The organism is Klebsiella sp. K5-204, from assembly GCF_030128585.1.
Taxonomy (GTDB): domain Bacteria; phylum Pseudomonadota; class Gammaproteobacteria; order Enterobacterales; family Enterobacteriaceae; genus Klebsiella; species Klebsiella quasipneumoniae.
Window position 1 is genome coordinate 284,568 of record NZ_JAKUZS010000005.1, and the last position, 187,130, is coordinate 471,697.

165 protein-coding genes, 1 tRNA gene and 2 pseudogenes (1 of these 168 only partly in view) are annotated in these 187,130 nt (G+C 60.4%); 86 read left to right on the forward strand and 82 right to left on the reverse strand.

The window, feature by feature from the left end:
• Window positions 1–661, reverse strand: partial view of an SPFH domain-containing protein gene (locus MKR05_RS15245; protein WP_004204723.1) — the 5' portion only. It extends 257 nt beyond the left edge of the window; the window shows 661 of its 918 coding nt (coding positions 1–661); the start codon lies at window positions 659–661; its stop codon lies off the left edge, out of view.
• Window positions 662–801: 140 nt separating this feature from the next.
• Between MKR05_RS15245 and fetA the strand changes: the two genes are divergently transcribed.
• Both fetA and fetB read left to right on the forward strand, forming a co-directional pair.
• On the forward strand, window positions 802–1,479 hold the full coding sequence (gene fetA / locus MKR05_RS15250) for an iron efflux ABC transporter ATP-binding subunit FetA (protein WP_023288661.1): 678 nt from the start codon (window positions 802–804) through the stop codon (window positions 1,477–1,479).
• Window positions 1,466–2,248: an iron efflux ABC transporter permease subunit FetB gene (fetB, locus tag MKR05_RS15255; protein ID WP_004204721.1), complete on the forward strand. Its 783-nt coding sequence runs from the start codon at window positions 1,466–1,468 to the stop codon at window positions 2,246–2,248. Before fetA ends, fetB begins: the two co-directional genes overlap by 14 nt.
• 107 nt (window positions 2,249–2,355) lie before the next feature.
• Here the strand turns inward: fetB and MKR05_RS15260 are convergent, their stop codons facing one another.
• From MKR05_RS15260 to tesA, 3 genes are read right to left on the reverse strand one after another with little or no spacing between them, the layout of a single operon-like run.
• Entirely contained in the window at window positions 2,356–3,210 is an 855-nt protein-coding gene (locus MKR05_RS15260; RefSeq protein ID WP_023288662.1) for a co-chaperone YbbN, read from the reverse strand.
• Window positions 3,211–3,268: 58 nt separating this feature from the next.
• On the reverse strand, window positions 3,269–4,078 hold the full coding sequence (locus MKR05_RS15265) for an SDR family oxidoreductase (protein WP_009484702.1): 810 nt from the start codon (window positions 4,076–4,078) through the stop codon (window positions 3,269–3,271).
• Entirely contained in the window at window positions 4,068–4,691 is a 624-nt protein-coding gene (gene tesA, locus MKR05_RS15270) for a multifunctional acyl-CoA thioesterase I/protease I/lysophospholipase L1 (protein WP_050533146.1), read from the reverse strand. Before tesA ends, MKR05_RS15265 begins: the two co-directional genes overlap by 11 nt.
• Here tesA and ybbA point away from each other — a divergent pair.
• A complete protein-coding gene (gene ybbA / locus MKR05_RS15275; protein ID WP_032454210.1) occupies window positions 4,662–5,348 on the forward strand; it encodes a putative ABC transporter ATP-binding protein YbbA in 687 nt (228 codons plus the stop codon). The two genes, tesA and ybbA, sit on opposite strands and share 30 nt — an antisense overlap.
• The gene (gene ybbP / locus MKR05_RS15280) at window positions 5,345–7,759 is read left to right on the forward strand and encodes a putative ABC transporter permease subunit YbbP (RefSeq protein ID WP_087824760.1); all 2,415 of its coding nucleotides are present in this window, start codon (window positions 5,345–5,347) and stop codon (window positions 7,757–7,759) included. The genes ybbA and ybbP overlap by 4 nt, the downstream gene beginning before the upstream one ends.
• Here the strand turns inward: ybbP and MKR05_RS15285 are convergent.
• A complete protein-coding gene (locus MKR05_RS15285; RefSeq protein ID WP_044521321.1) occupies window positions 7,736–7,849 on the reverse strand; it encodes a hypothetical protein in 114 nt (37 codons plus the stop codon). The two genes, ybbP and MKR05_RS15285, sit on opposite strands and share 24 nt — an antisense overlap.
• Before the next feature lie 91 nt (window positions 7,850–7,940).
• On the opposite strand from MKR05_RS15285, the gene MKR05_RS15290 reads away from it, so the two are divergent.
• Entirely contained in the window at window positions 7,941–9,086 is a 1,146-nt protein-coding gene (locus MKR05_RS15290; RefSeq protein ID WP_023288667.1) for a porin, read from the forward strand.
• A gap of 117 nt (window positions 9,087–9,203) precedes the next feature.
• Here the strand turns inward: MKR05_RS15290 and mnmH are convergent, their stop codons facing one another.
• The 6 genes from mnmH to ppiB form a co-directional block, all read right to left on the reverse strand.
• Window positions 9,204–10,280: a tRNA 2-selenouridine(34) synthase MnmH gene (mnmH, locus tag MKR05_RS15295; RefSeq protein WP_238875285.1), complete on the reverse strand. Its 1,077-nt coding sequence runs from the start codon at window positions 10,278–10,280 to the stop codon at window positions 9,204–9,206.
• A gap of 110 nt (window positions 10,281–10,390) precedes the next feature.
• Window positions 10,391–11,458 (reverse strand): 5-(carboxyamino)imidazole ribonucleotide synthase, encoded by a 1,068-nt coding sequence (gene purK / locus MKR05_RS15300; RefSeq protein ID WP_072413892.1) that lies wholly within the window; start codon window positions 11,456–11,458, stop codon window positions 10,391–10,393.
• A complete protein-coding gene (gene purE / locus MKR05_RS15305; protein ID WP_004151322.1) occupies window positions 11,455–11,964 on the reverse strand; it encodes a 5-(carboxyamino)imidazole ribonucleotide mutase in 510 nt (169 codons plus the stop codon). Before purE ends, purK begins: the two co-directional genes overlap by 4 nt.
• A 96-nt stretch (window positions 11,965–12,060) precedes the next feature.
• Entirely contained in the window at window positions 12,061–12,399 is a 339-nt protein-coding gene (locus tag MKR05_RS15310) for a hypothetical protein (protein ID WP_072413891.1), read from the reverse strand.
• Between the two features lie 107 nt (window positions 12,400–12,506).
• Window positions 12,507–13,229 carry a UDP-2,3-diacylglucosamine diphosphatase gene (gene lpxH, locus MKR05_RS15315; RefSeq protein WP_023288671.1) on the reverse strand — a complete coding sequence of 241 codons (723 nt, stop codon included), beginning with the start codon at window positions 13,227–13,229 and terminating at the stop codon, window positions 12,507–12,509.
• Window positions 13,230–13,232: 3 nt separating this feature from the next.
• A complete protein-coding gene (ppiB, locus tag MKR05_RS15320) occupies window positions 13,233–13,727 on the reverse strand; it encodes a peptidylprolyl isomerase B (RefSeq protein WP_004151319.1) in 495 nt (164 codons plus the stop codon).
• A gap of 175 nt (window positions 13,728–13,902) precedes the next feature.
• Here ppiB and cysS point away from each other — a divergent pair, with 175 nt between their 5' ends.
• The gene (gene cysS, locus MKR05_RS15325) at window positions 13,903–15,288 is read left to right on the forward strand and encodes a cysteine--tRNA ligase (RefSeq protein ID WP_004204706.1); all 1,386 of its coding nucleotides are present in this window, start codon (window positions 13,903–13,905) and stop codon (window positions 15,286–15,288) included.
• A 45-nt stretch (window positions 15,289–15,333) separates the two neighbouring features.
• On the opposite strand, the gene ybcJ is transcribed toward cysS, so the two are convergent.
• Both ybcJ and folD read right to left on the reverse strand, forming a co-directional pair.
• The gene (ybcJ, locus tag MKR05_RS15330; protein WP_023326826.1) at window positions 15,334–15,546 is read right to left on the reverse strand and encodes a ribosome-associated protein YbcJ; all 213 of its coding nucleotides are present in this window, start codon (window positions 15,544–15,546) and stop codon (window positions 15,334–15,336) included.
• Between the two features lies 1 nt (window position 15,547).
• A complete protein-coding gene (gene folD / locus MKR05_RS15335) occupies window positions 15,548–16,414 on the reverse strand; it encodes a bifunctional methylenetetrahydrofolate dehydrogenase/methenyltetrahydrofolate cyclohydrolase FolD (protein ID WP_004143017.1) in 867 nt (288 codons plus the stop codon).
• Window positions 16,415–16,754: 340 nt separating this feature from the next.
• Between folD and MKR05_RS15340 the strand changes: the two genes are divergently transcribed.
• The 3 genes from MKR05_RS15340 to uraH all read left to right on the forward strand — a co-directional run bounded on the left by MKR05_RS15340 (window position 16,755) and on the right by uraH (window position 18,290).
• Window positions 16,755–16,831 (forward strand) — tRNA-Arg (locus MKR05_RS15340).
• Window positions 16,832–17,201: 370 nt separating this feature from the next.
• The gene (locus MKR05_RS15345; protein WP_110243948.1) at window positions 17,202–17,495 is read left to right on the forward strand and encodes a hypothetical protein; all 294 of its coding nucleotides are present in this window, start codon (window positions 17,202–17,204) and stop codon (window positions 17,493–17,495) included.
• A 393-nt stretch (window positions 17,496–17,888) separates the two neighbouring features.
• Window positions 17,889–18,290 carry a hydroxyisourate hydrolase gene (uraH, locus tag MKR05_RS15350; RefSeq protein WP_008805473.1) on the forward strand — a complete coding sequence of 134 codons (402 nt, stop codon included), beginning with the start codon at window positions 17,889–17,891 and terminating at the stop codon, window positions 18,288–18,290.
• A 78-nt stretch (window positions 18,291–18,368) separates the two neighbouring features.
• Here uraH and MKR05_RS15355 read toward each other — a convergent pair whose 3' ends face one another.
• Window positions 18,369–18,539, reverse strand: a complete 171-nt coding sequence (locus tag MKR05_RS15355) for an ATP-NAD kinase (protein WP_087827749.1) — start codon at window positions 18,537–18,539, stop codon at window positions 18,369–18,371.
• A 324-nt stretch (window positions 18,540–18,863) separates the two neighbouring features.
• Between MKR05_RS15355 and MKR05_RS15360 the strand changes: the two genes are divergently transcribed.
• Together MKR05_RS15360 and MKR05_RS15365 are read left to right on the forward strand one after the other, a co-directional pair.
• On the forward strand, window positions 18,864–19,004 hold the full coding sequence (locus MKR05_RS15360; RefSeq protein ID WP_044521369.1) for a hypothetical protein: 141 nt from the start codon (window positions 18,864–18,866) through the stop codon (window positions 19,002–19,004).
• 45 nt (window positions 19,005–19,049) lie between these two features.
• Window positions 19,050–20,354 carry a citrate synthase gene (locus MKR05_RS15365; RefSeq protein WP_238875283.1) on the forward strand — a complete coding sequence of 435 codons (1,305 nt, stop codon included), beginning with the start codon at window positions 19,050–19,052 and terminating at the stop codon, window positions 20,352–20,354.
• Between the two features lie 72 nt (window positions 20,355–20,426).
• Here the strand turns inward: MKR05_RS15365 and MKR05_RS15370 are convergent, their stop codons facing one another.
• The gene (locus MKR05_RS15370) at window positions 20,427–21,293 is read right to left on the reverse strand and encodes a GNAT family N-acetyltransferase (RefSeq protein WP_023288676.1); all 867 of its coding nucleotides are present in this window, start codon (window positions 21,291–21,293) and stop codon (window positions 20,427–20,429) included.
• Between the two features lie 508 nt (window positions 21,294–21,801).
• Between MKR05_RS15370 and MKR05_RS15375 the strand changes: the two genes are divergently transcribed.
• The 7 genes from MKR05_RS15375 to lysS all read left to right on the forward strand — a co-directional run bounded on the left by MKR05_RS15375 (window position 21,802) and on the right by lysS (window position 32,280).
• Window positions 21,802–22,722 (forward strand): Kdo(2)-lipid IV(A) acyltransferase, encoded by a 921-nt coding sequence (locus tag MKR05_RS15375; protein WP_072422233.1) that lies wholly within the window; start codon window positions 21,802–21,804, stop codon window positions 22,720–22,722.
• A gap of 100 nt (window positions 22,723–22,822) precedes the next feature.
• The gene (locus MKR05_RS15380) at window positions 22,823–23,095 is read left to right on the forward strand and encodes a DUF1471 domain-containing protein (protein WP_002892402.1); all 273 of its coding nucleotides are present in this window, start codon (window positions 22,823–22,825) and stop codon (window positions 23,093–23,095) included.
• Between the two features lie 290 nt (window positions 23,096–23,385).
• Entirely contained in the window at window positions 23,386–24,954 is a 1,569-nt protein-coding gene (gene cadC, locus MKR05_RS15385; protein ID WP_023288678.1) for a lysine decarboxylation/transport transcriptional activator CadC, read from the forward strand.
• Between the two features lie 365 nt (window positions 24,955–25,319).
• A complete protein-coding gene (gene cadB / locus MKR05_RS15390) occupies window positions 25,320–26,654 on the forward strand; it encodes a cadaverine/lysine antiporter (protein ID WP_023288679.1) in 1,335 nt (444 codons plus the stop codon).
• A gap of 82 nt (window positions 26,655–26,736) precedes the next feature.
• Window positions 26,737–28,884: a lysine decarboxylase CadA gene (gene cadA, locus MKR05_RS15395; RefSeq protein WP_023288680.1), complete on the forward strand. Its 2,148-nt coding sequence runs from the start codon at window positions 26,737–26,739 to the stop codon at window positions 28,882–28,884.
• A 59-nt stretch (window positions 28,885–28,943) separates the two neighbouring features.
• The gene (gene dtpD / locus MKR05_RS15400) at window positions 28,944–30,419 is read left to right on the forward strand and encodes a dipeptide permease DtpD (RefSeq protein WP_044521382.1); all 1,476 of its coding nucleotides are present in this window, start codon (window positions 28,944–28,946) and stop codon (window positions 30,417–30,419) included.
• Between the two features lie 343 nt (window positions 30,420–30,762).
• Complete coding sequence (lysS, locus tag MKR05_RS15405; RefSeq protein ID WP_004202393.1) at window positions 30,763–32,280, forward strand: lysine--tRNA ligase; 1,518 nt, start codon at window positions 30,763–30,765, stop codon at window positions 32,278–32,280.
• Between the two features lie 76 nt (window positions 32,281–32,356).
• Here the strand turns inward: lysS and MKR05_RS15410 are convergent, their stop codons facing one another.
• Both MKR05_RS15410 and MKR05_RS15415 read right to left on the reverse strand, forming a co-directional pair.
• Window positions 32,357–32,782 (reverse strand): hypothetical protein, encoded by a 426-nt coding sequence (locus MKR05_RS15410; protein ID WP_032429107.1) that lies wholly within the window; start codon window positions 32,780–32,782, stop codon window positions 32,357–32,359.
• 446 nt (window positions 32,783–33,228) lie between these two features.
• The gene (locus tag MKR05_RS15415) at window positions 33,229–33,357 is read right to left on the reverse strand and encodes a hypothetical protein (protein WP_254915157.1); all 129 of its coding nucleotides are present in this window, start codon (window positions 33,355–33,357) and stop codon (window positions 33,229–33,231) included.
• Here MKR05_RS15415 and iolE point away from each other — a divergent pair.
• From iolE to MKR05_RS15430, 3 genes are read left to right on the forward strand one after another with little or no spacing between them, the layout of a single operon-like run.
• Complete coding sequence (gene iolE / locus MKR05_RS15420; protein WP_238875281.1) at window positions 33,356–34,276, forward strand: myo-inosose-2 dehydratase; 921 nt, start codon at window positions 33,356–33,358, stop codon at window positions 34,274–34,276. The genes MKR05_RS15415 and iolE overlap by 2 nt on opposite strands.
• The gene (locus tag MKR05_RS15425) at window positions 34,273–35,445 is read left to right on the forward strand and encodes a Gfo/Idh/MocA family protein (RefSeq protein ID WP_023288684.1); all 1,173 of its coding nucleotides are present in this window, start codon (window positions 34,273–34,275) and stop codon (window positions 35,443–35,445) included. The genes iolE and MKR05_RS15425 overlap by 4 nt, the downstream gene beginning before the upstream one ends.
• A gap of 9 nt (window positions 35,446–35,454) precedes the next feature.
• On the forward strand, window positions 35,455–36,486 hold the full coding sequence (locus MKR05_RS15430) for a Gfo/Idh/MocA family protein (RefSeq protein ID WP_032454325.1): 1,032 nt from the start codon (window positions 35,455–35,457) through the stop codon (window positions 36,484–36,486).
• 235 nt (window positions 36,487–36,721) lie between these two features.
• On the opposite strand, the gene MKR05_RS15435 is transcribed toward MKR05_RS15430, so the two are convergent.
• On the reverse strand, window positions 36,722–37,729 hold the full coding sequence (locus tag MKR05_RS15435; protein ID WP_049013600.1) for a Gfo/Idh/MocA family oxidoreductase: 1,008 nt from the start codon (window positions 37,727–37,729) through the stop codon (window positions 36,722–36,724).
• Between the two features lie 102 nt (window positions 37,730–37,831).
• Between MKR05_RS15435 and MKR05_RS15440 the strand changes: the two genes are divergently transcribed.
• The 5 genes and pseudogenes from MKR05_RS15440 (at window position 37,832) to MKR05_RS15460 (ending at window position 43,558) form a co-directional block, all read left to right on the forward strand.
• The gene (locus MKR05_RS15440; protein WP_023288687.1) at window positions 37,832–38,851 is read left to right on the forward strand and encodes a LacI family DNA-binding transcriptional regulator; all 1,020 of its coding nucleotides are present in this window, start codon (window positions 37,832–37,834) and stop codon (window positions 38,849–38,851) included.
• A gap of 429 nt (window positions 38,852–39,280) precedes the next feature.
• Complete coding sequence (locus tag MKR05_RS15445; protein WP_002892597.1) at window positions 39,281–40,204, forward strand: sugar ABC transporter substrate-binding protein; 924 nt, start codon at window positions 39,281–39,283, stop codon at window positions 40,202–40,204.
• A gap of 32 nt (window positions 40,205–40,236) precedes the next feature.
• Complete coding sequence (locus MKR05_RS15450) at window positions 40,237–41,721, forward strand: sugar ABC transporter ATP-binding protein (RefSeq protein ID WP_004202401.1); 1,485 nt, start codon at window positions 40,237–40,239, stop codon at window positions 41,719–41,721.
• Window positions 41,722–41,740: 19 nt separating this feature from the next.
• Entirely contained in the window at window positions 41,741–42,763 is a 1,023-nt protein-coding gene (locus tag MKR05_RS15455) for an ABC transporter permease (protein WP_004152946.1), read from the forward strand.
• A 185-nt stretch (window positions 42,764–42,948) separates the two neighbouring features.
• Window positions 42,949–43,558: pseudogene (locus MKR05_RS15460) on the forward strand (hypothetical protein).
• Between the two features lie 47 nt (window positions 43,559–43,605).
• Here the strand turns inward: MKR05_RS15460 and MKR05_RS15465 are convergent.
• From MKR05_RS15465 to MKR05_RS15485, 5 genes are all read right to left on the reverse strand, one after another.
• Complete coding sequence (locus MKR05_RS15465; RefSeq protein WP_017898803.1) at window positions 43,606–44,616, reverse strand: LacI family DNA-binding transcriptional regulator; 1,011 nt, start codon at window positions 44,614–44,616, stop codon at window positions 43,606–43,608.
• Between the two features lie 23 nt (window positions 44,617–44,639).
• Entirely contained in the window at window positions 44,640–46,040 is a 1,401-nt protein-coding gene (locus tag MKR05_RS15470) for a sucrose-6-phosphate hydrolase (protein WP_044521387.1), read from the reverse strand.
• Entirely contained in the window at window positions 46,040–47,410 is a 1,371-nt protein-coding gene (locus MKR05_RS15475) for a sucrose-specific PTS transporter subunit IIBC (protein ID WP_023288691.1), read from the reverse strand. The genes MKR05_RS15470 and MKR05_RS15475 overlap by 1 nt, the downstream gene beginning before the upstream one ends.
• Window positions 47,411–47,514: 104 nt before the next feature.
• Window positions 47,515–49,032: a carbohydrate porin gene (locus MKR05_RS15480; protein ID WP_023288692.1), complete on the reverse strand. Its 1,518-nt coding sequence runs from the start codon at window positions 49,030–49,032 to the stop codon at window positions 47,515–47,517.
• A 164-nt stretch (window positions 49,033–49,196) separates the two neighbouring features.
• Entirely contained in the window at window positions 49,197–50,120 is a 924-nt protein-coding gene (locus MKR05_RS15485) for an aminoimidazole riboside kinase (protein ID WP_130952879.1), read from the reverse strand.
• Between the two features lie 237 nt (window positions 50,121–50,357).
• Between MKR05_RS15485 and MKR05_RS15490 the strand changes: the two genes are divergently transcribed.
• The 3 genes from MKR05_RS15490 (at window position 50,358) to MKR05_RS15500 (ending at window position 52,622) form a co-directional block, all read left to right on the forward strand.
• Window positions 50,358–50,999: a Crp/Fnr family transcriptional regulator gene (locus MKR05_RS15490; RefSeq protein ID WP_284118282.1), complete on the forward strand. Its 642-nt coding sequence runs from the start codon at window positions 50,358–50,360 to the stop codon at window positions 50,997–50,999.
• 136 nt (window positions 51,000–51,135) lie between these two features.
• Complete coding sequence (locus tag MKR05_RS15495) at window positions 51,136–51,480, forward strand: DUF3302 domain-containing protein (protein WP_023288695.1); 345 nt, start codon at window positions 51,136–51,138, stop codon at window positions 51,478–51,480.
• Complete coding sequence (locus tag MKR05_RS15500) at window positions 51,480–52,622, forward strand: HlyD family secretion protein (protein ID WP_023288696.1); 1,143 nt, start codon at window positions 51,480–51,482, stop codon at window positions 52,620–52,622. The genes MKR05_RS15495 and MKR05_RS15500 overlap by 1 nt, the downstream gene beginning before the upstream one ends.
• 41 nt (window positions 52,623–52,663) lie before the next feature.
• On the opposite strand, the gene MKR05_RS15505 is transcribed toward MKR05_RS15500, so the two are convergent.
• From MKR05_RS15505 to MKR05_RS15515, 3 genes are read right to left on the reverse strand one after another with little or no spacing between them, the layout of a single operon-like run.
• Entirely contained in the window at window positions 52,664–53,461 is a 798-nt protein-coding gene (locus MKR05_RS15505; protein WP_023288697.1) for an ABC transporter ATP-binding protein, read from the reverse strand.
• Window positions 53,458–54,486: an iron ABC transporter permease gene (locus MKR05_RS15510; protein WP_072096506.1), complete on the reverse strand. Its 1,029-nt coding sequence runs from the start codon at window positions 54,484–54,486 to the stop codon at window positions 53,458–53,460. The genes MKR05_RS15505 and MKR05_RS15510 overlap by 4 nt, the downstream gene beginning before the upstream one ends.
• A gap of 60 nt (window positions 54,487–54,546) precedes the next feature.
• On the reverse strand, window positions 54,547–55,665 hold the full coding sequence (locus MKR05_RS15515) for an ABC transporter substrate-binding protein (protein ID WP_238875279.1): 1,119 nt from the start codon (window positions 55,663–55,665) through the stop codon (window positions 54,547–54,549).
• A gap of 269 nt (window positions 55,666–55,934) precedes the next feature.
• On the opposite strand from MKR05_RS15515, the gene MKR05_RS15520 reads away from it, so the two are divergent.
• On the forward strand, window positions 55,935–56,324 hold the full coding sequence (locus MKR05_RS15520; RefSeq protein ID WP_023288700.1) for a hypothetical protein: 390 nt from the start codon (window positions 55,935–55,937) through the stop codon (window positions 56,322–56,324).
• Between the two features lie 178 nt (window positions 56,325–56,502).
• On the forward strand, window positions 56,503–56,958 hold the full coding sequence (locus MKR05_RS15525; RefSeq protein ID WP_023288701.1) for an RcnB family protein: 456 nt from the start codon (window positions 56,503–56,505) through the stop codon (window positions 56,956–56,958).
• Between the two features lie 60 nt (window positions 56,959–57,018).
• Here the strand turns inward: MKR05_RS15525 and MKR05_RS15530 are convergent, their stop codons facing one another.
• Window positions 57,019–57,606, reverse strand: a complete 588-nt coding sequence (locus tag MKR05_RS15530) for a YSC84-related protein (RefSeq protein WP_050533035.1) — start codon at window positions 57,604–57,606, stop codon at window positions 57,019–57,021.
• 233 nt (window positions 57,607–57,839) lie between these two features.
• Here MKR05_RS15530 and MKR05_RS15535 point away from each other — a divergent pair, with 233 nt between their 5' ends.
• From MKR05_RS15535 to MKR05_RS15545, 3 genes are all read left to right on the forward strand, one after another.
• Window positions 57,840–59,018, forward strand: a complete 1,179-nt coding sequence (locus tag MKR05_RS15535; RefSeq protein ID WP_101992083.1) for a M20 aminoacylase family protein — start codon at window positions 57,840–57,842, stop codon at window positions 59,016–59,018.
• Window positions 59,019–59,037: 19 nt separating this feature from the next.
• Entirely contained in the window at window positions 59,038–59,814 is a 777-nt protein-coding gene (locus MKR05_RS15540) for a lysine/arginine/ornithine ABC transporter substrate-binding protein (protein WP_023288704.1), read from the forward strand.
• A gap of 128 nt (window positions 59,815–59,942) precedes the next feature.
• Window positions 59,943–60,896 (forward strand): aldo/keto reductase, encoded by a 954-nt coding sequence (locus MKR05_RS15545; RefSeq protein WP_284118285.1) that lies wholly within the window; start codon window positions 59,943–59,945, stop codon window positions 60,894–60,896.
• A 664-nt stretch (window positions 60,897–61,560) separates the two neighbouring features.
• Here MKR05_RS15545 and MKR05_RS15550 read toward each other — a convergent pair.
• The 4 genes from MKR05_RS15550 to MKR05_RS15565 all read right to left on the reverse strand — a co-directional run bounded on the left by MKR05_RS15550 (window position 61,561) and on the right by MKR05_RS15565 (window position 66,206).
• The gene (locus tag MKR05_RS15550) at window positions 61,561–62,352 is read right to left on the reverse strand and encodes a MoaF C-terminal domain-containing protein (RefSeq protein WP_248569257.1); all 792 of its coding nucleotides are present in this window, start codon (window positions 62,350–62,352) and stop codon (window positions 61,561–61,563) included.
• Window positions 62,353–62,377: 25 nt separating this feature from the next.
• Window positions 62,378–63,154 carry an SDR family NAD(P)-dependent oxidoreductase gene (locus tag MKR05_RS15555; protein WP_072414152.1) on the reverse strand — a complete coding sequence of 259 codons (777 nt, stop codon included), beginning with the start codon at window positions 63,152–63,154 and terminating at the stop codon, window positions 62,378–62,380.
• 87 nt (window positions 63,155–63,241) lie between these two features.
• Window positions 63,242–64,975 carry an arylsulfatase gene (locus MKR05_RS15560; RefSeq protein WP_248569258.1) on the reverse strand — a complete coding sequence of 578 codons (1,734 nt, stop codon included), beginning with the start codon at window positions 64,973–64,975 and terminating at the stop codon, window positions 63,242–63,244.
• A gap of 43 nt (window positions 64,976–65,018) precedes the next feature.
• The gene (locus MKR05_RS15565; protein WP_049013142.1) at window positions 65,019–66,206 is read right to left on the reverse strand and encodes an anaerobic sulfatase maturase; all 1,188 of its coding nucleotides are present in this window, start codon (window positions 66,204–66,206) and stop codon (window positions 65,019–65,021) included.
• A 425-nt stretch (window positions 66,207–66,631) separates the two neighbouring features.
• Here MKR05_RS15565 and MKR05_RS15570 point away from each other — a divergent pair, with 425 nt between their 5' ends.
• The 3 genes from MKR05_RS15570 (at window position 66,632) to MKR05_RS15580 (ending at window position 69,738) form a co-directional block, all read left to right on the forward strand.
• Entirely contained in the window at window positions 66,632–67,315 is a 684-nt protein-coding gene (locus MKR05_RS15570; RefSeq protein ID WP_032454931.1) for a LuxR family transcriptional regulator, read from the forward strand.
• Between the two features lie 117 nt (window positions 67,316–67,432).
• Window positions 67,433–68,626 (forward strand): MFS transporter, encoded by a 1,194-nt coding sequence (locus tag MKR05_RS15575; protein ID WP_064155708.1) that lies wholly within the window; start codon window positions 67,433–67,435, stop codon window positions 68,624–68,626.
• Window positions 68,623–69,738 carry a class II histone deacetylase gene (locus tag MKR05_RS15580; protein WP_064155707.1) on the forward strand — a complete coding sequence of 372 codons (1,116 nt, stop codon included), beginning with the start codon at window positions 68,623–68,625 and terminating at the stop codon, window positions 69,736–69,738. Before MKR05_RS15575 ends, MKR05_RS15580 begins: the two co-directional genes overlap by 4 nt.
• A 6-nt stretch (window positions 69,739–69,744) precedes the next feature.
• On the opposite strand, the gene MKR05_RS15585 is transcribed toward MKR05_RS15580, so the two are convergent.
• Together MKR05_RS15585 and MKR05_RS15590 are read right to left on the reverse strand one after the other, a co-directional pair.
• A complete protein-coding gene (locus tag MKR05_RS15585) occupies window positions 69,745–70,338 on the reverse strand; it encodes a DUF3156 family protein (RefSeq protein ID WP_023288713.1) in 594 nt (197 codons plus the stop codon).
• Complete coding sequence (locus tag MKR05_RS15590; RefSeq protein ID WP_032454960.1) at window positions 70,316–71,815, reverse strand: APC family permease; 1,500 nt, start codon at window positions 71,813–71,815, stop codon at window positions 70,316–70,318. The genes MKR05_RS15585 and MKR05_RS15590 overlap by 23 nt, the downstream gene beginning before the upstream one ends.
• 164 nt (window positions 71,816–71,979) lie before the next feature.
• Between MKR05_RS15590 and MKR05_RS15595 the strand changes: the two genes are divergently transcribed.
• Window positions 71,980–72,111 carry a hypothetical protein gene (locus MKR05_RS15595; RefSeq protein ID WP_256660356.1) on the forward strand — a complete coding sequence of 44 codons (132 nt, stop codon included), beginning with the start codon at window positions 71,980–71,982 and terminating at the stop codon, window positions 72,109–72,111.
• Window positions 72,112–72,119: 8 nt separating this feature from the next.
• On the opposite strand, the gene MKR05_RS15600 is transcribed toward MKR05_RS15595, so the two are convergent.
• Window positions 72,120–72,485, reverse strand: a complete 366-nt coding sequence (locus tag MKR05_RS15600; RefSeq protein ID WP_025714914.1) for a cupin domain-containing protein — start codon at window positions 72,483–72,485, stop codon at window positions 72,120–72,122.
• A 13-nt stretch (window positions 72,486–72,498) separates the two neighbouring features.
• Complete coding sequence (locus tag MKR05_RS15605) at window positions 72,499–73,800, reverse strand: FAD-binding oxidoreductase (RefSeq protein WP_023288715.1); 1,302 nt, start codon at window positions 73,798–73,800, stop codon at window positions 72,499–72,501.
• Window positions 73,801–73,959: 159 nt separating this feature from the next.
• Between MKR05_RS15605 and MKR05_RS15610 the strand changes: the two genes are divergently transcribed.
• The 7 genes from MKR05_RS15610 to MKR05_RS15640 all read left to right on the forward strand — a co-directional run bounded on the left by MKR05_RS15610 (window position 73,960) and on the right by MKR05_RS15640 (window position 84,248).
• A complete protein-coding gene (locus MKR05_RS15610; protein ID WP_032454961.1) occupies window positions 73,960–75,444 on the forward strand; it encodes an aldehyde dehydrogenase family protein in 1,485 nt (494 codons plus the stop codon).
• A 395-nt stretch (window positions 75,445–75,839) separates the two neighbouring features.
• The gene (locus MKR05_RS15615) at window positions 75,840–76,922 is read left to right on the forward strand and encodes a YncE family protein (RefSeq protein ID WP_233672760.1); all 1,083 of its coding nucleotides are present in this window, start codon (window positions 75,840–75,842) and stop codon (window positions 76,920–76,922) included.
• 59 nt (window positions 76,923–76,981) lie between these two features.
• On the forward strand, window positions 76,982–79,180 hold the full coding sequence (locus MKR05_RS15620) for a TonB-dependent siderophore receptor (RefSeq protein WP_238875335.1): 2,199 nt from the start codon (window positions 76,982–76,984) through the stop codon (window positions 79,178–79,180).
• A 106-nt stretch (window positions 79,181–79,286) separates the two neighbouring features.
• Window positions 79,287–80,663, forward strand: a complete 1,377-nt coding sequence (gene pheP / locus MKR05_RS15625) for a phenylalanine transporter (protein ID WP_023288717.1) — start codon at window positions 79,287–79,289, stop codon at window positions 80,661–80,663.
• Window positions 80,664–80,850: 187 nt separating this feature from the next.
• On the forward strand, window positions 80,851–82,056 hold the full coding sequence (locus tag MKR05_RS15630; protein WP_072096478.1) for an MFS transporter: 1,206 nt from the start codon (window positions 80,851–80,853) through the stop codon (window positions 82,054–82,056).
• A gap of 16 nt (window positions 82,057–82,072) precedes the next feature.
• Window positions 82,073–83,095, forward strand: a complete 1,023-nt coding sequence (locus MKR05_RS15635; RefSeq protein WP_023288719.1) for a sugar phosphate isomerase/epimerase — start codon at window positions 82,073–82,075, stop codon at window positions 83,093–83,095.
• A 1-nt stretch (window position 83,096) separates the two neighbouring features.
• A complete protein-coding gene (locus MKR05_RS15640) occupies window positions 83,097–84,248 on the forward strand; it encodes a Gfo/Idh/MocA family protein (RefSeq protein ID WP_218801638.1) in 1,152 nt (383 codons plus the stop codon).
• A gap of 33 nt (window positions 84,249–84,281) precedes the next feature.
• Here the strand turns inward: MKR05_RS15640 and MKR05_RS15645 are convergent, their stop codons facing one another.
• Entirely contained in the window at window positions 84,282–84,698 is a 417-nt protein-coding gene (locus MKR05_RS15645) for an Exc2 family lipoprotein (RefSeq protein ID WP_023288721.1), read from the reverse strand.
• Between the two features lie 248 nt (window positions 84,699–84,946).
• On the opposite strand from MKR05_RS15645, the gene MKR05_RS15650 reads away from it, so the two are divergent.
• Window positions 84,947–85,927, forward strand: coding sequence for a LacI family DNA-binding transcriptional regulator (locus tag MKR05_RS15650; protein ID WP_017900840.1), 981 nt, complete (start codon window positions 84,947–84,949; stop codon window positions 85,925–85,927).
• Between the two features lie 2 nt (window positions 85,928–85,929).
• Here the strand turns inward: MKR05_RS15650 and MKR05_RS15655 are convergent, their stop codons facing one another.
• Window positions 85,930–87,174 (reverse strand): mechanosensitive ion channel family protein, encoded by a 1,245-nt coding sequence (locus MKR05_RS15655; protein ID WP_072422543.1) that lies wholly within the window; start codon window positions 87,172–87,174, stop codon window positions 85,930–85,932.
• Between the two features lie 70 nt (window positions 87,175–87,244).
• Window positions 87,245–88,672: an MFS transporter gene (locus tag MKR05_RS15660; RefSeq protein ID WP_048296961.1), complete on the reverse strand. Its 1,428-nt coding sequence runs from the start codon at window positions 88,670–88,672 to the stop codon at window positions 87,245–87,247.
• Between the two features lie 108 nt (window positions 88,673–88,780).
• Between MKR05_RS15660 and MKR05_RS15665 the strand changes: the two genes are divergently transcribed.
• The 3 genes from MKR05_RS15665 to MKR05_RS15675 all read left to right on the forward strand — a co-directional run bounded on the left by MKR05_RS15665 (window position 88,781) and on the right by MKR05_RS15675 (window position 93,852).
• Complete coding sequence (locus MKR05_RS15665) at window positions 88,781–89,647, forward strand: helix-turn-helix transcriptional regulator (protein ID WP_023288725.1); 867 nt, start codon at window positions 88,781–88,783, stop codon at window positions 89,645–89,647.
• A 344-nt stretch (window positions 89,648–89,991) separates the two neighbouring features.
• A complete protein-coding gene (locus tag MKR05_RS15670) occupies window positions 89,992–91,026 on the forward strand; it encodes a DUF2157 domain-containing protein (protein ID WP_101866769.1) in 1,035 nt (344 codons plus the stop codon).
• A gap of 96 nt (window positions 91,027–91,122) precedes the next feature.
• Window positions 91,123–93,852 (forward strand): sigma 54-interacting transcriptional regulator, encoded by a 2,730-nt coding sequence (locus MKR05_RS15675; RefSeq protein WP_238875337.1) that lies wholly within the window; start codon window positions 91,123–91,125, stop codon window positions 93,850–93,852.
• Window positions 93,853–93,904: 52 nt separating this feature from the next.
• Here MKR05_RS15675 and MKR05_RS15680 read toward each other — a convergent pair whose 3' ends face one another.
• From MKR05_RS15680 to MKR05_RS15720, 9 genes are all read right to left on the reverse strand, one after another.
• Window positions 93,905–94,891 (reverse strand): SIS domain-containing protein, encoded by a 987-nt coding sequence (locus MKR05_RS15680; protein ID WP_044521472.1) that lies wholly within the window; start codon window positions 94,889–94,891, stop codon window positions 93,905–93,907.
• A 64-nt stretch (window positions 94,892–94,955) separates the two neighbouring features.
• Window positions 94,956–96,017 (reverse strand): SIS domain-containing protein, encoded by a 1,062-nt coding sequence (locus MKR05_RS15685; RefSeq protein WP_044521474.1) that lies wholly within the window; start codon window positions 96,015–96,017, stop codon window positions 94,956–94,958.
• 17 nt (window positions 96,018–96,034) lie between these two features.
• Window positions 96,035–96,889: a PTS system mannose/fructose/sorbose family transporter subunit IID gene (locus tag MKR05_RS15690; protein WP_004099982.1), complete on the reverse strand. Its 855-nt coding sequence runs from the start codon at window positions 96,887–96,889 to the stop codon at window positions 96,035–96,037.
• Window positions 96,890–96,891: 2 nt separating this feature from the next.
• Entirely contained in the window at window positions 96,892–97,635 is a 744-nt protein-coding gene (locus tag MKR05_RS15695) for a PTS mannose/fructose/sorbose/N-acetylgalactosamine transporter subunit IIC (RefSeq protein WP_004183295.1), read from the reverse strand.
• Between the two features lie 14 nt (window positions 97,636–97,649).
• Complete coding sequence (locus MKR05_RS15700; protein WP_023288730.1) at window positions 97,650–98,120, reverse strand: PTS sugar transporter subunit IIB; 471 nt, start codon at window positions 98,118–98,120, stop codon at window positions 97,650–97,652.
• Window positions 98,113–98,547 carry a PTS sugar transporter subunit IIA gene (locus MKR05_RS15705; RefSeq protein WP_048296967.1) on the reverse strand — a complete coding sequence of 145 codons (435 nt, stop codon included), beginning with the start codon at window positions 98,545–98,547 and terminating at the stop codon, window positions 98,113–98,115. The genes MKR05_RS15700 and MKR05_RS15705 overlap by 8 nt, the downstream gene beginning before the upstream one ends.
• Before the next feature lie 248 nt (window positions 98,548–98,795).
• Window positions 98,796–99,449: an oxygen-insensitive NAD(P)H nitroreductase gene (gene nfsB / locus MKR05_RS15710; RefSeq protein ID WP_023288731.1), complete on the reverse strand. Its 654-nt coding sequence runs from the start codon at window positions 99,447–99,449 to the stop codon at window positions 98,796–98,798.
• A gap of 119 nt (window positions 99,450–99,568) precedes the next feature.
• The gene (locus tag MKR05_RS15715) at window positions 99,569–99,937 is read right to left on the reverse strand and encodes an MmcQ/YjbR family DNA-binding protein (protein ID WP_004202487.1); all 369 of its coding nucleotides are present in this window, start codon (window positions 99,935–99,937) and stop codon (window positions 99,569–99,571) included.
• Window positions 99,934–100,518, reverse strand: a complete 585-nt coding sequence (locus tag MKR05_RS15720; RefSeq protein ID WP_023288732.1) for a TetR/AcrR family transcriptional regulator — start codon at window positions 100,516–100,518, stop codon at window positions 99,934–99,936. Before MKR05_RS15720 ends, MKR05_RS15715 begins: the two co-directional genes overlap by 4 nt.
• 179 nt (window positions 100,519–100,697) lie before the next feature.
• Between MKR05_RS15720 and MKR05_RS15725 the strand changes: the two genes are divergently transcribed.
• Window positions 100,698–101,813, forward strand: coding sequence for an MBL fold metallo-hydrolase (locus MKR05_RS15725; protein WP_284118302.1), 1,116 nt, complete (start codon window positions 100,698–100,700; stop codon window positions 101,811–101,813).
• Between the two features lie 30 nt (window positions 101,814–101,843).
• A complete protein-coding gene (locus MKR05_RS15730) occupies window positions 101,844–102,185 on the forward strand; it encodes a RamA family antibiotic efflux transcriptional regulator (RefSeq protein ID WP_004202492.1) in 342 nt (113 codons plus the stop codon).
• 17 nt (window positions 102,186–102,202) lie between these two features.
• On the opposite strand, the gene MKR05_RS15735 is transcribed toward MKR05_RS15730, so the two are convergent.
• Entirely contained in the window at window positions 102,203–102,451 is a 249-nt protein-coding gene (locus MKR05_RS15735; RefSeq protein ID WP_002893037.1) for a DUF1158 domain-containing protein, read from the reverse strand.
• 501 nt (window positions 102,452–102,952) lie between these two features.
• Here MKR05_RS15735 and MKR05_RS15740 point away from each other — a divergent pair.
• The 3 genes from MKR05_RS15740 to MKR05_RS15750 are packed head-to-tail and all read left to right on the forward strand — an operon-like array spanning window position 102,953 to window position 109,914.
• Window positions 102,953–105,676: a cation-transporting P-type ATPase gene (locus MKR05_RS15740; protein ID WP_023288734.1), complete on the forward strand. Its 2,724-nt coding sequence runs from the start codon at window positions 102,953–102,955 to the stop codon at window positions 105,674–105,676.
• 52 nt (window positions 105,677–105,728) lie between these two features.
• Window positions 105,729–106,808, forward strand: coding sequence for an efflux RND transporter periplasmic adaptor subunit (locus MKR05_RS15745; protein WP_284118304.1), 1,080 nt, complete (start codon window positions 105,729–105,731; stop codon window positions 106,806–106,808).
• A gap of 13 nt (window positions 106,809–106,821) precedes the next feature.
• Entirely contained in the window at window positions 106,822–109,914 is a 3,093-nt protein-coding gene (locus MKR05_RS15750; protein WP_180264171.1) for an efflux RND transporter permease subunit, read from the forward strand.
• 243 nt (window positions 109,915–110,157) lie between these two features.
• On the opposite strand, the gene MKR05_RS15755 is transcribed toward MKR05_RS15750, so the two are convergent.
• Together MKR05_RS15755 and MKR05_RS15760 are read right to left on the reverse strand one after the other, a co-directional pair.
• Window positions 110,158–110,877 (reverse strand): phosphodiester glycosidase family protein, encoded by a 720-nt coding sequence (locus tag MKR05_RS15755; protein ID WP_023288737.1) that lies wholly within the window; start codon window positions 110,875–110,877, stop codon window positions 110,158–110,160.
• A 47-nt stretch (window positions 110,878–110,924) separates the two neighbouring features.
• Entirely contained in the window at window positions 110,925–112,040 is a 1,116-nt protein-coding gene (locus MKR05_RS15760; RefSeq protein ID WP_284118306.1) for a YbdK family carboxylate-amine ligase, read from the reverse strand.
• A 326-nt stretch (window positions 112,041–112,366) separates the two neighbouring features.
• Here MKR05_RS15760 and MKR05_RS15765 point away from each other — a divergent pair, with 326 nt between their 5' ends.
• The 6 genes from MKR05_RS15765 (at window position 112,367) to MKR05_RS15790 (ending at window position 119,309) form a co-directional block, all read left to right on the forward strand.
• The gene (locus MKR05_RS15765) at window positions 112,367–114,034 is read left to right on the forward strand and encodes an ABC transporter substrate-binding protein (protein WP_284118308.1); all 1,668 of its coding nucleotides are present in this window, start codon (window positions 112,367–112,369) and stop codon (window positions 114,032–114,034) included.
• 18 nt (window positions 114,035–114,052) lie between these two features.
• Window positions 114,053–115,006: an ABC transporter permease gene (locus tag MKR05_RS15770; RefSeq protein ID WP_023288740.1), complete on the forward strand. Its 954-nt coding sequence runs from the start codon at window positions 114,053–114,055 to the stop codon at window positions 115,004–115,006.
• 2 nt (window positions 115,007–115,008) lie between these two features.
• Entirely contained in the window at window positions 115,009–115,902 is an 894-nt protein-coding gene (locus MKR05_RS15775; protein ID WP_023288741.1) for an ABC transporter permease, read from the forward strand.
• A gap of 3 nt (window positions 115,903–115,905) precedes the next feature.
• A complete protein-coding gene (locus MKR05_RS15780; protein ID WP_023288742.1) occupies window positions 115,906–116,943 on the forward strand; it encodes an ABC transporter ATP-binding protein in 1,038 nt (345 codons plus the stop codon).
• Window positions 116,933–117,943 (forward strand): ABC transporter ATP-binding protein, encoded by a 1,011-nt coding sequence (locus MKR05_RS15785; RefSeq protein WP_284118311.1) that lies wholly within the window; start codon window positions 116,933–116,935, stop codon window positions 117,941–117,943. Before MKR05_RS15780 ends, MKR05_RS15785 begins: the two co-directional genes overlap by 11 nt.
• 97 nt (window positions 117,944–118,040) lie before the next feature.
• Entirely contained in the window at window positions 118,041–119,309 is a 1,269-nt protein-coding gene (locus MKR05_RS15790; RefSeq protein WP_050533017.1) for a Zn-dependent hydrolase, read from the forward strand.
• A 34-nt stretch (window positions 119,310–119,343) separates the two neighbouring features.
• On the opposite strand, the gene MKR05_RS15795 is transcribed toward MKR05_RS15790, so the two are convergent.
• Window positions 119,344–120,252 (reverse strand): DMT family transporter, encoded by a 909-nt coding sequence (locus MKR05_RS15795; protein ID WP_032429109.1) that lies wholly within the window; start codon window positions 120,250–120,252, stop codon window positions 119,344–119,346.
• Window positions 120,253–120,376: 124 nt separating this feature from the next.
• Between MKR05_RS15795 and MKR05_RS15800 the strand changes: the two genes are divergently transcribed.
• Window positions 120,377–121,711: a PLP-dependent aminotransferase family protein gene (locus MKR05_RS15800; RefSeq protein WP_284118313.1), complete on the forward strand. Its 1,335-nt coding sequence runs from the start codon at window positions 120,377–120,379 to the stop codon at window positions 121,709–121,711.
• Here MKR05_RS15800 and MKR05_RS15805 read toward each other — a convergent pair.
• The gene (locus MKR05_RS15805) at window positions 121,708–123,171 is read right to left on the reverse strand and encodes a PLP-dependent aminotransferase family protein (protein ID WP_023288747.1); all 1,464 of its coding nucleotides are present in this window, start codon (window positions 123,169–123,171) and stop codon (window positions 121,708–121,710) included. The genes MKR05_RS15800 and MKR05_RS15805 overlap by 4 nt on opposite strands.
• Before the next feature lie 240 nt (window positions 123,172–123,411).
• Between MKR05_RS15805 and MKR05_RS15810 the strand changes: the two genes are divergently transcribed.
• From MKR05_RS15810 to MKR05_RS15825, 4 genes are read left to right on the forward strand one after another with little or no spacing between them, the layout of a single operon-like run.
• Entirely contained in the window at window positions 123,412–124,263 is an 852-nt protein-coding gene (locus MKR05_RS15810; RefSeq protein WP_284118315.1) for a transporter substrate-binding domain-containing protein, read from the forward strand.
• A 47-nt stretch (window positions 124,264–124,310) separates the two neighbouring features.
• Window positions 124,311–124,952, forward strand: coding sequence for an amino acid ABC transporter permease (locus tag MKR05_RS15815; protein ID WP_002893187.1), 642 nt, complete (start codon window positions 124,311–124,313; stop codon window positions 124,950–124,952).
• A 14-nt stretch (window positions 124,953–124,966) separates the two neighbouring features.
• Window positions 124,967–125,632 carry an amino acid ABC transporter permease gene (locus tag MKR05_RS15820; RefSeq protein ID WP_048296980.1) on the forward strand — a complete coding sequence of 222 codons (666 nt, stop codon included), beginning with the start codon at window positions 124,967–124,969 and terminating at the stop codon, window positions 125,630–125,632.
• Window positions 125,625–126,386 carry an amino acid ABC transporter ATP-binding protein gene (locus MKR05_RS15825; protein WP_032455037.1) on the forward strand — a complete coding sequence of 254 codons (762 nt, stop codon included), beginning with the start codon at window positions 125,625–125,627 and terminating at the stop codon, window positions 126,384–126,386. Before MKR05_RS15820 ends, MKR05_RS15825 begins: the two co-directional genes overlap by 8 nt.
• A gap of 53 nt (window positions 126,387–126,439) precedes the next feature.
• On the opposite strand, the gene MKR05_RS15830 is transcribed toward MKR05_RS15825, so the two are convergent.
• Window positions 126,440–127,204 carry an SDR family NAD(P)-dependent oxidoreductase gene (locus MKR05_RS15830; RefSeq protein ID WP_023288749.1) on the reverse strand — a complete coding sequence of 255 codons (765 nt, stop codon included), beginning with the start codon at window positions 127,202–127,204 and terminating at the stop codon, window positions 126,440–126,442.
• Window positions 127,205–127,384: 180 nt separating this feature from the next.
• Here MKR05_RS15830 and MKR05_RS15835 point away from each other — a divergent pair, with 180 nt between their 5' ends.
• Complete coding sequence (locus MKR05_RS15835) at window positions 127,385–128,722, forward strand: aspartate aminotransferase family protein (RefSeq protein ID WP_152843153.1); 1,338 nt, start codon at window positions 127,385–127,387, stop codon at window positions 128,720–128,722.
• A gap of 1,688 nt (window positions 128,723–130,410) precedes the next feature.
• Here the strand turns inward: MKR05_RS15835 and MKR05_RS15840 are convergent.
• From MKR05_RS15840 to MKR05_RS15860, 5 genes are all read right to left on the reverse strand, one after another.
• Complete coding sequence (locus MKR05_RS15840; RefSeq protein ID WP_023288751.1) at window positions 130,411–131,115, reverse strand: ABC transporter ATP-binding protein; 705 nt, start codon at window positions 131,113–131,115, stop codon at window positions 130,411–130,413.
• Window positions 131,102–131,938 (reverse strand): ABC transporter ATP-binding protein, encoded by an 837-nt coding sequence (locus tag MKR05_RS15845; protein WP_023288752.1) that lies wholly within the window; start codon window positions 131,936–131,938, stop codon window positions 131,102–131,104. Before MKR05_RS15845 ends, MKR05_RS15840 begins: the two co-directional genes overlap by 14 nt.
• Window positions 131,931–132,764 carry an ABC transporter permease gene (locus MKR05_RS15850; protein ID WP_238874904.1) on the reverse strand — a complete coding sequence of 278 codons (834 nt, stop codon included), beginning with the start codon at window positions 132,762–132,764 and terminating at the stop codon, window positions 131,931–131,933. The genes MKR05_RS15845 and MKR05_RS15850 overlap by 8 nt, the downstream gene beginning before the upstream one ends.
• Window positions 132,764–133,786: an ABC transporter permease gene (locus MKR05_RS15855; protein WP_284118316.1), complete on the reverse strand. Its 1,023-nt coding sequence runs from the start codon at window positions 133,784–133,786 to the stop codon at window positions 132,764–132,766. The genes MKR05_RS15850 and MKR05_RS15855 overlap by 1 nt, the downstream gene beginning before the upstream one ends.
• 120 nt (window positions 133,787–133,906) lie before the next feature.
• Window positions 133,907–135,475, reverse strand: a complete 1,569-nt coding sequence (locus tag MKR05_RS15860) for an ABC transporter substrate-binding protein (RefSeq protein ID WP_238874907.1) — start codon at window positions 135,473–135,475, stop codon at window positions 133,907–133,909.
• Between the two features lie 205 nt (window positions 135,476–135,680).
• On the opposite strand from MKR05_RS15860, the gene MKR05_RS15865 reads away from it, so the two are divergent.
• Window positions 135,681–136,376 carry a GNAT family N-acetyltransferase gene (locus tag MKR05_RS15865; protein WP_087826804.1) on the forward strand — a complete coding sequence of 232 codons (696 nt, stop codon included), beginning with the start codon at window positions 135,681–135,683 and terminating at the stop codon, window positions 136,374–136,376.
• A gap of 140 nt (window positions 136,377–136,516) precedes the next feature.
• Here MKR05_RS15865 and betA read toward each other — a convergent pair whose 3' ends face one another.
• The 3 genes from betA to betI are packed head-to-tail and all read right to left on the reverse strand — an operon-like array spanning window position 136,517 to window position 140,268.
• Window positions 136,517–138,181 (reverse strand): choline dehydrogenase, encoded by a 1,665-nt coding sequence (gene betA, locus MKR05_RS15870; RefSeq protein WP_023288757.1) that lies wholly within the window; start codon window positions 138,179–138,181, stop codon window positions 136,517–136,519.
• Between the two features lie 13 nt (window positions 138,182–138,194).
• A complete protein-coding gene (gene betB, locus MKR05_RS15875) occupies window positions 138,195–139,667 on the reverse strand; it encodes a betaine-aldehyde dehydrogenase (RefSeq protein WP_032455046.1) in 1,473 nt (490 codons plus the stop codon).
• Between the two features lie 13 nt (window positions 139,668–139,680).
• Entirely contained in the window at window positions 139,681–140,268 is a 588-nt protein-coding gene (gene betI / locus MKR05_RS15880; RefSeq protein WP_023288759.1) for a transcriptional regulator BetI, read from the reverse strand.
• 128 nt (window positions 140,269–140,396) lie between these two features.
• Here betI and betT point away from each other — a divergent pair, with 128 nt between their 5' ends.
• Window positions 140,397–142,430 carry a choline BCCT transporter BetT gene (gene betT / locus MKR05_RS15885; protein WP_284118319.1) on the forward strand — a complete coding sequence of 678 codons (2,034 nt, stop codon included), beginning with the start codon at window positions 140,397–140,399 and terminating at the stop codon, window positions 142,428–142,430.
• A gap of 46 nt (window positions 142,431–142,476) precedes the next feature.
• On the opposite strand, the gene ivy is transcribed toward betT, so the two are convergent.
• Entirely contained in the window at window positions 142,477–142,923 is a 447-nt protein-coding gene (gene ivy / locus MKR05_RS15890; RefSeq protein ID WP_023288761.1) for an Ivy family C-type lysozyme inhibitor, read from the reverse strand.
• Between the two features lie 225 nt (window positions 142,924–143,148).
• On the opposite strand from ivy, the gene MKR05_RS27045 reads away from it, so the two are divergent.
• On the forward strand, window positions 143,149–144,405 hold the full coding sequence (locus tag MKR05_RS27045) for a mechanosensitive ion channel family protein (RefSeq protein ID WP_023288762.1): 1,257 nt from the start codon (window positions 143,149–143,151) through the stop codon (window positions 144,403–144,405).
• On the opposite strand, the gene MKR05_RS15905 is transcribed toward MKR05_RS27045, so the two are convergent.
• Window positions 144,402–145,295, reverse strand: coding sequence for a LysR substrate-binding domain-containing protein (locus tag MKR05_RS15905; RefSeq protein ID WP_284118321.1), 894 nt, complete (start codon window positions 145,293–145,295; stop codon window positions 144,402–144,404). The two genes, MKR05_RS27045 and MKR05_RS15905, sit on opposite strands and share 4 nt — an antisense overlap.
• Before the next feature lie 254 nt (window positions 145,296–145,549).
• Between MKR05_RS15905 and MKR05_RS15910 the strand changes: the two genes are divergently transcribed.
• Window positions 145,550–146,155 (forward strand): glutathione S-transferase family protein, encoded by a 606-nt coding sequence (locus tag MKR05_RS15910; protein WP_044521529.1) that lies wholly within the window; start codon window positions 145,550–145,552, stop codon window positions 146,153–146,155.
• Between the two features lie 62 nt (window positions 146,156–146,217).
• On the opposite strand, the gene MKR05_RS15915 is transcribed toward MKR05_RS15910, so the two are convergent.
• The 4 genes from MKR05_RS15915 to MKR05_RS15930 are packed head-to-tail and all read right to left on the reverse strand — an operon-like array spanning window position 146,218 to window position 150,958.
• Window positions 146,218–147,717, reverse strand: coding sequence for an FGGY family carbohydrate kinase (locus MKR05_RS15915; protein WP_048296991.1), 1,500 nt, complete (start codon window positions 147,715–147,717; stop codon window positions 146,218–146,220).
• 14 nt (window positions 147,718–147,731) lie between these two features.
• Window positions 147,732–149,150 (reverse strand): L-fucose/L-arabinose isomerase family protein, encoded by a 1,419-nt coding sequence (locus tag MKR05_RS15920; RefSeq protein WP_284118322.1) that lies wholly within the window; start codon window positions 149,148–149,150, stop codon window positions 147,732–147,734.
• Window positions 149,151–149,184: 34 nt separating this feature from the next.
• Window positions 149,185–150,135, reverse strand: a complete 951-nt coding sequence (locus tag MKR05_RS15925) for a transketolase family protein (protein ID WP_044521532.1) — start codon at window positions 150,133–150,135, stop codon at window positions 149,185–149,187.
• Window positions 150,128–150,958, reverse strand: coding sequence for a transketolase (locus MKR05_RS15930; RefSeq protein WP_004885699.1), 831 nt, complete (start codon window positions 150,956–150,958; stop codon window positions 150,128–150,130). Before MKR05_RS15930 ends, MKR05_RS15925 begins: the two co-directional genes overlap by 8 nt.
• A 311-nt stretch (window positions 150,959–151,269) precedes the next feature.
• Between MKR05_RS15930 and MKR05_RS15935 the strand changes: the two genes are divergently transcribed.
• Complete coding sequence (locus MKR05_RS15935) at window positions 151,270–152,220, forward strand: sugar-binding transcriptional regulator (RefSeq protein ID WP_004885703.1); 951 nt, start codon at window positions 151,270–151,272, stop codon at window positions 152,218–152,220.
• Here MKR05_RS15935 and MKR05_RS15940 read toward each other — a convergent pair.
• The 7 genes from MKR05_RS15940 to fepA form a co-directional block, all read right to left on the reverse strand.
• Entirely contained in the window at window positions 152,210–153,193 is a 984-nt protein-coding gene (locus tag MKR05_RS15940) for an Rpn family recombination-promoting nuclease/putative transposase (RefSeq protein ID WP_048296995.1), read from the reverse strand. The two genes, MKR05_RS15935 and MKR05_RS15940, sit on opposite strands and share 11 nt — an antisense overlap.
• Before the next feature lie 153 nt (window positions 153,194–153,346).
• On the reverse strand, window positions 153,347–154,435 hold the full coding sequence (locus tag MKR05_RS15945) for an ABC transporter permease (protein WP_004885708.1): 1,089 nt from the start codon (window positions 154,433–154,435) through the stop codon (window positions 153,347–153,349).
• A gap of 1 nt (window position 154,436) precedes the next feature.
• Window positions 154,437–155,963 (reverse strand): sugar ABC transporter ATP-binding protein, encoded by a 1,527-nt coding sequence (locus MKR05_RS15950; protein WP_044521535.1) that lies wholly within the window; start codon window positions 155,961–155,963, stop codon window positions 154,437–154,439.
• The gene (locus tag MKR05_RS15955) at window positions 155,963–156,571 is read right to left on the reverse strand and encodes a DUF2291 family protein (RefSeq protein ID WP_044521536.1); all 609 of its coding nucleotides are present in this window, start codon (window positions 156,569–156,571) and stop codon (window positions 155,963–155,965) included. Before MKR05_RS15955 ends, MKR05_RS15950 begins: the two co-directional genes overlap by 1 nt.
• Before the next feature lie 10 nt (window positions 156,572–156,581).
• Complete coding sequence (locus tag MKR05_RS15960) at window positions 156,582–157,523, reverse strand: D-ribose ABC transporter substrate-binding protein (RefSeq protein ID WP_004178959.1); 942 nt, start codon at window positions 157,521–157,523, stop codon at window positions 156,582–156,584.
• 117 nt (window positions 157,524–157,640) lie between these two features.
• Complete coding sequence (gene entD / locus MKR05_RS15965) at window positions 157,641–158,300, reverse strand: enterobactin synthase subunit EntD (RefSeq protein WP_048296998.1); 660 nt, start codon at window positions 158,298–158,300, stop codon at window positions 157,641–157,643.
• A gap of 66 nt (window positions 158,301–158,366) precedes the next feature.
• Window positions 158,367–160,595 (reverse strand): siderophore enterobactin receptor FepA, encoded by a 2,229-nt coding sequence (fepA, locus tag MKR05_RS15970; RefSeq protein WP_048296999.1) that lies wholly within the window; start codon window positions 160,593–160,595, stop codon window positions 158,367–158,369.
• Window positions 160,596–160,854: 259 nt separating this feature from the next.
• On the opposite strand from fepA, the gene fes reads away from it, so the two are divergent.
• Genes fes through entF form a run of 3 tightly spaced genes read left to right on the forward strand, consistent with a single transcriptional unit; the run spans window position 160,855 to window position 166,186 of the window.
• Window positions 160,855–162,063, forward strand: coding sequence for an enterochelin esterase (fes, locus tag MKR05_RS15975; protein WP_048297001.1), 1,209 nt, complete (start codon window positions 160,855–160,857; stop codon window positions 162,061–162,063).
• 27 nt (window positions 162,064–162,090) lie between these two features.
• Entirely contained in the window at window positions 162,091–162,294 is a 204-nt protein-coding gene (locus MKR05_RS15980; protein ID WP_032455062.1) for an MbtH family NRPS accessory protein, read from the forward strand.
• 10 nt (window positions 162,295–162,304) lie between these two features.
• Entirely contained in the window at window positions 162,305–166,186 is a 3,882-nt protein-coding gene (gene entF / locus MKR05_RS15985) for an enterobactin non-ribosomal peptide synthetase EntF (protein WP_248569266.1), read from the forward strand.
• A 64-nt stretch (window positions 166,187–166,250) separates the two neighbouring features.
• Here entF and fepC read toward each other — a convergent pair whose 3' ends face one another.
• The 3 genes from fepC to fepD are packed head-to-tail and all read right to left on the reverse strand — an operon-like array spanning window position 166,251 to window position 169,038.
• Window positions 166,251–167,045 (reverse strand): iron-enterobactin ABC transporter ATP-binding protein, encoded by a 795-nt coding sequence (gene fepC, locus MKR05_RS15990; RefSeq protein WP_012542491.1) that lies wholly within the window; start codon window positions 167,043–167,045, stop codon window positions 166,251–166,253.
• Entirely contained in the window at window positions 167,042–168,034 is a 993-nt protein-coding gene (gene fepG / locus MKR05_RS15995; protein WP_004147521.1) for an iron-enterobactin ABC transporter permease, read from the reverse strand. Before fepG ends, fepC begins: the two co-directional genes overlap by 4 nt.
• The gene (gene fepD / locus MKR05_RS16000) at window positions 168,031–169,038 is read right to left on the reverse strand and encodes a Fe(3+)-siderophore ABC transporter permease (RefSeq protein WP_023288781.1); all 1,008 of its coding nucleotides are present in this window, start codon (window positions 169,036–169,038) and stop codon (window positions 168,031–168,033) included. Before fepD ends, fepG begins: the two co-directional genes overlap by 4 nt.
• Before the next feature lie 112 nt (window positions 169,039–169,150).
• On the opposite strand from fepD, the gene entS reads away from it, so the two are divergent.
• On the forward strand, window positions 169,151–170,392 hold the full coding sequence (gene entS / locus MKR05_RS16005) for an enterobactin transporter EntS (RefSeq protein WP_248569267.1): 1,242 nt from the start codon (window positions 169,151–169,153) through the stop codon (window positions 170,390–170,392).
• A gap of 165 nt (window positions 170,393–170,557) precedes the next feature.
• On the opposite strand, the gene fepB is transcribed toward entS, so the two are convergent.
• Window positions 170,558–171,517, reverse strand: a complete 960-nt coding sequence (gene fepB, locus MKR05_RS16010) for a Fe2+-enterobactin ABC transporter substrate-binding protein (protein ID WP_032455076.1) — start codon at window positions 171,515–171,517, stop codon at window positions 170,558–170,560.
• A 188-nt stretch (window positions 171,518–171,705) separates the two neighbouring features.
• Between fepB and entC the strand changes: the two genes are divergently transcribed.
• From entC to MKR05_RS16045, 7 genes are all read left to right on the forward strand, one after another.
• Window positions 171,706–172,881, forward strand: coding sequence for an isochorismate synthase EntC (entC, locus tag MKR05_RS16015; protein WP_023288784.1), 1,176 nt, complete (start codon window positions 171,706–171,708; stop codon window positions 172,879–172,881).
• Between the two features lie 9 nt (window positions 172,882–172,890).
• A complete protein-coding gene (gene entE, locus MKR05_RS16020) occupies window positions 172,891–174,498 on the forward strand; it encodes a (2,3-dihydroxybenzoyl)adenylate synthase EntE (protein WP_064155093.1) in 1,608 nt (535 codons plus the stop codon).
• Window positions 174,499–174,511: 13 nt separating this feature from the next.
• A complete protein-coding gene (entB, locus tag MKR05_RS16025) occupies window positions 174,512–175,363 on the forward strand; it encodes an enterobactin biosynthesis bifunctional isochorismatase/aryl carrier protein EntB (protein ID WP_226327201.1) in 852 nt (283 codons plus the stop codon).
• An 8-nt stretch (window positions 175,364–175,371) separates the two neighbouring features.
• A complete protein-coding gene (entA, locus tag MKR05_RS16030) occupies window positions 175,372–176,118 on the forward strand; it encodes a 2,3-dihydro-2,3-dihydroxybenzoate dehydrogenase EntA (protein WP_102004518.1) in 747 nt (248 codons plus the stop codon).
• Window positions 176,119–176,532 (forward strand): proofreading thioesterase EntH, encoded by a 414-nt coding sequence (entH, locus tag MKR05_RS16035; protein WP_023319943.1) that lies wholly within the window; start codon window positions 176,119–176,121, stop codon window positions 176,530–176,532.
• 411 nt (window positions 176,533–176,943) lie between these two features.
• A complete protein-coding gene (gene cstA / locus MKR05_RS16040) occupies window positions 176,944–179,049 on the forward strand; it encodes a pyruvate/proton symporter CstA (RefSeq protein WP_023288789.1) in 2,106 nt (701 codons plus the stop codon).
• 60 nt (window positions 179,050–179,109) lie between these two features.
• The gene (locus MKR05_RS16045) at window positions 179,110–179,307 is read left to right on the forward strand and encodes a YbdD/YjiX family protein (protein WP_048334973.1); all 198 of its coding nucleotides are present in this window, start codon (window positions 179,110–179,112) and stop codon (window positions 179,305–179,307) included.
• Here the strand turns inward: MKR05_RS16045 and MKR05_RS16050 are convergent.
• The 4 genes and pseudogenes from MKR05_RS16050 to MKR05_RS16065 form a co-directional block, all read right to left on the reverse strand.
• Complete coding sequence (locus MKR05_RS16050; protein WP_044521555.1) at window positions 179,304–179,708, reverse strand: helix-turn-helix transcriptional regulator; 405 nt, start codon at window positions 179,706–179,708, stop codon at window positions 179,304–179,306. The two genes, MKR05_RS16045 and MKR05_RS16050, sit on opposite strands and share 4 nt — an antisense overlap.
• Window positions 179,683–179,766: pseudogene (locus MKR05_RS27050) on the reverse strand (type II toxin-antitoxin system RelE/ParE family toxin); the annotation flags it as partial. The pseudogene MKR05_RS27050 and the gene MKR05_RS16050, both read right to left, overlap by 26 nt.
• Window positions 179,767–179,998: 232 nt before the next feature.
• Window positions 179,999–180,742, reverse strand: a complete 744-nt coding sequence (locus tag MKR05_RS16060) for an SDR family NAD(P)-dependent oxidoreductase (RefSeq protein ID WP_023288792.1) — start codon at window positions 180,740–180,742, stop codon at window positions 179,999–180,001.
• Between the two features lie 57 nt (window positions 180,743–180,799).
• On the reverse strand, window positions 180,800–181,888 hold the full coding sequence (locus tag MKR05_RS16065; RefSeq protein WP_044521557.1) for an oxidoreductase: 1,089 nt from the start codon (window positions 181,886–181,888) through the stop codon (window positions 180,800–180,802).
• 163 nt (window positions 181,889–182,051) lie between these two features.
• Between MKR05_RS16065 and MKR05_RS16070 the strand changes: the two genes are divergently transcribed.
• The 4 genes from MKR05_RS16070 to MKR05_RS16085 all read left to right on the forward strand — a co-directional run bounded on the left by MKR05_RS16070 (window position 182,052) and on the right by MKR05_RS16085 (window position 186,993).
• Entirely contained in the window at window positions 182,052–183,554 is a 1,503-nt protein-coding gene (locus tag MKR05_RS16070) for a sugar ABC transporter ATP-binding protein (RefSeq protein WP_064155094.1), read from the forward strand.
• A complete protein-coding gene (locus MKR05_RS16075; protein ID WP_032455088.1) occupies window positions 183,551–184,549 on the forward strand; it encodes an ABC transporter permease in 999 nt (332 codons plus the stop codon). The genes MKR05_RS16070 and MKR05_RS16075 overlap by 4 nt, the downstream gene beginning before the upstream one ends.
• A 20-nt stretch (window positions 184,550–184,569) precedes the next feature.
• Window positions 184,570–185,634, forward strand: coding sequence for a sugar ABC transporter substrate-binding protein (locus tag MKR05_RS16080; protein WP_032455089.1), 1,065 nt, complete (start codon window positions 184,570–184,572; stop codon window positions 185,632–185,634).
• Between the two features lie 117 nt (window positions 185,635–185,751).
• A complete protein-coding gene (locus tag MKR05_RS16085) occupies window positions 185,752–186,993 on the forward strand; it encodes an LVIVD repeat-containing protein (protein ID WP_248569268.1) in 1,242 nt (413 codons plus the stop codon).
• Window positions 186,994–187,130 lie beyond the last annotated feature (137 nt).

The following is a 187,130-nucleotide window of genomic DNA, read 5'->3' on the forward strand; positions in this document are numbered from 1 at the left end:
GCAGGAACGCGGACTGCCGCTCGCCCTCCGCCTTGAGGATCTGCGACTGCTTTTCCCCTTCCGCTTTCAGTATTTCCGCCTGACGCACCCCTTCGGCCTCGAGAATATAAGCGCGCTTGGTTCGTTCGGCTTTCATCTGGGCGTTCATCGAGGCGATAAGTTCCGCTGGTGGGCGAACGTCGCGAATTTCGACGCGGGTGATTTTCACCCCCCACGGGTTGGTGGCGTCGTCAACGATATGCAGCAGGCGGGTGTTAATGCTGTCGCGCTGGGAGAGCATTTCGTCCAGCTCCATCGAGCCGAGCACGGTACGGATGTTGGTCATCGTCAGGTTGACGATCGCCTGCTCAAGATTGCTGACCTCGTAGGCGGCCTTCGGCGCGTCAACCACCTGAATAAAGCAAACGGCGTCGATAGTGACGTTGGCGTTATCCCGGGAGATCACCTCCTGTGACGGGATGTCGAGCACCTGCTCCATCATGTTCACTTTGCGGCCGATGCGGTCCATAAACGGCACGACTAAGCTTAATCCCGGCTGCAGCGTCTGGGTAAAACGCCCGAAGCGCTCCACCGTCCACTGGTAGCCCTGCGGGACGATTTTCACCGCCGCGGCCACAATGACCAGCGCGACGAAAATAAGGATAGGAATAAAAATCAGCATCAAAAACCTCCTGTCTTGTTGCCTGGTGGGGCGCTACAAGGAAAAAGCGCATGTTTAAATTGAGTATATCTTTCTCCTCATCCTGGAGAAAGGAAAGTGGGGTAAACTAGCGGTGTTTCAGAAAATAATCAGGAAGACTCATGAAGGAAAATAACGCGCTTTTGCGTCTCGAGGATGTGGGATTTAAGACCGACGACGCAGTTATTTTACATAATATCAACCTTCAGCTCAGACCCGGGGAATTCAAGTTGATTACCGGGCCTTCCGGCTGCGGGAAAAGCACCTTGCTGAAAATTATCGCCTCGCTGCTCAGCCCGACCTCCGGACGTCTGTTTTTCGACGATGCCGATGTCGCGACGCTGTCGCCGGAAAGGTATCGCCAGCAGGTCTCTTATTGTGCGCAGACGCCGGCGCTGTTCGGGGATTCGGTTTACGATAACCTGATTTTTCCGTGGCAGATCCGTAATAAACAACCGGATCCGCAGGCGCTGGTGGCCGATCTGCAGCGCTTTGGTCTTGGCGAAAATATGCTGGAAAAATCGATTAACGAACTGTCGGGCGGTGAAAAGCAGCGCGTATCGCTGATTCGCAATTTACAATTTCTGCCGCGCGTGCTGCTGCTGGACGAAATTACCAGCGCGCTGGATGACAGTAATAAACAGAATGTGAATGACATTATTCATGGCTACGCGACGGAAAAACAGGTCGCTGTTCTATGGGTCACCCACGATCGCAATGAAATTTCGCATGCCGATGAAGTAATTACGCTGCAACCTGCCGGCGGAAACATGCAGGAGGCACAGCATGAACGGGCATAACATTACGAACGAATCGCTGGCGCTGTCGATGGTGCTGGTGCTGATCGCTATTCTGGTGAGCTATCGGGAAAAGCTGGCGCTGGAAAAAGATATTCTCTGGAGCATCTGCCGGGCGATCGTGCAGCTGATTATCGTCGGCTATGTGCTGAAATATATCTTTAACGTCAACCATGCGGTTCTGACGCTGTTGATGGTGCTGTTTATCTGCTTTAACGCGGCGTGGAATGCCAAAAAGCGCAGTAAATATATCGATAAGGCGTTTGTCTCGTCATTTATCGCCATCACCACCGGCGCCGGGCTGACGCTGGCGGTGCTGGTGTTCTCCGGCTCGATAGCCTTCGTGCCGATGCAGGTGATCCCGATTGCCGGGATGGTGGCCGGGAACGCCATGGTGGCGGTGGGGCTGTGCTACAACAATATGGGCCAGCGCTTCAGCAGCGAGCAGCAGCAGATTCAGGAGAAGCTCAGCCTCGGCGCGACGCCGAAGATGGCCTCGGCGCGGCTGATCCGCGACAGCATCCGCGCGTCATTGATTCCCACCGTCGATTCAGCGAAAACGGTCGGCCTGGTGAGTTTGCCAGGGATGATGTCGGGACTAATTTTTGCCGGTATTGACCCGGTGAAGGCGATTAAGTACCAGATCATGGTAACTTTTATGCTGCTGTCGACCGCCAGCCTGTCGACGATTATCGCCGGCTATCTGACCTACCGGAAGTTCTTCAACGCCCGCCATCAGCTGGTGGTGACGCAGCTGAAAAAACGCCCGTGAACGATCCCGGGTTGCGGCGTTCATGCCTCACCCGGGTTGCTAAGGCTACGTTGCGCCTCGTTCGCATAGCCCGGATAAGCGCAGCGCTATCCGGGGCAGGCAACGAATTAGTACAGCAGCGAATAGAGCTGACGGCGGTATTTGGCGGCCAGCGCATCGCCCGTACCGAGGGCGGCGAGGATCTCCTGCAGCATCTTGCGCGCCTGGCCGTCGCCGGCGCCTAAATCCTTCTGCAGATGGCTGAACAGCAGCGCCAGCGCTTCTTCGTTACGCCCGACCTGATGCAGCTGTAGCGCCAGCTGGGAGGCCAGCAGCGCATCCTCCGGATTCTGTTCCACCTGCTGCTGCAGCTGCTGGATTTCCGGCGTGTCGGCGGCCTGTTTGAGCAGCTCAATCTGCGCCACCAGACCCTGATAGTGGGTATCCTGATCCTGCAGCGGGATGGTTTTTAGCACGCTTTCCGCTTCATCGGAACGGTGCAGGGCAATCAGCGTTTCTGCCAGCAGCAGGCCAATCTGGCTCTCCTGATTCGACAGCTGCCAGGCTTCCTTCAGCAGCGGCAGGGCATCGGCGTATTTTTCTTCCTGCATCAGGGCCAGCGCCTGCTGAGCTTTCAGCTCCTCTTCACGGGGCAGGACTTTATCCAGCAGGGCGCGGATCGCTTCTTCCGGCTGCGGGCCTTCAAAACCGTCCACCGGCTGGCCGTTCTGGAACAGATAAACCGTAGGGATGGCGCGCAGACCAAACTGTGAAGCGAGCATCTGCTCAGCGTCGCAATCGACCTTCGCCAGCGTAAACTGGCCATTGTATTGCGCGGCCAGACGCTCAAGAACCGGGGTCAGCTGTTCGCAGTGCTGGCTGCGGGCAGACCAGAAGTAAAACAGCACCGGGACGTTCATAGACTGCTGTAGCGTCTGCTGCAGGTTCGCTTCGCTAATGTTGACAATATTCTGTTCGGACATGGGCATTTCTCGTTAGTCGATTTCTGTTTTACATGGGGGCGGCATTCCGCGCTTCAACTCAGCCGTGGATAATTTTGTCCATCGCGCGGGCTGGCAGCAGGCGTTTGAGCAGCGCCACCGCGTGGGTGACCAGGGTGACCGGGTAGCGCAGCTTTGGCTTATCGCTGGTAAAAGCGTGACGCACTTTTTCCACCACCGCCTCCGGCCCGAGGGTAAAACGGGCGGCGATGCCCGGGTTTTCAACGGGTTTGTCGCTTTGCGTCTGGTTGACGTTATCGGTAAAGCGGGTGCGGATCGGGCCCGGTTCAATCAGGCTGACCTGAATACCGCTGTGGCGCAGCTCCATGCGCAGCGCATCGGACCATGCCTCAAGGGCATATTTGCTGGCGGCGTAGGCGCCGCGGCCGGGGCTGGCGATAAGCCCCATCACCGAGGAGGTCATCACGATGCGCCCTTCGCCATGCGGGGTCATCGCCGGCAGCAGCAGCATGGTGAGCTGATGTGCGCCAAAAAAGTTGGCGGAAAACTGCTGTTCCATCTGCTGGCGGCTGATGGTGTTCAGCGGGCCATAGACGCCGTATCCGGCGTTATTGAACAGGCCGTAGAGACGATTATCGGTCAGCGCAATCACCTCCGCCGCCGCGCGCTCCACGCTCTGCGGGTCGTCCAGATCGAGCAAAATACCGGTTAGCCCCAGCTCCTGCATTCGCGCCACGTCCTCCGCTTTGCGGCAGGCCGCCAGCACGCGAAAGCCCTGGCGGGTTAAATCCAGCGCGCTTTCCAGACCAATTCCGCTGGAACAGCCTGTCACTAAAACCGTTTTTTGCATAACTTTACCTGTCAGCGACCCCTGGCGTTCAGGAGTCATGATTAACTAAGGGAGCCAGCCGGTTCGCCATCCAGTCGGCGATAAACGGCTGCGCGTCGCGATTCGGGTGAATGCCGTCGTCCTGCATCCACTGGGGTTTCAGATACACCTCCTCCATAAAAAAGGGCAGGAGGGGAATAGCGAACTCTTTGGCCAGGGCCGGGTAAATCGCGCCGAAGGCTTCATTATAGCGGCGGCCATAGTTCGCCGGCAGGTGAATTTGCATCAGCAGCGGCTCGGCGTTGGCCGCTTTGATCGTCTGAATGATGGTGCGCAGCGTCTGCTCGGTCTGCTGCGGCGGAAAGCCGCGCAGCCCGTCGTTGCCGCCGAGCTCAACCAGCACCCAGCGCGGCTGATGCTGCTTAAGCAGCGCTGGCAGACGGGCCAGTCCCTGCTGGGAGGTATCGCCGCTGATGCTGGCGTTCACCACCGGCGTTTTCGCCTGCCACTTCTCATTGAGCAGCGCAGGCCACGCGGCGTTGGCCGCCATCCGATAGCCAGCGCTCAGGCTGTCGCCGAGGATCAGCAGCGTGTCCGCCGCCATCGCGCGGCAGGTAAACAGGAACAAAAACAGGAAAGGCACATGCCAGCGGAAAACATACTTGAAGTTCATCATCTTAAGAAGTCCGTCGGTCAGGGGGAGCATCAGCTCACCATCCTTACCGGAGTTGAGCTGGTTGTCAAACCGCGGCAGACCATCGCCCTGATCGGCGAGTCGGGCTCCGGTAAATCGACCCTGTTGGCGATCCTCGCCGGCCTGGACGATGGCAGCAGCGGGGAAGTATCGATGCTGGGCAAACCGCTGCATCGGATGGATGAGGAGGCGCGGGCGGCGCTGCGGGCGCAGCACGTCGGTTTTGTATTTCAGTCGTTTATGCTGATCCCAACGCTCAACGCCCTGGAGAACGTCGAGCTGCCGGCGCTGCTGCGCGGCGCCAGCGATAGCCAGAGCCGGGGCGATGCCCGGGCGCTGCTTGAGCAGCTGGGGCTTGGCAAACGCCTGCACCACCTGCCGGCGCAGCTCTCCGGCGGCGAACAGCAGCGGGTGGCGCTGGCCCGGGCCTTCAATGGGCGTCCGGCCATTCTGTTCGCCGATGAGCCCACCGGCAACCTCGATCGCCAGACCGGGGACAAAATTGCCGATCTGCTGTTCTCGCTTAATCGCGAACACGGCACCACCCTGATCCTCGTCACTCACGATCCGCTGCTGGCGGCGCGCTGCGACCGCCGTCTGCGCCTGGTGGATGGCCAGCTGCGGGAGGAAGCATGATCGCCCGCTGGTTCTGGCGCGAATGGCGCTCGCCGTCGCTGCTGATCGTCTGGCTGGCGTTAAGCCTCGCCGTGGCCTGCGTGCTGGCCCTGGGGTCGATAAGCGATCGAATGGAGAAAGGCCTCAGCCAGCAAAGCCGTGAGTTTATGGCGGGCGACCGGACGCTGCGCAGTTCGCGCGAGGTGCCCGCTGAGTGGATCGCGCAAGCGCGGAAGTCAGGGCTGAGCGTCGGCGAACAGCTGAGCTTCGCCACCATGACCTTTGCGGGCGATACGCCGCAGCTGGCGGACGTCAAGGCAGTGGATGACCGCTATCCGCTGTATGGCACTCTCGAGACGCAGCCGCCGGGGCTGAAGCCCCGGGCGGGCAGCGTCCTGCTGGCGCCAAGGCTGATGGCGCTGCTGAACCTGAAAACCGGCGATACGATTGACGTTGGCGACGCCACGCTGCGCATTGCCGGGGAAGTGATTCAGGAGCCGGATGCGGGGTTTAACCCTTTCCAGATGGCGCCGCGGCTGATGATGAATATGGCCGACGTGGCAAAGACCGGCGCCGTGCAGCCCGGCAGTCGCGTCGCATGGCGTTATAAGTTCGCCGGCGACGCTGAACAGCTGGCCCGTTATGAGCAGTGGCTGCTGCCGAAACTCGGCCCGGAGCATCGCTGGATTGGTCTTGAACAGGACGACAGCGCGCTGGGCAAATCCCTCGAACGCTCGCAGCAATTCCTGTTGTTATCCGCGCTGTTGACGCTGCTGCTGGCCGTCGCGGCGGTGGCCGTGGCGATGGGCCACTACTGCCGCAGCCGCTACGATCTGGTCGCCATACTCAAGACGCTGGGCGCCGGACGGGCGCAGCTGCGCAAGCTGATTGTCGGTCAGTGGCTGCTGCTGCTGGCGCTGTCGGTGATAACCGGCGGGGTGGCGGGGCTGGCGCTGGAGCGCCTGCTGCTGCTGGTGCTCAAACCGGTTCTTCCCGCCGCGCTCCCGCCGGCCAGCGGCTGGCCGTGGCTGTGGGCGGTGGGCGCGACCGGCGTGATTTCCCTGCTGGTGGGCCTGCGGCCGTATCGGCTGCTGCTGGCGACCCTGCCGCTGCGAGTGCTGCGCCAGGACGTGGTGGCCAGCGTCTGGCCGTTAAAAATCTGGATCCCGACGGTCAGCGCCGTGGTGGTGGGCCTGCTGGCGTGGCTGATGGGCGGCAGTCCGCTGCTGTGGTCAGTGCTGGCCGGGGCGGTGGTGCTGGCGCTGCTGTGCGGCCTGGTGGGCTGGGGATTGCTGTGGCTGCTCAAACGCCTGACGCTCAGAGCCTTGCCGCTGCGTCTGGCGGTGAATCGCCTGCTGCGCCAGCCGTGGTCGACCCTCAGCCAGCTGGCGGCGTTTTCCCTGTCGTTTATGCTGCTGGCGCTCCTGCTGGTGCTGCGCGGCGATCTGCTCGACCGCTGGCAGCAGCAGCTGCCCCCGGAGAGCCCGAACTACTTCCTGATCAATATCGCCCCTGAGCAGATAATGCCGGTGAAGACCTTCCTCGCCGAACATCAGACGCGGGCGGCGGAATTCTATCCGATCGTCCGGGCTCGTCTGACGCAGATCAACGGCCAGTCCACGGACGGGAATAAAGACGAAGCGCTGAATCGCGAGCTTAATCTCACCTGGAGCGAACAGCGTCCGGATCATAATCCGCTGGTGGCCGGCAGCTGGCCACCGAAGCCGGGCGAGGTATCGATTGAGGAGGGGCTGGCGCAGCGATTGGGAGTGACAATCGGCGATACGGTGACCTTTACCGGCGATACGCAGGAGTTCAGCGCGAAGGTGAGCAGCGTGCGCAACGTCGACTGGGAGAGCCTGCGGCCAAACTTCTTCTTTATTTTCCCCACCGGGGCGCTGGACGGGCAGCCGCAGAGCTGGCTCACCAGCTTCCGCTGGGATAACGGTCCTGCGATGTTGACCCAGCTGAACCGCGAGTTTCCCACCGTCAGTCTGCTGGATATTGGCGCTATCCTGCGCCAGGTCGGCCAGGTGCTCTCCCAGGTCAGCCGGGCGCTGGAGGTGATGGTGGGCCTGGTGACGGCCTGCGGCGTGCTGCTGTTGCTGGCGCAGGTGCAGGTCGGTATGCGTCAGCGTCATCAGGAGCTGGTGGTCTGGCGCACGCTGGGGGCCGGGAAATCGCTGCTGCGCGCCACGCTGTGGGCGGAGTTTGCCCTGTTGGGGCTGGTCTCCGGCCTGGTGGCGGCGATAGGCGCCGAAGTGGCGCTGGCGATGCTGCAGACCAAAGTCTTTGATTTTCCCTGGGCGCCGGACTGGCGGCTGTGGGTGATGCTGCCGCTGACGGGAGCAGTGTTGTTATCCCTGTGCGGCGGCGGGCTGGGGCTGCGTTTATTAAAAGGGAAAGCGCTATTCCGTCAGTTTAGCCAGTAAGAATATTGCATGTTGATGATGCGCCGCCGTTTTTGGCGGCGCTTTTATTTTAAGCGCACAAATTGATAAACCATTGATTTTTAAGCGCACGAAACATTAAAAACCCAGCAACACGCTGTGCTGATTCGCGGTTAATATTCAACTGGAAAATATAAGGTTGCTTATTAATCAAGGAAAAACTATGGCACACACAATAAAAACGCTGGCGATCTCGATCGGCGCAGCATTAGCGTTAACGTCATTGGCTGCCCACGCGGAGATCACCCTGCTAAAACAGGATCCGCAGGCGGGGGATCCGTTAAGCCGGCTTAACTTTACCGTCGGCGGAAGTATCCGCCCGCAGTTCAATATGATGACCGGCGACGGGGATAAAGGCTCCTATAAGCGCAACGGTTTCGACGGCGGCACCCGCTTCCGTTTCGCCGCGGACTACTATCTGTTCGATGATATTAGCTGGATCAGCTACTACGAGCTGGGGGTGAATATTCCGGCGCTGTTCGACTGGGATAATCACTACGCGGAAGGGGCGAACAATACCACCCGCCGCATGCTGTATACCGGCCTGAAAAGCGATACCTGGGGGACGTTAACCTACGGTCAGCAAAACAGTGTTTACTATGATGTGGTCGGGGTGAAAACCGATATCTGGGACTACGATATGATTGCCCAGGCGCCGGGCAACGGTATTAACGGCGATTACGATGGCTCTTATCGTTCCCGTAATATGCTGAAATATAAGAAAACCGTTGGCGATGTCGATCTTTACGGCTCCTATCTGTTCGAAGACAGCGAATACCTGCCGGGTAATGGTCTGCGCTATAAACGTAAAGGCGGCGGTTCTGTTGGCGCGGACTACCACATCATGAAGGATCTGACCTGGGGGACCGCGTGGAACTACACCCGCGCCGAAATGCGCGACCCGTCAAGTTCCGACAGCAAAACCTATGACCAGAACATCGTCGGTACCGCGCTGAGCTGGACCCCGGATAACTGGACTTTCTCCTTTGGCGGCGGCTGGTATCAGAACTTCCTCACTACCAAAAAAACCGATGTCCATAATTACTTCGCCGGCGACGCCTGGGGGATTGAATATTTTGCGGGCTATAAATTCCCGATCAATCAATATGCCGTTAAATCTATTCAGCCGTACTTTATGGGCGACCGTCTGGAATATGTGAACGGCCGTAACTACCAGCGTATTGATAACGGTCTGGGGATCAGCTTCCAGCTGGATTATGGTTTCCGCGTTGACTACGAGCACGTGTTTACCTCCAGCACCGACAACCTGGGCGATATGAACCTGGTGCGTCTGCGCTACGACTTCTAAGCGGTAACCATTCCCCGGTGACGCTGCGCTTACCGGGGCTACAGGTTCACCGCCGTCTGCGGACCCGTAGCCCGGCTAAGGCGTTTACGCCGCAAGCCGGGACAAGAGAGGGTGTGATTACTCCGCCAGCCAGGCGGCGACCTCCTGCCAGTTGCCGCGAAAAATAATCTTCCCGGCTTTTTTCCCCAACTGATAGCGATACATCGGGTCGTAGTATTCTTCCAGCAGCGGCACCAGCCAGGCGAAGTGCGCCTCGGTGCTGGTGGTGCGCTGCTGCTGCGCCAGCGCCTCATCGAGGCGTTCAGTGAGCTGAGCAAAACGCTGCAGTCCCAGGCGACGGCGGATGGCGAACAGGCCGTGATGCAGATACTCGCCATATGCCTGCCAGCCTTTCTCTTCGCCATAGGCGGCGATAAAGTCGCGATACATGCGATCGAAATACTCCTCGCGCAGCCGTTCGAGGCGAACGTCAAACGGATCTTCCACCACCGCCAGCGGCGATTGCGCCATGCGGATGCGCAGGCACTCCGGCAGATGGTTGGCGCCGATCATGTGGCCTTCATCTTCCAGCACCCAGCGCGTCTGCTGTTCGGCTTTTTTGAGCAGGCTAACCGCCAGATGGTTTTCAAAGGTGGCCTGCGGATGCTGCGGCTGTAGCGTGCGGCCAAACGAAGAGCCGCGGTGGTGGGCATGGCCTTCCAGATCGATACCGTCCGGGCGCGAGCAGACCAGCTGGGTTTTGCCGTTGCCGGTGCAGCCGCCAATCAGCACGATCGGTCGCTGTACCAGCGCGTCGGTGGCCTGGATCGCCGCCTGGCGCAGCGCTTTATAGCCGCCGACGATCAGGGGGTAATCCACACCAGCTTCTTTCAGCCACTGCTGGACGATATGCGAGCGCTGGCCGCCGCGAGCGCAGCACAGGAAACCGTGCGGGTAATGGGCGCACGCTTCCAGCCAGGCCTGGATCCGGCTGGCGCGCAGGTCGCCCTGGACCAGCTTATGGCCGAGCGCCAGCGCCGCTTCCGGCCCCTGGCGCTTGTAGCAGGTGCCAACCGCGGCGCGTTCTTCATCATTCATCAGCGGCAGGTTGATCGCCGCCGGCATCGCGCTTTGGCTAAACTCCACCGGGGCGCGCACGTCAATCAGTGGCGTATCGCTGGCGAGAATGGCGCGATAATCCGTCCCATTGGTCATGGGGTATCCTCTGAAGTCAAAACAGAAATGGGCTTTACAGCAAGGGGGGATTGTACGCGCCTCAAGGTGTGCCGGGGAAGGGGATAGATCAAATCCCCGGCACGAAGGGCTTAGCTGAGCTGCGCCTGCGCCCAGACGATACCGCTGGCGTATTCCGCTGGCAGCAGCGGCTTCAACGCTTCCAGCGTCGCGCTCAGACGGTCTGTATCGCTGTCGGTCAGGTTCAGGTGGCCGACTTTACGACCCGGGCGCACCTCTTTATCGTACCAGTGCAGGTGGACCAGCGGCAGCTTCAGCCAGTCGTAATTGAGATCGGTGCCGATCAGGTTGATCATTACCGACGGGCTGTTAACCACCGGCGGCGGCAGAGGAAGGTCTGTCATCGCTCGCAGATGCAGCTCAAACTGGCTGATGGAGGCGCCATTTTGCGTCCAGTGGCCGCTGTTGTGTACGCGCGGCGCCAGCTCGTTGATCAGCAGCCCCTCGGCGGTGACGAAGCACTCCATCGCCATCACGCCGACGTAGTTCAGCTCGTTCATGATCGCCGTCAGCATGCTTTCCGCTTGCTCCTGCTGGCGGGCATTGGCCTGCGGGAAGGCGACGCTGGCGCGCAGAATACCGTCCTGATGCAGGTTGCGGGTCAGCGGGTAGAAGACGGTGCTGCCGTCATGGGCGCGGGCGCCTACCAGCGACACTTCGCCGGAGAAGTTAATCCCCTGCTCGACGATGCACTCGCCGTAGTTATCGTCCGGTAGCTGATCGATCTCGTTTTCCCGCAGACGCCACTGGCCGCGGCCGTCGTAGCCGCCGACGCGACGCTTAACGATCGCCAGTTCGCCAAGGCGGGCAAACACCGCCGGCCACTCGCTTTTATCCGCCAGCAGCTGCCACGGGGCAGTGGCGAGGTCCAGCTTATCGAACAGCTGCTTTTGCGTCAGGCGATCGGCGATAATCGGGAAGACGTCGCGGTTGACGAACGCCGGGTGGCGGGCCAGCTCGCGGGTGAGGGCGGTTTCCGGCCAGCGTTCAATTTCTGCGGTGATGACGCTCTGCTGGAACGGCACCGCTTCCGGATCGGCTTCCAGCCCCACCGGCCAGACGGCGATACCCAGCGGCTCGCCGGCCTGGCGCAGCATACGGCCTAACTGGCCGTTACCGAGCACGCATACCTGTTTCATGCCGCACCCCGCGGGTCCGGGTTATCCAGCACTTCATCGGTTTGCGCCTGACGCCAGGCGCTCAGGCGCTGGTGGAGTTCAGCATCATGCTGGGCGAGGATCTGCGCGGCGAGCAGACCGGCGTTTGCAGCCCCGGCTTTGCCGATGGCCAGGGTACCGACCGGAATACCGCGCGGCATCTGCACAATGGAGTAGAGGCTGTCGACACCGCTTAAGGCCGCGCTCTGAACCGGTACGCCGAGCACCGGCACCAGGGTTTTCGCCGCAATCATGCCCGGCAGATGCGCCGCGCCGCCTGCCCCTGCAATAATCACCTGATAACCGTGGCTTTCGGCGCTTTCAGCGAAGCTGAACAGCTTATCGGGCGTGCGATGGGCGGAGACCACTTCGACATGGTACGGAACGTTCAGGGCATCAAGGATTTCTGCGGTAAACTGCATGGTAGCCCAGTCGCTTTTGGACCCCATCACGATGGCGATACGCGCCGAATTATTGCGGGAAGACATGCGTCTTAAAACTCCTGTGGGTGTGTTTCACACTGCTTTAGAGGCCACAGAGAATAGCATGAACTGCCGGCAAGGAAAACGGTTGCGTGCGCATGGTTAGCCGTCTTTTGTCTCGCTTATCGAGGACGGCGATCGCGGCTTATCGACACTTCTCTCATTCATGATACAGGTGATAAGCAGCACGAGCCCCCAGGGGAGCATCAGGGCGCCCATGATCAGTAAAAAGATCTGTACTGACCGGCTCTCGTGAGGGCGGGTGCAGAGCAAATAAATGGCATAGAAATAGATGGCCCACGCCAGCAGGGCGCACCAGACAAACGTCAGCGTGTTGCCGAGAGCGACGCCGATTAAGGCGATATAGCTTATCCCTAACGGATTGAGGAGCGCGAGGATCATTCCCCAGATCAGCGGCGGGCTCCACTTTTTCCTGTTCATGCTCGTTCCTTGAGAGTGATGTCGAGGAAGACTAGCATGCGGAATGCCGGGAGGCGCATACCTCCGCCCGGGCAAAAGGCGGTTTCGGAATTATGCTCGCGCAGGAATTAGAACGGAAAATAGAGCAGTTCGACGTCGTCCTGCGTCACCTTGACCATCGATCCTTCGCTGTGCCAGGCGCCAAGCACCACGCGCCATGCGGGCTGGCCGTTGGCCTGCAGGTCATGGACCGCCGGGCGATGGGTATGGCCGTGGATCAGCCACTGCACGTGATGCCGCTCCATCACGTCAACCACCGCCTGCGGATTCACATCCATAATTTCCATTGATTTGCTGCTGTTGGCGGCTTTGCTGTCGGCGCGCATGCGGGCGGCGATACGGCGGCGGATAAACAGCGGCAGGGCCAGGAACAGGCGCTGGATCCACGGGGTGTGGACTTTCGCGCGAAACGCCAGATAGCCCGGGTCATCGGTGCACAGCGTGTCGCCATGCATAATCAAGACTTCACGGCCATAGAGGTCCAGTCGCTCTTCTTCGGCGAGCAGGATCATCCCGCTCTGGCGGGCGAAGCGCTGGCCGACGAGAAAATCGCGGTTGCCGTGAATGAAGTAGCAGGGCACGCCGGCGTCGACGACGGCTTTGATTGCCGTAGCGATTTGCTGATGCAACGGGTTCGGATCGTCATCGCCGATCCATGCCTCGAACAGATCGCCAAGGATATACAGGGCGTCCGCCTGACGGGCTTCCCCCTGTAAAAAACGCAGAAAACCGGCGGTGATCGCCGGTTCTTCTGTTTGCAGGTGCAAATCTGCAATAAAAAGTGTCGCCACGAATTACTCGCTGACGGTGACGCTTTTGATGATCACATCGTCTTTCGGCACATCCTGGTGCATGCCGCTGCGGCCGGTGGCAACCGCTTTGATTTTATCAACCACGTCCATGCCTTCAACCACTTCCGCGAAGACGCAGTAGCCCCAGCCCTGCAGGCTTTCGCCGGAGAAGTTCAGGAAGTCGTTGTCAACCACGTTGATGAAGAACTGCGCGGTTGCAGAGTGCGGCGCCTGAGTACGGGCCATCGCCAGCGTGCCGCGGGTGTTTTTCAGACCGTTGTTCGCTTCGTTCTGAATCGGAGATTTGGTCGCTTTTTGTTTCATGCCAGGTTCAAAACCGCCGCCCTGAATCATGAAGCCGTTGATAACACGGTGGAAAATGGTGTTGTCGTAGAAACCTTCGCGGCAGTAGTCCAGGAAGTTTTTAACTGTTTCCGGCGCTTTGTCGTCAAACGTTTTGATTACGATATCGCCATGATTGGTGTGGAAAGTAACCATTTTTGCATCCTGTTCCGATGAGTGTGGTGCCAGCACCCGGTGTCGGGTGAGATATAGGGGGGTGTTATAGCATAACCGCGGGGGTCGATGCACCTTGCAATGTGTGCTGCTTCCTGTGTGAATTATGGGTATTATAGAGGCTTCATTACCCACACACGTCTACACGGAATCTTCGATGTTAAAAATTTTTAATACACTGACGCGCCAGAAAGAGGAATTTAAACCTATCCATGCCGGGGAAGTCGGCATGTACGTGTGTGGTATTACCGTTTACGATCTCTGTCACATCGGCCATGGGCGTACCTTCGTCTCCTTTGACGTTGTGGCGCGTTATCTGCGTTTTCTCGGCTATAAGCTGAAGTACGTGCGCAATATCACCGATATCGATGACAAAATCATTAAGCGCGCTAATGAAAACGGCGAAAGCTTTGTCGCGCTGGTCGATCGGATGATCGCCGAAATGCACAAGGATTTTGACGCCCTGAATATTTTGCGTCCCGACAGCGAGCCGCGCGCGACGCATCATATTGCGGAAATCATCGAGATTACCGAGCAGCTGATCGCCAAAGGCCATGCCTATGTGGCGGATAACGGCGACGTGATGTTCGATGTGCCGACGGACCCGAACTACGGTTTGCTGTCGCGTCAGGATCTCGATCAGCTGCAGGCGGGGGCGCGCGTCGACGTGGTTGACGTCAAGCGTAACCCGATGGACTTCGTTCTGTGGAAGATGTCGAAAGAGGGCGAGCCAAGCTGGCCGTCGCCGTGGGGCGCGGGCCGTCCGGGCTGGCATATCGAGTGCTCGGCGATGAACTGCAAACAGTTGGGCAACCATTTTGACATCCACGGCGGCGGTTCCGATCTGATGTTCCCGCATCACGAAAACGAAATCGCTCAGTCCACCTGCGCCCATGACGGCGAGTACGTTAACTACTGGATGCACTCCGGCATGGTGATGGTTGACCGCGAGAAGATGTCGAAATCGCTGGGCAACTTCTTTACCGTCCGCGACGTGCTGAAGTATTACGATGCGGAGACCATTCGCTACTTCCTGATGTCCGGCCACTATCGCAGCCAGCTGAACTACAGCGAAGAGAACCTCAAGCAGGCGCGCTCGGCGCTGGAGCGTCTGTACACCGCGCTGCGCGGGACGGACAAATCCGTCGACGCGGCGGGCGGCGAAGCCTTCGAAGCACGCTTTATCGAGGCGATGGACGATGACTTCAACACCCCGGAAGCCTACTCGGTGCTGTTCGATATGGCGCGCGAAGTAAACCGCCTGAAAACCGAGGACGCGGCCGCGGCGAACGCCATGGCGGCCCACCTGCGTAAGCTTGCGTCGGTGCTGGGGCTGCTGGAGCAGGAGCCGGACGCCTTCCTGCAGAGCGGCGCGCAGGCTGACGACGCGGAAGTGGCGGAAATTGAATCGCTTATCCAGCAGCGTCTGGACGCGCGTAAAGCGAAAGACTGGGCGGCGGCGGATGCGGCGCGCGATCGTCTTAACGAGATGGGGATCGTGCTGGAAGATGGCCCGCAGGGCACCACCTGGCGCCGGAAGTAAGTCATAAAAAAACGCCCGCTTAAGCGGGCGTTTTCCTTTTCGCGGTCAGGCCGTGACGGTTACGCTCTGGCCTTCAAAGCTCACCGTCTGACCGGCGACGATTTTGCAGCGTTTGCGGGTTTCCACCACGCCGTCGACTTTTACCAGCCCGTCGGCGATGGCGATCTTCGCCTGGGCGCCGCTTTCGCTCCAGCCTTCCAGCTTCAGCAGATCGCACAGCTCAACGTGCGGGTGTTTTCCTAAGGAAAATGTCGCCATCTCAGGCCTCCTCAACGTCGTGGTACTCTTCGCACGCCTGCAGCGTGTTCTGAATCAGGGTGGCGACGGTCATCGGGCCAACGCCGCCGGGCACCGGGGTGATGTAGGATGCGCGTTCAGCGGCATCTTCATACACCACGTCGCCGACCACTTTGCCGCTTTCCAGACGGTTAATGCCGACATCGACCACAATCGCCCCTTCTTTGATCCATTCGCCAGGAATAAAGCCCGGTTTACCCACCGCGACGATCAGCAGGTCGGCGTTTTCGACATGATGGCGCAGGTTTTTGGTAAAGCGGTGGGTGACGGTGGTGGTGCAGCCGGCCAGCAGCAGCTCCATGCTCATCGGGCGGCCGACGATATTGGACGCGCCAATGACCACCGCATTCAGGCCGTAGGTGTCGATATTGTAGCGCTCCAGCAGCGTCACGATACCGCGCGGGGTGCACGGCCGCAGGCGCGGCGCCCGCTGGCACAGGCGGCCAACGTTGTAAGGATGGAAGCCGTCGACGTCTTTATCCGGCGCGATGCGCTCGAGAACTTTGACGTTATCGATCCCTGCCGGCAGGGGCAGCTGAACCAGAATACCGTCGATGGTCTTATCGGCATTCAGGGTGTCGATAAGCTCCAGCAGCTCGGCTTCGCTGGTGGTTTCCGGGAGATCGTAAGAGCGGGAGACGAAGCCCACTTCTTCACATGCTTTGCGCTTGCTGCCGACATAAATCTGCGAGGCCGGGTTGCTGCCGACCAGCACGACGGCCAGCCCAGGGGCGCGTTTTCCGGCCGCAACGCGAGCCTTCACTTTTTCCGCAACCTCAGAGCGAACCTGCTGCGCAATCGTTTTACCGTCAATAATTTTTGCTGCCATCAGAGAGAGGATTCCATCTGTATCTTTACGAAAGGGGGATGAGGATATTTTGTCAGAAGCCGGCCTCGCTGTCAGTCCTCGTTTGATGTTTTATCCTGTCTGGGGCAAATTTAGCCGGTTTTTGACCCTTTTCATTGCATGGTTATTGGTGTATTGCGCCTGGCCACTCAGTCGATTTACTGGCGTAAGAGCCCCGGTGGTATGCTTCTTGTACAGTTGGCGGAGGATATTTCGCCAGCGTCGTATAAGCCCCGCAGTTTCCTGGCAAAATGGATTGACTCAACCGACGTGGACCGTATAATTCCAGGCGTTTCACTCCGCGAAGCACTCGCTTCTCAGGGCGCCCTTAGCTCAGCTGGATAGAGCAACGGCCTTCTAAGCCGTAGGTCACAGGTTCGAATCCTGTAGGGCGTGCCATTTTGAATCAAAACGTTATACCAATCTTCATCCAGACTATTTTCCTCTCTGTGTCGTCTTTGTGTCGCTGGCGGCAAAAATGGCGTCATTGTCTTGGAGCTAGCGTCTCACACGTTACTATCCTGGATAGCGATTTTCCGTAATCTGGTCGCCTTATTGATTAATTTCATTTTCTGAAAAATATTTCCGCATGCAATAAATGTTTGCAGGCAAATAATAAACAGGCTAATACTCTTCATAACTTTAATTTATGCTACCGGGGCTAGGTATCGCATTTTAAGCTGGCGCGAATGACAGTTGCTAAAGATCAATATTCAATGCTTTTTGAAAGCATACCCTCGATGTTCATCTTCGACCTGGAAAGATCCAAATGAACATCAAATTCGTCACCATCTCCGTATTCGCTGTTGTGTTTGTCTTTGCATCAGATATTTCTATCGCCAAACCGAATGCCTTAAGCGATGATCAGGTCAGGCAAAGAATTATTGATGACTCTGTCGCATCCTACCCCGGCACCTGTGCCTGTCCCTTCAATACCGCGCGGAACGGCAGCTCGTGCGGTGGCCGCAGTGCCTGGAGCAAAGCGGGTGGGTATTCACCCATTTGCTACAAGAAAGAGGTAACAAAGGAGATGGTGAAGGCGTGGCGACAAGAGAATCAATGATAATAATTAATATCTGCGCCAGGTGATTATTTCTACTGGAATAGTCGTTTAAATAATATTAAATGATTATTTCGAATACGGCAGGCCATTTTCAGTGAGCACTGTTCTGTTAGAGGGGGGAGAGGCCACGGCGTATATTCTTTAACCTTGTGATATTTGACCCGAGCTAATCTATTTCCCCTCTCTGACAGTTTAAGTGCCCCGTATCCTGTTACGCAGAGCACGGGGTTACTTACACATAAGACACTTCCTCTTCTCACGACAAAACCGGTTCGGCGTGTTGTGTATGGGGACAGTCCCCATCACCGCTATCTGATAACAAAAAGTTTAATTTTTTTCCCCGCCGCGCTGACTATAGTTAGGGCACTTTCACTTGCCCAAAAGGTCACGATTATGAAATTAGTTATCGCCTCCGTAATTTCCCTGCTCAGCTTCAGCGCGCTGGCGGCGCCAGAGGGCACGCTCAGCGTACACATTCTTAATCAGCAAACCGGGCTCCCTTCGCCGGGGGTGCAGATTGAGCTGGATAAGCAGCAAGGGGAGAGCTGGCAGCATATCGCCACCGGCAAAACGGATGCCGATGGGCGGATTAAATCGCTCTATCCGCAGGCGGAAAATATGGAGCCGGGGGTGTATAAAGTGACGTTTAAAACTGGTGACTATTTTAAAAGCCAAAACATGAATACGTTCTTCCCGGTGGTTCCGGTTATTTTCAATGTCACAAAGCAAAATCAAAAACTGCATATCCCGCTGCTGCTCAGTCAGTACGGATACTCTACCTACCGCGGCAGCTGATAACTCAAGCCGTTATCCAGCCAACGCCTGCGCGTCTCCCGCAGGCGTCACCCTTTCCCCGCACAACGACGCCCACGCCTAACGCTTGGTCTCTGTCTCTTTAAAATGGTTAACGGCTTCGTCGTACATCGCCAGCAGGCCGGAAATATCGCCTTCATATTGCGGCACGCGCTGGGCGCGAACGAGCTCAATTATCAGCGCATAGGCTGCTTCTTCCGGGGCCGCATGTGGGTTGATCAGTCCAGACATATCACCTCCTTAACAGTGGGCCTTTAGCTTACCCCTCGCCGGGAAACCGCAACAGCCTGATATGCGACCAGTACTTCTTGTATGACTCTGCTGAAACTTCAGAGGCGAAGACCACGGCGGAAATCCATTGAATGAGGCGTTATCCAGGCCACTGGCGTGGCGGTTAGCACTGCGTCTACACCGGTAGCAGGCTCATCATCAGCCAGGCGATAGCGATGCAGATGAGGGTCATCGACAGCACAAAATTCATGGTAGCTCCTCTTCATCCTTTCTTTACTCAGCGTAAATTTTGACAGCGCTGATCGCCTTTATCCTTGGCGATTTGTGCCGCTATCCAGCGGTGGGGTGGGGAAAGACGGCCTGTTTCCCCGGGCAGGCCAGCAAAATATCCTCTTTGTCAGCGTTATAGTGATGACATCAATGAATAAGCTGCATCACATTGGTTATGTTGGTCTTTCCGCCTGAAGAATGACTTCAGGTCGCTGATAAGCTGCTGGGGGAACTGACAGGATGAGCACCACACCGTTAACGCTTTCTATTGCCGGGCAACCGACGCCCATCACCCTGCCGCAGGTGCCGGGAAGCCGGGGCCATGTGGGGGTCGACATACGCGAGCTGAATCAGTCCGGATTCTGCAGCTACGACCCCGGCTTCGCTAACACCGCCGGATGCCAGTCGGCGATCTCGTGGATCGATACGGAAAACAGCGTGCTGCTGCACCGCGGCTATCCGGTGGACCAGCTGGCCCGCCAGTGTGATTTTCTCGAGGTGGCGTACATTATGCTGCGGGGCGACGCGCCGGATGAGGCCAGCTATCAAACGTTTCGCGAAACCATCACCCGCCATACCCTGGTGCATGAGCAGATAGCCCGCATGTGCAGTGGCTTTCGTCGCGATTCGCACCCGATGGCGCTGATGTGCGCCCTGGTGGGGGCGCTGGCGGCGTTCTATCATGATGTCCTGGATGTGGAAAATCCGGAGCACCGGGCGCTGGCCGCCACGCGGCTGCTGTCGAAAATGCCCACTATCGCCGCCATGAGCTACAAGTACACCATCGAACAACCCGCCGCGTATCCGCGCAACGATCTCTCCTATGCCGGCAATTTCCTACAGATGCTGTTTGCTATCCCGGCCGAGAAGTACGTCCTCAATCCGGTCATCGAACAGGCGATGAACCAGATCCTGGTCCTGCATGCCGATCACGGGCAGTGCGCCTCCACCACCACGGTACGCGCGGCGGGCTCCTCCGGGGCGAACTTATTCGCCTGCGTCGCCGCCGGGCTAGCGTCGCTGTGGGGACCGATGCACGGCGGCGCCAATGAGTCGAGCATGCGGATGCTGGAAGAGATTGAAAGCGTCGATCAGGTTCCGGCGTTTCTGCGTCAGGCAAAACGCGACCCGCAGGCATTTCGCCGCCTCGGTTTTGGCAACTCACGCTACCGTCACCGCGACCCGCGCGCCGATATCCTGCGTGAAACCAGCCATCGGGTACTGGCGGAGGTAGGAATGTCCGACCGTCTGCTGCAGGTGGCGATGGCCCTTGAGGACGTGGCGCTGACCGACCCCTACTTTGTGGAAAATGGCCTGTCGCCGAGCGTGGATTTTTATACCGCGGTGATCCTCAAGGCGATGAATCTGCCTTCGTCGATGTTTGCGGTGGTCACCGCCGTCGGACGGACGGTCGGCTGGGTGGCGCACTGGAACGAGATGCACCAGGCGCCGCTGACCATCTACCGGCCACGGCAGATTTATGTTGGCGAGGACTATCGGAATTACGTCTCACGGCGCGGCGAGCCGCCGAGCGACTCGCGTTAACAGCGGGCGAGGCGAACGCCAGCGCGACCTTCGTGGTGACCTATAACTGATCGGCCTGACGGCGCGGCGCCGTCAGGCATGCGCCAGTAAAGGAAACATCAACTTCCTGTCTTTAAACAGGTTTTCCTTGTGGTCATAGACAAAGAGGATATCTTCTCCCTCAATCTTCTCGTACTCGCCGAGCCGGTCTTCATTGGGGGTAAAACCGAGGATGGCCTGGTAAACATGGTCATCGGCCAGCTCGTTGACCAGCGTCGACAGGCTTTTGCCCGTGTCGCAGAACAGGTCAAAGCAGATCAGCACCGGGCCGTTTTGCATGGCGATAACCACCGCCTCATTTTTTGCCGAATAGTAAACGAAATGCTTCATAAAGGCGGAGCAGTAAAACATCAGCAGGCCAAAGTTGTGCTCCACCCGCAGCGGTGAGAACGGGTTGGATTTTTCATAGTAATGGCGGAGCAGGGCGACATCGTCCGCGCGGTCCATATCCAGTTTGCGAAAATCACCGGCGCGCGGAGAGACCGGCATAATATATTGATGCTCTTCGCTGCGGGTGAAACCAAATTTGGGGTAAAAATCCACCGTGGTGGGATTGGCAAATAAAAAGAAGGCGTCCGCCTCCTGCTGCCAGTCCTGCAGGATGTGATGGATAAGCTGACCGGCTAGTCCCTTATTACGGTGGTCCGGTTCGGTCATCACGGTGCCAATCTGAATATAACGCCGGGGTTCGCCCTGCCAGCGCAGATCGATGATGTTGGCCGAGGCGTTAGCGATAATTTTATTACGTTCGACAAAGGCGTAGGGGATATAGGCGTCAGTCCAGTAACCTTGTTGATACCACTCTTCAAAAGACAGGTCGAAAGTCTTAACGGCAAGGTCAATGAAGCTTTTTCTTAATGTGTTATTTTCTCTGACTTGCTTCACTAATTGATAATTCATTGTCATAGTTCCTTCTCACTATGGCTTCTGAAAGCGACGACGTCGGCAAAGGCACTTGCGTCGAATGAGCGCTGTAAACGTAGCATATCTGGGAAAAGGATCCGCATTGGTGATGCTTAACCTTTGCCCGAGTCACAAATAACCGCATGCTGGCCATGTTAGACCGGGCGAAACGGCCTGTTTGCGTTGGCTATCGCCATAATAAAGCGTGAGTAAAAAGGCATTGAGCGAGAGGCTGAGGATAAGGTACTGGCGATTTTATCGGCAATCGGCCGCGTCGTAGAGGTTAGGTTTATTTATTTATGCACAAATCAGGAAATTTTACGCTAAGTGTCTAATACGAGAGTAACCCCAGCGCAAGGGCTGAAATTATCATGGAATCGGCTTATAATAACGCGCTTTGTGACTGAGTATTACCGCACGAATTGGAAAAATATAACCTGCAGGATCCGCTACTTTATTTCGCGGTTTTTGCTCAGCTATTATTGAGTGAATTAACAGGATTACTATGTCAAATTTACCCAAATTTTCCCGCGCGCTATTGCACCCGCGTTACTGGCTATTATGGCTGGGAATTGGCTTGTTATGGCTGCTGGTGCAATTACCGTATCCGGTGATCTACCGACTGGGCACGGCGCTCGGGCGGCTGGCAATGCGGGTGATGAAAAGTCGCGCGCGGATTGCCAGACGTAATCTGGAACTCTGTTTTCCCGCGATGAGCGTCGCCGAGCGTGAGGCGCTGCTGGTGAAAAACTTTGAATCGCTGGGCATGGGGCTGATGGAGACCGGCATGGCCTGGTTCTGGCCGACGCACCGGGTGGCGCGCTGGACCGAGACCAGCGGCGTGAACGAAGTGGTCGACCTCCTCGAACAAAAGCAGGGCATCTTACTGATCGGCATTCATTTTCTCACCCTCGAGATGGGGGCGCGGATGTATGGCATGTTTACCCCGGGCATCGGCGTCTACCGGCCCAATGATAACCAGCTGATTGACTGGCTGCAGACCTGGGGACGCTTGCGCTCGAACAAGACCATGCTGGATCGAAAAAATCTGAAAGGGATGGTCAGGGCGCTGAAAGAGGGGGAGATCCTCTGGTACGCGCCGGATCATGATTACGGCCCGGCCAGCAGCGTTTTTGCGCCGCTGTTTGCCGTCGAGCAGGCGGCGACCACCACCGGCACCTGGATGCTGGCGAAAATGTCCGGGGCGACGATTGTGCCGTTTGTTCCCCGACGCAAGCCCAACGGTAGGGGATATGAATTGATCTCCCTGACGCCGGAGCGCACGCCGCCGCTGGCAAGCGCCGAGGTGACGGCGGCGTGGATGAACCAGATTATCGAACAGTGCATCCTGATGGCGCCCGAGCAATATATGTGGCTGCACCGGCGTTTTAAGACCCGCCCGGAAGGGGTGCCGCCGCGTTACTAAACGCTGCGGCCGAAAAATCAGCGCATCGGTAGCACGCTTAGTAAATCGCCGTCTATACTGAAAGGGCCTGACTGAAGGCCTATTCCAAGGAGATTTTAGGATGAAAAAAGTGATAGTCGCGTTAGCCCTTTCAGCCGTTGCATTTGGCGCCTCCGCCGCGCAGTTGATCACCAAAGAAGAAGTGAAACACTTCAAACTGACCAAGGTCGGACCGATCTCGGTGGGGCCGTCCGGCGGTGAGTTCTCTTCGCCCTCCGATCTGCACGATCAGCTCTCTAAGCTGGCCGATGAGAAAGGCGGAAAGTACTACGTGATTACTGCTGCGCGTGAGCATGGCCCTAACTTTGAAGCCACAGCGGAAGTGTATAAATAATCGATTGTGCCGCTGCCGTAACGGCACGCCACTGACTGAGCCTGGAGCGCGTTACGCCTCCGGGCTTATTTTTTTTCCGCCGCCCGCGTTCCACCGGCTAAGCGACAGCGAAAACGCATTTTTATCGCTATATATAGTTTTGATGATCACGATGTTAATGAAATATTGCTTTTTATTGTCGCTAAAAGGCGAATTCCAGCCTAATGCCTGAGGGAGTGACCCCTGGCAAAAATAGGTAGGACAAATGTGTTATCATCGCGCCTTTCCCTTTTTGTCTGGGGCTTTCTTGTATGCTACAACCTGTTGTTCGCGTCGGTGAATGGCTGGTAACCCCCTCTGTAAACCAAATCAGCAGGAAGGGGCGCCAGCTTACCCTTGAACCGCGTTTAATCGACCTTCTGGTCTTTTTTGCTCGCCATCCGGGGGAAGTGCTTAGCCGGGACGAGCTTATCGAAAACGTCTGGACCCGGAACGTTGTGACCAGCCACGTCGTCACGCAGAGTATTTCCGAACTGCGCAAGTCGCTCAAAGACGGCGACGACGTTAGCCTTGAGTACATCGCGACGGTACCCAAACGGGGGTATAAGCTCACGGTGCCGGTGATCTGGTGCACCGAAGAGGGGGAGGAACTCGCCCCGCAGATGGAGGCGCTGACGCCTTCGCCATCGGTCGCCGCTCCCGCGCCGCCGGCTGCCGGTGCGCCGCCGGACGCGCCCATCTCCACCGCCGCTCCCGCCGCGCCAGCTTCCGCGCCGACAGGTGCCAGCGCGCCGTCAGTGCGTAAACGGCTCACCACCGCCCTGGTGTGGGGGCTGTTTCTGCTGGCGCTGGGCACCTGCGTGGCGCTGGTGGCGCTGTCGAGCATGGAATCGCGGCCGCCGGTCAACAAGGCGCGCCTGCTACTCAACCCGCGCGATATCGATATCCACCTGGTCAATGGTAACTCCTGCGCCAACTGGTCTTCGCAGCACTCCTACGCGGTCGGCCTGGCCAGCCTGATCACCACCTCGCTGAACACCTTCTCGACCTTTATGGTGCATGACAAAACAGACTACAACATCAATGAGCCGAGCAGTTCCGGTAAAACGCTGACCATTGAATTCGTCAATCAGCGCCACTACCGGGCGCAGCAATGCTTTATGTCGGTCCAGCTGGTGGATAACGCCGACAGCTCGACGATGCTCGATAAGCGCTACTTTGTGACCAATGACAACCAGCTCACCATCCAGAACGATCTGATGAACAGCCTGTCGGACGCGCTGGCGCAGCCGTGGCCGGCGCGAATGCAGGCGATGCTCAGGCAATATCAGCCCTCGCAAAGCGTGGCGTTAACCTATTTCTACCAGTCGCATCAGCTGTTAATGAAGGGCGATGTTGACTCATTAAGCAAGGCCAGCAGCCTGCTGGATGATGTGATTAAGCGGGCGCCTGATTTTATTTACGCGTATGCCGAAAAAACGCTGGTGGATGTATTACGCCATTCGCAACAGCCGCTGGATGATAAACAACTGGCAGCCCTTTACAGCGAAGTTGAGCGGGTAGGGGAGATGCCGGGTATAAAAGATATGGCGATTTATTATCAAATAAACGCAGTGGATTTGCTGGGGAAAGGAAAAGTTGACGAAGCGAACACAGCGATTAACCATGCGATCGATTTAGAGATGTCGTGGCTGAATTATGTGCTGTTAGGAAAAGTCTATGAGATGAAAGGTGAGAACCGGCTGGCAGCGGATTCTTACATTACGGCGTTTAATTTACGACCCGGTGGAGACACATTGTACTGGATTGAAAACGGAGTTTTCCAGACGTCGGTCAACCGGGTTGTTCCGTATCTCGATAATTTCCTCTCTTCAGAATAAGTAAACCCTCATCATGTGAAAGGTTTTTGGCATGGTGAGGTTAAATTTATGTTTCTCATGAAGCCTCCTGTTGTTATTTATATTTAGCGTTCAGGAGGCTTTGAATAACAGTTCAGTAACACATCACATTTCATCTAAGTTCATGTAAAACAACAATGTTTATCTTTTTCTGACACCCTGCTGTCATGTTTATATGTTAAGCGAAAAAGGTCAAAATATCATTTGTCTGATGTTTGTTGTTATTTCACTTTATCTTTAGGACTTATCTCGTACAAATCAGTAATCTTGTTGGCAGTTGGTCGGGTCAATTAATGGTTCTGTATCATGATCTGTACCTCCCAAATAAACTTAGGAGAAAAACAACCATGAGTTCTGCCAAGAAGATCGGGCTATTTGCCTGTACCGGTGTCGTCGCCGGTAATATGATGGGGAGCGGTATTGCATTATTACCTGCGAACCTGGCCAGCATCGGTGGTATTGCCATTTGGGGCTGGGTAATTTCAATTATTGGTGCGATGTCTCTGGCTTATGTTTATGCCCGACTGGCCACTAAAAACCCGCAGCAGGGTGGTCCCATTGCTTACGCAGGGGAAATATCTCCGGCATTCGGTTTCCAGACCGGTGTACTTTATTATCACGCAAACTGGATTGGTAACCTGGCTATCGGGATTACCGCAGTTTCTTATCTGTCTACGTTCTTCCCTATTTTAAATAACCCGGTGCCAGCAGGGATTGCCTGTATTGCCATCGTGTGGATCTTTACTTTCGTTAATATGCTCGGCGGGACCTGGGTCAGCCGTCTGACCACCATTGGTCTGGTGCTGGTGCTTATTCCGGTAGTCATGACCGCGGTCGTCGGCTGGCACTGGTTTGATGTCGCTACCTATCAGGCGAACTGGAACACCTCCAGCACCACCGATAGCCACGCGGTCATCAAAAGTATCCTGCTCTGCCTGTGGGCCTTCGTTGGCGTAGAATCCGCCGCCGTGAGTACCGGGATGGTGAAAAACCCGAAACGTACCGTGCCGCTGGCCACCATGCTGGGTACCGCGATGGCCGGTATCGTCTACATCGCCGCGACTCAGGTTATCGCCGGTATGTATCCTGCTTCTCAGATGGCAGCGTCCGGTGCGCCGTTCGCGATTAGCGCCTCCACCATCCTTGGCGGCTGGGCTGCGCCGATGGTATCCGCTTTCACCGCCTTCGCCTGCCTGACGTCTTTGGGCTCGTGGATGATGCTGGTTGGCCAGGCGGGTGTGCGTGCCGCCAACGATGGCAACTTCCCGAAAGTGTATGGCGAAGTCGATAGCAACGGTATCCCGAAAAAAGGCCTGCTGCTGGCCGCGGTGAAAATGACCGCGCTGATGGTGCTGATTACCCTGATGAACTCCGCCGGTGGTAAAGCCTCTGACCTGTTCGGCGAACTGACCGGTATCGCGGTACTGCTGACCATGCTGCCTTACTTCTACTCCTGTGTTGACCTGATTCGTTTCGAAGGCATCAACATCCGTAACTTCGTCAGCCTGATTTGTTCGGTACTGGGTTGCGTGTTCTGCTTCATCGCGCTGATGGGCGCAAGCTCCTTCGAACTGGCCGGCACCTTTATCGTTAGCCTGATTATCCTGATGTTCTACGGTCGCAAAATGCACCAGCGCCAGAGCAACGCATCGGATAGCAACAGCCCCGCTAACGCGCACTAATCAGTAACCCTTTTTCCTGAGGCTCCTTCCATCACCTGTCATAGCGCGACGGGAGGGGCTTTCTACATCTGGAGATTTGACTATGAACGTTATTGCAATCATGAATCACATGGGGGTTTACTTCAAAGAAGAACCCATCCGTGAACTGCATCGTGCTCTCGAACGCCTGGACTTCCGCATTGTCTACCCGAACGACCGTGACGACTTATTAAAACTGATCGAAAACAACTCTCGTCTGTGCGGCGTGATCTTCGACTGGGATAAATACAATCTCGAGCTGTGCGAAGAAATCAGCAAAATGAACGAGTACATGCCGCTGTATGCGTTCGCTAACACCTACTCCACGCTGGACGTTAGCCTGAACGATCTGCGCATGCAGGTTCGCTTCTTCGAATATGCGCTGGGCGCTGCGGAAGATATCGCGAACAAAATCAAACAGAACACTGACGAATACATCGACACCATTCTGCCGCCGCTGACCAAAGCGCTGTTCAAATATGTGCGTGAAGGCAAATACACCTTCTGTACCCCGGGCCACATGGGCGGTACCGCCTTCCAGAAAAGCCCGGTAGGCAGCATCTTCTACGATTTCTTTGGCTCCAACACCATGAAATCCGATATCTCGATTTCAGTTTCTGAACTCGGTTCCCTGCTGGACCACAGCGGCCCGCACAAAGAAGCGGAAGAGTATATCGCTCGCGTATTTAACGCCGAGCGCAGCTACATGGTGACCAACGGCACCTCGACCGCCAACAAAATCGTCGGTATGTACTCCGCGCCGGCCGGCAGCACCGTGCTGATTGACCGTAACTGCCACAAATCGCTGACCCATCTGATGATGATGAGCGACATTACGCCGATCTACTTCCGTCCGACCCGTAACGCCTACGGCATCCTCGGCGGTATCCCGCAGAGCGAATTCCAGCACGCGACTATCGCCAAGCGTGTGAAAGAGACGCCGAACGCGACCTGGCCGGTACACGCCGTTATCACCAACTCGACTTACGATGGTCTGCTGTACAACACTGACTTCATCAAGAAAACCCTGGATGTGAAATCCATCCACTTTGACTCCGCATGGGTGCCTTACACCAACTTCTCGCCGATCTATGAAGGCAAATGCGGGATGAGCGGCGGCCGCGTCGAAGGGAAAGTGATTTACGAAACCCAGTCCACGCACAAACTGCTGGCGGCGTTCTCTCAGGCATCGATGATCCACGTGAAAGGCGATGTTAACGAAGAGACCTTTAACGAAGCCTACATGATGCATACCACCACCTCCCCGCACTACGGGATCGTGGCGTCCACCGAAACCGCGGCGGCGATGATGAAAGGCAACGCCGGTAAGCGCCTGATCGACGGCTCTATCGAACGCTCCATCAAGTTCCGTAAAGAGATCAAACGTCTGAAAGGCGAGTCTGACGGCTGGTTCTTCGACGTATGGCAGCCGGAACATATCGACGGTCCTGAATGCTGGCCGCTGCGCTCCGACAGCGCATGGCACGGTTTCAAAAACATCGACAACGAGCACATGTATCTCGACCCGATCAAAGTCACTCTGCTGACCCCGGGGATGAAGAAAGACGGCACCATGGATGAGTTCGGTATTCCGGCCAGCATCGTGGCGAAGTATCTCGACGAACACGGCATCGTGGTGGAGAAAACCGGTCCGTACAACCTGCTGTTCCTGTTCAGCATCGGTATCGACAAAACCAAAGCGCTGAGCCTGCTGCGTGCGCTGACCGACTTCAAACGCGCGTTCGACCTGAACCTGCGGGTGAAAAACATGTTGCCGTCGCTGTACCGTGAAGATCCTGAATTCTATGAAAACATGCGTATTCAGGACCTGGCGCAGAACATTCACAAACTGGTTGAGCATCACAACCTGCCGGACCTGATGTTCCGCGCGTTTGAAGTGCTGCCATCCATGGTGATGACCCCGTATGCCGCGTTCCAGAAAGAGCTGCACGGTCAGACGGAAGAAGTGTACCTCGAAGAGATGGTCGGCCGCGTCAATGCCAACATGATCCTGCCGTATCCTCCGGGAGTGCCGCTGGTCATGCCGGGTGAAATGATCACCGAAGAGAGCCGTCCGGTGCTGGAGTTCCTGCAGATGCTGTGCGAAATCGGCGCCCACTATCCGGGCTTCGAAACCGATATCCACGGCGCCTATCGTCAGGCGGATGGTCGTTACACCGTTAAAGTACTGAAAGAAGAGAATAACAAGTAATAGACGCACATCAGGGAAGTGGCTTGCCACTTCCCTTTTTCACGCTGCAAGGAGAACACATGAAAACACCCTCACAGCCGCGCGCGATTTACTACATCGTTGCGATCCAGATCTGGGAGTACTTCAGCTTTTACGGCATGCGCGCCTTACTCATCCTCTACCTCACCCACCAGCTTGGCTTCGACGACAGCCACGCCATCAGCCTGTTCAGCGCTTACGCCTCTCTGGTTTACGTTACCCCTATTCTTGGCGGCTGGCTTGCCGACCGCCTGCTCGGCAACCGCACGGCGGTGATTGCCGGGGCGCTGTTGATGACCCTCGGCCACGTGGTGCTGGGCGTTGAGTCGACCTCCGCATGGAGCCTGTACGTCGCGCTGGCGATCATTATCTGCGGCTACGGCCTGTTCAAATCCAATATCAGCTGCCTGCTTGGCGAACTTTACGCCCACGACGATCCGCGTCGCGACGGCGGCTTCTCGCTGCTGTACGCCGCCGGCAACGTCGGCTCCATCGCCGCGCCCATCGCCTGCGGGCTGGCGGCTCAGTGGTACGGCTGGCATATCGGCTTCGCCCTGGCGGGGATCGGGATGTTCATCGGCCTGATGATTTTCTTAAGCGGCAGCCGCCACTTCCGGCATACCCGCGGCGTCGATAAACCGGCGCTGCGGGCGGTGAAATTCGTGCTGCCGACCTGGGGCTGGCTGCTGGTGATGCTCTGCCTGGCGCCGGTGTTCTTCACGCTGCTGCTGCAAAACAACTGGTCCGGCTATCTGCTGGCGGTCGTCTGCCTGTTCGCCGCCCAGATGGTGGCGCGGATCATGATCAAAGCCCCGGAGCATCGTCGCGCGCTGTGGCAGATCGTCCTGCTGATGCTTGCCGGGACGCTGTTCTGGGTGCTGGCGCAGCAGGGGGGAAGCTCGATTAGCCTGTTTATCGATCACTTTGTTAACCGCCGCCTGCTGAACTGGGACGTGCCGACGGCGCTGTTCCAGTCGGTTAACGCGGTGGCGGTGATGGCGGCCGGCGTGGCGCTGGCGTGGCTGATGCGCCCGGAAGGCAGCGCGCGTTCGGTGCTGCGCGTCTGGTTGAAATTCGCTTTTGGCCTGCTGCTGATGGGCGGCGGCTTTATGCTGCTGGCGCTCAACGCCCGCCACGGCGCCGCTGAGGGTCAGGCCTCGATGGGCATGATGGTCGCTGGACTGGCGATGATGGGCTTTGCCGAACTGTTTATCGACCCGGTCGCGATGGCGCAAATCACCCGCCTGAACATGCCCGGCGTCACCGGGGTATTGACCGGTATTTATATGCTGGCCACCGGCGCGGTGGCCAACTGGCTGGCCGGCGTGGTCGCCCAGCAGACCACTGAATCGCAAATCAGCGATACGGCGATTGCCGCCTATCAGCATTTCTTCTCGCAGATGGGGGAATGGACCCTCGGCTGCGTGGCGGTGATGGTGGTTATCGCCTTTGCCGCAGCCTGTAGCGTCGGCAAACGCCGCGCGGCGGCTGGCGAGCTCCCCGGCGGCGGCGCCTAGCCCCGTCTGGCGACAGGTCCGGCTTACCGGGCTACAAAATCGTGCTGTCTGGTAGCCCGGCTAAGGCGTTTACGCCGCGAGCCGGGGATCGGTAACCCCAACAGTGGAGCGCAAAGCCGCTCCTTGCACCGTTTACTGAACAGGAGGAGGATATTCTGGCAGGCGCGGAAGCCAACGATAAAAAATACCGTTAGTGAAGGCATAGCTGAGTGAGATCAGCTTGAAGAGAAGCCAGATTCGTTACTCTTGTTCTTCGGTGTGAAGCCGGAGACAGGCCGCGCGGAAGGGTGACCTGGTTCAATTTATCGAAGCTAGTTTGAAAGCAAGGTTATGAGGAACCCATATGTCTGAACAACAAGCACAAGGTGCCGATGAGGCCATTGACCTTAATAATGAACTGAAAACTCGTCGCGAAAAACTGGCTGCGCTGCGTGAGCAGGGCGTAGCTTTCCCCAACGATTTCCGTCGCGATCATACCTCTGACCAATTGCACGCTGAATTCGATGCGAAGGATAACGATGAACTCGCTTCCCTGAACGTTGAAGTTGCGGTGGCCGGCCGGATGATGACTCGCCGCGTGATGGGTAAAGCCTCCTTCGTCACCCTCCAGGACGTCGGCGGCCGTATCCAGCTGTACGTGGCCCGCGATGACCTGCCGGAAGGCGTCTACAACGAACAGTTTAAGAAATGGGACCTTGGCGACATCATCGCCGCCCGCGGCAAGCTGTTCAAAACGCAAACCGGCGAACTCTCCATCCACTGCACCGAGCTGCGCCTGCTGACCAAAGCCCTGCGCCCGCTGCCGGATAAATTCCACGGCCTGCAGGATCAGGAAGTCCGCTATCGCCAGCGCTATCTGGATCTGATCGCTAACGAAGAGTCGCGCCATACGTTCCGCATCCGCTCGCAGATCCTCGCGACCATGCGTCAGTTCATGGTAGCCCGCGGCTTTATGGAAGTGGAAACCCCGATGATGCAGGTGATCCCCGGCGGCGCTTCCGCCCGTCCGTTTATCACCCATCACAACGCGCTGGATCTCGATATGTACCTGCGCATCGCGCCGGAACTGTATCTGAAACGTCTGGTGGTCGGCGGCTTCGAACGCGTGTTTGAAATCAACCGTAACTTCCGCAACGAAGGGATCTCGGTACGCCATAACCCAGAGTTCACCATGATGGAACTGTACATGGCGTACGCGGACTACAAAGACCTGATCGAACTGACCGAGTCGCTGTTCCGCACCCTGGCGCAGACGGTGCTGGGCAAAACCGAGGTGCCGTATGGCGACCAGGTGTTTGACTTCGGCAAGCCGTTTGAAAAACTGACCATGCGCGAGGCGATCAAAAAACATCGTCCGGAAACCAACATGGCGGATCTGGATAACTTCGACGCGGCGAAAGCGCTGGCGGAATCTCTCGGTATTCAGGTAGAGAAAAGCTGGGGTCTGGGGCGCATCGTCACCGAAATCTTCGACGAAGTGGCGGAAGCGCACCTCATCCAGCCGACCTTCATCACCGAATACCCGGCGGAAGTCTCCCCGCTGGCGCGCCGTAACGACGTCAACCCGGAAATCACCGACCGCTTCGAGTTCTTCATCGGCGGCCGCGAAATCGGTAACGGTTTCAGCGAGCTGAACGACGCCGAAGACCAGGCGCAGCGTTTCCAGGATCAGGTTAACGCCAAAGCGGCGGGCGATGACGAAGCGATGTTCTATGACGAAGACTACGTCACCGCGCTGGAGTACGGTCTGCCGCCGACCGCCGGTCTGGGCATCGGTATCGACCGGATGGTGATGCTGTTTACCAACAGCCACACCATCCGCGACGTGATCCTCTTTCCGGCGATGCGTCCGCAGAAGTAAACCGTTGCACTCCCTCCCGGCCTGCGCCGGGAGGTTCTTCCTGCATTATCCCCATCCTGTCGGCAGGGCAATGTTATTACAGGACTTTTTGCAACGTGCCGCGCTGGCTGCCGTTTGCCCATACGCCGTTAAAGGCGTCGTTCAGCGTAAAGGCTGAGCTTTTCACCCGGAACGTCAATTTACCCTGGCTGGCTTTCGCCTCCTCGACCAGATGACCATGAGTTTTCACCGTTTTAGCGGTGACGGTAATCTCATCAATTTTATTGCCATAGTCAGTATAAACATACCAGGTGCCCACCCAGGGGCCGAAGCCGCTGCTGGCCTGCTGCGCGGCGGCGGCATTCTCGGCTTTGGTTTTATGAATATCGCAGGTGGTTCCGTCGGTCATCTGCGTGCAACCGGAGCGTTCAAGCTGTTCCCGGTATTTCGCGCTAATGGCGTGGGCCGGCGCGGCGGCGACCAGCGCCAGGGTGAGGGTGGTGAAAAGCCAGGTCTTATTCATCTTATTGTTTCTCATCGCGATAGCGGCGCGCATTGTCATAAAGGTTGATATACATTGGTGCATTCTCCAGGGGCGTCCGAATAAATATAACCGCAGCCATTCCTGATAAATAACGAGCAGAAAGGAGAAGGGTTATTTATTTGTAAAAACATCATTACCCTGATCTTATTTATCACCGTACCTTCCCGCTGCATGTCATATTATTGCAGAGAGAATGTTAAGTAATTGATGTTTTAAAAGGGACTATTTGTCACTTACGCAAATAACAGCAGGCCTGGCCTGGGCGCAGGGCTAAAGCCCGCGCCGCTGCGGTGTTGAGATTTTTTCATATTGCTATCATCATATTTCGAATGAAAGGGATAACCTCTGAAGCGGGTTATTAAGCCAGTAATTTTTATCCGCAAAATAAGCCTGCGGCAAGCATTATTTCCATTTATTTTTCAGGGCTACTCGCGCCAGCGGATATTTCGTCCGCGGCAATGATGGATTTCCATCATTTCTCCGTTTTCATCGCTGGTCGTCGCCTGCTTATAGTGACGGCACACCAGACGACTGGCTGAAAAGGAGATAAACATGGCGACAGAGCACCTGCAGTGGGGCATTAGCCCCCTGTGCTGGACCAACGATGTGCTGGAGGATTTAGGCGGCGATATCCCTCTCGACACGTGTCTGCGCGAGGCGCGGGAGGCGGGGTTTCAGGGAATTGAGTTAGGGCGGAAGTTTCCCCGCCAGGCGGAGACATTGGGGCCTCTGCTGGCGGCGGCTGACCTGCGCCTGGCGTCAGGCTGGTACAGCGGCTTGCTGGCCGACCGCAGCGTGGAAGCGGAGCTGGAGGCGGTGCGGGGCCACGCGCAGCTCCTGCAGCAGCTCGGCGCCAGGGTAATGGTCTATGGCGAGTGCGGGCAACTGCCCGGTGAAACGCCGCTTGATGAGCCGATCTCGCTCTCGCCGCCGTTAAGCCGCGTCAGCCTGACGGCGTATTGCCATAAGCTAAATACCTTTGCCGACCTGCTGCTGCGGGACTACGGCCTCCGGCTGGCCTATCACCATCATCTGATGATGCTGGTGGAGCACGACGACGAGCTGGAGCGGTTTCTGTCCCAGACCCATGACAACGTCGGGCTGGCGTTTGATACCGGACACGCCTTCGTCGCCGGGGTCGATATCCCGCGCGTGATGGAGAAATATGGCCACCGTATCCGCCATCTGCATCTGAAAGACGTCCGTCCGCAGGTGCTGGGGCGCCTGTATCGCGAAAACCTGAGCTTTAACGAGGCGGTGCGCGCCGGACTGTTTACCATCCCTGGCGACGGCTGCATCGACTATGCGCCGATCCTCAACTTTGCCCGGGACAGCGACTACCGCGGCTGGCTGATTATCGAAGCCGAGCAGGACCCGGCGATGGCGCCGCCGTTTGCCACCGCTCGCCGCGCCTTCGCCTGGCTGGCGCACCACTTTTCGTCCCCGTCATCATCAGAGGAGCACGCATCATGAGCGCGCGGTTAAATATTGGTCTTATCGGCTCCGGTTTTATGGGCCAGGCGCACGCCGACGCTTACCGTCGCGCGGCCATGTTCTATCCCGATCTGCCGAAGCGCCCCTATCTTTACGCGCTGGCGGATCAGGATCAGGCTTTGGCTGAACGTCATGCGGTGAAGCTGGGGGCGGAGAAAGCTTACGGTGACTGGCGCGAACTGGTGAACGATCCGCTGGTGGACGTGGTGGATATTACCTCGCCGAACCATCTGCACTACACGATGGCGATGGCGGCGATCGCGGCGGGTAAACATGTCTATTGCGAGAAACCGCTGGCGGTTAACGAGCAGCAGGCGCAGGAGATGGCGCAGGCGGCCCGGCGCGCGGGGGTGAAGACCATGGTGGCCTTTAACAACATTAAAACCCCGGCGGCGCTGCTGGCAAAGCAGCTTATCGCCCGGGGCGATATTGGCGAACCGGTGCGCTTCCGCGGCACCTTTGATCAGGGGTTTTATAACGACCCGAACCTGCCCTGGTCCTGGCGCTGCTCGAAAACCCTCGGCGGCAGCGGGGCGCTTGGCGACCTCGGCGCCCATACCCTGTCCGTCGCCCAGTTTTTGATGGGCGGGATCCGTGAAGTGACCGCCAGCGCGCAAACCTGCCTGCGCCAGCGTCCGGTGCCACAGACCGATGCCGGGTATGCCAGCCGGGTCGCGGCCGATGCCGAGTGGCGGGAAGTGGAAAATGACGATCAGGTTCAGTGCCTGGTCAATTTCGACAGCGGCGCCGCGGGGGTGATTGAGGCCTCGCGCATCGCCGCCGGGCGCATCTTCGGCGTGTTCTGGGAGGTCTCCGGCACCGAAGGCACGCTTTATATGGACGGGGAGCGCTTTAACGAACTGCAGGTGTATCGCTTCCGGGATGACAAACACGACCGCGGCTTTAAAACGCTGTATGCCGGGAGCCAGATCCCGGCCTATGCCGGCTTCTTCGGCTTCGATTTTGGCGGCGGCGGGCTGGGCTATTTTGACGTCAAGGTGATGGAAGTGCATGACCTGGTGCAGGGGATTTGTGGGGACGACGACTGCTATCCCAGCTTTGAATTTGGTTTACAGAATCAGCGCGTGCTGTCGGCGATTGAAGCCTCGATGGTCAGCCGTCGCTGGGTTAACGTGGTTAAGGATTAAGGAGCCGCTATGTTTCCCTCACAATTACCGACCCCGCGCCGCCCGGCGGCGCAGAGCATTCCCTCCCTGCGCTGGGGCATCATCGGTCCGGGCTGGATCGCCGAGCGCTTTGTGCACGCATTGAAAACCCAGAGCCGGCAGCAGGTGGTGGCCGTTGCCTCCCGCAGCCAGGCGAAGGCCGACCGGGTAGCCGCGGAATGGGGGATCCCCCAGGCTTACGGCCGGGTGGAGGAGATGCTGGCGCGTCCGGATATTGATGCGGTCTATATTGCGACGCCGCACAACCATCACTTTCCCGACGGTATGCAGGCGCTGAAGGCGGGCAAACACGTGCTGATAGAGAAGCCCTTCGCGCTCAACCTCGGCGAAGGAGGTGAACTGCAGGCCGAAGCCGCCCGCCAGGGGAAGCTGGCGCTGGAGGCGATGTGGTGCGATTACGCGCCGAAGTATGATGTGATCCGCCAGCTGCTGGAGGATGGGGTACTCGGCGACCTGCATACCCTGCTGGCCGATCACGGCGAGTATTTCACTACCGATCACCGCATCTTTAACGCCGACCTTGCCGGCGGGCCGATGATGGATCTCGGCAGCTATTTGACCTCGTTTGCGCTGATGGTGGGCGGCATGCCGCAGGAGATTGTCGCCCGCGGCCGCGCGACGGCGGAGGGACTTAACGGCCAGACGTCAATGCTGTTCAGCTGGCGGAACGGGATGCAGGGGCTGTTAAACACGACGTTGTTCAGCAACACGCCGGGCGGGGCGGTGGTGGCCGGACGCCAGGCGACCCTGACGATCGACGGTCAGTTTTACGCCCCCGGCGGGTTCACGCTCGCCGCCAGCCAGGGCGGGCAGGCGCTGCGCTGGGAAGAGCCGCGCAATCGCTACGACCAGCTGTTCTGGCAGGCGGAGCATTTTGCCTGGTGCATCGGTCAGGGGCTGCGGGACTCGCCGCTGCGGCCGCTCAGTCAGGTGCTGCAGAATCTGCAGGTGATGGATGAGGTGCGGCGCCAGGTGGGCGCGGTGTTTAACGAAGAACGTTAAGGGGCCGGCCGGGCTTTGGTTTGCAGACAGCGCGAGCGTGAACGCCATTGCCCGGCACCGGGACGCGCACGGTGCCGGTTATCTGCTGCCCGGCGGCGCGGCGCTTGCGCGGGCCTGGGATGTCACTGCAACTATTTGATATGGATGGTTATCATGCCCTTAGGCCGGGCAAGGCGTCGCCGCCGCCCGGCATAAAGGCAGGTTCAGAGCCTGATAGCGGTTGCCACGCAACCACTCACCGACAGTCGTCGACGGCGACAAACTGGCCGCGCTGCAGAGACTGAACCGCCGCTTCGGCAATGGCCTGCGCCTGCAGGCCGTCCACCAGGCCGGGCAGGTCGGCCACGGTTTCACCATTCAGAGAGCGGATAAAGGCGTCGAGATGCTGGTAATAAGATCCTTGCACCCGGCTGAACCAGTCCGGCCACAGGCCTGGCTCAATGCGCTGATTGCCGCGCCACAGGGTCGGGCCCGCCGGCGACTGGCTGCCGGACTCCAGCGCGCCCTCTGCCCCCAGCAGGGTGATCCTTTCATCATACCCGTGGCCGGTGCGGCGGGTGTTGTCCAGCTGCGCCAGCGCGCCGCCGCGCATCTGCATCATCAGGATGGAGGTGTCGACATCGCCAAATTCGGCGATTTCCGGCAGGGCCAGCGCCGCGCCCATCGCCGCTACGGTATGCACTTCATCGCCGGTGAGAAAGCGCAGAAGATCGAAGAAATGGATCGCCTGATCGCGCATCTGACCGCCGGAGCTGCGCAGATAGTCGAGCGGCGGCATGCTGGAGGCGCGACAGACCATCTGCACCAGCTCGACCCTGCCGATCGCTCCCTGCTCCAGCTGGCGGCGCAACTGCTGATGGCTGCTGTCAAAGCGCCGGTTAAAGCCGACGGTGACCGGCACCTTAAGGGGAAGCACCCGCTCCACCACCTCGCGGGCGCGCGCCAGGGAAAGGTCGATCGGTTTTTCGCAATAGACCGCCTTGCCCGCCCGGGCGGCGGCTTCCAGCAGTTCGGCATGCGACGGGGTCGAGCTGGCGATCAGCACCGCGTCGATGGCGTCGCTATGGAGAGCCTCGCTCACCGTCACCGCCCGGGCGCCATAGCAGGCGGCCAGCGCCTGGGCGCGCTCCGGCGCGGCATCGGCCACCATCGTCAACTCGCTCCCGTCGTGACGGGCGAGGCTGGCGGCATGAACCTGACCGATAAAACCACTGCCTACCAGGGCAAAACGTTTGCACTTCATTTTTTTCTCCAGAATGGCGAGGGGACGCTGCCACCATAATCGGTTTGCTAAACTCACTGACACTGCCGTTTTGATGCATTTCCATCATTGAAGAGAGGGGCGATGAAAAACATGTCACTGGCGATGCTGGCCAGACAGATTGGCGTCGGCGTGGCCACCGTTGACCGGGTGCTGAACGAACGCGGCGGCGTATCGCCGCAGACCACGCGCAAAGTGCTGCAGGCGGCGCGGGAGGCGGGGCTGAAGCGGATCCTGCCGGAGGAGCACCGCTTTCCCTGGCAGATTGAGCTCTTTCTCAGCAGCAATGACTCTTTCTTTTTTCCGCAGCTGGCGCAGGATTTCGCCGCCGTCGCGGATAGCCTCGGCTATCGTCGTCTGACCCTGCACCGCACCTTTGTCCCGGAGTCGCAGCCGGCGACCCTGGCCCGGCGCATTATGCGCAGCGGCCAGCAGCGTCAGGGGATCATCGTTTTCGGCAATGACCATCCTGTGGTGCATGACGCGCTGCGACGCTGTCGGGAAGCGGGCGTCCCCGTCATCACCCTGGCGACAGATCTGCCCGGCGCCGACCGGCTCTGCCACGTCGGGATCAATCAGTTACAGGCTGGCCGCACGGCGGGGTTAATGATGGGGAGAATGACGCCGCGGCCCGGGGAGGTGCTGATGGTGAGCGGCCGGGAGGATTACAGCGCGCATCGCCTGCGCATTCAGGGGTTCCGCGAGGTGCTGAGCCAGCGCTTTCCCCATCTGCAGCTCAACGAGGTGCTGGCGGGCGAAGAGCGGCGGGAGCAGATCACCCGCCTGCTGGAGCAGGCCCTGTGCCGCAGCCGGCATATTGTCGGGATCTATAACACCGGACTTGGCAATACTCAGATTGCCGAGGCGCTGGCTCGCCACCGCCGCGAAGGCGACGTCTGCTGGATCACCCATGAGCGCTACAATACCACCCGCCAGCAGCTGGCCAGGGGCAGCCTGGCGTTAACGCTCGATCAGAACACCCGCCAGCACGCCCAGCTGGCGATCGACCTGATGCTGCGCCATCTGGAGTCCGGCTATCAGCCGCAAACCTATGCCGACGGGAAAGTCGACTTTATCCTCTACAGCGCCGAGAACGTCGACTAAGGCGTGCGGCGCCTCCCTTCCTGACAACGCGGATCTCCCCGCCGGGTAAATGCCAACCCCGCCGGGGGCGATCGCTGTAAAGCGTTGTCTGCCTCTCATTTTTCGCTCATTTATGCAGCAATGTTAGATGTCTGTCAAAATTCTGTTACTGCATGGTTTTAAAATTTTCATTTCAGTTATTTACTTATAAAAGTTTCAAATGTCTTGTTAATGAAATAAATGGTCTGGAATTCACGGTGTGGCATAAATGGACTGATGTTTCAAAAAATTGATGATAAAACAGCCATTATTTGTGATTCCGATCACGACGAAATGCGGAAAACCCCGTAGCGCCGTCGCCGTCACAACAGACATTTGTCGCAATCTGACTGAAATTAATTTTTCATTTTGTTTCATTCACCGGCGTACCTACAAAATCAAGGATCAACTATGAATATTAAGAAAACGATTGTTGCCTCTTTGTTAGCCTGCATGCTGCCTGCGGTGGTTATGGCAAAAGATGTCTCCATTGGCGTCTCGATGGCGCTGTTTGACGATAACTTCCTGACGATTCTGCGTACCTCGATGCAAAAAGAGATGAAAAAAGATGGGGTGAAATCGCAGATCGAGGACGCGAAAGGGGATGTCTCCCAGCAGCTGCAGCAGGTGCAGAACTTTATCGGCCAGGGCGTGGACGCCATTATCGTCAACCCGGTGGATACCAACGCGGTGAAACCGATCATGGATCAGGCCACCAAAGCCGGGATCCCGCTGGTGTTTGTAAACCGTCGCCCGCAGGCGGAGCTGACCGACAAGATGGCCTATGTGGGGTCGGATTCGATTCTCGCCGGCCGTCTGCAGATGGAAGCGCTGGCGAAAGCGATGAACGGCAAGGGCAATGTGGCGATCCTGCTCGGCGACCTGGCGAATGAATCCACTCGCGACCGCACCAAAGGGGTGGAAGAGGTCGTGGCGAAATACCCGAACATCAAAATCGTGCAGAAGCAGACCGCGAAATTTACCCGCAATGACGCCGTGGATGTGGTCAGCAACTGGATGACCAGCGGCGAAGATATCCAGGCCATCGCCTCCAACAACGATGAAATGGCGATCGGCGCCCTGCAGGCGCTGGGTAAAAACCCGAACCATATTCTCATCGCCGGCGTGGATGGCACCCCGGATGCGCTGCAGATGCTGAAGAGCGGCAAGATGATCGCCACCATCTTCCAGGATGCGAAAGGCCAGGGCGAGGGCGCCGTAGACGCGGCCATTAAGCTGGCGAACGGCGAGAAAGTGGAAAAGATCATCGACGTGCCGTATCAGCTGATCACCAAAGAGAACATGGCTGAATTTACCAATCGTAATCAGAAATAATCCTGGCCAACCTGTGGTACGGAGGTGGATGTATGAACGCTTTTGCCCTTGAAGCCGAAGGTATCAGTAAGTTCTTCCCCGGCGTGAAGGCGCTCGACAATGTCTCATTACGCGTGCGCCCGGGAACGGTGCACGCCCTGATGGGCGAGAACGGCGCCGGTAAATCCACGCTAATGAAGTGCCTGATCGGTATCTATCGCCCGGATAAAGGATCGATTCGCGTGAAAGGGGAGCCGGTGGAGTTTACTGACACCATGGATGCGCTGCGCTCGGGGATCTCGATGATTCACCAGGAGCTGAATCTGGTGCCGCATATGACGGTGGCGGAGAATATCTGGCTGGGGCGCGAGCCGATGAAGTACGGCTTTGTCGACCACGGCCAGCTGACCCGCCAGACCCAGGCGCTGCTGGATAAGCTGAATATTCGCTTAACTGCCGACCGGCTGGTGGGCGACCTGAGCATCGCCGCCCAGCAGATGGTGGAGATTGCCAAAGCGGTCTCATGGAACGCGGATATTGTGATCATGGATGAGCCCACTTCGGCGCTGACCGAAGGCGAGGTGGCTCACCTGTTCACTATTATCCGCGACCTGCGGGCCCAGGGCAAAGCGATCATCTATATCAGCCATAAAATGGATGAGATCTTCGCGATCACCGATGAGATCAGCGTCTTTCGCGACGGCACCTGGGTGGGGAGCAAAAACACCACCGAATTTACCCGCCAGTCGCTGATCACCCAGATGGTGGGCCGCGAATTAACCCAGCTGTTCCCGAAATTTAATAACACCATCGGCGAAGAGGTGCTGACGGTGCGCAACCTGACGCGCCAGGGCGTGTTCCATGACGTCAGCTTTACCGTGCGTCGCGGCGAGATCCTCGGCGTGGCCGGGCTGGTGGGCGCCGGGCGCAGCGAGGTGATGGAAAGCCTGTTCGGTATGGAACGCTTCGACAGCGGCGAAGTGCTGATCGACGGGGCGCCGGTGACCATTGATTCTCCCTCCGTGGCGATTGAAAAGGGGATGGCGTTATTAACCGAAGACCGCAAAAAGTCGGGCCTGTTTCTGGTGCTGTCGGTGCTGGAAAATATGAGTATCGTAAAAATGCCGGAATATATCGGCAAGAGCGGTTTTGTCCAGCACGTGAAAATGGCCGAAGACTGCATGGAGCAAATCCGCCGGCTCAATATTAAAACGCCGACGATGGATCAAATTATTAATAACCTCAGCGGGGGGAATCAGCAAAAAGTCCTGATTGCGCGCTGGCTGTTAGCGCAACCGAAAATCTTAATTCTCGATGAGCCGACCCGCGGCATCGACGTCGGGGCGAAGGCGGAAATTTATCATCTTATCAGTGAACTGGCGAACCGGGGGGTGGCGGTCATTATGGTCTCCTCTGAGCTGCCGGAAATCCTTGGCATGAGTGACCGGGTCATGGTGATGCATGAAGGTCGTATCACCGGCATCCTGGAAAAAGACGAAGCCGACCAGGAAACCATTTTGTCGTTGGCATCCCATTGAGGCACAGAGAATGAGTAATATGAAATTAACGGCGGCTCCGGCCAGCGAGGGTTCCTCCTTCTTCGCTAATTTGCGGCATAAAATGCCGAAAGATACCGGCATCTTTGTGGTGATGCTGGTGATTGCCCTGACATTTGAAATCGCCGGCTGGTATGTTCGCGACCAGTCGTTCCTGCTCAATACCAACCGCCTGGTGCTGATTGTGCTGCAGGTGGCGATCATCGGCATCATCGCCGTCGGCGTCACCCAGGTGATCATCACCACCGGGATTGACCTCTCCTCCGGCTCGGTTATCGCCCTCGCGGCGGTGGTGGCGGCGAGCCTGGCGCAAACCTCCGACAGCCTGTCGCCGATGTTCCCGGCGCTGGTCAACCTGCCGGCGGTGATCCCGATTTGCGCGGGGATCGGCGTCGGCCTGCTGTGCGGGCTGACCAACGGTTTCCTGGTGACGCGAACCGGTATCCCGCCGTTTATCGCCACCCTCGGGATGATGGTCTCGGCGCGCGGTCTGGCGCAGTATTACACTCAGGGCAACCCGATAAGCTTCCTCTCCGACAGCTTTACGGCGATAGGCCAGGGGGCAATGCCGGTGATCATCTTCTTCGTGATCGCCGCGGTGTTTCACATTGCGCTGAAGCATACCCGGTATGGCAAATATGTGTATGCCATCGGCGGCAACATGACCTCGGCCAAAGTGTCCGGCATCAACGTGAATAAGTACCTGGTGATTGTCTACACCATCGCCGGGGCGCTCTCCGGGCTGGCGGGGGTGGTGCTGGCGGCGCGCGTCAGCAGCGGCCAGTCCAGCATGGGGATGTCCTACGAGCTGGACGCGATTGCCGCAGCGGTGATCGGCGGCAGCAGCTTAATGGGCGGGGTGGGGCGCATTACCGGCACCCTGATTGGCGCGATGATCCTTGGCCTGATCAAGAGCGGCTTTACCTTTGTCGGCGTCGATGCCTACGTGCAGGATATTATTAAAGGGATCATTATCGTCGCGGCGGTGACCATCGACATGCGCCGTAACCGGAAAAAACACTAATCTTATCAACTGGCGGCAACGGCGAAGCGCGTCGTTGCCGCCAGCCCTGTCCAGAAATAAACAAAATACTCCCCGCCTGGCGCAGGCTGTCTATTTTTCCCGCGCTGCGCATCCTGTACAGTTTCGCGACTTTTGTTGTCCATTCGCCAGGGGGCCACGCCTTGCCCCCTGGTTTCTGGAGTCGTATGAATACACCATCCATAGGCAAATCCTCGCCGGTCTGGCGACCGGGAAGAAGGGGCGTGATCGTCACGCTGCTCGTTGGCCTGGCGATCCTAATCATCGGCCGGGGCGGGCATTTTCTGGCCAGAGAGGTTTGCCGCGAAATGTATACCCGGCAGCTGGAGAAGGATGCGCAGTGGGTGGCGTCACGCCTCGAACGGCGGATGAACACGCCGGCGCGGCAGCGGGAAGCCACCTGGCCGCTGGCGGTGATGCGCGCGGATCTCTATGCCCTGGCCCGGCAGCGACATTATCAGCTGCTGCTGGTAAATAGCGACGGGCATCTGCTGGCGGCATCGCATGCGCTGCCGGCCAGCGTGCTGGCCCAGGTTCAGGCGCAATTTCCCAGGGAGATGCAGCCGCCGCTGTTCGGCAGCCATTACCAGACCATTCAGCCCTTCGCCCCGCATCAGCGGATGTTAAGCCGGGCGCTGAACGGCAATGCAGGCCTGGCGGGCTGGAATCTCGTGATGCTGGCGCCGGACGGCGGTTTGCCCTCGCTGCTGATGGCTTACCGTTGGCCAGTCACGATGGGCCTCGGCGCGGTGCTCGCCGGCACGCTGCTGGCGGTGAGGCGGGCGACGCGCGCCCGGCGAAAACGCTAATTGCCGACGGCGCCGTCAGGCATGGCGAAACTGCAGGGTGGCGGGCAGATAGCGCTGGAGCGGCTCCGGCGCCTGGCCGTCGATCAGCTGGCTGAGCAGATCGTAGCAGTGCCAGGCCAGCTGGCGATTATCCTGTTGCACGGTATCAATGCGCAGGGAAAGTGAATCGTACAGATAGTGATCGTCGAAGCTGGCGAGATGAATATTGGAGTCCAGCAGATGGTGCTGGCTCATATAGCGCAGGACCCCTTCGAGCAGGCCGCAGGCCGCGGTGAACAGCGCTTTCGGCGGCCGGCCCAGCCGCGCGCAGAGCGCGGCGAACATCTCATAGCCGGAGCTGGGGTGATAGTTGCCGTTGATCACCCACTCGGGACGCAGCGTGACCCCCGCCTGAGCCAGGCCCTGGGTGAATCCCGCCAGCCGGTCGCGCGATGGCGATAGCCGCGGCTGGCCGCCGAGAAACCAGAACTCGTCCGCATGCTGAGGGGCGATGCGGGAGATCAGCTCGGCCGTTGGGGTGACCGAGTCGGTCATCACCAGCGGCAGGGCGCTGTCGCTGGGGGAGCGGTCAAACAGCACCACCGGCAGCTGTTCGCTGAGCTTCAGGTAGTCGGCATCGCTGTGCATGCACGAGGCGACGATCAGGCCGTCGACCTGGCGGGCAATCATGTTATTGACCACGACGCTCTCCTGGCCGGGGTTTTCGTCGGTGCAGGAGATAAGCAGCTGCACGCCGGCTTCCCGGCAGAGCGTCTCAAGCTCATGGGAGAAAACGGCAAACCCGTAGTTGGTGATTTCCGGCACCACCAGGCCAATGGTATGGCTGCGGTTATCGCGCAGCGAGCGCGCGTGAATGCTGGGTTGATAGTGCTGCTCGCGGGCGATCGCCAGCACGCGCTCGCGCGTCTCCTGCGCCACGCGCAGCTCTTTGCCACGACCGTTAAGCACCAGACTGGCGGTCGCTTTGGAGACGCCCGCCAGTTCGGCGATATCTTTGATAGTTACGCGTTTGGTTTTCATCAGCACCCGGGAGCCTGAAAGCAAAACGGTTATTCTACCATGCATGGCCGCAGCAGCCAGCGGCAGAATGCCACCGGCGTCGCACCGCTGAAGATTAACTGCCCCGGATAGCCCGGGAAGAAGCGGCTGCTCATCACCCCTTCGCCATCGTTGATGAAAATCTCCACGCTGGAGCGGTCGATAAAGATCTGCAGGCGCCGCGCCTCGCCGCGCCAGTAGCGGTGATGCATCTCCGCCGTCTGCAGCCCGCGGCGCGACAGACGCAGGCCGTCGCGGTTGACGGTGAGCTGCAGGGCGCCGGCAAAATCCAGCCCCAGCGTGCTGTTGGGGGCGATGTCAAAGGCCAGCTCCATCGGGGCGAGGGGAAGGGTCTGTCCGCGCCAGCCCTCGGCTTCGCCGCGCAGGGCGGCCAGCTCGCGCAGCGGGCGCTGATACAGGGTGCCCGCCTGCCACTCCAGCTCGCGCACGCAGGTCATCTGGTGGATCCACCCCTGCGCGCGGGTGGGTTGATGCATCTCTTCCCCATCCGGGACGCCCATCCAGCCGACCAGCAGGCGGCGGCCATCCTCGGCCAGCATGGTTTGCGGCGCGTAGAACTCAAATCCGCTGTCCAGCTCGTGCAGCGGACCATGGTCGAAGGCGCCGCGTTCGGCGTCGAAACGGCCTGCCATCCACACCGCCGGATAGGTATTGAGAAAGCGCTGCGCTTCGCGGGCCAGCCCCTGCGGGCAGCAGATCAGCAGGTGGGTGTCCGCCAGCGGAAACAGGTCCGGGCACTCCCACATGTAGCCGCCGTTCGCCAGGCCGTTAACGTCATGCCCGGCTATCTCGCCCACCAGGCGCCAATCCCGCAGGTCGCTGGCGGTAAACAGCAGCACTTTGCCGCGCTGTTGCACATCCTGCGCCCCGAGGACCATGTACCAGCGCCCGTCCTGTCGCCACACTTTAGGGTCGCGCACATGGCCGGTATAGCCTTCCGGCAGCGGCAGCACCGGCCCCAGCTTGCGGAAGGTGCCATCGGCATTTTCCGTCGCCAGACATTGCCAGGCGGTGCGCCCGCCGTCGGGGAATTTCACGTTGCCGGTATAGCACAGGGTCAGGGCGCCCTCGAACTCGACCGCGCTGCCGGAGTAGCAGCCGTTGCGGTCATACTCTTCATCCGGCATCAGGGCGATAGGTTCATGCCGCCAGTGCAGCAGATCGGCTGAGCTCCAGTGTCCCCAGCACTTGTAGGTGTGGTCGCAGGCGAGCGGGTTCCACTGATAAAACAGGTGGTAACGCCCGGCGACCTGGCAAAAGCCGTTGGGATCGTTCAGCAGTCCGCTGACCGGCGCCAGATGCCATTGCGGGTAATGGCTGTCGGCCAGCGCCTGCGGCTGGCCCTGCATAACGGCCTGCAGGATCGCAGGCAGGCGTGACGGTAATGACATTATTCAGCGTCCGTTTTGTATTTCAGCGTCAGAGAGAGCGTGAAGGCCACGGCGAAGGCGATCGCCATCCCGATAATGTAGTTCAGCAGCGAGCTGGCCTGCACGATGGCCATTCCCGGGATCGCCGTCAGGCCCACCGCGGTCATGTAGACGTGCATCGATACCACCCAGGCGCCGCCGGCGGCACCGCCCACCAGCGCGGCGATGAACGGTTTCACAAAGCGCAGGTTAATCCCGAAGATTGCCGCCTCGGTGATCCCCAGCATCGCCGAAAACGCCGACGGCAGGGTGATAGCTTTGATTTTTGCATCTTTGGTTTTAAACCACACCGCAAAGCAGGCGCCGCCCTGGGCGACGTTGGCCATGGCCCAGATCGGCAGCAGGAAGTTGACGCCGATCGACGGATTGCCGAGCAGACCCGCCTCGATGGCATGGAAGCTGTGATGGATACCGGTAATGACGATCACCGAATAGAGGCCGCCAAACAGCAGGCCCGCCAGCCAGCCGGCGTGGCTGATAAGCGTGCTGAGGATAAACGAAATGCCGTCGCCGAGTGCGCGGCCGGCCGGGCCGATCAGCAGCAGGGCGATAAAGCCGGAGATAATCACCGTCAGGAACGGCGTGAGGATCAGATCCAGCGCGTCAGGGATAATGCGGCGCAGCCGTTTCTCGACAAGGCTCATAAACCACACCGCCAGCAGCACCGGGAAGACCGTGCCCTGATAGCCGATCATCGCCACTTCGATGCCGAAGAAATTCATGGTGTGGAAGCCGGCGGCGACGCCCCAGGCGTTGGTCAATGCCGGGTGGGTGAGGATCCCGCCGAGGGTCGCGCCCAGATAAGGGTTACCGCCAAATTCGCGGGCGGCGGTAAAGCCGATCAGGATCGGCAGAATGATAAACGCCGCCGAGCTGCACATATCCAGCATGATATAGATAGCGTTGCCCGGGTCGACCCAGCCGTAGGTTTTCACCATCCCCAGCAGGCCCATCAGCAGGCCGGAGGCGACGATGGCCGGAATAATCGGCACGAAGATGTTGGACAGCAGGCGGGCGATGCGCTGGAACGGGTTCAGCTTTTTCGCCGCCAGGTCGGCGGCTTCGGATTTGCTCGATTCGCTGATGCCCGCCGCCTGGATAAAGGCGGCATAGACTTTATTGACCACCCCGGTGCCGAAGATGATCTGCATCTGGCCGGCATTGCGAAAGCAGCCTTTCACGCCGTCGATTTTGCCAATCGCCTGCTGGTCGGCGAGCGCGTCGTCGACCAGCACCAGCCGCAGGCGGGTGGCGCAGTGCGCGGCGCTGGCGATATTTTCCTTGCCGCCCAGCAGGGGAAGCAGTGACCGGGAAATCTGTTCAAAATCCATAGTACCCTCTGAATGCATGATGATATGGCGTGGGCGGCGCCGGCCGTGGCAGGCACCGCGAACCTTATATTTATGTGTGACTTACCCTGTCTTCCGGGTTCACGTCAGAACCAGGTCTCCATTTGCATACCGAACGACCATTCGCCGCCCGATTTGAATCCGTTGCTGCCTAACGCGTCGTCGTTGGCGTAGTTATCCAGCTTTTTGCTCCAGTCCATCCACGAGGTGTAGAAGCGGATCTCCGGGCGTGAGAAGAAGTCGCCGATGCTGCCGACCTTGAAGGTCGGGGCGAAGGTCAGCTTGTAGAAGCTGCCGTTGACCGCATGGCGATCGTTGTAGCCTTCAGGCTGCAGATCCATGTACTGATAGGTGCCCTCCCAGGCGAGGGCGAAGTTCTGCGTGACCTCCTGAATCAGACGCAGGTTGAGAGTGGCCCACTGATAGCTGTCGCCATCGACATAGCGGTCTTTACTGCTCTGCGCCAGCACGGCCGGGGCAATAAACCAGCGATCGCTCAGCGGCGTAGTGCCGTAGCTGGCGAAACGCCAGGTATTGGCCCCCGGACGCAGCGCGCCGTCGGAACCGATGCCTTTAACCTCGGCGCCCAGTCCGTGGCCATACAGCAGGGCCGTTTTGCTGGTCCCGTCGCGCAGGCCATAGAAGCTCTCATTGTGCAGACCCAGCAGGGCATGAACCCCGGTGTTAGCGGCATCGCCTTTCACCAGATTGCCGTTCGCGTCCTGGCGGTCGTCATTATCTTTCGCCCGCATCCCGCTGACCATCATCTGCACCGGGCCGGCAAAGTTATTCATGCTGACGATATAGTTCTGCACGCTGTTGCTGCTGTCGGCGATATCGCCAAAGTTGCGGCCATATAACGAGAAATTGCTGCGCAGGCTGTCGTTCCACTTCACGTCGTAGATCCCGCCGCCGGTCCCGGCGAGGAATACCACATCCGAGTCAACCCAGTGGATGTCGAAGTTGTCGCGGTCAAAGCGTTTCCCGGCCCACAGGGTCGAGCCTTTGAACGGACCCTCGAAGGTCGGCAGGTTTCCCAGTTCGACGAACGCCTGGCGTACGTTCAGGTCGCTGCTGCTCGCCGTCCAGTCGTTATAGGTAGTTTGCCCGTCGGCCACCATCACTTTGAAACGGGTGGTCGCCCCGTTGTCCAGGGTCTGCTTATGTTCGAGGTTCATTTCCACATAGGTGTCGGCCTGGTTGCCAAGACGACCAATGGCGCCGCCGGTCTCCCCGGCGGGGGTCATATAGGCCCCGGATTTCGTGCTGGCGGCGGAGTCGTTCATGATCACCCCGGAGCGGGCGTAGCCGTGGAACTCAAAGCCGCCGGGCCGTTCGGCTTTTTCTTCCAGTTGGGTGGTGCGCTTGGCCACCTGCTGGGTGGTGGCCTGGGTTTGCTGCTGCTGCTGGGTTAGCTGCTGAACTTTCTGCTCCGCTGAGGCGGCGCGGCTTTCGGCGGTACTGGCGCGGGTCTCGGCATCCTGCAGACGTTTTTCCAGGGCGGCGAGACGCGCTTCAATGCTGTTCAGGTCTGTCTGCCCATGGGCGGCGGCGGCGCCGGTTAGCAAAGCAATAAGAATGGCTAACTTCCGTTTTTTATACATGTTGGTGACATCCAAAGGTAAATCAGTGAGTGTGCTAACGTTTGCTAAACCGGTTTAGTTGATATGGTAAACATGTCGGTAACGCAGTGAAAATAAAAATTGCTAAACCGGTTTAAGAATTGTGATGTCACCAGCAAAGTGGGCCGCTAGCCGGCCCAACGGGATCACAGCGAGCGCTGAAGATCGTCCCTGTAGGGCAGGGCGGTCATGGCGCCTTTGGCGGTGGTGGCCAGCGCGCCGCAGGTTTGCGCCAGCGCGAGGTCCGGCGCCAGGGCGGCGAGGTCGTCAGGGATGCCGTGGGCGGCGAGCCCGGCGAGCAGCCCGGCGACAAAGGCATCGCCGGCGCCGGTGGTATCGACGGCCACTACCGGGTGGGCGGGGAAGTGGCTAACCTGCCCGCGCAGCGCGGCCTGGACTCCCGCTTTGCCCTGGGTGACCAGCAGCAGCGTCGGCTGGAAGCGGGCGTTCAGCCGGGCGATGCCGCTGACGATGTCGTCGCTGCCGCTGATAAAAGCCAGCTCCTCTTCCGACAGTTTTATGGCGTCGGCGAGGGCCAGCGCCCGGTCGAGACAGTCGCGCAGCTCCTGCGGATCCTGCCACAGGTCGCTGCGGATATTGGGGTCGAAGCTGACATAGCCCCCGGCGCGCTTTATCGCCTCCATCGCCGCGAATGCCGTGCTGCGGCTCGGTTCCGCGCTGAGGGCGATAGAGCAGACGTGCAGCCACTGGCCGGCGGCGAACGGCGGAAGATCCTCAGGCGCAAGAAACAGGTCGGCGCTCGGGCGAACCATAAAGGTAAAGGTGCGCTCCCCGTGCCGATCGAGATCGACCACCACCGTGGAGGTGCGCTGCGTCGCGTCGAGGCGCATAAAATCCACATCGACCTGCTCCTGCGCCAGGGTGTGGCGCATAAAGCGACCGAACGGATCGTCGCCGACGCGGCCGATAAACCCGCTGTCGCCGCCGAGCCGCGCCACGCCGACCGCGACGTTGGCTGGTGCGCCGCCGGGGCATTGCAGCAGGCGGCCCTCTCCGTCGGGCAGGAGATCGACGACCGCATCGCCGAGTACCCAGATTTTACCATTCATAGGACAGCTCCTCTTAGCTAAACTTTGTTAAACCGGTTTAGCTAATTAAAGCACAGCCTGGCGGCAAGCGGAACGATTGGTGGACGAAAGGGCGGGGCGAGGGTAAAAAATGTGAGCCAGGCGGAATATTTCGCCACTCCAGATCTGGACTTTTCCTTCCTGACCCGCTTAGGTATAGTTCCACAGGCCGCGGTTAACCCCGCCGCGGTGATAAAAGGTGAAGGAGTGCGTAGCGCGATGAACCCCAGTTTTGGCGATATTTACGATCGGTACCAGAAGCTGTCGCTGACCACGCACCTGCCGGCGGTCATCGCCTGCAGTGAAACCCTGAGCCTGAGTAAAGACCAGCCATTTCTGCCGCAGCCGGGCTATCTCTATTTTTTGCTGCAGGGGCAAATGACGTTGGCCTTTGGTGATGAGCAGAACCTGCTCGGGATTGTTATCGCGCATATGCCGTTAGGGCTGCTTGAACATTATTGTCCGTCGGTGGCGCTCTATTATCGGTGTCTGGGCGAATGCCAGCTGGCGAAAATATCCGCCAGCGATTTTGAACGGATATTCTTTCATTCGTCGCCGGGCTATATGCAAGAGCTGACCACGATCCTGGCCTATATGGGCATATTTGCCCTTGATGCCCACTATGAACGCGGCAGCCAGACCAGCTTTCAGACCATTAAATCAATGCTGTCGCGCTATTTATATCGTGGAGGAATCGATGGTGGTCAGCATGAAAGCCTGTCGGCATTTATTATTAAACGAACCAATCTTTCGCGCAGCTATGTTTATCAGGTGCTGGCCGCCCTGCGCGAGGGAGGATATATCACGATGAAAAAAGGCAAACTGATTTCCATCGACCGTCATATTCCTGAGAAATTCTGATTCAGGTTCGTCGGCTCCCCGACATAACGTCGCTAAAACCCGCCCGAGGAAAGCGCTACGCGCGCGTTTTCCCCGGCCCCGTTACGCCTGAACCTGGCCGTTTTATTTATTTAACCTTTCACTCTGGAGTTATTTTATGACCCTGGACTATGTGGCGCTGGCCATTCTCATCGCCGTGGCCTTAATACTTTTTTATGGCGTGATTGTTATTCACGATATTCCTTATGAAATCGCCAAAGAGCGGCGCCATCCTCATCAGGATGCGATTCATTATGCCGGCTGGGTCAGCTTATTTACCCTGCATGCCCTGTGGCCCTTATTGTGGATCTGGGCGACGCTGTGGCGCGAAGACCGCGGATGGGGAATGCGCCGCATCGCCGACGATCAGCAGGCCCTGCATCAGCGTCTGGAGACGGTCGTTCAGCGACTGGAGCAGGTGCAGCGCGAGGTCGAGGAACTTAAAGCGAAGGAGGCAGAATAATGGAAACGTTAATGTTGCTGACCTACGCCGCGCTATGCATCGTGGTGTTTAAAGTTTTCCGCATTCCGCTCAATAAGTGGACCGTGCCGACGGCGGTGCTCGGCGGTATCGCCCTGATTGGCGCGGTGATCTTCGGGATGAACTACAACTTCCCCTATACCGACGTCGGTAATCAGGTGTTTCGCACCGTGCCGATTGTGTCGCAGGTACGCGGTCGGGTGCAGACCGTACCGGTGAAGCCTAACCAGAGGCTGCATAAGGGCGATGTGCTGTTTACTCTCGACCCGACGCCGTTCCAGGCAAAGGTGGACGATCTGCAGGCGCAAATTAAAGCGGCCAGTCAGGATGCGCTCTCCCTCAACGCCGCGTTAAGCCAGGCGGAGGCCGAGCTGAGCAGAGCGGTGGCCCAGCGCGACCAGTCGCGGCGGGAGTATGCCCGCTTTCGGGAGGGGCATGCTCAGGGCGCCTTCTCCGATCAAATGGTCGATACCCGTCTGCAGACGTGGAAAGCCGATGAAGCCAGCGTCAGCGCGGCTCAGGCGAACGTGGTTCAGGCGCGTAACGCGCTGGACTCGGTGGTGAAGGGCAAAAATACCACCGTGGCCTCCCTGCTGGCGCAGTTGCAGAAGGCGCAGTTTCAGCTGGATAACACCGTCGTCCGCGCCCCGGAAGACGGCTATGTCAGCACCGTCGGCTTACGGCCAGGCACCATGTCCACCGCGCTGGGGATGCTGCCGGTGATGACCTTTGTGCCGGTGGAGGGCGACGCCTCGCGGGAGTATGTCGCGGCATTTCGCCAGAACGCCCTGCAGCGTCTGCACAAAGGCGAGCCCGCGGAGCTGATGTTTCCGGCCATTCCGGGCACCGTCTTCCGCGGGGAAGTGGCCGACGTGCTGCCGGCGATTGGCGAGAGTCAGTTTCAGGGCCAGGGCAAACTGCTGACCACGGACGCGCTCAATACCCATGGCCGGGCGCTGGTGGTGCTGAAGGTGACCGATCCGCGTTTTGCCGAATACGCCCTGCCGCAGGGGGCCACCCTCGAGGCGGCGGTCTACTCGGATCATCTGAAAGAGCTGTCGCTGATCCGGAAGATCCTGATCCGCATGAAGAGCTGGGAAAACTATATCTATCTCGATCACTAAGCCGGCGGGCGCGGGGAGGCCGTACCCTCCCCGCGCCGCGGTCAGGCCTCGCTGTCCACCAGCCCGTCAATAATCACCTGCCGCACCCCCTGCGAACAGGGCTCAATACGACCGCGCACGCCGTAGACGGCCGCCAGGGTCTCGGGGGTGATGACCGCGGCCGGGGTGCCGTCGCCGAGCAGCTGGCCCGCTTTGAGCATCAGCACGTGGTCGGCGTGACGCAGGGCAATATTGATATCGTGCACCACCACCAGGGTCACGATGTTGCGCCGCCGGGTCTCCCGGCGCACCAGATCCATCACGTGAAATTGATAGTTGAGATCAAGCGCGCTGAGCGGTTCGTCGAGCAGTAGCAGGCGCGGCTGGCGAATCAGCGACTGGGCGAGACCCACCAGCTGTTTTTGCCCGCCGGAGAGCTGATCGAGGTAGCTCATCGCCAGGTGGGCAATTCCCAGCTGGCGCAGCAGCGCCATCACCTCCTCCTGGTGCTGCGGACTGTGGCGTCCTCCGGCGGCACGCTGGGCCACGATAATCGACTCCAGCACATGCAGATGCACGCCGGCGGGCAGCGTCTGCGGAAGATAAACCACCTGTTCCGCGCGACGTGCGAACGGCTGCGTCAGCAGATTTTCCCCCTCCAGCAGCAGCTCGCCGCGGCAGGGGCCCAGACCCGCCATCGCCCGCATTAACGTCGATTTACCGCTGCCGTTTGGCCCCAGCAGCGCGGTGATTTTCCCCCGCGGCAGATGGGGAACCGTCAGGTTCTCGATCACCTTGCGTCTGGGATAGCCGGCGCTGAAGTGAGACAGCGACAGGCCGGATAACGTCTGGTCGCTCATACCTGCCCCCGGTGACGTAAAATAATGCTTAAAAAGAACGGGACCCCTACCAGGGAAGTGACGATCCCCACCGGAATAATGGCCCCCGGGATCAGGTTCTTCGAGGCGATGGAGGCCAGGGAGAGCACCAGGGCGCCGATCAGCGCGCTGGCGGGCAGGTAAAAGCGATGGTCTTCGCCGAAGAGCATCCGCGCAATATGCGGCGCCACCAGGCCGATAAAGCCGATTGGCCCGACAAAGGCCACCGAAAGCGCCGACAAAATGCTGATCCGCAGCAGTGTGGCCAGGCGCAGACGGCGAACGTTAATGCCAAAGCTGATGGCCCGGTCCTCGCCCAGCCGCAGGGCGGTCAGCTTCCACGCGCTGCGCAGCGACAGGGGCATCACCAGCGCCAGGGCGACCAGCAGGATGGCGACTTTGCTCCAGGAGGCGCGGTCGATGCTGCCCATGGTCCAGAACACCAGCCCCTGCAGCGTGTCTTCATTGGCGATAAACTGCAGCATCGAGACCAGGGCGTTAAAGGTAAAGACCAGCGCGATGCCGAACAGAATGACGCCGGAGGTGGCCACCTGGGTCCAGCGGGTAATGCCGTCCAGCAGCAGGGCCGCCAGCAGGGCGAAGATAAAGGCGTTGGCCGAGATAAACCACTGGCCGGGAATACCGGGCAGGCCAATACCCAGCACAATCGCCAGCGCGGCGCCAAACGCCGCAGCCGAGGAGACGCCGAGGGTAAACGGACTGGCCAGCGGGTTATTGAGGATGGTCTGCATTTCGGCACCGGCCAGTCCCAGCGCCAGACCGACGATAATCGCCATCACCGCATAGGGCAGCCGGATGTCCCAGACGATGGCGCGAGTGCCCGGATCGGCGCTGGCTGGATCGGTTAACGTCTGCCACAGGCTCTGCAGCGGCAGTCCGGAGGGGCCGAGCATAAAATCGAGCAGCAGCGAAGCGACAATTAACAGCGCCAGCAGCAGCATCAGCAGCAGGCGGCGACGCACGATATGGCGATAATGATCCATCACGCCAGGCGTCCCGGCGGGCAGCCCGTCCAGAACGGAGTCGGAAGTTAAACGCATGCCGGATTACTCGCTCTGCTGCCAGGAAAAGACGAACGGCTGGTCCGGCAGGTCGGTGAAATGGCGCACGATATAATGATACGTCTCATCCGGGTTGAGATCGCGGAAGGCCTGCGGATAGATATCTTTCGCCAGATACTCCATGCCGACAATATTCCACGGGTGATTATAGAAGTGGTGATAGACGCCATAGGCCCGCTTTTCCTGGACCGCCGGGATCTGGCTGACCCCTGGCCGCGCCAGCAGCGTCTGCGCCTGGGTCTTCACCGCCTCCGGCTTGACTTCATAGCCCAGGGGCAGCACCTGGCTGTTGCCACGCTTCGAGCCGGTCATGATCCAGGCGTCGGGCTTCATGCTGATGATTTTCTCCAGCGAGACGAACCCGGAGGCGCCCGGCAGCAGCTGCGAACCGATATTGTTCGCCCCGACCGCCTCCACCAGCCCGCCCCAGCCGCTGTGGCCGTGAGTAAAGCAGCAGGCGTCGCTGTTGCCGGCCAGCGCTTCCACGAAGACGTTGGCCTTCGGCGTGATGGCTGCGGTTTTCTGACGAATCGTCTGCAGCTGATGGCGATAGTAATCGGTAAAGGCTTTGGCCTGGCTCTCGCGGTTAAGCACTTTGCCCAGCAGGTCGATGCTGGGGGCGGTATCTTTCGCCGGGTCGATCTCATAGTCGACAAACAGCACCGGAACGTGCAGGGCGCTAAGCTTGTCAATGACCCCGCTATCCATCAGCGCAGGCCTGGCGCGCAGCTGGGCGATCATCAGATCCGGCTGGCGGGCGATGACGCTTTCAAGATCGACGTTCCCCTTGTCGCTGAAGCCCATGTCCATAATCGTAGCCGACTGCGGCCACGCCGTTTTCAGCATCTGCCAGGTGGCAACATCCTGCTTTTTCGCCAGATTATTCCATGCCACCAGCCGCTTAAACGGATTGTCCCGGTCCAGCAGGGCGAGGGTCATAATGTCGCGACCATCCTGCAAAATAATACGCTGCGGCTCTTTGACCAGGGTGACCTGCCGGCCGTCAAGGTCGGTAACCGTCAGCGGATATTGGGTCGCATAGCTGAGGAAGGGCGTCGCGATCAGCGCAGTAAGCAACAGCGATCTTACTGATTTTCTTGCCATAAAAGGAGTTCCGTTTGCCAATTTATAAATATAATGATTCTGAGAATTATTCTCGAGTAAACCTCAACGGCAAGTATATCAAGGGCAAATTTCACGAAATGTAACAAACGTGTTGGAAATTATGTGAACGCCGACAGGGCGCGCGGCGGCAGCATTTTCTTCCATGATTGGAGGTCGAAAACGTTTTTCAGGCTAATTCCTAATGTCATCCCCGGTTCGCTGTGCCATCCTGAATGCGACTCATAACATGACATGTGAGAGAGGATATTATGAAAAAAGCAATGATTGCGTTATCGGCTATTCTGGTTGCGGCTCCGGTTTTTGCTGCGACAACACATGCAACAGATGATACCGTCGCGGCGGCCAATGCCAACGCCAACACCGCCAAAGAGAAGCTGCACCAGGCCCAGCACGAGGGCGAAGAGCAGCAGCTGAAGGCGAAACATGCGGCCGAAGGCAAACAGGATAGCGTCGGCAGCCAGGTGAGCGAAGGCGCGCAGAAGACCTGGAACAAGACCAAAGAAGGGACTGAGAAAGGTTGGGATAAGACCAAAGAGGTCAGCGAAAAAGGCTGGAACGCCACCAAATCCGGCGCAGAAAAGGGCTGGGATAAAACCAAATCCGGCGCTGAAGAGTTAAAAAATAAAGTGACTGAGTAAGTCCTGATAGCAGTCTGAATAAAGGTCGCGAGAGCGGCCTTTTTTATTGCTCGTCCTCCCCCATAATGCCTTCCCCGACAGCAGTAACCCCAGGTGCCAGGAATCGTCCTGGTTAAGCGGATACTCACTCTTTCTTCACATTTTCCCGTTACAAAGAACTTCAATCAGGAGGTGTACGATGAAAAAGATGATTTCTCTGGCGGTAATGTTATCCACTGTGCTGAGCGTCCCGGCCTTTGCCGATGGCCCGAACGACGGCCATCGCCCGGGGCAGCCAACGGTGTGGCAGAACGGTCCGGATCATAATGGGCATGCGCCGCAGGGCGGACCTGACGCGCATCATCAGGGTGACCATGACCAGCGTGGCCCGGATCGTGACGGTCATGACAAACGCGATCAGGCACGTCATGAGCAGGACCATTTCGCCTGGCGCGGTAACGATTTCCGCAAAGGCCACCCGGCTCCGGCGCCGTTCCGTGGCGATGAGTATCGCGTCCGTGACTGGAGCGACCGCGGCCTGCCGCCCCCGCCGGAGGGCCATCACTGGTCCTATATCGACGGTAACTATGTGCTGATCGCTGCGGCGACCGGGATCATCACCTCGATTCTGGTGAGCGGCGCCCTCGGCCACTAAATGCGCGTTTCCCAACGCCGGGCAGGGAACACCTGACCCGGCGATGGAGCACCGCCGGGGCTACGGGTTCAGTTCGTCATCCGGCCAGTATTTATAGCCATTGACCATCGCCTGGGCGGCCAGCCCCTTGTCGGTGATTTCATAGACGTTCACTTTCGACGGCAGCGAGGAGGTGTCCTTCGCTACGCCGTTCGCGGAGGCGGCGATCGGCGCGATGCCTTTGTCATCATATTTCGCCGCGGCGTTCGCATCGGCGCCGACCATATATCCCTGGCGGATAAAGTGATCCAGGGCCGCTTTATCATGGAAGACCAGCACCGTGCGCTGCTGCTTGATCCCTATTCCCAGACCGGCGCCGCCCTGGGCCATTTTCATATAGGTGTCCTTCCCGGAGGCCTTATCCCGCACCACGCCGTAGCCGCTGCCAAATCCGAACAGCAGGATCTTGCTGCTGTTATTGGCGAATACCGCATAACCCTTCGCATGCTGAATATCGCTGCGGGCCTCGGGCTGCAGGGTGTAAAGTTTATTGAGGGTTTCGTTGCGCATCTTCTGAATGCTGGCCCGCTGCTGGCTGGCGGTATCGCCCTGCGCGCTGCAGCCCGCCAGCGCGGTCATGGCGACGAGGAAAAGCGTCTGTAATTTCATCGAAATCTTTTTATTTAAATCTGAATATGGCCGGGGATGGTAGGGTAAATAATGGTTAATTCTCCATAAAATAAACGTTTATTTTTAAACTTCGCTGTTTTTAATGCTTATTACACTGTTGTGAGCGCATTATTAAATAAGATGCCGCCATCGCCGGTATTAGAAATCCTGCTTGCATAAAGTTTTCACCACGATACCGTGTTAAGTCCTTACGATATTTCCCGGAGAGCGGCATGAGTGATTATGTAATTCCAGAAATTAAAGCGACGGAAGCGGAAATGATTTCTCTGCGTCATTATTTACATGCCAATCCGGAATTAAGTCTGGAAGAGTTTAATACCAGCGAACTGGTTGCCGGCAAGCTGACCGAGTGGGGCTACCAGGTGACGCGCGGCCTCGGCAAGACCGGGGTGGTCGGCAGCCTGAGCAAAGGCGACTCGCCGCGCACCATCGGCCTGCGCGCCGATATGGACGCTCTGCCGATTCATGAAACCACTGGTTTACCCTGGGCCAGCACGGTGTCGGGGAAAATGCACGCCTGCGGTCATGACGGCCATACCACCATTCTGCTGGCGGCGGCGAAATATATCGCCTCGCCGGCCTGTCAGTTCAACGGCACGGTGCATCTGATTTTTCAGCCGGCGGAAGAGGCTATCGGCGGCGCCGATTTAATGATTAAAGACGGCCTGTTCGAGCAGTTCCCCTGCGAACGCATTTTCGGTCTGCACAACATGCCGGGGCTGCCGGTGGGCAAGCTGGGCTTCTACGCCGGTAACTTTATGGCCTCGGCGGACACCGTCAAAATCACCCTTACCGGCTACGGCGGCCACGGCGCCCATCCGGAGCGCACCGTCGACCCGATCGTCGCCGGCGCGGCGCTGGTGATGGCTCTGCAGAGCATCGTGGCGCGCAACGTGCCGCCGGGCGAAACGGCGGTGGTCAGCGTCGGCACCTTCCAGGCCGGTATCGCCTCCAACGTTATTCCGGAGAGCGTGGTGATGGAGCTCAGCGTGCGGGCGATGAAGCCGGAAATCCGCAACCTGCTGATCAAACGTATTCACGAGCTCAGCGAATTTACCGCCAAAAGCTATGGCGCCAGCAGCGCAGTAGAGGTTTACGACTCCTACCCGGTATTAACCAACAGCCCCGAAGAGACTGATTTCGCCCGGGCGCTGGCGCTGGAGGTGTTTGGTCGCGAGGGGGTGCTGGAGTCGGTCTCGCCGATGAACGCCAGCGAGGACTTCGCCTTTATGCTGCGCGAACGTCCGGGCTGCTACTTCCTGCTGGGCAACGGCGAGCAGGGGGAGAAGGGAGGCTGCATGGTGCATAACCCCGGCTACGACTTCAACGATGACATTATCACCACCGGCGCGACGCTGTTCGCCCGCCTGGTGGAAAAGCACTGCCGTTAACCTCTGGAGAAGAACTGGAATGAAAAAATCACTGTTGCTATGGCTGGCGTTAATGGCGTCGACGTCGGCGCTGGCCGAAGGGGGAAAGGCGATCCGCTTCGGCGTCGACCCGACCTTCGCGCCGTTTGAATGGAAGGATCCGCAGGGCAAGCTGGCGGGGTTTGATATCGATCTAGGCAACGCCATTTGCCAGCAGCTGCAGGCGAAATGCGTGTGGGTGGAAAGCAATTTCGACGGCATTATCCCGGCGCTGAAGGCGCGGAAATTCGACGCCATCCTTTCCGGGATGTACATGACCGAGAAGCGTAAAGCGCAGATTGCCTTTAGCGACAAGCTGTATAACGGGCCGGTGTTCCTCGTGGCGCGTAAAAATACCCTGCAAGGCAATACGCCGGCGCAGCTGAAGGGCAAAACCATCGGCGTCGAGCAGGGTTCGGCGCAGGAGACTTACGTCAATCAGCACTGGCGTCCGCAGGGGATCAACATTGTGGCCTACCAGGGGGCCGATAGCGTGGTGCGCGATCTGGAGTCCGGGCGCATCGACGGCGCGGTGCTTTCCGGGATGATGGCCGACTACAGCTTCCTGCAGCAGCCGCAGGGTAAGGCATTCACCTTTGTCGGCGGCCATCTGCAGGATGATACGCTGTTTGGCGCCGGGGCGGCGATCGGCTTGCGTAAAGACGATGAGGCGCTGCGTCAGGAAATAAACGGCGCGATTGCGAAGATCCTTGCCGACGGCACCTATAAAAAATTAGCCAGCAAATATTTTAGCTTTGATGTTTATTCCGGGACATAATGTCTGAGTGTACCCGCGGGCAAGGATCGCCCGCCGTAAGATTCCTTTTCTGATTATCCAATCGACCTCCTCTCCTGACCCCTGTGGTTACCTGAGGGAAGCAGAATATAAGCTAAGGAGTACTCGGCATGATGACACGTCCCTTGGGCAAAACCGGATTTTCCATCGCCCCGTTAGTGTTTGGCGGTAACGTCTTTGGCTGGACCATTGATGAAAAAACCAGTTTTGCCCTTCTTGATGCTTTTGTTGACCATGGTTTTGACGCTATCGACACGGCGGATGTTTATTCCCGCTGGGCGGAGGGCAACCAGGGCGGCGAATCCGAAACCATTATCGGCCGCTGGCTGCAGGCGCGTCCCGGCATGCGCGATAAGGTCAAAATCTTCACCAAAGTCGGCTCCGATCTCGGCCTTCCTGGCCATAAGGGACTCAGCAAAGCCTGGATCCAGCAGGCGGTAGACGACTCCCTGCGCCGCCTTAATACCGACTACATCGACCTCTACTTTTCCCACTGGCCGGATCCGCAAACTCCGGTAGCGGAAACGCTGGAGGCTTTCCACAGCCTGCAGCAGGCGGGGAAAATTCGCGCGATGGGGGCCTCTAACCTCGATGCGATGCAGCTGGCGGGGGCGCTGGAGGTGGCGCGCAAGGGCGGCTTGCCTGCCTGGCAGGTGCTGCAGCCGGAATATAACCTCTACCACCGCTCCGCCTTTGAAGGCGCGCTGTGCGATCTCTGCGTCAGCCGTGATATCGGGGTGGTGACCTACTACAGCCTGGCCTCGGGGTTCTTAACCGGTAAGTACCGTCAGCCGTCGGATCTGGCGCAGAGTCAGCGCGGAGGGGGGATTGGTAAGTACCTGAATCCGCGCGGGATGCGGATTATCGATACCCTGGTGTCGGTCGCGGAGGAGCAGGGGGCGAAGCCGGCGGAAGTGGCCCTGGCGTGGCTGATCGGCCGCGAAGGGGTGACCGCGCCGATCGCCAGCGCCACGAGCGTGGCCCAGGTGGAAAGTTTTGCCCGCGCGGCGGCGCTGAGCCTGAGCGCGGAGCAGGTGGCGCGGCTGGACAGCGCCAGCGCCTGAGTCATTCCCTCTCCCCGGCGGGGAGAGGGGGAAGGGCTATAAATGGCGCGGACCGCAGGCCGGGTCAGGCGTAGCCGGCACCCGGCATAAAACGGCTCTGTACCCGCTGTCATCGCCCGGTGGCGCTGCGCTTGCCGGGCCTACGAGGTATGAGCCTGTGAGAGGACCCTGTAGGCCGGGTAAGGCGCAGCCGCCACCCGGCAAAATAACGGCACAACCGGAAATATCTTGTTCGCACTGCGCCTGGCAGGGCTACAACTTCTATGTTAATTCCGGGCAGATTGCGCTCCCGGTTAATTTTCTGCGCTATGTCTCTTATGGCGCAGGGAGCGCACAGGGGGCGGCCAGTCGCCGCCGCCCCCTGTACCCCCGGGCTCCGGCCAGCAAAATCGCCGCTGCGCGGTACCTTCGACTTATCCCTGCAGGCTTCGGGTCGGGCCGAGGCAGCGTCCGTGCAAAACACGGCCCTCAGCCCGCATCCATGCGGGCTGCCCCGGCCTTCCGGGAACGTCTCAGCGATTTTGAGGCCGTCAGCACCGGCAGTTTCAGCAACAATGGTGAATAAATTAACGACAGGTCGTAAGAACGTAGGCCGGGTAAGGCGCAGCCGCCACCCGGCAATATGACGGGCATGGTGGCTGAAAGCGTGCCCGGCGGCGCCCCTTTATTCCTGATGGCGGGTGATGTTGAGGATCTTCGCGCTGGCGCCGACCGGGAAATTGCTGAGGACGCCGAAGTCGCTGCCCTGATAGCCCATGATCTTGCCGTCGGTGCGCATTTGCTGAAGATCGATCAGGATCACCCCCAGCGTCGGAATGATTTTCTCGCGCCAGACAAACAGATAGAGATCCTCCGCCACCAGTACATAGTGGCAGCGGTCGACATCCGCCAGCCCCTTTTCCACGCCGTCCAGACACTGCCAGGCGTAAAAATTATCGTTGAGATAGATGTGCTCATAGCGCTCGGTCGGGCTGTAGGTGTACTGATTGCGCATGCCGACCAGCGCAGGAGTAAAGCCCGGCAGCGGCCCCGGCTGCGTATCCAGGCGGGCGAAGACAAAGCGCGCTTCTACCGCGGTCAGCGGCAGGCCTCGCTCCACCCGGCTGAAGGCGTCCAGCCGCGCGGCGGCTTCGTCCGGCAGCTGGCCATAGACCAGGGTAGCGTTGCGCTGCGTCAGGTTGCATACCGCGCTGATGCTGGCGTTATCCCGCTCCGGGTCAAGGAAGTCGATAAACAGAATATCCGGGCGCAGGGCGGTCGCCCGCCAGGGAGTGCGAGTGCCGTTCCAGCTTAGCGTCTGCTCATCTTCGATGATCAGCTGCTGCGGCTCGCTCCCGGCGACATAAAAGGTAAAGCGCTCGCCTGCGGGCAGGCTGGCGGTGGCGAGTACATTACCGTGTGGCGCAAAACCATCGGCCAGCGCGCCGACCTGGATAAATACGGCTTCTGAAGTCATAGTGGCTCCTGAACAGAGTAGGGCGTTAGGCAAACGCCAGAGTGGGAACATCGACGATACTGGCGCCGCCGTCGGCGACCAGCGTAGCGCCGCTGATGATGGCGGCCTGCGGCGAACAGAGAAACTGACAGACCTCGGCTATCTCCTCGGGGCTGGCGGGGCGGCGCAGCGGAACGTCGCGACAGACCCGCTGATACGCCTCAGTCAGCGACAACCCTTCCGCCTGCATCAGCGGGAGCATCTCTTCATCCGCCATCGGCGTGGTGACCCAGCCGGGGCAGACGGCGTTGGCGCGCACCCCCTGCGGGCCGTAATCGCGGGCGACGGAGCGCATCAGGCCGATTAAGGCGTGTTTGGCGGTGACGTAGCCGCAGGCCTGCGGACCGGCGGCCAGCGAGGCGATGGAGGCGATAAACAGCACGTTGCCGCGGCGGGCAATCAGCGAGGGCAGGCAGGCGCGAACGCTGGCGAAGGCGCTGGTGAGATTGCCGTCCAGCGCCTCGCGCCACTGGCGGTCGCTGGTATCGGCGGCGGGGCTGTTGCCCATCCCGCCGGCGCTGCAGATGAGGACATCAATACCGCCGGCCTGGTCGAGAATGGCCGGCAGCAGCCGTTGGCGCCACGCCTCGCCGTCGGCGGCATCGCCCATCAGCGCCGTGGCGCCGGTCTCATCGGCGACCGCCCGCAATGGCGCCTCGCGCCGTCCGGTAATAAACACCCGGTCGCCCGCGGCGCGCATCAGCCGCGCGCAGGCGGCGCCAATTCCGGTTCCGCCGCCGGTGATCACCACGACTCTCGCCATTCGCTCTCTCCTGTAATGGGGTTTCCGGTTACCTTAAAAAGCGCGCCAGCTCCCGGCTATCGCCCGGAAGAACGATAGCCGGGTCGGTTAATGGAGCTCGCTCACGGGGATCGCCTGCGGCGCCGGAACCGGCTTCATGGTGGCGGGGTCGACCGCCAGATAGCGTCCGGTCTTGCTGTCGATGCCGACGTAATCGATCATTTTGCCCTGCGCCCGGGTGACCATGGTGCGTCTGGCGAACGCCTCGTAGGCTTCACTCATCGCTTTGACCCGATCGGGGTGTTGGGCCGCGACGTCATGAGTTTCCAGCGGATCGTCGTGCAGATTAAACAGCTGCCACGGCGCGTCGCCGGCGGTGAAGCCCCGCGGCACCAGCCGCCGCAGCTTCCATTCGCCATCGACCCACGCCGCCTGATGATGCAGCTCGACGCCGTAGTTTCCGCGCGGCGGCTGCTGCACTTCGCCGGTGAGATAGCGCTTAAAGCTGACGCCGATCATCGGCAGCACCGGCTTCTTCGCCAGCGATTTGTTCGGGTCGATACCGGCGAATTCATACAGGGTCGGCGCCACGTCATACACCGCCATCGTCGAGGCGTCGATTTTACCGCGGCGGGTAATCCCGGGGCCGGCGATCATAAAGTCGGTGTTAATCCCGCCCTGAGCGCTGGTGGTTTTGTGATAGTTGGCGTAAGGGGCGTTGCTGACGTTGGCCCAGTGCGGGCCGTAGGAGACAAACGAGCCTTTGCGGCCAACGTTGTCATAGCTGTTGTCAAACTGCTTCCAGAATTCCGGGGTGGATTCGTAGTAGAAGCCCTGCGCCGGGTTGGCGCCGTTGTCGGTTAAGAACACCAGCAGGGTGTTTTTATCGCGACCGGTTTGCTTCAGCGTTTCCATCAGGGTGCCGATCTGCGCGTCCATATTGGCGATCATCGCCGCGTAGACCTGCATCACTTTCGCGGTATATTTCTGCTGCTCCGGGGTCAGCGCGTCCCACTCTTTATCCAGCTCAAGGTGCGGGAGCGGGGTGTTGTCATGGATAATCCCCAGCGCTTTCAGGCGGGCGATACGCTGGCGATAGACCTCGGCGTAGCCCTGCTCATACTGGCCTTTGAAGCGCTTGATCCATTCGTCAGGCGCCTGCAGCGGGTCGTGCGGGGCGGTAAAGGCCAGCCAGGCGAAGACCGGTTGGTCCTGCGGCGTGTCTTTAATCCAGCTGTTCATCTGCCGGGCGTAGGCCTCGCTGGAGTAGAAATCGTCCGGCAGGGAGACGCGCTCGCCGTCGCGGGTGTAGTAGGTGTGAAACGCTTCAACGGTACCCAGCGGAATAGCGTCGTTAAAATGGCTGGTGCCGCCGCCCATAAAGGCGAAAGCGTGGTTAAAGCCGCGGTCCTTCGGCGTGGCGCCGGGAACAAAACCGAGGTGCCACTTGCCGGCCATCAGAGTGTTATACCCCGCGTCTTTAAAGCGCTCGGCCATGGTGGTGACGCGGTCGGTCAGCCGCAGCTCGTAGCCCTCCTTGCCAATAGTGCTGTCATACCACCACATGCCGCCCATCCCGGCCTGCTGGTTGCTGTTGCCGGTGAGCAGCATGGAGCGCGCCGGGGCCGACATCGGCGAGGTGTAATACTGGCTCATGCGCATCCCCTGCTCGGCCATCGCCTGCAGGTTGGGGGTGGGGATCTCGCCGCCGAAGGGGCTAATGTCCGAGTAGCCCATATCATCGGCGATAATGACGATGACGTTCGGACGCTCCTGCTGCGCGGCGTGCGCGCCGCCGGCGAGGATGACACTGACCGCCGCGGCCATGGCTGTTTTATTCACAACGGATTCTCCTGTTTCAAAGGGATAGCTTCAGAGCAACGGGCTACGCCGGATGCGCGGCCCCGACAAACGCGGCCCGCCAGGCTTGCAGTCCTTGAAGGTCGCGGGAAAAGGGGCGCACGGGCGCAAGAATTTCGCTAAAGAAGCGGTAGTAGCCGCCGCAGAGGCGGTTGTTGCCCGCGGCGTTGAGATGCGCAGGACAGCCGCCCTGGCAGACCATTTTGACCGCGCAGGTCTGGCATTCGCGGCGCAGGCTTTTCTGCTGACCGAAAGGCAGTTGCACCGAGGCGTCGACCGCGGCGGCGAGCGTCTGCTCATCGAGGCGGCCCAGCCGATGCTCGGCGTTGATCAGATGATCGCAGGCGTAGAGCTCTCCGTCTGGCTCCATCACCAGATTGCTGCCGCAGCGGGCGCTGTGCACGCAGCTGCCGCTGGTGTGGGTGAAGTACTGCGCCCACGCCTGCTCGATATTGATGACAAACACCCGCCCCTTGTCGCAGCGCTTCTGCCACTGCCGCCAGATGCCGACCATAAAACGCCCCCAGTTATCGGCGCTCAGCTGATAGCCCTCGCGCAGCGCTGCGCCTTCGCTCATCAGCGGCTGAAACTGCAGATAGCGCGCGCCGAGGCTGACCACCCGGTCATAAATCGCCGCCGCGTGCGTCGCCATCTCGTTATGCACCACCACCAGCAGGTTAAACTCCACCTGATGCTGGTGGAGAAGGTCGATGCCGCGCAGCGCCGCCGGCCAGGTGGCCCGGCCGCGTTTATCCGGACGATGCTGGTCCTGTAGCGCTTCGCTGCCTTCGAGGCTCAAGCCGATAATAAAGCGATGCTCGCGAAACAGCCGGCACCAGGCGTCGTTGATCAGCGTGCCGTTGGTCTGCAGGCTGTTGCTGATGGTGACGCCGTCGGGGGCATAACGCGCCTGCAGGGCGAGCGCTTTTTTGTAGAAGCTCAGGCCGGCCAGCAGCGGCTCGCCGCCCTGCCAGACAAAGTTGATTTCCCGCGCGCCGGCGGGCTGGGCGGCGATATAGCGGCGGATAAACTGCTCCAGCCGCGCCTCGTCCATCTTGTTGACCGGCGTTTCATCCTGTGGGTAATAGCAGTAGCGGCAGGCGAGATTGCAGGCGGGGCCAATCGGCTTCATCAGAATATGAAACGGCACCGGCGAGCGCGGCTCAGCGGCCAGCGGAATTTGCTGCTGGCGCAGGGCGGCGATATTCAGCATCGGCTTATCCTCGGTTAATGACCGGCGCTGTTGATATTATTTTGGCAACAGCGGGTCAGGCGTAATCACATGATTAAGCCGCGGCGAAAATTAATTGCATCCTGTTAGAGGTATAAGTGAAAAAAAACAGAAATCCATCGTTCTTAAGGATGAGAGAGACGCGTCCGGGATAGGGTTTTTTTATCACCAGGGGCCTGTCCGCCGGGTGTTAATCTTTTTTGTTTATGTTTTAACGCCGCTATCGTAAAGCATGGCGGGTGTGTTTTTTAAATGCTTTATATAACAATGGATTGCTGAAAATTTTGTAACGGCTATCACACTGTTAATATGTTAATGATTGTGTTACTTAAATGTGAAATGTATGCTTCAATAATCGGTAGTCATTCATGTGTCATGTACCAGCACCTCGACGGGGAGGCCCTATCATGTCTGCTTTGTTAAAAGCCAGCCGTAATGATGCGATAATAGCCCGTTGTTTACAGACTATTTCCCAGTTAATTCCACTGTCTTCGGCGGTATTTTATCGAGTAAATAATCGGTTAAAACCCGAAAACTATATATTGCATAATATTTCTGATAATACGCACCAACAATATCTGGAAAACTTCCAGCCGCTGGATCCGTTGCTGCCGTCGCGCTTTAGCCACCAGAACACCACCATGGCGGCGATGACGCCGCGGCTCTGCGACCGCAACCGGCATTATTATCATGAATTTATGTTGCCGAATAATGTGCGCGACATGACCGAGATCTTTATTCGCCGCGAGCGGCGGATCGTCGCCGGTATCTCGCTGATGCGCGACGTGCCTTTCTCCAGCGAAGAGCGTCATCGGGCCCAGGCGGTGCTGCCGCTGGTGGAGCTGGCGATCCGCGACTGCCTGCAGGACGAAGATGACCTGCCCGCCATCCTGACGGCCAAAGAGCGGGAAATCGTCGGCATGGTGCGCGAAGGGGCCAGCAATAAGCTGATTGCCCGCCGGCTGGATATCTCGCTCTCGACGGTGAAAACGCACCTGCGCAATATTTTCGCCAAGACCGAAGTGGTCAATCGTACTGAACTCGTTTCCCGAACCTGGATGCCGGCCGCTCAGCGTACGCTGCATCTGTGATCTGACTATCGCATCCCGCGCGCGCCGTGGCAGCACGGCGTTTTCCTGATGCCTGTGGGTATCACTCCCTGGAGACCCCTCCGGGGGGAGGCTTTTTTGACCGGAGCACGCCCTACGATGTCGAGTACCCCTCTCACTGATCATGCGCTTTCCCGGCCCGCCGGGCTGGTTGTGTCCCTGCGTTTGCTGGCGGCGATTGTGATTTTCGCCGCTATTGCGCCGGGTATTCTGATGACCGCGCCGGCGGTGGCGGCGCAGCTGGCCAGCGAATGGCAGCTAAAACCCGGCCAGATCGGCTGGTTGTTCTCGGCGGAACTGGGAGCGATGAGCCTGGCGACGCTGCCGGCGTGGTGGTGGATGAGTCGCCTCGACTGGCGGCGGGTCGCCCTGACGGCCGGGGTCGTGTTTCTGACAGCCAATCTCGCCTCGGCGGCGGTGACCCAGTATGAGACGCTGCTGGCGGTGCGCTTTCTCGCCTCGCTGGCGGGCGGCACGCTGATGATTCTGTGCATCAGCTGCGCGGCGGGAACCTCGAACCCGTCGCGAGTCTACGCCTTCTGGGTGCTTGGGCAACTGCTGCTGGGGATGCTTGGCCTGCTGGTGCTGCCCGGGCTGTTTGCCAGCTTTGGCCTCAAGGTGGTCTATCTGATCCTCGCCGCCATTATGCTCTGCTGCCTGCCGCTGGTGTCGGCTTTCCCGCCGCGCTTTCAACCGTTGTCCGTCTCGCGACAGCAGCCGCCGACGGCGCTGTGGCGTCAGGCGCTGGCGGTCCTCGCGGTGCTGACCTTCTATATCAGCCTTAGCGCGGTGTGGACTTTTATCGGCACCCTCGGCGCGGCGGCGGGCCTGAGCCCGACGCAGGTCGGCCTGGTGCTGGCGGCGGCGACGGTCTGCGGCATTATCGGCGCGGGGGGCGCGGCCCTGCGCGGCACCCGGCGGGCCGATCGTTTGCCGGTGTGGCTGGGCTACGGCCTGCTGATCCTCAGCGTCGGGCTGCTGATCGGCCAGCCGCTGCTGGCGCGCTACGCCATCGCGGCGCTGCTGTTTAAGTTCACCTGGACCTTCGTGCTGCCTTTTATTCTCGCCCGCGTCGCCGGGCTCGATAACAACGGCCGGCTGATGAACAGCATTAATCTGGTGATCGGCGGCGGCATGGCGGCCGGTCCGGCATTAGCCGGGGCTTTACTGCAGCATTTTGCCAGCGCCGATCCGCTGCTGCTGGCGGCAGGGGGCTGCGCACTGCTGTCACTGATTTTGATTGCGGCGGCGTCGGCCGCCGGCAAAGGCTTAGCCAACGGGAGGATAGAGTGAAAAGAAAAACCGGTTTCTTCTTTGATGAACGTTGTTTCTGGCACAGTACTGGTCTGCACGCGGTGACGCTGCCGGTGGGCGGGTGGGTGCAACCGCCCGCCGGCGGCGGTCATGCCGAATCGCCGGAGACCAAACGGCGGATGAAAAACCTGATGGACGTCTCCGGGCTGACGCCGCAGCTGGCGCTGCACAGCGCGGCGCCGGCAAGCCTTGCGGACCTGCGGCGGATCCATCCCGACAGCTATCTTGAGCGCTTCAAGGCGATAAGCGATAACGGCGGCGGCATGCTGGGCAAAGAGGCGCCGTTGGGGCCGGGCAGTTATGAAATCGCCTGTCTCTCCGCCGGACTGGCCTGCGCGGCGGTGGAAGCGGTGCTGAAGGGCGAGCTGGATAATGCCTATTCGCTGTCGCGGCCGCCTGGACACCACTGCCTGCCGGACCAGTCGATGGGCTTCTGTTTCCTCGCCAATATTCCGATTGCCGTCGAGCGGGCGAAAGCGCTGCTGGGGCTCGGCAAGGTGGCGATCATTGACTGGGACGTTCATCACGGCAACGGCACCCAGCATATCTACCTGCAGCGCGACGACGTGCTGACCATCTCCTTGCATCAGGACGGTTGCTTCCCACCCGGTTATGCCGGTGAGGACGATCGCGGCGCTGGCGCGGGCGAAGGTTACAACATCAATATTCCGCTACTGGCCGGGGCGGGGGACGACAGCTGGCGCTATGCGCTGGAAACCATCGTTATTCCGGCGCTGGCGCGCTTTGAGCCGGAGCTGATTATCATCGCCTGCGGCTATGATGCCAACGCCATGGACCCGCTGGCGCGGATGCAGCTGCACAGTGACAGCTTCCGGGCGATGACCGGGCTGGTGCAACAGGCGGCGGATCGTCTGTGCGGCGGGAAACTGGTGATGGTGCACGAGGGCGGCTACGCCGAATCCTACGTGCCGTTCTGCGGCCTGGCGGTGATGGAGGCCCTGAGCGGCATTCGCACCGCGGTCCAGGATCCGCTGCTGGACTTTATTCAGCAGCAGCAGCCGCGGGCGGAGTTTGCGCAGTTCCAGAGGCAGGCCATCGATCGGCTGGCGCAACGGTTTGGCCTGCAGTAAACCGGCTCAGCTTCCCCGCTGTGATGGCGGGGAAGAAAATGCTTTCTCATCTACGATTTCACCGCGCATCCACTGACTGACTGCCTGATCGATCATCGCCAGCACGCTGAGCAGCAGCATCCGCTGCTGCGCTTCCAGCCGCAGATAGCGGCGCAGCGGCGGCATTTTACAGACCACTTCGCTGGCGGCCCAGGGTTCAATACTGCAGCGCCAGCCGTTACCGTCAAAGGTCAACGAAAAGCGGCGGTAGTCCAGCTCGCTTAGGGTCTGCTGGAGATTAGGAAACCCGTTGAGATAGCCGGCGAGTTCCTCGCTGCCTTTGCCGCCGATAAAGCGGATCGGCTGGCGTTTCCACCAGCCGGATTGATGGGCGCGAATGTGACCGCGCACGGGCCGGGTGACCGGCCCTGCGACGACAAATTCGCAGCTGTGAATGCTGGCCATAAACAGCCGCTTCTGACGCACGCTGAAGGTAACGGCGGTGGCGTCGTTCAATCGCAGCAGCGCGCTGCGCTCGCTCAGCTTTTCGCAGGGCCAGCCGGCCAGATCGCGCTGCACCGCGTTCATTAACGGCGTCTCAAACCAGGGGACGGAGGACATCTGGCGTCATCTCCCCGCGGGTCTGTTTTTCGTAGTTGCTGATGGCGCGGTCGACCACCTCTTCCACCACCAGCGGCTTGAACGGATTGACGCGCTGTACGCACACCGTCCAGAACAGGGCGTAGGCGGCGGTCAGGCCGAGCATAATGCCGAACGGCACCAGCACCTGGCGGCTGTCCATCCCCGGCGGGGTGATATTGACGATAGCGATGATAATTCCGACGCTGGAGATAATCTGCGGCAGCGGGAACCACGGCGAGCGGTAGGCGCGCGGCAGGTCCGGGCGGCGAATACGCAGCATCACCACCGACAGAGTAACCAGCAGATAGGCGACGCCCCAGGCGCAGACCGCGGCGAGGATCAGCGGCACGATGCGGTCCAGATCGCCGTTCAGATACCAGGCGTGCAGGCAGGGGATCGCCACCCCGATGGCGATGGCGATCACCGGCGTTTTAAAGCGCGGATGCAGCCAGGTCAGGAAGCGGGGCAGCGCGCCGTCCAGCGCCATACCGTAAATAATGCGCGGTACCGCGGCCATCAGCGTATTGATGGTGGCGCAGCCCGCCAGCAGCAGCCCGACCCCCAGCCAGTACTGGCCGGCGTGGCCCATCACCCGCTCGGCAAAGGCCGGGATCGCCATCGGCGTATCCAGCAGATGGACGTTATTGGCCGCGTCGAGCACGGTGTTCTCCACCTGGCGGTTGATCGCCGCCCCGTAGATAAACATGCAGCTGGCGACCCCCAGCAGGCCCAGCGCCATCGCCCGCGGAATGGTACGGTGAGCCTGTTTGATCTCCGGCGCCATCGGCGTCACCAGTTCGCAACCGACGAACATAAACATCGCCATGCCGATATAGCCGAACAGGCCATGGATATCGCTGACGTTCAGCGGCGTGCCGAACCAGCCGGAAAGATGGGTGACTGGCGCCATAAAAATGCCGCACAGGCCGAAAATGGTCAGCGTGGTCCACATGCCGAAGGTCAGCACCACTTCGACCTTGCCGAAGATTTCCACGCCGATGGCGTTCAACAGGCCGAAAACCACCACCATGCCGACGCCCACCATCCAGGTGTTCTGGTGAGCGGCCATCTGGGCGTTGATCGATTCGAAGTTCACCAGCGCCATAATGCCGGCCAGGATCGTCTCCGCCGTCCCGGCGAAAATATGCACGATCAGATAGGCGCACAGCGCGCCGGTGATGGCGAAGAAGCGTCCCATGCCGCAGGAGATATAGTCGTACACCGAACCGGTGGTGGGAATGAGCGTCGCCGCCTCGGCAAAGGTGGTGACCTGCGCCTGCATCATAATAAAGGCCAGCAGCACCGCCAGCGCGAAGGTATCACCGCCCATGCCGAAGCCGCTGGTCACCGTCAGGATCACCGGGCTGGCCATAATCAGCCCGACGGAGCTGGCGAGAGTGGTCGGGAAGCCGACGACCCCGCGCTCAAGATGGCTGGCAAGTCTGTTACTAAACATAGTCAACCTCTGCACAATAGTGGGGGAGGGCAGGGAATAGCCAGCGCCACTCCCGGATAGTCATAATTTAGGCGGGCATCCTGCTCAACGAATATCGTCCGGAAGGTGGAGGGCGGCGCATGATTCTGTGACGCCGTCGATGAATGTGAAGGTGGATAAACAACATGACCCCGAAAACCGGGGCCATCCGTCTTGCCACATTGCGCCTGTTTCTGCCGGGTGGCGGCTGGCGCCTGACCCGGCCTGGCGACGGCATTCGTCCCCCAGGCCGGGCAAGCGCCAGCCGCCGGGCATGATCAGCGCATTAGCGCGTCTCGACGTTCGCCAGGTAGTGCTTCACAAAGCGCGGCGTCAGGATTTTCCACTCCACTTCGGTACCCTGTTTAACAAACCAGCTGTCGCCCGGCGCAAAGCGCTGCGGCTCACCGCCGGCGACGGTCAGCTCCACTTCGCCTTCCAGCACGGTGGCGTGTTCGGTAAACGGATAGGTCATGGTAAAGCTCCCCTCAGTGGACGAAAACAGTCCGCAGGTAAAGGCATCCTGCGGCTCGCCGTAGATCATCGCCCCGGCTACCTGCGGGTCGCCGGCGGTCGGCGTCGCGCCGAGCAGGCTGACGCTGCCGATTGGCTGCAGCTCGGGCACCGGGTGTTTAAGTTTAAAAGCGTGCATAGCGTTCTCCTGGTTAACTCCGGCCTTTCCAGAAACCGGCGGTTTGATGCATCAGTTTTCCGGCGGTGACTAATAGCAAGCGCAGGCTGTCACGGCCGTGGATGGTCGCGTGGGGGATGCTGCTCAGCAGACGATAGCGGTCGGAACCGCCGTTGATCCCTTCGGCGAGGATTTTGCACACGATGTGCGACGGGGTGACGCCGAAGCCGGAGTACCCCTGGACGTAAAAGACGTTGTTGTGATCGCGTAGGGTGCCGATCTGCGGGAACAGGTTGGCGCTACAGGCCATCGGCCCGCCCCAGGCGAAATCGATCTTCACATCCTTCAAATAGGGGAAGACCTCCGCCAGCAGGGTGCGGTTCCAGGCGGCGAAATCGTTCGGCGTATACTCCACAAAGCGGGTGGCGCTGCCGAACAGCAGGCGGTTTTCCCGGGTGACGCGGTAATAATTAATCACCGGGCGAATATCGCTGAAGGCGCCGCGCAGCGGGCTGATGCGCTCGATCAGTTCATCGGAGAGCGGCTCGGTCGATACCTGGTAGGAGTAGGTGACCAGCGTTTTGTTGTAGATCTCCGGCTCCATATTGTTGAGGAAGCTGTCGCAGGCCCATAGCAGTTTGGCGGCTTTGACGCTGCCCATCGCGGTCCGTACCCGCACCTGTTTGCCGTAATTCACCTCCACCACCGGCGAGGATTCGAAGATCTTCACCCCCAGCGAATGGGCGGCCTGCGCCGAGCCGAGGAGCATATTGAGCGAATGGATCTGCCCGCCGCCCATATGTTTCAGCGCGCCGCAGTAGACCTCGGAGCCGACCACCTGCTGCACCTCTTTCCCGGTATACAGTTCGATATCTTCATCCGGGGTGGCGGCCTTAAACTCTTTCTCCCACTGGCGCAGCGTTTTGAGCTGCCGCTGGTTATAGGCGAGGTAGCCGTAGCCGGGGACGAAATCGGCGTCGATGTTGTATTTGCGGATGCGCTCGCGAATGATGCCTGCGCCGAGGTTGGCGATTTTAAACAGCGTCTCCAGCCCCTCTTTGCCGACGTGCTTTTTTACCGCTTCGATATCGTGACCGATACCGGCCATCACCTGGCCGCCGTTGCGCCCGGTGCCGCCGTAGCCGAGATGGCGCGCTTCCAGCACCACCACGTTAGTGATGCCCTGTTCCGCCAGCTCAAGGGCGGTGTTAATGCCGGAGAAGCCGCCGCCGATAATCACCACGTCGGCTTCAATATCTTCCCGCAGCGCCGGAAAATGGAGGTGGTATTTCTTCGTCGCGCCGTAGTAGTTCAGCGCATCGATTTTGATGTTCATCGCGTTACCCTGTGGTCTTGCCTCGCTCAAGTTCCTCATCACAGCACGCCGCGCGGGCGTTGAATATCGTCCGGAAGAATGACGTTCTTTAGAACGATGGGCGGCGGCGGGAAGCCGTGCTGTGATGGGCCAACGTTGCTGAAAAAACGGGTACTGACGATGAGCGAGATAACCTTACTGGCGGAAGTGACCGCCTTTTTACGCCAGCCGCACGGGCAGTTTATCGCCGGTGAGCGAGAGGCGGGCCGCGGCGCGCCGTTTGCGGTGATCAACCCGGCCACCGGGCGGGCGATCGCCGAGGTCACCGCGGCGGATAGCGACCAGGCGGACCGCGCGGTAGAGAGCGCCCGCCAGGCGTTTAGTCAGTGGCGCGAAATGCCGACGCTGGCGCGCGGAACCTTGCTGCTAAAGCTGGCGGATGCCCTGGCTGAGCATCGCGAAGCGCTGGCGCAGCTGGAAAGTCTCTGCTCCGGTAAGACCATCACCCTGGCGCGGATGTTAGAGCTGGATCAATCGGTCGCGTTCCTGCGCTACTTCGCCGGCTGGGCAGGTAAGGTGACCGGCGAAACGCTGGATGTGTCGCTGCCGTCGATGGCCGGGGAGAAATATACCGCCTTCACCCGCCGCCAGCCGCTGGGGGTGGTGGTGGGCATCGTGCCGTGGAACTTCTCCATCATGATTGCCGTCTGGAAGCTGGCGGCGGCCCTGGTCTGCGGCTGCACCATCGTCCTCAAGCCGAGTGAGTATACGCCGCTGACGCTGCTGCGCGTGGCGGAGCTGGCGAAAGCGGTGGGTATTCCGGACGGGGTGATTAACGTGGTCAACGGCGCCGGCGGCGAGATTGCTCAGCGGCTGATTACTCATCCGGCCTGCGCCAAGGTGAGCTTCACCGGCTCGGTGGCTACCGGCGAGAAAGTCCAGCAGTCGGCTGGCGCTTTCGGTAAACGGGTCACCCTTGAGCTGGGGGGCAAAAACGCCGCGCTGTTTCTTGACGACCTGACGCCGGAGGCGATGGTCAACGGCATTCTTGAAGCCGGCTACCTGAACCAGGGGCAGATTTGCGCCGCCGCGGAGCGCTTTTATCTGCCGCAGGGCAAACTGGATGCGGTGCTGGCGCTTCTGAAAGAAAGACTCAGCGCCTTCGCGCCGGGATCGCCGCTGGATGAGCGCACGCTGATGGGGCCGCTGGCCAACCGCCAGCAGCATGAAAAAGTATTGCGGCTCATTCAGACCGCACGCGACGAGGGCGATACCATCGTCTGCGGCGGCGAAGCCCTGCCGGGGGAGGGCTATTTCCTGCAGCCGACGGCGGTCAAAGTGCGCAGTGAAGAGAGCACCCTGATGCGCGAGGAGACCTTCGGCCCGGTGTGCAGCTTTATCGGCTATCACAGTGAAGACGAGGCGCTGGCGCGGATGAATGCCTCGCCGTATGGCCTGGCGGCCAGCGTCTGGTCGGATAATATTCGCCTGGCGCTGCGCTACTCGGAGGCGATAGACGCCGGCATCGTGTGGGTCAATATGCATACCTTCCTCGACCCGGCGGTGCCGTTCGGCGGCATGAAGGGCTCGGGCATCGGTCGCGAATTCGGCAGCGCGTTTATCGATGACTACACGGAGCTGAAGTCAGTAATGGTGCGCTATTAACCGCCGCTCAGCGAAATAGCGCCGGCATTTGTCGTTTTGCGCCAGATGGGCGACACATCCTGCGCCTTCTGGCCCTGAAACCGGGAGGGGGCACTGCCTCGCTTCCGGGACTCTTTTTCCCTTCGCGGAGCCTTTCTTCCCCCCGTTATCCGCCATTGCCGTAAAAAATTAGCAGATTATCTTTTTTGCCCGCCAGGGCTTGCCTGACACTAGATAATGCGTATAGTTCTCATTCTCTTTTTTATTTGCATATCAGGCAAGGTTCGAGCTGCGCCAGTGAGTCGTTCACAAAGAGTCGCGAAGGCGTAGGGTGACGTAAAGACAGCAGGCTGGAAACACACAATATCGGCCGCTGCGCGTCCATCGGGTCATTGATTTTTTATAGGGTTGATCCAATGAAATACACACTTCCGGCGTTGACGCTGGCCATCAGCGCGGCGTTAAGCGGCTGCGCGACGCATCCTTCCTCTGCCGTTTCCCAACCGGTTATCGACTCTCCAGCCCCTAACGTGGCGCAACCGCTGCAGCGCCAGCTAGCGGAAGGGCTGTACGAGATGGCGCTAAGCCCGCAGGGTGATGCGCTGTACGTCGCCAGCGCCGAAGGCTTTAAACATGTGCAGGGTGGGGCGGTCTACACACTGGATCCGCAAACCCTCAACACCATCGGCCTGACGCATACCGATCTGAAAAACTTCGCTTTACAGCTCTCTGCGGATGGTAAAACGCTTTATGTCAGCAATTCGCTGGACGGCGGCATCAGCGCTATCGACACCGCTACCGGCAAGGTCAAAAACCGCCTGCTGTTCAGCGAGCGCAATGAAAAAGGACGCCCTTATGGGGCGCGTCAGCTGCTGTTGCTGAACAATACTCTCTACGTTGGCGCGGTTGCCGACCCGGCGCAAATCTGGGTGGTTGATGCCACCTCCCTGAAGCTGAAAACACGCATTACAAATACCGGTAAATGGATGACCGGCCTGCACTACTCCGCACAAACCGGGCGCGTGTACGCCGCTAACGGCAGCGGTGAAATTCTGGTGATCAATCCCCATAACCAGCGCATTGAACAGCGCTGGAAGCCGCTGGGCGACAAGCCAGCGCTGCTCCTTAATATGGCTGAAGATAGCGACACCGGCCGCCTGTTTGTGACCGATAACTCGAAAGCGAAAACCACGCTGGTGTTGGATATCCACAGCGGCAAGCTGCTTAAACAGCTCGACGTCGGCGATTCGCTGGCGGTGCAGTTCAATAAGAAACGCCAGGAAATTTATATTTCACAGCGAGAATCCGGCAAGGTCATCAGCCTTGACGCCAGCCGCTACACGCTGAAGAAAAGCTGGGCGTTACCGGCCAATCCTAACAGTATGCTGCTTTCCGCCGATGGTCAGACGCTGTTTGTCACCGTCAAACAGCCCTTCAATAAAGACCACTCCACAAACGGCCCGGACAGCGTCGTACGCATTGACCTGAACGCGCAATAAGAATATCGGGTCCGGCGACGGGCCCTTGGATTCATTTATCCTCATCCACGGGGCAAATTATGCACACCACGCTCTATTCATCCTTCCCGCTGCGTAAAACGCTGCTGGCCTTAGCCATCGGCGCCGCCAGCCAGGCGGCGGTGGCCGCGGAAGAGACCGCCGCCACGCAGACGGGGGAAGAAACCCTTATCGTCGAGGCTAACGAAACCAGCGATTTTAAATCCGGCGGCGACCTGGTGGTTCCGGCATTCCTCGACGGGCAGATCGCCCATGGCGGTCGTCTGGGGATGCTTGGCGAACAAAAGGCGATGGACGTTCCTTTTAACGTTATCGGCTATACCTCGAAACTGATTCAGGATCAGCAGGCGAAAACCATCGCCGATGTCGTCAGTAACGACGCTGGCGTGCAGGCCGTACAGGGCTACGGCAACTTCGCCGAGACCTATCGAATCCGCGGGTTTAAGCTCGATGGCGACGACATGACCATGGGCGGCCTGGCGGGCGTGGTGCCGCGTCAGGTGATGGACACCCAGATGCTGGAGCGCGTTGAAATCTTCAAAGGGGCCAATAGCCTGCTTAACGGCGCGGCCAGCAGCGGCGTCGGCGGGATGATTAACCTTGAGCCGAAACGGGCGGAAGATCTGCCGACCGCGCGCGTTGGCGTCGACTATACCTCTGATTCTCAGGTGGGCGGCACCCTCGACCTTGGGCGGCGTTTCGGTGACAACAACCAGTTCGGCGCCCGGGTCAACCTGGTGCATCGCGAGGGTGAAGGCGCTATCGATAACGATAAACGCCGTACCACGCTGGCTTCGCTGGGACTTGATTACCGTGGCGACCGTTTCCGCTCCTCGCTGGATTTTGGCTACCAGAAGAAAACGTTCCACGGCGGTACGATGGGCGTCAATATCAGCGGCGTGGATTTCGTCCCGGCGCTGCCGGACAACAGCAAAAACTACAGCCAGAAGTGGGGCTATAGCGATATCGAAAGCGAATTCGGCATGGCGAAGGCAGAATATGACCTGACCGATAGCTGGACGGTATACAGCGCCCTTGGCGGCCAGCATTCGCATGAAATTGGCACCTACAGCGCGCCGAAGCTTCTGAATAAAAACGGCGATGCCACGGTTGGCCGCCTGGATACTAACCGCATTATTGACGCCATCAGCGGCATGGGCGGGCTGCGCGGCGATTTTAATACCGGCGCGATTTCGCATCAGGTGAACCTCGGCTATGCGGCGCAGGTGCATACCGATGCCACCGCCTGGCGGATGTCGGCCAGCAACCCGACTACCAATATTTATGACAACCATGATGTGGCCATGCCGGATAACGCCTATTTTGGCGGTAACTACCACGATCCGCTGGTCACCTCACGCAGTCGTACGCAGGGCTGGCTGCTGAGCGATACCCTCGGCTTCTTTAACGATAAAGTGCTGTTGACCGCCGCCGCTCGCCATCAGAAAGTGGTCGTGCGCAACTACAGCAACGCCACCGGACTGGAAGATACTTCCTCGCGTTATACCCAAAGCCGCTGGATGCCGACGTTTGGCCTGGTGTACAAACCGTGGGAGTCGCTGTCGTTGTATGCTAACCATACCGAAGCGCTGCAGCCGGGTTCCGTGGCGCCGACGGCGGCGGCCAATGCCGGTGAGAGCACCGGTATCGCGCACTCGAAGCAGGACGAAGTGGGCGTCAAGATCGACTACGGTACGATCGGCGGATCGCTGGCGCTGTTTGAAATCAAAAAACCGAACGCCATTTCCGATACCGCTGGCAATTACGGCCTCGACGGCGAGCAGCGTAACCGCGGCGTAGAGATGAACGTCTTTGGCGAGCCGATGCTGGGACTGCGTCTTAACGCCAGCACCGTCTGGCTGGATGCAAAACAGACTAAAACCGCTGAAGGCGCAACCGACGGTAAAGATGCCGTCGGGGTGGCAAACTTCTACGCGGTGCTCGGCGCCGAGTATGACATCAAGCCGGTGGAAGGCCTGACCGCCACCGCGCGTGTCAATCATAGCGGTTCGCAGTATGCCGATGCGGCCAACACCAAAAAGCTGGATAGCTACACCACCCTGGATTTAGGCCTGCGCTATCGTATGCGCCTGAACGCCGACCAGAACGAAATGACCTGGCGCGTCGGGGTGACCAACGTGACCAACGAGAAGTACTGGTCTGGCATTGACGATACCGGTACCTATCTGTTCGAAGGCGATCCGCGTACCGTGCGCGTCTCAATGAGCTACGACTTCTGACGCTAAAAAAGCGGGGCGGGCGGCTGACGCTCGCCCCGCGCAACTTGCGACATCTTCCCCTAAGTGATAAAAGGTGCCCCTTCGCAAAAACACACAGGGGAACGACGTGAAAGACGCGTCAACGTCGTCGGATGCCGTAGAAGAGAGCGGCCCGACGCTTCATCGCGGTTTACAGAACCGACACATTCAACTTATCGCCCTTGGCGGCGCGATTGGCACCGGCCTGTTTCTCGGCATTGGTCCGGCGATTCAAATGGCCGGCCCGGCGGTCTTGCTGGGCTACGCGGTGGCCGGGATTGTCGCTTTTCTGATCATGCGCCAGCTGGGCGAAATGGTGGTGGAAGAGCCGGTATCCGGCTCCTTTGCCCACTTTGCCTACAAATACTGGGGCCCGTTCGCCGGCTTCCTGTCCGGCTGGAACTACTGGGTGATGTTCGTGCTGGTGGGAATGGCGGAGCTGACCGCCGCCGGGATCTACATGCAGTACTGGCTGCCCGACGTTCCGACCTGGATCTGGGCGGCGGCCTTCTTCCTCATTATTAACGCCGTCAACCTGGTCAACGTGCGCCTGTATGGCGAAGCGGAGTTCTGGTTCGCGCTGATAAAAGTGCTGGCGATTATCGGCATGATTGCCTTTGGCCTGTGGATGCTGTTTGGCGGCCACGGCGGCAGCAAGGCGGGTTTCGATAACCTGTGGAAGCACGGCGGTTTCTTTGCCACCGGCTGGCACGGTCTTATCCTGTCGCTGGCGGTGATCATGTTCTCCTTCGGCGGGCTGGAGCTTATCGGCATCACCGCCGCGGAAGCGCAAAATCCGGAAAAGAGCATTCCGAAAGCGGTCAACCAGGTGGTTTATCGTATCCTGCTGTTCTATATCGGTTCGCTGGTGGTGCTGCTGGCGCTCTACCCGTGGGTGGAGATCAAATCCGACAGCAGCCCGTTTGTGATGATTTTCCATCATCTCGACAGCAACCTGGTGGCGTCCGCGCTGAACTTCGTCATTCTGGTGGCTTCGCTGTCGGTGTATAACAGCGGCGTGTACTCCAACAGCCGGATGCTGTTCGGCCTGTCGGTGCAGGGCAATGCGCCGACCTTCCTCGCCCGCGTCAGCAAGCGCGGCGTGCCGGTGAACTCTCTGCTGCTCTCGGGGATTATCACCTCGCTGGTGGTGGTGCTGAACTACCTGCTGCCGCATGAAGCGCTGGGACTGCTGATGGCCCTGGTGGTGGCGACGCTGCTCCTGAACTGGATCATGATCTGCATGGCGCACCTGAAGTTCCGCGCCGCCCAGCGCCGCAAAGGGCGTGAGTCGAAGTTTAAAGCGCTGCTGGCGCCCGCCAGCAACTACTTCTGCATTGCTTTCCTTGGGCTGATTCTGGCGCTGATGTGCACGATCGACGGGATGCGCCTGTCGGCGATCCTGCTGCCGGTGTGGATCCTGTTCCTGTTTATCGCCTTCAAACTGCTGCGCCGCCCGGCGTAAGCGAGATGCCCCGCCGTCCGGCGGGGCTGCCTGCCTTTTTATTGTGATCCTCTTCGCAGGTGGCGCATTTGCCTGGCGATCTTCTTTTTGTAATCGATTACTTTTGTTTTGAGCGATTTTGTAATCGATTACTTTTCTGAGGGCGAGCAACATGGTCACAACAACAGAAGGTCGGGAAAGTGTCCGCGTGAGCCACCGTTTTCTGGTGCCGCGGCTGTCGTTAATGATGTTTATGCAGTTCTTTATCTGGGGCAGCTGGTCGGTGACCCTGGGGCTGGTCATGACCCGCTATGAGATGTCATTGCTGATCGGCGATGCGTTCTCCGCCGGGCCGATCGCCTCCATCCTGTCTCCCTTTGTGCTGGGGATGCTGGTGGATCGCTTTTTCGCCTCGCAGAAGGTGATGGCGGTGATGCACCTGGCCGGGGCAGCGATCCTGTGGTTTGTCCCCCAGGCGCTGGTGGCGCAGAACGGCGCGCTGCTGATTGGCCTGCTGTTCGGCTATACGCTGTGCTACATGCCGACCCTGGCGCTGACCAACAATATCGCCTTCCACAGCCTGGCTAACGTCGATAAAACCTTCCCGGTGGTCCGCGTGTTCGGCACCATAGGCTGGATTATCGCCGGGATCTGCATCGGGGTGACCGGCATCTCTGACACCACCGGCATCTTCACCCTGGCGGCGCTCTGTTCGGTGGCGCTGGCGATCTACAGCCTGACGCTGCCCCACACCCCGGCGCCGGCCAAAGGCATGCCGGTTCAGTTTCGCGATCTGCTGTGCGCGGACGCCTTCGCGCTGCTGAAAACGCGCCATTTCCTGATTTTCTCCCTCTGCGCCACCTTAATTTCCGTGCCGTTAGGTACCTATTACGCCTATACCGCGTCGTATCTGGCGGATGCCGGCGTTAAGGATGTCAGCACCGCGATGTCCTTCGGCCAGATGTCAGAGATCGTCTTTATGCTGGTGATCCCGCTGCTGTTCCGTCGCCTCGGGGTGAAATACATGCTGCTTATCGGCATGGCGGCGTGGTTTGTGCGCTATGCCTTTTTCGCCCTCGGCGTCAGCGAAGAGGGGCGCTTCCTGCTCTATCTCGGCATTTTGCTGCACGGCGTGTGCTATGACTTTTTCTTTGTCGTCGGCTTTATCTACACCGACCGCGTGGCGGGCGAGAAGGTCAAAGGCCAGGCGCAGAGCATGATTGTGATGTTCACCTACGGGATCGGCATGCTGCTGGGCTCGCAGATCTCCGGCGCGCTGTATAACCATCTGGTGGCCGGGCAGAGCGTGCCGCAGGCCTGGGTGACCTTCTGGTGGATCCCGGCGGTGGCCGCCGCGGTTATCGCGCTGATTTTCCTTTTCTCTTTCCAGTACAACGAGAAAGAGCCGCACTAATTTTTCAGGAGGGGGTATGAAAACGATTAAGGGACCGGGCATTTTTCTGGCGCAGTTTATCGGCCCGCAGGCGCCGTTTAACACGCTGGAGGGGGTGGCGCAGTGGGCCGCCGGCCTGGGGTACAAGGCATTGCAGATCCCCTGCAACCACCCGGCGATTTTCGATGTCGAGCGGGCGGCGGCGAGCCAGACCTACTGCGACGAGGTCAGCGGTGTCCTGGCGGAGCATGGGCTGGCGATCAGCGAGCTGTCCACTCACCTGGAAGGACAGCTGGTGGCGGTGCATCCGGCGTATGACGCGGCGTTTGACGCCTTTGCTCCGGCGGCGCTGCATGGCGATCCGCAGGCGCGCCAGCGCTGGGCGGTGGAGAAGGTCAAGCAGGCGGCGGTGGCCTCCGGTCGCCTGGGGCTGAAGGCCCATGCGACCTTTTCCGGGGCGCTGGCATGGCCCTTTTTTTATCCATGGCCGCCGCACAATCAGCCGCTTCTGGATGAGGCCTTTGCCGAGCTGGCCCGGCGCTGGCGGCCGCTGCTGGACCTCTTCGACGAGCAGGGCGTTGATGTCTGCTACGAGATCCACCCCGGCGAAGACCTGCATGATGGCGTGACCTTTGAGCGTTTTCTCGCGCGGGTGGATAACCATCCGCGCTGCAATATGCTCTATGACCCGAGCCACCTGCATCTGCAGCAGATGGATTACCTGACCTATATCGATATCTATCATTCGCGTATTAAAGCGTTTCACGTCAAGGACGCCGAATTTCGCCGCAACGGGCGCAATGGCGTCTACGGCGGCTATCAGCCCTGGCAGCAGCGGGCTGGCCGGTTCCGCTCTCCCGGCGACGGGCAGATCGACTTCAAAGGGGTGTTCAGTAAGCTGACCGAATATGATTTTGACGGCTGGGCGGTGCTGGAGTGGGAGTGCTGCCTGAAGGACGCCGAGACCGGCGCGCGCGAGGGCAGCGAGTTTATTCGTCGCCATATCATTCCCGTTGCCGGGCGGGCCTTCGATGACTTTGCCGCTGGCGGGAGGGAATAATATGATTCAGGTCGCGATTATTGGGGCAGGGTTTATTGGTCCGGCGCATCTGGAGGCGCTGCGGCGGCTGGGGGATATCGAGGTGGCGGCGCTGTGCGACAGCAGCCTTGAGGCGGCGCAGCGCAAGGCGCGTGCGCTGAATATTGCCCATGCCTACGACAGCGTGGAGGCGCTGCTGGCCCATCCGGGGCTGCAGGTGGTGCATAACTGTACGCCGAACCATCTGCATGCCCAGATTAACCGGCAGATCCTCGCCGCCGGGCTGCACGTCTTCTCCGAAAAACCGCTGTGTATGACGGCGGAGGAGGCGCGGGAGCTGGTGACGCTTGCCGCCCGGGCCGGCGTGGTGCATGGCGTCAGCTTTGTCTATCGCCAGTTCGCCATGGTCCAGCAGGCGGCGGCGATGATCCGCCATGGCGATGTCGGCAGAATCTTCGCGGCGCACGGCGGCTATTTACAGGACTGGATGCTGCTGGAGACCGACTACAACTGGCGGGTTGATTCGGCGCAGGGCGGCGCGTCGCGGACGGTGGCCGACATCGGCTCCCACTGGTGCGATACCGTGCAGTTTATGACCGGTCGGCGGATTGTCGAGGTGATGGCGGATCTGTCTATCGTCTGGCCGACGCGTAAAGCGCCAGTGAATGGCAAAGCGACCTTCAGCGCCGTTCACGAGGCGCAGGGATATGAAACCCGGCCTGTCGATACCGAGGACTTTGGCTCGGTGCTGTTGCGTTTTGACGATGGCAGCAAAGGCAGCTTTATGGTCTCTCAGGTGAGCGCTGGGCGGAAAAACCGTCTGGCGGTGGAGATTAACGGCAGCCGCTGTTCTCTGGCCTGGGATCAGGAAGTGCCCCAGCGGCTGTGGATTGGCCACCGCGAGCAGCCGGATCGGCGGCTCAGCGACGACCCCAGCCTGCTGAGGCCGGAGATCGCTGACAGCGCCCATTACCCCGGCGGCCATATTGAGGGCTGGCCGGACGCCTTTAAGAATATGATGGGCCATTTTTATCAGGCGGTGCGCGCCGGGAAGATGCCGGAGGCCGGGGCCCGGCGCTTCGCCGCTTTCGACGACGGCGCCGATGTGATGTACATCATCGAGGCGATCGTCAAAAGCCATCAGCAGCAGCGCTGGGTGAGCGTCGAACGCTGAATTCTGGCGGGGCGCAGGACGCGCGCCGCCGGGTTATTTCACCCCAAGATAGCCGTCGAGATAGGCCCCGGAGAGCTCATTGCCGAACAGGACGGCATCTTTATTTTCCATCGCATTATCCCATTTGTCGCTGGCGTTGCCGGTAAAGGCGTGCTCGGTGCGGGTGCCCTGCGCCGCCTGTTGTTTGATGGCCTCGGCGGTGCGGCGGGCGTCGCTTTCGCTCATGCCAGCGGCTTTATCCTGCTGGCCGCGGGCGTACATCGCCGTGAAGGTCGGCAGGTTTAAACGGTAATTTTCCTGACGGTTGACGGTGAAGTTGCCGCCGACAAAATCGGAGCGGTGGGCGACGAACGCATAGGCGTGGCGTTCCGGTGACGATTTTGACGAGGTGCAGCCGGTGATCGTTACCAGGGCACAGCTGAGGGCGAGAATCGCGGTGGAGAGCCTCATGGGGATATCATCCTTAATCATAAAAGCACAAATGGGGCGCAGGCGGTCTGTTGCGCCTCCTGCGCTAATAAGCATATGAAACGGCAAAAGGATGCGCGTTAACGCGGCGGGAGAGAAGCCCTGATTATTAATAGTTTCCCGAGACACCGTCTTACTGAGCCGCGCTTGCGCGCCAGGCTGGCAGGCCAACCAGAGGTCATTTATGATAGCCTGCAGGATCCACCTCTATCGCAGGAAGTGCAGGGTTTATGTCTATTCAGAAAATTGCTCGTCTGGCCGGCGTTTCGGTGGCCACGGTGTCGCGGGTGCTGAACAACAGCGATACGGTAAAAGCCAAAAACCGTGAGCGCGTGCTGCAGGCGATCAAAGAGAGCAACTATCAGCCGAACCTGCTGGCGCGTCAGCTGCGAACCGCCCGCAGCAATATGATCCTGGTGATGGTCTCCAATATCGCTAACCCCTTTTGCGCCGAGGTGGTGAAAGGGATAGAAGAAGAGGCGGAAAAGAACGGCTACCGCATTCTGCTGTGTAACTCCGGGTCGGATCTGGCCCGCTCGACCTCCGGCCTGCAGCTGCTCTCCGGCAAAATGGTCGATGGCATTATCACCATGAACGCGCTCTCCAGCCTGCCGGAACTGACCACCATGATTGGCGATGCGCCCTGGGTACAGTGTGCGGAGTATGCCGACACCGGCAGCATCTCCTGCGTCGGGATTAACGACGTCGAGGCGGCCCAGGGGGCGGTGTCCCGGCTGGCCGACGGCGGGCGCCGGCGCATCGCGCTCATTAATCACGACCTCAGCTATCGCTACGCCCGTCTGCGCGAGCGCGGCTATAAAAGTGTGCTGCACGTGCACGGTCTGGCGTATCAGCAGGTGACCTACGCGCAGGATCTTAGCGCGGCGGCCGGTAAACGGGCGATGGAGCAGCTGCTGTCGCAAGATGAGAAGCCCGACGCGGTATTTGCCGTATCGGACTCCCTTGCCGCCGGGGCGCTGCGGGCGATTGACCAGGCCGGGCTGCGGGTGCCGGAGGATATCGCGGTGATCGGCTTCGACGGCACCGAGCTGGCGGAAGTGGTCTCCCCGCAGCTGACCACCGTTGAACAGCCCTCCCGGGCGATCGGCCGCACGGCGGTGGATCTGTTAATGAAACGCATCGACGATCCCGACGCCGCCGTCGAGCGGGTGATGATGGACTGGCGCGTGATCGCCCGCGCCAGCGCCTGAGGTTAGCGGGGGAAGGCCCCCGCCAGCGCGCGAATGTCGTTGCCGGTGGGCGTTTGATGAATGCGTAAGCCAAACTCCTCCACCACGGCGAAGACATGGTCGAAAATATCCGCCTGGATCCCCTCATATTCCGCCCACACCACGGTGTTGGTGAAGCAGTAGATCTCGATCGGCAAGCCGTTGGCATCCGGCGCCAGCTGGCGCACCATCAGGGTCATATCCTGGCGGATGCGCGGATGATGACGTAAATACTCCTGCAGATAGGCGCGGAAGGTGCCGACATTGGTCATTCGGCGCTCGTTGAGGACCGATTGCTCCCCGGCATACTGCTGGTTCCAGGCGCTAATCTCCTCGTGGCGCGAATCCATATAGGGTTTAAGCAACTTCGCCCGGATCAAGCGCTGCTGCTCCTGTTCATCGAGGAAATGAATGCTGGTGGTGTCGATGTTGAGGCTGCGCTTAATGCGGCGGCCGCCGGAGGCCGACATCCCGCTCCAGTTTTTAAACGAGTCGGAGACCAGCGACCAGGTTGGAATGGTGGTGATGGTGTTGTCCCAGTTGCGTACCTTGACCGTGGTGAGGCCGATATCGATCACCGCGCCGTCGGCGCCGTACTTCGGCATCTCCAGCCAGTCGCCAAGCTTGAGCATATCGTTGGCCGAGAGCTGGATACCGGCCACCAGACCAAGGATCGGATCTTTAAATACCAGCATCAGTACCGCGGCCATCGCGCCGAGCCCGCTAATCAGGATCGCTGGCGACTGGCCTATCAGCAGGGAAATAATCAGGATGCCGATAATAATCGCCGTCACCAGCTTAATTCCCTGGAATATCCCCTTCAGCGGTAGCTGAGAGGCGGCGGGAAATTTCTGCGTCAGCTTTAAGATCACATCCAGCAGCGAGAAGAAGGACAGCATGGCATATATCATCACCCATAGCTGAGCCACGGTGGTTAATATTTCCGCGGCCTCGCTGCCTTTTTGCAGCCACAGCACCGCCTGCACGTTAACGATGATCCCCTGCAGGGTAAAGGCCAGTCGGTGAAAGAGTTTATTCTGTGTGATGATTTGCAACCACAGATGGCTGCTGGCCAACGCCCGTTTTTCAAAAGCGCGCAGGACCACTTTGTGCAATATCAGATGCACGACGACGGCGGTGAACAAGATAATGCCGAAGATAATCATCAGCGAGCGGGTGGGGGTTATTTCGATTCCTAAGGCGGCAATTTGCGATATTAATTCCTGCATAACGTCTCCTGAATATCCAGCGGGTATGATGACCGCTGGATAACGATTATGCAAATTACCGCCGCCGATATTACGACGCCGCCGTCGCCGGCTGTCGGTTGAGATGATGGCGCAGCCACAGCGCGATGGCCCCCAGCAACAGCATCATGGCCACCTCGACCAGCAGAAAATCAATCAGCGCCTGCGGATAGTTTCCGCCGCCGCGGCGGGCCAGCGCCAGGAACAGCGATCCGAGGATAGCCGGCCCGAGACCGAGGGTCGCCTGCTGCAGGGTGCTGAGGATGGCGCTCCCGGCCCCGGCGTCGCTGGCGCTGATATCGCGCATGCCAATCCGGTAAAAGCTGTTGACGATCAGCGCCTGACCGTAGCCGATCAGCGCCGTGGCGGGGACCAGCGTCAGGGCGGTGGTGGCGATGCCGAAGCGGGAGAAGGTGGCGCACAGCAGCAGTAGCCCGGCGATCTGCACCGTCAGACCGGTCAACAGGATCCGCCCCATGCTGTAGCGGGCGATAAGCCGCGGGGCATACAGCGCCGAAATAAAATAGGCCACGCCGAGGGCGATAAAGCTATTGCCGGACTGCCACGGCGCCATCCCCAGCCCCTCCTGCATGGTCAGCGCCATGCAGAACATAAAGCCGGACCAGGCGCTGAAGAACAGCAGAGCGATGGCCATCCCGAAGCGGATGCTGGTCAACTGCAGCAGACGCGGCGGCAGCAGGGGATGGTCGCCGCGCTGCTGCTGGCGCAGGGCGCTCTGACGCATGGCGAACAGCAGCGGCAGGACCGCCACCAGCATCAGCTGCAGCCACAGCGGCCAGTGCAGCTCCGGACCGAGGGCCATCGGGAACAGCAGGCAGCAGAGGATGAGGGCGAGGTACAGGGTACCCTGCCAGTCAATCCGCGACGGCGTCTCACGACGGGTTTCCGGCACATAGCGGCGGCTCAGGGCCAGCACCAGCAGGCAGATCGGCACATTGATAAAAAAGGCGTTGCGCCAGCCCAGCCCGGCGATATCCGCCGATACCAGCCAGCCGCCGCCCATCTGACCGACGATAAACGCGATCCCGCCGATCCCGCCATACAGGCTGATGGCCCGGGCGTGGGCCGGGCCTTTGAGGGTGACGTGCAGGGTGGCGAGGATCTGCGGCACAATCAGCGCCGCCCCGGCGCCCTGCAGGGTGCGGGCGGCCAGCAGGGCGCTGATGCTGTTCGCCATGCCGCACAACAGGGAAGCGATGCCAAAGAGAGCGACGCCCCACATAAACAGGCGACGGCGGCCATAGTTATCGCCAAGCTTACTGCCCATCGCCAGGCAGACGGCAAAGGCGACGCCGTAGAGCGCGACGATAAGCTCCAGCTGCGTGGCGCTGGCCGCCAGGGTGTGGGTGATGGCGTCCAGCGCCACATTGGTGATCGAGGTATCAATAAGCGGCAGCATCTGGCCGCCCAGCAGCAGCCACAGACCGGCGCGGCCGGGTGAAACAGCAGACGTTTTCATGGGGTTCTCCATTGCGTCATTCAGCAGACCGACGTAGCATTACCGATAAATTAAACGGGTACCAGTTCCTGTCTATACTGGTACTGGAACTACCATGCTGGAGGGGTGATGACCACGATGCCGCAACGAGAGTCGACGTTCGCCGTGCCGGACGATCGGCGCAAACAGCTGGGGGCGTTTCTGCGCGCCCGGCGTGAGAGCCTCGATCCGCAGCGCCTGGGGTTGCCCCGGGTGGGCCGCCGGCGCACGCCGGGTCTGCGCCGGGAGGAGGTGGCGATGCTCGCCGACGTCGGCGTCACCTGGTACACCTGGCTGGAGCAAGGGCGGGAGGTGAATCCGTCGGAAGCGGTGCTGGTGGGGGTAGCGAATGCCCTGCAGTGCAGCCCGCTGGAGACCCGGCACCTGTTCGTACTCGCCGGGCTGACCCCGCCGGAAGCGACCCAGGTGACGGTATGCGAAGGCATCAGCCCCGGCACCCGGCGAATGCTGGACAGCCTGATGCCGCAGCCGGCCAGTATTCAGAAACCGAACTTTGATATTGTGGCCTGGAACGACAGCTTCTGCCGCCTGATGGGCATCGATTTCGCCACCCTCCCGGAAGAAGATCGCAACTGCATTTATCTGTATCTGACCCATGAGACCTGGCGCAGCCGGATCGAAAATCGCGATGTGCTGCCGACCTTCGTCTCCTATTTCCGCGCCGCGATGGCCGAGCACCGCGGCGATCCGGCATGGGAAAACAAACTGGCGCGCTTTTTCGCCGCCTCGTCGGAGTTTGAAGCGCTGTGGCATCAGCGCTACGAGGTGCGCGGCGTGGAAAACCAGATTAAACATTTTAACCACCCGCAGCTCGGGCGATTCAGCCTGCAGCAGATGTACTGGTATTCGGCGCCGCGCAACGGTTCGCGCCTGCTGGTCTACCTGCCGATGGACGAGGCGGGCGAGCAGGCGCTGGCGTGGCTGGACCAACATTAATCACAAGGAATCAGATGGCTGGCAATGTGCCATCTTCGGGTATTGCCCGGCCTGCCGGGAACGTCTCAGCGATGTTGAGGCCGCAACACCGGCAGTTTCAGCAGCCCCAGGCCCGGCGGTGATTTGGGACCGTAGGCCGGGTCAGGCGCAGCCGCCACCCGGCAATATGACGGGTATCGAGCCTGATATCATGCCCGGCGGCGCTGCGCTTACGCGGGCCCAGGTTGCTGGGTAACAATCTGATATATAAATGGTTAGGTAGGTCGGGTCAGGCGCAACTGCCACCCGCAGAAAGGCGAGCACATTAGCGAAAACAGGTTTGTCATCAGTCTCAAGGAATGCCTATGAACGTAACCCGAAAAGAGCAGCGCATTATTCAGCGCACGCTGAACGCCTGGCAGGCCAGCGGGGAGTTAACCCCGGCAGACAGCCAGCGGCTGGCGCAAACGCTGCGCGTCTCCCCCTTTGACTGGCGGCGCCTGAGCCGCTATGCCTTCTGGACCGCGCTGGCGTGTGTGCTGATTGCTCTGGGCAGTCTGTTCGCCGACAATGAACTGGTGGCGTGGCTGCTGAGCCTGTTCAGCCGCTCGGCGCTGACGCGGATCCTGCTGCCTGCGCTGCTGGCTGTCGCCTGCTACGCCTGGGGTTTTCGCCGCCAGCGGCGGGAAACGCAGTGGCACTACAGCACCGAGGCGATTTTGTTTCTGGGCGTTGTCTTTACCGCGGTGGCGCTATGGCAGCTTGGCGAACGGCTGGATAACGGCAGCGGCCATATCGCGCCGCTGTTTCTGGCCGGATGCGTGATTTACGGCGCTATCAGCTATGCTGCCCGCTCCGGGCTGGTGTGGCTCTTTTTTCTGCTGGCGCTGGGCAACTGGTTTGGCGCGGAAACCGGCTATGTCTCGGGGTGGGGCGCCTACTGGCTGGGCATGAACTACCCGATTCGCTTCGTCCTGTTCGGCGGCGCGCTGCTGGCGCTCTGCTACGGCGCGCAGTCCCTGCTTCGCCAGCGGCAGCTGTTTACCGTCAGCAAGGCGATGGGCCTCACGTATCTGTTTATTGCGCTGTGGATCCTGTCGATTTTCGGCAATTACGACGCTGACAGCTGGTACAACGTAAGCCAGGCGCGACTCCTGCCGTGGGGGCTGCTGTTTGCCGCGGCGGCCGGCGTCTGCATTTTTATCAGTCTGAAAACCGATGACGCAATGCTGCGCGGCTTTGGGTTAACCTTCCTGGCGATCAATCTCTATACCCGCTTCTTTGAATTTTTCTGGAACGGGATGCACAAGGTGCTGTTTTTCCTGATCCTTGCCGTCTCGCTGGCGGTGATTGGCCGCTATGCCGAGCGCATCTGGCACGCGGGGAACGTTAAACCATGAAAAATTAAGCGCTTTTAAAGAAGTGTGGCTGGCGGCAGCGACGTCCTGCACGAATTGTCGTATAAGCGAATTTTACGCTTTTGACAGGGGAGCGAGATGAACAAGGAGTCGATTTTTCGCCAGCTAGAACAGCGGATCGCCGGGCGAGCGCTGACGGCGGAAGCGCTGGGCGAGTTTAACGCTATGGCCATCGCCGATAGCTTGAAGCAAAAACGCAGCATCATCAGCCATCATCTGAATAATCTTCATCGCGAGCAGCGGGTGGTCAAAGTGAACGGTCGCCCGGTGCTGTTTTTACCCGTTACCGTTCTGCGCGATCATCACCGGCTGGCGGTTCGGCACGGCGAATACGCCTCCATTCAGGCGCTGTGCGCGGAGCGTCAGGATAGTCTGGCGCAGCTGATTGGCGCGCAGGGCAGCCTGCAGGAAGCATTGCGCCAGTGCAAGGCTGCCATCAGCTACCCTGGCGCAGGTCTGCCGCTGCTGCTGCGGGGCCCTACTGGCACCGGGAAAAGTTTTCTAGCTCGCCAGCTCTGGCACTACGCAATAGATGAAGGTATTTTACCTGCCGATGCGCCTTTTACCGTATTTAACTGCGCCGAGTACGCGAATAATCCAGAACTACTGACCTCGAAGTTATTTGGTCATGCGAAGGGGGCCTTTACCGGCGCCGATAAAGCCGTTCCTGGTCTTATCGAGACCAGCAACGGCGGGGTGTTGTTTATCGATGAGGTTCATCGGCTGCCGCCCGAAGGTCAGGAAAAGCTGTTTCATTTTATGGATAACGGTAGCTGGCGCCGGCTGGGGGAGAGCACCGACGAGCGCAGCGCGACGGTGCGGCTAATTTTTGCGTCAACCGAGGATCTGGAAAAACACTTCCTGGCGACCTTTATTCGCCGTATTCCGGTGATTGTAAAAATTCTGCCGATCGCTGAACGCGGCCAATTCGAGCGGCTGGCGTTTATCCACCACTTTTTCCGCCGTGAAGCCCAGCGTTTGAACCACGATCTTGCGCTGGATGGCGAAATCGTCAGCCAGCTAATGCGTGAAACGCTTGAAGGAAATGTCGGTGGGCTGGAAAATTTGATTCGCAATATTTGCGCCAGCGCCTGGACATTTGGCGAACGTGATAGCGGTCTTTTACACATAAAAGCGGGTTTGCTGCCCGACCGATTACTGGCGGATGCGCCTTTTTCCCTTCAGCAAAATAGCGAGCGGGTGATGATTTACCGCGATGGCGATGCGCAGCCTCTTTTTTCTGGTCGTCACCATGAATACCAACGGCTAACGGAAAATATTTGTAGCCTGTGCGAGGAGTTGGCTCAGGATAATATTAGCGTGCGGACCTTTGAAAAGCTCATTTATCAAAACGTGACGCTCTATCTCGATGCGTTGATGAATCAGGAGAGCGCGGTCTCTCTTCAGGACAAGCGGCTGCGCTTTATTGAGGATGTGGGCAAGGCGATCGCCGCCAATTACGATCTCCAGCTGAATGCCGAATTCGCCTATCTTACTGGCCGCTACCTGACCAGCCTTCCTCTGGCGCCGCGCAGCGTTGCCGAGCCCGCGCGTCTGGTGATGCAGCGCTGGCTGGAGTCCTCAGCGGGGCTGGCGCAGCGTATCGCGGGGAAACTACTGGATGTCGTCAATAACAAATACGATCTGCTCATCGATACGCTTGACCGTCTGGCGATTACCGCCGTTGTCAGTAATGCTATCGATGCGACCAGCGGCGGAAAAGTGAAAGCGCTGATAATCGCCCACGGTTATTCGACCGCCAGCAGCATTGCCGGCGTTGCCAACCGCCTGATTGGCGAGAAGATCTACCAGGCCATGGATATGCCGATGGAGGTGGCATTCAGCGACGTCAGTCGCGCCGTGGTTGATTATCTCCAGCATACGGACACGCGTGCGGGTGTGATGGTGCTTATTGATATGGGCTACACAAAGGAGATTGCCGATGCGCTTTTGTCGGTGATTAACGGCCCGCTGGTGGTGGTGGATAACGTCACGACCCGCATGGCGCTGAATGTTGCCAGCGAGATCGCGCTGGAAAAAAACATCGAACAAATCGCCGAAGAGATCGTGCCGCTTAATCAGTCGCGTTGGGATGTGTTCTGGCCCGCAGAAAAAAAAGAGCGTGCGCTGCTGGTGACCTGTATTACAGGTATCGGTACCGCATTTAAATTTAAAAATCTGATGGAGAAGAGCCTGCTCAACGATTTTGATATTAACATCATCGCCTGCGAGTATACGCGCTTAAAAAACAGTCGTACGGCGGTATCGTTGCTCCACCAGTATGAAGTTATTGCGGTCGTGGGTACCCACGACCCGCAGCTGGCCGGAGTGCCCTGGGTTGGCATTGAGGAACTACTTGGCGAGCAGGGGCATCGACATCTGAGTCAGCTCTTAAGCGGCTATCTTAATGAAAAGCAAATTGCGCTGATTAATAAAAATATGGTACGTGAGTTTTCGCTGCATAACGTTGTCAACTCTCTGACGATACTGAATGCCGGAAAAACCATGGGTCATATCGAAACCATTATCGCTGAGTGGCAAAATACGCTTGGTTTTCATTTTAATAATAACTTAATTATCAGTTTATATGTGCATCTCAGCTGTATGATTGAGCGTCTGGTAATGCGTAATGAAATTAGCCATTATAAAGATCTTGAGCAATTTACCCGCCAGCATGGCGAATTTATTGCCATGGTCAATCACTCGTTCCAGCGCCTAAAAATACTCTATAACGTGGCGCTGCCGGTAGCGGAAATTGGCTATATTCACGATATTTTTGAATTACGTATTGAAGGTTTTAGCTGGTAATCCTCAACGCAGCCCCGGAGAATTACGCCGGGGCTGGCAGGCGGTTAGCGAATCAATATTCGACTTTCCACATATAGCGGCGGGTGGTCAGCGGGTGGTTGCGGGCGGTGGCCAGCGCCAGGTTGTAAACATCCAGTACGCAGTTGTGCAGCAGGCCGCAGAAATATTCGCGCACGCTGGCGTGCAGTGTGTCGATTCCCACCTTTTCCACGTCAATAATCTGCAGTTTTCCCTGGTAACGTTCGATAAAGCGGATCGCGCGGTCATCCAGCGGGCGGGTGCGGCCGCTGCTTTTTAATAAAATAAACGGCGTTCCCGCTTCGGTAATCTCAAAGGGGCCGTGGAAATACTCGCCGCTGTGGATGCTGGCGGAGTTAATCCACTGCATCTCGAGCAGAATACAGATGGATTCCTGATGCGCGGCGCCGAATGAGGGGCCGCTGCCCATCATGTAGATGACCTTTTCGCTCTTCCAGGCTTCGGCAAAATGGCGCGCATCCGCCTGAACCTGCTGCTGAGCGCCGCGTACCACGGATTCAAAACTGGCAAAGGCGCTGACCATCTCATCGTAATGGGCGTATCCCTCAGTTTGCGCAAGCATTTCCAGCGCCAGCCACAGGCTGTATGCCGCTTTTTGCTGCGTCGGATCGACGGTTTCGGGATAGCGCGCCCAGCAGTATTCAATAGTGTAATCGCTGTGTTCGCACAGCGGCGTGCCGGGGGTATATACCAGTCCAATAGTGGCGGCGCCTTTCTGACGCGCGATGCGGGCGGCTTCCACCGTTTCAGCGGTGTTGCCCTGCTGCGAGGCGAGGATCACTACGCTGTTTTTACCTAACGCGTTCGGCGTCGCGTGGACAAATTCATTACTGGTCACATAGCCGACGGCCAGCTTTTTCGCTTCACAATCGAGAAAATATTTCCCCGGCCAGAAACCGGTTAATGAACCACCGCAGCCGACAAACCATACCCGCTCAATGTGCTGCTTAGATAAAATATCGCGAATAATAGTATGTGCGTTTTTATGAGCTATAGACATATTGGTCTCCTTGGGATGTAACGGGTCCTCCGCTGAATAGCGGATAACTTTTACTATGCGTCAATTAATTGGGTTGTTTACTTTTCATTTTCTGGTGGAACTGCGGATCCTTCGGTATTGCGGGATCGATGCCCTTCACTGGCGGCAGTCGGGCACAAACCATTTGTAACGGAATAATATATTCAAAGATCGCAAAGTCGGGATCGTTAATAAATGCGAAGGGCATATTTTTGCCGTTATTTTCGACTTGTGGACCAATGCGATAAATATGCTGAGTCCAGCCGCCAAGTATTTCCGCCAGGCGATCCTGACGCTCATCGGGAAACGGATCGAGCATGATCAGGGTAGAGCGTTCGTCGAAGGCGTTATAGATCCCGTGGATGAACTCCTCAAATTCGTAACCGGCAACCGGACAGCGTAGCGTTTCAAGCATCTTTAGCGCACCTTCCTGAACGGTGCCAAACAGCCCTGCCGGACCGGTCAGGCGAATGTCCGCGCTGTCGATAAGCGGCCGGGCGTGATTGAGAACCCACGCCTGCGAGGCCTCAATGAGCGTCGGCAAATGATTGAACGTCCTCTCCATGCGGACGAGTAGCGCCTTGCGCTCCTCATCGCTCAGGCGCTGCTGGCGACTGGCGACGGCAAGCGCAAGCAGTATCAGGTTGAGTATGGTGCAGTGATACCCTTTGGTTTTGGCGCCGGCGCGCTCTTCTCCACAGGGGACCGTCAGGATCAAATCTGCCGCCTGGTCGATGGCAGCTGGCGCTTCCCCGGCCATGGAAGCGGTAAGGTGCCCGGCTGCCCGGGCGCGCTCCATTGCGGCGAGAGTAGAGAGGCTACCGCCTCCCTGAGAAATGCCGATGACCAGCGCTTTGTCGCTGAGGGATAGAGCCGTCTCGTCCAGCAGGAAGGGCCAGTACACATCGACCGGGATGCCGCACCACTGCTGCATAAACGACCGCGCGGTCAGCGCGCCGTGGTAAGACGTACCGGAACCGGTCAGGATGATTCGAGAGATCCCGCGATCCGCCAGCGCTTTCGCCGCTTGCCAGAGATCTTCCCGCGTCTGCGTTAGCATAGCGAGCAGGCGAGCGGGGGTTTCATTCATATAGTCTTCTACGTGCATGGGTAATATTCCTCTTTTTAAAGCAGGCCTAACGCGCTGGCCGCCATGCCAAACGCGATGGTGCCTAACAGGATCCAGTTGATGTTGACTCCCTTACGGATCAGCTTGTACATCCCAAGGGTGAAAAGCAGAGGCAGCAGAGAAGGAAGTATTTTGTCGATAAACTCCTGCGCCTTCATGGTCGTCTGCCCGGCAGTGAAGCTGAGCGGGGTGGTGATATCTATCATACTGGCGGTCATCGCGCCGACGACCATCAGGCCAACGATTGACGCGATATAGGTGACCCGATCCATGAGTCCGCTTTGGTAAATCCGCATCAGCCAGGTGGTGCCAGCCCGATAGCCGAGCTTCAGCCCATACCAGCGGCACAACAGATGCGGTAGGTTATAAACTAACAACGCCATTATTGGTCCCAGGAGGCTGCCCTGCTGGGCGAAATAAATCCCCATCCCGGCGGCAATCACCTTCAATGACCCCCAGAATATGGAGTCACCGATACCCGCCAGAGGCCCCATCAGGCTGGTTTTAATCGCGTTTATTGATTCTTCATTAAATTCGGGATTGCGTTGATTCTCCTCTTCCATAGCGATCGACAAGCCGAAGATAAAGGTGGAGAGGTGCGGCGTAGTATTAAACAGCACCAGATGGCGCTGCAGGGCGCGCCCCAGTTCCGTCGGGTCCTGATAGATGCGCTTCAGGGCCGGCGACATTGCGAAGGCGTAGCCCATATGCTGCTGGCGCTCGTAGTTCCACGAGCCCTGCAGCGTAAAGGAGCGCCAGAACACGCTGCGTAAATCCCGAGCGGTGACCCGGCTTGCGTCATCGCTTTGCGGCTGGGCGGCGCCTGACAGGGTCTGCGTCATTTCACTCATGATTAGCTCTCCTGCTGCTTAAGATTAAGAAACTGGCTGATGATAAAAGCCAACACCACGGCGAATAGCGCGATGGCGATGATATCCAGTTTGGTATATGCCGCTATCAAAAATCCCAGACCGAGGTACGGCATCAGTTTGCTGCTGAGCATCATGCTGATCAGCAGGGCGAAACCGAGCGCTGGCAAGATCTTACTGGCGACGATCAATCCGTTGGTGATCACCGGCGGAATCGCCTCAAGGAACCAGCTAACCGCCGAAGAGCCGAGCAGGATGGCGAAAAAAACCGGTAGAAATCCGTTTAAAAAATAGAGTAGCGTCGGACCGGCGAGGTGCATCAGGCCGACCATCCGGGTATTACCTTGCGCCGCATAGCGGTCCGCCAGATGACCGAAGCGGGCGTTCACCACGCGCACCAGGATGCCCAGCGTTTGCGCCAGCATTGAGACGGGGATGGCAATGGTAAGCGCAGCCTCCGGACCGCGGCCGGACATGATCGAAAACGCGGTCGCCAGTACGGAGCCGGTCACGATATCGGGTGGGTGCGCGGCGCCGATGGCGACGTTGCCGAGAAAAATAAGCTCCAGCGTAGCGCCAATCAGAATCCCCTCATGCAGATTGCCGCAGACCAGACCGGTGAGGGCGCACATCACCAGCGGCCGGTCGATCATCGATACCCCAAGCAGGCGGCCATCGAGGATCCCCAGTGCGGCAATCAGTCCGAGTAACGTTGCGGTGAGCAACATAGTGACCTCCGAAGTTAAAGTTGGTCGTTAAGGAGTTCAGCCGAGTGGGCGGGTACCTGACGCATCTCCAGCCGAATGCCTTTTTCTTTTAGCGCTCTGCTATGGGCGATTTCCTCTTCGGTCAGATAGATGGCCTTGCCGAATTGTCTTGCCCCTTCCTTCTGTGGCAGACCGCCGTAATTAATTGCGCTAATTCCCGGGACTTTTTCTACCAGCGCGAGGGTTTCAGCAGTATTGCCAAGGACCACCATGACTTTTTTATGATCCAACTTGCCGCCGTTAAGCTTTTCCGCCGCCTGTTCAACGGTGGCGATGTCCAGCGTGACGCCCGCCGGCTTGGCCAGGTTAAGCGACATCGTAATGAAGGCATCCGCCGCGGCTTTGGCGTTAGCGACGATGATATGATCGATATCCAGCGCTCGGGTCCAGGCAAAAACCACCTGGCCGTGCAGCAGCCGATAATCAATGCGCACGAGTTTAATCATGAGATTCTCCCTGTGGGTCAGAGGATGGTTGTGTTAGTAGAGGGTTGATGAAAACAATGGATTCACGCGCCGCGCTGGTGGCGTAGACAATCGCGGACTCGGTAGTGGCTTCTTCGCACAGCAGAAACTCCAGCAGCAGAGTCAGATTGATGCCGGCGACCACGAAAACGTTACGATGACGCATCAAGACGCTCACGGCGCTATTGTTGATACTGCCGCCAAGCAGGTCGGTAAAGATCACCACTTCATCACCATTCGCCTGGACGATGAGATGCTCCAGGGTTTGCTCCAGCTGTTCGGTGGTCACGATATCTTCGTCATAGGCGCAGACCGGGATAACGCCGTGTTCGTCGCCAATCAGCAGCGACAAACTGTTCACCAGTCCGCGAGCAAAATGGCCGTGGCTGGCCACATAGATATGTTTCACCCGGTTTCTCCTTCATCCAGATAGCGGTATCTGTTAAGAGCAAAGGGCGTGCCAGAAATAAAAAATATTATTTATCAATTAATTAAAGCGGCTGGTTCACACTAAAGGCGTTATTCCTGGCACAAGCGGGCTTATTAGCGCCGGAAACCTGGCACAAACGGCAGAAAAAGAGGGGGAAAGAGTGGGGGAAGAAAGTCCCGGGCGAGACGCTGCTGCGCCATGGCCCGGGCGTTCCCGGCAGAAGGGAATTAAATCTCGGTAATCGTCGTCGACTGCGGCAGACGCGACTTCGGCAGGGAGGCGTTAAAGTCTTCAACGCTATGATGGCCGACCGGGACCACCACCAGGCTGGTGTAGCCCTGGGCTTTCAGGTCAAATTCCTCATCGAGGATCGCAAAATCAACCCCTTCAATCGGCACGGCGTCGAGACCCATCGCCGCTACGCCCAGCAGGAAATTGCCGACGTTGAGATACACCTGCTTCGCCATCCACTGATCGTCATCCTTCAGCTCTTTGCGGTGCATATCGGCAAAGAAAGTGCGACCCTTGTGGTTAGCGGCTTTTGCGTCCGGGGTGGCGAAACGGCCATCGGCCTCTTCCTGATCCACGACGCGCTGCAGCCAGGCGTCGTCCATCGCGGTTTTCGCGCAGAACACCACCACGTGCGAGGCGTCGAGAATTTTACGTTCGTTGAACACGTAGGTACCGCTGGCGGCTTTCGCCACGCGGGCTTTCCCTTCATCGGTGCTGGCGACGATAAAGTGCCACGGCTGGGAGTTGGTGCTAGACGGGCTGTACTGCAGCAGCGTTTTCAGCTGTTCCGCTTCCCCGGCAGTCAGCTTTTTCGTGGCGTCAAAGGCCTTAGTGGAATAGCGCTTCAAAGCGACCGATACGATATCCATAACTCTTCCTCACAGTTTACAGCACCTTACCGGTGCGTTCAGGAGAGGAAGAGTACAGCGAAGATCGCCAAATGATAAGGGTGAAAAATGCGATAACACTTATCGCGTTTGGCTGAAAATCAGCGCGGACGCAGGCGCTGTTGGGCCTTTTTGCTCAGCTTGTTCACCACCTGATGCCATGAGTCGTCAATCAGCTCGGCCAGCAGATCCTCGCTGATATCGTCCCCCGGCACCACCGTGATCCAGTGTTTCTTGTTCATATGGTAGCCCGGTTCGATACTGCGATAAATTTCCTGATTGAGCAGCGACTTCTGCGGCTCGGCCTTGAGGTTGACCAGCGCCCGGCCGCGAATGGTCATGGTGATCATAAAGATGCGGCCGTCGACCTTAAACACGTCGTACTCCGGCCCAAAGGGCCAGCAGTGCTCGGTAAACGGGTAGGTCAGGGCGATACGGTGGGCGCAGGGGTGCAGCGTTTCCGGCGTCATTTGGCGTCCGCCTCATGCAGGGCGTTCCACATGGCTTCAAAGCCGAGGGCGATAATCTCCCGGGCGCGCTGCGGATCGTGGCTGGCGAATTCGATAGTGGTCTCCGCCAGTGACAGAAACAGGGCATCGCCAAAGGCGCGATACGCTTCGCTGAGGAAGATCTCTTTCACCGACAGCTGGCACATTTCGTTGAGCTCCGGAAAGCTCTCTTTCACCTGGCGGCGGGTTTCGTCCGTGATGCGCTCGCTGAGCGCCATCCGGCGGATCGCCTTGTGCTCCATCGGGTTGCGCACGCCCCAGTCGATATAGCTGTTCCAGATATTGCGCGCGTTCTCTTTCGGGCGCTTTTCGTCCGGATCCAGCCCGGCGATCATCATCCGCACCAGGCGCAGCTTAATGGCGAGGTACAGTTCGTTGAGCAACTCATCCTTGGTGGCGAAATAGCGAAACAGCGTCCCCTCGGCAACCCCGGCGCTGCGGGCGATGGCCGACGTTGAGGCGGCGATGCCGGACTGGGCGAAAGCCGCGGCGGCAGCTTCCAGTAACGCTTGCTTTTTATCTTCACTCTTTGGACGAGCCACTACATTTTTCCTCACGCAGGTTTAAACAAACCGCCGATCTTTGCACGTCTGACCAGGTCGCTGCAACGGCGGAACGCAAAAATTGAAAATCGTCTTGACGACTTTCATCACATTCCTAATAATGAGTGCGTACTCACTCATAATCAAGTTATATCATAAAGCCTCCGGGATGGGGGCTTTTGTCTGGTCAGGATATGAACCGTGTCACTTTCAGCGTGGTCGCCATCATGTTACTCGCAGCAGCAACGACACTGCCGTTTGTCCTCAATGCCGGTTTTGGTAAGGCGCCGCAGGGGGCACAGCTTAGCCAGGTGGAAGCGTCTCCCCACTACCGGGACGGCCAGTTCCATAACCAACTGCCCACGCCGGGATTCACCGGGCAGAAAAATATGTTGGCGGCGTGGTGGGATTTTTTGATGACCAAACGGGAAAACGCCCGTCCCGCGCAGCCGCTGCCGCTGGTGAAAACCGATCTGGCGACGCTGCCCCTCGGGCAGGACGTGATGGTCTGGCTCGGCCACTCTTCCTGGTATCTGCAGTTGGCGGGAAAACGCATCCTGATCGACCCGGTGTTCAGCGATTACGCGGCGCCGTTCTCCTTTATCAATAAAGCCTTCCCCGGCGATTATCCGTGGCGGGCGGAAGGGATGCCGGAGATCGATCTGCTGATCGTCTCCCACGATCACTACGACCATCTGGATTACGCCACCATCCGCGCTCTGCTGCCGAAAATTAAGCGGGTCATTACGCCGCTGGGGGTTGGGTCGCACCTGCGCTACTGGGGAATGGACGGGGCGCTGATTACCGAAGCGGACTGGCAGCAGGCGATTCCGGTTAGCGATGAGCTCACCGTCCACGTCCTGCCGGCGCGGCACTTTTCCGGCCGTGGGCTGAAGCGCAACCAGACGCTGTGGGCCAGTTTTCTGTTCGTTACCCCGCAGCAAAAGATTTACTACAGCGGCGACAGCGGGTATGGGCCGCACTTTAAAGCGATAGGCGATGAGTTCGGTCCGATCGATCTGGCGATCATGGAGAACGGACAGTATGACCAGGACTGGAAATATATCCACATGATGCCGGATGAAACGGCTCAGGCTGCCGATGACCTGCGCGCTCGCACGGTGCTGCCTGGGCATGCAGGACGATTCGTTTTGGCGAAACATAGCTGGGATGAACCGTATCAACGGCTGGCGGCTGCCAGCGAAGGAAGGGCCTGGCGTCTGCTGACGCCTGTGCAGGGCGAGCCGGTGTGGGTCGCCGATAAGACGCAATCATTTAACGCCTGGTGGCGCTAAGCGCCAGTGCAGTATCAGAGGAGAGAGCATATGACGATTTCCGCTCAGGTGATTGACACTATCGTCGAGTGGATTGATGACAACCTGCATCAACCGCTGCGTATTGATGATATCGCTCGCCATGCCGGGTATTCGAAATGGCATCTGCAACGGCTGTTTTTACAGTATAAAGGGGAGAGCTTGGGGCGCTATATACGCGAAAGGAAGCTGCTGCTGGCCGCCCGCGATCTGCGCGACACCGATCAGCGGGTCTACGATATCTGCCTGAAGTATGGCTTCGATTCACAGCAGACCTTTACCCGCGTCTTCACCCGGACCTTCAATCTGCCGCCGGGCGCCTACCGTAAAGAGAACCACAGCCGCGCCCACTGAGGCGCGCCCTTCCTGATTTAGCGTTCGAGGGAAAACCAGCGACGCCACACCCAGCGCAGCACCAGATACTCAATGGCGCCCAGCGCCAGGAACCACAGACAAAACAGCACGGTATAAAGCTGGTTGAGATCCATCATATGGAATGTCTCAACCAGCTTTTGCGCCAGCGTCAGGCCCAGCGACGGCGCGGGCAACAGCAGACAAGAGAGCAGGGCCAGCAGTAAGATCCCGGCGGCGGAGAGGAGCGTTTCCAGCGGATGTTTCATGTCATGTTAATCATCAGTTAAAAAACATATTGTCCGGCAAAATAACACCTAACGCAATATGCTTTGTATTTTACTCGCCTTAATGCGCCTCTGTTTAATATTATTGCCTGCCTTTTATTCTCATGTTAATTAATCTGAAATAATTTGTAATTAAATTAAAACCCGTTGCTTGTAAATTAACGTCATTATTATGCCAGCGCTTTTACAAAACTATAAGTGCTATACCCCACCAGCGTAGCAGCGATGATGGCCAGCAGGATGTACAGCGCCAGACGGCGTCCGCGGTAGATTCCAAACATATTTGACCTCGTTTAGTTTTGGTTTATTAATATTCTGTAATAGTTGGTTCGTGGAATTAACTTACCACATATTTTTTATTTTGCGAAAAATTTAGGCTTGTAATGGTTCACATTTTTATCGGCTTTTTCGCCACCTTTTATTGCATTGGCCAGGAATGATTTCAGGCTTTCCGACTCACGGAATTTATAAGGAAAATGTAATTTGACCAAGATGAATAACCCAAAGTTTACGACGCCCTCGGGCGACACCGCGCCACGGCAGGTCTGGCAGCAGACCGTTGACGCAGTGCTGGCGCAAACCAAAAGCCAGGCCGCTGGGTTAAGTTCCGCAGACGCCGCCGAGCGCCTGAATACCTGCGGGCCGAACGCGCTGCCGGAAAAGAAGGGAAAACCGGCCTGGCTGCGCTTTCTCGCCCACTTTAACGACGTACTGATTTATGTGCTGCTGGCCGCCGCGGCGCTGACCGCCATCATGGGGCACTGGGTCGATACCCTGGTGATCCTTGGCGTGACGGTGATTAACGCCCTGATCGGCCATATCCAGGAGAGCAACGCCGAAAAATCCCTGCAGGGGATCCGCAACATGCTCTCCAGCGATGCCCGCGTCCAGCGTAACGGCAAACATGAGACTATCCCGACGCGCGACCTGGTGCCGGGGGATATCGTTATCCTGCGCGCCGGCGACCGCGTGCCGGCGGACATGCGGCTGATTGAAACGCACAACCTGCGGGTGGAAGAGGCGATCCTCACCGGCGAGTCGACGGTGGTGGATAAAATCACCGACGCGCTGGAGGGCGACCTGCCGCTGGGCGACCGGGTGAACATGGTCTTCTCCGGGACCACCGTCAGCGCCGGCGGCGGCGTCGGCGTGGTGACCGCCACCGGCGCGCAGACCGAACTCGGCCATATCAACCAGATGATGGCGGGCATTGAGAAGCACCGCACCCCGCTGCTGGTGCAGATGGATAAGCTCGGCAAAGCGATTTTCGTCATTATCCTCGCCATGATGGTGGCGCTGTTTATTTTCAGCCTCGCGTTGCGGGATATCCCGATGGGCGAACTGCTGCTGTCGCTGATTAGCCTGGCGGTGGCTGCGGTACCGGAGGGACTGCCGGCGATCATCTCGATTATTCTGTCGCTCGGCGTGCAGACGATGGCGCGCAAGCGGGCGATTATCCGTAAGCTGCCGACCGTGGAAACCCTTGGCGCCATGACCGTGGTCTGCTCGGATAAAACCGGCACCCTGACGATGAACGAAATGACCGTCAAGGCGATCATCACCGCCGACTGCTGCTACCGGGTGGAAGGCGACAGCTATGAGCCGCAGGGGCGGATCTTCCTTGAGGGGAGCGATGAGCCCGTGCAGGTTCAGCCGGGTACCGTGCTGGAGACCTGGCTGCGCACCATCGACCTGTGCAACGACAGCCAGCTTACCCAGGATGAGCGCGGCCTGTGGGGGATCACCGGCGGGCCAACCGAAGGGGCGCTGAAGGTGCTGGCGGCGAAAGCGCAGCTCCCGGCGGTGGAGGCCCGTCTGGTGGCCAAGATCCCTTTTGACTCGCAGTACAAATATATGTCCACGCTGCAGCACATCGATGGCGACGCCCGGGTGCTGATCACCGGTGCGCCGGACGTCATCTTCGCCATGTGCCGCGAGCAGATGACCCGCCAGGGCGCGGTGCCCTTCGAGGCGCAGTACTGGGAAGAGGAGATGGCGCGCTTCGCCCGTCAGGGGCTGCGCATGGTGGCGGCGGCCTGTAAGCCGGCCAGCGTTGATGCCACCACGCTGAACCATGAGGACCTGCAGGAGGGACTGATTTTCCTCGGCATCGCCGGGATGATGGATCCCCCGCGTCCGGAAGCGATTGACGCTATCCACGCCTGCCAGACCGCCGGCATCCGCGTGAAGATGATCACCGGCGACCACCCGCAGACGGCGATGAGCATCGGCCAGATGCTGGGGATCACCAACAGCAGCCAGGCCATGACCGGCTACCAGCTGGAGCACATGGACGATGCGGCGCTGGCGAAGGCGGCGGTGGAGTACGACATCTTTGCCCGCACCAGCCCGGAGCATAAGCTGCGCCTGGTGAAAGCCCTGCAGGATAACGGCGAAGTGGTCGGCATGACCGGCGACGGCGTCAACGACGCGCCGGCGCTGCGCCAGGCCGACGTGGGTATCGCCATGGGCATCAAAGGCACTGAAGTCACCAAAGAGGCGGCTGACATGGTGTTGACCGATGATAACTTCGCCACCATCGCCAGCTCGGTGAAAGAGGGCCGTCGGGTCTATGACAACCTGAAGAAGACCATCCTCTTCATCATGCCGACCAACCTGGCGCAGGGGCTGCTGATCATCATCGCCCTGCTGGCGGGGAACATGATTCCGCTGACCCCGGTGCTGATCCTGTGGATGAACATGGCGACGTCGGCGACGCTCTCCTTCGGCCTGGCCTTTGAGGCCGCGGAGCGCAACGTGATGAACCGCCCGCCGCGTAAAACCGGCCAGCACGTGATGGATGGTTTCGCCGTGTGGCGGGTGGCTTTCGTCGGGTCGATGATCGCGATCGCCGCCTTTATCCTTGAGGCCTGGCTGGCGCCGCGCGGCCACAGTCCGGAGTTTATCCGCACCGTGCTGCTGCAGATGCTGGTGACGGCGCAGTGGGTCTACATGATCAACTGCCGCAGCAGCGACAGCTTCTCCCTGAGCATGGGCCTGCTGCGCAATAAAGGCATCTGGCTGGTGACCGGTGTCCTGCTGCTGATGCAGCTGGTGATTATCTATGTCCCGCTGATGCAGAGCATGTTTGGCACGGAAGCGCTGCCGCTGCGCTACTGGTTTGTCACCCTGGTCATCGGCATCGCCATGTTCCTGGTGGTGGAAGTCGAGAAGCGTCTGACGCGCCGGTTCCGCAAAACGGCCTGATCGATCTCGCGCGCCTGGCTGCAGGCGCGCGTTACTTTCGCAAGGATCCTCTATGATTAACACCTTTCGCTTTGCGCTGCTGGCCTGCGTCCTGGGCGGCAGCGCCCTGACGGCGACCGCCGCGCCGGCGGTGCCGGTCCGCGTCGCCACGGTAGAACGGGCTCCTCACGCTGAAGAACGCGCCATCCCCGGGCGGGTCGAGGCGATCCGCGCCGTCGACATTCGCGCGCGCACCGAAGGGGTGATTGTTCAGCGCCACTTCCAGGACGGGCAGTATGTGACCGAGGGCGACCTGCTGTTTACCCTCGACGACGCGCAGCCCCGCGCGGCGCTGGCCCTGGCGCAGGCCGAGCTGAAAAGCGCCGAAGCCTCGCTACGCCAGTCGCAGCAGCTGCTCACTCGCTATGAGCGGCTCATCAACAACCACTCCATCAGCCGCAACGACCTCGACACGGCCCGGATGCAGCGCGACGTCGCCGCCGCCGCCGTGCAGCAGGCGAAAGCCCGCGTCGAGGCTCAGCAGATTGTGCTCGGTTATACCCGGATTGCGGCGCCGGGGACCGGGCGGGTGGGCCACAGCGCCTTTCACGTCGGGACGCTGGTCAACCCGTCCAGCGGGGTGCTGGCGGACATCGTGCAGCTCGATCCGGTACGGGTGTCGTTTGCCCTCGACGAAGCCGCGTTTTTCAGCAAAACCGGCCAGCATGCCGACATCCACGCCCTGAAGCAGGCATGGCTGGCGCAAATTGACGTGGATGGCAAACGGCGCGACGGCGTGTTGACCTCCATCGATAACCGGATCGACGCCCGCACCGGCAGCGTGGCGGTGCGGGCGGAGTTTGCCAATCCGCAGCACCGTCTGCTGCCGGGCGGCAGCGTGACGATCCTGTTCCGTCCGCAAGCGCTGTCGTCGCGGGTGATGATCCCGGCTGCCGCCGTGCAGCAGGATCCGCAGGGCTTTTTCAGCTGGGTGCTGAAGCCGGACCACACCGCCGGGCAGCGTCGTCTGACCCTTGCGGGGCAACAGGGGCAGCAGTTTGCGGTCGAGAAAGGGCTGCAGGCGGGCGAGCAGGTGATCACTGACGGCGCGCAGCGGCTGCGCGAAGGCGCCGCGGTGCAGGTGCTGAACTAGCTAAGGAGAGGGGATGCTGACCTTTTTTATCCGTCGTCCGCGATTTGCGATGGTGATCGCGCTACTGCTGACCTTTGTCGGCGCGGTATCGCTGAAGCTGATCCCGGTGGAGCAATACCCGGCGATCACGCCCCCGGTGGTGAACGTCACCGCCAGCTGGCCGGGCGCCAGCGCGTCAGACGTGGCGGAGGCCATCGCCGCCCCGCTGGAGACCCAGCTCAACGGCGTCGATCATATGCTGTATATGGAGTCCACCAGCTCGGACGAGGGGACGTACCGCCTGAGTATCACCTTCGCGGCAGGCACCGATGCCGATCTGGCGGCGATCGACGTGCAAAACCGGGTGGCGCAGGCGCTGGCGCAGCTTCCGGCGGAAGTGCAGCAGAATGGCGTCCAGGTGCGCAAGCGCGCCAGCAACCTGCTGATGGGGGTAAGCCTTTACTCGCCGCTGGGCACGCTGTCGCCGCTGTTTGTCAGCAATTACGCCAGCACCCAGGTGCGCGAGGCGCTGGCCCGCCTGCCCGGCGTCGGCGAGGTGCAGATGTTTGGCGCCCGGGATTACAGCATGCGCATCTGGCTGCGCCCGGACCGCATGAACGCCCTTAACATCACTACGGATGACGTTGCCCAGGCGCTGCGCGAGCAGAATGTGCAGGGGGCGGCGGGGCAGGTGGGCACCCCACCGGTGTTCAACGGCCAGCAGCAGACGCTGACCATCAACGGACTGGGGCGTCTGAACGAGGCGGCCAGCTTTGGCGAGATTATCCTCCGCCGCGGCGCGCAGGGGCAGCTGGTGCGCCTCGCCGACGTGGCGACCATCGAGCTGGGCGCCCGCAGCTACAGCTCCGGCGCGCAGCTGAACGGTAAAGCGTCGGCCTATCTGGGGATCTATCCGACGCCTACCGCCAACGCCCTGCAGGTCGCCAGCGCGGTGCGCGCGGAGCTTAACCGCCTGCACACTCGCTTTCCGGCGGATCTCACCTGGGAGGTGAAGTTCGATACCACCCGCTTTGTGGCGGCGACGATCAAAGAGATCGGCGTCTCGCTGGCGCTGACCCTGCTGGCGGTGGTGGTGGTGGTGTCGCTGTTCCTGCAGAGCTGGCGGGCGACGCTGATCGTGGCCCTGGCGATCCCGGTGTCACTGATCGGCACCTTTGCGGTGCTCTATCTGCTGGGCTACAGCGCCAACACCCTCAGCCTGTTCGCGATTATTCTTGCCCTGACGATGGTGGTGGATGACGCCATTGTGGTGGTGGAGAATGTCGAAACCAAAATGGCGGAAGGACTGGATCGCCTGCAGGCCACCGCCCAGGCGCTGCGGCAGATCGCCGGGCCGGTGATCGCCACGACCCTGGTGCTGTTGGCGGTGTTTGTGCCGGTGGCGCTGCTCCCGGGGATCGTCGGCGAGCTGTATCGGCAGTTTGCCGTGACGCTCTCCACCGCGGTGGCCCTGTCGAGCCTGGTGGCGTTAACCCTGACCCCGGCCCTCTGCGCGCTGCTGCTGCGCCCGCGACCCGCCCGGCCGGCGGCAGTGTGGCGGGCGTTTAACCGTCTTCTCGACGGCACCCGCGACGGCTATGGCCGGCTGGTGGGGTGGATGAACCGCCGCCCGTGGCTGGCGCTGGCGGCGACGGTGGCGGCGGGCGCGCTGGTGGCGTTCAGCTTCACCTCGATGCCGAAAGGCTTCCTGCCGCAGGAAGATCAGGGCTACCTGTTTGCCAGTGTGCAGCTGCCGGAGGCGGCGTCGCTGGAGCGCACCGAAGCGGTGATGGCCCAGGCGCGCAAGCTGCTGACGGCTAACCCGGCGGTGGAGGATGTGATTCAGGTGTCCGGCTTTAACATTCTCAACGGCACCAGCGCCGCTAACGGCGGGTTTATCTCGGTGATGCTCAAGGACTGGCATCAGCGGCCGCCGCTGGATACGGTGATGGCGGATATTCAGCGCCAGCTGCTGTCGCTGCCGGAGGCGACGATCATGACCTTCGCGCCGCCGACCCTGCCGGGCCTGGGCAATGCCTCGGGGTTTGATCTGCGCATTCTGGCGCAGGCCGGTCAGTCGTCGGCGGAGCTGGAGCAGGTGACGCGGGAGATCCTTCAGCTGGCGAACCAGCATCCGCAGCTGAGCCGGGTATTTACCACCTGGAGCAGCAACGTGCCGCAGCTGACCCTGACGGTCGACCGCGATCGGGCGGCGCTGCTGGATGTGCCGGTGGCGCAGATCTTCAGCAGCCTGCAGACGGCGTTCGGCGGCACGCGCGCCGGCGATTTCAGTCTTAACAACCGTGTCTATCATGTGGTGATGCAAAATGAGATGCAGTGGCGCGAGCGGGCTGAGCAGATTAGCGAGCTGTACGTCCGCAGCCGCGACGGCGAGCGGGTGCGGCTGAGCAATCTGGTCACCATTACGCCGACGGTGGGGGCGCCGTTTATTCAGCTGTACAACCAGTTCCCGTCCGTGTCGGTGAGCGGTTCAGCGGCCGAGGGGGTCAGCAGCCGCACGGCGATGGCGGCCATGGAGCAGATTTTGCAGGCCCATCTGCCGCCGGGGTATGACTACGCCTGGAGCGGGATCTCCTGGCAGGAGCAGCAGACCGGCAATCAGGCGGTGTGGATCGTGCTGGCGGCGGTGGCGATGGCGTGGCTGTTCCTGGTGGCGCAGTATGAAAGCTGGACGCTGCCGGCGAGCGTCATGCTCTCGGTGCTGTTCGCCATCGGCGGAGCGCTGGTCTGGCTGTGGACGGCGGGCTATGCCAACGATGTGTATGTCCAGATAGGGCTGGTGCTGCTGATCGCCCTGGCGGCGAAGAATGCGATTCTGATCGTTGAGTTCGCCCGCAGCCGGCGCGAGGAGGGGCTGTCGATAGTCGACGCCGCGCGCGAGGGCGCCACCCGCCGCTTCCGCGCGGTGATGATGACCGCGGTGTCGTTTATTATCGGCATCATGCCGATGATGCTCGCCACCGGCGCCGGGGCGCAGAGCCGGCGGATCATCGGCACCACGGTGTTCAGCGGGATGCTGGTGGCGACGATGGTTGGCATCCTGTTTATTCCTTCGCTGTATGTGCTGTTTCAGCGTATGCGCGAGTGGGCGCATCGGCGGGGGTAAGCGCGGCGCCACAACGACGACCGGGCGATCCCCTCTTCTCTGGGGGAGAGCCGGGGTCAGGGGGAATCGGCCCCGCTGCACGCCCGTAGTTTTCAGGGGCCATACCATAGCGAGCAGACTTTGTAGGCCCGGTAAGCGCAGCGCCACCGGGCAAGGACATCGGGCACGGCGGCAATCCCTTGCCCGGCCTGTCGTTAATTTATTCACTCTCCTGGCTGGAATGGCCGCCCCCAAACGCGCCCGCTATTTCCTCTCCACCGTTATCATGGTCACGAACGGATGATACTGCCACGGCACGCTGCCGCCTTTGCGGTACATCTTCGACAGGGTGCCGTCGAGATAAAGCATCTGCCGCACCCCGAGCTTTGACTGCGCATAGCAGGCAAAATCATAGAAGTTGGTCTCGCGCTCGCTGAGCATAAACACCACCCGGCCCTGCTTATCGATGCCAACGCCGTTGCGCAGTTTGCGCGAACTGGCGGAGGGCTTCAGTCGCCAGTTGATAGCGCCATTTTCAATCAGCATCGGGCCGGACTGCACCGCATAGCGGATGGCGGGAGAGCGTTTAAACGCCGGCAGCGGCACGATTTTCGCCCGGCCGTTCTCCACCAGGAATACGCCGCCGGGGCGGATAAAGAAGTTCCCGCCGCCGGCGGAGCGGTTTACCGGCGTCAGGCGCTTGCCGTCTTCGATATACAGCCCCAGCGGCGCGTAGGCCTTATCGTAAATGCCGCCGTTCATCGCCATCTGCACCCGGCCATCGCCATCGATACCCGCCAGCAGCGAACGCAGGGAACCCCAGGCTTTGCCGTGCCGATCCTGCCAGTACATCGCAATGCGCTCTTTCTGCGCATCCACCCGATAGCTCTGCAGGGTCAGCGTCGGGTCGGTGAGGGTACAGGCGGCGCTGGCGAGGGTGGCCAGGGGCAGCAGCGCCAGGGGGAGCAGGCAGCGTAATAACATGGGCGGTCCTTTCTATGGTCTGCGCCGAGTATACCCGCCTCGCTGTCTTATGCCGCCCAAATCTCACAGTGTTTTTGCACCAGCCCGGAAAGCGAACCGCCGTTGGCGATAAACTCGCGCATCTGCTGCGCTTCGCTGTGCGACGATTTCGCCTGGCGAACCACCGCCTCCAGCGCCGCCGTCGCCTTCAGCTGATGGGCGAAAGGGGCCAGCCGGTCGGCGAGCTGCAGGATCTCCTGGCGGATGCTGCGCTGCTCCCCGCCGCGCACATCGGTGAGAGTCCCGTCCAGCCCGTAGCGACAGGCCTGATAGCGGTTAAAAGGGTACAGCAGATAATCGTCAGGCTGGTGCTTAAAAGGACGCTCCGTCAACAGCCAGCAGGCCAGGGTCTGAATAAAGCCGGCGATGTGGATCGCCTGGGCAAGGGTCAGGGGGGTGTCCATCACCCGCACCTCGACGGTCCCAAACTGCGGGCTGGGGCGAATATCCCAGTGCAGATCCTTCATGCTGTCGATCATGCTGGTGTAGCTCAGCTGGCGGAACAGGCGACGAAACCCCTGCCAGTCGGCCACCCACGGCATCGGGCCGTTGTCGGGATAAGAGGAGAAGCGGTTGAGGCGCGAACAGGTGAAGCGGCTGTCGGTGCTGTCGAACCACGGCGAGGCGGCGTTAAGGGCGATGAAATGCGGTACAAAGCGCGACAGGCCGTGCAGCAGATAGATGGCGTCGTCGCCGCTCTGGCAGCCGACGTGCACATGCTGGCCAAAGACCGTCGCCTGCTGCGCCAGATAGCCAAAATGCTCGACGGTTTTGACATAGCGCGGATTGTCGCTGATCTGCTGGCGCTGCCAGGCATGAAAAGGGTGCGAACCGCCGCCGCAGATCTGCAGATGATGATGCAGCGCCGCGCGCTGGACCGCCTGCTGGATGGCGCTGAGCTGGGCTTGCGCATGGCTGATGTCGCGACACACCCCGGTGGCGATCTCCAGCATGCTCTCGGTGATATCGTGCTTGGCTTCTCCCACGGTCAGTTCATGCTGGACGTCGGCAATCAGAGTCGAGGCATCCTGGCTGAGGTCGTAACCCGGCGGGTTCACCACCTGCAGCTCCAGTTCGATACCGAGGGTAAACGGATCGGAGCGGTGAAAATCGGCTAAAGGCATAGTCTCTCCCGGTCGATGTGTTCTCTGAAGTATAGAAGGGATTGTTCCCGGCGGAGAATACGCCGCGGCGGGGGAGGGGGAAGCATAAAAAAGTGACGCGACGTGATTATTTAAATTTTGCGATATAGCGACTGGTGCAATTCTGCAACATATTTCCCGCTGGCGGTGCGGCAGAATAAGGTTGAATTATTTTCCCATAATTATCATGGTGATAATATAAGTCCTTCTTATTTTATCGGTCGGTTTCGGCCTATTTCCGCCCGCACCAGAGCTGGTACGCATTTTGCCTGTTAATCAGTGACACTTTATTTAACAGGGATCATGTGATGCACAAAACGACGTTATTTTCGCGTGCCGGTCGTCTCGCCGTGGCGGTGAGCGGCGCACTGGCCCTGGCGGGCGCCGCCTTACCTGCCAACGCCTCCACGCTGCGGATCGCCATGACCGCCGCGGATATTCCGTTGACCCTCGGCCAGCCGGATCAGGGCTATGAGGGCAACCGCTTTACCGGCATCCCGCTGTACGACGCGCTGGTGGAGTGGGATCTGTCGCAAGGGGAAAAGCCCAGCGGTCTGGTGCCGGGGCTGGCGACCGAGTGGCACATCGATCCGCAGAACACCCGCCGCTGGATTTTCACCCTGCGTCCGGGGGTGAAATTTCATGATGGGAGCGAGGTGAACGCCGACGCCATCGTCTGGAACGTGGATAAGGTGCTCAATAAAGCAGCGCCACAGTACGCCCCGGGTCAGATCGGCAACACCCTGTCGCGGATGCCGACCCTCGCCGGCGCGGAGAAAATTGACGATCACACCGTGGCGCTGACCACCTCGGAACCGGACGCGCTGCTGCCGTACAACATTACCAACCTGTTTATTGTCTCGCCCACGGCGTGGCAGAAGCAGTATGACGCGGTGCCGGCCAGCGCGGGCGATAGCGCCGCGCGCAGCAAACAGGCGTGGACCGCCTTCGCCGCCCATGCGGTGGGCAGCGGCCCGTTCAAACTGGAGAAGCTGGTGCCGCGTCAGCAGCTGATCCTCGCGAAAAACCCCGACTACTGGAATAAAGATCGCATTCCCCGGGTGGATAAGGTGGTGCTGATCCCCTTGCCGGAGGCTAACGCCCGCACCGCGGCGCTGCTGTCGAAGCAGGTGGACTGGATTGAAGCCCCGGCGCCAGACGCCATCGATCAGATCAAGTCTCAGGGTTTTCACCTCTACGCCAACACCCAGCCGCACCTGTGGCCCTGGCAGTTCTCCTTTGAAAAAGGATCCCCGTGGCAGGACATTCGGGTGCGTAAAGCGGCCAACCTGTGTCTGAACCGCGCCGAGCTGAAGAGCTACCTCGGCGGCTATATGACCGAGGCCACCGGGGTCTACGAGGCCGACAGCCCGTGGCATGGCAAACCCACCTTCCAGATCAAATATGACCCGGACGTCGCCCGTCAGCTGATGACCGAGGCCGGATACAGCGCCGGCAAGCCGCTGCACGTCACGGTGGCGACCTCGGCTTCCGGCTCCGGGCAGATGCAGCCCTTGCCGATGAACGAGTATATCCAGCAGAGCCTGAAGAGCTGCTTCTTCAATGTGGATATCAAAGTGGTGGAATGGAACACCCTGTTCACCAACTGGCGTCTGGGCGCCCGGGATCCCTCGGCAAAAGGGATCGACGCGATCAACGTCAGCGCCGCGGTCAACGATCCCTATTTTGGCCTGATCCGCTTCTCCACCGCCAAAGCGTTTCCGCCGGTGGCGACCAACTGGGGCTACTTCTCCACTCCGGAGACGGAAAAACTGGCCGCCGCCGTCAAGCACGCCTTTACCCCGGAAGCGATGAATAAAGCCGCCGGCGAGCTGCACGCCGCGCTGGTGGATCAGGTGCCGTTCCTGTTTGTCGCCCACGACGTCGGGCCGCGCGCGATTTCGCCCGCGGTGACCGGGGTGGTGCAACCGCAGAGCTGGTTTATCGACCTCAGTCTGGTGAGCAAAAAAGAGTAATCGCGAAAGGGGCGACCGATGATCAATACGCTGCTATACCGCATTCTGCTGGCTATCCCCACCATGCTTGGGGTGGCGGTGATCTGTTTCATGCTGGTGCAGATAGCGCCTGGCGACCCGCTGGTGTCGGTAATGCCGCCGGACGCCTCGGAGGCGCTGCGCCAGACGTTGATGCAGGCCTACGGCTTTGATAAGCCGCTGCCCCTGCAGTTTATCCACTGGCTGTGGCGGGCGCTGCACGGCGACCTCGGTATGTCGGTCGCCACCGGCCGCCCGGTGATAGACGAGGTGATGACCGCGGTAAGCTACTCCCTGCGCCTGGCGCTGCTGGCGACGGCGATCGGTTTCGTCCTCGGCAGTCTGTTCGGCTTTGTCGCCGGCTATTTTCGCAACAGCGTCATTGACCGTCTGGCCTCGGTGTTGTCGGTGTTTGGCGTCAGCGTGCCGCACTACTGGCTGGGGATGCTGCTGGTGATCCTCTGCAGCGTCAAGTTCGCGCTGCTGCCGGCCACCGGCGGCGGGCCGATAGGCGAGGTGGGCTGGCAATGGGACTGGGCGCACCTGCAGTTCATGCTGCTGCCGGCCATCACGCTGTCGGTGATCCCGACCGGGATTATCGCCCGCACCGTGCGCTCGCAGGTCGCCGATATCCTCAGCCAGGAGTTCATCGTCGGCCTGCGCGCTCGCGGGCTCAACGAGTCGCGCATCTTTGTCCACGTCATGAAAAATGCCGCGCCAACCGCGCTGGCGGTGATGGGGCTGCAGGTGGGCTATCTGATGGGCGGCTCGATCCTTGTGGAGACCGTCTTCTCCTGGCCGGGAACCGGGCTGCTGCTCAACACCGCCATTTTTCAGCGCGACCTGCCCCTGCTGCAGGGCACCATCTGGGTGCTGGCGCTGTTTTTCGTATTGCTTAACCTGTTGGTGGATATTCTGCAGACCACCCTCGACCCGCGCATTAAGAGGAGCTGACCATGGTGGATACGGCAACGACGAAAGCGGTCCCGGCCGCGCCGGCCAACGCTTCCCGGCAAGGTTACTGGCGCGGCGTGCTGCGCCGCCTGCTGCGCGATCCGGGCGGGGTATTCGTCGGCGCGATCATTCTCGTTCTGCTGGCCCTGGCGCTGTTCGGGCCGTGGCTTATCGTCAAAGACCCCTATCAAACGTCGATGTTCCTGCGCCTGAAGCCCATCGGCAGCGACGGCTTCCCGCTGGGCTCTGATGAGCTGGGGCGCGACATGCTGTCGCGACTGATCCTCGGCACCCGGCTGTCGCTGTTTATGGGGATTGTCCCGGTGGTGTTCGCCTTTTTTATCGGCGGCGCCATCGGGATCATCGCTGGCTACATGGGCGGCAAAATCAATACCCTGATCATGCGCACCGTGGATGTGTTCTATGCCTTTCCCTCGGTCCTGCTGGCGATTGCGCTGTCGGGGGCGCTGGGGGCGGGCATCGGCAATGCGCTGCTGTCGCTGACCCTGGTGTTTGTCCCGCAGGTGGCGCGGATTGCCGAGAGCGTGACCGCCCAGGTACGGCATATGGACTATATCGATGCCGCCCGGGCCACCGGCGCCAGCGCGTTGACCATTATCCGCGTCCAGGTGCTGGGTAACGTGCTCGGGCCGATCTTCGTCTTCTCCACCGGACTGATTTCGGTGTGCATGATCCTCGCCTCCGGCCTGTCGTTTCTCGGCCTCGGCGTGCGGCCGCCGGAGCCCGAGTGGGGGCTGATGCTCAATACGCTGCGCACGGCAATCTATACCCAGCCGTGGGTGGCCGCCCTGCCGGGCCTGATGATTTTTATCACCTCCATTTCGTTCAATATCCTCGCGGACCGCCTGCGTGCGGCAATGGCGATTAAGGAGTAAGCGATGCAACCCTTTACCAATATCGACCTCGGCGGGCCGGCGCAGCCGCTGCTGAAGGTCAATCACCTGCTGAAGTACTTCCGCGGCGGCAAAGGCCGGGAGGTGGTCCAGGCGGTGGACGATATCAGCTTCACGGTGATGAAAGGCGAAACCCTGGGGGTGGTCGGCGAGTCGGGTTGCGGCAAATCGACCACCGCCCGGCTGCTGATGCAGCTGCTCACCCAGGACAGCGGCGAACTGATCTTCGACGGGCTGGGGGTCGGCTCGTCGCGCCTGCCGCTGAAAGCCTACCGTCGCCAGGTGCAGATGGTTTTCCAGGACAGCTATGCCTCGCTCAATCCGCGCCTGACCATGGAGGAGAGCATCGCCTTCGGCCAGCGGGTCCACGGCGTCAGCGCCAGAGAGGCCAGCGAATACGCCCGCTATCTGCTGGCGCACGTTGGCCTTGAGCCGGCGCGCTTTGCCGACCGCTATCCCCATGCGCTCTCCGGCGGCCAGCGGCAGCGGGTGAATATCGCCCGCGCGCTGGCGATGAAGCCGCGGCTGGTGATTCTTGATGAAGCGGTGTCGGCGCTGGATAAATCGGTGGAAGCTCAGGTGCTGCAGCTGCTGCAGGAGCTGAAGCGGACCCTCGAGCTGACCTACGTATTCATCAGCCACGATCTGCACGTGGTGCGCTGGCTGTCGGATCGGATCCTCGTCATGTACCTTGGCGAAGTGGTGGAGATCGGCCCGGCGGAGCAGCTATTTACCGCCTCCGCCCATCCCTATACCCGGGCGCTGTTAAGCTCCATGCCCTCCATGGATCCGCAAAACCGCACCCTGACCTCGCCGCTGAGCGGCGATCCCCCCAGCCCCATCGCGCCGCCGAGCGGCTGCCGCTTTCACACCCGCTGCCCGCACGCGAAGGCGGTCTGCGCCGAGGTGAAACCGCGGCTGGAGGCGGTCGGGGAGGGGCACCAGAGCGCCTGCCTGATGGCGCAGCCGGCCTCGCCCTGGCATCAGCGCATCCCCCTTAAGGAGGTCAGCCATGTCGCATAACGCCTTTGTCCATGTGCGCGACCTGCGGGTCGTCTTTCGCCGCGACGGACAGACCATCAATGCGGTCAACGGGGTCTCCTTTGACGTACAAAAGGGGGAGGTGATGGCGTTGATTGGCGAGTCGGGTTCCGGCAAGAGCGTGACCCTGCGGGCGCTGATGCGTCTGCACCCGCCGGGGAGCAGTGAGCTCTCCGGCACCCTGCGGGTGGGGGACGACGCGGTGCTGACGATGAACGCCAGCCAGCTGCGGCGCTATCGCGGCGGGCGCTGCGCGATGATTTTTCAGGAGCCGCTTCTGGCCTTCGATCCGGTCTACACCGTCGGGCAGCAGATTATAGAAGGGCTGCGCCGCCACGAAGGGCTGTCGCGCCAGGCGGCCCGGGACAGAGCGCTGGAGGCCCTGCGTCAGGTGCGCATTCCCAGCCCCGAACGGCGGCTGGAGGCTTACCCGCACGAGATGTCCGGCGGGATGCGCCAGCGGGCGATGATCGCCCTTGCGCTCTCCTGTAACCCGCAGCTGCTGCTGGCGGATGAGCCGACCACCGCCCTCGACGCCACGGTGCAAATCCAGATCCTGATCCTGCTGCGCGAGCAGCAAAAGCAGCGCGGGCTGTCGATCGTATTTGTGACCCACGATATCGGCGCCGCGGTGGAGATTGCCGACCGGGTGGCGGTGATGTACGCCGGGCGGATCGTTGAGGAGGCCGCCATGAGCGAGATCCTGCGCCACCCGCGCCATCCTTATACCCGGGTGCTGCTGGGCAGCCGGCCGAAAGAGGGGCTCAAGAAAGGCGATGCCCTGCACTGCATTCCCGGCGCGCCGCCGGATCTGGCGCGCTTGCCCCCCGGCTGCGCCTTTGCCGAGCGCTGTCCGCACCGTCGCCCGGTCTGCGAGCAGAGCCTGCCGCCGACGGAGGCCGCAGCGGAGCGCCACAAGGTGAGTTGTCACCGCTGGCGCGAGCTGGCGATTGACGCCCACGCGCAGGCCCTGGCCGTCTGACCGACGGCAACACACTCTACAGATGAAGGCCAGGCGCTGATGCCTTATTTCCCACCGCCGGTTGCGCTGGCGGCGACCTTGATGTCAGGAGACCACCATGAGCAGTGATGTACTTTTTACCCCCGCCACCGACACCACCCGCTGGCGCATCAATGGCGACCGCCTGTGGGCGTCGTTAATGGACCTTGCTCAGATCGGCGCCACGCCGAAGGGCGGCTGCCGCCGTCTGACCCTCACCGACCTCGACCGCCAGGGGCGGGACCGGGTGATTGGCTGGGCGCGGGAGGCCGGGCTGAGCGTCACCATCGATAAAATCGGCAATGTGTTTATGCGCCGGGAAGGGCGCAACCCCAGCCTGCCGCCCATCGTCTCCGGCAGCCATATCGACACCCAGCCCTCCGGCGGCAAATTTGACGGCAACTACGGCGTGCTGGCGGCGCTGGAGGTGGTGCGCACGCTCAACGATCGGCAGATTGCCACCGAGGCGCCGATTGAGGTGGTGTTCTGGACCAACGAAGAGGGGTCGCGCTTCGTGCCGGTGATGATGGGCTCCGGGGTCTTTGCCGGGGTCTTCCCGCTGGAGGAGACCTGGGCCGTCACGGATAAAGAGGGCGTCAGCGTCGGCGAGGCGCTGGCGCAGATCGGCTATATCGGCGAGCAGACCCCGGGAGAGCATCCCATCGGCGCCTATTTTGAGGCGCACATTGAGCAGGGACCGATTCTCGAAGATGAAGCGAAAACCATCGGTATCGTGCAGGGCGTGCTGGGGATCCGCTGGTACGACTGCGTGGTGACCGGCCAGGCGTCGCACGCCGGACCCACGCCGATGCGCCTGCGTCAGGATGCCCTGCAGGTGGCGACCCGCATTATGCAGGAGGTGGTCGCCATTGCCGGGCGCAGCGAAGAGGGACGCGGCACCGTCGGCAGCGTGCAGGTGTGGCCCAACAGTCGCAACGTGGTGCCCGGGGAGGTCACCTTCTCCATTGATATGCGCAATCTCAGCGATGCGCTGGTGGATGAAATGGATCGCCAGCTGCGGGCGTTTATCGCGGAGGTTGAGCGGGAGAGCGGTCTGCAGGTGGCCCTGAAGCAGGTGAGCCACTATCCGGCGGCGCCGTTCGATGGCGAATGCCAGCAGGCCATTGCCGATGCCGCGCAGCGGCTGGGCTACCCGGCGCGACCGATTGTCTCCGGCGCCGGGCATGACGCCGTGTATATGAGCTACCTGGCGCCGACTGGGATGATTTTTATTCCCTGCAAGGACGGGATCAGCCATAACGAAATGGAGTATGCCTCGCCGGAGCACGTCGCCGCCGGGGCCAACGTGCTCCTGCAGGTGATGCTCCAGTACGCCCGGCCGGTGTAGGCGCTCCTCCTCCCCGGCGGGGCGACGCGTCAGGTCAGGCGCGGCTCCCGCTCCCTGCGCCAACCCGCTGGCGGCCAAATTTGCGCGAGCCCACCACGCACAGCACCACCCCGAGGGTGACCGCCAGCATCAAGGGGCTAACGGTTTCGTGCAACAGCGCCGCCGACAGACCAAGCCCAAAGAACGGCTGCAATAGCTGGAGCTGGCCGACGGCGGCGATCCCGCCCGCGGCCAGCCCTTTGTACCAGAAGATAAAACCAATCAGCATGCTGAAGAGCGACACATAGCCCAGCGCGGCCCAGGAGGAGGTCGATATGGCGCGCCAGGAGGCGGGCTGAACCATCAGCGAGGCGGGGAGCATCAACGGCAGGGCTATCACCAGCGCCCAGCAGATCACCTGCCAGCCGCCGAGCTCCCGGGTCAGCTTTGCCCCTTCCGCATAGCCGAGGCCGCAGGCGATCACCGCCGCCAGCATCAGCAGATCGCCGCTGAGCGACGCCGCCGCACTTTGCGTCAGGGCGAATCCCATCACCAGCAGGCTGCCCAGCAGCGAAAAGATCCAGAAAGCCCGTCGCGGACGTTCGCCGCCGCGCAGTACGCCGAAGAGGGCGGTCATCAGCGGCAGCAGGCCAATGAACACAATCGAATGCGCCGAGGTGATGCGCTGCAGGGCCAGCGCCGTGAGCAGCGGAAAGCCGATCACCACCCCGGATGAGACGATGATCAGGGGCACAAGCTGCGCCAGGCGCGGGCGTTTCTGACGAAAGCCGACCAGCAGGGCGACGGCAAGCAGCCCGGCGATGGAGGCGCGCAGAAAGGTCAATAACAACGGATCCATATCCTGCACCGCCAGCCGCGTCGCGGGCAGCGAACCGCTAAAAATGATCACCCCCAGTAAACCATGAAGCCATCCGGACCAGGGGCCGGGCGCCGATTTATCCAGTGTTGAATCTACCACGTTAACCTCGCGTTATCTGAATGGGCTGCGCCCGCTTGAGCATCGTCAACGGCGATGGTAATGTGGCCAATCTGATACAATCAAATTATTGTCATAGATACATTTCACGATGAAAGCCCGATACAAAGCCGTTGTCGACCGATACGCGCAGGCGATCCGCAGCGGGCAGCTGCCCGCCGGCACCCGTCTGCCGACGCACCGTACCCTGGCCGCCGAGGAACGCCTCTCGCTGGCCACCGCCACGCGCGTCTACCGTGAACTGGAGGAGATGGGGCTGGTCAGTGGCGAAACCGGGCGCGGCACCTTCGTGCGGGACCTCTCGCTGCCGCCGGGGCATGGGGTCGACCAGCAGGTGGTGGCCGCCGACGTCGTGGATCTTAACTTCAACTACCCTTCGCTGCCGGCGCAGGGCGATGCGCTGCGCGAGGCGCTCAGGCAGCTGGCGATGGCGGGCGATATTGACTCGCATCTGCGCTATCAGCCTCACGCCGGGCGGCTCGCCGAGCGGGAAATCATCGCCCGCCATTTGACCTGCCGGCACTTTGCGCCGGACGCGGAAAATGTCCTGATCGTCAACGGCGCGCAGCACGGGCTGGCGGTGACCGTTATGGGGCTGTTACGTCCGGGAGATGTGGTGGCGGTTGATGCGCTGACCTATTCGGGCTTCAAGGTGCTGGCGGCGCTCTATCATCTGGAGCTGGCGGCGATCCCCTGTCGGGCCGATGGGCCGGACCTGCAGGCGCTTCACACGCTGTGCCAGCAGCGGCGGGTGCGGGCGGTGTATACCATGCCGACGCTGCACAATCCGCTGGGCTGGGTGCTCAACGCCGGGCAGCGGCAGGCGCTGGCCGACCTCGCGCGCCAGCACGATCTGCTGATTATCGAAGATGCCGCCTACGCCCGGCTGGTGAGCCGTCCGCCGCCGCCGGTGGTCAGCTATGCGCCGGAAAGAACGGTGTATATCACCGGATTTTCGAAAAATATCGCCACCGGACTGCGCGTGGGGGTGGTGATTTCTCCGCCGCGCTATCGGCCGGAGATTGAGCGCGCCATCCGGGCCACGACGTGGAATACGCCGACGCTGATAAGCTCGCTGATCTGCGCCTGGATTGAAGATGGCACGGTGGCCCGCTTTGAAACGCAGAAACGACAGGATGCGCGACAGCGGCAGCAGGTGGCCCGCGAGGTGCTCTGCGGCCTTCCCGTCGTGAGTCATCCCGATTCGTACTTTGTCTGGCTGCCGCTGGGCGAAGAGAGCCGGGCCGACCGGCTGGCGAATGCGCTGATGGAACGCCGTATTTCGGTGTCGACCGCCGAGCCGTTCTGCGTCTCCGCCACGATCCCACAGGCGCTGCGCATCGCGCTCGGTTCGGTGCCTTTCGACAGCCTGCGCCCGGCGCTGCTCAACGTGTGCGATGCCGTCGAGTATGAGCAATCCCGCTAACCCATCTGCTCCAGCTGGCCGCGCAGGACTTCCACCCCCCGGGCGATGGCGTCGGGGTTAATGGCGTGGAATCCCATGCGAAAGTAGTTATCCGGCGGCGCGGCGTTGAGAAAATGGCGCGCCCCGGGCTCAATCAGCACGCCGGCGTGGGCGGCGCGCCAGGTAAGCTGCTGGGTGTTGATCTGCGCCGGGGTCTGCAGCCAGAAGGCGTTAGCGTGCTCGCTCCCCGCCAGCGCGCGGCACGACGGCAGGTAGCGCTGCAGGGCGGCGTGCAGGCGCTCCCAGCGCTGGGCGGAGTCGTAGTGGTAGCGCCGCAGATGGGTTTCATAATGGCCCTGGGCGAGGAAGTGGGCCATCTGGTACTGAATGTTGGTCGGCGGATGGCGATAGACCAGCCGGCGCAGAGCGCGCGCCTCGTCGATCAGGTCCGGGTCGGCGACCATAAACCCCAGCCGCAGCCCCGGCGACAGCGCCTTTGACAGGCTGCTGACATACACCACCCGGCCGCTGCGATCGCTGGCCTTCAGCGCCGGCAGCGGGTTTTGGGTAAAGTTACTCTCCGAGTCATAATCATCTTCAATGATCACCGCGTCATGGCGGGCGGCATGCTCCAGCAGCTGGCGGCGGCGCGCGCTGCTCATCGCCACTCCGGTGGGCACCTGGTGGCCGGGGGTGACATAGTAGTAATCGCAGGGACGCTCATTAAGCACGATCCCCTCTTCATCCACCGGGTGCGGCGCCACCTCGGCGTCGGCGAGCAGAAAGGTGTTGATGGCTTCGCGAAAGCAGGGGTTTTCGACGCCAATGCGGGTGGTGGAAGAGAGCAGCAGCCGTGTCAGCAGGTAGAGGGCGTTTTGCGAGCCCAGGGTGATGAGAATTTCGTCCGGGGCGGCGACAATGCCGCGCTTGGGCAGCACCCGGGTGCGGATCTGCTCGATGAGCATCGGCACATCCTGGTCAATATGGTCGACCACCCACGCCGGATCGCGCACCCCGCCGTGCAGCCAGTTGGCCGCCGAGCGCCAGGTGGCCAGCGGGAACTGCCGGGTATCGGGCTGGCCGTAGATAAACGGGTAGCGGTAGTGCATCCAACCCGCCGGTTTGAGGATCGACTCCTGCTGGCTGGGGGTCATCTGCAGCCGGTCGCCCCAGCGTGGTGCAGCCGCTTCGCGCTGCGGTGCACTCTCGACCGCGGGAGGCGAAGCGTCGTGATAGTCGGGATGCAGGTAGTAACCGCTTCGCGGGCGGCTTATCAGATAGCCCTCGTTGACCAGGCTTTCGAACACCAGGGCGGTGGTATTGCGCGAGACGCGCAGCTGGCTGGCCAGCTGGCGGCAGGAGGGCAGCGGGGTGTCGGCGGCGAAGATCCCGCTGAGAATGGCATTCACCAGCGTCTCTCGCACCTGCTCCTGCAAACCGCGGCCAGGCTCAAAATCAACGTGTAACAGGTGACGGATCATACGGGGCTCCTCTGGCAATAACGCATCGCGACCACCCCATAAGCTCAGCAAATTCCATACCACCCTTCCGCCATCTGACACAGCGATGCGGCCCATCTGGCTCTATACGGAATTGCAAAACGCTCCCACATTAAAAACGCATTCAGCCGCCGCGGACCGGAACCTCCCGGCCTCTATTTTGCATAAACCTTTTCGCGTTCTGGAATGAACCCGTCTGGCCCATCCATCAGGGGTGAAATAATGAAAAAATCATTGGCATCAATGTGTCTGAGCGCTGTATTAACGGTTGCTTTTTCTTATCACGCCGTCGCGGCCGATCTGCCGGAAATAGAAAAATCCGGCACCCTGAAAGTGGCGACGGAAGATGATTATGCGCCATTTAACTTTATGAATAATGGTCAGGCCGATGGCTTTAACAAAGATATGCTTGAGGAGTTACGTAAATACGCCAAATTTCATGTCGACCAGAGCATATTACCGTGGACCGGATTATTAGCGGCGGTTTCCACCGGACAATACGATATGGCCTTGACCGGGGCGGTTATTACCGATGAGCGGCTGAAGGTCTTTGATTTCACCCCGCCGTGGGCCTCCGCGCAGCACTATTTCGTCAAACGCGCTGGCGATACCTCGCTAAACACCATTGCCGATCTCAGCGGCAAAAAAGTGGGCGTGCAGGCGGGCAGCGCGCTGCTGGCGCGTTTGCCGGAGCTGAAGGCGATGCTGGAGAAGACCGGCGGCAAGCTGGGGCCGGTGGTGGAGTACCCCTCCTATCCGGAAGCCTACGCCGACCTGGCGAATAAGCGGCTGGATTACGTGATTAACGTGGTGATCTCGGTGAACGACCTGGCGAAAGCCAAACCGAAGGTCTTCGCCAAAGGGCTGGCCGTCTCCGGACCGGGCTATATGGCGTGGCCGATCCCGAAAAACTCGCCGCAGCTGCTGGCCTATATGACCAAGTTTATGAACCACATGAAGGAGACCGGCAAGCTCGCCGAGCTGCAGAAAAAGTGGTTTGGCGAAACCTATGACAACCTGCCCTCCGAGGCGATCACCAGCCCGGAACAGTTTCATAAGCTTGCCGGTCTGTAATGTTCCGCGGCGGGCGACCGCCGCCTGTTGCTGAGAAGGAGGGCCTCATGGATGCAATTTCCTGGCAGTTATTAATCGAAGGCGCATGGACGACCCTCTGGATTTCGGCCATCGCTATCGCCTTCGGGGTGGTGGCGGGGCTGCTGATCGCCCTGGTGCGGATGCTGCGCCTGCCGGTTATCGACCAGCTGCTGGTGGTCTATATCAGCCTGGCCCGCGCGACGCCGCTGGTGACGCTGGTGCTGTTTCTGTTCCTTTCCCTGCCCACGATGGGCATTAACCTCGACAAGAACGTGGCCGCCATCGTGGCGCTGACGCTTAACACCTCGGCGTTTAACGCTGAGATCTGGCGCAACGCCTTCCGCACCTTTCCGCGCGAACAGCGGGAGGCGGCGGAATCGGTGGGAATGCGCCGCTGGACCTACTTCCGCTACATCATGCTGCCGCAGATGTGGATCGAGAGCCTGCCGGCGCTGGTCAATGAGATGTCGTTTTTGATCAAAGGTAGCCCGGCGATCGCCGTGATCGGCGTGGTGGATCTCACCCGGGTGACCAACCGTATCTCCTCGGTCACCTACGAGCCGCTGTCGCCGATCCTCGCCGCCGGCCTGCTGTATGTGGCGATCATCGGCTGTTTATTGAAGCTGCAGGGGATCGCGGAACGGAAAGCCAGGCGCCTGGCGCGCTAGCAACGGGAGGTATTATGAATCAGTGGGGCGTTATCTGGTCGGTACGCGATAGCTTTATTGCCGGGCTATTCGCGACCCTCGAACTGTTTATTACCGCCGCCCTCGCGGCCCTTATTATCGGTATTGCGTTGTGTTATTTTAGCGAATATCAAAAGAAAGTCCTTAACCGGGTTATCATTGGTTTCGTCAGCCTGATGCGCGCGATCCCTTTTTTGATCCTCGCCTATCTGCTGTATTACGGACTGCCGCAGCTCGGTATTAGCATGGAGCCGTGGACCGCCGGTTTACTGGCCCTGATTATTTATCATGGCGCCTATTTCTTTGAAATACTGCGTAGCCAGCGGCGGGTATTTTCCGGCGGGTATATTGAAGCCGCCATTGCTCAGGGCTTTTCTCGCTATGCCATTTTTCGGCGGATTATTTTACCCAATATCGTCTCTTCCGCCTTACCGCTGATCGGCAATCAGCTGATTATCTGCCTGAAGGACACCGCTTTCCTGAGCATTATTACCGTTCAGGAGATCACCGCCGCCGCCAACAGCGTCCAGGCGACCTATTTTATTCCGTTTAACGCCTTTATCGTCGCCATTGGGCTTTACTGGGCGATCAGCATTCTGCTGGAGCTGCTGATTAAGCGCCTGACCGCCTGGGGAGCCAAAAGAGGAATGAGCCATGCCTGAGTCTATTGCCGTAAGCGTCAAAAACGTCTCCAAGCAGTTCGATAATGTGGAAGTCCTGCGGGATATTAACCTGACGGTGGAGAAGGGGACCGTGGTGAGTATTCTCGGCTCGTCCGGGTCGGGAAAATCCACCCTGCTGCGCTGTATGAACTGGCTGGAACAGCCGGACCGCGGCGAAATTCATATCGGCGGTCAGCGGCTGGGGATTGATGAGCAGCGTGGCCGGGCGATGTCGCACCGCCAGCTGGCGAAAATTCGCGAGCGGGTGGGGATGGTCTTTCAGAGTTTTAACCTGTGGCCGCACCTGACCGTGCAGCAGAATGTCAGCGAGGCGCTGCTGCGCGTTAAGGGCATGAAACGAGACGAGGCGCAGGCCATGGCCATGCAGCAGCTGGAGAAAGTCGGCATGGCGCACAAAGCCGATGTCTACCCGATCACCCTCTCCGGCGGGCAGAAGCAGCGGGTGGCGATCGCCCGTTCGCTGGCGATGTCGCCGGAAGTTATCCTTTTTGACGAACCGACCTCGGCGCTGGATCCGGAGCTGGTGAACGAGGTGTTAGGGGTGATGAAAGCCCTTGCTGCCGAGGGCTACACCATGGTGGTGGTGACCCACGAGATGGATTTTGCCCGGCAGGTGTCCAATGAGGTGGTGTTTCTGGAGAAGGGGCTGCTGATTGAGAAGGCGCCGCCGGAGAAGTTTTTCACGCAACCTGACTCCGAACGCGTCAGGCAGTTTCTGCAAAGCAGCCGTTAGACCGGCCTGTGCCCCCTGCCGGCAGCGCCGGCAGGGGGAGCGTCGGGTTTCGCTTAATCCCGGTCGATGGCGAACGGCTGCCACGCCTGGCGCACCGGCATCACCTCCACCCGGTTAATGTTCATATGCGCCGGCAGCGTGGCGATATAAAACATCTGCTCGGCGATATCGCGCGCGCTCAGCGGCGTGGTGCCGCGATAGAGCTTATCCGATGCCGCCTGGTCGCCCTTAGTGCGCACCAGGGTAAATTCGGTCTCGGCAATCCCCGGCGCCAGATCGGTGACCCGCACGCCGGTGCCAAGCAGATCGCAGCGCAGATTATAGCTGAACTGTTTTACAAAGGCCTTGCTGGCGCCATAGACATGGCTGCCGGGATAGGGCCACTGCCCGGCGATCGAGCCGATATTGATAATGCTCGCCCCGGCGCCATGGCGGATCAGCGTCGGCAGCAGAGCGTGGGTCATCGTCACCAGACCGGTGACGTTGGTGTCGATCATCGTTTTCCAGTCCTCCAGGGCCACCTCCTGCGCCGGCAGCGGCGACAGCGCCAGCCCGGCGTTGTTGATCAGGGTGGTGATATCGGCGAAATCGGCGGGCAGCGACGCCACCGCCGCAGCCACCGCCTCGCTGTCGCGAACGTCAAGCTCAATAATATGCACCGGCACCTGGGCGGCGAGTCTGTCCTGCAAGGCCTTCAGTCGCGGATAGCGGCGCCCGCTCAACACCAGCGACCAGCCCGCATCGGCAAACACCTGCGCTGCCGCTTCGCCAAAACCCGAGGTCGCCCCGGTGATAAACACTACGTTGCTCGTTGCCATCTCATTCTCCTGTGCGGTTGTCCCTTCACTATAAAAACGCCGGATGGCAAGGCACAGGGCCAGACGACGGGCGGGGATGTGACACCGTGTCACATCGTTTTGCGCACACTGGCTCTATCCGATTTGCGCGGCCGCGGCCAATGATGAAGTCAACCACTACGACATGAGAGAGGGCAGGGTATGAAGCTGGCAATTCACAACGAGGTCGCGGTAAGCAATGACGAAGTTCGGCAATTGGATCGCGCCTATGTGTTTCATTCATGGTCGATGCAGGGCAATCTCAACCCGCTGGTCATCGCCGGGGCGCAAGGCTGCGAGCTATGGGATTATGAGGGGAACACCTGGCTCGACTTCAGCAGCCAGCTGGTGAACGTCAACATTGGCTATCAACATCCCCGGGTGCTGGCGGCCATGAAGGCGCAGCTGGAGACCCTGGTCACCATCGCGCCCGCTACCGCCAACCTTGCCCGCGGCGAAGCGGCGAAGCGCATCGTCGACCTGGCGCCGGCGGGCTTCAGCAAGGTATTTTTCACCAACGCCGGGGCGGATGCCAATGAGAACGCGATTCGCATGGCGCGGCTGTATACCGGACGCGACAAGGTGCTGTCGGCCTATCGCTCCTACCATGGCAACACCGGCAGCGCGATCGCCGCCACCGGCGACTGGCGCCGGGTGCCGAATGAGTTTTCCCGCGGCCATGTGCATTTCTTCAATCCTTACCTTTACCGCAGCGAGTTCAACGCTGCGACCGAGGAGGAGGAGTGCCAGCGCGCGCTGGCCCATCTGCGGCGGATCATTGAATGCGAGGGGCCGACGGCTATCGCGGCGATCCTGCTGGAGTCCATCCCCGGCACCGCCGGGATCCTCGTGCCGCCGGCAGGCTATATGCAGGGCGTGCGCGCGCTGGCCGACGAGTTTGGCATCGTGCTGATCCTCGATGAGGTGATGGCCGGCTTTGGTCGTACCGGCAGCTGGTTCGCCTTTGAACAGGATGGCGTGGTGCCGGATCTGGTGACCTTTGCCAAGGGGGTTAACGCCGGCTACGTGCCGGCGGGCGGGGTGCTGATTAGCGAGCCGATTGCCCGCTATTTTGACGATCACTTCTTTGCCGGGGGGCTGACCTACTCCGGCCATCCGCTGGCGATGGCGGCGATTGTCGCCACCATCGACGCGATGAAAGAGGAGAAGGTGGTTGAGAACGCGGCCTATATCGGCAACGAGGTGCTGCGCCCCGGTCTCGAGGCGCTGGCGGAGAAGCACGCCATTATCGGCGAGGTGCGCGGTCGCGGCCTGTTCCAGGCGCTGGAGCTGGTGAGCTGCCGTGAACAAAAAACGCCGTTGACCGCCGCCGACATGGCCGCGATCAAAGGGGCCCTGACCGAAGCCGGGCTGCTGGCCTTTGTGGTGGAGAACCGCATTCATGTGGTACCGCCGTGCACCATTACTGCTGAGCAGGTGGCGCAGGGGCTGGGGATTTTTGATGCGGTCTTCGCCCGCTTTGCCAGCCTGGCGAAGTAGGGGAGAGTAGCGGAAGCGACCGCCGGACGGTTCCCTTTCCCTCCGGGAGAGGGCCAGGGTGAGGGGAAGGGCTGCCGTGTGGTTTTTTATGTTATCTGTGGCTTCAGCGTAGTTTGCGCTCCCGGCTAATCGTCTGCGTTATGTCAATTCCGGGCAGATTGCGCTCCCGGTTAATTTTCTGCGTTATGTCAATCATGGCGCAGGGAGCGCACAGGGGGCGGCCAGTCGCCGCCCCCTGTACCCCCGGCCTGCCGGGAACGTCTCAGCGATTTTGAGGCCGCCAGCACCGGCAGTTTCAGCGACCTCAGCGCCAGCGGTGATTTGGGGCCCCAGGCCGGGTAAGGCGCAGCCGCCACCCGGCGAAATCAAGGATACCGTGCCTGATATCTTGCCCGGCGGCGCTGCGCTTGCACGGGCCTACGGGGTGTGAGCCTGTGAGTGGATCCTCCAGGCCGGGTAAGGCGCAGCCGCCACCCGGCATAAAAGCGGCTCCGTGCCTGCTGTCATCGCCCGGTGGCGCTGCGCTTGCACAGGCCTACGAGGTGTGAACCTGTGAGTGGATCCTCCAGGCCGGGTCAGGCGCAGCCGCCACCCGGCAAAATAACGGCACAACCGGAAATGTCCTTGTTCGCACTGCGCCTGGCAGGGCTACAACTTCTATGTTAATTCCGGGCAGATTGCGCTCCCGGCTAATCGTCTGCGTTATGTCTCTTATGGCGCAGGGAGCGCACAGGGGGCGGCCAGTCGCCGCCGCCCCCTGTACCCCCGGGCTCCGGCCAGCAAAATCGCCACTGCGTGGTCCCTTCGACTTATCCCTGCAGGCTTCGGGTCGGGCCGAGGCAGCGTCCATGCAAAACACGGCCCTCAGCCCGCATCCATGCGGGCTGCCCCGGCCTTCCGGGAACGTCTCAGCGATTTTGAGGCCGCCAGTACCGGCAGTTTCAGCAACAATGGTGAATAAATTAACGACAGGTCGTAAGAACGTAGGCCGGGTAAGGCGCAGCCGCCACCCGGCAACACCACGGGTACCGTGCCTGATTATTCCCGGTGGCGCTGCGCTTGCACGGGCCTACGGGGTGTGAACCTGTGAGAGGATCCTGTAGGCCGGGTAAGGCGCAGCCGCCACCCGGCGAAATCAAGGATACCGTGCCTGATATCTTGCCCGGCGGCGCTGCGCTTGCACGGGCCTACGGGGTGTGAGCCTGTGAGTGGATCCTCCAGGCCGGGTCAGGCGCAGCCGCCACCCGGCAAAATAACGGCACAACCGGAAATGTCCTTGTTCGCAGTGCGCCTGGCAGGGCTACAACTTCTATGTTAATTCCGGGCATATTGCGCTCCCGGTTAGTCTTCTGCGTTATGTCCCTTATGGCGCAGGGAGCGCACAGGGGGCGGCCAGTCGCCGCCGCCCCCTGTACCCCCGGGCTCCGGCCAGCAAAATCGCCACTGCGTGGTCCCTTCGACTTATCCCTGCAGGCTTCGGGTCGGGCCGAGGCAGCGTCCGTGCAAAACACGGCCCTCAGCCCGCATCCATGCGGGCTGCCCCGGCCTTCCGGGAACGTCTCAGCGATGTTGAGGCCGTCAGCACCGGCAGTTTCAGCAAGGCTGGTGAATAAATTAACGACGAGCGCACGGCACCCAGGTCGGGTAAGCGAAGCGCCACCGACAAAACAACGGCTCCTCCGCTGACCTCACTTCATCCGGTGTTCCCCGTTGAGCAGCGCTTCGCGATCGAAAAAGCGCTGGATCACACCCTCCGCCATAAACGCCGCCCGATCGGACATATGGGCGATGACGTCGGCATCGTGGCTGACCAGCAGATAGGTCATGCCGTGCTCCTGTTTCAGGCGATTAAGCAGATTGAGGATTTCCGCCTGCACCGACATATCCAGCGCCGAGGTCGGCTCATCCAGCAGCAGGATCTGCGGACGCAGCAGCAGGGCACGGGCAATGGCCACGCGCTGCCGTTGACCGCCGGAGAGCTGGTGCGGATAGCGGCGTGCGGCGTCGGCGGCCAGACCCACCTGCTCAAGGGCGGTGGTCACCCGCGGGGCAACGTCGCGGATGCCATGGATCTGCAGCGGCTCCGCCAGGGTGCGCCACAGGGTGTGGTTGGGATGCAGCGAAGCATACGGATCCTGAAACACCATCTGCACATTGCGTCGCAGCTCGCCCTGAAAGCGGGCGCCCGGCGCGATGGCCTGGCCCAGCAGCGCCATGCTGCCGCGCCATTCGCGCTGTAATCCGGCGAGCACGCGCAAAATCGTCGATTTGCCGCAGCCCGAGGCGCCGATCAGGCTGAAGGTTTCCCCAGCGTCGACACGGAAACTGGCGGCGGAGACCGCCGTCTTCGCGCCGAATGTTACCTGTAGATCCTTAAGATTAACGATCGCCATGGGTCGTCTCCGTAAAGTCCTGGGTTCTGTCGAGGGTCGGCAGCATCTGACCGTAGGTTTGCGCATTTGGCCTGCAGGTCCACAGGGTGCGGGTATAAGGGTGCGTCGCGGTCGGCAGCGCCCGCGCCGGCATCTCATCGACCTGTCTCCCCTGGTACATCACCAGCACGCGATCGCAATGCGCGGCCACCAGCGGTAGATCGTGGCTGATCAGTAACATGGCCATCTGCCGCTGCGCGCACTGCTCCACCAGCAGCTCGAGGATCTGGTTGCGCAGGCGGGCGTCAAGGGCCGAGGTCGGCTCGTCGGCTATCAGCACCCTCGGGTTATTGAGCAGCGCGAGGGCGATCATCACCCGCTGCCCCATCCCGCCGGAGAGCTCGCCGGGATAGCGGCTGAGGACCGGGAGATCCAGACCGACGGCGGCGATGGCGTCTTTGACCGCCTCGGCGCGAGCGCGGCGGCGGAGACGCTGATGCAGGGTTAACGCCTCCTCCAGCTGCGTCTGAATGGACTGCACCGGATTCAGCGCATAGCGCGGATCCTGCAGCACCATGGCGATATCGTTGCCGCGCAGTTCGCGCCAGCCGCGGGCGCTGAGGGTCAGCACATCGCGCCCCAGCACCTCCAGCCGTTCGGCACTCACCACCCCGGGCTTGCGCACCAGGCCCATCAGCGCCCGGGCGGTCATCGATTTGCCGGAGCCGGATTCCCCCACCAGCGCCAGCCGCTCGTTGCCGAGGGTGAAGCTGACGTTGTCCACCACCCGGGCGGTGGGGTAGTCGACGGCGAGTCCCTGGACGGTCAGTCGGATGTCAGTCATGTTGCGGCTCCAGAATATCGCGCAGGCCATCGCCCAGCAGGTTAAACGCCATGCTGGCGAGCAGGATCGCCGCGCCGGGGATGGCGGCGATCCACCACTGATCGAAAATCACCTGCATCCCGTCGGCAATCATCGCTCCCCACTCCGCCATCGGCGGGCGGGCGCCCAGGCCGAGAAAGCCGAGCCCGGCGGCGGCGAGGATAATGCCCGCCAGATCGAGCGCCAGCCGGACAATCGCCGACGGCAGACACAGCGGCAGAATATGGCCGACCAGCAGCCGCCAGCCGCGGATGCCCAGCATCTCCGCCGCGGCGAGGTAATCGCTATGGCGCAGGCGCTGAATTTCGCTGCGCGCCTGCCGGGCGTAGGCCGGCCAGGTAGTCAGGGCTAACGCCAGCGCGCCGTTGACCAGCCCCGGGCCGAGCATCGCCACGAACGCGAAGGCGAGGATCAGCCGCGGCATCGACATCACCACGTCGGTAAAGCGCATCAGTATCCGCTCCAGCCACCCGCCATAGTAGCCGGAGAGAATACCCACCAGCAGACCGACGGGCAGGGTAATGGCGGTCACCAGCGCGACCAGACCCAGCGCCGGACGGGCGCCGTAGAGCAGGCGCGACAGCAGATCGCGGCCGTAGCTGTCGGTGCCGAGACAGTGCCCCGCGCCCGGCCCCTGCAGACGGGCGGCGGCATCCTGCCAGTTGGGATCGTGCGGCGCCAGCCACGGGGCGAACAGCGCGGTCAGCACCAACAGGATCACCAGGGTCAGACCGCAGAAGGCGGCGGGTGAGCGGCGCAGACGGCGTAAAAACAGATAAGTCGGCATCAGCGCACCCTCGGGTCGGTTAACCGCACCAGCAGGTCGGTCAGGTTATTGATCAGCACAAAACTCACGCCGATCAGCAGCGTGCCGCCCATGATCGCCGTGGTATCTCCGGCGAACAGCGCGGTGGTGAGGTAGCGGCCGATCCCCGGCCATGAGAAGACGGTTTCGGTGAGCACCGCCCCTTCGAGCATTGAGGTCCAGGCGAGGGCGGTCACCGTCAGCAGGGTGCCGCGGATATTGGGCAGAACGTGACGCAGCAGAATCGTCATCTCACCGGCCCCTTTGGCCCGCGCCAGCAGAATGTACTCTTTGTTCATTTCACTGAGACAGGCGGAGCGGGTCAGACGGGTGATGCTCGCCAGCGAGTAATAGGCCAGAACCAGCCCCGGCAGCAGCAGATGGCCGATAGCATTTTTGAAAGCCGCTGTATCGCCGGAGAGCCAGGTGTCGATCAGCGCAAAACCGCTGCGCGGCTCGACGGTGTACTGATAAATATCGTCGAGACGACCCGGGCCCGGCGCCCACTGCAGCCGGGCGTAGAACAGGGCCAGCATCAGCAGGCCGAGCCAGAATATCGGCACCGAGTTGCCCAACAGGGTAAAGGTGCGCACCGCCAGATCCCACGGCGAACCGGCGTAACGGGCGCACAGCACCCCGGCGACGATGCCCAGTACCGCGCCGACGATCAGCGCCAGGGTCGCCAGCTCAAGGGTCGCCGGGAAGACCGCCAGCAGATCGTGGAGCACCGGCTGGCCGGTGGCGCTGGCGATACCGAGATCGCCATGGGCCAGGTTGACCAGATAGTGCCAGAACTGCACCGGCAGCGGCTGGTCGAGACCCAGCTGATGGCGAACCTGATCATAGGTCGACTGGCTGGCATGGTCGCCGACGATCTGCAGTACGCGGTCGACCGGCGACAGCGCGGAGAGCGAGAAGGTGACCAGCAGCAGCCCGAACAGCGTCAGCAGCAGGGTCAACAGCCCCTGCAGCAGGCGGGTAAGATGAGTGGAAAACGATGACATGGAAAATGGAAATTCCTGGTATATCAACATGGTTCCCGGCGGCGCGACGTCCACCGGGTCCGGGTGGAGAAACGGTCATCCGGGCAGGGCGAGACCGCCGTGCCCGGTAACATAACCCGCTTACTTGGTCACGTTATCGTACCAGACCATGTCGGCGTTCAGCCCCTGCTGATAGCCCTTCACGTTATCGCGCACCACGATCTGGGTTTTCCCCTGGTCAATAAAGACGTATGGCGAATGCTGCAGCAGGGTTTCCTGCATCGTTTTGTACAGGTCGAGGCGTTTCGCCGGGTCCGGCTCCGCCACCGCGGCGAGGGTGGCTTTATTCAGCTCAGGGATCTGCCAGCCGTTGAGCCCGGCCACGGTGCTGGATTTACCATCGTTCCACGCGAAGGCGCTGGCGTTAGAGTGGGCATCAAAGTAGTCGGGGATCCACAGGCGGATCGCCGCCTGATGCTGCTTCGCGCGCACCCGGGCATAGACCTGGCTGCCGGCGGCCGGCAGGAGATCCACCTTCACCCCGCCCTGGGCAAAGCTGGCCTGCAGCGACTGGGCGATGGTGATAAACGGCGGTTTGTTCTCCACGTCGAGGGTGAAGTGCGCATCCTTAATGCCCGCTTTATCAAGGATAGCCTTAGCTTTTTGCGGGTCGAAGGCGAATGGATTGGTCTCCAGCGCCCCCGGCAGGCCGGCCGGCAGGAAGCTTTGGTGAATAAAGTACTGGCCTTTCAGCAGATTTTTGGTGATGCCCTCATAATCGACCAGCCAGCGCGCCGCCTCCCAGAAGGCCGGATTATTGAGCAGCGGGTTGGCGCTGTTGGCGGTATTAAACACCAGATAGTTCTGTTCGGCGGACGGGATGCTCAGCACCTTCACGCCGGGTTTATCCTGCAGGGCGGCAATCTGGTCAGCGCCGAGATCGCGGGCCACGTCGGCATCCCCCTGCTGGATCAGCAGGCGGCGGGAAGCCGGGTCGGGGACGTTTTTAATAATGATGCTCTTGATCTTCGGCGCGCCGGTGGGGGAGCTGGCGTTGGCTTCCAGCAAGATGGCCTGATGCGGCTGGTAGACGCGCATTTTATAGGCGCCGCTGCCCGCCGAGTGCATCTTCAGCCAGTCGTTGCCGAAGTCGTTATTTTTCGCGTTCGGTGCCACCTGTTTTTCATCAACAATGGAGGCGATGGGGGTGGAGAGTATATTCAGCGCCACCGCCGGGCTGACGTCGGCAGTCCAGTGCAGCGTCAGGGTATGGTCGTCAACCTTTTTCAGCTGGCTGGCGATGTTGTCCGGCTGCCAGCCGAGCACGTTGAGAATAAACGCCGGCGATTTATTCAGCGTCACCGCGCGGGTGTAAGAGAAAATCACATCTTCCGGGCGCAGCGGATTACCGGAGGCGAATTTGGCATCCGGCTTCAGTTTGATGGTCAGGGTTTTCGTCGCCGGGTCGGCCTGCCAGCTTTCGGCGAGGATCGGCACGATTTTTTCAGGGTTGTTGCGGTCCGGCTGTACCAGGCGCTGGTAGAGGCTGGGCACCGTCTGAATGCTGGAGAGTTCGTTCGCTTCCGCCGGGTCGAGGCTGACGATATCGTCGAGACCCTGGGCGACCACCAGCGTGTTGGGCGGCGTGGCGGCATGCGCGGCGGCGGAGAGCGCCGTCAGTACCAGTAAAGGCAACAGTTTCTTGGTCATATGCAATCCCTGAAAAATGGTTATTTTAATTTTTTATGCTTCGCTACGTTAGGCCGCTTGCCAAAAGGCGTAAAGTCAAAATAAGGATATCCTTATGCTAAAAACGCATAATCAAGAACGACAGGTTATTGCCAGGCGTGCAAAAGCGCCTTTCTCGGCTGCTGGCTTCTTGCTATAACGCATTGTCTATTGCGAGGAGGTGGGTGTGCCGGAAATCAATGAGTTTGGCCAGCAGGTGAACGATCTTGTCCCTGGCTGGCAGGGGGCGCGAGTCCTGCGGCGAACGGCGTTAAATGGCCGTTTTAGTCGACTGGAGCCGCTGGACGTTGACCGTCATGCGGCGGATCTGTTTGCCGCCTATGCGCTAGGCGACAACAGCGACTGGACGTGGCTGGCGTCTACGCGGCCGGAGAGCGTGGCGGCGACCGCCCACTGGATCGCGGGCAAGGTGAATGATGATGCTCTGGTGCCCTACGCGGTGATTGACCTGCGTAGCGAGCAGGCGGTGGGTATCGTCAGCTATATGGCGATCGAACGGGAAATGGGCACGGTTGAGATCGGCCATGTCACCTGGTCGCGCCGGATGAAAAACACCCCGCTGGGTACCGAAGCGGTCTGGCTGTTGCTGAAGAACGGCTTTGATCATGGCTACCGTCGGCTGGAGTGGAAATGCGATTCGATGAATGTCGCCTCGCGCCGGGCCGCCGAGCGGTTGGGCTTTAGCTGGGAAGGGCGCCTGCGGCAGAGGCTGGTGCGCAAAGGGCGGACGCGCGACAGCGATATGCTGTCCATCATCGACGGCGAGTGGCCTGCGCGCGATGCGGCGCTGCGGGCATGGCTGGCGGTGGAGAACTTTACTGCCGACGGGCAGCAGATCAAACGCCTGGAGGCGTTTCGCTAACATCAGAGGCTGTCCCGACCTTCCGGGAACGCCTCTGCGATTTTGACGCCGCCGATACCGGTGGCGTAAGTGGCTACATTAACCGCTGGCCGCCCGGATCGTAGGCCGGGCAAGGCATAGCCGCCATCCGGCCTAAACGATTAGCGGCGAACCGGCGCGTCGCCAGCGACATAATACGCCGCGGTGCTGCGCGGCAGCGGCTGGCGGCCGCGAATGGCGTCAGCCATCTTCTCGCCGATCATAATGGTGGTGGCGTTCAGGTTGCCGGTGATGATCTGCGGCATAATTGACGCATCGACCACCCGCACGCCTTCCAGACCGTGGACCCGGCCTTCGCCGTCGACCACCGCCATCTCGTCGTAACCCATCTTACAGGTCCCGCACGGGTGGAACGCGGTCTCGGCGTGGTTGCGCACAAACTCATCCAGCTCGGCATCGCTCTGGCAGTCAATACCCGGGCTGATTTCGCGGCCGCGATACTTATCCAGCGCCGGCTGGTTCATGATCTCCCGGGTGATGCGAATGGCGTCGCGGAACTCCTGCCAGTCCTGCTCATGGGACATATAGTTAAACAGGATCGCCGGGTGGGCGTGCGGGTCGCGCGACTTCAGACGCACGTGGCCGCGGCTGGGGGAGCGCATCGAACCGACGTGGCACTGGAAGCCGTGCTCTTTCACCGCGTTGGAGCCATTGTAGTTAATCGCCACCGGCAGGAAATGGTACTGAATGTTCGGCCAGGCGAACTCTGCGCGGCTGCGGATAAAACCGCCCGCTTCGAACTGGTTGCTGGCGCCGATCCCGGTGCCGCCGAACAGCCACTCGGCGCCGATCTTCGGCTGGTTCCACCACTGCAGCGCCGGGTAGAGCGACACCGGCTCTTTGCACTCGTACTGCAGGTACATCTCCAGATGGTCCTGCAGATTCTCACCCACGCCGGGGAGATCGTGCACCACCGGGATATCGAACTGCCTGAGCAGCTCGGGGTTGCCGACGCCGGAGCGCTGCAGGATCTGCGGCGAGGCAATCGCCCCGGCGCACAGCAGCACCTCTTTGTTGGCCGTCGCTTTTGACGGGATAGTGCTTTCCCCCTCCAGCCACTCGACGCCCACCGCGCGCTTGCCGGAAAAAATAATGTGATCGGTCAGCGCATGGGTGCGGATGGTCAGGTTGGGGCGACCGCGCGCCTGGTCGAGGTAGCCGCGGGCGGTGCTGGCGCGACGGCCCTGCGGCGTCACGGTGCGGTCCATCGGACCAAAGCCTTCCTGTTGGTAGCCGTTGAGATCGTCGGTGCGCGGATACCCCGCCTGCACCCCGGCTTCAACCATCGCCTCGAAGAGCGGATTATTGCCCGGCTTCGGCGTGGTGACGCTCACCGGGCCATCGCCGCCGTGATAGTCGTTGGGCCCGATATCGCGGGTTTCCGCTTTCCGGTAGTAGGGCAGGCAGTCGAGATAGCTCCAGTGTTCCAGTCCCGGGGCGGCGGCCCAGTTATCGAGGTCCAGAGCGTTGCCGCGAATGTAGCACATGCCGTTAATCAGCGAGGAGCCGCCGAGCCCTTTGCCGCGCCCGCACTCCATGCGGCGGTGGTTCATATAGGGCTCCGGTTCGGTCTCGTAGGCCCAGTTGTAGCGTTTGCCCTGCAGCGGGTAAGCCAGCGCGGCGGGCATCTGGGTGCGAAAATCGAACCGGTAGTCCGGGCCGCCGGCCTCCAGCAGCAGGACGGTGGTGTTTGGATCTTCAGTCAGTCGTGTCGCCAGAACGTTGCCGGCGGATCCGGCGCCAATAATGATGTAGTCAAATTGCAAAAAAACCTCCCGGTTAAAATATGGACTGGAATTTACCCATCTCAACCTGGATGGACTTCACCTGGGTGTAACTCTGCAGGGTCATCACGCCGTTCTCGCGGCCAATACCGGAGTGCTTATAGCCGCCGACCGGCATCTCCGCCGGGGATTCCCCCCAGCTGTTGATCCAGCAGATGCCGGCTTCCAGCTGATGAATGGCGCCGTGGGCGCGGTTCAGGTCGGCAGTGACGATACCCGCCGCCAGACCGTAGTCGGTATCGTTGGCGCGGCGGATCGCTTCTTCTTCGGACGCGTAGCTGAGGATGGACATCACCGGGCCGAAGATCTCCTCGCGCACGATGGTCATCTCATCGGTGCAGTCGGTAAACACCGTCGGGGCCACCCATGCGCCGTTGTCAAAGCCTTCGCCCTTCAGCACGTCGCCGCCGCACAGCAGGCGCGCGCCTTCTGCTTTGCCTTTGGCGATGTAGCGCAGCACATTGTCACGGTGCGGGAAGCTGACCAGCGGGCCAAAGTTGGTGGTTTCATCGAACAGATCGCCCGCGCGGATGCGGCCCACGCGCTCAACGATTTTCTGCTCAAACGCCGCCTTAACCTTCGCGGGGACGAACACCCGGGTGCCGTTGGTGCACACCTGGCCGGAGCTGAAGAAGTTGGCCATCATGGCGATGTCGGCCGCGAGATCGAGATCCGCATCGTCGAAAATAATCAGCGGCGATTTACCGCCCAGCTCCATGGTGACCTCCTTCAGCGATGAGGCTGCGGAGTTGGCCATCACCTTTTTGCCGCTGGCGACGCCGCCGGTAAAGGAGACTTTAGCGATGCCCGGATGTTCAGTCAGGTACTGGCCGGTCTCCGCACCCACGCCCGGCAGGACGTTAAACACCCCGTCCGGCAGGCCCGCTTCGCTGTAAATTTCCGCCAGCCTGAGGGCGGTGAGCGGGGTGACTTCGCTCGGTTTGAAAATCATTGCATTGCCGGCGGCCAGCGCTGGCGCCGATTTCCACAGGGCGATCTGGATCGGATAGTTCCACGCGCCGATCCCGGCCACCACACCCAGCGGTTCGCGGCGGGTGTAGACGAACGACGTCTCGCGCAGGGGGATCTGACTGCCTTCCAGCGCCGGGATCAGCCCCGCGTAATACTCCAGCACGTCGGCGCCGGTGACGATGTCCACGGTTGAGGTTTCGGAATACGCTTTACCGGTGTCGAGGGTTTCCAGCTTTGCCAGCTCGTCGTTCCGCTCGCGCAGGATATCGACGGCGCGACGCAGGATGCGCGAGCGTTCCATGGCGGTCATCGCCGCCCAGATTTTTTGCCCGCGCCGCGCGCTCTCAACGGCGCGGTCGACATCCTCGCGTCCGGCAGCCTGAACGGTCGCCAGCACCTCGCCAGTGGCAGGGTTGATGGTCTCGAAGGTGCGACCGCTGGTGGCCGATGTATAACCACCATTAATATAAAGCTGCTGTTCTGCCATTCGGGACATAACGCCTCCTCGGTTATGGGTTCGGTAAATGCTGACGAATAAAGTGGCTGGTCAGCGACTGCGCCAGCGTCTTATCCAGCGGTTTGCCGCTGAGCGCCGCCCGCAGCCACAGGCCGTCTATCAGCGCCGCCAGCCCGTAGCCGGCCTCCTGGGCCTGCTCGCGCGGCAGCTCGCGGCGGAACTCGTACACCAGGTTTGACAGCAGGCGGCGGCTGCTCACCTGCTGCAGGCGGTAGAGCATCGGCTGGTGCATGCTGCTGGCCCAGAAGGCCAGCCAGGCCTTCATCGCCGCGCTGCTGATCTGCGTCTCATCAAAGTTGCCGCCGACTATCGCCTGCAGACGCTCTCCGGCGCTGCCGTCCGGCAGGGCGTGCAGACGGTTAAGCACCGCGTCGCGCAGCTGGCTGGTGATGTCGCGCATGGTCGCTTCCAGCAGACCATTTTTGTCTTTGAAATAGTGACTGATGATCCCCGTCGATACGCCCGCTCGCCGGGCTATCTGCGCGATGGTCGCGTCGTGCATTCCGACTTCATTTATTGCGTCCAGCGTGGCGTCGATCAGTTGCCTGCGCCGGATTGGCTGCATCCCCAGTTTGGGCATTTTTGCCACTCCATTCATCAGCGTTGGTTAACTATTAAAGCGGTTTTTGATTGGACGTTCAATATAAAATGTGTCTTAATTGTTACGTTATTGAATTTTAATAGTTACAAAAACAGTGGGGATACTGGATGACAGATCTTTCGCAAAACAGAGAAAAGGACAAAATCAATCCGGTGGTTTTTTATACCTCGGCCGGACTGATTTTGTTGTTTTCCCTGATGACGATCTTTTTTCGCGATTTTTCTGCCGAGTGGATTGGGCGCACCCTGGACTGGGTGTCGAAAACCTTCGGCTGGTACTATCTGCTGGCGGCGACGCTGTATATCGTCTTCGTCGTCTGCATTGCCTGTTCGCGCTTCGGCTCGGTGAAGCTCGGGCCGGAGCAGTCTAAGCCCGAGTTCAGCCTGCTGAGCTGGGCGGCGATGCTGTTCGCCGCCGGGATCGGCATCGACCTGATGTTCTTCTCGGTCGCCGAACCGGTGACGCAATATATGCAGCCGCCGGAAGGGGCGGGGCAGACCATCGAGGCGGCGCGCCAGGCGATGGTGTGGACGCTATTCCACTACGGACTCACCGGCTGGTCGATGTATGCCCTGATGGGCATGGCGCTGGGATACTTTAGCTATCGTTATAATTTGCCGCTCACCATCCGCTCGGCGCTCTATCCTATCTTCGGAAAAAAGATTAATGGCCCCATCGGCCACAGCGTCGATATCGCGGCGGTGATCGGCACCATCTTCGGCATCGCCACCACCCTCGGCATTGGCGTGGTGCAGCTCAACTACGGTCTGAGCGTGCTGTTCGATATTCCTGACTCGCTGGCGGCGAAGGCGGCCCTGATAGCGCTGTCGGTGATCATCGCCACCATCTCGGTCACCTCCGGGGTGGACAAGGGCATCCGCGTGCTCTCCGAGCTGAACGTCGCCCTCGCGCTGGGGCTGATCCTGTTCGTGCTGTTCATGGGCGATACCTCCTTCCTGCTCAATGCGTTAGTGCTGAACGTCGGCGACTACGTCAACCGCTTTATGGGCATGACGCTGAACAGCTTCGCCTTCGACCGCCCGGTGGAGTGGATGAACAACTGGACGCTCTTTTTCTGGGCGTGGTGGGTGGCCTGGTCGCCGTTCGTTGGCCTGTTCCTGGCGCGCATTTCGCGCGGGCGCACCATCCGCCAGTTTGTGATGGGCACCCTGATTATTCCGTTCACCTTTACCCTGGTGTGGCTGTCGGTGTTCGGCAACAGCGCGCTGTATGAGATCATCCACGGCGACGCGGCCTTTGCCGGGGAGGCGATGCTCCACCCGGAGCGCGGCTTCTACAGCCTGCTGGCGCAGTATCCGGCGTTTACCTTTAGCGCGTCGGTGGCGACCATTACCGGTCTGCTGTTCTACGTCACCTCTGCCGACTCCGGCGCGCTGGTGCTGGGAAACTTTACCTCGAAGCTGAAGGACATCAACAGCGACTCCCCGAACTGGCTGCGCATCTTCTGGTCGGTGGCTATCGGTCTGTTGACCCTCGGGATGCTGATGACCAACGGCATCTCGGCGCTGCAGAACACCACGGTGATCATGGGGCTGCCGTTCAGCTTTGTGATTTTCTTCGTGATGGCCGGACTGTATAAGTCCCTGAAGGTGGAAGATTACCGCCGGGTCAGCGCCAGCCGCGACACTGCCCCGCGCCCGCTCGGCCTGCAGGATCGGCTGAGCTGGAAGAAGCGCCTGTCGCGGCTGATGAATTACCCGGGCACGCGCTATACCAAACAGATGATGGAGACGGTGTGCTTCCCGGCGATGGAGGAGGTTGCCCAGGAGCTGCGGCTGCGCGGCGCCGCGGTGGAACTGAAGAGCCTGCCGCCGGAAGAGGGCGAGAACCTTGGTCACCTCGATCTGCTGGTGCACATGGGCGACGAGCAGAACTTTATCTACAAGATCTGGCCGCAGCAGTACTCGGTGCCGGGCTTTACCTATCGGGCGCGCAGCGGGAAATCCACCTATTACCGGCTGGAGACCTTCCTGCTGGAGGGCAGCCAGGGTAACGACCTGATGGACTACAGCAAAGAGCAGGTGATCACCGATATTCTCGACCAGTACGAGCGGCACCTGAACTTTATCCATCTGCACAGGGAAGCGCCGGGGAACAGCGTGATGTTCCCGGATGGCTAGTCAGGGGAGCCCCCGTCGGGGAAAGACTGACGGGGGCGACGGGCCGTTACTGGTAGTTAAAAGCGTCCGGATGGTTGTCGAGGCTGCCGCTGAGGGCGGCAAACAGCACGGTTTTGCCATCAATGGACAGGGCGTCGCTGACGTTAAGCCAGGTCAGCTTCTCCTGGTCGGTTTTTTCATCGACCACCGAGTAAACGCCTGACATCTGTTTGGTTTTTTCCGACCAGATCACCGCGATACGCTCATGGCCGCAGTCGTGGGGTTTGCAGGCGCTTAACACCTGCCAGGATTCGCTACCCAGCTTCACCGTCTGCGCCGGCGAACCGGTGCCGCCGGTGGTCACCCAGGCGGGCAGCTGATGGCCTTTGACCATCTGGTTAAACGACGCCCGGGTGGCGGTATCGTGGGCCAGACTGTTCAGCGTGACGTCGCCTTGCGCCATGACGCTGGCGGAGGCGGCTAAGGCGATAATAGCGGTAAGCGTTTTAAACATGTTTCCTCCTGGACTTATTCCGTCCTCATAACAAGCCTCTTTATAGTGAGCGTAGATAATGATTAATGCAAACTATGACATAAATCCCGTGAATGATTAGCAGCGGTGCGCGCATGGACGTTACGCTAAGCGATATGCCATGATGCGGATTGATTAAAATTTTCCAATATATGCCCTTGTGATAAAGCAGTTAGCGAAATGGCATAGTTATTCAGGCGATAAAGCATGGCGTATGTGAATCATCTACTGACGTTTATTGAGAGTAATCCGGCGCTGGCGGTGGGATTTAACCTTATTCTGCTGCTGCTCTCTGGCATATTTGCCCACCTTTTATGCAAGTTCTTGCTGATTAAAGTGGTGCGTAAGGTCTTCTTTGGTAGCCATAAACAGGACGTGCCGCTGGAGAAGGATCGACGCATCGCCGAAAAGCTGTCCAATTTCATTCCGGTTATTATCGTCTATTACGTTCTGCAGTTTATGCCGGCGATGCCGGCATCGCTGGTGACGGCGATTAATACCATCTGCGGGATCTTGTTTTTTATTTTTATGTCGGTGTTTTTCAACGAGATGCTGGATATTGTCAACAGCTCTTATCTGCGAAAAACCAAACGTAAAAATCATTCCATTAAGGGCTATATCCAGATAGGCAAAATCTTAGTCCACATCCTGGCGGCGATTATGATCCTCGCCGTGATGTCGAACAAATCGCCGATCATTATTATCTCCAGTCTGGGGGCGGTGGCGGCGGTGCTGATGATCGTCTTCCAGCATACCCTGCTGTCGCTGGTGGCGAACGTTCAGCTGTCGTCCAACGACGTGCTCCAGCTGGGGGACTGGATTGAAATGCCTGACAAGAACCTCAGCGGTGAGGTGACGGATATCGCGCTGCACACCATTACCATCCGTAACTGGGACAATACCATTTCCCGTATTCCCACCAAGAATTTCCTCACCGAGACCTATACCAACTGGCAGGCGATGTTCTCCTCCGGGGCGCGGCGGATCATGCGCAGTATCGCCATCGATCAGCACTCGGTGCGTTTTCTCAACCAGGAGATGCTCTCCTCGATGCTGACTATCCGCGGGGTAAGCGAGCCTCTGACCACGCTGCTTGACGGTCGGGATCCCGGCGGCGTGGCGGACCGCTGGTTTGTCGATAACGGCCTGACCAACCTGACCCTGTTTCGCCACTACCTGATGCACTATCTCGCCGAGCGACCGGATATTATTAAGGAGATGTATATTGTGGCGAGGACGCTGAAACCGTCGCCGTCGGGCATCCCGCTGGAGATTTACTGCTTCACCTCTTCGACGCTGTGGAAAGACTACGAGAATACCCAGTCGGCGATATTTGAGTACATTACCGCGGTGGCCGGGCAATTTTCCCTGCGCCTCTATCAGTATCCCGCCGGGCACGATTTCTGGCGTCTCTCCCAGGAGCACGCCGCCCGGGCGGGCCTGCCGCCGTCGGCGGAAGGCTAAGCGCTGAGCTGCTGGCGCCAGAGGGCGATCTCCTCCTCCAGCCAGGCGATGAATCGGGCGACTTCCGGGCGGTTCTCCGCCTGCGGGGAGACGGTCAGCCAGTAGTGCCAGGGGTAGGGGACGGTGACGGCGGTGAGCTGCACCAGCTCGCCGCGGGCTATCGCCCCCGCCACCAGCGAGCGCCGCTCCAGCGCCACGCCCGCTCCCAGGCGAACCGCCTCCAGCACCAGGTTGGAGTCGTTCAGGCGCAGGCCCGCAGGAATGATTGTCTTTTCCAGCCCCGCCTGGCTGCACCAGGCGTTCCAGGACTCCATGGAAAAAACGATATCGCTGGCGGCGATCGCCTGCGGGGTGGTCGGCAGGTCGCCGCCGCGATAGTGCGGCGCGGCCACCACCAGCTGTTCATCGGCAAACAGATGTCGGCTTTCCATCCCCTCCCAGTCGCCTTGCCCCATGCGAATGGCCAGATCGATACCCTCCTGCTGCAGGTTAACCACCTCCAGGCTGGTCAGCAGGCGCACCGCGATCTGCGGATGCCGCGCCTGAAAGCGCGCCAGCCGCGGCAGCAGCCAGTGGCAGCCAAAGGAGGGGAGCGTCGCCAGGGTCAGTTCCATCGTGCGGGGTTTGATCTGCACCATCCGCGTGGCGTCGGCGATGTGCTGTAACGCCTCGCGGATTTGCAGGGCATAAAGCCGCCCCTCTTCCGTGATGCGCACCCCGCGGCCGTGGCGGACAAACAGTGTGACGCCGACCAGGGCTTCCAGCTGTTTGATGTGCTGGCTGACCGCCGAATGGGTCACGCTCATCTCGTGGGCGGCCTGCGTCACGCTGCCGAGGCGCGCCACCGCCTCAAAGCTGCGCAGGCTGGCGACAGGGGGAAAATCTGCCATGGTGATCTCTCTTGTCAGGGCGTCAATACGTTAACGTTACTACCGGGTTAGCGGGTTTTAAAGCCGCTGCGAGCAGACAGTGGACGGGCTTCAGGCGCTCTCAGTCGGTATAACACAGGGGAGACAGGCGGACTACCCTGTGGCGCTAATTTGTTAGTTTTTCTAACCTTTGCGGTAAGCATCCCCTGATATTCGCGGGGCGGGTTTTCCAGTAAGGTAAGCCAGCAACCCCTTTATCGCAGGCAGGAGTGACGATGAAACTCATTGGTATGATGGATTCACCTTATGTAAGACGCGTGGCGGTTTCTCTGGCGCTCTATGGCGTGGAATTCGAGAGCCTGCCGCTGTCGGTCTTTAGCGGCTTTGATGAATTCTCCCGTATTAATCCGGTGGTCAAGGCGCCGACGGTGGTTCTCGATGACGGGACACAGCTGATGGACTCCACGCTGATCCTCCACTATTTCGAAACGACCCATCCCGCCGGACGCCGGTTGCTTCCCGCGCATCCCGAGGCGCTGGCCCGCGACCTGCACCTGCTGGGGGTGATCCTCGCCGCCAGTGAAAAAGCGGTCCAGCATGTTTATGAGCACCGTCTGCGGCCGGAGGAGAAGCAGCATCAGCCGTGGATAGCCCGGGTGACCGGTCAACTGCTCGCCGCCTGTCGGGAATGGGACGCCCGGCTGGCAGACCGCGTTGCCGCCGTGCAGCCGGACCAGGTGTTGGTCACCAGCACGGTGGTCTGGTCCTTTATCCAGTTGATGATCCCGACGGTGGTGCCGGCAACGGCGTTTCCGCATATCCGCGCGCTGGCGGAGAAAGGAGAGGCGCTGCCGGCGTTTCAACAGTATCCGCTGAGTTAACGGCGGGGATGGCGCGTTGGATTGCAGCCGGACGAAGACGTTATCGCCCGGCTGGGTTGCGCTCAGCGTCTTGCCAGCGTCACCGCGTGTTGCCAGGACTGCCATCGCTGCACAATCCGATGATGCCGGAGCGGGTCTGGCGCATAAGTGATGTGTTCTGGCAAAAAGGGCTGAAGCTCTGCCACCGTCAGCTTGTGCAACGCTTTACGCGCCAGCAGTGCCGCACCGGTCGCTGACAGCTCGGCCACATCGCTGCGCATCACCGGACAACCCAGCAGGTCGGCCTGGTACTGCATTAACCAGTCGTTTTTGGTGGGGCCCCCATCCACCAGCAGCGTGTTGAGCGTAAAGCTATGATGGGCACGCATCGCAGTGATTACATCGGCAATCTGGTAGGTAATAGACTCGAGCGCGGCACGAATGAGATGGGCACGCTTCACCCCCCGGCTTAACCCATGGATCAGTCCGCGGGCATTCTCGTCCCACCAGGGCGCCCCCATGCCGGTGAGGGCAGGTACAAAAAAGACGCCTAAGGTGGAGTCTACCGAGCGAGGCAGAGCATTCAGCGCCTGGGTCAGCTCAACGGGAGAGAGTTCGCTCAAGCCCGTACTGTCGGCCATCCACGCCACCGCATCGCCAGTATGGGGAATATTCCCCTCTAGTGCATAGACCAGCTTTTCTCCGTCGTGCCAGGCCACCGTGGTGGCGAGATTGCTGACGTGACACGCCACCGAATCGACGGGCGCCATCACCGAGGTTCCTGTACCGTAAGTAGCTTTAACGCAACCGGCAGCGCCCAGACCGTGGGCGAAAAGGGCGGCATGTGAATCGCCAATCATCGCCATTACCGGGATCCCATCAGGGAGGGTGGCTAAACCAGCGGTGTAACCAAACAGGCCGCTCGATGGTTTTATCACCGGGAGTGCTGCCCGCGGAATGCCAAACAGGGCGAGCATATCGGTATCCCAGTCCGCTGTTTGCAGATTCATGAGCTGCGTACGAGACGCGTTCGCGTAATCACAACAAAATTGCTGGCCTTGCGTCAGGTGCCAGAGTAGCCAGCTATCCACCGTACCGAGGCAAATCTCGCCATCTTTCGCCCGGTTGAGGCCATCCGGCGTGTGGTCCAACAGCCAGCGCATTTTCGAGGCGGAAAAGAGCGGGGCGATTGGCAGACCGGTTACCGCCTTGATCTGCGGCTCATGGCCTTGTTCACGCAGCGAGCGGCAAAATGTGGCGCTACGTGAACATTGCCAGCTCAGGGCGGGCGCTATGGCCTCGCCCGTTTCCCGATACCAGCCCACGACGGTTTCGCGCTGGTTGCTGATCGCCAGGGCCGCCACACGCTCCGCGCCAACAGCGGCCACTGTGCGAGAAATCACCTCCAGCGACGCGGCAAGCAGAAGCTCCGCTGACTGTTCTACCCATCCTTCCTGAGGCGTAGCGATCTCAAGCGCGCGGGAAAATTGCGCGATTACCCGCCCGTGGCTATCGAAGGCAACGGCTTTGGCATTGGTCGTGCCCTCATCGAGGGCAATAATAATATCCTTGTTTACCGACATAGCGGCCTCCGGCCTTACTGGTGGAGATAGGTCGACACGCCCAGGTATCGCGTAAACGCCTCGTGCAGAATTGAAGCACTGGCAGAATGGTTCATCGCGACATGGTGCTCAAAGCCGTTACGGCAGATCCACGACAGCAGATTTTCCAGGTGGGGAACCTGAATGACCGCCCGACAGCCTACCGTATCCAGGGGATCGTCAACCGATTGGCCTTCGCCGACGTAGGCCTTGATTTCGCCAGTCAGGTCGTCAGTGCTGAGGCGAAAATAGGTCAGCGCGCCGCTTTTCATGCGACCATGCACGGCACCGCAGGTGTTTTCTTTGCCGACGGTGGTGCCGATAATATCGGCCGTTCCCATGTGCGCCGACTCGAGACTGGCCGAGGCAAAGTTCCCGCAATGGAACAGCACACATTTATCGCGATCGTCGCCGAAGTTATTATTCCAGTCCGCGATCGAGGCGGGGCTCAGGTTGCTGCTGGCGAGCGCATACATGGAGAGCGCACCCATGACATCGACTTCACAGGCGCTTGGCATCAGTTGTCCGGACATCACGCTCATGATGGAGCAGACGTTAATCCCCAGATTTTCCTGTAGTGAGGTCCAGCACTGAATCGCGGTGGTGTCGATATCGTTGGCAACAATCCACTCGCTCAGGACCACAAACAGTTTTGCCATAGTGATCAGTTTATCTGCCGGAATACCGCTGGCGTCGGCATTATCGATCAGCAGGCGGCGCTTCTCATCCACACGAATATCGTCATCACGCAGGCACTTAATCCGGGTAAATACCTCGGATAGATCTAACGTTTCCACTGCGATGCCCAAACGTTCGAGCAGTTTTTCGCTGTAGCGCACGGTGTTAAAGCCCGCAGGACGGGCGCCAATCGCGCCAACGCGTACACCGCGCATACTGTTTACCACGCGACATATCTGCGTGAAGCGCCGGAGATCCTGCTCAAACACCTCGCCGCTAAGTGCGCAAACGTGCTGGGTGGTCAGCGTAAACGGGATACCGTACTGGCGCAGGTTGTTGCAAAGGGAAATTTTGCCGCAGAAGCTATCGCGGCGCGTCGACAACCCCATTTTATCCAGATTATCCTCTTCGGCCTGAATAAGCACCGGGACGTTGAGACCGGAGAGGCGCAGCGTCTCGGCGATGGCTTTTTCATCACCAAAGTTGGGTAACAGCACCACGACACCGTGAATGTTGTCGCGGTGGGTGCGGAACAGCTCGGCGCAAATTTTGGCATCCTGCCGGGTTTCCACGCCACCCAGTTCCGTCTGGGATGGATCAAGCATAATGGTGTTAATCCCAAGGCGGCTAAACAGGGCTACCGCCTGTTCGCGCGCTTCGGCGACCAGATAGCTGGGGAAAAATCCCCGATTGCCAATAATGACGCCCATGGTGAGTTGTTGAGGAATACGGGACATTGCGTTCTCTCCAGTAAGATGTTCTTGTTATTTTTCAGGATGCTTTTTTTGTGTGCAGCTTGCGGGCGTGCTTCGCCACCCCGGCGGCATCGATTTCATGGCGCGCGCGCGTGGCGGCGCGATCGGCGGCAATGGCGTATTGCCCGTCAGGGATACCTAAGCGTTTCAACGGGATAGCGCACCCGGCCTCGGCCAGCACTTCCGCCACCAGACTCCCGACGCCGCCGTTGACGTTGTGTTCTTCCACCGTGATCGCGACCGGACAGGACTGTATTGCCTTCAGTAGCGCCTGGGTATCACAAGGACGAATAGATGGGACACTGATAACGGTGGCGTCAATACCTTCTGCAGCGAGTTGTGCGGCGGCTTCCACTATTTCATGTACCGTTGAGCCCATGGCAACCAACGCAACATCGCGCCCCGAACGCAGCACATCAATGTTGCCCGGAATAAACCGGTAATGTTCGTCATGCAGTTCCGGTAGCGCTTTACCATCGAGGCGGATATACACTGGCCCGATGTGGGCAAGGGCATAATCGATAATCTGTCGGCACTCGCCGGGACTGGACGGCGCGTAAATTTCAATATTGCCAAAACCGCGCAGAACGGCGATATCGTCAATGCTATGATGAGTGCTGGCCAGCGGACCGTAGCTGGCGCCCGCGTTCAGCCCGAACAGTTTGACGTTGGTGTTGTTGTAGCAGACGTCGACCTTAATCTGCTCATTGGCACGTGAGATAAGGAATGGCGCCGCGTTGCAGGTCACGGCCACTTTACCCCCCAGCGCCAGGCCGGCGGCAGCGCCAACCAGCGTCTGCTCGGCGATGCCGACGTTGACCAGCCGGCCAGGGAATCTTTTGATAAATGGGGCAATTTTCGCCGTTGAGGTGGAGTCAGCCACTACTGGCACCAGATCCACGCCGCGGTCTACGGCATCAATAAAGGCATTCACCATCACCGTGGCGAGATGTTCGCTATTACTCATCTTTCAGTTCCTCCAGCGCCAGTTCAATTTCTTCTCCTTTCGGTACCCGGTGATGCCACTCGGGTCTTCCCTGAATAAATGAAATACCTGCGCCTTTGGTGGTATTGGCAATCACGACGTGTGGTTTCCCGTTCGGCTGCAAGCGCTCAAGGGTGGCGACCACCTCCGCCATATCGTTGCCGTTGCACTGTGTGACCTCCATGCCGAAAGCGCGCCATTTTTCATCCAGCGGGTCGGTATTCATGATCTCTTTGGTCGCACCGGCCAGCTGCAGATTATTTTTGTCGTTGATAATAATAAGGTTATCCAGCTGGTAGTGGGCGGCGACCAGCGCGGCCTCCCAGTTGCTGCCCTCCGCCAGTTCGCCATCGCCGGTGACGACAAATACGCGACGCGGGTTGTTATCGCGTTTCGCTGCCAGCGCAATGCCTACCGCCACGGGCAGACCATGGCCCAATGCGCCGGTATTGAGCTCAATACCCGGCGTCTTGTGCTTCACCGGATGTCCAGGCAGATGCGAGTCGGCGTGTTGATAGGTTGCCAGCCAGTCAAGGGGGATAAAGCCTGCCTCGGCCAGCACGCAGTAGTAACCGCCGACAGCGTGCCCCTTCGATTGAATATAAATATCGCGCTCGTCGCTCTTTTCTAGCGCAGGAGAGCAGTTAAGGATGCGAAAGTAGAGGGCGGTCAGAAGTTCGACTTGTGACAAATCTGCACCGGTGTGGCCGCCTGCCGGGCTTTCCGCATTTAAGACGATGATGCGGCGGCGGATGGCGCGTGCTTTTTGTTCTAACTCCTTAACGGAGAGTGAAAACGGATTCATAAAACACCTCTTGAAAGTAAATTCTTGTATGAATAAATATTCCAGCAGGGTAAAAAAACACTTTCCATCCTGACTACCTTTTATCGTCGACAAAACAAGGTATTAATAAGTGATTGAATATATATTCACTACTGATTTATTATTCACATAGGTAAGATATGCCCTGCGACGGGGTTTGTCCACGATTTGTACGGCCTATTTTCTAAAAAAGGAGAAAACGATCACATTTGGATCGTCGGGAAAAGGGCGCTGCGCTTGTTATCTATTCAATGATGCATAAAAATAACGAGCAGAAAACAGAGGGGAATGCCATGTCGAAGCAGGATGAACAGCGGTTGCTGGTGAAGATAGCCACGCTTTACTACAGCGAGAATAAAAAGCAGTCCGAGATCGCCTCGCTGCTGCATCTGTCCCAGTCTTTTGTTTCACGGGCGCTTACCCGCTGCCAGAAAGAGGGGCTGGTGAAAATTACCGTAGTCCAGCCGACAAACATTTTTGTCGATCTGGAAAAGGCGATTGAGGAGCGTTTTGGCATTCGACAAGCGATAGTCGTGGATGTGGGCGAGAATGCCAGTTACAGCCAGGTAAAGCATGCCATCGGCAGCGCGGCGGCGCACTATGTCGAAACGCGGCTGCGGCCGGAAGACCTCGTGGGGATCTCGTCCTGGAGCAGTACGATCCGCTGCATGGTGGATGAGATGCATCCGCAGAATATTCGCGCCGCCGGGGTGATTCAGCTGTTGGGCGGTGTCGGTCCCAACGGCAACGTGCAGGCTACCATTTTAACCCAGCAGCTGGCGGCGCATTTAGGCTGCCCGGCGTGGCTGTTGCCGTCGCAGAGTATTGAGCACTCCGTGGAGGAGCGCAGCCGTCTGGTAAACAGCCCGGACGTCGCGGCGGTGGTGGCGAAATTTGCCGAGGTGGATGTGGCCATCGTCGGTATTGGTGAACTGGAGCCTTCGCAGCTGCTGAAAAACTCCGGTAACTATTATAATGAAAGCATGCTCCAGCTGCTGGCGGAGCGCGGCGCGGTGGGGGATATCTGCCTGCATTACTATGATGCGGCGGGCAAACCGGTACTGAGCCAGGATGAGGATCCGGTGATCGGGATGGAGCTTGAGCAAATTCGTCGCTGTCCGCAGGTGATTGCGCTGGCCGGCGGCGTGGACAAAGAGAACGCCATCCGCGGCGCGTTGCAGGGCGACTATATTGATGTCCTGATCACCGACTTCCCGACCGCGCGCGCGTTAATTAAGGGCTAAGCGGGGGTGGAGACTGGCGTGCCTGGCGTGCCAGCGTCGCCAGTTCGTCCGCGCTGAGGCGAGTCATCCGCAACACGGTTTCAGTGTCCATACCGTTCTCTAACATCATCAGCGCGATGCGGCAGGCTTCGCGATGCTCACCCGCCTGTAAACCTTCCTGAAGCCCCTCTTGCTGGCCTTGCTGTAACCAGCGTTGTTTTCCCTCTTCGCGACCTTTCTGCTTCAGGTACTCGGCAATCGTCATCAGGGTATCCTCATATTGCGGCAGACGTTCGACCAGCTGGTCGATAAAGTTATCCGGGTCGGCGCTATTACCATGCAGCGACATATAGGTAAATAACGTTTTGAACTGCTGGTGGTCAGTGTATCCCATCAGCACCACCTCCACCAACTGCTGGAGGATATGGCTAAGATCGCGTTGACGGATGTGTTTCTGGACCAGTTCCAGAAGCGCGATCCGCCGATGCTGTAATATGGCGTCGTCGGGAATATCGGTCACATCGACGAGCGGAAAGGCCCCGAGATAAAGCTGTTTTGCCGGTGAGTCAGGTGGAAACTCATCCAGCCAGCACAGTGAAAAGGGATAGGGAGAAATGCTGCCATGATAAAACAGCATGGGAATTACCAGCGGCAGCGCTTTATGGCCGCGATCAAGATGCTGTTGCATGGCCGCGAGGGCATAGCGCAGGAGTCTGAATGCCATATGGCTGTCCGGGGTGCTCTGATGCTCAATGACCACATAGATATAGCCCTCTCCCTTGCTGGTCTGCAGAGAGTAGAGAATATCGGAATAGCTGGCGCGCAGGTTGTCCTCAACAAAGCTCCCGGATTCCAGGTGCAGAGTGCTTAAGTCGCACAGTTGCCGCAGCGCGGGCGGCAGATGAATATCCAGAAAATCGCGTGCGGTTTCGCTGTCGCGCAGAAAGCGCTTAAACAGACTGTCGTGCGGGGTCGAGTGAGGACGTTTTTTCATGGCTTCCTTGCCTGGCAGAGCAGAGTGGCGGGATGCTACCACCGCTTGCTGTCGGGCAGGATTTTTCGATGAGGTTTTGCGAAGCGCCTCGGAGAAAGGCGCATCGTGAGTCAGTCTCGCCTCCTGTGGTCTGAGCCACAGGAGGTCTTGCGGTTACTTATTTTCCATGACCGCTTTCTGGGCGACCACCGCCGCCTTCTGCTGCATCCGGTTTTGCATCTGATCGATAATGACCGCCACAATAATCACGATCCCTTTGATGACCATCTGCCAGAACTCGCTCACCCCCATCATCACCAGCCCGTCGGCGAGAAAACCGATGACAAACGCACCAATCAGCGTACCCAGGATGGTTCCCCGGCCGCCGGCCAGTGATGTTCCGCCCAGTACGACGGCGGCGATAGCATTCATCTCAAAAGCGGTACCGTTAGCCGGATGGCTGGCCAGCAGCTGCGCGGAGACCACTATCCCGGCAATGGCGGCGCAAAAACCGGACAGCGTGTAGACCAGCACTTTAATTTGCTTCACTTTCACGCCGGAGAGCTCGGCGGCGCGCTCATTGTCACCGATCGCATAAACATGGCGGCCAAAGGGCAAACGCCGCGCGATATAGGCGATGATCAGCGCCAGCAGGATCATCAGCCAGATGGCCCACGGGATGCCAAAGAGCGCACCTGCGCCAATTTCATCGAAACCCGTGTTGCCCAGCTGCGGATTGCCCGCGAGCCCGGGGAAGGTTTGGCCATCAGAGGTCAGCATCGCGGCTCCGCGGAGCACATACATGGTACCGAGGGTGCAGATAAACGGCGCCACATTGTAGCGGGTAATGATCCAGCCATTAACGGCGCCAATCAGCGCGCCTATCAGCAGCACCAGGGGCACAATGACCCACACGCTTGGAAAAATGGCGATGCCGAACATCGGCAAGACGATCCCTTTGGTGATAAGCCAGCCGGCTATCATTCCGCAGAGACCGAGCGTAGCGCCAATCGAAAGGTCGATACCGGCAGTGATAATGACAAAGGTGATCCCCAACGCCAGAAAGGCGTTAATCGCAATGTGTTTAATCATAATCACCATGCTGCCAGCGGATAAAAAACCGGGCACGGTCATCGTGAAGAAGCCGACAATCAGGAACAGCGCGATAAAGGTGCGCAGTTTTAATAACAACAGCAGGATATTTTCACGGGAGAGAGAGGCTCCGCCGCGCGGCGCCAGTGCGACCGATTGTGTCATTTTCATCTTAGAACCCCTGAGCGCTTGCTGAAACCAGCGCCGACTCTTCGGCCTGGTCACGAACGATATCGGCGGTCAGTTTGCCGCCTGACATCACCAGGATACGGTCAGAGACCGCCATGATTTCTTTTAAATCGGAGGTGGAGAACACCACCGCCATTCCCTGCTGCGACAATTGCACCATCATGCGAAACACATCCCCCTTGGCGCCGATGTCGATTCCGCGCGTAGGCTCGTCAAGAAACAGCACCTTCGGATTGGTTAACAGCGAACGGCCAATAACCACCTTTTGCTGATTGCCGCCGCTGAGCGCCTGGATCTCGACCTCTGGTGATGAGACCTTAATGGAGAGATTGCCAATCGTGCTGGCGACGACGGCCTCTTCCTTTTTAGTGGCAATGGTTAACCCGCGCTGAAGACGACGCCACAGGCTGGCAATGGTCAGATTGCTGGCGACTGACGAGATGGGAAAAATCCCGGTCCGCTTACGATCTTCCGGCACCAGACTCATGCCCATGCGGATACGTTCGGCCGTGGTTAACCGCTGGGGAACCGGTTTGCTGTCCAGCCAGATCTTGCCAAAGTAGTGGCGCGCTGTCCCCAGCAGACATTCAAACAGCTCGGTTCGCCCGGCGCCCATCAGACCGTAGATCCCAATAATTTCACCGGCATGTGCTTTAAAACTGACGTTATCCACCACCGTATTGCCCGCGGCATTCACGCAGGTCAGGTTCTCCACTTCCAGCAGTGGGGCGCCGAAGCGGCGATCCGGGGGAAGAAAATGGCTTACCGGATCGCTGCCCAGCATTTCACGGACGATCCATGGCACATCAATTTCACTCACCCTGGCCTCCGCCTGGAATTTGCCGTCACGCAGTATGGTAATGACGTCGCCGATGGCCATCAGCTCCTCCAGACGGTGTGAGATGTAGATAATGGACACCCCCTGACGCGTCAGTTCGCGGATGACCCGAAACAGGATATCCACCTCGGTTTTGCTTAAGGCTGAAGTGGGCTCATCAAGGATCAGAATGTCCGCATTTTCCGCCAGCGCTTTGGCTATTTCGACCAACTGCTGCTGACCGACCTTCAGGTTACCCACCAGCTCCCGCGGCGAGATCGGCTGATCGAGTCGCTGCAACAGCTCCGCGGCTTGTCGTTCCTGCTCTGCTTCGTTAATTGGCGTCAGCCCGCGCTGTAGCTCGCGACCAAGAAAGATATTTTCCGCGACGCTAAGATTTTCAAACAGGTTCAGCTCCTGGTGGACCATACCAATGCCGTGGGCGGCGGCCTCGCGGGTGCTGGAGAAATGGACTATGTTGCCGTTGAGCTCCATTTCACCCAGGCTCGGCTGTTGCACACCGGCGAGAATTTTCATGAGTGTTGATTTACCGGCGCCATTTTCGCCGATGATCACGTTCACTTTGCCGCGCCAGACGTTGTAGTCGACGTTATCCAACGCCACCGTGCCGGGGAACAACATCGAAATACCACGGGTGCGTAAAATGATATCCTCTGCGGGTGAACTGGCCATCAGCGCGCCTCCTGTTTTAGCTGAAGAGCGGCCGCATCCTGCAGACTGCCGTTAATAACCGTGACCGCAAAGAGAATATCGACAGGCTTGCCTGTCCAGCTCGCGTCCACTTTCGGCAACTGTTTAATAGCCTCTCGATTGTAGGCGCGTGAAAGCTGCGCAAACTGCACCTGGTTGGTAAAGTCTTCAAATTTGAAACCGCTGGCATCGCGGATGGCATTGCCTCGCATGACAGGACCTAATTGCACGACCAACGGCTGGCCGTGTAGCGTAAGTTTGAGCTTTTGCTCGCGTGGGTTGCTGACGTCAGTCCCGGTCACCTCGCTGTTCAGGCGGACAAAGACGCTCTGTGGCGTAGCGCCAGACGCCTGGCGCACTTTTTCCAGCGCAGTCGCGTCCAGCGCATGTTGGTTCGCTGCGTCAATCACACGAGATTGCCAGGTTTGTTGCGCGATCTGCTGCGGGGTGAGATGGTCGAAGCTGGGTTTCGCGTTCGGGTCGGCAGGCAGCACTGGCTTGCCATTCTCATCTAAGTCCACCACCGTGCAGGCCGTCAGCAACAGGGCGGCGCAGCCCATCAGCACGGCGCCCCATTGTTTTAACCGCATCATTTCCGCCTTACTCGCTGAGGTTGAACATGTTGAGTTTTTTCGCATTGCCACTATCGATGAGGATGCAGTCCATCAACTGCTTCTCTTCTTTCTGGGCTTTCCCGTTCTTGAGGAAAAAGTCCGCCTGTTCCACGGCCATTTGCGCCTGCTTCCAGCCAGGCTGGAGAACCGTGGCTTTAATGTTGCCCTGCTTGAGTATCGAGTCGCGCGTGTAGTCGCTGCCGTCGAAGCCGACGACAATCACGTCGTTTTTACCTGCGGCTTTCAGCGCCGCTTCCGCCCCCAGCGCCATGGTATCGTTGCCGGAAATCACACCGACGATATCCGGATTCGTCTGCAGAATAGCTTCCATACGGGTAAAGGCTTCCGTCTGGCTCCAGTTCGCCGTCTGCTGGGCGACCATTTTCATTTCCGGATAGTCGTCCAGCACATCGTGATAACCCTGCGAGCGGACGCTGGCGTTGGTGTCGGACTGACGACCTAACAGTTCGACATACTTGCCTTTACCGTTGAGGAGGCTGGCGAATTTTTCCGCGCCAAGCTGGGCGCCCTGATAGTTGTTAGAGACGATCTGCGCCACGGCGACGCCGGTTTTATTGATCTCTCTGTCGATTAAAAATGCCGGCACACCTGCCGCTTTTGCTTTTTCCAGCGGGCCGACGGTGGCATCCGCGCCAGCGTTATCCAGGATGATGGCTTTGGCTTTCCGCGCAATAGCCGTTTCAATCAATTGGTTTTGTTTGTTGACGTCATCGTCGTGCGAGGCGACCAGGGTGCTGTAACCCAGCTCTTTCGCTTTCGCCGCTGCGCCGTCAGCCTCGGCTTTAAAGAACGGATTATCATGTGAAGGGGTAATGATTGCGATCAGGCCATTATCGGCGGCGAAAAGTGAGCCAGATGCGGCCATCATGGAGGCAAACAGAACAGACTTTATCAGGGTAGTTTTCATTATTATCTCCGCATTGAATATATATTCAACAATGATTTATTATTCAATGTAACCATAAAGCGGCCAGCCAGAACTGTCTACGGTTTGCACAGGTAATTTCTTAAAAAGCGAAAAGGATCACGCTTCGCGAGGCGGGCAGGTACAGGTAATAACGAAATCGTCTTTTATCAGATGGTTGATTTGCAAGGTGAAATGAGCAAGCTGTACGGAGAAGCTGGCGGTAAAACGTAAATGGATCTGCTGCGCAGTGAGTGCCACAATCCGGGCGCTGTGGAAGCCGGGCAGGGCTAAAGCGTGAGAGGACCAGGCCTTAAACCCACTCTCTTTCGCCGAAAAGGCCAGCGTCAGCGCCAGCGGGAAGGGCAGGCCGCTGTGCAATAGCACCTTTTTTTCCGCCTCGTTGATAATGCTGCTCTCCAGCTCCGCCGCCAGCTGTGGAGTAAACCGGCGCTCGATGTCGACGCCCACCGGCCGGTCGGCGACCACCGCCAGCGCGCGCTGGCCGCAGTGGCTGATACTACCGAACCAGGGCGCGGGCCACAGCGGCTGGCGCCGCTCGCCAATCGCGGGAGGCTGTTTTTCTCCCACCTCGCGCAGGGCGTACACCGCGGCGATGCGCCCGGCCAGGTGCTCCGCCTGCCGCTTGCGGCTCCAGCCGCTCAGGCTGGCGTGATAGGGCAACCACAACAGATCGGCAGCCTGGAAAGTCGCCGGGTCGAAGTCGATGTGCTGCAAGCGATAGCCGGCCAGCGGCAGGGTGGAGTGAAGAATGCGCATAAGGCAAGTATACCGCGGTTGTCCCCGCCCTTTATCCTGCAAGGGCGGGGGAGGGAGAACCCGCTATCAGAAGTGGGTGTTGACGCTCATATACCAGGTGCGGCCCGATTCGTTGTAGGTCTCGGCGCCGGCGCCGTACATCGTGCCGGTGGCGCCCCCGGTGGTCTGGGCGTTGCCCGCGCGCCAGTGGCGCTTGTCAAAGACGTTATCCACGCCGCCGGTCAGACTAACGTATTTGGTCACGTCCCAGGTCGCGCTCAGGCCGAGGATGCTGTAGGGGCTGACCTCGTTCTTCTCGCTGCCGGTGACCGGTTGACCCTTGTAGTTGTACTTCTTCGGCTCCTGTTTGCCGTACCAGGTAAAGGTCGACTGCAGCGAAACGTCATCGCGTACCTGCCAGCTCAGCGTGGAGTTCAGCGTGTATTCCGGGATAATCGACAGCCGATCGCCGGTCTCTTTATTCTTACTCTGCAGCATGTAGGTGATGTTGTTGGTCCAGTTCACGGTCTCGCTCACCGGGACGTTCAGCGTACCTTCCAGGCCTTCCACCACCGCTTTCGGCACGTTTTCCCACTGGTAGAGATCGGTACCTTTACCGTTTTGATAGACCGGAGCATAGCCAGCTTCAATCTTGTTGCGGTAATCGTTGCGGAACCAGGTCACGCCCGCCAGCCAGCCGTCGCGTTTAAACTCGAGGCCAATCTCTTTGTTGATGCTGGTCTCGGCTTTTAAATCTTCATTCCCCTGCAGATAGCAGCCGTCTTTACTGGCGTAGCAGCCCTGGCCTTTGCTGTAGAGAATGTAGTTCGGGTTGGTCTGATACAGGCTCGGCGCTTTATAGGCACGGGCGATACCCATCTTCAGCGTGAAGTCGTCCCACAGGCCCTGAGACAGATTGAGGGACGGGCTCCAGTTGTTGCCGACGATGCTGTGATGATCGAAACGCAGCGCCGGGGTCAGCATGGTGGTGTCGGTCAGCTCCATGTTGTTCTCAGCGAACAGGGAGAAGATCTCCGCCTTCGAGTAGGGGCTGCGGCCGGTGCTGTCGTAGCCCGGAATTTCTCCCCCCGACAGCGCCTGGGTGTTGGAGGCCTTATCCTTCATGCGCTGCTGGTTCCACTCGCTGCCCAGCGTCAGGTTCTGATTAACCAGATAGTCGAACGGGATGCTGACTTCGCTGTGCAGCATCACATCCGCCAGATCGATATCCGTGAACTGGTTGCTGTTGAAGATCCCCTCGGTCCCCCCGGCCAGGCCTTCGCCTTTGCGTGAGTTGCGGGTACGTTCGTACTGCGCCCAGTTGCTGGTGGTCACCCCGTTGTCCCAGGCGCCGTTCCAGGTGACCGAGTAGGTGTTGCGGTACAGACGGTTGGTCTCTTTGCCGTAGTTCTCTTTTACCAGGTCGTTGGAGTTGGTGTTCTGGGTGTCGCCTGCGTAGAGGTTGCCCTGGCGGCTGTAGCCGGCCTCAAACTCCAGCGACTGCATCGGCGCGAATTCCCAGCGCACCAGACCATCGATGTTTTTATTTTTTACCCCTTCGCGCCCGGCCGGCAGGGTGTCGGCATAGATCCCGGTACGTTCGGACTGATGGCCCTGGTTGATGTCCCAGGCGTCGGCCTGGGTTTTGTCGAGGTTACCGAACAGGCGGAAGCTGAAATCACCGCCCAGCGGGCCGCTGAGGCTGAAGTTGGTGCGCTTGGTGGAGCCTTCGTCTTTGTGCTCCGGGGCGTTCATATAGGTGTTCCAGGAGCCGTGCCACTCATCGCCGGTTTTTTTAGTGATGATATTCACCACCCCGCCGGCGGCGCCGTTGCCGTAGCGGGCGGCGGCCGGGCCGCGAATCACTTCGATGCGTTCGATCATCTCCGGCGGCACCCAACTGGTGTCGCCGCGGGTGTCGCGCTCGCCGCGCCAGCCGAGACGCACGGAGTTGCGGCTGGTGACCGGCTTGCCGTCGATCAGGATCAGGGTGTTTTCCGGGCCCATGCCGCGGATATCAATCTGGCGGTTATTCCCGCGCTGGCCGCTGGTGGAGTTGCCGGTCAGGTTGACCCCCGGCATGGTGCGAATGATCTCCGAGACGTCGCGCGCCGGCGGACGTTTGCGGATCTCATCGGCGGTGATGGTGGAGACGCCCGGCGCCTGCAGGTTCTGCTCGGCGGCGGTGACCACCATGGTCTCTTCCGCGGCGCTGTTTTTATCGTCGGTGGCGGTTTCCGCTGCGCTTAACGGAAAAGCAACCCCGTAAATTCCCAGATTGACCAGCAAGGCCAGGGATTTGATCCTGTTATTCATTGTTATTCCTGCTTTTTTGTCGCCACGTTCCCCAAACGCCCCTTCCCACCGGGAGGGGAGGCGGCATAAATGTTGCCGGAAGAGGGCAAAGGCACTCCGTCGCTAGCTGAATAAGCTCTCTTCGACATGTGTTGTGAAAGACGCGCTTCCCACGGCGCGCTAATACGCTATTGCAAATGCAAATAGTTATCAATAATATTATCAATAAAGAATGACAATTAATTAAAAAAGTCACGCGATACATAGGGTTAATGACTGAATGTTAACGACAGGAAGCGAGGAGTGGTGGCGAACCCTGCAGGGACCGCAGTCCCGGGCGGTGGATGACGCCATCGAGGTGACGTTCTGGTGGCGGGATCCGGCGGGGGATGAAACGCGTTCTCCACGCCGTCGGGTATGGCTCTATATCACCGGCGTGACCGACCACCATCAAAATGCGCGACCGCAATCGCTGCAACGTCTGCCCGGGACCGACGCCTGGTGCTGGCGAACCACGCTGTCGCCGACCTGGCGCGGCAGCTACTGCTTTATTCCCTCCGACCGTGACGATGATTTTTCCCCTGAGGTGTTCAGCGCCGATAAGCCGGACCGCGCGCTGCTGCGCGAAGGCTGGCGCAAACTGCTGCCGCGGGCAATAGCCGATCCGCTGAACCCGCACAGCTGGCGGGGCGGACGCGGCCATGGCGTCTCCGCCCTGGAGATGCCGCAGGCGCCGGCGCAACCCGGCTGGGATCTGCTTAATGAGGCGCATCCTCCCGCCCGTTGCCTTGAGTGGCGCAGCGCGCGTCTGGGCAACCATCGCCGGGTCTGGATCTACACCCCCGGCGAGGCCGTCGACCCGCAAACGCGGCCGCTGGCGATCCTGCTTGACGGCCAGTTCTGGGCCGAAAGCATGCCGGTGTGGTCGCCGCTGGCCGCGCTGACCCGCGAGGGGAGGCTGCCGCCGGCGGTCTACCTGCTGATCGACGCGATCGACAACCAGCGCCGCGGGGTTGAGCTGCCCTGTCATCGCGATTTCTGGCTGGCGGTGCAGGAGGAGCTCCTGCCGCTGGTCCGCGGTCACGTCCCGTTCAGCGACCGCCCGGAGCGGACGGTGGTGGCCGGGCAAAGCTTCGGCGGCCTGGCGGCAATGTTCGCCGCCCTCAACTGGCCGCAGCGCTTTGGCTGCGTGCTCAGCCAGTCAGGCTCCTACTGGTGGCCGCATCGCGATGGCAGCGGGACGGGCTTTATCGGCGAACGTCTCCGCCAGGGCGAGGCGTCCGCGGCCGGGCTGCGCATCTGGCTGGAAGCGGGCCAGCGTGAACCGATTATTTTTCGCGCCAACCAGGCGCTGCTGGCGCAACTCACCACAACGCAGCAGACGATTTTCTGGCGTCAGGTTGACGGCGGGCATGATGCGCTTTGCTGGCGCGGCGGGCTGACGGCGGGGCTGATTCAGCTCTGGCAGCCTCTGCTGTCGCCCCCTTAGCACAGCGCTTTACGACAGGAGTTTGATATGCAATTCAGTAACCCCTTCGACAATCCGCAAGGGCAGTTTTACATTCTGCGCAATGACCAGCGGCAGTTCAGCCTGTGGCCGGGGCATTGCGCGCTGCCTGCCGGCTGGACGGTGGTGTGCCCTCCGCAGTCGGTCGAGGCGTGCAACGCCTGGCTGGCGGCCAACTGGCCGACACTGACCCCCGCCCATCATGCGGCATAAGGAGCTGACCATGACCACTCGTTTACCGCTGGTTGCCGCGCAGCCGGGGATCTGGATGGCCGAGCGCCTCTCCACTCTGCCTGGCGCCTGGAGCGTGGCCCACTATGTTGAACTGCGCGGCGCGCTCGACCCGGCGCTGCTGGGTAAGGCGATTGTCGCCGGGCTGCAGCAGGCGGATACCCTCAGCCTGCGCTTTGAGGAAGAGGAAGGGGAAGTCTGGCAGTGGCTGGCGGCGGAACGCACCTTTGGCGAACCGCCGATCGTTGACCTGCGTACGGCGCCGGATCCGCACCGCGCCGCCACGGAGCGAATGCAGGCGGATCTGGCGCAGGATCTGCGCGTCGATGGCGGCAACCCGCTGGTGTGCCATCAGCTGCTGCGCGTCGGCGACGACCACTGGTACTGGTATCAGCGCTATCACCACTTGCTGGTGGATGGCTTCAGTTTCCCGGCGATTACCCGACAGATCGCCGCCATTTACCGCGCCTGGCAGCGTGGAGAAGCCACCCCGGAATCGCCTTTCACCCCCTTTGCCGAAGTGGTGGACGAGTACCAGCGCTACGCCGGCAGCGAGGCCTGGCAGCGGGATAAAGCCTTCTGGCAGGCCCAGCGCCAGGCGTTACCGGCGCCCGCCTCGCTCTCTGCCGCCCCGCTGGGCGGGCGCGCCGCCGGGAGCGATATCTGGCGGATGAAGCTGGCGATGAACGCCGACGCCTTCCGCCGCCTGGCCGGCCATGCGCCGCAGTGTCAGCCCGCTGACCTGGCGCTGGCGCTCACCACGCTGTGGCTGGGCCGCTTGTGCAACCGGATGGACTACGCGGCGGGCTTTATCTTTATGCGCCGGATGGGCTCAGCGGCGCTGACCTCGACGGGGCCGGTGCTCAACGTCCTGCCTCTGGCGGTGCATATTGACGCCCAGGAGACGCTGGCGGATCTGGCGATGCGCCTCGCCGCGCAGCTGAAAAAGATGCGCCGCCATCAGCGCTATGACGCCGAGCAGATCGTCCGCGACAGCGGCAAAGCGGCCGGGGACGAACCGCTGTTCGGCCCGGTGCTGAACGTCAAAGTCTTTGATTACCAGGTGGATATCGACGGCGTCGAGGCGGTGACCCACACCCTCGCCACCGGCCCGGTCAACGATCTCGAGCTGGCGCTGTTCCCGGATGAGACCGGCGGGCTGTCGCTGGAGATCCTCGCTAACAAGGCCCGGTACGATGAAGCCGAGCTGCGTCGCCACATGGCGCGACTGACCGCGCTGCTGGCGCAGTTTGCCGCCGATCCGACGCTACGCTGCGGCGAAGCGGAGATGCTCTCCGCCGACGAGCAGGCCCGGCTGGCGGCGGTCAACGATACCGCTATGCCGCTGCCTGCCACCACCCTCAGCGCGCTGGTGGCCGACCAGGCGCGGAAGACCCCGGATGCTCCGGCGCTGGCGGATGCTAACTGGCAGTTCAGCTATCGTGAGATGCGTCAGCAGGTGGTGGCGCTCGCGCAGCTGCTGCGTCAGCGCGGCGTGAAGCCGGGCGACAGCGTGGCGGTGGCCCTGCCGCGCTCGGTGTTCCTGACCCTGGCGCTGCACGGCATTGTCGAAGCGGGAGCCGCCTGGCTGCCGCTGGACACTGGCTACCCGGACGACCGCCTGCGGATGATGCTGGAAGACGCCCGGCCGTCGCTGCTGATCGCCACGGAGGATCAGCTGGCCCGCTTCAGCGATATCCCCGGGCTGGAGAGCCTCTGCTACCAGCAGCCGCTGGCCGTTGCGGATGACGCGCCGCTGGCGCTGTCAAAACCGGAGCATACCGCCTATATCATCTTTACCTCTGGCTCCACCGGGCGGCCAAAAGGGGTGATGGTCGGCCAGACCGCCATCGTCAACCGCCTGCTGTGGATGCAGGATCGTTATCCGTTATCTGCCGACGACGTGGTGGCGCAGAAAACGCCGTGCAGTTTCGACGTGTCGGTGTGGGAGTTCTGGTGGCCGTTTATCGCCGGCGCGCAGCTGGTGATGGCCGAGCCGGAGGCGCACCGCGACCCGCAGGCGATGCAGCAGTTCTTCGCCCACTACGGCGTGACCACCACCCACTTTGTGCCGTCGATGCTGGCGGCGTTTGTCGCCTCGCTGGATGCCGACAACGTGGCCGCCTGCCGCACGCTGCGGCGGGTATTCTGCAGCGGCGAAGCGCTGCCGACGGAATTGTGCCGCGAATGGGAGCGCTTGACCGGCGCGCCGCTGCATAACCTGTACGGCCCGACGGAAGCGGCGGTGGACGTCAGCTGGTATCCGGCCTGCGGGCCTGAGCTGGCGGCGGTGACCGGCAGCAGCGTGCCGATTGGCTGGCCGGTATGGAACACCGGGCTGCGCATTCTCGACGCCGCGATGCGCCCGGTGCCGCCGGGGGTGGCCGGGGATCTCTATCTCACCGGCATTCAGCTGGCGCAGGGCTATCTGGGGCGTCCGGACCTCACCGCCAGCCGCTTTATCGCCGACCCGTTTGCCCCCGGCGAGCGGATGTATCGCACCGGCGACGTGGCGCGCTGGCTGGCGAACGGCGCGGTGGAGTATCTTGGCCGCAGCGACGATCAGCTGAAGATCCGCGGGCAGCGCATCGAGCTTGGCGAGATTGACCGGGTGATGTCGGCCCTGCCGGACGTGGCGCAGGGGGTGAGTCATGCCTGCGTCTTCAACCAGGCGGCGGCGACCGGCGGCGATGCCCGGCAGCTGGTGGGCTATCTGGTCTCTGACTCCGGCCTGCCGCTGGATACCGCGGCGCTGAAAGCGCGGCTGGCGGAACAGCTGCCGCCGCATATGGTCCCGGTGGTGCTGATGCAGCTCCCCGACTTGCCGCTCAGCGCCAATGGCAAACTGGACCGCAAAGCGCTGCCGCTGCCGACCCTCGGCGGCGAGCGCAGCGGCCGGCCGCCGGAGCCCGGGATGGAAACCGTTGTCGCCGCCGCCTTCAGTCAGTTGCTGGGCTGCGAGGTGAATGATATCGACGCTGATTTCTTCGCCCTCGGCGGCCATTCGCTGCTGGCGATGCGCCTGGCGGCGCAGCTCAGCCGCCAGCTGGCGCGGCAGGTAACCCCGGGGCAGGTGATGGTGGCCTCGACGGTGGGCAAACTGAGCGCGCTGCTGGCCGCCGATCTCAGCGATGAGCAGGCTCAGCGCCTGGGGCTGGATGCGCTTCTGCCGCTGCGCGAGAGCGACGGCCCAACGCTGTTCTGTTTCCATCCGGCCTCCGGCTTCGCCTGGCAGTTCAGCGTGCTCGCGCGCTATCTCAGCCCGCGCTGGTCGATTACCGGTATTCAGTCGCCGCGCCCGCAGGGGCCGATGGCCGGCGCCGCCAGCCTCGACGAGGTGTGCGAGCATCATCTGCAAACGCTGTTGGCGCAGCAGCCGCACGGTCCTTATTATCTGTTCGGTTATTCGCTCGGCGGCACCTTAGCCCAGGGCATTGCCGCCCGCTTGCGCCAGCGCGGCGAAGCGGTGGCCTTCCTCGGCCTGCTGGATACCTGGCCGCCGGAGACGCAAAACTGGGCGGAGAAAGAGGCGAACGGGCTGGATCCGGCGGTGCTGGCGGAAATTGCCCGCGAGCGCGAAGCGTTCCTCGCCGCCCAGCAGGGGCAAGCCTCCGGCGAGCTGTTCAGCGCCATCGAAGGCAACTATGCCGACGCGGTGCGGCTGTTAACCACCGCGCACAGCGCGAAGTTTGACGGCAAGGCGACGCTGTTCGTGGCGGAGAAGACGCGGCAGGCGGGGATGGATCCGCAGGTCGTATGGGGCCCGTGGGTGGGCGAGCTGGAGGTGTTCAGCCAGAACTGCGCCCACGTCGACATTATCTCCCCGCAGGCCTTTGAAGCCATCGGCCCGGTGGTCAGGGAGATTCTGGGATAACGGTTGAGTTCGGGCTACAGCAGGTAGCCCGGCTCAGCGTCGCGCAAGCCGGGGAAAGGGGAAATTACCGGCGGCCCAGCGGCACCACCAGCGGCGTATGCGCCACCGGATCCTCAATGATCGTGCAGCGCAGACCGTAAATCCGTTCAATCAGATCCGCCGTGACGATCTCCTTCGGCGCCCCCTCGGCGACGATCTTACCGTCGCGCAGGGCGATCAGGTGGGTGGCGTAGCGGCAGGCCTGGTTCAGATCGTGCAGCACCGCCGCCAGGGTATAGCCCTTCTCGCGATTCAGCTCGCTCAACAGCTCCAGCAGGTCGATCTGATGGCTGATGTCCAGCCAGGTGGTCGGCTCATCCAGCAGCATAATCGCCGTCTCCTGGGCCAGCACCATCGCAATCCACGCCCGCTGCCGCTGGCCGCCGGAAAGCGTGTCGACGCTCTGCAGCGCCAGATCGCTGATCCCGGTCGCCCGCATCGCCTTGTTCACCGCCTCTTCATCTTCTTTGCGCCAGCGGGTAAACAGCGGCTGGTGCGGATAGCGCCCGCGGGCCACCAGCTCCTGCACCGTGATATCGCCAGGGGTGGTGGCATTCTGCGCCAGCAGCCCGATGCGGCGGGCAACCTCTTTACTGGCGTACTGCTGGATCTGCGCGCCGTCGAGCCAGACATGGCCGCTGGCCGGCGTCATCAGACGGCTGAGGGTGCGCAGCAGCGTCGACTTGCCGCAGCCGTTGGGGCCGATAATGGCGGTGAAGTGGCCGTCAGGGATGGTCACGTTCAGCGACTCGGCGATGGTCTTGTTCCCGTAGGCCAGGGTTAACTGCTCGCCGCGCAAACGGGAGGGGACAGCACTCATTTTTTGCGGGACTCCTGAATCAACAATGCAATAAGGTAAATACCGCCGAGGCTGACGGTTAGTACGCCCACCGGCAGCTGCCAGGGCATAAACAGCCGCTGGGCGCCGTAATCGGCCAGCGCCAGCAGCAGCGCGCCGCACAGGGCCGACTGGGTCAATCCCCAGCGGGCCGTGCCGCTCAGGCGGCGGGCGATGTGCGGCGCCACCAGCGCGATAAATGAGATGGGCCCGGCCAGCGCCGTCGAGGCGGCGGTGAGCACCACCGCCACCAGCATCAGCAGCAGGCGCGAACGCTCGACCTGCACGCCCAGCGCGCAGGCGGTATCGTCGCCCATCTCCAGCAGCCGCATCCGACGAACCAGCAGGGCGCTGCCCACCAGCATCAGCAGGATCAGCGGCGCCGACGGCCAGGTTTTACCCCAGGTCAGGCCGTTAAGCGATCCGGCGTTCCACAGGCCCGCAGAAAGGGCGGTCTCCAGCGAGGCGCGCAGCAGCAGCCAGGTGTTGAAGGCCACCAGCATGGCGCGTACGCCGATGCCGATAATAATCAGGCGAAAGGTCTCGATGCCGTTGCGCCAGGCCAGCAGCCAGACCACCAGCGAGGTGAGTACCCCGCCGGCCATCGCCGCCAGGGCAATCGCCGTCAGGTTCTGGCCGAAGAGAACCATCGCCACCAGCACGCCGCTCCAGGCGCCGGTGTTAAAGCCCATCACGTCCGGGCTGCCGAGCGGGTTACGGGTCAGCGACTGGAAAATGGCGCCGCTGACGCCGAGCGCGGCGCCGATGAGCAGCGCCATTAACACCCGCGGCAGCCGCCATTCGTTCACCACCATCGCGACGTTGCGCGGCGCGTCGCCGAACAGGGCGGAGAAGACCTGGTCAATCGTTAGCGGCACCGGGCCTTGCGCCAGCCCGAGCAGGGAAATCAACAGGCTGGCGGCCATCAGCAGCAGACAGCTGGCTATCAGGCGGCGGGACGGGGCAATCACAGGCCACCTCCGCGCGGCTGGCGTCGCACCAGCCAGATCAGCACCGGCGCGCCGAGAAAGGCGCTCACCACCGATACCCGCAGTTCGCCGGGCACCAGCAGGCGGCCAATCACGTCGGCAAACAGCAGCAGGGCCGGGGTGGCCAGCAGGGTGACCGGTAGCGACCAGCGATGATCGGCCCCCACCAGCCAGCGCGCCATATGCGGCATCATCAGGCCGATAAAAGCGATCGGGCCGACCACGGCGGTGGCGCTGCCGCACAGGACGGTAATCACAATCAGGCCGATCAGCTGGGTGCGGGCGACGCGGCTGCCGAGGGCGGTGGCGGTATCGTTACCGAGGCTCAGGCTGTTAAGCGCCCGGCTCAGCAGCAGGGCGGCGATCCCCGCCATCGCCACCGGCAGCAGGACAATTTTCAGGGTTTGCAGGGTGCGGATATCCAGCGAACCGGCCTGCCAGAAGCGCAGCTGATCGTAGACGTCCGGGTTGAGCAGGGCGATGCCGTTGGACAGCCCCTCCAGTACCGCCGCGAGGGCGACCCCGGCGAGGGTGAGGCGCACCGGGCTCAGCTGGCCGCCACCCTGGCTGCCGGTGAAGGCCACCAGCAGCGAGGCGCAGAGCGCGCCGCAAAACGCCAGCAGCAGCTGTTCCTGCGGGGAGGTGATCCCGAACAGCGCCGCGCCGAGGACGATGGCGAAGCTGGCGCCGGAGTTGACCCCCAGCAGGCCGGGGTCGGCCAGCGGGTTACGGGTGAGCGTTTGCATCAGCGCGCCGGCGAGGCCGAGGGCGACGCCGGCCAGCAGACCGGCCAGGGTGCGCGGCAGGCGCGCGTCCAGCACGATGGTGCAGTCGGCGCTTTGACAGGTTCCGCTAAAGGCGGTGAATACCGTGCCGATCGGCAACGATTTGGCGCCGATGGTCAGGCTAAGCGCGGCGGCTAAGGCGAGTAACAGCAACAATCCGGGCACGGCGACAGAGCGTACCGCGGTCGTAGAAAACGACATAACTGACATCCCTGATATGATAATGATAGTAATTATCGTTATCGATTTTATTCAGCTATGGTAGCATGACCCACAGTAAAAAGGGTATTAAAAATAACGACAAGGCGCTGTAATGAACCGACAATCCTGGCTGCTCAACCTCAGCCTGCTGAAAACTCACCCGGCGTTTCGCGCCGTTTTTATCGCTCGCTTTATCTCTATTCTGTCGCTTGGCCTGCTGGGCGTGGCCATTCCGGTGCAGATCCAGATGATGACCCATTCGACCTGGCAGGTCGGGTTGTCGGTGACGCTGACCGGCGCGTCGATGTTTATTGGTCTGGTGGTGGGGGGGGTACTGGCTGACCGCTATGAGCGCAAACGCCTGATCCTGCTGGCGCGCGGCACCTGCGGCGTGGGCTTTGTCGGCCTGTGTCTGAACGCCCTGCTGCCGGAGCCGTCGCTGGCGGCGATCTACCTGCTGGGGATCTGGGATGGGTTCTTCGCTTCGTTGGGGGTGACCGCGCTGCTGGCGGCGACGCCGGCGCTGGTGGGGCGGGAAAATCTGATGCAGGCCGGGGCCATCACTATGCTCACGGTGCGCCTGGGCTCGGTGATTTCGCCGATGATCGGCGGCCTGCTGCTGGCCTCCGGCGGCGTGGCCTGGAATTTCGGCCTGGCGGCGGCGGGGACCTTTATCACCACCTTAACCCTGCTGCGTCTGCCACAGCTGCCGCCGCCTCCGCAGCCGCGCGAGCATCCGCTGCGTTCCCTGCTGGCGGGGCTGACCTTCCTCTGCCAGAGTCCGCTTATCGGCGGGATTGCGCTGCTCGGCGGCCTGCTGACCATGGCCAGCGCGGTGCGGGTGCTCTATCCGGCGCTGGCCGGGAGCTGGCAGATGTCGGCCGGGCAGATTGGCCTGCTGTACGCCGCGATTCCGCTCGGCGCGGCGCTGGGGGCGTTGACCAGCGGCCAGCTGGCCCAGACCGTGCGGCCGGGCGCGCTGATGCTGGCGACGACGGTGTGCTCCTTTGTCGCCATTGCGCTGTTCAGCCTGATGCCGCACTGGGCGTTGGGCGCGCTGTGCCTGGCGCTGTTTGGCTGGCTGAGCGCTATTAGCTCGCTGCTGCAGTACACCCTGATCCAGATCCAGACGCCGGAACATATGCTCGGGCGAATTAACGGTCTGTGGACCGCGCAGAACGTTACCGGCGACGCCATCGGCGCGGCGCTGCTCGGCGGGTTAGGGGCGGTGATGACGCCGGTCGCTTCCGCCAGCGCCAGCGGCTGGGCGCTGGCCCTCATCGGCGTGCTGCTGGTGGGGCTGCTACGCGAGCTGCGCCGTTTCCAGCGCCCGGAAATAGTCAACGAAAGCTGAGTACGGTGCGATTGCCCGGTGGCGGCTACGCCTTACCGGGCCTACGGTACTGGGGCCTCGGGCGTTGTAGGCCGGGCAAGCGCCGCGCCGCCCGGCAAGGTGTTCAGGCCGCGCCGCCCGGCAAAGCGTTCAGGCCGCGTACCCGTCCTGATGGCACGGCCCGCGTTAGCCGAACAGGCTGGAGAGACGCTGGAGCACCAGCAGGGCGCTGTAGTAGTCAAGACGGAAGGTCTCGGTGCCCAGCGGGTAAACGCGTTTGCCTTCGACCGCCGGGAGATGCGCCAGCAGCGGGTTGGCGTAAATGGCATCGACATCTTTCTGGTCGCCGGCGAACAGGAACAGGCTCTGGCCGTTCAGACCGGCCGCCAGGTTCTCCCCGCCCAGCTGCACGATATCGTGGCGTTTGCCCTGACTATGGCTGGCGGGCAGGCCGCCCGGCAGCGTCGCCAGGCTAAAGCCCAGCTGTTCGAGCATCTGCCCCTGGGCCGATTCCGGCGTCCAGATATTGGCGCTGTGCGCGGCGGCGGTATAGACGAGGGCGGTGACCGGCTGCGGCGGCAGCTTCATTTTTTCTTTTAACGAAACGAGCTGTTTATTGAAGTCGGCGATGCGCGCGCTGGCCTGCTGCTCATGGCCGGTGATCTGCCCCAACTGGGTAAGCAGCGTTTGCCAGCTTTTATCGTCATAGTTGATGACCAGCGTCGGGGCGATCGTTTTGAGCTGATCGTACAGCGGCAGGGCGGAGTCGCCGCCGGTGGCGCTCACCAGGATTAGATCCGGCATCTGGGCGGCCACCGCTTCCGCGCTCGGTTCGCCGATGTACAGCCGCGTCAGCTTGCGGGCTTTGGCGACCTCACTCCACTGGCGCAGAAAGCCCTGGCTATCGGCCACGCGGTTGTTCGGGGTGGTGGCGCCGCTGGCGACCACCGGGGCGTCGATCGCCAGCAGCGAGCCGGTGAGGGTCACGCTGGTGGAGACAATGCGCAGCGGCTGGCTCGGCAGGGTGTGCGTCCCGTAGCTGTCGGTGACCTGGCGCGGCCAGTCCGCCGCCTGGGCTGAGGTAATTCCTAAAAACAACAGCATCCCGGCCAGCGCGCCGCGGCGGTAAAAAGAAGAGAAGTTCACGTCATCGCATCCTGATTCGAAGGGTAATAAATGCGTCTCATTTTCAACTTTGCGCCGACAGGATGCAAGCCAAAGTGGCGGCGCGATGACGTAACGCGGTTGACATGACGGGCAATACCTTTTAGGTTAGCCAACCAAAATACAAATGATAATTATTCGTAATATATTTATCGTTTTTGGAGGATGATATGGAAACGTCACTGGCTGAGGATGTACAGAAATCTACCCGGACCTTATCGCCGGACAGCTTCTTCTTTATGTCGCCGTACCGCAGTTTTAGCACCTCAGGCTGCTTCCGCCGCTTCTCATCGCCCGCCGACGGCGGCGATGCGCTGAATGGCGAGTTCCAGCAGCAGATGGCCGCCGCCTTTGCCGAGGCCCGGGCGGCGGGGATCCGCAAGCCGGTGATGGTTGGGGCCATCCCGTTCGACACCTGTCAGCCTTCCGAGCTCTATATCCCGGAGCGCTGGGAAGCGTTCTCGCGCCCGGAAAAACAGCGTTCCGCCCGCTATGCCGCGCCGCTGGAGACGATGGAGGTGGTGGAGCGCCGGGAGATCCCGGAACAGGATGCGTTTTTAGCCATGGTGGAACGCGCCGCCGCGCTGACCGCCACGCCGGAAGTGGACAAAGTGGTGCTATCACGACTTATCGATATCACCACCCGCGATCCTGTCGATAGCGGCGCCCTGATGGAGCGACTGATCGCCCAGAACCCCGCCAGCTTCAACTTCCATGTGCCGCTCTCCGACGGCGGCGTGCTGCTGGGCGCCAGCCCGGAGCTGCTGCTGCGTAAAGAAGGACCACACTTCAGCTCGCTGCCGCTGGCCGGCTCCGCCCGCCGCCAGCCGGACGATGTGCTGGACCGCGAAGCGGGCAACAGGCTGCTGGCGTCTGGCAAAGATCGCCACGAGCACGAACTGGTGACCCAGGCGATGAAGAGCGTGCTGGGCCCGCGCAGCAGCCAGCTGTCGCTGCCGGCATCGCCGCAGCTGATCACCACCCCAACGCTCTGGCATCTGGCGACGCCGATTGAGGGCACGGCGCTGGCGGAAGAAAACGCCATGTCGCTGGCCTGCCTGCTGCACCCGACTCCGGCGCTGAGCGGCTTCCCGCACCAGGCGGCGAAGCGCCTGATTGCCGACCTGGAACCCTTCGACCGCCAGCTGTTCGGCGGCATCGTCGGCTGGTGTGACGATGAAGGCAACGGCGAATGGGTGGTGACCATCCGCTGCGCGCGTCTGCAGCAGCGTACGCTGCGCCTGTTTGCCGGCGCGGGCATCGTTCCGGCCTCCTCGCCGCTAGGCGAATGGCGCGAAACCGGCGTCAAACTGACCACCATGCTTAACGTATTTGGCTTGAATTAAGAGGCAAGGATGATTGCATTTACCCGTTGGCCGGATGAGTTCGCGGCCCGCTATCGCCAAAAAGGCTACTGGCAGGATCTGCCATTAACCAATCTGATCACCCGTCACGCGGAAAACGACGCCGTAGCGATTATCGATGGCGATCGACACATTAGCTACCGCCAGTTTAACCAGCGGGTGGACAACCTTGCCTGCTCTCTGCAGCGTCAGGGACTGAAGCGCGGGGAAACCGCGCTGGTGCAGCTGGGCAACGTCGCCGAGTTTTACATCACCTTCTTCGCGCTGCTGCGCATCGGCGTCGCGCCGGTGAACGCGTTGTTCAGCCACCAGCGCAGCGAGCTTAACGCCTACGCCGCGCAGATTAAACCGGCGCTGCTGATCGCCGACCGCGAGCACGCGCTGTTTGCCGACGATAGCTTTCTTCACGCGTTTATCGCTGAACATCCTTCCCTGCGCGTGGCGCTGCTGCGTAACGACGGCGGCGAGCGCGATCTGGCGACGGAGATTAACCGCCCGGCGGATAACTTTATCGCTAACCCAACCCCTGCCGACGAAGTGGCCTTTTTCCAGCTCTCCGGCGGCAGCACCGGGACGCCGAAGCTGATCCCGCGTACCCATAACGATTACGACTACAGTATCCGCCGCAGCAACGAGATCTGCGGGATTAACGCTGAGACGCGCTACCTCAACGCGCTGCCGGCGGCGCATAACTATGCGATGAGCTCCCCGGGGTCGCTGGGCGTTTTCCTCGCCGGCGGGCGGGTGATCCTCGCCGCCGACCCCAGCGCCACCCTCTGTTTCCCGCTGATTGAAAAACATCAGATCAACGTCGCCTCGCTGGTGCCGCCGGCGGTCAGCCTGTGGCTGCAGGCCATTCACGAATGGGGTAGCAACGCGCAACTGCAATCGCTGCAGCTATTGCAGGTCGGCGGCGCGCGCCTGTCGGCGACCCTTGCCGCGCGCATCCCGGCGGAAATTGGCTGCCAGCTGCAGCAGGTGTTCGGCATGGCGGAGGGGCTGGTGAATTACACCCGCCTTAACGACAGCCCTGAGCGGATTATTCATACCCAGGGCTGCCCGATGTGCCCGGACGATGAAGTGTGGGTGGCGGATGCCGACGGCAACCCGCTGCCGCGCGGCGAAGTGGGCCGCCTGATGACCCGCGGGCCGTACACCTTCCGCGGCTACTACAACAGCCCGCAGCATAACGCGGAAGCCTTTGACGCCGACGGGTTTTACTGTTCCGGCGATCTGATATCGATCGATGAAGACGGGTATATCACCGTCCAGGGCCGGGAAAAAGACCAGATCAACCGCGGCGGCGAGAAGATCGCCGCCGAAGAGATCGAAAACCTGCTGCTGCGCCATGAGGCGGTGATCCACGCCGCGCTGGTCAGCATTGAGGACAACCTGCTGGGCGAGAAGAGCTGCGCTTACCTGGTGGCGACCTCACCGCTGCGCGCCGTCGCGGTGCGCCGCTTCCTGCGCGAGCAGGGGGTGGCTGAATTTAAACTGCCGGACCGCGTGGAGTGCGTTGCCGCGCTGCCGCTGACGCCGGTGGGCAAAGTCGATAAGAAACAATTACGTCAGTGGCTGGCCGAAGGCAAGCTGGGCTGAAGGAGAACAGAAAATGGCAATCCCTAAATTACAGGCTTACGCGCTGCCGGAAGCCAGCGATATCCCGGCGAACAAAGTCAGCTGGGCCTTTGAGCCTTCCCGCGCCGCGCTGCTGATCCACGATATGCAGGAGTATTTCCTCAATTTCTGGGGCGAAAACAGCGCGATGATGGAGAAAGTGGTGGCCAATATCGCCGCCCTGCGCGACTTCTGCAAACAGAACGGCATTCCGGTGTACTACACCGCCCAGCCGAAAGAGCAGAGCGATGAAGATCGCGCGCTGCTGAATGATATGTGGGGGCCGGGGCTGACCCGTTCGCCGGAGCAGCAGCAGGTGATTGCCGCCCTGGCGCCGGATGAAGACGACACCGTGCTGGTGAAATGGCGCTACAGCGCGTTTCATCGCTCGCCGCTGGAGGCGATGCTGAAGGAGAGCGGCCGCGACCAGCTGATCATCACCGGCGTGTATGCCCATATCGGCTGCATGACCACCGCCACCGACGCCTTTATGCGCGATATCAAACCGTTCTTTGTCGCCGACGCGCTGGCGGACTTCAGCCGCGAAGAGCACCTGATGGCGCTGAAATACGTCGCCGGCCGCTCCGGCCGCGTGGTGATGACCGAAGCGCTGTTGCCGCTGCCGGCCTCCAAAGCGGCGCTGCGCGCGCTGATCCTGCCGCTGCTCGACGAATCCGATGAACCGCTGGATGATGAAAACCTGATCGACTACGGTCTGGATTCGGTGCGGATGATGGCCCTGGCCGCCCGCTGGCGCAAAGTGCACGGTGATATCGACTTCGTGATGCTGGCGAAAAACCCGACCATCGACGCCTGGTGGGCGCTGCTTTCCCGCGAGGTGCTATAATGGCGGCGCTGGATTTTCGCGGTCAGACCGTGTGGGTGACCGGCGCAGGTAAAGGGATCGGTTATGCCACCGCGCTGGCTTTTGTGGAGGCCGGCGCCAACGTCACCGGTTTCGACCTCACCTTTGACGGCGAACGCTACCCGTTTGCGACCGAAACGCTGGACGTCGCCGATGCCGACCGGGTGCGCGAGGTGTGCAGCCGCCTGTTGGCGAACACCGAGCGGTTAGACGTGCTGGTGAACGCCGCCGGGATCCTGCGCATGGGCGCCACCGACCAGCTAAGCGCGGAAGACTGGCAGCAGACCTTCGCGGTCAACGTCGGCGGGGCGTTCAACCTGTTTCAGCAGACGATGGCCCAGTTCCGTCGCCAGCGGGGCGGGGCCATCGTCACCGTCGCCTCCGATGCCGCGCACACGCCGCGCATCGGCATGAGCGCCTATGGCGCCTCGAAGGCGGCGCTGAAAAGCCTGGCGCTGACCGTCGGCCTTGAGCTGGCGGGCAGCGGGGTGCGCTGTAATCTGGTCTCGCCGGGCTCTACCGATACCGATATGCAGCGCACGCTGTGGGTCAGCGACGATGCGGAGCAGCAACGGATCCGCGGTTTCGGCGAGCAGTTTAAGCTCGGCATCCCGCTGGGTAAGATTGCCCGCCCGCAGGAGATTGCCAATACCATTCTGTTCCTCGCCTCTGCTCATGCCAGCCATATCACCCTGCAGGATATCGTGGTGGACGGCGGCTCGACGCTGGGGGCGTAAATGGCCTGGAAACGAGCGCTCACGCTGGCGGCGCTGAACGCCAGCAGCGAAAACACCCTGGTGGCGCATCTGGGGATCGTCTACACCCGGCTGGAGGCGGGGCTGCTGGAGGCGGAAATGCCGGTGGATGCCCGCACCCATCAGCCGTTTGGCCTGCTGCACGGCGGGGCCTCAGCGGCGCTGGCGGAGACGCTGGGGTCGATGGCCGGCTGGCTGATGACCGAAGAGGGGCAGTGCGTGGTGGGCACCGAGCTGAACGCCACCCATCACCGGGCGGTCTCCAGCGGGAAAGTGCGCGGCGAGTGCCGCCCGCTGCATCTTGGCCGGCAGAGCCAGAGCTGGGAGATTGTGGTGTATGACGAGAAGGGGCGGCGCTGCTGTACCTGTCGTCTGGGCACCGCGGTGCTGGGCTAAGTAGCCACGCTTTCCCCGGCTTGCGCTGCGCTGAGCCGGGCTACGTATCGGCGCAATGGGTAGCCCGGATAAGGCGCAGCGCGCCGCCATCCGGGAATATCCCTGCTCGGCTGTACTTAGCAGGGCTACGGTTTCTGGGTCAGGAAGCCGCTGTTTCCCCGGTTTGCGCTGCGCTTAGCCGGACTACGGATCTGTAGGTCGGGTAAGGCGTTAGCCGCCACCCGACAAACAAACGGCACCGTTCACGATAATCCTTTCATTCATTTTCCTGCCTTAAGTGATCTCGCTAGCAATGTGAGACAAATCTCTGTGGGTGGACGGCATCTGCGCTGTTTCGATGTTGTTAAATTCTGCGTTGTGTTCTAGAAACAAACTGTAACATCCTGATTACCCTACCGGTGGACCACAACAATGAATAATTCAGGGAAATACCTTATCTGGGCACTGCTCTCCGTGATCGGAGCCTTTGCCCTCGGCTACATTGCTTTAAACCGGGGTGAGCAGATCAACGCGCTGTGGATTGTCGTCGCGGCAGTCTGCGTTTATCTGATCGCGTATCGTTTTTACGGCCTGTATATCGCCAAAACCGTGCTCGGCGTCGACCCGACGCGCATGACGCCCGCGGTGCGGCATAACGATGGCCTCGACTATGTCCCGACTGACAAAAAAGTGCTGTTCGGTCACCATTTTGCCGCCATCGCCGGCGCGGGGCCTCTGGTGGGCCCGGTGCTCGCCGCGCAGATGGGCTATCTGCCGGGGATGATCTGGATCCTCGCCGGCGTAGTGCTGGCCGGGGCGGTGCAGGACTTTATGGTGCTGTTCGTTTCCACCCGTCGCGACGGCCGTTCGCTGGGCGAGCTGGTGAAAGAGGAGATGGGGGCGACCGCCGGGGTGATTGCCCTGGTGGCGACCTTTATGATCATGGTGATCATCCTCGCGGTGCTGGCGATGATCGTGGTGAAAGCGCTGACCCACAGCCCGTGGGGAACCTATACCGTGGCCTTTACCATTCCGCTGGCGCTGTTTATGGGGATCTATATTCGCTATCTGCGCCCGGGGCGCATTGGCGAAGTGTCGGTGATTGGGCTGGTATTGCTGGTGTTCGCCATTATCTCCGGCGGCTGGGTAGCGGAAAGCCCGACCTGGGCGCCGTTCTTTGACTTTACCGGCGTCCAGCTCACCTGGATGCTGGTGGGCTACGGCTTTGTCGCCGCGGTGCTGCCGGTCTGGCTGCTGCTCGCCCCGCGCGACTACCTCTCCACCTTCCTGAAAATCGGCACTATCGTCGGTCTGGCGATCGGCATTCTGATTATGCGTCCGACCCTGACCATGCCGGCGCTGACCAAATTTATCGACGGCACTGGCCCGGTATGGACTGGCAACCTGTTCCCGTTCCTGTTTATCACCATCGCTTGCGGCGCGGTGTCGGGCTTCCACGCCCTGATTGCCTCCGGTACCACGCCGAAGATGCTGGCGAATGAAAATCAGGCCTGCTTTATCGGCTACGGCGGCATGCTGATGGAATCCTTCGTGGCGATTATGGCGCTGGTGGCCGCCTGTATCATTGACCCGGGCGTCTACTTCGCGATGAACAGCCCGATGGCGGTGCTGGCGCCGGCGGGAACCACCGATGTGGTGGCGTCGGCGGCGCAGGTGGTGAGCGGTTGGGGCTTTGCGATTACCCCGGAAACGTTGACGCATATCGCGAATGAGGTGGGCGAGCAGTCCATCATCTCCCGCGCCGGCGGGGCGCCTACGCTGGCGGTGGGCATGGCCTACATTCTCCACGGCGCGCTGGGCGGGTTGATGGACGTCTCGTTCTGGTACCACTTCGCCATTCTGTTTGAAGCGCTGTTTATCCTGACGGCGGTGGATGCCGGCACCCGTGCGGCGCGCTTTATGCTGCAGGATCTGCTGGGGGTGATCTCCCCGAACCTGAAGCGTACTGACTCTTTACCGGCTAACCTGCTGGCGACGGCGCTGTGCGTGCTGGCGTGGGGCTACTTCCTCCATCAGGGAGTGGTCGATCCGCTGGGCGGCATTAACACCCTGTGGCCGCTGTTCGGTATCGCCAACCAGATGCTGGCGGGGATGGCGCTGATGCTCTGCGCAGTGGTGCTGTTCAAGATGAAACGTCAGCGCTATGCGTGGGTGGCGCTGGTGCCGACGGCCTGGCTGCTGATCTGTACCCTCACCGCCGGCTGGCAGAAGGCCTTCAGCCCGGACAATAAAGTGGGCTTCCTGGCGATTGCCAACAAGTTCCAGGCGATGATCGACAGCGGCAAAATCCCGGCGCAGTACACCGAGTCGCAGCTGGCGCAGCTGGTGTTTAACAACCGTCTCGATGCCGGGCTGACCATCTTCTTTATGATCGTGGTGGTGGTGCTGGCGCTGTTCTCGATTAAAACCGCGCTGGCGGCGCTGAAAGAGAATAAACCGACGGCGAAAGAGACACCGTATGAGCCAATGCCTGAAAACCTGGACGCGATAGTGACCCAGGCGAAAGGGGCGCATTAACCTGTGTGCCGGGTGGCGGCTTCGCCTTACCCGGCGTACTTTTTCTGTGAGATCAGAATTATGTTCGACACCCTTTCCAAAGCAGGTAAGTACCTGGGCCAGGCCGCCAAAATGATGATCGGCGTGCCGGATTACGACAACTACGTCGAGCACATGCGCGTCAACCATCCGGATCAGACGCCAATGACCTGGGAAGCATTTTTCCGCGAACGCCAGGACGCCCGCTACGGCGGCAAGGGCGGGGCGAAGTGCTGTTAACCCTCTTTCGGCAGATAGAGGCTGATCTGCTCCTGCTTACAGCCGTAGAGCGCCGCCAGCTTCTCGCGGGTGCGCTTCTGCGGACGGGAGTCCAGCGCTTCCAGCTGTGACACGGCGGACTGGCTGATGCCGAGCTTTTCGGCGACCTCCTGCTGGGACATCCCGCGCAGGATGCGCCACGCAGCCTGCAGGCTGACGTTTTCTTTATGCATCACGTCGCATACTTCGCCTGGCAGCATGACGTTATCATAGATGTCTGATTCATAAGGGATATCTTCCCAGTCCCTTTCATCCTCGTCGTCGTACTCCAGCAGAGCCAGGCGCATACGAAAGTAATCACTGTAAGGAATGACGACATACTGGTCTTTTCCTTCTTCATCCTTGATGTACTGAATAGTCATATTCGGCATGCTCCTCATGCAGGTAGGTGGTGGTGGTTCGGCGTTTAACCGCCACTATCGATTTTAGAAAATGGCTTATCTGCCGTTTTTGACCAGACAATCTTCATCCGTACCTCCACTGTGCGACCACACAAAATATAAGGAAATAATAAGACTATTAGATAAATCCCGAATTTCTTATGGGGTAGGGTAGAGCGGAGAAAAAACGCAGGTAAGCGGCAAAACGCAACCCGTCGAGGCGGCTCGAAAAGGCCTCTGCCGGGCGACAGAGGCTTGCAGAAAATGTGCGATCAGGCGTTCAAACCGCCATCCACATCCAAACCGGTGCCGGAGATCTGCCCGGCGGCCGGGCTGGCGAGGAAGGTGACCGCCGCGGCGATGTCTTCCGGCTGGCCGTAGTGACCTAACGCAATAAGTTGACGCTGGGCATCGGCCTGCTCGCCGTCTTCCGGGTTCATATCGCTGTTGGTCGGGCCGGGATGGACGAGGTTAACGGTGATCCCGCGGGGGCCTAAATCGCGCGCCAGGCCGCGGGTAAGGGAGTTGAGGGCGGACTTGGTCATCGAGTAAACCGCGATGCCCGGCTGCGCCACGCGGTTAGCCAGACAGCTGCCGATGTTGATGATGCGCCCGCCGTCTGACATATGCACCAGCGCCTCCTGGATGGCGATAACCACCCCACGAATATTGACGTTGATAAGCGCGTCGATGTCCGCCAGCGTCATGGACTCCAGCGGGCCGCCGCGCGCGATCCCGGCGTTGTTGACCAGAATGTCCAGCCCGCCGAGGGAACGCGCCGCATGGGTGACGGCATCCTGAATCGCCTGCGCGCTGGCGCTGTCGGCCTGCACCGCTTCACCGTGCCGGCCCAGCGCTTTTATTTCATCGGCGACCGCCTGGGCTTTATCGGCCGATTTTTCATACGTAATAACCACATCGGCGCCGGCGCGCGCCAGCGACAGGGCGATAGCACGACCCAACCCACGGCTGGCGCCGGTAACCAGCGCCTTCTTACCTGTTAAATCGATCTGCATGATGACCTCGTTGCGAGAGTGGTGAGAATCATCATTAGGTATAGACGGTCGGGGTGATTAACGGCTGAAGTATTCCACCTTCTCAAACGCCGCGCGCAGAACCTCAGGGGTTAACGTCACCGGTAAATAGTGAATCGACTCGCCCGGGCGCAGGGTATGGGCAATGACCCGGTCAAGCTCTGCGCGGTTAGTGATATCGACCTCCAGCGCCGCCAGCGTCGCCGGCAGGTTAAAGCGCTGCCAGGCCTGCACCAGCTGCGCCAGGACCTCATCCTGACCGAGCAGGGCGCTTTGCACCAGAATGCCGTAGGCCACCTTGGTGCCGTGGAGGAATTTATCCGTCTGCGGCAGCACCGTCAGCCCGTTATGCACCGCGTGGGCGGCGGCGACCCGGGTGTAACGTTCCCCCAGCCCGCCAACCATCCCGCCGCCGGCGATAACCGCATCCACCACATCGCGAAACGCCTGGCTCAGCTCGCCGCGGCGCTGGTCCGCCAGCGCCGTTTCGCTGCTGGCCAGCAGCACGTCGCGGATCGCCAGCGCGCCGTTAATCCCCAGCCGCACGGTGAGCGGCAGGGCCTCCGGCTGCGGCGCCAGCACCACTGCCTCATACCATTTGGCTAAGGTGTCGCCAATGCCCGCCAGCAGGTACTCCGCCGGGGCGTTGAGAATGATGCGCGGCTCGACCAGCACCAGGAAATTCGCGTCATCGAAGATCTCAAAATTCAGGGCCTGTCCGGCGTCGCTGTACCACACCGACAGCGGCGTCCATGCCGCGCAGGTGGCGGCGATGGTCGGGATGGCCACCAGCGGAACCCCCAGGCGGCGGGCCAGCACTTTCGCGCTGTCGAGCAGCGCGCCGCCGCCTACGCCAATCACTACCGCCCGATCGTCACCTGAGGCCTGCGCCAGCGCCGCCACATCGCGTTCGCTGCAGTGGCCGGTAAAGCGGATCTTTTTTGCCTCCGGCAGGTGGAAGGCCGCCGGCAGAAAAGGTTCGGCGCCGGCCAGGGCGCGCTCGCCATAGACCCACACCGCCCGCGATAGCTGGTCGGCGTTAAAAAAATCGCTTAACCGCTGAAGGCTGCCAGGGTGGGAGAAATAGTTGGCCGGGCCGGGCACGACGCGGATTTCGCTGTTGCTCATGAAAGCTGTCCTTATAGGTGTTGGGCTAACCTGATGTTATGTCTGGACATCCAGATGGCTAATATTATTTCGTTGTATCTTATGCTTTTTACGCAGTTGTCAGCCAGCGGCGGCTATGAAAAATTCGTTAAATCAGAAGATTAATTGCCGCACGGGAGCAGTGATGAGCGCGAATCGCCTTGAGATGCATAACATTAGCCTGGCCTTCTCCGGCTTTCAGGCGCTGAACAAGGTGGCCTTCACCCTTCATGGCGGGTCGGTGCATGCCCTGACCGGCGCTAACGGCGCGGGTAAGTCGACGCTGATGGCGGTGCTGTGCGGCACCCACGCCCATTATCAGGGCGAAGTGACGATCAATAACCAGTCGGTCACTATTCGTTCGCCTCGGGATGCCAAACAGCTGGGGATCCACCTGGTGCAGCAGGAGGTGGACGTGGCGCTGGTGCCGGGCCTGAGCATTGCCGAAAACATCATGCTGGACAGGCTGGCGGAGCCGGGGACGACCTTCCGCTGGTCGCGGGTTCGGCAGCTGGCGCGCGAGGCGCTGGCGCAGCTGGACGTGGCGCTGGACGTCAGGCGCTCTATTGACAGCTGCACGCTCGCCGAAAAACAGCAGATCCTGCTGGCCCGCGCCCTGTCGCACCATTGCCGCTTTCTGATCCTCGATGAACCCACCGCGCCGCTGGATCAGCATGAAAGCGAACGCCTGTTTGCGGTGGTACGCCGTCTGCAGCAGCAGGGGATCGGGGTGGTGTTTATTTCGCACCGCATCCACGAGCTGAAGGCGATCTGCGACACCCTGACGGTGCTGCGCGACGGGCGTCTGATTGAGAGCGGCCCGATGGCGCCGCTGAGCGGGGAACAGATTGTCGAAAAGATGCTGGGCCACGAGCTGAGCGATATCTTCCCGCCGCCGCGTCCACCGCACGGTGAAGACGTGCTGCTGCAGGTGGAAGGGCTGCACGATGAGGCGCTGCTGCAGGATATCTCGCTGCGCCTGCGTAAGGGGGAAATTCTGGGTATCGCCGGGCTGGCCGGGGCGGGCAAAACCGAGCTGTGCAAAGCGCTGTTCGGCGCCAGCAAAAGCCGGGTGCAGCGCGGCGAGCTGAACGGCCAGCCGTGGCGGCCGCGGGATCCCGCCGACTCGGTGGGGCGCGGCCTGGCGCTGGTCCCGGAGGAGCGGCGCAAAGAGGGCATTTTCATCGAAGAGCCGATCGCGATGAACCTGGCGGTCAGCGCCGATAACCACTTTTCGCGCTGGAGCCTGTTCGGCCATCGCCAGGCCTGGCGCTGGGCGGAGGAGGTGATTGCCCGCCTCGGCGTGCGCGCCACCGGTCCCGGTCAGACGCTGCGCCGTCTGTCCGGCGGCAATCAGCAGAAGGTGGCCATTGGCAAATGGTTGCGCGGCGATGCCAACGTTTTGATTTTTGACGAACCGACCAAAGGGGTCGATGTGAAAGCGAAAACCGATCTGTTCATACTGATCGATGGTCTGGCGCGGGAAGGCAAAGGGGTGATTTATGCCTCGGGTGAATTCGCCGAGCTGGTCGGTTTATGCGATCGCATCTGCGTACTATGGGACGGACGGATCGTGGCGGAGATCCCCGGCGCGGAAGCCCGGGAAGAGACACTGCTTTATTATTCAACCGGAGGAGCGGCAGCGTGAGCAAGGCCCTGGCAGTGAACGCGACGGTATCGGGCCGTCAGCGATTTTTTGATTTTCTCTATAAGTGGGGCATGTTGCTGACCGTGGTGCTGCTGGTGGCGGTCTTTGGCTTCGCCTCGGACAACTTCCTTGACCCGTTCAACATCATCAACATTCTGCGCTCGATAGCCATCGTGACGGTGATTGCCATTGGGGTGTCGATTTCCCTCACCATCGGCGGCTTCGATCTGTCCGTCGGATCGACGGCGTCGCTGGCCAACGCCCTGGTGATCTCCCTGTTTGTCTGGCACGGCCTGGGGACCACCGAAGCTATCCTGATCACCCTCGCGCTCTGCACCCTGGTGGGGCTGTTTAACGCCTTTCTGATCGTGGTGCTGCGCATCCCCGACATGCTCGCCACCCTGGCCAGCCTGTTTGTGATTCAGGGGGTGGCAATGACATACAGCTACGGCGGGTCGATTACCGAAAACATGGTGCTGCCGAGCGGCGAGATGGCAGAAGGCACCATCCCGGCGGCATTTGGCGCGCTGGGCCAGGTGCCGACTATCGTCATCATCATGCTGGTGGTGACGCTGGTCGCCCAGCTGGCGCTGTCGTTCACCACCCACGGCCGGCGGATGTACGCCATCGGCGGCAACCCGGAGGCGGCGCGGCTCTCCGGCCTGCGGATCACGCGTTATAAAGTGGCGGCGTACGTGATTGCCTCGCTGCTGGCCGGGCTCGGCGGCATTCTGCTGGCCTCGCGTATCGGATCGTCGCAGGTTAACGCCGGCGGCGGCTATCTGATGGACGCGGTGGCGGCGGCCTGGATCGGCTTTTCGCTGGCCGGCTCCGGCAAACCGAACGCCCTGGGGACGCTGGTGGGGGCGGTGATCCTCGGCGTGCTCTCCAACGGGCTGGTGATGCTCTCGGTGCCGTATTACGCGATGGACATTATTAAAGGGCTGGTACTGGCTGGCGCGCTGGCACTGACCTATTTTCAGCGCCGTACTTAACATTTTACAGGGTAAACCGCATGAAAAAGATCGCACTCTCTCTCATTACGCTGGGTCTGCTGCAGTCGACGGCGGCGCTGGCCACCGCCCCGACGCCGGTGCCGGCGGCCATTGCCGAACACAATGGCCCGATCCGCATTGCAGTGATCCGCAACCTGGGGTCTGACGATAACACCACCCAGTTTGTCGCCGGGGCGCTGCAGGAAGGCAAAAAGCTCGGTTTCAAAATCAGCACCTTCCTGAGCAACGGCGATGACGCCAAATTCCAGGACTTCGTCAACCAGGCGATCAGCCAGAAATACGACGGCATTATTCTCTCCCAGGGGCGTGACCCCTATTCGACGGCCCTGGTGAAGAAGGCGGTGGACGCCGGGATCAAAGTGGCGGTGTTCGATACCGCGGTGAGCGGCGAGATCCCCGGCGTGACGGTCAGCCAGCAGGATGACGCCTCACTGACCGATCTCTCCTTTGGCCAGCTGGTGAAAGACTTCAACGGCAAAGCCAACATCGTCAAGCTGTGGGTGGCGGGTTTCCCGCCAATGGAGCGCCGTCAGGCGGCTTACCAGACGCTGCTGAAGCAAAATCCGGGGATTAAAGAGCTGGAGTCGATCGGCGCCGTTTCGTCCGATGTGCAGGGCGACACTGCCAACAAGGTGGGGGCGATCCTCGCCAAATATCCGAAAGGGAAAATCGACGCTATCTGGGGCACCTGGGATGCCTTTAGCCAGGGGGCCTATAAGGCGCTGAAAGAGAACGGCCGCACCGAGATCAAACTCTACAGTATTGATATTTCCAACCAGGATCTGCAGCTGATGCGCGAAGCCGGCAGCCCGTGGAAGGTGAGCGTGGCGGTGGATCCGAAGCTTATCGGCGCGACCAACGTGCGGCTGATCGCCAATAAGATCGCCGGCGAGCCGACGCCGGCCACCTACGACTTCAAGGCGGCGGCGATCCCGCAGGCGCTGCTGGCGGCCCAGCCGGGGGCGGTGAACGTGGCCACGCTGGGGAAAATCATTCCGGGCTGGGGCCAGACGGAAGACTTTATCGCGCCGTGGTTTGCGACGCTGGAAGCGAAAAACAAATAAAACGAAGCCGGGTGGCGGCGGGGGCGGCCTGTTGCCCTTTCCCACAGGGAGAGGGGGAAAACCAACAGCGCCCGTAGGCCCGGTAAGCGCAGCGCCACCGGGCGAAAGGAATTCCCTATGTCAGCATTACCTTCCCCAGAATACAGCCGCAATATGCGGCTGATCGGCCATAGCGACCAGGGCGGTCGTCCGGACGGCGTCCAGCTGATGGTGCACCGCGGATTCGCCTATATCGGCCATATGGTGTCGCAGGGTTATTCCGTGGTCGATGTTCGCGATCCGACCCGGCCCACCACGGTCAACTATATTGCCGCGCCGCCGGGCACCTGGAACGTGCATCTCCAGGCGCATGACGATCTGCTGCTGGTGATCAACGCCCGGGATCTGTTTGCCGATGCCCGTTTTGCCGATGAGAAGGTGTACTACACCCGCTCGGTGGGTGACACGGTCAGCGATGTGCAGGACAAAGGCTGGAGCGCCGGGCTGCGCGTGTTTGATATCTCCACGCCGGATAAGCCGCGTGAAATTGGCTTTCTGTCGCTGAGCGGTATCGGCATTCACCGCATCTGGTACGTCGGCGGCCGCTGGGCGTATGTGTCCGCGCTGATCGACGGTTTTACCGACTACATCTTCCTGACCATCGATCTGGCCGATCCGCGTAAACCGCAGGTTGCCGGGCGCTGGTGGTTGCCGGGGATGCACCAGGCGGGCGGTGAAACACCGGACTGGCCGCAGGGTAAACGCTATGCGCTGCACCACGCCATTATTGCCGGGGATACCGCCTACGGCAGCTGGCGCGACGGCGGCCTGACGCTGCTGGATGTCAAAGACCGTACCCAGCCGACGCTGATCAGCCATCGCAACTGGAGCCCGCCGTTCGGCGGCGGAACGCATACCGCGCTGCCGCTGCCGGATCGCGATCTGCTGGTGGTGCTGGATGAAGCGGTGCTCGACAATCAGGAGGACGGCGAGAAGCTGATCTGGCTGTTTGATATTCGCGAGCCGGCGAACCCGGTAAGTATCTCAACTTTCCCACAGCCTGATGAAATCGACTATGTGGCGAAAGGGGCGCACTTCGGGCCGCATAACCTGCATGAGAACCGGCCGGGGAGCTTTGTCAGCTCAACGCTTATCTTCGCCACCTATCAGAATGCCGGCGTGCGGGCGTACGATATTTCCAACCCGTATCGTCCGCTGGAGACCGGGGCGCTGGTGCCGGCTGCTCCTGAGAGGATGATGGATACCCGTCCCGGCCGCCCGCGGGTGATCCAGTCCTGCGATGTGTTTGTCGATGCGCAGGGCATTATCTACAGCACCGATTACAACGGCGGGCTGTCGGTGATTGAGTATCTGGGGTGAGGACAAGGTAAACGCAAAATTGTGCTCGCATGTCTGCCGGGTGGCGGCTTTCGCCTTACCCGGCCTACAAAAGACTGCAATATCAAACCGTCATGCGGTTATCTGTAGGCCCGCGCAAGCGCAGCGCCGCCGGGCAA

Coding starts and splice junctions, on each gene's coding strand:
- fetA (WP_023288661.1), top strand. CDS start 802: ATGAAGGAAAATAACGCGCTTTTGCGTCTCGAGGATGTGGGATTTAAG.
- fetB (WP_004204721.1), top strand. CDS start 1,466: ATGAACGGGCATAACATTACGAACGAATCGCTGGCGCTGTCGATGGTG.
- MKR05_RS15260 (WP_023288662.1), bottom strand. CDS start 3,210: ATGTCCGAACAGAATATTGTCAACATTAGCGAAGCGAACCTGCAGCAG.
- MKR05_RS15265 (WP_009484702.1), bottom strand. CDS start 4,078: ATGACTCCTGAACGCCAGGGGTCGCTGACAGGTAAAGTTATGCAAAAA.
- ybbA (WP_032454210.1), top strand. CDS start 4,662: ATGCCAGCGGAAAACATACTTGAAGTTCATCATCTTAAGAAGTCCGTC.
- tesA (WP_050533146.1), bottom strand. CDS start 4,691: ATGAACTTCAAGTATGTTTTCCGCTGGCATGTGCCTTTCCTGTTTTTG.
- ybbP (WP_087824760.1), top strand. CDS start 5,345: ATGATCGCCCGCTGGTTCTGGCGCGAATGGCGCTCGCCGTCGCTGCTG.
- MKR05_RS15290 (WP_023288667.1), top strand. CDS start 7,941: ATGGCACACACAATAAAAACGCTGGCGATCTCGATCGGCGCAGCATTA.
- mnmH (WP_238875285.1), bottom strand. CDS start 10,280: ATGACCAATGGGACGGATTATCGCGCCATTCTCGCCAGCGATACGCCA.
- purK (WP_072413892.1), bottom strand. CDS start 11,458: ATGAAACAGGTATGCGTGCTCGGTAACGGCCAGTTAGGCCGTATGCTG.
- purE (WP_004151322.1), bottom strand. CDS start 11,964: ATGTCTTCCCGCAATAATTCGGCGCGTATCGCCATCGTGATGGGGTCC.
- MKR05_RS15310 (WP_072413891.1), bottom strand. CDS start 12,399: ATGAACAGGAAAAAGTGGAGCCCGCCGCTGATCTGGGGAATGATCCTC.
- ppiB (WP_004151319.1), bottom strand. CDS start 13,727: ATGGTTACTTTCCACACCAATCATGGCGATATCGTAATCAAAACGTTT.
- cysS (WP_004204706.1), top strand. CDS start 13,903: ATGTTAAAAATTTTTAATACACTGACGCGCCAGAAAGAGGAATTTAAA.
- ybcJ (WP_023326826.1), bottom strand. CDS start 15,546: ATGGCGACATTTTCCTTAGGAAAACACCCGCACGTTGAGCTGTGCGAT.
- folD (WP_004143017.1), bottom strand. CDS start 16,414: ATGGCAGCAAAAATTATTGACGGTAAAACGATTGCGCAGCAGGTTCGC.
- MKR05_RS15345 (WP_110243948.1), top strand. CDS start 17,202: ATGAACATCAAATTCGTCACCATCTCCGTATTCGCTGTTGTGTTTGTC.
- uraH (WP_008805473.1), top strand. CDS start 17,889: ATGAAATTAGTTATCGCCTCCGTAATTTCCCTGCTCAGCTTCAGCGCG.
- MKR05_RS15355 (WP_087827749.1), bottom strand. CDS start 18,539: ATGTCTGGACTGATCAACCCACATGCGGCCCCGGAAGAAGCAGCCTAT.
- MKR05_RS15365 (WP_238875283.1), top strand. CDS start 19,050: ATGAGCACCACACCGTTAACGCTTTCTATTGCCGGGCAACCGACGCCC.
- MKR05_RS15370 (WP_023288676.1), bottom strand. CDS start 21,293: ATGAATTATCAATTAGTGAAGCAAGTCAGAGAAAATAACACATTAAGA.
- MKR05_RS15375 (WP_072422233.1), top strand. CDS start 21,802: ATGTCAAATTTACCCAAATTTTCCCGCGCGCTATTGCACCCGCGTTAC.
- MKR05_RS15380 (WP_002892402.1), top strand. CDS start 22,823: ATGAAAAAAGTGATAGTCGCGTTAGCCCTTTCAGCCGTTGCATTTGGC.
- cadC (WP_023288678.1), top strand. CDS start 23,386: ATGCTACAACCTGTTGTTCGCGTCGGTGAATGGCTGGTAACCCCCTCT.
- cadB (WP_023288679.1), top strand. CDS start 25,320: ATGAGTTCTGCCAAGAAGATCGGGCTATTTGCCTGTACCGGTGTCGTC.
- cadA (WP_023288680.1), top strand. CDS start 26,737: ATGAACGTTATTGCAATCATGAATCACATGGGGGTTTACTTCAAAGAA.
- dtpD (WP_044521382.1), top strand. CDS start 28,944: ATGAAAACACCCTCACAGCCGCGCGCGATTTACTACATCGTTGCGATC.
- lysS (WP_004202393.1), top strand. CDS start 30,763: ATGTCTGAACAACAAGCACAAGGTGCCGATGAGGCCATTGACCTTAAT.
- MKR05_RS15410 (WP_032429107.1), bottom strand. CDS start 32,782: ATGAATAAGACCTGGCTTTTCACCACCCTCACCCTGGCGCTGGTCGCC.
- iolE (WP_238875281.1), top strand. CDS start 33,356: ATGGCGACAGAGCACCTGCAGTGGGGCATTAGCCCCCTGTGCTGGACC.
- MKR05_RS15415 (WP_254915157.1), bottom strand. CDS start 33,357: ATGTTTATCTCCTTTTCAGCCAGTCGTCTGGTGTGCCGTCACTATAAG.
- MKR05_RS15425 (WP_023288684.1), top strand. CDS start 34,273: ATGAGCGCGCGGTTAAATATTGGTCTTATCGGCTCCGGTTTTATGGGC.
- MKR05_RS15430 (WP_032454325.1), top strand. CDS start 35,455: ATGTTTCCCTCACAATTACCGACCCCGCGCCGCCCGGCGGCGCAGAGC.
- MKR05_RS15435 (WP_049013600.1), bottom strand. CDS start 37,729: ATGAAGTGCAAACGTTTTGCCCTGGTAGGCAGTGGTTTTATCGGTCAG.
- MKR05_RS15440 (WP_023288687.1), top strand. CDS start 37,832: ATGAAAAACATGTCACTGGCGATGCTGGCCAGACAGATTGGCGTCGGC.
- MKR05_RS15445 (WP_002892597.1), top strand. CDS start 39,281: ATGAATATTAAGAAAACGATTGTTGCCTCTTTGTTAGCCTGCATGCTG.
- MKR05_RS15450 (WP_004202401.1), top strand. CDS start 40,237: ATGAACGCTTTTGCCCTTGAAGCCGAAGGTATCAGTAAGTTCTTCCCC.
- MKR05_RS15455 (WP_004152946.1), top strand. CDS start 41,741: ATGAAATTAACGGCGGCTCCGGCCAGCGAGGGTTCCTCCTTCTTCGCT.
- MKR05_RS15470 (WP_044521387.1), bottom strand. CDS start 46,040: ATGTCATTACCGTCACGCCTGCCTGCGATCCTGCAGGCCGTTATGCAG.
- MKR05_RS15475 (WP_023288691.1), bottom strand. CDS start 47,410: ATGGATTTTGAACAGATTTCCCGGTCACTGCTTCCCCTGCTGGGCGGC.
- MKR05_RS15480 (WP_023288692.1), bottom strand. CDS start 49,032: ATGTATAAAAAACGGAAGTTAGCCATTCTTATTGCTTTGCTAACCGGC.
- MKR05_RS15485 (WP_130952879.1), bottom strand. CDS start 50,120: ATGAATGGTAAAATCTGGGTACTCGGCGATGCGGTCGTCGATCTCCTG.
- MKR05_RS15490 (WP_284118282.1), top strand. CDS start 50,358: ATGAACCCCAGTTTTGGCGATATTTACGATCGGTACCAGAAGCTGTCG.
- MKR05_RS15495 (WP_023288695.1), top strand. CDS start 51,136: ATGACCCTGGACTATGTGGCGCTGGCCATTCTCATCGCCGTGGCCTTA.
- MKR05_RS15500 (WP_023288696.1), top strand. CDS start 51,480: ATGGAAACGTTAATGTTGCTGACCTACGCCGCGCTATGCATCGTGGTG.
- MKR05_RS15505 (WP_023288697.1), bottom strand. CDS start 53,461: ATGAGCGACCAGACGTTATCCGGCCTGTCGCTGTCTCACTTCAGCGCC.
- MKR05_RS15515 (WP_238875279.1), bottom strand. CDS start 55,665: ATGGCAAGAAAATCAGTAAGATCGCTGTTGCTTACTGCGCTGATCGCG.
- MKR05_RS15520 (WP_023288700.1), top strand. CDS start 55,935: ATGAAAAAAGCAATGATTGCGTTATCGGCTATTCTGGTTGCGGCTCCG.
- MKR05_RS15525 (WP_023288701.1), top strand. CDS start 56,503: ATGAAAAAGATGATTTCTCTGGCGGTAATGTTATCCACTGTGCTGAGC.
- MKR05_RS15530 (WP_050533035.1), bottom strand. CDS start 57,606: ATGAAATTACAGACGCTTTTCCTCGTCGCCATGACCGCGCTGGCGGGC.
- MKR05_RS15535 (WP_101992083.1), top strand. CDS start 57,840: ATGAGTGATTATGTAATTCCAGAAATTAAAGCGACGGAAGCGGAAATG.
- MKR05_RS15540 (WP_023288704.1), top strand. CDS start 59,038: ATGAAAAAATCACTGTTGCTATGGCTGGCGTTAATGGCGTCGACGTCG.
- MKR05_RS15545 (WP_284118285.1), top strand. CDS start 59,943: ATGATGACACGTCCCTTGGGCAAAACCGGATTTTCCATCGCCCCGTTA.
- MKR05_RS15550 (WP_248569257.1), bottom strand. CDS start 62,352: ATGACTTCAGAAGCCGTATTTATCCAGGTCGGCGCGCTGGCCGATGGT.
- MKR05_RS15555 (WP_072414152.1), bottom strand. CDS start 63,154: ATGGCGAGAGTCGTGGTGATCACCGGCGGCGGAACCGGAATTGGCGCC.
- MKR05_RS15565 (WP_049013142.1), bottom strand. CDS start 66,206: ATGCTGAATATCGCCGCCCTGCGCCAGCAGCAAATTCCGCTGGCCGCT.
- MKR05_RS15570 (WP_032454931.1), top strand. CDS start 66,632: ATGTCTGCTTTGTTAAAAGCCAGCCGTAATGATGCGATAATAGCCCGT.
- MKR05_RS15575 (WP_064155708.1), top strand. CDS start 67,433: ATGTCGAGTACCCCTCTCACTGATCATGCGCTTTCCCGGCCCGCCGGG.
- MKR05_RS15585 (WP_023288713.1), bottom strand. CDS start 70,338: ATGTCCTCCGTCCCCTGGTTTGAGACGCCGTTAATGAACGCGGTGCAG.
- MKR05_RS15590 (WP_032454960.1), bottom strand. CDS start 71,815: ATGTTTAGTAACAGACTTGCCAGCCATCTTGAGCGCGGGGTCGTCGGC.
- MKR05_RS15595 (WP_256660356.1), top strand. CDS start 71,980: ATGACCCCGAAAACCGGGGCCATCCGTCTTGCCACATTGCGCCTGTTT.
- MKR05_RS15600 (WP_025714914.1), bottom strand. CDS start 72,485: ATGCACGCTTTTAAACTTAAACACCCGGTGCCCGAGCTGCAGCCAATC.
- MKR05_RS15605 (WP_023288715.1), bottom strand. CDS start 73,800: ATGAACATCAAAATCGATGCGCTGAACTACTACGGCGCGACGAAGAAA.
- MKR05_RS15610 (WP_032454961.1), top strand. CDS start 73,960: ATGAGCGAGATAACCTTACTGGCGGAAGTGACCGCCTTTTTACGCCAG.
- MKR05_RS15615 (WP_233672760.1), top strand. CDS start 75,840: ATGAAATACACACTTCCGGCGTTGACGCTGGCCATCAGCGCGGCGTTA.
- MKR05_RS15620 (WP_238875335.1), top strand. CDS start 76,982: ATGCACACCACGCTCTATTCATCCTTCCCGCTGCGTAAAACGCTGCTG.
- MKR05_RS15635 (WP_023288719.1), top strand. CDS start 82,073: ATGAAAACGATTAAGGGACCGGGCATTTTTCTGGCGCAGTTTATCGGC.
- MKR05_RS15640 (WP_218801638.1), top strand. CDS start 83,097: ATGATTCAGGTCGCGATTATTGGGGCAGGGTTTATTGGTCCGGCGCAT.
- MKR05_RS15645 (WP_023288721.1), bottom strand. CDS start 84,698: ATGAGGCTCTCCACCGCGATTCTCGCCCTCAGCTGTGCCCTGGTAACG.
- MKR05_RS15650 (WP_017900840.1), top strand. CDS start 84,947: ATGTCTATTCAGAAAATTGCTCGTCTGGCCGGCGTTTCGGTGGCCACG.
- MKR05_RS15655 (WP_072422543.1), bottom strand. CDS start 87,174: ATGCAGGAATTAATATCGCAAATTGCCGCCTTAGGAATCGAAATAACC.
- MKR05_RS15660 (WP_048296961.1), bottom strand. CDS start 88,672: ATGAAAACGTCTGCTGTTTCACCCGGCCGCGCCGGTCTGTGGCTGCTG.
- MKR05_RS15665 (WP_023288725.1), top strand. CDS start 88,781: ATGACCACGATGCCGCAACGAGAGTCGACGTTCGCCGTGCCGGACGAT.
- MKR05_RS15670 (WP_101866769.1), top strand. CDS start 89,992: ATGAACGTAACCCGAAAAGAGCAGCGCATTATTCAGCGCACGCTGAAC.
- MKR05_RS15675 (WP_238875337.1), top strand. CDS start 91,123: ATGAACAAGGAGTCGATTTTTCGCCAGCTAGAACAGCGGATCGCCGGG.
- MKR05_RS15680 (WP_044521472.1), bottom strand. CDS start 94,891: ATGTCTATAGCTCATAAAAACGCACATACTATTATTCGCGATATTTTA.
- MKR05_RS15685 (WP_044521474.1), bottom strand. CDS start 96,017: ATGCACGTAGAAGACTATATGAATGAAACCCCCGCTCGCCTGCTCGCT.
- MKR05_RS15690 (WP_004099982.1), bottom strand. CDS start 96,889: ATGAGTGAAATGACGCAGACCCTGTCAGGCGCCGCCCAGCCGCAAAGC.
- MKR05_RS15695 (WP_004183295.1), bottom strand. CDS start 97,635: ATGTTGCTCACCGCAACGTTACTCGGACTGATTGCCGCACTGGGGATC.
- MKR05_RS15700 (WP_023288730.1), bottom strand. CDS start 98,120: ATGATTAAACTCGTGCGCATTGATTATCGGCTGCTGCACGGCCAGGTG.
- nfsB (WP_023288731.1), bottom strand. CDS start 99,449: ATGGATATCGTATCGGTCGCTTTGAAGCGCTATTCCACTAAGGCCTTT.
- MKR05_RS15715 (WP_004202487.1), bottom strand. CDS start 99,937: ATGACGCCGGAAACGCTGCACCCCTGCGCCCACCGTATCGCCCTGACC.
- MKR05_RS15730 (WP_004202492.1), top strand. CDS start 101,844: ATGACGATTTCCGCTCAGGTGATTGACACTATCGTCGAGTGGATTGAT.
- MKR05_RS15735 (WP_002893037.1), bottom strand. CDS start 102,451: ATGAAACATCCGCTGGAAACGCTCCTCTCCGCCGCCGGGATCTTACTG.
- MKR05_RS15745 (WP_284118304.1), top strand. CDS start 105,729: ATGATTAACACCTTTCGCTTTGCGCTGCTGGCCTGCGTCCTGGGCGGC.
- MKR05_RS15750 (WP_180264171.1), top strand. CDS start 106,822: ATGCTGACCTTTTTTATCCGTCGTCCGCGATTTGCGATGGTGATCGCG.
- MKR05_RS15755 (WP_023288737.1), bottom strand. CDS start 110,877: ATGTTATTACGCTGCCTGCTCCCCCTGGCGCTGCTGCCCCTGGCCACC.
- MKR05_RS15760 (WP_284118306.1), bottom strand. CDS start 112,040: ATGCCTTTAGCCGATTTTCACCGCTCCGATCCGTTTACCCTCGGTATC.
- MKR05_RS15765 (WP_284118308.1), top strand. CDS start 112,367: ATGCACAAAACGACGTTATTTTCGCGTGCCGGTCGTCTCGCCGTGGCG.
- MKR05_RS15770 (WP_023288740.1), top strand. CDS start 114,053: ATGATCAATACGCTGCTATACCGCATTCTGCTGGCTATCCCCACCATG.
- MKR05_RS15775 (WP_023288741.1), top strand. CDS start 115,009: ATGGTGGATACGGCAACGACGAAAGCGGTCCCGGCCGCGCCGGCCAAC.
- MKR05_RS15780 (WP_023288742.1), top strand. CDS start 115,906: ATGCAACCCTTTACCAATATCGACCTCGGCGGGCCGGCGCAGCCGCTG.
- MKR05_RS15785 (WP_284118311.1), top strand. CDS start 116,933: ATGTCGCATAACGCCTTTGTCCATGTGCGCGACCTGCGGGTCGTCTTT.
- MKR05_RS15790 (WP_050533017.1), top strand. CDS start 118,041: ATGAGCAGTGATGTACTTTTTACCCCCGCCACCGACACCACCCGCTGG.
- MKR05_RS15800 (WP_284118313.1), top strand. CDS start 120,377: ATGAAAGCCCGATACAAAGCCGTTGTCGACCGATACGCGCAGGCGATC.
- MKR05_RS15805 (WP_023288747.1), bottom strand. CDS start 123,171: ATGATCCGTCACCTGTTACACGTTGATTTTGAGCCTGGCCGCGGTTTG.
- MKR05_RS15810 (WP_284118315.1), top strand. CDS start 123,412: ATGAAAAAATCATTGGCATCAATGTGTCTGAGCGCTGTATTAACGGTT.
- MKR05_RS15815 (WP_002893187.1), top strand. CDS start 124,311: ATGGATGCAATTTCCTGGCAGTTATTAATCGAAGGCGCATGGACGACC.
- MKR05_RS15820 (WP_048296980.1), top strand. CDS start 124,967: ATGAATCAGTGGGGCGTTATCTGGTCGGTACGCGATAGCTTTATTGCC.
- MKR05_RS15825 (WP_032455037.1), top strand. CDS start 125,625: ATGCCTGAGTCTATTGCCGTAAGCGTCAAAAACGTCTCCAAGCAGTTC.
- MKR05_RS15830 (WP_023288749.1), bottom strand. CDS start 127,204: ATGGCAACGAGCAACGTAGTGTTTATCACCGGGGCGACCTCGGGTTTT.
- MKR05_RS15835 (WP_152843153.1), top strand. CDS start 127,385: ATGAAGCTGGCAATTCACAACGAGGTCGCGGTAAGCAATGACGAAGTT.
- MKR05_RS15840 (WP_023288751.1), bottom strand. CDS start 131,115: ATGGCGATCGTTAATCTTAAGGATCTACAGGTAACATTCGGCGCGAAG.
- MKR05_RS15845 (WP_023288752.1), bottom strand. CDS start 131,938: ATGACTGACATCCGACTGACCGTCCAGGGACTCGCCGTCGACTACCCC.
- MKR05_RS15850 (WP_238874904.1), bottom strand. CDS start 132,764: ATGCCGACTTATCTGTTTTTACGCCGTCTGCGCCGCTCACCCGCCGCC.
- MKR05_RS15855 (WP_284118316.1), bottom strand. CDS start 133,786: ATGTCATCGTTTTCCACTCATCTTACCCGCCTGCTGCAGGGGCTGTTG.
- MKR05_RS15860 (WP_238874907.1), bottom strand. CDS start 135,475: ATGACCAAGAAACTGTTGCCTTTACTGGTACTGACGGCGCTCTCCGCC.
- betB (WP_032455046.1), bottom strand. CDS start 139,667: ATGTCCCGAATGGCAGAACAGCAGCTTTATATTAATGGTGGTTATACA.
- betI (WP_023288759.1), bottom strand. CDS start 140,268: ATGCCCAAACTGGGGATGCAGCCAATCCGGCGCAGGCAACTGATCGAC.
- betT (WP_284118319.1), top strand. CDS start 140,397: ATGACAGATCTTTCGCAAAACAGAGAAAAGGACAAAATCAATCCGGTG.
- ivy (WP_023288761.1), bottom strand. CDS start 142,923: ATGTTTAAAACGCTTACCGCTATTATCGCCTTAGCCGCCTCCGCCAGC.
- MKR05_RS27045 (WP_023288762.1), top strand. CDS start 143,149: ATGGCGTATGTGAATCATCTACTGACGTTTATTGAGAGTAATCCGGCG.
- MKR05_RS15905 (WP_284118321.1), bottom strand. CDS start 145,295: ATGGCAGATTTTCCCCCTGTCGCCAGCCTGCGCAGCTTTGAGGCGGTG.
- MKR05_RS15910 (WP_044521529.1), top strand. CDS start 145,550: ATGAAACTCATTGGTATGATGGATTCACCTTATGTAAGACGCGTGGCG.
- MKR05_RS15915 (WP_048296991.1), bottom strand. CDS start 147,717: ATGTCGGTAAACAAGGATATTATTATTGCCCTCGATGAGGGCACGACC.
- MKR05_RS15920 (WP_284118322.1), bottom strand. CDS start 149,150: ATGTCCCGTATTCCTCAACAACTCACCATGGGCGTCATTATTGGCAAT.
- MKR05_RS15925 (WP_044521532.1), bottom strand. CDS start 150,135: ATGAGTAATAGCGAACATCTCGCCACGGTGATGGTGAATGCCTTTATT.
- MKR05_RS15930 (WP_004885699.1), bottom strand. CDS start 150,958: ATGAATCCGTTTTCACTCTCCGTTAAGGAGTTAGAACAAAAAGCACGC.
- MKR05_RS15935 (WP_004885703.1), top strand. CDS start 151,270: ATGTCGAAGCAGGATGAACAGCGGTTGCTGGTGAAGATAGCCACGCTT.
- MKR05_RS15940 (WP_048296995.1), bottom strand. CDS start 153,193: ATGAAAAAACGTCCTCACTCGACCCCGCACGACAGTCTGTTTAAGCGC.
- MKR05_RS15945 (WP_004885708.1), bottom strand. CDS start 154,435: ATGAAAATGACACAATCGGTCGCACTGGCGCCGCGCGGCGGAGCCTCT.
- MKR05_RS15950 (WP_044521535.1), bottom strand. CDS start 155,963: ATGGCCAGTTCACCCGCAGAGGATATCATTTTACGCACCCGTGGTATT.
- MKR05_RS15955 (WP_044521536.1), bottom strand. CDS start 156,571: ATGCGGTTAAAACAATGGGGCGCCGTGCTGATGGGCTGCGCCGCCCTG.
- MKR05_RS15960 (WP_004178959.1), bottom strand. CDS start 157,523: ATGAAAACTACCCTGATAAAGTCTGTTCTGTTTGCCTCCATGATGGCC.
- entD (WP_048296998.1), bottom strand. CDS start 158,300: ATGCGCATTCTTCACTCCACCCTGCCGCTGGCCGGCTATCGCTTGCAG.
- fepA (WP_048296999.1), bottom strand. CDS start 160,595: ATGAATAACAGGATCAAATCCCTGGCCTTGCTGGTCAATCTGGGAATT.
- fes (WP_048297001.1), top strand. CDS start 160,855: ATGTTAACGACAGGAAGCGAGGAGTGGTGGCGAACCCTGCAGGGACCG.
- MKR05_RS15980 (WP_032455062.1), top strand. CDS start 162,091: ATGCAATTCAGTAACCCCTTCGACAATCCGCAAGGGCAGTTTTACATT.
- entF (WP_248569266.1), top strand. CDS start 162,305: ATGACCACTCGTTTACCGCTGGTTGCCGCGCAGCCGGGGATCTGGATG.
- fepC (WP_012542491.1), bottom strand. CDS start 167,045: ATGAGTGCTGTCCCCTCCCGTTTGCGCGGCGAGCAGTTAACCCTGGCC.
- fepD (WP_023288781.1), bottom strand. CDS start 169,038: ATGTCGTTTTCTACGACCGCGGTACGCTCTGTCGCCGTGCCCGGATTG.
- entS (WP_248569267.1), top strand. CDS start 169,151: ATGAACCGACAATCCTGGCTGCTCAACCTCAGCCTGCTGAAAACTCAC.
- entC (WP_023288784.1), top strand. CDS start 171,706: ATGGAAACGTCACTGGCTGAGGATGTACAGAAATCTACCCGGACCTTA.
- entE (WP_064155093.1), top strand. CDS start 172,891: ATGATTGCATTTACCCGTTGGCCGGATGAGTTCGCGGCCCGCTATCGC.
- entB (WP_226327201.1), top strand. CDS start 174,512: ATGGCAATCCCTAAATTACAGGCTTACGCGCTGCCGGAAGCCAGCGAT.
- entH (WP_023319943.1), top strand. CDS start 176,119: ATGGCCTGGAAACGAGCGCTCACGCTGGCGGCGCTGAACGCCAGCAGC.
- cstA (WP_023288789.1), top strand. CDS start 176,944: ATGAATAATTCAGGGAAATACCTTATCTGGGCACTGCTCTCCGTGATC.
- MKR05_RS16045 (WP_048334973.1), top strand. CDS start 179,110: ATGTTCGACACCCTTTCCAAAGCAGGTAAGTACCTGGGCCAGGCCGCC.
- MKR05_RS16050 (WP_044521555.1), bottom strand. CDS start 179,708: ATGACTATTCAGTACATCAAGGATGAAGAAGGAAAAGACCAGTATGTC.
- MKR05_RS16060 (WP_023288792.1), bottom strand. CDS start 180,742: ATGCAGATCGATTTAACAGGTAAGAAGGCGCTGGTTACCGGCGCCAGC.
- MKR05_RS16065 (WP_044521557.1), bottom strand. CDS start 181,888: ATGAGCAACAGCGAAATCCGCGTCGTGCCCGGCCCGGCCAACTATTTC.
- MKR05_RS16070 (WP_064155094.1), top strand. CDS start 182,052: ATGAGCGCGAATCGCCTTGAGATGCATAACATTAGCCTGGCCTTCTCC.
- MKR05_RS16080 (WP_032455089.1), top strand. CDS start 184,570: ATGAAAAAGATCGCACTCTCTCTCATTACGCTGGGTCTGCTGCAGTCG.
- MKR05_RS16085 (WP_248569268.1), top strand. CDS start 185,752: ATGTCAGCATTACCTTCCCCAGAATACAGCCGCAATATGCGGCTGATC.